This window comes from Paenibacillus sp. GCM10027626 (genome assembly GCF_042676285.1).
Classification (GTDB): Bacteria; Bacillota; Bacilli; order Paenibacillales; family Paenibacillaceae; genus Paenibacillus_Z.
The window spans coordinates 519,045-749,730 of the sequence record NZ_JBHTHC010000001.1 but is presented as its reverse complement, the minus strand read 5'-3'; the positions used below and the strand labels follow the sequence as shown (position 1 = coordinate 749,730).

The 230,686-nt window shown below is 47.9% G+C and carries 224 protein-coding genes, 3 pseudogenes, 1 riboswitch and 1 other annotated feature (2 of these 229 only partly in view); of the genes and pseudogenes, 56 read left to right on the top strand and 171 right to left on the bottom strand.

Annotated elements, in window-relative coordinates; genetic code table 11:
* The 3 genes from ACFQ0N_RS03590 to ACFQ0N_RS03580 all read left to right on the top strand — a co-directional run.
* On the top strand, nt 1–227 hold the final stretch of the coding sequence (locus ACFQ0N_RS03590; RefSeq protein WP_379322966.1) for a hypothetical protein. It extends 292 nt beyond the left edge of the window; only the last 227 of its 519 coding nucleotides appear in the window; its start codon lies off the left edge, out of view; it ends in the stop codon at nt 225–227.
* Between the two features lie 441 nt (nt 228–668).
* Nucleotides 669–1,013 carry a hypothetical protein gene (locus ACFQ0N_RS03585; RefSeq protein ID WP_379322965.1) on the top strand — a complete coding sequence of 115 codons (345 nt, stop codon included), beginning with the start codon at nt 669–671 and terminating at the stop codon, nt 1,011–1,013.
* 197 nt (nt 1,014–1,210) lie between these two features.
* Nucleotides 1,211–1,454, top strand: a binding site (T-box leader).
* Nucleotides 1,455–1,563: 109 nt separating this feature from the next.
* Nucleotides 1,564–3,435: an alanine--tRNA ligase gene (locus ACFQ0N_RS03580; RefSeq protein ID WP_379322964.1), complete on the top strand. Its 1,872-nt coding sequence runs from the start codon at nt 1,564–1,566 to the stop codon at nt 3,433–3,435.
* 395 nt (nt 3,436–3,830) lie between these two features.
* On the opposite strand, the gene ACFQ0N_RS03575 is transcribed toward ACFQ0N_RS03580, so the two are convergent.
* The 33 genes from ACFQ0N_RS03575 to ACFQ0N_RS03415 all read right to left on the bottom strand — a co-directional run bounded on the left by ACFQ0N_RS03575 (nt 3,831) and on the right by ACFQ0N_RS03415 (nt 41,703).
* A complete protein-coding gene (locus ACFQ0N_RS03575; protein WP_379322963.1) occupies nt 3,831–4,727 on the bottom strand; it encodes a hypothetical protein in 897 nt (298 codons plus the stop codon).
* Nucleotides 4,724–5,260: an RNA polymerase sigma factor gene (locus ACFQ0N_RS03570; RefSeq protein WP_379322962.1), complete on the bottom strand. Its 537-nt coding sequence runs from the start codon at nt 5,258–5,260 to the stop codon at nt 4,724–4,726. The genes ACFQ0N_RS03575 and ACFQ0N_RS03570 overlap by 4 nt, the downstream gene beginning before the upstream one ends.
* Nucleotides 5,261–5,793: 533 nt before the next feature.
* A complete protein-coding gene (locus ACFQ0N_RS03565; RefSeq protein WP_379322961.1) occupies nt 5,794–7,095 on the bottom strand; it encodes a pyrimidine-nucleoside phosphorylase in 1,302 nt (433 codons plus the stop codon).
* A gap of 75 nt (nt 7,096–7,170) precedes the next feature.
* Nucleotides 7,171–7,878: a purine-nucleoside phosphorylase gene (gene deoD / locus ACFQ0N_RS03560; RefSeq protein ID WP_379322960.1), complete on the bottom strand. Its 708-nt coding sequence runs from the start codon at nt 7,876–7,878 to the stop codon at nt 7,171–7,173.
* 23 nt (nt 7,879–7,901) lie between these two features.
* Nucleotides 7,902–9,080, bottom strand: coding sequence for a phosphopentomutase (deoB, locus tag ACFQ0N_RS03555; RefSeq protein WP_379322959.1), 1,179 nt, complete (start codon nt 9,078–9,080; stop codon nt 7,902–7,904).
* Between the two features lie 60 nt (nt 9,081–9,140).
* Entirely contained in the window at nt 9,141–10,319 is a 1,179-nt protein-coding gene (locus tag ACFQ0N_RS03550; RefSeq protein ID WP_379322958.1) for a NupC/NupG family nucleoside CNT transporter, read from the bottom strand.
* Between the two features lie 123 nt (nt 10,320–10,442).
* Nucleotides 10,443–10,838, bottom strand: a complete 396-nt coding sequence (locus ACFQ0N_RS03545; protein WP_379322957.1) for a cytidine deaminase — start codon at nt 10,836–10,838, stop codon at nt 10,443–10,445.
* Nucleotides 10,839–10,860: 22 nt separating this feature from the next.
* Entirely contained in the window at nt 10,861–11,526 is a 666-nt protein-coding gene (deoC, locus tag ACFQ0N_RS03540) for a deoxyribose-phosphate aldolase (RefSeq protein WP_379322956.1), read from the bottom strand.
* A gap of 239 nt (nt 11,527–11,765) precedes the next feature.
* On the bottom strand, nt 11,766–12,704 hold the full coding sequence (locus tag ACFQ0N_RS03535) for a DNA-binding transcriptional repressor DeoR (protein WP_379322955.1): 939 nt from the start codon (nt 12,702–12,704) through the stop codon (nt 11,766–11,768).
* 122 nt (nt 12,705–12,826) lie between these two features.
* Nucleotides 12,827–13,501: an SIMPL domain-containing protein gene (locus ACFQ0N_RS03530; RefSeq protein WP_379322954.1), complete on the bottom strand. Its 675-nt coding sequence runs from the start codon at nt 13,499–13,501 to the stop codon at nt 12,827–12,829.
* A gap of 66 nt (nt 13,502–13,567) precedes the next feature.
* Nucleotides 13,568–14,722 carry a dienelactone hydrolase family protein gene (locus tag ACFQ0N_RS03525; protein WP_379322953.1) on the bottom strand — a complete coding sequence of 385 codons (1,155 nt, stop codon included), beginning with the start codon at nt 14,720–14,722 and terminating at the stop codon, nt 13,568–13,570.
* 51 nt (nt 14,723–14,773) lie between these two features.
* Nucleotides 14,774–16,357 carry a helix-turn-helix domain-containing protein gene (locus ACFQ0N_RS03520; RefSeq protein ID WP_379322952.1) on the bottom strand — a complete coding sequence of 528 codons (1,584 nt, stop codon included), beginning with the start codon at nt 16,355–16,357 and terminating at the stop codon, nt 14,774–14,776.
* 15 nt (nt 16,358–16,372) lie between these two features.
* Nucleotides 16,373–18,124, bottom strand: coding sequence for a sensor histidine kinase (locus tag ACFQ0N_RS03515; protein WP_379322951.1), 1,752 nt, complete (start codon nt 18,122–18,124; stop codon nt 16,373–16,375).
* Between the two features lie 141 nt (nt 18,125–18,265).
* Nucleotides 18,266–19,864, bottom strand: a complete 1,599-nt coding sequence (locus ACFQ0N_RS03510; RefSeq protein ID WP_379322950.1) for an ABC transporter substrate-binding protein — start codon at nt 19,862–19,864, stop codon at nt 18,266–18,268.
* 63 nt (nt 19,865–19,927) lie between these two features.
* Nucleotides 19,928–20,845, bottom strand: a complete 918-nt coding sequence (locus tag ACFQ0N_RS03505; RefSeq protein WP_379322949.1) for a carbohydrate ABC transporter permease — start codon at nt 20,843–20,845, stop codon at nt 19,928–19,930.
* 10 nt (nt 20,846–20,855) lie between these two features.
* The gene (locus ACFQ0N_RS03500; RefSeq protein ID WP_379322948.1) at nt 20,856–21,839 is read right to left on the bottom strand and encodes an ABC transporter permease; all 984 of its coding nucleotides are present in this window, start codon (nt 21,837–21,839) and stop codon (nt 20,856–20,858) included.
* Between the two features lie 161 nt (nt 21,840–22,000).
* Complete coding sequence (locus tag ACFQ0N_RS03495) at nt 22,001–24,364, bottom strand: LamG-like jellyroll fold domain-containing protein (RefSeq protein ID WP_379322947.1); 2,364 nt, start codon at nt 24,362–24,364, stop codon at nt 22,001–22,003.
* A gap of 29 nt (nt 24,365–24,393) precedes the next feature.
* Entirely contained in the window at nt 24,394–25,614 is a 1,221-nt protein-coding gene (locus ACFQ0N_RS03490; protein ID WP_379322946.1) for a hypothetical protein, read from the bottom strand.
* A 10-nt stretch (nt 25,615–25,624) separates the two neighbouring features.
* On the bottom strand, nt 25,625–26,527 hold the full coding sequence (locus ACFQ0N_RS03485; protein ID WP_379322945.1) for a carbohydrate ABC transporter permease: 903 nt from the start codon (nt 26,525–26,527) through the stop codon (nt 25,625–25,627).
* A gap of 38 nt (nt 26,528–26,565) precedes the next feature.
* Nucleotides 26,566–27,519, bottom strand: a complete 954-nt coding sequence (locus ACFQ0N_RS03480; RefSeq protein ID WP_379322944.1) for an ABC transporter permease — start codon at nt 27,517–27,519, stop codon at nt 26,566–26,568.
* Entirely contained in the window at nt 27,516–29,168 is a 1,653-nt protein-coding gene (locus ACFQ0N_RS03475) for an extracellular solute-binding protein (RefSeq protein ID WP_379322943.1), read from the bottom strand. Before ACFQ0N_RS03475 ends, ACFQ0N_RS03480 begins: the two co-directional genes overlap by 4 nt.
* 13 nt (nt 29,169–29,181) lie before the next feature.
* On the bottom strand, nt 29,182–30,108 hold the full coding sequence (locus ACFQ0N_RS03470) for a dihydrodipicolinate synthase family protein (RefSeq protein WP_379322942.1): 927 nt from the start codon (nt 30,106–30,108) through the stop codon (nt 29,182–29,184).
* 18 nt (nt 30,109–30,126) lie between these two features.
* Nucleotides 30,127–31,698 carry an ABC transporter substrate-binding protein gene (locus ACFQ0N_RS03465; protein WP_379322941.1) on the bottom strand — a complete coding sequence of 524 codons (1,572 nt, stop codon included), beginning with the start codon at nt 31,696–31,698 and terminating at the stop codon, nt 30,127–30,129.
* 117 nt (nt 31,699–31,815) lie between these two features.
* The gene (locus ACFQ0N_RS03460) at nt 31,816–32,688 is read right to left on the bottom strand and encodes a carbohydrate ABC transporter permease (RefSeq protein WP_379323000.1); all 873 of its coding nucleotides are present in this window, start codon (nt 32,686–32,688) and stop codon (nt 31,816–31,818) included.
* 73 nt (nt 32,689–32,761) lie between these two features.
* Entirely contained in the window at nt 32,762–33,682 is a 921-nt protein-coding gene (locus tag ACFQ0N_RS03455) for an ABC transporter permease (RefSeq protein ID WP_379322940.1), read from the bottom strand.
* Between the two features lie 178 nt (nt 33,683–33,860).
* Nucleotides 33,861–35,435: a response regulator gene (locus ACFQ0N_RS03450; protein ID WP_379322939.1), complete on the bottom strand. Its 1,575-nt coding sequence runs from the start codon at nt 35,433–35,435 to the stop codon at nt 33,861–33,863.
* Nucleotides 35,432–37,159 (bottom strand): sensor histidine kinase, encoded by a 1,728-nt coding sequence (locus ACFQ0N_RS03445; RefSeq protein WP_379322938.1) that lies wholly within the window; start codon nt 37,157–37,159, stop codon nt 35,432–35,434. The genes ACFQ0N_RS03450 and ACFQ0N_RS03445 overlap by 4 nt, the downstream gene beginning before the upstream one ends.
* A gap of 77 nt (nt 37,160–37,236) precedes the next feature.
* On the bottom strand, nt 37,237–37,956 hold the full coding sequence (locus tag ACFQ0N_RS03440; protein ID WP_379322937.1) for a hypothetical protein: 720 nt from the start codon (nt 37,954–37,956) through the stop codon (nt 37,237–37,239).
* Nucleotides 37,953–38,936, bottom strand: coding sequence for an ATP-binding cassette domain-containing protein (locus tag ACFQ0N_RS03435; protein WP_379322936.1), 984 nt, complete (start codon nt 38,934–38,936; stop codon nt 37,953–37,955). The genes ACFQ0N_RS03440 and ACFQ0N_RS03435 overlap by 4 nt, the downstream gene beginning before the upstream one ends.
* A gap of 20 nt (nt 38,937–38,956) precedes the next feature.
* Complete coding sequence (spoVAE, locus tag ACFQ0N_RS03430; protein WP_379322935.1) at nt 38,957–39,307, bottom strand: stage V sporulation protein AE; 351 nt, start codon at nt 39,305–39,307, stop codon at nt 38,957–38,959.
* On the bottom strand, nt 39,304–40,323 hold the full coding sequence (gene spoVAD / locus ACFQ0N_RS03425) for a stage V sporulation protein AD (protein WP_379322934.1): 1,020 nt from the start codon (nt 40,321–40,323) through the stop codon (nt 39,304–39,306). Before spoVAD ends, spoVAE begins: the two co-directional genes overlap by 4 nt.
* 2 nt (nt 40,324–40,325) lie before the next feature.
* The gene (gene spoVAC / locus ACFQ0N_RS03420) at nt 40,326–40,811 is read right to left on the bottom strand and encodes a stage V sporulation protein AC (protein WP_379322933.1); all 486 of its coding nucleotides are present in this window, start codon (nt 40,809–40,811) and stop codon (nt 40,326–40,328) included.
* Between the two features lie 31 nt (nt 40,812–40,842).
* Nucleotides 40,843–41,703, bottom strand: coding sequence for a DUF421 domain-containing protein (locus tag ACFQ0N_RS03415; protein ID WP_379322932.1), 861 nt, complete (start codon nt 41,701–41,703; stop codon nt 40,843–40,845).
* A gap of 218 nt (nt 41,704–41,921) precedes the next feature.
* Here ACFQ0N_RS03415 and ACFQ0N_RS03410 point away from each other — a divergent pair, with 218 nt between their 5' ends.
* Nucleotides 41,922–42,128: a DUF1657 domain-containing protein gene (locus tag ACFQ0N_RS03410; RefSeq protein ID WP_379322931.1), complete on the top strand. Its 207-nt coding sequence runs from the start codon at nt 41,922–41,924 to the stop codon at nt 42,126–42,128.
* 96 nt (nt 42,129–42,224) lie between these two features.
* Here ACFQ0N_RS03410 and ACFQ0N_RS03405 read toward each other — a convergent pair whose 3' ends face one another.
* The 6 genes from ACFQ0N_RS03405 to ACFQ0N_RS03380 form a co-directional block, all read right to left on the bottom strand.
* A complete protein-coding gene (locus ACFQ0N_RS03405; RefSeq protein ID WP_379322930.1) occupies nt 42,225–43,643 on the bottom strand; it encodes a sensor histidine kinase in 1,419 nt (472 codons plus the stop codon).
* 3 nt (nt 43,644–43,646) lie between these two features.
* Nucleotides 43,647–44,354 carry a response regulator transcription factor gene (locus ACFQ0N_RS03400; protein ID WP_379322929.1) on the bottom strand — a complete coding sequence of 236 codons (708 nt, stop codon included), beginning with the start codon at nt 44,352–44,354 and terminating at the stop codon, nt 43,647–43,649.
* Nucleotides 44,355–44,466: 112 nt separating this feature from the next.
* Nucleotides 44,467–46,656: a M1 family metallopeptidase gene (locus ACFQ0N_RS03395; RefSeq protein ID WP_379322928.1), complete on the bottom strand. Its 2,190-nt coding sequence runs from the start codon at nt 46,654–46,656 to the stop codon at nt 44,467–44,469.
* A gap of 20 nt (nt 46,657–46,676) precedes the next feature.
* Nucleotides 46,677–47,042 (bottom strand): YxeA family protein, encoded by a 366-nt coding sequence (locus ACFQ0N_RS03390; RefSeq protein ID WP_379322927.1) that lies wholly within the window; start codon nt 47,040–47,042, stop codon nt 46,677–46,679.
* Between the two features lie 21 nt (nt 47,043–47,063).
* Entirely contained in the window at nt 47,064–48,980 is a 1,917-nt protein-coding gene (locus tag ACFQ0N_RS03385; protein WP_379322926.1) for an ABC transporter permease, read from the bottom strand.
* Nucleotides 48,967–49,734: an ABC transporter ATP-binding protein gene (locus tag ACFQ0N_RS03380; protein WP_379322925.1), complete on the bottom strand. Its 768-nt coding sequence runs from the start codon at nt 49,732–49,734 to the stop codon at nt 48,967–48,969. The genes ACFQ0N_RS03385 and ACFQ0N_RS03380 overlap by 14 nt, the downstream gene beginning before the upstream one ends.
* A 219-nt stretch (nt 49,735–49,953) precedes the next feature.
* Here ACFQ0N_RS03380 and ACFQ0N_RS03375 point away from each other — a divergent pair, with 219 nt between their 5' ends.
* Entirely contained in the window at nt 49,954–50,391 is a 438-nt protein-coding gene (locus ACFQ0N_RS03375; RefSeq protein ID WP_379322924.1) for a PaaI family thioesterase, read from the top strand.
* A gap of 59 nt (nt 50,392–50,450) precedes the next feature.
* On the opposite strand, the gene ACFQ0N_RS03370 is transcribed toward ACFQ0N_RS03375, so the two are convergent.
* From ACFQ0N_RS03370 to ACFQ0N_RS03355, 4 genes are read right to left on the bottom strand one after another with little or no spacing between them, the layout of a single operon-like run.
* Nucleotides 50,451–51,410, bottom strand: coding sequence for an oligopeptide/dipeptide ABC transporter ATP-binding protein (locus ACFQ0N_RS03370; protein ID WP_379322923.1), 960 nt, complete (start codon nt 51,408–51,410; stop codon nt 50,451–50,453).
* Nucleotides 51,407–53,191, bottom strand: coding sequence for a dipeptide/oligopeptide/nickel ABC transporter permease/ATP-binding protein (locus ACFQ0N_RS03365; protein ID WP_379322922.1), 1,785 nt, complete (start codon nt 53,189–53,191; stop codon nt 51,407–51,409). Before ACFQ0N_RS03365 ends, ACFQ0N_RS03370 begins: the two co-directional genes overlap by 4 nt.
* Nucleotides 53,188–54,129 (bottom strand): nickel ABC transporter permease, encoded by a 942-nt coding sequence (nikB, locus tag ACFQ0N_RS03360; RefSeq protein WP_379322921.1) that lies wholly within the window; start codon nt 54,127–54,129, stop codon nt 53,188–53,190. The genes ACFQ0N_RS03365 and nikB overlap by 4 nt, the downstream gene beginning before the upstream one ends.
* Before the next feature lie 7 nt (nt 54,130–54,136).
* A complete protein-coding gene (locus ACFQ0N_RS03355; RefSeq protein WP_379322920.1) occupies nt 54,137–55,753 on the bottom strand; it encodes a nickel ABC transporter substrate-binding protein in 1,617 nt (538 codons plus the stop codon).
* Nucleotides 55,754–55,903: 150 nt separating this feature from the next.
* Between ACFQ0N_RS03355 and ACFQ0N_RS03350 the strand changes: the two genes are divergently transcribed.
* A complete protein-coding gene (locus ACFQ0N_RS03350; RefSeq protein ID WP_379322919.1) occupies nt 55,904–56,653 on the top strand; it encodes a class I SAM-dependent methyltransferase in 750 nt (249 codons plus the stop codon).
* A gap of 23 nt (nt 56,654–56,676) precedes the next feature.
* On the opposite strand, the gene ACFQ0N_RS03345 is transcribed toward ACFQ0N_RS03350, so the two are convergent.
* A complete protein-coding gene (locus tag ACFQ0N_RS03345; RefSeq protein WP_379322918.1) occupies nt 56,677–56,976 on the bottom strand; it encodes a transposase in 300 nt (99 codons plus the stop codon).
* Between the two features lie 136 nt (nt 56,977–57,112).
* On the opposite strand from ACFQ0N_RS03345, the gene ACFQ0N_RS03340 reads away from it, so the two are divergent.
* Complete coding sequence (locus ACFQ0N_RS03340; protein ID WP_379322917.1) at nt 57,113–57,592, top strand: hypothetical protein; 480 nt, start codon at nt 57,113–57,115, stop codon at nt 57,590–57,592.
* A 20-nt stretch (nt 57,593–57,612) separates the two neighbouring features.
* Here ACFQ0N_RS03340 and ACFQ0N_RS03335 read toward each other — a convergent pair whose 3' ends face one another.
* Nucleotides 57,613–58,866, bottom strand: a complete 1,254-nt coding sequence (locus ACFQ0N_RS03335; RefSeq protein WP_379322916.1) for a serpin family protein — start codon at nt 58,864–58,866, stop codon at nt 57,613–57,615.
* A 314-nt stretch (nt 58,867–59,180) separates the two neighbouring features.
* On the opposite strand from ACFQ0N_RS03335, the gene ACFQ0N_RS03330 reads away from it, so the two are divergent.
* Nucleotides 59,181–60,209, top strand: coding sequence for a mannose-1-phosphate guanylyltransferase (locus ACFQ0N_RS03330; protein WP_379322915.1), 1,029 nt, complete (start codon nt 59,181–59,183; stop codon nt 60,207–60,209).
* 58 nt (nt 60,210–60,267) lie between these two features.
* Nucleotides 60,268–61,083, top strand: coding sequence for a DUF6492 family protein (locus ACFQ0N_RS03325; RefSeq protein ID WP_379322914.1), 816 nt, complete (start codon nt 60,268–60,270; stop codon nt 61,081–61,083).
* 301 nt (nt 61,084–61,384) lie between these two features.
* Here the strand turns inward: ACFQ0N_RS03325 and ACFQ0N_RS03320 are convergent, their stop codons facing one another.
* From ACFQ0N_RS03320 to ACFQ0N_RS03285, 8 genes are all read right to left on the bottom strand, one after another.
* A complete protein-coding gene (locus ACFQ0N_RS03320) occupies nt 61,385–62,476 on the bottom strand; it encodes a sialidase family protein (protein ID WP_379322913.1) in 1,092 nt (363 codons plus the stop codon).
* 20 nt (nt 62,477–62,496) lie between these two features.
* Nucleotides 62,497–63,378 (bottom strand): carbohydrate ABC transporter permease, encoded by an 882-nt coding sequence (locus ACFQ0N_RS03315; RefSeq protein ID WP_379322912.1) that lies wholly within the window; start codon nt 63,376–63,378, stop codon nt 62,497–62,499.
* A 10-nt stretch (nt 63,379–63,388) separates the two neighbouring features.
* Complete coding sequence (locus ACFQ0N_RS03310) at nt 63,389–64,306, bottom strand: ABC transporter permease (protein ID WP_379322911.1); 918 nt, start codon at nt 64,304–64,306, stop codon at nt 63,389–63,391.
* Between the two features lie 21 nt (nt 64,307–64,327).
* Nucleotides 64,328–65,923, bottom strand: coding sequence for an extracellular solute-binding protein (locus tag ACFQ0N_RS03305; protein WP_379322910.1), 1,596 nt, complete (start codon nt 65,921–65,923; stop codon nt 64,328–64,330).
* Nucleotides 65,924–66,044: 121 nt separating this feature from the next.
* Nucleotides 66,045–68,465, bottom strand: a complete 2,421-nt coding sequence (locus tag ACFQ0N_RS03300) for a helix-turn-helix domain-containing protein (protein WP_379322909.1) — start codon at nt 68,463–68,465, stop codon at nt 66,045–66,047.
* A 152-nt stretch (nt 68,466–68,617) separates the two neighbouring features.
* Nucleotides 68,618–70,204 carry a GMC family oxidoreductase gene (locus tag ACFQ0N_RS03295; protein ID WP_379322908.1) on the bottom strand — a complete coding sequence of 529 codons (1,587 nt, stop codon included), beginning with the start codon at nt 70,202–70,204 and terminating at the stop codon, nt 68,618–68,620.
* A complete protein-coding gene (locus ACFQ0N_RS03290; protein WP_379322907.1) occupies nt 70,204–70,797 on the bottom strand; it encodes a gluconate 2-dehydrogenase subunit 3 family protein in 594 nt (197 codons plus the stop codon). Before ACFQ0N_RS03290 ends, ACFQ0N_RS03295 begins: the two co-directional genes overlap by 1 nt.
* Before the next feature lie 4 nt (nt 70,798–70,801).
* The gene (locus tag ACFQ0N_RS03285) at nt 70,802–71,191 is read right to left on the bottom strand and encodes a hypothetical protein (RefSeq protein WP_379322906.1); all 390 of its coding nucleotides are present in this window, start codon (nt 71,189–71,191) and stop codon (nt 70,802–70,804) included.
* Between the two features lie 145 nt (nt 71,192–71,336).
* On the opposite strand from ACFQ0N_RS03285, the gene ACFQ0N_RS03280 reads away from it, so the two are divergent.
* Genes ACFQ0N_RS03280 through ACFQ0N_RS03265 form a run of 4 tightly spaced genes read left to right on the top strand, consistent with a single transcriptional unit; the run spans nt 71,337 to nt 75,346 of the window.
* On the top strand, nt 71,337–72,452 hold the full coding sequence (locus ACFQ0N_RS03280) for a mandelate racemase/muconate lactonizing enzyme family protein (protein ID WP_379322905.1): 1,116 nt from the start codon (nt 71,337–71,339) through the stop codon (nt 72,450–72,452).
* A 35-nt stretch (nt 72,453–72,487) separates the two neighbouring features.
* Nucleotides 72,488–74,143, top strand: a complete 1,656-nt coding sequence (locus ACFQ0N_RS03275; RefSeq protein WP_379322904.1) for a thiamine pyrophosphate-binding protein — start codon at nt 72,488–72,490, stop codon at nt 74,141–74,143.
* A gap of 20 nt (nt 74,144–74,163) precedes the next feature.
* Nucleotides 74,164–75,063, top strand: a complete 900-nt coding sequence (locus tag ACFQ0N_RS03270) for an SDR family oxidoreductase (RefSeq protein WP_379322903.1) — start codon at nt 74,164–74,166, stop codon at nt 75,061–75,063.
* Nucleotides 75,064–75,106: 43 nt separating this feature from the next.
* Nucleotides 75,107–75,346: a hypothetical protein gene (locus tag ACFQ0N_RS03265; protein ID WP_379322902.1), complete on the top strand. Its 240-nt coding sequence runs from the start codon at nt 75,107–75,109 to the stop codon at nt 75,344–75,346.
* A 57-nt stretch (nt 75,347–75,403) separates the two neighbouring features.
* On the opposite strand, the gene ACFQ0N_RS03260 is transcribed toward ACFQ0N_RS03265, so the two are convergent.
* On the bottom strand, nt 75,404–76,774 hold the full coding sequence (locus tag ACFQ0N_RS03260; protein WP_379322901.1) for an aminotransferase-like domain-containing protein: 1,371 nt from the start codon (nt 76,772–76,774) through the stop codon (nt 75,404–75,406).
* 146 nt (nt 76,775–76,920) lie between these two features.
* Between ACFQ0N_RS03260 and ACFQ0N_RS03255 the strand changes: the two genes are divergently transcribed.
* Complete coding sequence (locus ACFQ0N_RS03255; RefSeq protein WP_379322900.1) at nt 76,921–77,844, top strand: DMT family transporter; 924 nt, start codon at nt 76,921–76,923, stop codon at nt 77,842–77,844.
* A 186-nt stretch (nt 77,845–78,030) separates the two neighbouring features.
* On the opposite strand, the gene ACFQ0N_RS03250 is transcribed toward ACFQ0N_RS03255, so the two are convergent.
* On the bottom strand, nt 78,031–78,756 hold the full coding sequence (locus ACFQ0N_RS03250; RefSeq protein ID WP_379322899.1) for a class F sortase: 726 nt from the start codon (nt 78,754–78,756) through the stop codon (nt 78,031–78,033).
* A 54-nt stretch (nt 78,757–78,810) separates the two neighbouring features.
* Nucleotides 78,811–79,053: a hypothetical protein gene (locus ACFQ0N_RS03245; protein WP_379322898.1), complete on the bottom strand. Its 243-nt coding sequence runs from the start codon at nt 79,051–79,053 to the stop codon at nt 78,811–78,813.
* Nucleotides 79,054–79,457: 404 nt separating this feature from the next.
* Here ACFQ0N_RS03245 and ACFQ0N_RS03240 point away from each other — a divergent pair, with 404 nt between their 5' ends.
* A complete protein-coding gene (locus ACFQ0N_RS03240) occupies nt 79,458–80,249 on the top strand; it encodes a polysaccharide deacetylase family protein (protein WP_379322999.1) in 792 nt (263 codons plus the stop codon).
* Between the two features lie 12 nt (nt 80,250–80,261).
* Here the strand turns inward: ACFQ0N_RS03240 and ACFQ0N_RS03235 are convergent, their stop codons facing one another.
* The 3 genes from ACFQ0N_RS03235 to ACFQ0N_RS03225 all read right to left on the bottom strand — a co-directional run bounded on the left by ACFQ0N_RS03235 (nt 80,262) and on the right by ACFQ0N_RS03225 (nt 83,446).
* The gene (locus ACFQ0N_RS03235) at nt 80,262–81,332 is read right to left on the bottom strand and encodes a hypothetical protein (RefSeq protein ID WP_379322897.1); all 1,071 of its coding nucleotides are present in this window, start codon (nt 81,330–81,332) and stop codon (nt 80,262–80,264) included.
* Nucleotides 81,333–81,410: 78 nt separating this feature from the next.
* Complete coding sequence (locus tag ACFQ0N_RS03230) at nt 81,411–82,784, bottom strand: sensor histidine kinase (protein ID WP_379322896.1); 1,374 nt, start codon at nt 82,782–82,784, stop codon at nt 81,411–81,413.
* Complete coding sequence (locus ACFQ0N_RS03225; RefSeq protein ID WP_379322895.1) at nt 82,781–83,446, bottom strand: response regulator transcription factor; 666 nt, start codon at nt 83,444–83,446, stop codon at nt 82,781–82,783. Before ACFQ0N_RS03225 ends, ACFQ0N_RS03230 begins: the two co-directional genes overlap by 4 nt.
* 197 nt (nt 83,447–83,643) lie before the next feature.
* Between ACFQ0N_RS03225 and ACFQ0N_RS03220 the strand changes: the two genes are divergently transcribed.
* A complete protein-coding gene (locus tag ACFQ0N_RS03220) occupies nt 83,644–84,585 on the top strand; it encodes a phosphotransferase enzyme family protein (RefSeq protein ID WP_379322894.1) in 942 nt (313 codons plus the stop codon).
* A gap of 81 nt (nt 84,586–84,666) precedes the next feature.
* On the opposite strand, the gene ACFQ0N_RS03215 is transcribed toward ACFQ0N_RS03220, so the two are convergent.
* Nucleotides 84,667–85,506: an alpha/beta fold hydrolase gene (locus ACFQ0N_RS03215; protein WP_379322893.1), complete on the bottom strand. Its 840-nt coding sequence runs from the start codon at nt 85,504–85,506 to the stop codon at nt 84,667–84,669.
* A complete protein-coding gene (locus ACFQ0N_RS03210) occupies nt 85,490–86,092 on the bottom strand; it encodes a shikimate kinase (RefSeq protein WP_379322892.1) in 603 nt (200 codons plus the stop codon). Before ACFQ0N_RS03210 ends, ACFQ0N_RS03215 begins: the two co-directional genes overlap by 17 nt.
* Nucleotides 86,093–86,176: 84 nt before the next feature.
* Here ACFQ0N_RS03210 and ACFQ0N_RS03205 point away from each other — a divergent pair, with 84 nt between their 5' ends.
* The 4 genes from ACFQ0N_RS03205 to ACFQ0N_RS03190 all read left to right on the top strand — a co-directional run bounded on the left by ACFQ0N_RS03205 (nt 86,177) and on the right by ACFQ0N_RS03190 (nt 89,973).
* Nucleotides 86,177–86,518 carry a hypothetical protein gene (locus ACFQ0N_RS03205; RefSeq protein ID WP_379322891.1) on the top strand — a complete coding sequence of 114 codons (342 nt, stop codon included), beginning with the start codon at nt 86,177–86,179 and terminating at the stop codon, nt 86,516–86,518.
* Between the two features lie 124 nt (nt 86,519–86,642).
* Complete coding sequence (locus tag ACFQ0N_RS03200; RefSeq protein WP_379322890.1) at nt 86,643–87,491, top strand: AraC family transcriptional regulator; 849 nt, start codon at nt 86,643–86,645, stop codon at nt 87,489–87,491.
* 112 nt (nt 87,492–87,603) lie between these two features.
* On the top strand, nt 87,604–88,989 hold the full coding sequence (locus ACFQ0N_RS03195) for an ADP-ribosylglycohydrolase family protein (RefSeq protein WP_379322889.1): 1,386 nt from the start codon (nt 87,604–87,606) through the stop codon (nt 88,987–88,989).
* 75 nt (nt 88,990–89,064) lie between these two features.
* Nucleotides 89,065–89,973, top strand: coding sequence for a LysR family transcriptional regulator (locus ACFQ0N_RS03190; protein ID WP_379322888.1), 909 nt, complete (start codon nt 89,065–89,067; stop codon nt 89,971–89,973).
* 58 nt (nt 89,974–90,031) lie between these two features.
* Here ACFQ0N_RS03190 and ACFQ0N_RS03185 read toward each other — a convergent pair whose 3' ends face one another.
* From ACFQ0N_RS03185 to ACFQ0N_RS03175, 3 genes are all read right to left on the bottom strand, one after another.
* Nucleotides 90,032–90,919 (bottom strand): DUF4261 domain-containing protein, encoded by an 888-nt coding sequence (locus ACFQ0N_RS03185; RefSeq protein ID WP_379322887.1) that lies wholly within the window; start codon nt 90,917–90,919, stop codon nt 90,032–90,034.
* A gap of 169 nt (nt 90,920–91,088) precedes the next feature.
* Complete coding sequence (locus ACFQ0N_RS03180; protein WP_379322886.1) at nt 91,089–92,174, bottom strand: glycosyltransferase family protein; 1,086 nt, start codon at nt 92,172–92,174, stop codon at nt 91,089–91,091.
* Nucleotides 92,175–92,638: 464 nt separating this feature from the next.
* The gene (locus tag ACFQ0N_RS03175; RefSeq protein ID WP_379322885.1) at nt 92,639–93,718 is read right to left on the bottom strand and encodes an ArsR family transcriptional regulator; all 1,080 of its coding nucleotides are present in this window, start codon (nt 93,716–93,718) and stop codon (nt 92,639–92,641) included.
* Nucleotides 93,719–93,853: 135 nt separating this feature from the next.
* On the opposite strand from ACFQ0N_RS03175, the gene ACFQ0N_RS03170 reads away from it, so the two are divergent.
* A complete protein-coding gene (locus ACFQ0N_RS03170) occupies nt 93,854–94,246 on the top strand; it encodes a GNAT family N-acetyltransferase (RefSeq protein WP_379322884.1) in 393 nt (130 codons plus the stop codon).
* Nucleotides 94,247–94,343: 97 nt separating this feature from the next.
* Here the strand turns inward: ACFQ0N_RS03170 and ACFQ0N_RS03165 are convergent, their stop codons facing one another.
* Nucleotides 94,344–94,865 (bottom strand): ankyrin repeat domain-containing protein, encoded by a 522-nt coding sequence (locus ACFQ0N_RS03165; protein WP_379322883.1) that lies wholly within the window; start codon nt 94,863–94,865, stop codon nt 94,344–94,346.
* Between the two features lie 100 nt (nt 94,866–94,965).
* Nucleotides 94,966–95,928, bottom strand: a complete 963-nt coding sequence (locus ACFQ0N_RS03160; RefSeq protein ID WP_379322882.1) for a helix-turn-helix domain-containing protein — start codon at nt 95,926–95,928, stop codon at nt 94,966–94,968.
* A 300-nt stretch (nt 95,929–96,228) separates the two neighbouring features.
* Between ACFQ0N_RS03160 and ACFQ0N_RS03155 the strand changes: the two genes are divergently transcribed.
* Together ACFQ0N_RS03155 and ACFQ0N_RS03150 are read left to right on the top strand one after the other, a co-directional pair.
* Complete coding sequence (locus tag ACFQ0N_RS03155; protein ID WP_379322881.1) at nt 96,229–97,326, top strand: tyrosine-type recombinase/integrase; 1,098 nt, start codon at nt 96,229–96,231, stop codon at nt 97,324–97,326.
* Between the two features lie 186 nt (nt 97,327–97,512).
* Entirely contained in the window at nt 97,513–98,697 is a 1,185-nt protein-coding gene (locus ACFQ0N_RS03150; protein ID WP_379322880.1) for a multidrug effflux MFS transporter, read from the top strand.
* A 517-nt stretch (nt 98,698–99,214) separates the two neighbouring features.
* On the opposite strand, the gene ACFQ0N_RS03145 is transcribed toward ACFQ0N_RS03150, so the two are convergent.
* Together ACFQ0N_RS03145 and ACFQ0N_RS03140 are read right to left on the bottom strand one after the other, a co-directional pair.
* Nucleotides 99,215–99,913 carry a cupin domain-containing protein gene (locus ACFQ0N_RS03145; protein ID WP_379322879.1) on the bottom strand — a complete coding sequence of 233 codons (699 nt, stop codon included), beginning with the start codon at nt 99,911–99,913 and terminating at the stop codon, nt 99,215–99,217.
* Between the two features lie 105 nt (nt 99,914–100,018).
* Entirely contained in the window at nt 100,019–100,411 is a 393-nt protein-coding gene (locus tag ACFQ0N_RS03140) for a DUF6223 family protein (RefSeq protein WP_379322878.1), read from the bottom strand.
* Nucleotides 100,412–100,619: 208 nt separating this feature from the next.
* On the opposite strand from ACFQ0N_RS03140, the gene ACFQ0N_RS03135 reads away from it, so the two are divergent.
* The 3 genes and pseudogenes from ACFQ0N_RS03135 to ACFQ0N_RS03125 all read left to right on the top strand — a co-directional run.
* Nucleotides 100,620–100,841: a response regulator transcription factor gene (locus ACFQ0N_RS03135; protein WP_379322877.1), complete on the top strand. Its 222-nt coding sequence runs from the start codon at nt 100,620–100,622 to the stop codon at nt 100,839–100,841.
* Nucleotides 100,828–101,157, top strand: a pseudogene (locus ACFQ0N_RS03130) (sensor histidine kinase); the annotation flags it as partial. The gene ACFQ0N_RS03135 and the pseudogene ACFQ0N_RS03130, both read left to right, overlap by 14 nt.
* Nucleotides 101,150–101,466 (top strand): annotated as a pseudogene (locus ACFQ0N_RS03125) (Tn3 family transposase); the annotation flags it as partial. The pseudogenes ACFQ0N_RS03130 and ACFQ0N_RS03125, both read left to right, overlap by 8 nt.
* A 104-nt stretch (nt 101,467–101,570) precedes the next feature.
* Here ACFQ0N_RS03125 and ACFQ0N_RS03120 read toward each other — a convergent pair.
* From ACFQ0N_RS03120 to ACFQ0N_RS03105, 4 genes are read right to left on the bottom strand one after another with little or no spacing between them, the layout of a single operon-like run.
* Nucleotides 101,571–102,215, bottom strand: a complete 645-nt coding sequence (locus tag ACFQ0N_RS03120) for a DUF2306 domain-containing protein (protein WP_379322875.1) — start codon at nt 102,213–102,215, stop codon at nt 101,571–101,573.
* Between the two features lie 55 nt (nt 102,216–102,270).
* Nucleotides 102,271–103,110 (bottom strand): SGNH/GDSL hydrolase family protein, encoded by an 840-nt coding sequence (locus ACFQ0N_RS03115; RefSeq protein WP_379322874.1) that lies wholly within the window; start codon nt 103,108–103,110, stop codon nt 102,271–102,273.
* A gap of 22 nt (nt 103,111–103,132) precedes the next feature.
* Nucleotides 103,133–103,897, bottom strand: coding sequence for an SDR family NAD(P)-dependent oxidoreductase (locus ACFQ0N_RS03110; RefSeq protein ID WP_379322998.1), 765 nt, complete (start codon nt 103,895–103,897; stop codon nt 103,133–103,135).
* Nucleotides 103,897–104,250, bottom strand: a complete 354-nt coding sequence (locus ACFQ0N_RS03105) for a DUF6220 domain-containing protein (RefSeq protein WP_379322873.1) — start codon at nt 104,248–104,250, stop codon at nt 103,897–103,899. Before ACFQ0N_RS03105 ends, ACFQ0N_RS03110 begins: the two co-directional genes overlap by 1 nt.
* A 182-nt stretch (nt 104,251–104,432) precedes the next feature.
* Between ACFQ0N_RS03105 and ACFQ0N_RS03100 the strand changes: the two genes are divergently transcribed.
* Together ACFQ0N_RS03100 and ACFQ0N_RS03095 are read left to right on the top strand one after the other, a co-directional pair.
* The gene (locus ACFQ0N_RS03100; RefSeq protein WP_379322872.1) at nt 104,433–105,131 is read left to right on the top strand and encodes a response regulator transcription factor; all 699 of its coding nucleotides are present in this window, start codon (nt 104,433–104,435) and stop codon (nt 105,129–105,131) included.
* A complete protein-coding gene (locus tag ACFQ0N_RS03095; RefSeq protein ID WP_379322871.1) occupies nt 105,128–106,459 on the top strand; it encodes a sensor histidine kinase in 1,332 nt (443 codons plus the stop codon). The genes ACFQ0N_RS03100 and ACFQ0N_RS03095 overlap by 4 nt, the downstream gene beginning before the upstream one ends.
* Before the next feature lie 97 nt (nt 106,460–106,556).
* On the opposite strand, the gene ACFQ0N_RS03090 is transcribed toward ACFQ0N_RS03095, so the two are convergent.
* The 5 genes from ACFQ0N_RS03090 to ACFQ0N_RS03070 form a co-directional block, all read right to left on the bottom strand.
* Nucleotides 106,557–107,213, bottom strand: a complete 657-nt coding sequence (locus ACFQ0N_RS03090; protein WP_379322870.1) for a FusB/FusC family EF-G-binding protein — start codon at nt 107,211–107,213, stop codon at nt 106,557–106,559.
* Between the two features lie 270 nt (nt 107,214–107,483).
* Nucleotides 107,484–108,530 (bottom strand): tRNA 2-selenouridine(34) synthase MnmH, encoded by a 1,047-nt coding sequence (mnmH, locus tag ACFQ0N_RS03085; RefSeq protein WP_379322869.1) that lies wholly within the window; start codon nt 108,528–108,530, stop codon nt 107,484–107,486.
* A gap of 31 nt (nt 108,531–108,561) precedes the next feature.
* Nucleotides 108,562–109,626 carry a selenide, water dikinase SelD gene (gene selD / locus ACFQ0N_RS03080; protein ID WP_379322868.1) on the bottom strand — a complete coding sequence of 355 codons (1,065 nt, stop codon included), beginning with the start codon at nt 109,624–109,626 and terminating at the stop codon, nt 108,562–108,564.
* 208 nt (nt 109,627–109,834) lie between these two features.
* Nucleotides 109,835–110,743 (bottom strand): NAD(P)/FAD-dependent oxidoreductase, encoded by a 909-nt coding sequence (locus tag ACFQ0N_RS03075; RefSeq protein WP_379322867.1) that lies wholly within the window; start codon nt 110,741–110,743, stop codon nt 109,835–109,837.
* Nucleotides 110,744–110,910: 167 nt separating this feature from the next.
* Entirely contained in the window at nt 110,911–111,624 is a 714-nt protein-coding gene (locus tag ACFQ0N_RS03070) for a 2OG-Fe(II) oxygenase (RefSeq protein WP_379322997.1), read from the bottom strand.
* A 259-nt stretch (nt 111,625–111,883) separates the two neighbouring features.
* On the opposite strand from ACFQ0N_RS03070, the gene ACFQ0N_RS03065 reads away from it, so the two are divergent.
* A complete protein-coding gene (locus ACFQ0N_RS03065) occupies nt 111,884–113,047 on the top strand; it encodes a hypothetical protein (protein WP_379322866.1) in 1,164 nt (387 codons plus the stop codon).
* A gap of 72 nt (nt 113,048–113,119) precedes the next feature.
* Here ACFQ0N_RS03065 and ACFQ0N_RS03060 read toward each other — a convergent pair whose 3' ends face one another.
* The 6 genes from ACFQ0N_RS03060 to ACFQ0N_RS03035 form a co-directional block, all read right to left on the bottom strand.
* Nucleotides 113,120–113,710, bottom strand: coding sequence for a C40 family peptidase (locus tag ACFQ0N_RS03060; protein WP_379322865.1), 591 nt, complete (start codon nt 113,708–113,710; stop codon nt 113,120–113,122).
* Between the two features lie 208 nt (nt 113,711–113,918).
* Nucleotides 113,919–114,287: a hypothetical protein gene (locus ACFQ0N_RS03055; protein WP_379322864.1), complete on the bottom strand. Its 369-nt coding sequence runs from the start codon at nt 114,285–114,287 to the stop codon at nt 113,919–113,921.
* Nucleotides 114,288–114,318: 31 nt separating this feature from the next.
* Nucleotides 114,319–114,774: a hypothetical protein gene (locus tag ACFQ0N_RS03050; RefSeq protein WP_379322863.1), complete on the bottom strand. Its 456-nt coding sequence runs from the start codon at nt 114,772–114,774 to the stop codon at nt 114,319–114,321.
* Nucleotides 114,775–114,794: 20 nt separating this feature from the next.
* Nucleotides 114,795–115,664 (bottom strand): aminoglycoside 6-adenylyltransferase, encoded by an 870-nt coding sequence (locus ACFQ0N_RS03045; protein WP_379322996.1) that lies wholly within the window; start codon nt 115,662–115,664, stop codon nt 114,795–114,797.
* 632 nt (nt 115,665–116,296) lie between these two features.
* A complete protein-coding gene (locus tag ACFQ0N_RS03040; protein WP_379322995.1) occupies nt 116,297–116,617 on the bottom strand; it encodes an aldo/keto reductase in 321 nt (106 codons plus the stop codon).
* A 309-nt stretch (nt 116,618–116,926) separates the two neighbouring features.
* A complete protein-coding gene (locus tag ACFQ0N_RS03035; RefSeq protein ID WP_379322862.1) occupies nt 116,927–117,997 on the bottom strand; it encodes a stalk domain-containing protein in 1,071 nt (356 codons plus the stop codon).
* 346 nt (nt 117,998–118,343) lie between these two features.
* Between ACFQ0N_RS03035 and ACFQ0N_RS03030 the strand changes: the two genes are divergently transcribed.
* Complete coding sequence (locus ACFQ0N_RS03030) at nt 118,344–118,844, top strand: hypothetical protein (RefSeq protein WP_379322861.1); 501 nt, start codon at nt 118,344–118,346, stop codon at nt 118,842–118,844.
* Between the two features lie 203 nt (nt 118,845–119,047).
* On the opposite strand, the gene ACFQ0N_RS03025 is transcribed toward ACFQ0N_RS03030, so the two are convergent.
* The 20 genes from ACFQ0N_RS03025 to ACFQ0N_RS02930 form a co-directional block, all read right to left on the bottom strand.
* Nucleotides 119,048–119,770 carry an ABC transporter permease gene (locus tag ACFQ0N_RS03025; protein ID WP_379322860.1) on the bottom strand — a complete coding sequence of 241 codons (723 nt, stop codon included), beginning with the start codon at nt 119,768–119,770 and terminating at the stop codon, nt 119,048–119,050.
* Entirely contained in the window at nt 119,763–120,683 is a 921-nt protein-coding gene (locus ACFQ0N_RS03020; RefSeq protein WP_379322859.1) for an ABC transporter ATP-binding protein, read from the bottom strand. The genes ACFQ0N_RS03025 and ACFQ0N_RS03020 overlap by 8 nt, the downstream gene beginning before the upstream one ends.
* Before the next feature lie 80 nt (nt 120,684–120,763).
* Nucleotides 120,764–121,687 (bottom strand): sensor histidine kinase, encoded by a 924-nt coding sequence (locus ACFQ0N_RS03015; RefSeq protein WP_379322858.1) that lies wholly within the window; start codon nt 121,685–121,687, stop codon nt 120,764–120,766.
* The gene (locus tag ACFQ0N_RS03010; RefSeq protein WP_379322857.1) at nt 121,684–122,385 is read right to left on the bottom strand and encodes a response regulator transcription factor; all 702 of its coding nucleotides are present in this window, start codon (nt 122,383–122,385) and stop codon (nt 121,684–121,686) included. Before ACFQ0N_RS03010 ends, ACFQ0N_RS03015 begins: the two co-directional genes overlap by 4 nt.
* Before the next feature lie 335 nt (nt 122,386–122,720).
* Nucleotides 122,721–123,761 carry a glycoside hydrolase family protein gene (locus ACFQ0N_RS03005; RefSeq protein WP_379322856.1) on the bottom strand — a complete coding sequence of 347 codons (1,041 nt, stop codon included), beginning with the start codon at nt 123,759–123,761 and terminating at the stop codon, nt 122,721–122,723.
* A 5-nt stretch (nt 123,762–123,766) separates the two neighbouring features.
* Nucleotides 123,767–124,582 carry a carbohydrate ABC transporter permease gene (locus tag ACFQ0N_RS03000; RefSeq protein ID WP_379322855.1) on the bottom strand — a complete coding sequence of 272 codons (816 nt, stop codon included), beginning with the start codon at nt 124,580–124,582 and terminating at the stop codon, nt 123,767–123,769.
* The gene (locus tag ACFQ0N_RS02995) at nt 124,579–125,463 is read right to left on the bottom strand and encodes a carbohydrate ABC transporter permease (RefSeq protein WP_379322854.1); all 885 of its coding nucleotides are present in this window, start codon (nt 125,461–125,463) and stop codon (nt 124,579–124,581) included. Before ACFQ0N_RS02995 ends, ACFQ0N_RS03000 begins: the two co-directional genes overlap by 4 nt.
* A 100-nt stretch (nt 125,464–125,563) precedes the next feature.
* Entirely contained in the window at nt 125,564–126,880 is a 1,317-nt protein-coding gene (locus ACFQ0N_RS02990; protein ID WP_379322853.1) for an ABC transporter substrate-binding protein, read from the bottom strand.
* 91 nt (nt 126,881–126,971) lie between these two features.
* Nucleotides 126,972–128,579, bottom strand: a complete 1,608-nt coding sequence (locus tag ACFQ0N_RS02985) for a response regulator (RefSeq protein WP_379322852.1) — start codon at nt 128,577–128,579, stop codon at nt 126,972–126,974.
* Nucleotides 128,560–130,269, bottom strand: coding sequence for a cache domain-containing sensor histidine kinase (locus ACFQ0N_RS02980; protein ID WP_379322851.1), 1,710 nt, complete (start codon nt 130,267–130,269; stop codon nt 128,560–128,562). The genes ACFQ0N_RS02985 and ACFQ0N_RS02980 overlap by 20 nt, the downstream gene beginning before the upstream one ends.
* A 26-nt stretch (nt 130,270–130,295) precedes the next feature.
* Nucleotides 130,296–131,165, bottom strand: a complete 870-nt coding sequence (locus ACFQ0N_RS02975; protein ID WP_379322850.1) for a hypothetical protein — start codon at nt 131,163–131,165, stop codon at nt 130,296–130,298.
* 73 nt (nt 131,166–131,238) lie between these two features.
* Nucleotides 131,239–131,712: a GNAT family N-acetyltransferase gene (locus tag ACFQ0N_RS02970; RefSeq protein WP_379322849.1), complete on the bottom strand. Its 474-nt coding sequence runs from the start codon at nt 131,710–131,712 to the stop codon at nt 131,239–131,241.
* A 72-nt stretch (nt 131,713–131,784) separates the two neighbouring features.
* Nucleotides 131,785–132,135, bottom strand: a complete 351-nt coding sequence (locus tag ACFQ0N_RS02965) for a VOC family protein (protein ID WP_379322848.1) — start codon at nt 132,133–132,135, stop codon at nt 131,785–131,787.
* Between the two features lie 138 nt (nt 132,136–132,273).
* On the bottom strand, nt 132,274–133,209 hold the full coding sequence (gene cysK / locus ACFQ0N_RS02960; protein ID WP_379322847.1) for a cysteine synthase A: 936 nt from the start codon (nt 133,207–133,209) through the stop codon (nt 132,274–132,276).
* A gap of 216 nt (nt 133,210–133,425) precedes the next feature.
* Entirely contained in the window at nt 133,426–136,023 is a 2,598-nt protein-coding gene (locus ACFQ0N_RS02955; RefSeq protein WP_379322846.1) for an ABC transporter permease, read from the bottom strand.
* A complete protein-coding gene (locus ACFQ0N_RS02950) occupies nt 136,020–136,703 on the bottom strand; it encodes an ABC transporter ATP-binding protein (protein WP_379322845.1) in 684 nt (227 codons plus the stop codon). The genes ACFQ0N_RS02955 and ACFQ0N_RS02950 overlap by 4 nt, the downstream gene beginning before the upstream one ends.
* A 94-nt stretch (nt 136,704–136,797) precedes the next feature.
* Nucleotides 136,798–137,799, bottom strand: a complete 1,002-nt coding sequence (locus ACFQ0N_RS02945; RefSeq protein WP_379322844.1) for a sensor histidine kinase — start codon at nt 137,797–137,799, stop codon at nt 136,798–136,800.
* Nucleotides 137,800–138,483: a response regulator transcription factor gene (locus tag ACFQ0N_RS02940; protein WP_379322843.1), complete on the bottom strand. Its 684-nt coding sequence runs from the start codon at nt 138,481–138,483 to the stop codon at nt 137,800–137,802.
* Between the two features lie 97 nt (nt 138,484–138,580).
* Entirely contained in the window at nt 138,581–139,375 is a 795-nt protein-coding gene (locus ACFQ0N_RS02935; protein WP_379322842.1) for a permease prefix domain 1-containing protein, read from the bottom strand.
* Nucleotides 139,375–139,713 carry a PadR family transcriptional regulator gene (locus ACFQ0N_RS02930; RefSeq protein WP_379322841.1) on the bottom strand — a complete coding sequence of 113 codons (339 nt, stop codon included), beginning with the start codon at nt 139,711–139,713 and terminating at the stop codon, nt 139,375–139,377. The genes ACFQ0N_RS02935 and ACFQ0N_RS02930 overlap by 1 nt, the downstream gene beginning before the upstream one ends.
* A gap of 126 nt (nt 139,714–139,839) precedes the next feature.
* Between ACFQ0N_RS02930 and ACFQ0N_RS02925 the strand changes: the two genes are divergently transcribed.
* Both ACFQ0N_RS02925 and ACFQ0N_RS02920 read left to right on the top strand, forming a co-directional pair.
* Nucleotides 139,840–140,586 carry a GNAT family N-acetyltransferase gene (locus ACFQ0N_RS02925; protein ID WP_379322840.1) on the top strand — a complete coding sequence of 249 codons (747 nt, stop codon included), beginning with the start codon at nt 139,840–139,842 and terminating at the stop codon, nt 140,584–140,586.
* 56 nt (nt 140,587–140,642) lie between these two features.
* A complete protein-coding gene (locus tag ACFQ0N_RS02920) occupies nt 140,643–140,927 on the top strand; it encodes a ribosomal protein L7/L12 (RefSeq protein ID WP_379322839.1) in 285 nt (94 codons plus the stop codon).
* A gap of 43 nt (nt 140,928–140,970) precedes the next feature.
* On the opposite strand, the gene ACFQ0N_RS02915 is transcribed toward ACFQ0N_RS02920, so the two are convergent.
* Together ACFQ0N_RS02915 and ACFQ0N_RS02910 are read right to left on the bottom strand one after the other, a co-directional pair.
* Nucleotides 140,971–142,887, bottom strand: coding sequence for a hypothetical protein (locus tag ACFQ0N_RS02915; protein WP_379322838.1), 1,917 nt, complete (start codon nt 142,885–142,887; stop codon nt 140,971–140,973).
* 4 nt (nt 142,888–142,891) lie between these two features.
* Nucleotides 142,892–143,392 (bottom strand): RNA polymerase sigma factor, encoded by a 501-nt coding sequence (locus ACFQ0N_RS02910; RefSeq protein ID WP_379322837.1) that lies wholly within the window; start codon nt 143,390–143,392, stop codon nt 142,892–142,894.
* Nucleotides 143,393–143,574: 182 nt separating this feature from the next.
* Here ACFQ0N_RS02910 and ACFQ0N_RS02905 point away from each other — a divergent pair, with 182 nt between their 5' ends.
* Nucleotides 143,575–143,796, top strand: coding sequence for a hypothetical protein (locus ACFQ0N_RS02905; protein WP_379322836.1), 222 nt, complete (start codon nt 143,575–143,577; stop codon nt 143,794–143,796).
* A 17-nt stretch (nt 143,797–143,813) separates the two neighbouring features.
* Nucleotides 143,814–144,122: a hypothetical protein gene (locus ACFQ0N_RS02900; RefSeq protein WP_379322835.1), complete on the top strand. Its 309-nt coding sequence runs from the start codon at nt 143,814–143,816 to the stop codon at nt 144,120–144,122.
* A gap of 63 nt (nt 144,123–144,185) precedes the next feature.
* On the opposite strand, the gene ACFQ0N_RS02895 is transcribed toward ACFQ0N_RS02900, so the two are convergent.
* Nucleotides 144,186–145,058, bottom strand: a complete 873-nt coding sequence (locus tag ACFQ0N_RS02895; protein WP_379322834.1) for a helix-turn-helix domain-containing protein — start codon at nt 145,056–145,058, stop codon at nt 144,186–144,188.
* Nucleotides 145,059–145,245: 187 nt separating this feature from the next.
* On the opposite strand from ACFQ0N_RS02895, the gene ACFQ0N_RS02890 reads away from it, so the two are divergent.
* From ACFQ0N_RS02890 to ACFQ0N_RS02875, 4 genes are all read left to right on the top strand, one after another.
* Nucleotides 145,246–146,223: a Gfo/Idh/MocA family protein gene (locus ACFQ0N_RS02890; protein WP_379322833.1), complete on the top strand. Its 978-nt coding sequence runs from the start codon at nt 145,246–145,248 to the stop codon at nt 146,221–146,223.
* 32 nt (nt 146,224–146,255) lie between these two features.
* A complete protein-coding gene (locus ACFQ0N_RS02885; RefSeq protein ID WP_379322832.1) occupies nt 146,256–147,242 on the top strand; it encodes a Gfo/Idh/MocA family protein in 987 nt (328 codons plus the stop codon).
* A gap of 151 nt (nt 147,243–147,393) precedes the next feature.
* Entirely contained in the window at nt 147,394–147,696 is a 303-nt protein-coding gene (locus tag ACFQ0N_RS02880) for a ferritin-like domain-containing protein (protein ID WP_379322994.1), read from the top strand.
* Between the two features lie 20 nt (nt 147,697–147,716).
* The gene (locus ACFQ0N_RS02875; protein ID WP_379322831.1) at nt 147,717–148,046 is read left to right on the top strand and encodes a spore coat protein; all 330 of its coding nucleotides are present in this window, start codon (nt 147,717–147,719) and stop codon (nt 148,044–148,046) included.
* A 68-nt stretch (nt 148,047–148,114) separates the two neighbouring features.
* On the opposite strand, the gene ACFQ0N_RS02870 is transcribed toward ACFQ0N_RS02875, so the two are convergent.
* Both ACFQ0N_RS02870 and ACFQ0N_RS02865 read right to left on the bottom strand, forming a co-directional pair.
* Complete coding sequence (locus ACFQ0N_RS02870) at nt 148,115–149,062, bottom strand: DMT family transporter (RefSeq protein WP_379322830.1); 948 nt, start codon at nt 149,060–149,062, stop codon at nt 148,115–148,117.
* Nucleotides 149,063–149,285: 223 nt separating this feature from the next.
* A riboswitch (FMN riboswitch) is annotated at nt 149,286–149,436 on the bottom strand.
* 400 nt (nt 149,437–149,836) lie between these two features.
* Entirely contained in the window at nt 149,837–151,186 is a 1,350-nt protein-coding gene (locus ACFQ0N_RS02865; RefSeq protein ID WP_379322829.1) for a S16 family serine protease, read from the bottom strand.
* A 159-nt stretch (nt 151,187–151,345) separates the two neighbouring features.
* Between ACFQ0N_RS02865 and ACFQ0N_RS02860 the strand changes: the two genes are divergently transcribed.
* Nucleotides 151,346–151,642 carry a hypothetical protein gene (locus ACFQ0N_RS02860; protein ID WP_379322828.1) on the top strand — a complete coding sequence of 99 codons (297 nt, stop codon included), beginning with the start codon at nt 151,346–151,348 and terminating at the stop codon, nt 151,640–151,642.
* Nucleotides 151,643–151,712: 70 nt separating this feature from the next.
* Here ACFQ0N_RS02860 and ACFQ0N_RS02855 read toward each other — a convergent pair whose 3' ends face one another.
* The 5 genes from ACFQ0N_RS02855 to ACFQ0N_RS02835 form a co-directional block, all read right to left on the bottom strand.
* Complete coding sequence (locus ACFQ0N_RS02855) at nt 151,713–152,390, bottom strand: DUF4166 domain-containing protein (RefSeq protein ID WP_379322827.1); 678 nt, start codon at nt 152,388–152,390, stop codon at nt 151,713–151,715.
* On the bottom strand, nt 152,387–153,061 hold the full coding sequence (locus tag ACFQ0N_RS02850; RefSeq protein ID WP_379322826.1) for an SRPBCC family protein: 675 nt from the start codon (nt 153,059–153,061) through the stop codon (nt 152,387–152,389). Before ACFQ0N_RS02850 ends, ACFQ0N_RS02855 begins: the two co-directional genes overlap by 4 nt.
* Nucleotides 153,003–153,509, bottom strand: a complete 507-nt coding sequence (locus tag ACFQ0N_RS02845) for a thiol-disulfide oxidoreductase DCC family protein (protein ID WP_379322825.1) — start codon at nt 153,507–153,509, stop codon at nt 153,003–153,005. Before ACFQ0N_RS02845 ends, ACFQ0N_RS02850 begins: the two co-directional genes overlap by 59 nt.
* A 121-nt stretch (nt 153,510–153,630) precedes the next feature.
* Nucleotides 153,631–154,275, bottom strand: a complete 645-nt coding sequence (locus ACFQ0N_RS02840) for a response regulator transcription factor (RefSeq protein WP_379322824.1) — start codon at nt 154,273–154,275, stop codon at nt 153,631–153,633.
* The gene (locus tag ACFQ0N_RS02835; RefSeq protein ID WP_379322823.1) at nt 154,272–155,594 is read right to left on the bottom strand and encodes a sensor histidine kinase; all 1,323 of its coding nucleotides are present in this window, start codon (nt 155,592–155,594) and stop codon (nt 154,272–154,274) included. The genes ACFQ0N_RS02840 and ACFQ0N_RS02835 overlap by 4 nt, the downstream gene beginning before the upstream one ends.
* 206 nt (nt 155,595–155,800) lie before the next feature.
* Here ACFQ0N_RS02835 and ACFQ0N_RS02830 point away from each other — a divergent pair, with 206 nt between their 5' ends.
* Nucleotides 155,801–156,889: an AI-2E family transporter gene (locus ACFQ0N_RS02830; RefSeq protein ID WP_379322822.1), complete on the top strand. Its 1,089-nt coding sequence runs from the start codon at nt 155,801–155,803 to the stop codon at nt 156,887–156,889.
* 156 nt (nt 156,890–157,045) lie between these two features.
* Nucleotides 157,046–157,333, top strand: coding sequence for an alpha/beta-type small acid-soluble spore protein (locus ACFQ0N_RS02825; protein WP_379322821.1), 288 nt, complete (start codon nt 157,046–157,048; stop codon nt 157,331–157,333).
* A 190-nt stretch (nt 157,334–157,523) separates the two neighbouring features.
* Here the strand turns inward: ACFQ0N_RS02825 and ACFQ0N_RS02820 are convergent, their stop codons facing one another.
* From ACFQ0N_RS02820 to ACFQ0N_RS02800, 5 genes are all read right to left on the bottom strand, one after another.
* On the bottom strand, nt 157,524–159,584 hold the full coding sequence (locus ACFQ0N_RS02820; RefSeq protein WP_379322820.1) for an MMPL family transporter: 2,061 nt from the start codon (nt 159,582–159,584) through the stop codon (nt 157,524–157,526).
* Between the two features lie 22 nt (nt 159,585–159,606).
* Entirely contained in the window at nt 159,607–160,758 is a 1,152-nt protein-coding gene (locus tag ACFQ0N_RS02815; RefSeq protein WP_379322819.1) for an NAD(P)/FAD-dependent oxidoreductase, read from the bottom strand.
* Between the two features lie 21 nt (nt 160,759–160,779).
* Nucleotides 160,780–161,499 (bottom strand): methyltransferase domain-containing protein, encoded by a 720-nt coding sequence (locus tag ACFQ0N_RS02810; protein ID WP_379322993.1) that lies wholly within the window; start codon nt 161,497–161,499, stop codon nt 160,780–160,782.
* Complete coding sequence (locus ACFQ0N_RS02805) at nt 161,492–162,646, bottom strand: type III polyketide synthase (protein ID WP_379322818.1); 1,155 nt, start codon at nt 162,644–162,646, stop codon at nt 161,492–161,494. The genes ACFQ0N_RS02810 and ACFQ0N_RS02805 overlap by 8 nt, the downstream gene beginning before the upstream one ends.
* A 128-nt stretch (nt 162,647–162,774) precedes the next feature.
* A complete protein-coding gene (locus ACFQ0N_RS02800) occupies nt 162,775–163,332 on the bottom strand; it encodes a maltose acetyltransferase domain-containing protein (RefSeq protein ID WP_379322817.1) in 558 nt (185 codons plus the stop codon).
* A 193-nt stretch (nt 163,333–163,525) separates the two neighbouring features.
* On the opposite strand from ACFQ0N_RS02800, the gene ACFQ0N_RS02795 reads away from it, so the two are divergent.
* Both ACFQ0N_RS02795 and ACFQ0N_RS02790 read left to right on the top strand, forming a co-directional pair.
* A complete protein-coding gene (locus ACFQ0N_RS02795) occupies nt 163,526–165,127 on the top strand; it encodes a catalase (protein WP_379322816.1) in 1,602 nt (533 codons plus the stop codon).
* A gap of 37 nt (nt 165,128–165,164) precedes the next feature.
* Nucleotides 165,165–165,296 carry a hypothetical protein gene (locus tag ACFQ0N_RS02790; RefSeq protein ID WP_379322815.1) on the top strand — a complete coding sequence of 44 codons (132 nt, stop codon included), beginning with the start codon at nt 165,165–165,167 and terminating at the stop codon, nt 165,294–165,296.
* Between the two features lie 648 nt (nt 165,297–165,944).
* Here ACFQ0N_RS02790 and ACFQ0N_RS02785 read toward each other — a convergent pair.
* Nucleotides 165,945–166,715 carry a class I SAM-dependent methyltransferase gene (locus ACFQ0N_RS02785; protein WP_379322814.1) on the bottom strand — a complete coding sequence of 257 codons (771 nt, stop codon included), beginning with the start codon at nt 166,713–166,715 and terminating at the stop codon, nt 165,945–165,947.
* Between the two features lie 133 nt (nt 166,716–166,848).
* The gene (locus ACFQ0N_RS02780) at nt 166,849–167,139 is read right to left on the bottom strand and encodes an alpha/beta fold hydrolase (RefSeq protein ID WP_379322813.1); all 291 of its coding nucleotides are present in this window, start codon (nt 167,137–167,139) and stop codon (nt 166,849–166,851) included.
* Nucleotides 167,140–167,238: 99 nt separating this feature from the next.
* On the opposite strand from ACFQ0N_RS02780, the gene ACFQ0N_RS02775 reads away from it, so the two are divergent.
* The gene (locus ACFQ0N_RS02775; RefSeq protein ID WP_379322812.1) at nt 167,239–167,793 is read left to right on the top strand and encodes an AAA family ATPase; all 555 of its coding nucleotides are present in this window, start codon (nt 167,239–167,241) and stop codon (nt 167,791–167,793) included.
* On the opposite strand, the gene ACFQ0N_RS02770 is transcribed toward ACFQ0N_RS02775, so the two are convergent.
* Nucleotides 167,783–168,754 (bottom strand): proline dehydrogenase family protein, encoded by a 972-nt coding sequence (locus ACFQ0N_RS02770; protein ID WP_379322811.1) that lies wholly within the window; start codon nt 168,752–168,754, stop codon nt 167,783–167,785. The genes ACFQ0N_RS02775 and ACFQ0N_RS02770 overlap by 11 nt on opposite strands.
* Nucleotides 168,755–168,876: 122 nt before the next feature.
* Here ACFQ0N_RS02770 and pdxR point away from each other — a divergent pair, with 122 nt between their 5' ends.
* Nucleotides 168,877–170,277, top strand: a complete 1,401-nt coding sequence (pdxR, locus tag ACFQ0N_RS02765; RefSeq protein ID WP_379322810.1) for a MocR-like pyridoxine biosynthesis transcription factor PdxR — start codon at nt 168,877–168,879, stop codon at nt 170,275–170,277.
* A 72-nt stretch (nt 170,278–170,349) separates the two neighbouring features.
* On the opposite strand, the gene ACFQ0N_RS02760 is transcribed toward pdxR, so the two are convergent.
* The 6 genes from ACFQ0N_RS02760 to ACFQ0N_RS02735 form a co-directional block, all read right to left on the bottom strand.
* On the bottom strand, nt 170,350–171,093 hold the full coding sequence (locus ACFQ0N_RS02760; RefSeq protein ID WP_379322809.1) for an ABC transporter permease: 744 nt from the start codon (nt 171,091–171,093) through the stop codon (nt 170,350–170,352).
* Complete coding sequence (locus tag ACFQ0N_RS02755; RefSeq protein WP_379322808.1) at nt 171,080–171,814, bottom strand: ABC transporter ATP-binding protein; 735 nt, start codon at nt 171,812–171,814, stop codon at nt 171,080–171,082. Before ACFQ0N_RS02755 ends, ACFQ0N_RS02760 begins: the two co-directional genes overlap by 14 nt.
* A gap of 65 nt (nt 171,815–171,879) precedes the next feature.
* On the bottom strand, nt 171,880–172,641 hold the full coding sequence (locus ACFQ0N_RS02750) for a MerR family transcriptional regulator (protein ID WP_379322807.1): 762 nt from the start codon (nt 172,639–172,641) through the stop codon (nt 171,880–171,882).
* A 281-nt stretch (nt 172,642–172,922) separates the two neighbouring features.
* Nucleotides 172,923–173,369, bottom strand: a complete 447-nt coding sequence (locus ACFQ0N_RS02745) for a DUF5946 family protein (RefSeq protein ID WP_379322806.1) — start codon at nt 173,367–173,369, stop codon at nt 172,923–172,925.
* 119 nt (nt 173,370–173,488) lie between these two features.
* The gene (locus tag ACFQ0N_RS02740; RefSeq protein WP_379322805.1) at nt 173,489–174,028 is read right to left on the bottom strand and encodes a restriction endonuclease; all 540 of its coding nucleotides are present in this window, start codon (nt 174,026–174,028) and stop codon (nt 173,489–173,491) included.
* A gap of 13 nt (nt 174,029–174,041) precedes the next feature.
* On the bottom strand, nt 174,042–174,584 hold the full coding sequence (locus ACFQ0N_RS02735; protein ID WP_379322804.1) for an STM3941 family protein: 543 nt from the start codon (nt 174,582–174,584) through the stop codon (nt 174,042–174,044).
* An 863-nt stretch (nt 174,585–175,447) separates the two neighbouring features.
* On the opposite strand from ACFQ0N_RS02735, the gene ilvB reads away from it, so the two are divergent.
* Entirely contained in the window at nt 175,448–177,166 is a 1,719-nt protein-coding gene (ilvB, locus tag ACFQ0N_RS02730; protein WP_379322803.1) for a biosynthetic-type acetolactate synthase large subunit, read from the top strand.
* Between the two features lie 71 nt (nt 177,167–177,237).
* Here ilvB and ACFQ0N_RS02725 read toward each other — a convergent pair whose 3' ends face one another.
* The 19 genes from ACFQ0N_RS02725 to ACFQ0N_RS02635 form a co-directional block, all read right to left on the bottom strand.
* Nucleotides 177,238–177,723, bottom strand: a complete 486-nt coding sequence (locus ACFQ0N_RS02725; RefSeq protein ID WP_379322802.1) for a hypothetical protein — start codon at nt 177,721–177,723, stop codon at nt 177,238–177,240.
* 19 nt (nt 177,724–177,742) lie between these two features.
* Nucleotides 177,743–178,846 carry an efflux RND transporter periplasmic adaptor subunit gene (locus tag ACFQ0N_RS02720; RefSeq protein WP_379322801.1) on the bottom strand — a complete coding sequence of 368 codons (1,104 nt, stop codon included), beginning with the start codon at nt 178,844–178,846 and terminating at the stop codon, nt 177,743–177,745.
* An 11-nt stretch (nt 178,847–178,857) separates the two neighbouring features.
* Nucleotides 178,858–179,727, bottom strand: coding sequence for a carbohydrate ABC transporter permease (locus tag ACFQ0N_RS02715; RefSeq protein ID WP_379322800.1), 870 nt, complete (start codon nt 179,725–179,727; stop codon nt 178,858–178,860).
* Nucleotides 179,728–179,745: 18 nt separating this feature from the next.
* Nucleotides 179,746–180,612: a carbohydrate ABC transporter permease gene (locus tag ACFQ0N_RS02710; RefSeq protein ID WP_379322799.1), complete on the bottom strand. Its 867-nt coding sequence runs from the start codon at nt 180,610–180,612 to the stop codon at nt 179,746–179,748.
* Nucleotides 180,605–182,023 carry an ABC transporter substrate-binding protein gene (locus tag ACFQ0N_RS02705; RefSeq protein WP_379322798.1) on the bottom strand — a complete coding sequence of 473 codons (1,419 nt, stop codon included), beginning with the start codon at nt 182,021–182,023 and terminating at the stop codon, nt 180,605–180,607. Before ACFQ0N_RS02705 ends, ACFQ0N_RS02710 begins: the two co-directional genes overlap by 8 nt.
* Nucleotides 182,024–182,293: 270 nt before the next feature.
* The gene (locus ACFQ0N_RS02700) at nt 182,294–183,049 is read right to left on the bottom strand and encodes a hypothetical protein (RefSeq protein WP_379322797.1); all 756 of its coding nucleotides are present in this window, start codon (nt 183,047–183,049) and stop codon (nt 182,294–182,296) included.
* Nucleotides 183,046–184,497 (bottom strand): sensor histidine kinase, encoded by a 1,452-nt coding sequence (locus tag ACFQ0N_RS02695; protein ID WP_379322796.1) that lies wholly within the window; start codon nt 184,495–184,497, stop codon nt 183,046–183,048. The genes ACFQ0N_RS02700 and ACFQ0N_RS02695 overlap by 4 nt, the downstream gene beginning before the upstream one ends.
* Nucleotides 184,498–184,499: 2 nt before the next feature.
* A complete protein-coding gene (locus ACFQ0N_RS02690; RefSeq protein ID WP_379322795.1) occupies nt 184,500–185,156 on the bottom strand; it encodes a response regulator transcription factor in 657 nt (218 codons plus the stop codon).
* A gap of 65 nt (nt 185,157–185,221) precedes the next feature.
* Nucleotides 185,222–187,270, bottom strand: coding sequence for a TolB family protein (locus ACFQ0N_RS02685; RefSeq protein WP_379322794.1), 2,049 nt, complete (start codon nt 187,268–187,270; stop codon nt 185,222–185,224).
* Complete coding sequence (locus ACFQ0N_RS02680) at nt 187,251–188,489, bottom strand: ABC transporter permease (protein ID WP_379322793.1); 1,239 nt, start codon at nt 188,487–188,489, stop codon at nt 187,251–187,253. Before ACFQ0N_RS02680 ends, ACFQ0N_RS02685 begins: the two co-directional genes overlap by 20 nt.
* A complete protein-coding gene (locus ACFQ0N_RS02675) occupies nt 188,483–189,355 on the bottom strand; it encodes an ABC transporter ATP-binding protein (RefSeq protein WP_379322792.1) in 873 nt (290 codons plus the stop codon). The genes ACFQ0N_RS02680 and ACFQ0N_RS02675 overlap by 7 nt, the downstream gene beginning before the upstream one ends.
* Before the next feature lie 21 nt (nt 189,356–189,376).
* On the bottom strand, nt 189,377–190,582 hold the full coding sequence (locus tag ACFQ0N_RS02670) for a transcriptional regulator (RefSeq protein ID WP_379322791.1): 1,206 nt from the start codon (nt 190,580–190,582) through the stop codon (nt 189,377–189,379).
* Nucleotides 190,583–190,597: 15 nt separating this feature from the next.
* Entirely contained in the window at nt 190,598–191,653 is a 1,056-nt protein-coding gene (locus tag ACFQ0N_RS02665; protein ID WP_379322790.1) for a beta-glucanase/beta-glucan synthetase, read from the bottom strand.
* 188 nt (nt 191,654–191,841) lie between these two features.
* Complete coding sequence (locus tag ACFQ0N_RS02660) at nt 191,842–192,282, bottom strand: hypothetical protein (RefSeq protein WP_379322789.1); 441 nt, start codon at nt 192,280–192,282, stop codon at nt 191,842–191,844.
* A gap of 66 nt (nt 192,283–192,348) precedes the next feature.
* Nucleotides 192,349–193,293, bottom strand: coding sequence for a hypothetical protein (locus ACFQ0N_RS02655; protein WP_379322788.1), 945 nt, complete (start codon nt 193,291–193,293; stop codon nt 192,349–192,351).
* Entirely contained in the window at nt 193,290–194,249 is a 960-nt protein-coding gene (locus ACFQ0N_RS02650) for a cysteine peptidase family C39 domain-containing protein (RefSeq protein ID WP_379322787.1), read from the bottom strand. Before ACFQ0N_RS02650 ends, ACFQ0N_RS02655 begins: the two co-directional genes overlap by 4 nt.
* Nucleotides 194,249–195,142 carry a helix-turn-helix transcriptional regulator gene (locus tag ACFQ0N_RS02645; RefSeq protein ID WP_379322786.1) on the bottom strand — a complete coding sequence of 298 codons (894 nt, stop codon included), beginning with the start codon at nt 195,140–195,142 and terminating at the stop codon, nt 194,249–194,251. The genes ACFQ0N_RS02650 and ACFQ0N_RS02645 overlap by 1 nt, the downstream gene beginning before the upstream one ends.
* An 18-nt stretch (nt 195,143–195,160) precedes the next feature.
* Nucleotides 195,161–195,349: a hypothetical protein gene (locus ACFQ0N_RS02640; RefSeq protein WP_379322785.1), complete on the bottom strand. Its 189-nt coding sequence runs from the start codon at nt 195,347–195,349 to the stop codon at nt 195,161–195,163.
* Between the two features lie 96 nt (nt 195,350–195,445).
* Nucleotides 195,446–195,889: a GNAT family N-acetyltransferase gene (locus ACFQ0N_RS02635; RefSeq protein WP_379322784.1), complete on the bottom strand. Its 444-nt coding sequence runs from the start codon at nt 195,887–195,889 to the stop codon at nt 195,446–195,448.
* A gap of 84 nt (nt 195,890–195,973) precedes the next feature.
* Here ACFQ0N_RS02635 and ACFQ0N_RS02630 point away from each other — a divergent pair, with 84 nt between their 5' ends.
* Nucleotides 195,974–196,621 carry a pentapeptide repeat-containing protein gene (locus ACFQ0N_RS02630; protein ID WP_379322783.1) on the top strand — a complete coding sequence of 216 codons (648 nt, stop codon included), beginning with the start codon at nt 195,974–195,976 and terminating at the stop codon, nt 196,619–196,621.
* Between the two features lie 27 nt (nt 196,622–196,648).
* On the top strand, nt 196,649–196,975 hold the full coding sequence (locus ACFQ0N_RS02625; protein ID WP_379322782.1) for a YnfA family protein: 327 nt from the start codon (nt 196,649–196,651) through the stop codon (nt 196,973–196,975).
* 10 nt (nt 196,976–196,985) lie between these two features.
* Here ACFQ0N_RS02625 and ACFQ0N_RS38285 read toward each other — a convergent pair whose 3' ends face one another.
* Nucleotides 196,986–197,198, bottom strand: coding sequence for a hypothetical protein (locus ACFQ0N_RS38285; RefSeq protein WP_483874977.1), 213 nt, complete (start codon nt 197,196–197,198; stop codon nt 196,986–196,988).
* A 186-nt stretch (nt 197,199–197,384) separates the two neighbouring features.
* The gene (locus tag ACFQ0N_RS02615; RefSeq protein ID WP_379322781.1) at nt 197,385–197,864 is read right to left on the bottom strand and encodes a DUF6530 family protein; all 480 of its coding nucleotides are present in this window, start codon (nt 197,862–197,864) and stop codon (nt 197,385–197,387) included.
* A gap of 238 nt (nt 197,865–198,102) precedes the next feature.
* Here ACFQ0N_RS02615 and ACFQ0N_RS02610 point away from each other — a divergent pair, with 238 nt between their 5' ends.
* Nucleotides 198,103–198,264, top strand: a complete 162-nt coding sequence (locus ACFQ0N_RS02610; RefSeq protein ID WP_379322780.1) for a hypothetical protein — start codon at nt 198,103–198,105, stop codon at nt 198,262–198,264.
* 184 nt (nt 198,265–198,448) lie between these two features.
* On the opposite strand, the gene ACFQ0N_RS02605 is transcribed toward ACFQ0N_RS02610, so the two are convergent.
* Both ACFQ0N_RS02605 and ACFQ0N_RS38280 read right to left on the bottom strand, forming a co-directional pair.
* Complete coding sequence (locus tag ACFQ0N_RS02605) at nt 198,449–198,874, bottom strand: pentapeptide repeat-containing protein (RefSeq protein WP_483874979.1); 426 nt, start codon at nt 198,872–198,874, stop codon at nt 198,449–198,451.
* A gap of 6 nt (nt 198,875–198,880) precedes the next feature.
* A pseudogene (locus ACFQ0N_RS38280) lies at nt 198,881–198,994 on the bottom strand (pentapeptide repeat-containing protein); the annotation flags it as partial.
* 286 nt (nt 198,995–199,280) lie between these two features.
* On the opposite strand from ACFQ0N_RS38280, the gene ACFQ0N_RS02600 reads away from it, so the two are divergent.
* The 3 genes from ACFQ0N_RS02600 to ACFQ0N_RS02590 all read left to right on the top strand — a co-directional run bounded on the left by ACFQ0N_RS02600 (nt 199,281) and on the right by ACFQ0N_RS02590 (nt 201,521).
* Nucleotides 199,281–199,628, top strand: a complete 348-nt coding sequence (locus ACFQ0N_RS02600) for a hypothetical protein (RefSeq protein ID WP_379322779.1) — start codon at nt 199,281–199,283, stop codon at nt 199,626–199,628.
* 121 nt (nt 199,629–199,749) lie between these two features.
* Nucleotides 199,750–200,886: an alpha-hydroxy-acid oxidizing protein gene (locus ACFQ0N_RS02595; protein ID WP_379322778.1), complete on the top strand. Its 1,137-nt coding sequence runs from the start codon at nt 199,750–199,752 to the stop codon at nt 200,884–200,886.
* Between the two features lie 38 nt (nt 200,887–200,924).
* A complete protein-coding gene (locus ACFQ0N_RS02590; protein ID WP_379322777.1) occupies nt 200,925–201,521 on the top strand; it encodes a DUF421 domain-containing protein in 597 nt (198 codons plus the stop codon).
* A 224-nt stretch (nt 201,522–201,745) separates the two neighbouring features.
* Here the strand turns inward: ACFQ0N_RS02590 and ACFQ0N_RS02585 are convergent, their stop codons facing one another.
* The 9 genes from ACFQ0N_RS02585 to ACFQ0N_RS02545 all read right to left on the bottom strand — a co-directional run bounded on the left by ACFQ0N_RS02585 (nt 201,746) and on the right by ACFQ0N_RS02545 (nt 214,377).
* The gene (locus ACFQ0N_RS02585; RefSeq protein ID WP_379322776.1) at nt 201,746–203,401 is read right to left on the bottom strand and encodes a hypothetical protein; all 1,656 of its coding nucleotides are present in this window, start codon (nt 203,399–203,401) and stop codon (nt 201,746–201,748) included.
* An 88-nt stretch (nt 203,402–203,489) separates the two neighbouring features.
* The gene (locus ACFQ0N_RS02580; RefSeq protein ID WP_379322775.1) at nt 203,490–206,534 is read right to left on the bottom strand and encodes a glycosyl hydrolase; all 3,045 of its coding nucleotides are present in this window, start codon (nt 206,532–206,534) and stop codon (nt 203,490–203,492) included.
* Between the two features lie 27 nt (nt 206,535–206,561).
* Nucleotides 206,562–207,425 (bottom strand): carbohydrate ABC transporter permease, encoded by an 864-nt coding sequence (locus ACFQ0N_RS02575; RefSeq protein ID WP_379322774.1) that lies wholly within the window; start codon nt 207,423–207,425, stop codon nt 206,562–206,564.
* Entirely contained in the window at nt 207,425–208,321 is an 897-nt protein-coding gene (locus ACFQ0N_RS02570) for a carbohydrate ABC transporter permease (protein ID WP_379322773.1), read from the bottom strand. Before ACFQ0N_RS02570 ends, ACFQ0N_RS02575 begins: the two co-directional genes overlap by 1 nt.
* Nucleotides 208,322–208,358: 37 nt before the next feature.
* Nucleotides 208,359–209,678 (bottom strand): ABC transporter substrate-binding protein, encoded by a 1,320-nt coding sequence (locus ACFQ0N_RS02565; protein WP_379322772.1) that lies wholly within the window; start codon nt 209,676–209,678, stop codon nt 208,359–208,361.
* Between the two features lie 243 nt (nt 209,679–209,921).
* Nucleotides 209,922–210,926 carry a LacI family DNA-binding transcriptional regulator gene (locus ACFQ0N_RS02560; RefSeq protein WP_379322771.1) on the bottom strand — a complete coding sequence of 335 codons (1,005 nt, stop codon included), beginning with the start codon at nt 210,924–210,926 and terminating at the stop codon, nt 209,922–209,924.
* A 246-nt stretch (nt 210,927–211,172) separates the two neighbouring features.
* Nucleotides 211,173–211,571 (bottom strand): DNA glycosylase AlkZ-like family protein, encoded by a 399-nt coding sequence (locus ACFQ0N_RS02555; RefSeq protein ID WP_379322770.1) that lies wholly within the window; start codon nt 211,569–211,571, stop codon nt 211,173–211,175.
* A 6-nt stretch (nt 211,572–211,577) separates the two neighbouring features.
* On the bottom strand, nt 211,578–213,866 hold the full coding sequence (locus ACFQ0N_RS02550) for an ATP-binding cassette domain-containing protein (protein ID WP_379322769.1): 2,289 nt from the start codon (nt 213,864–213,866) through the stop codon (nt 211,578–211,580).
* A gap of 64 nt (nt 213,867–213,930) precedes the next feature.
* Entirely contained in the window at nt 213,931–214,377 is a 447-nt protein-coding gene (locus ACFQ0N_RS02545) for a MarR family winged helix-turn-helix transcriptional regulator (RefSeq protein WP_379322768.1), read from the bottom strand.
* 239 nt (nt 214,378–214,616) lie between these two features.
* Here ACFQ0N_RS02545 and ACFQ0N_RS02540 point away from each other — a divergent pair, with 239 nt between their 5' ends.
* Nucleotides 214,617–215,390: a class I SAM-dependent methyltransferase gene (locus ACFQ0N_RS02540; RefSeq protein WP_379322767.1), complete on the top strand. Its 774-nt coding sequence runs from the start codon at nt 214,617–214,619 to the stop codon at nt 215,388–215,390.
* Nucleotides 215,391–215,567: 177 nt separating this feature from the next.
* Complete coding sequence (locus ACFQ0N_RS02535; protein ID WP_379322766.1) at nt 215,568–216,599, top strand: FUSC family protein; 1,032 nt, start codon at nt 215,568–215,570, stop codon at nt 216,597–216,599.
* On the opposite strand, the gene ACFQ0N_RS02530 is transcribed toward ACFQ0N_RS02535, so the two are convergent.
* The 11 genes from ACFQ0N_RS02530 to ACFQ0N_RS02480 form a co-directional block, all read right to left on the bottom strand.
* Nucleotides 216,557–217,195: a nucleotidyltransferase family protein gene (locus ACFQ0N_RS02530; RefSeq protein WP_379322765.1), complete on the bottom strand. Its 639-nt coding sequence runs from the start codon at nt 217,193–217,195 to the stop codon at nt 216,557–216,559. The genes ACFQ0N_RS02535 and ACFQ0N_RS02530 overlap by 43 nt on opposite strands.
* A complete protein-coding gene (locus ACFQ0N_RS02525) occupies nt 217,182–218,228 on the bottom strand; it encodes an XdhC family protein (RefSeq protein ID WP_379322991.1) in 1,047 nt (348 codons plus the stop codon). The genes ACFQ0N_RS02530 and ACFQ0N_RS02525 overlap by 14 nt, the downstream gene beginning before the upstream one ends.
* Before the next feature lie 21 nt (nt 218,229–218,249).
* Nucleotides 218,250–218,750: a (2Fe-2S)-binding protein gene (locus ACFQ0N_RS02520; protein ID WP_379322764.1), complete on the bottom strand. Its 501-nt coding sequence runs from the start codon at nt 218,748–218,750 to the stop codon at nt 218,250–218,252.
* A 6-nt stretch (nt 218,751–218,756) separates the two neighbouring features.
* Complete coding sequence (locus ACFQ0N_RS02515) at nt 218,757–219,590, bottom strand: FAD binding domain-containing protein (protein ID WP_379322763.1); 834 nt, start codon at nt 219,588–219,590, stop codon at nt 218,757–218,759.
* Nucleotides 219,577–221,901 (bottom strand): xanthine dehydrogenase family protein molybdopterin-binding subunit, encoded by a 2,325-nt coding sequence (locus ACFQ0N_RS02510; RefSeq protein ID WP_379322990.1) that lies wholly within the window; start codon nt 221,899–221,901, stop codon nt 219,577–219,579. Before ACFQ0N_RS02510 ends, ACFQ0N_RS02515 begins: the two co-directional genes overlap by 14 nt.
* Before the next feature lie 436 nt (nt 221,902–222,337).
* Complete coding sequence (locus tag ACFQ0N_RS02505) at nt 222,338–222,901, bottom strand: nucleotidyltransferase family protein (RefSeq protein ID WP_379322762.1); 564 nt, start codon at nt 222,899–222,901, stop codon at nt 222,338–222,340.
* A gap of 139 nt (nt 222,902–223,040) precedes the next feature.
* Nucleotides 223,041–223,589: a GNAT family N-acetyltransferase gene (locus ACFQ0N_RS02500; RefSeq protein ID WP_379322761.1), complete on the bottom strand. Its 549-nt coding sequence runs from the start codon at nt 223,587–223,589 to the stop codon at nt 223,041–223,043.
* A 513-nt stretch (nt 223,590–224,102) separates the two neighbouring features.
* Nucleotides 224,103–225,083 carry a D-alanyl-D-alanine carboxypeptidase family protein gene (locus tag ACFQ0N_RS02495; protein ID WP_379322760.1) on the bottom strand — a complete coding sequence of 327 codons (981 nt, stop codon included), beginning with the start codon at nt 225,081–225,083 and terminating at the stop codon, nt 224,103–224,105.
* A gap of 136 nt (nt 225,084–225,219) precedes the next feature.
* Nucleotides 225,220–226,323: a sensor histidine kinase gene (locus tag ACFQ0N_RS02490; RefSeq protein WP_379322759.1), complete on the bottom strand. Its 1,104-nt coding sequence runs from the start codon at nt 226,321–226,323 to the stop codon at nt 225,220–225,222.
* Nucleotides 226,313–227,005 (bottom strand): response regulator transcription factor, encoded by a 693-nt coding sequence (locus tag ACFQ0N_RS02485; RefSeq protein WP_379322758.1) that lies wholly within the window; start codon nt 227,003–227,005, stop codon nt 226,313–226,315. Before ACFQ0N_RS02485 ends, ACFQ0N_RS02490 begins: the two co-directional genes overlap by 11 nt.
* Nucleotides 227,006–227,132: 127 nt before the next feature.
* Nucleotides 227,133–228,887: an ABC transporter ATP-binding protein gene (locus ACFQ0N_RS02480; RefSeq protein WP_379322757.1), complete on the bottom strand. Its 1,755-nt coding sequence runs from the start codon at nt 228,885–228,887 to the stop codon at nt 227,133–227,135.
* A gap of 179 nt (nt 228,888–229,066) precedes the next feature.
* On the opposite strand from ACFQ0N_RS02480, the gene ACFQ0N_RS02475 reads away from it, so the two are divergent.
* On the top strand, nt 229,067–229,444 hold the full coding sequence (locus tag ACFQ0N_RS02475; protein WP_379322989.1) for a glyoxalase superfamily protein: 378 nt from the start codon (nt 229,067–229,069) through the stop codon (nt 229,442–229,444).
* Here ACFQ0N_RS02475 and ACFQ0N_RS02470 read toward each other — a convergent pair.
* Entirely contained in the window at nt 229,392–230,351 is a 960-nt protein-coding gene (locus tag ACFQ0N_RS02470; RefSeq protein WP_379322756.1) for a serine hydrolase domain-containing protein, read from the bottom strand. The two genes, ACFQ0N_RS02475 and ACFQ0N_RS02470, sit on opposite strands and share 53 nt — an antisense overlap.
* Before the next feature lie 118 nt (nt 230,352–230,469).
* Here ACFQ0N_RS02470 and ACFQ0N_RS02465 point away from each other — a divergent pair, with 118 nt between their 5' ends.
* Nucleotides 230,470–230,686: the beginning of an alpha/beta hydrolase gene (locus ACFQ0N_RS02465; protein WP_379322755.1), read on the top strand. 557 nt of this gene lie beyond the right edge of the window; the window shows 217 of its 774 coding nt (coding positions 1–217); the start codon lies at nt 230,470–230,472; its stop codon lies beyond the right edge, outside the window.

Below are 230,686 nucleotides of genomic sequence, written 5' to 3'. Positions count from 1 at the left end.
TGGCCATGCATGTGCCGCTGTTCCGGAAGCAAGCGGGCGAGCCTTTGTCCCCACTGTTCCAGGCGCTGTTGGATAAGGACTGCTACGGCGATCTTGCGGTGTGGGGGCCGGTATCCGCCCGCCGATGGGTCGCAGTCTCCGTCGGCCACAGCGACGGAGACGCCCCGATGATCATGGTGGCCGCCGTCTGCGACCGGCCGATTACCGAACTGGAGCAGCAGCCATAAGCGTGAGCAGAATTATTATAGCCTCACGCCGTCACACGAGAGAAAGGCTGGCATAAAGGTTTACACGCGTATAGAATTTGTAATTGACATGACGTACTTCTGATTGTAAGCCGCGACCTAACCTAGCCTTCAGTTTGTTTCAAACTGAGGGCTATTTGACGCTTACACTACTGTATAAGGCTGCTAACCATCCTCAGTAGACCGCCAAGACGATCCAGCTTGAAGTATACCAGCACTTTTCGACCTCCGAATTTGACACGTCTATAGTTGAGTTGGATTCGGTCCCCTCAAACTCTATCGTTGTGCGGAAATGAAGTGGTACTGGTCGCTTGATATATTCTTGTCTGATATGACTGCTGTGTGATAAAAGTGTTAGTCCGCCAATAAAAAATTACATTTTCAGGTTTCCCTAAGGGCAGGGAAGAGCCAGAGAACTATTATTTGCCGGAAGAAGTCTTTAAATTTATGTCAGAAATTCTAAAAATGCTAAAGGAATCCTATAAGTCTGATTCCATTCCAGAGGTCGAGTATGATGTTGAAAGCAGAAAACATCTAATGCCGCCGAAAAGATATATTTTTCAGTACCAATCGAGACACATTAACGTTATATCTCTTAATGCAATCATTCGTTTTCTTTTGCATGGTATTATAATTCAATCTGCCGAAGGCAATCAAGTTGTTTTGAAAGCTCATCTGTTGAGACATGCATTTGCGACCCATGCGGTTCAAACGGAAAAAAATACCGGTCGACATTGTGAAAACGCTGCTCCACCAATAGGGCATTGAGGTGACTTCATACTATTCTGCACCCACAGCTCAACAGGTTTGTTGGGGAGAATTATAATTTGGCTAAAGTCAGAGGATGCGAAGCAACCGAATTGCCAAAGCTGATGGTAGAATCGACAGACTTATACCTTATAAAAAATAGTGGAATTAAATTGACGGAGCAAGTTGAGTGTGATAGCATTGGTTTAACTTAAAACGAAAAGGCTATGATGAGAAATAGTAGCTATTAGGGATCTCACAGAGAGAAGATGGTTGGTGCGAATCTTCATTGATCTAATAGTGAAGCAGTCTCGGAGCTGTGAACCGAACAGAGGAATCTTAGTAGGCTTCAACGGAGTTCCACCGTTATTCAGGAAACAATATCGGAGATATCCCGTATTGATAGAGTGCAGAGAAATCTGAAATTAGGTGGTAACACGGACATAATAGTTCGCCCTAAGTTGACAAGAAATATGTCAGCTCAGGGCTTTTTTGTTTTATTTCTTCTCGTTTGAATATTTGCAAAATAATTTTCCGAGAATAAATAATAATTGAAATGGAGGTATTGAGCATGGTGAAAATGACACCAGATGAGTTAAGAAAATCATATATTGATTTTATGAAAGGAATAGGGGCTAGCCAAGTGCCCTCTTCTAGCTTGTTACCAGAAAATGATCCCTCAACGTTGTTTACAGGAAGTGGAATGCAACCTATGGTTCCATATTTATTGGGGGAAAAGCATCCGATAGGTAATGAGATTGCTAATATTCAGAAGTGTTTAAGGACAGTGGATATTGATGAAGTAGGAGATACGTCGCATCTGACATTTTTTGAAATGATAGGTCGATGGGAGTTTAAAGCAAATGAAAATAACTATAAGAAAAAGCAAATCGATGCCATTTGGAATTGGCATATTATCGAATTAGGAATTGATCCTGGCAGGCTGTATATCAGTGCTTTTATAGGAAGTGATGATTTGAATATACAGAAAGATACGGAAGCCATTCAAATCTGGTCAGAAAAATTTAAATCAGTTGGTATAGAACCTATCATTGAAGATGATCCCTATCAATATGGGGCATCTAGAGGTGGAAAAATATTCTTATACGATGAAAAAGAAAATTGGTGGAGTCGAGCCGGAAGTCCATTGGATATGCCTGTTGGTGAACCGGGTGGGCCTGATAGTGAAATGTTCTATGATCTTGAACCAGGCGGTGATTCACTGGATCATCCTGCTTCTGTAAGCGAGAGGTTTTTAGAAATTGGGAACAACGTATTTATGTGTTACAAAAAAGAAGACACAGGATTTGTAAAAATGCAAAATCCCAATATTGATTATGGAGGCGGATTAGAAAGGGTTGCAACAGCCCTTAATGGTGACAAGGATATTTATAATACGGCTTTCTTCCTTAATCCCAAGAAAAAATTGATGGAGTTAAGTGGTAAACAATATAATGACGATTTAAAGTCGTTTAGAATCATACTTGATCATGTGAGAGCGGCTACTTTTCTAATTAATGATGGTGCGGAGCCAGCTAATAGTGATGCAGGGTATATAACAAGAAGGTTATTAAGAAGGGCGATTCGTGCAGGTAAAAAAATAGGTATACAAGGAAGTTTTGTGGGTGAGTTGTCTGAAGTTTATATAGATGAAGCAACAGCTTATGAAGATTTGATCGGTAATAAAAAGAAAGTTATCGAAATAGTAAATAAGGAAGAAAATCTTTTCTATAGAACTTTACAGCAAGGAGAATTTGAAATACAAAAACATCTTAAGAATAAGGGTAAAGTTACAGGTGCAGATGCCTTTTATTTTTACGAAACATATGGGTTTCCCTTGGAGTTGACGGAAGAGTTTCTAACTGAAAGTGGATATAGCATGGAGGACAAGGCGTCTTATATAGAGGCGGCAAAGAAACATGCTGAAAAGAGCAGAACTGCTTCTGCGGGTAAATTTAAAGGTGGATTAGCTGAACATTCAACAGAAACAACAGCGCTGCACACGGTATCTCATTTATTACTTGCTGGTTTAAGGGAAGTTTTAGGTGATCATGTTCATCAACAAGGAAGTAATATTACTTCAGAACGATTACGGTTTGACTTCAACCATGATGAAAAACTTACGCCAGAGCAAATAGCTGAGGTGGAAAAGTATGTGAATGATGCGATTTCATCAAAAGCAGTTACCTATATTTCAGAGATGCCTAAAATTGAAGCGAAAGAAAGTAATGTTGAAGGGAATTTTTGGGATAAATATCCGGATATCGTTAAGGTGTATACAATCAAAGATAACGAAGGGAAAGTTTGGAGTCGAGAAGTATGTGGAGGACCTCATGTAGAAGATACAACAAACTTAGGAAAGTTCAGTATTAAAAAAGAACAATCTTCTGCTGCTGGAGTTAGAAGGATTAAAGGAGTAATTAATAAAAACGCGGAACAATAGCTGATGTTTTAGGATTGCCATTTGTAACAACGTTATGAGTTGCTGGGAATCCAGGATGAATGATAAATCCGAGGGTTTGACATCGCTTGGCCTTTCCGTTGGCGGTACCGGAGCACAGTATTCAAAGAAAAAGCAATTCGGATTAAATCCGAATTGCTTTTTTACTGCAAGAAAGGGGAACTTATAAAAAAACAGAACGAAAAATCGAGCTATATGGTGTATGACACTAAATGAAAATTCAGTAGTTACTAGGCATTAAATCGATTTATATACATATGTACAAAATACGGGTTTTGTGAAAAAGTATAACTGAACACAAAGGTTAATTAATGATTGTACTTCAAGACTCGCAATTAAAGTTTTTCTCGCTCATCCCAAGATTCGCAGTTAATTAATTATCTCAATATTCCCTCTGCTGATGGCTGTTTATCAATTACAAAAGAATCGATAATTTTTTTCATCTCTGAGGATGGAATGTTTCCGGAAATTGTGTAGAACAAATTGTCATGTACAAAAACAGTAATCTTATCTGTGGTATTGTTTGCTGCATATATCAATAGCCTTTCCTCACCCGATTCGACTTGGAACGTGTTTGTTAAAAGGTATGCTGTAATACCATTCACTGGGCTTATATATTTTTCTTCATAATCATAGATATCCCAGTTGTCAGTTCCATAATTTATGCTTCCTCCAGTGAAAAATAAAACTCTCATCGATACGGGAGACTTGTAGATACTGTCATGATCTGTACTGTAAGAGAGTTGTCTATCACCGTTATCCAGAATGGTTTCACTGAAGTTTTTCAAATCCCCAATGAACAAATCACCTAATAAAAGCTGTGCGATATTTCGTTCTTCGAAGTATAAGAAAGGAACCTGTCTCTGAATAGCAGATTCATAACTCATTGTGTTTTGTAATAGCTTTATCCTTAGTTCGTCTTCTGCGGCATTGATATCGGTATAATGCTTCGATCCAACTCTGTTCGGCTGACTGCCGATCCATGTGAGACCTTTCACCTCAACCGGTACCATTTCCAGATTGTCATCGATAACCAAGATTTCGTTATTTAGTGATATTTGAATGTTCCTGTATACATTTTCAGCCATAGCTGCAATCTCATGAAATTGTACAGTACCAATGATTACAACTAGTAAAGCGACTACCGCCGAGATCTTCATGTGCCGTTTACGATTTTGCCTGCGAGTTCGAATCTGATGTAATACATTTTGCCTAATATTTATTTCTGGGGGGTTAATTTCTTCCAATTGTTTTCGGATGATTTCCATATTCATTGCACACACTCCTCTGTCGTATAACATATCCTATGTTCTACCTTCTTTGCGAGGTTGCTTCTCAGCCGTTCGAATCGTTTCCTAAGTGTTGATTCGGATACGTTTAATATCTGTGACAGTTCTTTGTATGATCTTGCATCCAAAACCCTGCCGTAAAGCAATGCTCTGTCTGCCACTGATAAAGACAATAATATACTGTAGAGAGGCTCAGAAATGTAACTTTCTTGAGTAGCGCTTATCTTTGCACTCGCTTTCAAGAGTTTAAATCTGCGTCTCCGTCTTCTCATCGCATCAAGGGCCGTTGTATATGCAATGCGATACAACCAAGAATTCATCGATGTTCCTAACTGAAAATGTCTTCTTTTTTCGTATGCTTTGATAAAGGTATCTTGTACAATATCCTTTGCCTCTTCTGCATCACACAAAATGGAAACGCAATATCGGAGAAGCGGTTTGCTATAAGTATCGATTACTTCTTCAAGTGCCTCTTCATCTCCGCTAATAAAAGCATGAATTGTTTCCTGTTCCAGCAATTTTGACCCTCCAAACTTGTATTTACTATGTATAACGTTTCATCTGCGACATTTGTGACATCAATCTTTTTTATTTTCCATATGGGCATTTGAGTTCTGGCAGTTCACTTGAATGATCCGTACGGAAAGCTCACTACAATCGAATTTAGCTACAACAGCAAAATGTGGAATTGTCGGCCAAACTCAAATGGTATGAGGAACAATTCCGGCTGGCACAGAAGAGGCGCTTTGTTCGGAACTTTGGAGGGATTGAGCTAACGAACCTGATAATCCTTATTCGGCTCAGAATGGGGCTTTTTGGGCTGTAACGAATCTTCCGATCGTTATTCACCGAAAATCGATCACTTTCCCCCCTTTTTTCCATCAATAGCGTGTCTCAGGTTCGTTACACGCAGAGCAAGCCGATTTTTCGGCAAATAGCGTGTCTCAGGTTCGTTAGCGCTATCGATGTACGAAAGTTGAGTTATAAACTTATGTAGTCAAAAAAACCGTCCCCATTACTGGGGAACGGCTTTTGGTATTTGCATCTAAGTTTATTCCGTTACAATATCGTGCACAAGGACAGGCGCTTCGGCATGATCTGAAATGCGGATGCTCGCATAAAGCTTCTCCTTGACGTCATCCACATTTTCGCGATTGGCGTGGATTGTTACAAGGGAATCGCCCTTTTTGACGGAGTCGCCGATCTTCTTGTTCAGCATCAGGCCTACAGCGAGATCAATCTCGGATTCCTTCGTTGCGCGTCCTGCGCCCAGCAGCATCGCTGCCAGGCCGATTTCATCGGCCACCAGCTCTGCAACCACGCCGTCATCCAGTGCGGGAAGCTCAATCTTGAACTGGGCTTGAGGAAGCTTCTCGGGATGTTCCACAACGGATGGATCGCCGCCTTGATTCGCGATGAATGCTTTAAACTTCTCGAGTGCCTTGCCGTTACGAATCACTTCTCTCAGCTTCTCCTCGGCATCCTCGAGCGAATCCGCCTTGTTCGCAAGAAACACCATTTGCCTACCGAGAGCAAGGCAAAGCTCTTCCAGGTCCTTCGGTCCTTCGCCGCGAAGCGTATCGATCGCTTCCTGAACCTCGAGCGAGTTACCGATCGCCACACCGAGCGGCTGGCTCATATCGGAAATTACAGCCATCGTTTTGCGCCCGACGTTATTGCCGATGCTTACCATGGCATGGGCAAGTTCCTTCGCATCTTCGACGGTCTTCATGAACGCTCCGGCGCCGGTTTTCACATCCAGTACGATGGCGTCGGATCCAGCCGCAATCTTCTTGCTCATGATGGAGCTTGCCATCAGCGGGATCGAACCTACGGTTGCGGTTACGTCGCGTAAAGCGTACAGCTGCTTGTCAGCAGGGGTAATATTTCCGGTCGCGCCGATGACGGCGATTTTATGCTTGTTTACGAGATTCACGAATTCGTCCTTGCTGATTTCCACATGGAAGCCTGCGATAGACTCCAATTTATCGATGGTGCCGCCAGTGTGGCCAAGACCTCGTCCGGACATTTTCGCCACCGGAATATCGAGCGCGGCTACAAGCGGAGCCAGAACAAGCGTCGTCGTATCTCCCACACCGCCAGTGGAGTGCTTATCGACCTTAACGCCCTCAATTCCGGACAGATCGATCGTCTCGCCCGAATTCACCATAGCCATAGTCAAATCGGCCTGTTCGCGGTCGGTCATGTCATTTAAGTAGATGGCCATGACAATCGCGCTGACCTGATAATCCGGAATCTCGCCTTTAGTATAACCGCTGATCATAAAGTTGATTTCTTCCGTTGTCAGTTCCTTGCCGTCGCGCTTTTTCGCAATCAAGTCAACCATTCTCATCGTACATTCTCCTCTCTGTTCATGCTTTATTACGCCGCTTCATCGGATCCCGCGCTTTATCAACATGTTAATCACTTACAGGAAGGTCGCCGTATCCAAAGCCACTTCCATCATCTCGTTAAACGTCGTTTGACGCTCTTCCGCAGTCGTTTCCTCGCCTGTCAGCAAATGATCGCTTACCGTTAATATCGTCAGGGCGTTCACCGATTTTCTAGCAGCGATCGTATACAGAGCCGTCGTCTCCATTTCTACACCAAGCACGCCGTGATCCATCAGCTTTTGCACAGCGCTTTTTTCTTCCCGATAGAACACATCGGATGTGAAAATATTGCCCACATGCAGGTTCAAGCCCTTCTCTACGCCGCGTTCGTAAGCCGCCTTCAAGAGCGGGAAGCTGGCTATCGGTGAGAAGTCATAGCCTTGGAAATGGTGCCGGTTCATCCCGGAATCCGTGCAGGCCGCTTGCGCCAAAATCACGTCGCGCACATTCACATGTTTCTGCATGGCACCGCATGTACCGACGCGGAACAAATTCTTCACGCCGTATTCGGAAATCAATTCATTGACGTAAATGCCGATGGACGGCACGCCCATGCCCGTTCCCTGCACGGAAACGCGTTTCCCTTTATACGTCCCGGTAAATCCGAGCATGCCGCGTACCTCGTTGTAGCAGATTACATTCTCCAAGTACGTTTCGGCAATATACTTCGCGCGTAACGGATCACCAGGCAGCAGGATCGATTCTGCAATATCTCCCGGTTTAGCCCCAATGTGTGTACTCATGTTCCATTCCTCCGTATACCGACTTATTTTAATTCTTTTAAAAAGCTGGCGCCGTGCTCGGGCATCGTTACCCCAAAGTTCTCGGCGACCGTTGCCCCAATATCCGCAAAGGTTTTGCGGACCGGCAACTCTTTGCCTTCCTTGAAGCGCGGGGAATAGGCAAGCAGCGGCACAAATTCACGTGTATGGTCGGTCCCTTTGTACGTGGGGTCGTTGCCATGGTCGGCTGTGATAATCAACAGGTCGTCTTCCGCCATCATGCCTAATACCTTCGGCAATCGCGCATCAAATTCCTCCAGCGCCTGGCCGTAACCCTTCGGATCGCGGCGGTGTCCGTAAACGGCATCAAAGTCCACAAGGTTAATAAAGCTAAGGCCTTTAAAATCCTTGTCCATCATGGCAGCAAACTTATCCATGCCATCCATATTGGAAACGGTTCTGACCGCTTCGGTAATTCCTTCCCCATCGTAGATATCTGAGATTTTGCCAAGCGCGATCACGTCAAACCCGGCATCTTTCAGTTCATTCATCGTTGTTCGGCCAAACGGCTTGAGCGCGTAATCGTGACGGTTCGCAGTCCGTTTGAATTCACCCGGCGTTCCAACAAAAGGACGGGCAATGATACGGCCGAGCATGTAAGGATCCTCCAGGGTAATTTCGCGGCAAAACTCGCAAATTTCATATAGCTCTTTTAGCGGAATGATCTCTTCGTGCGCCGCAATCTGCAGGACCGAATCGGCTGAGGTGTACACGATAAGGGCCCCAGTCTCCATATGCTCTTCACCAAGCTCGGCAATGATTTCCGTGCCGCTGGCCGGCTTGTTGCCAATCACCTTGCGGCCCGTTTTTTCTTCGATGCGGGCAATAAGCTCATCCGGGAAGCCTTCCGGAAACACGCGGAACGGAGTTTCGATGTACAGGCCCATGATCTCCCAATGACCGGTCATCGTATCCTTGCCGTTCGACGCCTCTTGCATTTTCGTGAAATATGCACGGGGCTTCTCAGCCTTCGGGATACCCTGGATTTCGCGGATGTTCGACAAGCCCAGCGCGGCCATATTCGGCATATTCAAGCCGCCGCACTCGCGGGCGATATGTCCAAGCGTATCGGAGCCGATGTCATCAAAGGCTGCCGCATCGGGCGCCTCTCCAATGCCGACCGAGTCAAGTACAATGAGGTGAATACGTTTAAATGGTTCCATGTCATTTTTCCCCCGATTCTGAATTAAATTTCGCCAAAAGCCCGCTAATTCCTTTCGGCCTTACAGGAATACGCCTGCGATCGTTGCCGAAAGAACGCTGACCAGCGTAGCGCCGTACAGCAGCTTCAGGCCAAAACGCGCCACCACATTCCCCTGCTTCTCGTTCAAGCCCTTAACGGCGCCAGAAATAATGCCGATTGAGGAAAAGTTCGCAAAGGACACAAGGAATACGGAAACAATGCCAGTCGTACGGGCCGAGAGGTCCGTGAATTTACCAAGGTCAAGCATGGCCACGAATTCGTTCGATACCACCTTCGTCGCCATGATGCTGCCAGCGTCGACTGCTTCTTTCCAAGGCACGCCCATCACAAAAGCAAACGGAGCAAAAATATAACCGAGGAGCTCCTGGAACGAAATGCCGAAAATGCCGTCGAAAATACCGTTGATCAAAGCAATCAATGCGACGAAGCCAAGCAGCATAGCCGCTACCGTAATGGCCACCTTAAAGCCGTCCATAATGTATTCACCGAGCATCTCGAAGAAAGATTGCTTCTCTTCTTCCTGAACTTCAAGCATATCTTCTGCTTTCGGGACTTGGTAAGGGTTGATAATGGAAGCGATGATAAAGCCGCCAAACAGGTTTAGCACCAGCGCTGTTACGACATATCTGGGCTCAATCATCGTCATATATGCACCTACGATGGACATCGACACTGTCGACATCGCGGATGCACAAAGCGTGTACATCCGGTGTTTCGGAAGCAGCGCAATCTGTTTTTTCACCGAGATAAATACCTCGGATTGCCCCAGGATTGCCGAAGCCACCGCATTATAGGATTCCAGCTTGCCCATGCCGTTGATTCTGCTCAAGACGATACCGATATATTTTACAAGGACCGGCAGCACCTTGATGTATTGCAAGATACCAATCAGCGCGGATATGAACACGATCGGGAGCAGCACGTTAAGGAAGAAAGGGGTCGCTCCTTCGTTAACGATTCCGCCGAATACGAAATTAATTCCGGCGCCGGCATACTCCAGCAGGGATTCAAACATTTTCGCTATTCCCTTGACCAGATATTCGCCGATGTTTGTGTTCAGAAGGAAGAAGCCCAGAATGAGCTGCAGTATAATCATCACGGCCAAAGGACGGTAACGGATATTCTTTTTATCGTTGCTAACCAAAAAAGCCATTCCAAAAACGACAAGGACACCCAAGATAGCAATTAAATATTTCATTCGTGTCGGTCCTCCCCATTGTTGAGCAGTGTGTATTTCATTAAGCTGCCTGACAATCTCAGTATTATTCATTAAGCGCTTTCATAGTCGCTAAAAAGAGCAAGGTGCTTGTCCGTCCACTTTTTAATTTTTTTCCATATCCTTCGCTTTAAAGGCTCCCGGCAGCAGCTCCGCCATCGTCCATTCCTCGGTATCCCCGCGAAGGTTGCTCAAGTAAATTTTGGTGTCGCCGTCGCAAAACTCGGCTAAGACCTGACGGCAAGCTCCGCAAGGGGAAATCGGTCCTTCCGTATCCCCGACAACGGCAATTTCCTCGATTTTGCGGTGCCCGTCCGATACCGCTTTGAAGACGGCTGTCCGCTCCGCGCAGTTGCTAAGGCCAAAGGATGCATTCTCCACATTGCATCCCCGGTATACCTTGCCGCCGGCACGGATGGCAGCCCCAACCTGAAACTTGGAATATGGAGCATAAGCCTGCTTTCGGGCTTCCAATGCTTCTTGAACCAGTTCTTCTTTCATAAGTGACGCCTCCTTAACCGGCTTAATAAGATGATTCGGACTGGCCGCCTTCCATAATTTTCACACCAGAGCTTGCGCCGATGCGGTTCGCTCCCGCTTGAATCATGGCATTCATATCTTCCAGGCTGCGTACGCCCCCAGAGGCTTTTACGCCGGCTTTATCTCCTACCGTTTTACGCATCAGCTCGACATCCTTGGGCGTTGCTCCGCCAGTAGAAAAACCGGTTGAGGTTTTAACGAAATCCGCTCCCGCTTGAACAGCCAGTTCGCAAGCACGAACCTTTTCCTCATCCGTCAACAGGCAAGTCTCAATGATGACCTTGACCAGCGCTTTGCCCGCGGCAGCATCGACAACCGCTTTCATATCGTTTAATACTTGCTCATCACGCTTGTCCTTCAGCGCGCCGATGTTAATGACCATATCTACTTCGGTTGCCCCGCCCGCAATCGCATCCTTCGTTTCGAAAGCCTTTACCGCGGATGTGGAAGCCCCCAAAGGGAACCCGATCACGGTACAAACCTTGACGTTGGTACCCGCAAGCTGCTCCGCAGCGTATTTTACCCAAGCCGGGTTCACGCAGACGGAAGCAAACTCGTATTTTTTTGCTTCCTCCGTCAGCTTCGTGATTTCTTCTTCCGTAGCGTTTGCTTTCAGAAGCGTATGATCGATCATTCCGGCTATATTCATATTTATAACAACTCCTTGGCTTCTAGTGTTTTGAAACGCTTTCACCTAATACTTGCCTTGACGAGACCATCATATCACAGACGTGAACAAATGTAAAATGTAATATGAAATTATGTTCAATTCTATGCTAGTCATCTCATGTCCAAAGCGCAAAAAAGACATCGCCGAAAGGAGAAGGCCAAAAATCCTCATCCCCATCATACGATGCCTAAATAAAACAAAAGTATGCAAATATTCGATTATTCATGAAGCAAAGCTTGAGCGGTAAACTGATCGGTGACCAGAACATTGGCATATCTGCCGATTAGAGCCGCCCTGATCGCGTCCGTCTTCCGCTGGCCGCCCGCAACCAGAATTGATTTGTCCTTCCGCCGGAAATCCTCCAGTTCAGCCCCGATGGTCCGGTTGTTGATTTCTGTACTGCAAATATTCCCTTGCGAGTCAAAAAAACGGGAGCATATATCGCCCGCCCCGGTGCTTTGCAGCAGCTTCTGCTCGCTTTCGCTCAGATAGCCCAGTCTAAACAGCAGCGCATCCTCCTTAACCGTCCCAACCGTAAACACCGCGATATTCGCCTGCTTTCCAAGCTGGATAATCCGCTGGATGTGCCGGTCCTCTTCGACCATTTTTTTCAGCTCGATACTGTCGAAAATAACCGGCAGGGGCAGGTATCTCGCAATCGTATTGTAAGCGTCCGCGAATAAATTGACGGTTTCTGCCGCATATGTATTGACATGCGAATGGCTCACCCCGCCTTTCAACTGAACGACCTCCACCCCTCTTACCGGCTTCTGCTGCAGCTGGAGCGCAACGGCATGCATCGTCGTCCCCCAAGTAACGCCGATGATGTCTGCATCCTGCACGATCTGGTGCAAATATTCCGCAGCCGCCTTGCTGATATGTTTTTGGATTTCTCTATATTCATTTAATGGACTGTAAGATATCAATACTTGATCAAGCTTATAGCGCTGCTTGACCCTTTCGCCTAGCGCACCCAGGTCCTCCTGAGGATCGACGATCGTGATTCGGACGTATCCCTGCTCCTTGGCATGCTGCAGGAGACGGGATACGGTCGGACGGGAAACGCCGAGCCTTACGGCGATGTCCTGCTGGCTGAAATCAGACAAATAATAAAGCCGTGCCGCCTCTATGCTTAAACGCTGTTTTTCGAGATCCACGTCAAACCCTACTTTTCTATATGATGAATTGGGTCCATTATACAAGGTTTCGGATTAAATAGCGAGAGAGCAAATCACGGTCTATCCACATATGATGTCGTTCTTCTTTACGACTTTTGCATTTAAATATATGTAAAATTAGCCTTTATCAAGGCGGTAATTTTTAACTCACCCGGCTGAATTGGCGTTGCTGCACTCATCGCATACGATGTAGCAGGGTATGGAATCGGTTCTTGTGTACGGGATATTTCTTGTACAAGGAATGGAGCCGGATGAAGCGTCACGCCTAATGTATTGGCTATAGTTGTTGCCTTGAACAGGCTATTTTTTATAGCTAATGATAATGCATTGCTATAGGCAATTTCCGGATGCGCCAGTGTAAATTGAATGTTCGAAACAGTGTTGGCGCCGTTCTGGACGGCCGTATCCACAATAAGTCCAGTCAGATCGATTTTATCAATTGTTAGTTGTAGCAAATGGGTTACTTTATATCCCCGAAAAATTTGCTTGCCATCTTCATAGTTATATTCGATGTCGATGCTGTAATGCGTCGTTTGAATATTCTCCTTCGGAATCGATAGTTTTAACAATGCCTCGATGATATTGGTAACAGCACTTGCATTTTCTTTCTGAGCCGCTGTCAGGCTAACATTCTCAGTAATCGCGCCAAGAACAATAATAGCTATAGTGGGAGCTGCCGAGACAGTCCCCTCCCCCGTGACTTCAATCGTATTACTACCTCTGGAAAATAAGGGTGAAGTGATTGGACGATTTGGAGACCATGGTTGATCGTACATTTGCCATCCCCCATTCATGCGTACTAGAACTAATGTATTTATCAACCTCGTCCATGATTCCTCTCGTTACTTCATCCACTGATCAAACCAAGAAAATGCGTCTTCTTGCATCTGAAGATTAAACTCATGCGGATTGTTGTAAAATTGACTTTTAAATTTTTCTGAATGTCCTAACCGTTGATAAATTTTTTCGATCTGGGAGTTGGCCTCATACATTCCATCCAGATGAAATAAGTGATCTTTGGAGCACTGTTGAATAAATAAAGGATTTGGCGCGGCAAGGCTTACTACGTCCGGCAAATCTAAGGAAGCGGTTAAATTTGGAATATAGATCATATAAGTATGGTCCCGTAAGCGATTCCATTGCAACGAATGATAGGAGGTCATCCAGCCGGCAACCACCGTACAGCTTATTCTTGAATCAAGTGCGGCCAGGTGAGCCGCCCTGAAACCTCCGATGGAAAGACCGCAGCAGCCGATTCTTTTGATGTCCACTTCTTTTCTAGTATATAAGTAATCGACACATGCTCTGTCATCATGAAATAAAATTCCAGGCCATGTTGTTCCGGAAATAAAGATATGTTTTACGAGCAATGCTTCGAAGTAACCGCACATTTTATTGTACGTATGTATATATTCTTCTGTGCCTGGCGCCAAACCGTTCAACTTGTACGGGCAACTTTCCAGCGTTTCATCCGTTAAATGATTTATGTCAAGTTTTCTCGATCCAAAATAGAACCCATCGATACTTAGTACAATATATCCTTTTCTGACCATTTCATTAGCCCAAGAACGACCGCCGTAATATGTTTTTTTGAAGTTCTTTAATATGTCTGACTCTTCTTCCTGGGCGATTATTTTTTCTCTTCCCAGGTAATAAAATCCCCCATGATCGTGAATTCCGATAATCGCCGGAAACGTCTCTCCGTTCCCTTTAGGAATTAGCAAAGTTCCTTTCACTCTTACGTTTTTTGCCGTATTGAATTCAATCTCTTCCTGGATGAATTCATTTTTTTCAATTACATTCAATACTTTGGCATCTAGCGGCGCCGGCTCGGGAAAATAATTCAGAAGCTCAAATATATGTGCTTTGGCCATCGTTCTCCATTGTTCGAAGTCAGCCCATGAATCTGATAACAAAGAAAGCTGCTTTTTTTGCTTTCCGCTGTATGTTGTCAGAAAGGTATAAAAATTGCTTATATCATTTTTCAATTCATCCATTTTGTGAATTAGCTCCTTTTTCACGGACTCTCACTTTCATGGGGACCTTTCTCAGCCTTGGAAATTTTTGCGATACTCCTGCGGCACCATGCCAACGACCTTCTTGAACGACTGTGTAAAATAAGAGAAATTCGCAAAACCGACCGCTTCTGAAATATTTACGATCTTCAGCTGCGTCTCCGCCAGAAGCTTCTTAGCCTTGCTCATGCGCTCCGCTGCAATGTAATCCGACAGCGTCGAGCCCGTCTCCTTCTTGAAGAGGCGAGACAGGTAGGCTGGGTTGAGATACACAGACGCGGCGATGTCCTCTCGCGTACAGGGGCCGTCCAGATGCTCCCGGATATAGGTTTTGATCTTTCGGATCAAGGCGGAGGAAGAGGCGTCGTGGCGCTCCAGATAATCGATGCCTTCACCCGCCAAGCGCAGCGCCCAGCCCTTCCATTGCTGCCTCCCTACCGGAGGCTGCATGCCGGATTCGTACACATCGGACAGGGTCAGACCTTTGCGATGAAAGAGGGAATGGAGCATATATAGAAAGCCGTAGTGGAACTCTTCATACAGCTCATGGTGGGAAAGTTCCTTCTCTACTTCGGCAAAATAGCTCTCGATGCGCCGCAGCAGTTCCTCCCGCTTGCAGGATTCCAGCAGGACGCCCCAATCCTGGAAGGAGGCGGCGGCGAAATGCGGCGAACGTTCATCCCCCGCTTTGGAGAGAAACTGGACGCTGTGCGGAGTTCCGACGTTTCGCCGCTCGAGGCCCTTCAATGCCTTGACCTGGGAAGCCACATCCGCAATAGTTACTGCCGCCCCGATATAACAGGACAGCTGGCACCCAAAATAGGTGCGGCAGACCTCCAGATAAGCGTCGCAAGCTTGCTGAAGCTCCGCCTCAAACAGGGCCGACGCGCCGCCGTACAGGATGGCGATATTGATTCCGTTCCGGTCCTGGACGACGGCTCCGCCGCTGTGCAGCAGGATGTCCTTGGCCGCATTGCGCAGCGCGTATTCCATAATTTCTTCGTCCCGCGCGGACAGCTCTCCCTTCCACTCCTCCACACTGATTAGGACGGGGATAACGCGGCCGACCGCCTCCTCCGGAATCCGGTACAGCTCCAGCATCCGTCCCAGCGTTTCAGGGGTCAACAGCAGGCGCTGATTGACGACGTCCTGCCAGAACCGCTCCACAAGAAGCGGGAGCTGGGCTTCCCACTTGACCACCTGCTCGTTGTACCGGTCACGAAAACGCTCGCTCTCCTGCTCCTTCGAAACTTCGCCGAGCGCCATCGCAACCGTCCGGTACAGCTCGTCGTAATCCACAGGCTTCAGCAGATACTCGAAGCTTCCCAAGCGAATCGCTCTTTTGGCGTACTCGAATTCGGCGTGTCCGGTCAGCAGGATCGCAACCGTACGTGGAGAATGCTCGACCACCCACTCCAGCAGGTCGAAGCCGTTCTTCTCCGGCATTTCGATATCGCAGATCAGGACATCAATAGGCCGACTCTCCATGATCTTCACGGCAGTCGGCACATCATACGCCTCCAGCGTCTCATCGATGCCGAGCGTCGTCCAGTCGTGGCTTCCGACAACACCCTCTACGGCATACAGGATATCGTCAACAACCAGCATTTTATACATGACTACGACTCCTCCCTACATGACGGATACTTTGGGTAATTCGGATCCTTCAGATGCTGCAGTCAAAGGTATGCTCAGCAGCACTCTGGCCCCGCCTCCCTCCCGCCGTTCCAACCGGATAGAAGCGCCGCCCTGGTAGAACATGCGCAGCCGGTCTCTCACATTGCCGATTCCTACATGCTCCCCGTCCCCGGGTCCGTTCCAGGCGCCGCCAGACTGCAGGGCTTCCTCCGGAAAACCCGGCCCATTATCCTCCACGGCTATCGTATAATGACTGCCGGGGCGCTCGGGATCCCTTGACACGCATACGCTGACCGCTAGCGGATCATTCCGCTTCATCAGCACGTGAACGATCGTATTTTCCACAAAAGGCTGAACGGTTAAGGGCGGTATCAGCTGTCCGGACAGCTCGCCCTCGCATTCGATGGCATATTCCAGCCGCGTTGGGTACATCAGCTTCTGAATGGACAGATAATCGTTAATATGGTCAAGCTCGCTTCGGATTGGTATGGGCGCCGACCCCGTCTTCGTGATGAAGCGGAAGTAGCTCGCCAGATGCCGGACCATTTTCTCGGCCAAATCATCCTTCTTCACCCGGATCAGATTGTTGATGATGTGCAGAGAATTGAAGAAGAAATGGGGATTGATCTGCACTTGAAGATGCCGAAGCTCGGCGCGCTGAACCCTCAGCTGCTCCTCGTAAATATCGATCTTCAACTCCTTGATCTGCGTCACCATGCCGTTGAATGAATCGACCAGATAGGAGAATTCGTGCGAGCCGCTGTTCGCGAGCCGGACGTCGAGCAATCCCTGGCCGACCCTGCGCATCCCGGACATCAGACGCTTCATGGGGATGAAGAGTACGCGCTCGATGAAGAACAGATAGATCACGAACAAGGCAAGGCCCACGAACGGGATGGCATAGATAATGCGCTCGAAGTAGGGCAGATTCTCAAGCAGGATTCCCTGCGGGATAACGGTAATGAAGGTCATGCCGGCGATGGAGGAGGAATGTCCGACCACCAGATCGTTCGAGCCCCGGAAGCCGGACTGCACATAGTGCTTGCCGGAGGTCTCCAGCTTTTCTGCGAGAGCCGGTGCAGCTTTACGCATCTCCGGCGTTCCGCCAACCGCCCCCTCCCCCTCCAGATAGACCATCGTCTGCGCCTTATCGGAAACGGCGCCTGTGTTCAGCGGAGCCAGAATCCTGTTGACGGAAACGAGCGCGCCCATATAAATACCGGCTTCACTGCGGATTACTTTCAGCAGATAAGGTGTGCCGTCAAGACGCATCAGCGACCACTTCGTGTTGTGACTGGTCGCTGACACGATCTCTCGCTTGTGCGCGGCCAGCATGTCGCTGCGGTTCTGGAAATTTTGGAGCGTTGCAACGATGAACTCGTCCCTGCTCTCGTAATACAGGAACAGAGTGTCCAGCTTGCTGTAGTAGTTGAGGTCACTATACAGCTTCCGAATGGTCTGGTGGAGCGCCAAGTGGTAGTCAAGGGAAGACGAGGGGCGAACGGCCATCATCGTGATCTGGCTGTCGTCGCTGGCATTGCGCCCCATATACACCCTCGTAACATCGAGGAACTGGTCCATCTCGCGTACATGGCTCGACAATACGAAGCTGTAGTTATCCGCAGCCTGGCTTTGGATGACATTCATCGCATAACGGTTATTGTAGAACAAGAATGAAACCAGACAGCCGAAGATCAGCAGAATGGCAAGCACCAGCTTCAATCGGAGCGATCGGTACGGTCGCATGGCAGCCCTCCGTAGGACTGTTTTTTTTCATTACATTATACCACACGGGTTATATGAAAAGCAGTCAGCAAATCGCCGCCGCCCTAAACAAAAACCTGAATCTGGATGAAGCTCTGGATTCCTGCCTCATAGCTCCCTCCCTTACTTTTTGGCGCTCAGCCACGCATTGTACTGCTTGTCGATTTCATCCATCACTTTCTGCAGTCCGTTGGCTTCCATACGTTGGGTCAGCTTGGCTATGGATTCATCGACCGGTATAACCCCTTTTTTGAGACCGTCCACGATTTCCTTCTCCACACTCGTAATGGCGGCAACCTCCGCTTTAACCAGTTCCGGGTCGAAGACAAACCCGAGCAGCGGCGAGACTTCCACTGTTTCGTTGAGCTTCTTCAGCTGATCAAACTGGTCCGCCAGATTGTAGTCTTTCAACTTGTTCAGGAACATATCGCCGAACTCCCACTGTATATCGAGGCTGTACGGGCTCTCTTCCCACGTCTTCGCGCCGTCCGGCGGCCCGAGCCTGCCGTCCTCCAACGTCTTGTAGTGCTTGCCTTCAAAACCGAAATTAATGAGATTCACAAGAACGGGATCGCTGTACATCATGTTGATGGCCATAACAGCTCTTTCCGGATTCTCGGTATTGGCATTGACGGCAATCATGGAACCGGTCACGGAATTCGTATCGGCGACCACTACATTGTCCTGCACCTGTACGACGGGCCCAAGCACAGACGTCCAATATTCCAACTGCCCCGGCTGTCCGGTACTGCCGTGAATCCAGGCCTTTCCGGCCTTAATGACTTGATCGAGGGGCGTTTTATTCGTCGCGACGTCTTTATTGATGTATCCGTCCTCGTACCACTTGTGCATCGTTTTGTAATGATCGATTCTCGATTTCCGTGTGTAGTAGTTAACCGCCTTGCCCGCCTTAAGATCGATCGCCGCGAAACCGATGCCCGGGATATCGGCATACTGCGAGCGCTCTTCGTCCCATGCCGGATTGACCCTCTTGAACCAGCTCACATCCGCGCCAAAGAGCGGCGTGACGCCCTTCTCATTGTCCTTGATCGTCTTCAGGAAAGGTTCAAGATCTGTCAGGTATTTGATGGTGCTGACATCCATCTTGTATTTGTCAACGAGATCCTTCCTGAAATACAGCGCGCCCGGCTGCGTAATTTCCTTGTTGGTCGGCAAACCGTATATTTTGCCTTTGACCCGAGCGCCCTGCAGGAAAATCGGGTTCATATGCGTAGGGTCCTTCAGTACAGGAGCGTATTCATCGATATAGTCGTCCAGTGCAAGAAAAGCTCCTCTTGCAACGTTGGAATAGTAATTGTTCCAGTTGGCCGTCCAGATAATGTCGGCCTGCTCGCCGGATTGCAGAATCAGGGTACTTTTATCTCCCCAAACCGCCCAATCCAATGGTACAAGCTCCAGGCTGGCATTGATTTTCTCTTTCATATACTTGTTGATTTCGTCTTGTACGACCTTCAAGTCTTTGGGATCGCCCCCACCATGAGGGAAGTAGAACTTGAGCGATACAAATTTCTCCAGTTTCTTGTCCTTCGCATTGTCCTTGACCGTTTCGCCATTATTGTCCGTCTTGGCGGCGCTTCCGGTATTGCCGCTATTAGCGGATTTCTCCCCATTATTGCCGTTGCCGCCTGAGCAGCCCGCAAGCATTGCGGCCGCCAGCATCACCGCAAGAATGATGGCAAATGCTTTCCGACTTTTTCTCACTGCGCATGAACCTCCTCTTTATTGTCAAAACATTTATTTAAACCATTTCGGTTTAAACCGGCGTTATCCTTTTACAGCCCCGACCGTCAGGCCCTTCACAAAGTATTTCTGGAAGAACGGGTAGGTCAGGACGATTGGGCCCATACCCACAACCGCCATGGCCATCCGGATCGTCTCGGAAGGAATATCGGCGAATGAGCTCTTGCCGCTCTGGGCCTCTAGATGCTGGAAGTTGGTCTGCAGGAACTGCAGGTTGATCAGCGCCTTCTGCATCAGGAACTGCAGGTTGTACAGCTTCTCGTTGTTAATAAACAGCAGGCAGTTGAAGAAGTCGTTCCAATAGCCGATGACCGAGAACAGCAACATCGTTGCTAGCACCGGCAGTGAAAGCGGGAGCACGATGCGCAGGAAGATCCGGAATTCCTTGGCCCCGTCCATCTTTGCGGACTCGATAACCTCGAACGGAATCGTCTGCCGGAAGAACGTGCGGATCATAAAGATCGCGAAGCCCCCGGTCAGCCCCGGCATGATTAGCGCCCACAGCGTGTCCTGGAAGTGCAGGACCTTCACGTAGATATAGTAGAAAGGGGCCAGACCTCCTGAGAACAGCATGGTGATCAGGATAATGATTGAGAAAACGGCCTTAAACGGAAAATCCCTCCGCGACAGCGGATAAGCGTAGAGCGCCTGGGTCAGTACGGCCAGCACCGAACCGGCAACAGCCGCGAAAATCGTTACGCCGTATGCACGAAGCACGACATGGAAATCGGCGAATAAATACCGGTACGCATCCAGGCTCCAAAACTTTGGAATGAATCGATAGCCGTCGTTATACAGCGATTGTTCGCTTGTGAACGAGACCGCCAGCACAAGCAAGACCGGCAGTACGCACACCAGTGCTAGAATCAGAAAGTACACGTTAAGCAGCAGATCGACGGGAGCCGATACCGCAAAAAAGTTTTTGGATCGTTGCTTTCTCATAAATGCCTCCCTAGAACAGCGATTGGTCTTTATCGATCCGGCGGACGATGGCGTTCGACAGGATCACCAGCACGGCGCCCACCACGGACTGATACAGGCCGGCTGCACTGGACATTCCGATGTCGCCCAGAGAAATCATCGCTCTGTATACATAGGTATCGATGGTGTCTGTGGCCGGATACAGGGCAGCTGCGTTAAGCGGAACCTGATAGAACAAGCCGAAGTTTGAGCGAAAGATGTTTCCTATAGAAAGGATCAAGAGGATGATCATGATCGGCTTCAAGCTCGGCAGCGTAATCTTCCGGATTTGCTGCCATTTTGTCGCGCCGTCGACGATCGCCGCTTCGTACATTTCCTGGTCGATGCCCGATATTGCAGCCAGGTAGATGACGCAGCTCATCCCAGTACTCATCCAGAAATGGACGCTGGTCAGAATATAGGGCCAGTAAGTGGATTCGTTGTACCAATTGACGGGAGTCAGTCCGAGCGGCTCCAAGATGCTCTTGTTGATAAAGCCGTAATCCGGATTGAGCAAGGCGTACACGATGTAGCTCACGACTACAATAGACAGGAAGTTGGGCAGGAGCATCGCGGTTTGATATACCTTGGAGACCCGTTTGTTCCGCACCTCGCTGAGTGCAATCGATGTCGACACGACGATGAACAGGCCCAGAATAATGAAAAGGAGGCTGTAGGAAACGGTATTGATCGTAATCCTCCAGGCCGTATCCGTTGTGAACAGGAATCGGAAATTCTCAAATCCCACCCACTTGCTGCCGAATATGCCCTTGGCATAATTGACATTCTTGAAGGCGATCAGAACGCCGATCATCGGCATATAACAATTGATGACGACAACAACCAGGGCGGGGATCATCATGACGAGCAGCGCCTTGTATTTGATCACATTTCTTATAAGTTTCCCAAACCGGGACATGCGGGTCGTATTCCATCCCTCCCCCGGCCTTGCTGCGACTCTGCCTTCAATCTGCATGCGCTACTTCCTCTCCGCTTGTGATTTACCTTTATTGTACCAGTGGAAATGAAAGCGCTCTATGCAGAGAAGAGACCATATTGTTGAAATGGTGACCTGTTCCGTCATCACACAAATGAAAAAAGACCAACCACAAATTCTGGTTGATCTCCAAATGATGTTCACCGGCTAGATGTTACATGCACAATCATCGTATCGCTGGATATTGTTCCCGCATAATTGATCAGTTCACAGCGATATTCATAGGTACCGTTCTGCCTTCCCTCGATCGCTGTAACGGCCGATTGCGCTTTCGGCGTTTGATCGGTCAGCTCCTTCGTATCGATCAGTACGCCGTTCTCATATAGACGATAGATTGTCCCGTTGGTCCCCCACCACAGGTTCATGTTGATGCTGAAATTCCCGTCTCCATCCCAGTTGTCATTTGCGAGCACCGGTTTGGCCGGCGCTGCTTGGGTGACCGTTACGGTTAGAACGTCGCTTCTCGTCGTGCCGAATGCGTTGGTGAGCTCGGCATAATAACGATAAGTACCGTTCTTCTTGTTGGTAACGGATGTAACCGTCGATTGGGCATTTGGCGAATGATCCGTTAGCGTTTGGGTGTCGATCAAGACGTCATTCTCATACAATTTATAGATTGTACCGTTATTTCCCCACCATAGATTCATATGGATGTTGTAATTTCCGCCCAAAATCCCCGTGCTATGCCCATTGTCATCGGACAACACCGGTTTGGCCGGCGCTGCTTTGCTTTCCGCGTTCACACTATCATACAAGCTGTCGATTTCCGCTTGCGTCAACGCTTTGCGGTAGATCTTCAATTCGTCCAGCTTGCCTATGAAGTTGCTGCCGCCGTCAGGGTTCCCCCCGATACGGTCCTCCTGGGACGGGGAATAACGCCGGTAATAGTTTTGGTTAAAAGCGAATGTTCCCCCAGAAGACTGCTCCACTTTATCCAGATACAGCTTGATTGATTTATTCTTATAATCTACGATCCCAACGATATGATGCCATGAGTTCGGATTGTTAAAGCTGATGCTCTTGCTCTGGTAAGCATCCGTCTTATCGCTGCGAGCTCCCATCCGAACCGCATTGGAGTCAATGGTAAGCTCAAGACCTTCCTGAGCGCCATCAATACGTGTGCCGAGAATATCGTAGCGGTTCCCTGCTGCCGGCATCTGGCTCGGATTGATCCAGACGCTTACCGATACTGCATCGGCATTGGCAATTTCATTGCCAATCATGTAATGCATGTCGAGGTAATCCGTCCCATTCATATTTATCGCCTGCCCGGACTTGCCAGCCGCATATCCGCTAGTTCCTACGCGAATCGGATGATTCCCCTGGGCCGAATCGTCATCCGAGTGGCCGTTAAAGGAATAGTCGCCGATTAAAGCGGCTGGCTGCAGAAAGTTGCGGAAATCTTCCAGACGATGGAATGTGATGCGATTGGCGTTATGCTTGGAGTCCGCGCCGTTGTACGAGGTGCGGGAAACATAGATCAAATCGTCGCCGTCGAATTGCCAATCGACGTATTGGAAGCCGACTTTCGCGACAGAATTTGCCCAGCTCAAGTTTTCGTCTTCTTGAATAAGCAGCTTGCCCCGCGTCCAATTCACAAGATCCGTCGAATAAAAGAGCGACAGCACGTTGCGCTGATTATTCTGGGTTATATTGTAATCGGTATGCTCATTAACAAGCGCGATATACTTGCCAGATACGGAATCGTAACGGATGGTGAATTTCACGTCTCCCCCGGGCATATCGAACTCCCCGTATTTAGTAAACGTCTTGTTGTCCGCCCCGAGCTTGTATATGCCTGCACGATTGATGACCGAGCGGCGGAGCACGTCCCACACTTGTCCGTCCGGTCCGACTACGGCATTGCCTTCAATGTACAGATTTACGTCGGATTGGTTGGATTTGGTCCAATTGGCGGGGTCCATCAGATCCGCCGTCTCCGGCACGGAAACGACAAAGGCCCACATTCCCCACTGATTCAGTTGTTCAAATCCTTTATATAGGCGTCCGTTCACATTCAGTACCGGCGTAGGCGCACAGTGATACTGATTGCTGACACTCTCTTCGTATAGAACAGATGCAGCGCTCCACGTCAGACCGCCATCGGTGCTTTTGCGGATGACGATGGAACCGAGACCTTTGTCGGTTCCAAGCAAATAGACGGCCCCGTTATGTTCGAACAGCGTACTCCAATATTGTCCTTCGATCGATGCTGTTTGCGACCAGGTTGCCCCCTGATCTGTTGAACGAAACACCCGCGTCGTTCCGATCACCGGATGCAGCGTACCATAATCATCGCTCGCAAGCAGTGTTCCGTCGGAGAGCTTCACAAGGCTGGGACTCGCCACGTAATTGCCTGTGCTGGGATCGGAATAATCAATCTGCGACTGGAGTACATCCTTATAATTGTTGGCGGATGCGACAGGGATGCCGGCAAACATAACGAGAAGTGCTGTGAATAAGACCGCTAAAGTGCTGTGTTTACTTCGTGCACGTTGTTTCATAATTAAAATTCCTCCTTTGTTTAGGTTATTTAATACACAAGTTCACGAAAATTGGCGACGGTATGAAAGGAGATGAAGTTGCCGTTATGGGCGCTGTACGCCTGCTCATCGCCCGACCGGCTGAGGATCTGCAGATCCTCGCCGTCAATGGTCATCGAGGCGTAATGGCGGGAATGCCTAGCCGACGGTCCTGCCGCAACAAGGCCGGCAAAGCACCAATCGATGCAATTGCTGGAATAATGAAGCTGCAGCCGCGACCGCTCGTTGTTCGGAAGATTGTAACGGTCACCAGGCAGCTGTTCCGCTCTGGTCATGCTGTCCGTAGCTTGCGTGCTGAGAAGCCAGTACAGCCGGGTCACTTCGTCATAGATGATGTGGAATTTCATTTGTCCGCCCGGGCAAGGAACGAACACCACCTGTTTACCGGATGGGACATTCTCCAGCATCGTTATCATGGAACCGTCATCCTGCTCGACAACCTTGGCGATTGCGGCATAGCCGGTTCCGCCCGTATGGGCCCGCATCCACAAATGGAACGTCCGTCCGCTCGGATCATGCCAATAATGATCGGGATCGGTGAATTGAACCACATTGGTCTCAAGCCATCCTGCCGGGGCGCAGCCTCTGCCCGGCGCAATGTCGATATACCGTTTCGGATCGGCATGAAAGAACGGAACGCCAAAGTAATTTAATGTCTCTGCAGGAACGGCATCGCAGAAGGCAAGCTCCGAAGCGAATGTCCAGTTCTCGGCCCTAGTCAAATCCGCGTCCGTTTTGCCACGCATCAGAACCGGCGCCAATTCGCCTACTCCCCACACTTCGATCTTGTAATGAAGACGTTTCTCCATGACCAAATATACCGAACCGTTCGCATAATGAACGTTGCATGGCGCTTGATGCCACTGTTCGCCGCCGCTCGTAAGCGCTGCCAGTTCCGTCCAGCTTTCTCCGCCGTTATCGGAGCGGATGACCATCAGATCGCCATTGTGGCCTAATACATACAAGGAGCTGCCAGCAACGAAAGGCCGTGCATGGACGAACGGAAAGTCTGCCCGGTGCGTCCATGATTTCCCCCGGTCATCGGACGTGAATACTTTCCCGCATGGCGCTTGCACGCCGGGGCCGCCGAGGTCCATAGTAGCCACGAGCCGGCCCGATGGAAGCCGGGCAATGCCTGGGCTATAACAGAAGATGGATGCCGGATCGCTGGATTCATAAATTTTGACAAATTCATTCGCGAGCGCTTTCATTACCTTCCTCCTAACCTTTAAGTGAACCAATCATGACGCCTTTGACAAAATACTTCTGGGCAAACGGATAAATACAAAGAACAGGAAGACTGGAAACGATAATAATGCCGTATTTGACGGATTCGGCCAAAAACGTTTGCTGAGCCATATCCTGATCCCCGATACCGAGTTCGAGCTGCTGCATCATCTGCGTTTGACTGGTCAGAATTTCTCTGAGCACCAATTGCAGCGGTATTAAATTTCTGTCGTTCAAGTAAATCAGAGCATTGAAGAACGAGTTCCATTGCCCCACTGCCGAGAACACGACGAGTACGGCTATGATCGCCTTGGAGAGCGGCAGCACCACTTTGGTAAAATAACCGATGTTCCCGCACCCGTCTATCTTGGCAGCTTCGAACAGCTCTTGCGGAATTGTCGATTGGAAGAAAGTCCGGGTGATAATTATATTCCACATACTGACGCATCCAAGGATAATAACGATCAGCGGATTATCAATCATATTCAAATTCCGTACAAGCAGGTATGTTGGGATAAGACCTCCGTGAATGAACATCGGAATAATAAACAGCATAACGATAAACCCGCGGCCTGCCATATCCTTTCGCGAGAACGCGTAAGCGGTCATCAGGGTAAGGGAGACGCTGAGCGCCGTCCCTCCAATCGTATACAGAACCGTGTTCCGGTAACCAATCCATAATTGATTGTATTTAAAAATCAAGTCATACCCGTTTAAATTAAACCCCTTGGGAAATAAAAACACCTTTCCCGTTCCGACAGCTGAAGGGTCGCTGAAGGATGCGATCACAACAAAATATAACGGGTATAGCACGATAATCAATATCAGGGTCAGAAAAGCAACGTTTACAGTATCGTAAACGACATCCGCCCTGCTTCTGCGCACATTGTTGTTCACCCTTTCCCCTCCTAATAATTTTGCGGAGCAAAGCTTGCTTAGAAAATTCCGTTTTGGCCTAATTTCTTGGCCAATTTGTTGACGGTCAGCAGCACGATCAAATTAATAACCGAATTAAACAGCCCAACCGCCGCAGAAAAACTGAATTGGGATTGAAGCAATCCGCTCTTGTACACGTAAGTCGAGATCACTTCAGAGGCGCTTAGATTCAGGGAGTTCTGCATCAGAAAAGCTTTCTCGAACCCGATGCCCAATATGCCTCCGCAGCTGAGAATCAATAAAGTTACAATCGTGGGCATGATAGAAGGCAAATCTATATGCCATGCCTGTTGAAATTTGGTGGCTCCATCGACCTTCGCCGCCTCGTGCAGGGAAGGATCGACCCCCGATAGCGCCGCCAGGTAAATAATGCTTCCCCATCCCATTCCCTGCCAAATGCCTGACCAGACGTACAGATGGCTAAAGGCATCCGGGTTCGTCAATGTCATCAAGGGCCCATTAATAAAGCCGGCGGAAGTGAGCAGCTGGCTGACAACACCCAATCTGGGGGAAAGAAAGACATTCAGCATCCCTACCAGAATAACCGTTGAAATGAAATGGGGAGCATATGTAACGGTCTGCACGACTTTCTTGAATTTCTTGCTCGGAACACTGTTAAGCGCCAAAGCAAGGATGATTGGAATCGGAAAGCCCGCAATGAGCGAGTAAAGACTTAAAGACAATGTATTTTTAATCAGCGACCAAAATAGATCCAAATGAACAAACCGCTCAAAATGATACAAGCCTACCCAGTCGCTTCCCCATATTCCCTTGATCGGCTTGAAGTTCTCAAATGCAATCAATACGCCGTATAAGGGCACATAATCGAACAGGATGACATAGAGCAATGCGGGAAGCACCAGGAAATACAGGCCGATATTTTCTTTTACTCGATTGATGGTTTTCTCCCTCCTCTCCTCAGTATCGGACAATAGGACGGCTTGCCGATTCAATCTCCCAGCTTGCTTGCCGCATCCAGTTGTTTCTGATTCAATTCCATATATTCATCCAATCCCAAATCCTGCAGTTTCTTCGTATACACATCCCATTCGGCATCGATATCGCCTTTGCCGGAAATCCAGTTGGCAATCGTCGTCTTGATGTAGTCATTGAGTGATTGGCTTAAATCGGTCATTCTCTGCTTATCCTCGTCGCTTAACAAGCCGCTGGGCACTGGAGGATAGTTCAGGTCTTTGGCCGGCAAATATTTCTTGTAAATATTGACATACGCCCATTCACGCGTTCCTTCTTTGGCGAAATTCTCGTTGACGATCTTGTTGTTGAACATATCTTCATCAAGAAGCGCTATGGCATAATTGTTCAGCCCTTTATCGGCATCTGCCACTTCGGCGGTCGGATTCAGCAATTCGAATTTGCCGTCGCCGCCTTTCTTCCACATCACGCCTTCACTGCCGTAGTTCTCCGTTAAAGACCACTCCGGATCCGCCATCAGCTCCGCCAATCTTGCCGATGCCGCAGGATACTTGTTGTTTTTGAAGATGACAAAGTTTCTCGGCCAGATGCTTTTCGTCTGACGGCGGATATACGGGTCTTTGCCGTTGGGCGACTTAAGCGGCGCCATTGGAGTCCACCATTTGCCGTCATTGACATTTTGGCCTTGATCGACAAAAGATGTCATCGAACCGACCAAAGGAGGGGTGGATGAAATGGCAGCCGAGTATCTTCCCCAGTCATCTGTAAACGCTTCCGGAACGATCAAGCCGTTCTTGTACAAATCGGCCATATATTTGATCGGCTCTTTAAGATCGGGATTCGTGGCCTGCGACTTGTATTTGCCGTCTTCTACAATAAAATAGCTGCCTGGTGTATACACGCCGAACGTCCCGTACATATCGAATTGGCCGCCAATATTGTTGCCGTATAATATGTAGTAAGGGATGACGTTTTGAGGAATCGAGCCCTTTCCTGCATTATTTTTGAAAGCCATCAGCACGTTTTTGAATTCATCCGTAGTCGTAGGTATTTGGAGTCCTAATTCATCCAGCCATTGTTTGTTAATAAACCATTGATCCCGCAGATTATAGGAGGTTTCGTTCAATACCGCGTAAGGAAAGCCGTACAATTTGCCATCCGGCATCAGCGCTTGCTTCTTTAGCTCCGGATTCGTCTCGAAAAACTTTTTCCAGGTGGGCGCGTATTGCAGAAGCTCGTCGATACTGACGATATCTCCCGCATCAATCGCATCCGCCATCGCCTGACCGGAAGCATCCATTCTGAACCCGATATCCGGGTAATCCCGGCTGCTGAACATCAGGTTCGCTTTTTCTGCATCGCTGTACACTTTGAGGTTGATTTTTATGTTTGTTTTCTCCTCTATTTTCTTCCATATGTCATATTTGGTGATATCGCCCATATGGGCTCCGTAAGCAATTCCTACCGTTAAAGTGATCGGTTCTTTAGTAATCGGGAAGCCTGTAGCGTTCGTTATTCCGCCGTCAAGCAGATTGCTATCTGTTATTGGCGTTGTTGGGGTGTTTGGCTTATTTCCCTCGTCCCTCTTGGTATCGGCGCAACCGATTAATGTGCCTCCGATGAGTGCGGCACTTGTGATGCAGGCGACAAATCCGGATACTCTCCTCATTCGATACTCCCCCTTAGATATAATTAATGGGATTAAACATCATGCGGACCTGCTGCTCCATCCCTCTGAGCTGCTCAATCTCCAGCTTCATCGATGCACTCAGACTGCCGTTGCCGCCGGAACGTCCTTGCAGACCAATCGGTAGCCCTTCCAAACTTAAATAATACTTGGCATTCAGCGGATAAGGCTGACGTTCAAGCGCGGATGCCAGACCGAGGAATTGCTGCAACCGGGCCGCATTTTCCGGATGGCTCCGCTGCAATTGGAGCAGTCGGACGTACAAATCGGGATGGAAGTTGGCCATAACGCCGCTGTATCCGGACGCCCCCATATCCAGCGATTTCAGCAGCGTGGCCGCGTTGGCGTTGAACAGCTTTAAGCGGGTACCCTGCACCGCATTCAGCTTGGCTTCGAGCTGCTCCGGATCACAGCAGGTATCCTTCAGGAAGAGAAACCGCCCCGTCTCCGCGCACCACTTCAATAGTTCAGGAGAAAGCAGACGTTTATATGGGTAGGGACACTCGTAAATGCCAAAAGCGACATCAGGCACTGCCGATAAGATCATCTCCGCATTTCGTTTCCACACCTCCTCCGACTCGTCGGCGGCAGCCAGACGGTTGCTTACTAACACGAAAGCATCGATGCCGGTGGAAGAGATCCGTCGGATCTCCTCCACCTGGTCCGCATTTGCATCCGATATGTGACCCGAAGCGATCACCTGGACGCGTCCTGCGGCCTTCTCCGCTACAAATCTCGCCAACTGCACGCGTTCCTCCAAGGACAAAGCGAACATTTCACTGGACTGGCATACTGCGAATAGCCCTTGCACGCCATGTCCAATAAGCCATTCCACAAATTGCTCTAATGCTGTATAATCAATCTCTTTGTTTTCCTTAAAAGGGGTAATCATCGTCGGAAAAACCCCGTTTTCAATATTCATATATTTCTCAACTCCCTCTTATCGTTTTGCCAAAAAGGCATCGATTTGCGATTGCATTTCCTGCTGAATTTTGTCGATCCCGGCGGCTTTCATCTGTTTGTTAAGATCAGCTAAACCTTTGTCGATATCTTGGATGACTCCGTATTCGAGCGGGATTGCATAGCGAAGCATCACATTGCTCACATTAGCCACTTCGGTTTTGACATTGGCATTGTTGAATACAAACGTTTCAAGCGGATAGTGGAACACTTTCCCCTCCCACACTTTCGCCAAATCAGCAGCTTCTTGCGGGAATGACACATTAACCCGGTTTAACGGAGAATCAAAGCTCCATTTGGAATACCCCGCATAGTTCGCATTTTTACTTGTCGATTCAAACCTATCATCGCCTACAGGCTCATAATGTGTACCTGCAATACCGTGCATGATCAGGTCGTGAATTTCTTTATCGTTCTGCATAAGGTCGATAAACATCAAGGCACGTTCCGGATTTTTGGAGGTTGCATGGACCGACGTCCCGTTTTGCGTAGAAACCGCTACTGATTTCTTGCTGTTCGGAGTGAGATCCGCTAATGCCACCTCATATTCCGGTTTGTCCCGGCGAATCTCAGCCATTTTTGCTCCAAGCGTATCCAAATTTTGTGTCACCGCTGCCGTTTTTCCATCTTTAAAGTCCTGCATATGATCATTTTTACTGTTTAACACATTTTTCGACCATGCATTGTTGTCCGCAAGGTCTTTGTAATAAGCTAATAACTCCTTGAACTCCGGCGTTTCGTAAACGTTAAATAGTTGTCCTTTGTCATCCGTCAATTTGAAACCCAGTGGAAGATCGAAATCCAGCATACTCCAGTCATTCTTTTGCTTAAGCAATATGCGATCCAGATTGTGCAGTTTCCAATCCCCTGTTTCCGGAGTGAACGGCATAATGCCTGGTTCATTCTTGGCTATCCCCTTGATATACTCGGCAAACGTTTCAGGGCTGCTGATTTCGGGCAAGTTATATTTCTTGCGCAAATCTTCGCGATACAGAATAAGCTTCTCAACGAATCCCCCTTTGTTGGAAGGAATCATATAAAGCTTGCCGTTCACTTTTGCTTGCTCCCAGCTCACCTTCGGCATCGCTTTCCAAGTCATAGGCATATAAGTCGCAAGCAAGTCATCGGTCAATTCCAGGAATCCCCCCTTCAATGCCTGATCGCTATAGCCGGCCCAGTTGGAAGAATAGATTAAGTCAAAATCTTCATTGGCCGCCAGCTTGAGCGGATATTTCTGCGCCCAATCGGACCAATCCAGAAACTCGGCTTCAATCGTCGCATTTATTTTTTGTTTGAGCTTGCCGTTGATTGCCGTAAACACCTGGTCGTAATCGACCGGTTTAGGGCCAAGGAAAACCATCTTCAGTTTAACTTCTTTGGAGGTATCCGACTTCCCGTCTTGCTCCGCGTCCTGCGGACTATTTGCCGGTTTTGCGCTTTCGGCCGGTTTCGGGAGTTCCTCAGCTCCTTTGTTGCCGCCTCCGCAAGCGCTTAGAATCATAACCAATGTGACAACAAATGCCAGTATAACCCGCTTACTCTTCTTATGCATTCCCGAATTCCCCTTTTTGGTATATTGATAAACCGGATAAAGCCGGCAATGACTGGTTGAGCAAGCGAAATCCGTTTCCGCATGCGCACAGCCAAGCTTGTGCACTGGCCCCCGGTATCATCCTTTTACAGCGCCAATCGTCAGGCCTTGAACAAAATATTTCTGAATGAACGGATAGGCAATCAGAATGGGACCGCTTGCAACGATCGTCATCGCCATCTTCAAGCTTTCCGTCGGAATACTCGTTGTCATAACGGCTCCCGACTCCATCATCGCCTTTCGCATCCCATCCATGTTGCCAAGCATTTTATACAAATAATATTGCAGCGGCATCAATTTTTCATCGGATACGAAAAGCAAGGCATGGTACCAATCATTCCAATAACCAAGCGCAAGAAATAGTCCAATGGTGGCGAGCGCCGGCTTGGAGAGCGGAATGATCAGACGAATGAAAATAAGAAAGTCGCCTGCCCCGTCTATTTTCGCCGATTCGATAATCGCTTCGGGTACATTGCTCATAAAGGATTTCATCACAATAATATAGAAGACGTTGAACAGCATAGGAATGATTAAAGCAAGTATCGTATCTTTCAAATGGAGATAATTCACCATTAGCAAATACCAGGGGACAAGCCCCCCGTTAAACAATGTCGTAAAGAAAAAGTAAAAGGAAAATGGATTCCGCCATTTGAAATCTTTTCTGGAAAGACAATAGGCAGTCATCGCTGTCAGAAACAAACCTGAAAGTGTGCCGACCATCGTAACCGTTATCGTTACCCCATAAGCCCGTATCATCTGTTCGGGATACTTGAACAGAATGCTGTAAGCATCCGTAGAGAACGCTGTCGGCAGCAGCTTAAATCCCTCGATCGCGATTACGCTCTCCTCCGTCAAAGAAGAGGAGACGATCAGCAGAAAAGGAAATATGCACAGGACCGCAAGGATGGCAAGCACAGCATAACCGATGGCAGCGAATAGTTGGCGGTCCAATTGTTGCCCAGCAGCTTTCGTTTTATTTTTATTGAAGCTAATCTCAGTTGAGCTCACTTCATGACCTCCATGTTCAGAATAGAGCGCGGTCTTTGTCATGTTTGCGAACCGCATAATTAACCAGCAGAATGGTTACAAAACCGAGTACGGACTGATAAACACCTGCAGCAGCTGACATTCCGATCTCATTCGTCGTAATAAGAGACCTGAAGACAAAAGTGTCGATCACATCCGTTGCGGAGAATAACACGCCGTTGTTGCCGACCATATTATAGAACATTCCGAAGTCGCCGCGGAAAATATTGCCTACGGCCAGCAGTACAAGAATGATGATCGTCGGATAGAGGTTGGGAATGGTCACCTTCATCACACGCTGGAAAATGTTCGCTCCATCGATCTCGGCCGCTTCATACATTTCGGTATCGATGCTCGTTATAGCCGCCAGATACATCACCGTTCCATACCCTAGCGCTTTCCATGCGGCGACAATAACAAGAATGAAGGGCCAATAAGAAGGCGTGTTATAGATGTCGATCGGTTCAGCACCGATTCCTTTCAGGAAGACATTGACGGTGCCAATGTTATAATTCAACAAATTATACGCAATCGAGCCCACCACAACCCAAGAGATGAAATAAGGTAGAAACAATACGGATTGCGTGATTTTGCGGAACCACTTGCCCCCGACCTCAAACAGCAGGATGGCTGCCATTATTTGCAGGCCATTATTCACCACAATAAACGCGGCATTATATAATACCGTATTCCTGGTAACCCTCCACGCATCCCCGGATTCAAAGAAGAACCGAATGTTATCGAGCCCATTCCAGGCACTCCCGAAGACGCCGCCCGCATAATCAAAATGTTTGAAAGCGAGGATAATCCCAGCCATCGGCACATAAGCAAAAAGCAGATAAAACAGTACAGCCGGCGCCAGCATCAGCAGTAGGATTCTATACCGGACAACATCGTCCCAGAATCTGTGTCGGTTCATCTTTGCTCTCCTCTCTTTTCTCTCTATGGCTATTATAAAGAGGAATCGTCCGCGATATCATTAAGGGGAGCAACTAAAACCAATACTAATTCAACGATCCGGTTGCAGAGGTATATAAATATAGCTCGAATCCCCATGTGATCCGAGCCATTCATTCTTTCATCCGCCATCCAAGCGACTAAACCTTCTGTTTTTTTCGATATTCTCCCGGCGACATTCCCATCGACTGCTTGAACTGTCTATTGAAATAAATCATATTCTTATAGCCGACGCGGTCTGCAATCTCATAAATTTTCATAGTAGGGTCAAGCAGCAGCTCACAGACACGTTTCATTCGCAGTTCATTCACAAAATCACTGAACAGAATATTGGTTTCGGCTTTGAACAACTGGCCAAGATAATTCGGTGTAAACCCAAAATGAGCGGCAACTTCGTTTAACGTTATCTTCTGCTCCAGCTTGCCCGCTACGTATTGCGTAATCTCATCGATCAGCTTTCGTGTCTGTCTTTGTTTTTTTACGTACAATAGCTCGGATAATTCAAAAAACCTTCTCCTTAACCAGGAAAGAATATCGTGCACCGTTTCGAATTGGAATAGAATATGAGGCTGATGAGAATCCCACTTCACAATCTCATATAAATTTTCGTTCATTTGCTGTAAATCCGCATGCAGCTTCGACGTTATACGGATAATGAGATCATAGACGTCATTTTTTTGGGATAACGGCTTATCCCCTTGAAATAGTTCAAGCAGACAATCATCAATCGTCATCAAATCATATTCCAGCATCGCCTGCAGCATCCGCTCCACGATTTCTTCAAGCTTCGAGGCTATCTTTTGTTTGGGCGACCACTCGGAAGCATCACGGATCAAGCGGTTTTTGCCGAGTATCCATTTGATGCTTAAAGCCGCCTGTGCCTGACGGTAGGAATCATGCACCTTATCCATCTCCGTTGTGTACATCCCCATTCCAATCGTTAAAGTAAACGGAAAAGCACGGCTGAATGCTTGAATCAGCTCATCGAGGAATACAGTGAGGTCCTCTTCCTGTACAGTAGAGATCAGAACATAATGATAATCATAGCTCGTCATCACGGTTCCTAAATTTTTCTCATCAGCGAAATGACGGATAAAATTCGTAATATTAACCGTAAGCAAACGCCTGTCATCTTCCGCCATTGTTTTGATTCTCCACGCCAAATCATCGATCTCAATAATGGATACCACAGAGCCGCTGTGCAGTAACGGGGCAAGAAAGCCGCTTATATGCGCTTCGGCCGAACCTGGCGTCATTTCATTGAACCAGCGGAGCAGCAGCTCCTGATTCACTAGCGAGAGCGTTTCCGTCAGGGAAAGATCCTGCTTCCGCTCTTTCTCGATTTTGGAGCAGAGGCCAGTCAGCATTTCATGCAGCTCATTGTCATCCACAGGCTTCAGCAGATAGCCGGAGGCACTTAACTGTATCGCCTCTTTCGCATAGCTGAAATCTTGATGCCCGCTAATAAAGATAATATGGACAAGCGGATTGATCGCCTTCGCTTTCCTGGCAAATTCCATTCCCGACATAATCGGCATGCGAATATCCGAGAGAATAATATCAATTCTTTCCTGCTTCATCATCTCCAATGCAGTGAACCCATTCTTGGCAGTCCCGGCCACATTCAAGGATGGAAGCTGGCTGCCCGCCACCCTGCGCCTAAGCCATTCCAAATCGATATCTTCATCATCCACCAGCATAATGTTAATCTTCATCTCTCATTCACCTCTGCATTATCGATAGGAAGAATAATTTGTACCGTTGTACCCGCCCCATATATGCTGGCAATACGGATACCGAAATCACTCCCATATCTTAGCTTGATTCGCTCCTCGACATTTTTCAGACCATACCCCCCGGAATGAAGGCTGGCAGATCGCATTTTTTTCAATGTTTCGGGTTTCATTCCGATCCCGTTATCGATGATTTTGAGCTCAACGCTGTTTTTTAATCGTTGACCTGTTATACGGATGGCTATCGTTTCCCCAAACCAAGCATGCTTAAAAATATTTTCCACAAACGGCTGCAAAATTAATTTAATCACCCGGATATCTTTGATCTCCGGATCAATATCCATATAAACCGTAAAGTTATTCGCATATTTAACCCGCTGAATGTCCAGATAAGCTTCCACCTGCTCCAGTTCCTGTTCAAGCGAAACATAAACATGGCCTTGATTGAGCGTCAGCCTGTAAAACTTGGCAAGACCTTTGACCATTACCGTGACCTTCCGGGTTTCACCCATGTTCGCCAGACTACCGATCGTTGATAACGTATTGTAGAGAAAATGCGGATTGATTTGGGCTTGGAGCGCATCAAGCTCAGCCTGCTTTTTCTGAATGCCCTGCTCGTATACGTTCTTGATCAGATCTTGAATGCTCCTTGCCATCACGTTGAACGAGTCGGCGATATGGACAAATTCATCGTTTCCGGAAAATTCAATACGCTTATAGAAATTGCCTTCCTGAAACGATCTGACCAAGGTCACAATTCGCTTCATTTTCTTGCCGGAAATCCGGGCGACAACAAAGCCGATACAAGCCATGACCAGAAAGCTTATCGTACAAACGGTGGCGATTGTTTGCTGCATCCTGCCGGCATCCTTGTTCAAGTAATCTTGAGGGACCAGTGTTTCTATGACAAAGCTTGTTTCGGGAATCTCTTCCCGGATCGTTAAGAAGGATCCTTCGATGATTCGTTCGTCCGCATTCCCTCGTTTATACATCGTCACCCCAGAAGCTACATCAATAAGACGCAGGCTAATCCCTTCTTCAATCGGGAATGTATCAAAGCTGCTGCCCAAAAGATCATCAAACCGGGCTGTCGCGCGTACGTAGCCAATGTCGGATGAATAACCGCTCGATGAAATCAATTTGCGGAAATGAGAAATATTGTCCAATTCCCGATCCGAATCAATCTGAAGCCATAAATTATCTTTCTTCGATGATTGTAATGATTTGAACCATTCGGTGTTTTCTATGCTGCTGGCAGAAAGAACGTAATAATCCCGCCTGTTGATCGGAGTCGACATATCATCGCCGGAAACCTCAAACATCTCATCGTTTACCGTATAGAGGGCCAGCCGGATATTGTTCCCGAACAGTAGAAGCGGCGCTTTCATCTGGGGGACAATTTCATCCCTCATTTTAAGCATAATGTCCAAAGGTTCTCCCTCGATCTGAAGGGCATCCTGGAATGAAATGCTGGTGAACAACGTGTTGGACATCCGCTGTATTTCATCCATTTGGTATTTCATGTTGTTCTTTGTTTGCTCCAGCGCAGTGCGAATATTGGTTTCCGCCATTTCCGTTCTCGATTCAATGAGCATGGTGTAGGAAATGTAGCCGATCACCACATCAGTCAGCAAGACGAGAATCAAATAAGGAATCATCGTCTTATATGTGTAAGGGATATACGGTTTGACCAATACTTTATTCATCTCTCCCACCTTTTCTTTGTCGTTAGCAACATCGCTTTGTTAAGTTCTTTTCGACAATTGAAAACCTTCAATAACGATTACGATTGTGGCGAATCCAGTTTACGTTTATAGATGAAGTACAAGAATAACGCACCTAAAATGATTCCGTAGAGCAGTGAGGCTCCAATAGCCAACAGTTTGATAAAAAGTGTTGCACCTTCATAGTCAGACAATACCTTCATTGTTCTGTCCAGAGGCGGCAATAATAAGATTGCCTTTTCCAATCCCTCAGGTAATAGATTTTCGATCCCCCGTACACTCAAGGTGATGACGATCAGAATGCTTAGCAAGAGGAAAGACATGACACGGGAACGAATGAATTTTGAACTAAACCAGCAAGCTAACGAGACTGCCAGCCAGGACAAAGAAGAATGATACATGAAAGACATGAATATTTCCTCAACGCTAGGGTTCCTATCAAATTTATGAAAGATGGCCGGAAACAGTACTGCATATACTGCCAGAGGGATCGTGAATATCCAGCTGTATAGCAATTTGGCTATATAAAGTTTAACTAAACTGCCGGAATGCAGCACTGTCACTGATTCTTGATTTGGCGTTTCGATATCAATGATCGTATAGCTTAGTACGGCTGAAACAATAAACAGGAATGAGGCGGAAAATGCATAGCTCTCCATAACCGGATTAGGGACCACACTATAAACAAAAATAAGACCGAGAATAAAAATAAAGGTAGGCGGCCCATAACGATAAGAGCGCATAAAACAAGTATGCAAAAATGAAAACAAGGAGATCATCGAATCATCTCCTTTCGTTGTAAGTGGATAATCTCAATTCCTCTATTTACTAATTGAAGTAAAAAATCACGATAATCCTTTTGCGTAATTGTAAACCTGATTAAGCCGCTATCATCTTCCCTCCAGACGACTTCCGGAAAAAGACCCGTGAGATGCTGCAATGCTTCCTGGGATAAGAAGCATTCGAGTTCAAAAAATATAACCGCTGGACTTTGGGAAACTGCCGCTCTTTCCTCTCTTAGTTTTCCTTGGCGGATCCAATATGTACGACTCTCCAATTGACCGACAAGCAATGGGTCATGCACAGCGGCTAAAATGGATGTTCCCCCCGCTTTAATTTTTTTCAGGGAGGCAAGTAAGTGCTCTATCGATTCTTTGTCCAGCCCGGAGAAGGGTTCATCCAAAACGAGCAGGTCGGGTATTTTAATAGTAGCCTGCATTAAGTTGACTTTTTGCAGCATCCCTTTCGAGAAATGCGTCATCTTTAAACTTTTGCTTTGCTCCAGATTAAAAAAAGTGTGAAGCTCTTCTATACGTGCTTGGAGCGCTTTTCGGGGTACACTCGCTATTTTGCCCATATGAGTCAGGTATTCTGTTGATGTCAACCTTAACTTAGATAACCGATCTGGCGTAAATCCAATTGCTAATTTAGAATGCTTAACCATCCTTTGTCCCGAAGTTACCGGAATTAATCCAGTAACGATTCGCAGCAAAGTGCTTTTTCCCGATCCATTACTGCCACGCAAAACAATACTTTCTCCTTGACTTATACGCAGCGAAATATCAGATAAAACCACTCGCTCCCCGTATTTCTTCGTAACTTCCTTTAAAGTCACAAGAGCATCATGTTCCATTTTTTCACCATCTTTAACAATGCTTTTACTCATCATGCTAACACAATTATTCAAATTAAGGAATAATTTTTCTGCACAGTGTCCTCCCTCTTCCCAAACCCTACAAATGGTTATAGGGCCGCCCATTCTGGACAGCCCCTCCATTTTTATCCTTTAGGCTTAACGAATAAAGCAGCAAGGAAGGAGAAAATGATGGCGGAGGAAATCCCCGCACTTGTAACTTCGAATATGCCGGTAACTATACCGATCGGACCGTCTTTTTTCAATTCCTGCAAGGCTCCATGGACAAGTGAATTTCCAAAGCTTGTAATCGGAACTGAAGCGCCGGCGCCGGCAAATTTAATAAACGGTTCGTAAAGCCCCAATCCGTCTCCAATCGCCCCCAGAACGACAAGCAATGTCATCGTATGGGCAGGAGTCAGCTTGAATACATCGAAGCATATTTGCCCAAGTACGCAAATCGCTCCGCCAATTAAGAAGGCCCACAGAAATATCATTTTTTCAACTCCTCACTTTCGATCGAAACCGCGTGCGCAATGCATGGAATACTTTCTCCCTGCTGGTACGAAATCGGCGAAAGGAGCGCTCCGGTCGCGACAACCAAAATTCGTTGCAATTCCTTCTTTCTTAATTTTTTCAGCAGATGACCATAAGTAACGACCGCTGAGCAAGCGCAACCGCTCGCTCCAGCTTGAACCAACTGTTTATCGTAATCGTAAATCATCATTCCGCAGTCTTTAAATTCGGTCTGCTGCATCGGCACTTTATGTTTGCGAAATAAATCGCGGGCAATTTCATGCCCGATCTTGGACAAGTCGCCTGTCACAATCAGATCGTAATAACCTGGTTCAATGTGAAAATCGCGAAAATGAGCCTGAATTGTGTCTACAGCAGCCGGAGCCATTGCGGCTCCCATATTGAGCGGATCCGTTATTCCCATGTCGATGATGCGGCCAATTGTCGCGGAAGTAATGTATGGACCATCCCCTTTATGGGCAACGACGCTCGCTCCCGCTCCGGTAACGGTATACTGGGCAGTTGGCGGCTTTTGCGAACCATACTCGGTCGGGTAACGGAATTGTTTTTCCGCGGTGGCGTTATGGCTGCATGCACTTGATAACGCATATTTGGCCGAGCGCGAATTGACGAGGTTGGCAGCCAGTGCCAAACTCTCCATAGATGTAGAGCAAGCTCCGAAAACACCGATATAAGGAACGGTCAATGTACGCGCTGCAAAGCTGGTACTCGTAATTTGGTTCATCAAATCGCCGCCGATAAAGAAATTGATCTGTTCTTGCGTGAGTTCCGCATTTTCGATCGCAAGCTTGCCTGCTTCTTCCAACAGGGTACGTTCCGCCTTTTCCCAGCTATCTTGTCCCAAATAGATGTCCCCATGAATGATATCGAAATCCTCAGCCAAAGGCCCTTGACCTTCAAATGGACCGACGACAGTTGCCGCACCGATAATGGAGGGGCGGTTCTCAAAAATCCAACTCTGATGGCCTTTCAGCATAATTAAGCCCCTCCCTTTACGGCCCCGGGATTAAAAATCCAATGAAGAATGGCGATTATAAATGCCGCAACGACGCCGAACACAATGACCGGACCGGAAATTTTAAACATTTTTCCTCCGACGCCCAAAACCATTCCTTCACTTCGATGCTCCAGCGCCGCAGAAGCCATCGTATTGGCAAATCCCGTAACCGGAACCGCAGTACCAGCTCCTGCCCACTGTGCCATCTTATCGTAAACCCCTGTACAGGTAAGAATGACGGAAATTAAAATTAAGACGGCAACGGTCGGATTGCTCGCTTCTTTTTCATTAAATCCCGCCCAATGAACAAACATTTCCTGTATCCCTTGCCCGATCAGACAAATCGTACCGCCAACTAAAAAGGCCTTTAAACAGTTTTTAAAAACCGGCCTGGCGGGTTCTCTTTTTTTCGCAAGTTTTTGGTATTCCTGCTGAACCGGAGTCATTTTTTTCTTGTTATTGGCCATAGAACTTCAGCTCCCTCCTTCATAAAAGGTCTTAATGATGCAACAGAGGTTTTACATCCGCAAGGATACTCTGTAATTCCTTTACGCACTGCTCATACATTTTTTTTGCCTCTTCGTCCTGGGTTGCCAAGCCAAACAGCTCCAGATCGGCTTCACATTTTTTCAAGGAGGCATACAGCGTTGCTTTGACTTTTGGTGCAGGCACTTTAATTTGATCGTCATACAAATCGACATAAAGCTGTTGATACGAATCGACTTGACCAAGAAATACATTTTCGACGGTTACGCCGATTTTATCAAGCTCACAATTTAACCAATTTCGATTTAAACCGATTGTTGCCAGCGGCTCATCCATAATCTTTCCATCCATAATAACCGTTTGCGGTTCTTGTTCGGGTCCGACTTTAATTCCCAGATGTTTTGGCGTTAATGGCAGGTTTTCCCTAGTAAGCAGCACATTAACATCTCCACTTGGTTCCATGACGGCAAATTCGACATCCGCTACTTTAAAAGCATTTTTTCCGCGAATCTTCTCCAACAATTCGTCAGTTGAGATTCGTTCTTTTTTCAAATTATCCTCTAAAACTTTACCTTCCTTAATCAGCACTGTTCCTCGGCTATCGATGAAATTTCTGGCTTTTTTACTTTTGATTTGCAAAAATTCGATGCCGAAAGATACAGCACCCCAAACACCTAAGGCAACCAAACCCAAATACCATTTATCTTCCATATCTAATGAAGTATAAGCGGCCAGGCTGCCAATCGTAATCCCAGTAATGTACTCAAAGAACGAAAGCTGAGAAATTTGTCTTTTGCCCAGCAATTTCGTTATTAAAAAAAGCGCAACGACTGACAATAATGTTCGCAGTGTAATTTCTAACCAATCCGGCACAACTTGATCCTCCTCCAATCAGCAGATTTTCATTAACACTCAAATTATTTGTCCAAATGGCCAATAACAAACTAATAAGACTTTTCCACTTAAGGAAGTTCGACCAGACATTTTTTCCCTTGTATGTTCTACGGGCAACTGTTAAACAATATTTTAAGTCAACTGCGCAAGTGATAGCCGGTAATACTTCCATTTCACTTGGAAAGGAGGTGATAAAGGTGACAGTAGCATCCCAAGTTAAAACTTGCCTTGCTTCTTTGAAAAGCGCGCAAGCCAGCCTTGAACAATTTGCATTGAATACCCAAAATCAAGAGGCCAAAACAATGTTTACGAGTGCGGCTCAACAGACAGATCAGATCGTACAACAAGTGGAAGGCCGAGTTCAACAATTGGAAAATGAAGAGCCTCAATATAAAGGTTTTTAATTGAAGGATAGCAAGTAACCGTCACTGGTATTTAGGATATTTCTTTGTCCTGGCATTCGATGAGAAAAAAAGCTGCCGCGCAATAGCGCGACAGCTTTAATTTATTTTCATTCTAATCTCAATACATGTCCCTGCATTTAACTTACTATCCACATCAATCTCCCCGCCATGGGCGTGAATAATATCACGCGTAATGGCCATGCCGAGTCCCGAGCCTTTGTGCAGCTCCCCGGTATTGGTGCCGCGGTAATAACGGTCAAATAGGCGATCGAGCTCGTCTGGATGAATGCCTTTGCCATTATCGAGAATCCGGATCGTGATCAGCTTATCATTCAGTTCTATACTGACTTGTATTGCTACAGCTTCATCATTGTGTACGATCGCATTGTAGATCAAATTACTGATCGCTCTGCGAAAAAGTATTTCATCTACGTTAAGTTTAATGACTTCACTACTGCACTGAAAATCAATGGTGCGATTGGCGTAGCGGGAATCATTAAGAGTGTCGATAACCGTATTCCGAATGAGTTTTACAAGATTAACATTTTTTGTGTTGAGCGTCAGCTCTTTATTTTTGAGGCGTGTAGATAAATTCAAGTCTTCAATGACATCCTTCAAGTACAGCGCTTTCCGTTCAATGATTTCGGCATAATCTCTCATTTCTTCGACGGTAAATTGGTAATCCTTATCCTTCATCATTTCTGCGTAGCCTTGGATCGACGCTAGCGGCGTTTTAATATCATGAGAAATGTTGCCGATCCACTCTTCTTTCATTTGATCCAGTTTTTTTCGTTCCAGCTCGCTTGCTTGCAGCTCTGTAGACAATAAATTGACATTATGAAAGACGTCTTTATAGACCCCTTTCGGCTTATAGTGAAAATTGTAATTTTTATTAGCCAACCGCCTAATCCCATCAATTAGTATGTGGAGTGGCTGAGTCAGTCTTTTGCTGAACAGATAACCGATGCATAGTGCAATCAATCCGTCAATAATAATCAAGATAAGGCTTCCGGTTTTGAACGCTTGACTGAGTGTCCGGTAATCAAGTGTAACAACATACCGCCGTAAGTTAGGATCTTTAAAGCCAATCAGATAGCTGTAGCGGTGATTTTGGAGCTCCTTTTCGCCAACAAACACGGTTGAGGTATCAATTTCTAAATATTTGTAGATGTGAATAATATCCAGGGGGGTATATTTGGCTTTTGCCTCTTCTGGAGCTTGGTAGCTATATAACTGGTTTCCACTTTCATCTAAAATTTGGATCCATGCCTGATTGTGCTGCAGCACCTCCTTACCTTGTTCGGTAATTGCGATACCGGAAGCTGCAGGGACAATATACTGTGTAAAGGAGCGGGTGATTGCTTCAGATGAGGCACCCTCCCGGTCGAAAAGGGGGTTTTTGTCAAGCGCTTGCAGGATTAGCAAGCCTGCTGCCACCGTCATATTCATCACTACGACGATGATCACGATCAGCACTACAGATAGCAGGTATCTTCCGGTCAGCCTCCACTTCATCGGCTATTCATCCTTTATAACGAGCTTATAGCCTAAGCCCTTCACTGTGACCAAATACTGCGGCGCGGAAGGATCGGCTTCGATCTTTTCTCTAAGCCGGCGAATGTGAACCATTACCGTATTATCATAGCCAAAAACCTCTTCGCCCCAAACGCGGTCATATAAGCTTTCCTTGCTAATAATCTGATTGGGATGCTTCAGCAAATGGATGAAGAGACCAAGCTCCTTCGGCTTTAGTTCAATAATTTCACCGAGCTTCTTCAGTTCAATCTTTTGTTCGTCATATTCAAAGGGACCGGCTTTAATAACCGGCTTTACCTGTCCGGCTTCCTGGGCAAAATCATCTCTTCTAAAACGCGCTTTTATCCGGTAAGCGACTTCTTTCGGACTAAACGGTTTTGTAATATAATCGTCGCCGCCAATCGCGAAGCCCAATATTTTATCGATTTCGTCGGCTTTGGCGGATAAAAAGAAAATCGGTACGTTGGAAACGCTGCGTATTCTTTTACATACGTCATATCCTTCTCCATCGGGGAGCATAATATCGAGGATGACGATGTCGGGCTTCCTCTTTTGAAATTCAAGCCAGCCCTCCTCTGCCGTGGCAGCCGCATACACATGTTCAAAACCTTCCTTGAGCAGCACGGTCTGCAGCAGCTTCACAATATCGGCTTCATCTTCTACGATCAGGATGGAATGATTAAAGGTCACAGATTTTTGCCTCCTTTGCAGCGAATGGAGAAGCCGCAAGACGCTGTAAGTCCCTTAGCTTCCCCATCCTATACGTTACTATACATGCTGTTCGTTGAAAAGCTGCTCTTTCCTATTCTCCGAAGAGCTCTGCCAGCGGATTGGCCGTTTTCTTCTCTGCGATAACATTGCCTTTCTTGTTTATTTCATAATAGTGATAGAAGTCGGCGCCAAACATCAGCACTTTTTGCATTTGAACCGCTATGAGCTTGGCAGTTCCCTGATCGAGTGCCTTGTCGTTCCAGTAGTAATGCAGCAGCAGCCGCTTCTGATTATATGGATGCTTAATTACATAAGCGCCAAAGGTTGACGGCTTGTTCATTTTTTGTTTCCAGTCGAAGCCGATTAGCTTGGAACGCTGGATGATGCCTGGCTTTAGGGCTTGAATGAGCGCATTTGACTTTGCATTGCCAAGGACAATCAGATTGCTGCCGGCCAGTTCTTTGGTAAGCTGTTTTTTGATCGCTTGCCGTTCAGAAATCACTTTTGGCTGAAGCCCCAAAAATAGCAAGGAATCTTGCAATTGCTGCAGCAGTTGCTTCTGCTGATGCTTTTCTGCGGAGCTTGCCGGCTCGCTGGTCACGATTGTCAGCGGCTCCCCTTGAAGTGCTTTATCGATCACCCGGCTCATCGTCTCTTGCAGCAGGTCAGCAATTTGGGCAAAGGAAGTATGATAGATCGTCTTTAGCTGCTCGCGGAAATAGGCGATTCTCTCCTCGGCCGTCATCTGATATTCAGGTTCCAGCGCAAAATTAGGCTCATATAAGGCAGTTTGCATCTCATTGCGCACTTGCTTGCCCAGCACATCCTCAATGGTTTGCAGCAGTCCTTCAATCGAGGCATTTTGGTGCACATACCGCTTAAAGTAAGCTTGCATAAACGCATCGAACTTCTTCTCCCCTACCATACGGTAAAGCTGATAAATCGCCTGACGCCCTTTGTCATAAAAGACCGGATTGGCCATGTCCCCGACCTCCGTATTGGAGGAAGCGATTGGAATATCAATTGGCGTATCGTCAAATTGTATCATTTTGAAGCCGTTTAGCGGATCGCCTTGTTTTTCGGCAAAATAGCTTGTGGCAAAGTCGGCAAAGCCTTCATCCAGAAATGATTCCAGCTCCGAATTGTTGCCAATTAAGGCGTGGAACCATTGGTGGGCAATTTCATGGATAAATACAGTATTTTGTACCGGATTGGCATCAGGTGAAAGCTTGCCCATTTGAATGACCCGGGAAAATTCCACCGCGATGCCTTCCGCATAGGATTCCGCAATCCGGAATTCAGGATAAGGGTATGGGCCAAATTTTTCATTGAAAAATGTAATGGAGCGGAAGGCTTGATCGATGTATTGCTCAGCAGCTTTTTCCTTCCCTGGCTCATTATCGAAATAATAATATTCTATCGTAAGGCCATCACGCGTTGCCCTGCTCACCTTATAATTCGGGCTGGCAAAAAAGACGAATTCCCGCGTATTGCCGGCAATGGCGGAAATCATTTTGCGTCCCTTCTCCGCAGTTTCCTCCACAGTTACCGTCCCCGGCATTAAAACCTGATAGGAATCCGGCACATTGAATTGCACCTCAAAATCGGAGATCGTATAATAATCGCTTTCGAAGCTCGTACTATAAGGCGTTTTGTCCCATTGATGGGTTTTATCATCATAGACAGACATGACCGGGAACCAATGGGCGCCGTTAATGATATCCTTCATATGCGACAAGCGGCCAGAACCGTAAGGGATTTGCACTTCAAATTCAATTTGCACAGTTACAGCTTCTCCGGGCGTAAGCTCCTGCAGCAGCTGAACAGTCAGCGCTTGGTTTGTGTTGCTGAATGCCAAGGCTGTCTCGCTCGTTTTCACAGTGTGAATGTCAATCCCGCCCAGGAAATCAGCCGGCTTCAATGCCGGATTCTCTTTCATAAGCTGCTCATTCGTCCGCTTGAAGAAGCCGGACTTCGTTGATTGCGAACGGTTGGCATCGGCAAAGGTATGAAAGACCAGCTCTTTCAACGTATCGTTGGAAGTGTTGCGGTAAGTCACGGTCTGGCTGCCTTCAATCTTCATCTTCTTCTCATCCAGCTTGGCTGAAATGAAATATTGGATTGAGGAATGCTGCTCTTGTGCCTTGACTTGATCAACGGACTTATCGGTCTGCTGGTCGACAGCTGCTGCATATGCGGATGAACTGCCTGTATACATGATAGGACCAGCTGCGAGTGTGAAGGCAAGTGAAAGGGAAATTGCTTTTTTGGAAATATGCATTGATTAATCTCCTTATCCTGTTATTGTTGTAAAGCCGCCAGCTTCTGCTTTGCCTGTGCTGGCAGTTCCTGCTTGGTTACTTCTTTGTAAGAGCGTACAATATCATCCCTGACATAGACAGCTAAATAAGCATTTTGGCGCAGCTCTTTTGCAGCTGTAAACTTCACGTTTTTTTCATTGCCATCTTTATTAAAACCTGGCAGCGTATATTCGTAAGAAATATATTTCTTTCCATTATCGGTTTTTTCCTCCTTTCGCTCCCCCTCCTGCAGCTGCACATAATATTGCTCAGCGCCCAAGCGATTGAGATTGACATTTTGCATAAAGATGACTAGACCGGCGATAATAGCTGCAAGGATCACACCAAATATAAAAACCTTTTTCATTGTTATCCTCCTATGATTAACCTATTTAGTATTCGTGACAATCTTGTAATAAGCGCTAACGGTCAATACGTAATAGACCAGATAAATGCAGGTATAAGCGCCCATACAAATGAAAACGGGAACGACCAGATTCGTCTGGATCAGCCTGGACAAAGCGATTAACGCTACCGTACAGTGAGCCAGCCCCGCTAATAGCGGAAGTGCAAAGATAAACAGCACTTGCTTTGCAACGGTTGCCCGGATTTCCCGGCGATTAACGCCAATTTTATATAAGATGTGATAACGGGCTTTGTCCGCATTTGCTTCGGTTAATTGTTTAAAATAGATGATGCTGCCTGTTGCTGCAAGGAATACGAGGCCCAGAAACCCTCCCATAAAAATCATCAATCCAGACGCTTCCATCCCCTGGGCGTAATCGTCATAAAAGCTGGTAAATCCGGCTTCTTCCGGCAATAGCTTTTTTATCTCCTCAGTGAGTTGCTTGGCTTTCGTCTGCCGGGTAATCGCATATGCCTGGGCAATTTTCGTGTGAGCATGCGGCTTCAGCTTGGCGAACATGTCATCGCTAACGACAATCGTAGTGAATACGGATCGCTGATTCAGGACGTTGTATTGTTTTAGGGCTGAGAATTTGAGCTTGCCGAGCGCTTCATTTCCGGCAATTGATATTTCAGTGCCAACATACTCCGGCGAAAGCCCTTTGACATACATCGGCTCAAGTGCGGCAGCCTCGCCTGCTTGCAAACTTAATCGATCGTTGTGCCCTTGAAGCTCTGCCATCCGGTTGAAGTCTTGATTGGAGAGAATGGTATAGGTTTGTTCCTCCGAGCCCGCAGTAATGGTATCCACCTCAAGCAGCGTCAGCGCTTCACCATATTCGAGTTTATGTTCCGGCGATTGCTGGATCATGCTATGAATCTGATCGGCTGTCTTATTGTCCGGACTAATGAACATCATACTATTCGGATTGAGCTGCGAAACCGAACTGTAGTTATTATAGTAGAAGCTATACGCAGTACCGACTGCCGTAAGTGTAGTGGCACTAAGAACGGCGATAATCGTCAATGTCCGGGCATTGCCTTTCATCCGGTATAGCAGCTGGGAAGTTCCGATGATGTTCATACCCCTCCAGTAGCTTCTTTTATTTCTTCTCGATAGTTTTAACAGCGTCACGGTGAGGGTGTTGAACAGCAAATAGGTGCCCAAAATAACTGCAGCCAGAATAACGAGCGGTGTCGTCATGAATCCTAGTGCCGCCCATACTTGCGAATGCAGCAGATTTTGCAGGGCAAGCCAGTAACCAAAGCCGATCAAAATGAGGGATAGCAAGGCGATAGACAAGGAAGACCTCGGTTCCTTCTCGTGCTGCTGATCAGCATGAAACAGCTCGATTAGTTTAAAACGGTAGATCAGCCGGTAGCCTTGAATGGACGTAATGAGCGTAATGATGATAAAAACAATAAAGGTATTGACGATAGCGGCCGTCGAAGCGGTAAAGCTGACGATAGCCTCCTCATAGCCCATCACCCGCATCAAAATCATCACAAAGAAGCGGCTTAACAGCGAACCAAGTAAGATCCCCACAATTAAGGCGAGTGTGCCCATCAAAAAATTTTCATAAAATAGCATGCGGCCGATCTGCTTTTTGCGCACACCGAGCAGCGAATATAACGCTACTTCCTTTTTGCGTTTGCGGATAAAGAAGGCATTTGAATACCAGATGAAAATCGCTGCAAAAATAATGAGGACGACAGCCGCGGCACTGAACACGGAATTAATTTTAGCGGAACCTTCTCCTGCTGCTTGGATCGTTTGATCGTATTTCAAGGACACAAATGTGAAATAGATGACGATACTAAAAATCATCGATATAAAGTATAAAAAATATTGGGTAAAGTTTTTTCTGATGTTTTTCCCGGCGATGCTAAACAACGTCATGATGCCCACCTCCGAAGAGCGACAGAACCTCCAAGATTTGTTGAAAAAATTGTTTGCGGGTGCTGTACCGCTGATGCAGCTCCTTGAACAGCCGGCCGTCGTTAATAAAGATGACCCGCTTGCAGTAGCTGGCAGCATAGGCATCATGAGTCACCATCAAAATAGTGGATGCCTGGGAAACATTCAGTTTACTTAGACTTTCCAGCAGGCTTGCGGCCGATTTGGAGTCAAGCGCGCCGGTCGGTTCGTCAGCGAGTATAAGACTGGGACTGGCGATCATCGCTCTCGAAGCTGCGGCACGCTGCTTCTGTCCGCCGGAAATCTGGTACGGATATTTATCGACAATTTGCGCGATGCCGAACAATTCGGCTATTTGATTGACCCGTTCTTCTATTTCAGCCGGCGCTGTTTTGGACAAGGCAAGCGGCAGCAATATATTTTCCTTGACCGTTAAAGTATCGAGCAAATTATAGTCCTGAAAAATAAAGCCCAGCTTTTTGCGGCGAAAGTCGGACAACGTCTCTTCATTCATCGTTACAATATTTTGCCCGTCAATCGTAATATCGCCGGAGGTGGGTGTATCGATTGTCGAAAAAATGTTCAGCAGCGTAGATTTTCCTGCTCCGGAAGGCCCCATAATGCCAACGAACTCTCCTTCCTTAATTTCCAGGCTGATTTCCTGTAAAGCGGTATATACATTTCCTTTTGTTCCAAATGTTTTGGTCACGTTCTTGGCTTCCAGAATCGTTTTCATGGAGAAACTCCTTCTTTTGATAGGGATAATGATTGCATATTTAATCATAAAGGCCGCACCTTAAAGCAATGTAATCCGAACCTTACATAAACCTTAAACGTCCTAGGTGAATTCATGACAGTTGTCATTAGCGGAGAGAATCCGGCAAATGATATACTGACAGTGATGGGTTTACGGTGACATTTGATCATTAGTTTTCATTTGGGAGGCTTATTTGGAATGAGTGAGTTTTACGAGCGTTATTGCGAGGCAGTCAAAAATCGGACGCAATTATCGCCTGCCGAGCGGTTTCTCGGGTTTTTCCCGGTCGCTGTAGAGCCGGGTTTTATTGCGTTTGAGCTCAATGTGACGGAGCAGCATGCGAATCCGCAAGGCACGTTGATGGGAGGCATTACTAGCGCCCTTGCGGATATGGCTACTGGGGTTGCTTTCTCAACGACGCTTGAGGCGGATGAGACCTTTACAACGATTGAGCTCAAAATAAACTACTTAAAACCGGTCTGGTCAGGCGTAATTCGCGCGGAAGGCCGTGTCATCAAGCGCGGGCGCACAATTGGCCTGGTGGAATGCAGCATATATGATGAGAGCCGTTCGCTGGTGGCTCATGCGACAAGCACATGTATGGCTTTGCGCGGGGATAAAGCGGAGGGTAGATAGAAATGAGACAGCGGCAGCCTGCGGGCGGGAAATAAAGCCGCAGACTGCCGCTATTTAAATCAAATCATCTTGTCAGTGTAGTGACATGCCACAAGCTGGCCTTCGCCCATGGCCAGAAGCGGAGGTTTCTCGATTCGGCAAATCGGCTCCGCTAGCGGACAGCGGTGATAAAATTTGCAGCCCCGGGACAAGCCGCCCTCTTCCTTCGGCGTATACTGAGACAGCCCATTCCACGACTGGCGCCGGCGAGGATCCGGGACAGGCATTGAAGCGAGCAATAACTGGGTGTATGGATGATTGGGGCGGCGCCCGAGCGTATGAACCGGGAATATTTCCATCATTTGCCCCAAATACATGACCGCCACACGGTCGCATAATGCCGCTACTGCAGCCAGATTATGCGAAATAAACAAGTAAGACAGCCCGAATATCTCTTTCAGTCTTTTCATCAATGCTATAATTTCCGCTTGCAAGGATGCATCCAGACTGGAAACCGGCTCATCGCACAGCACCAGCTCAGGCCGGCAAATTAGCGCCCGCGCTACACATATCCGCTGGCATTGGCCGCCGCTTAGCTCGTGTGGATAGCGCGAAAGGTAATGCGGAGCTAATTTCACGGTCTCCAGCATCTCCGCGATGCGGGCGAGCCTCGCTTCCCGGCCAAACGATTCGAAATTGCGCAAAGGCTCTTCGAGTATTTCCCTGACGGTCTTGCGGGGATTTAAAGCCGCTGCCGGATCTTGAAAAATGATCTGGATGTTGCGGCGGACGCTTTTCTCCATATCGCGAGTCAAGGAGGAAATATCTTTTCCTTTATAATAAATGCTGCCGGCATCCGCTGTTTCCAGCCTGGCGATAATTTTGGCCAGCGTACTTTTTCCACTGCCGCTTTCGCCGATGACGGCGAGCGACTCGCCTTTCGCCATTATGAGTGATATGCCGTCAAGTGCGGCGACTGGCTCTGTTTGCGGGCGGCGGGCAAACGTCTTGCTCAAGCCGTTCAAGGTCAGAAAGCTCATAGCTTTTTTCCTCCATTGATTGCTGAAATCCGCAGCGCAGTTTGCAGCAAAGCTTGCGTGTAGGGATGAGCAGGCTGCTCGAAAATGCGCTGCACATCGCCATATTCGACTATGACGCCATCCTTCATGACAGCGACCTCATCCGCCATTTGCGCCACAACGCCAATATCATGCGTGATGAGTAAAATTCCGGTATTTTGTTCGTCCCTTAATCGTCTTAGCTCCGTTAATATTTGCGCCTGGACCGTTACGTCCAGAGCCGTCGTCGGCTCGTCTGCGATCAGCACTTTAGGCTGCAGACAGATGGCCATGGCAATCATCACGCGCTGTTTCATGCCCCCGCTCAGCTCGAACGGGTGACGGTCCATGATTTTGTCCGGCGCTTGTAGTCCCGCTTGGCGTAGGCTGGCGCTTGCCCGCTTTTTTGCTTCGGCTTCAGTCATGCTGCTATGGCTTAAAATGGCTTCTACGAGTTGAACGCCTATTTTGAGCAGCGGATTTAGTGCCGCTCCAGGATTTTGAAAGATCATGGCAATATCGCTGCCGCGGATGGTGCGGAGCTGCTTTTCGCTCCATGTACGCAAATTGGCATTTTCCAGCCACACCTCCCCTGCCACAACGTACCCGGGAGATTCAAGCAGGCCAAGCACAGATAACGCTGTGATGCTTTTGCCGGATCCGCTCTCGCCGATCAAGCACAAAATTTTGCCGGCATGCACCTGAAAGCTGATCCCCTTAACAATTGGGGTGATTTGGCTGTCTCGCTGAAATACGGCCGTCAGCTTCTCCACACGAAGCAGCGCAGGCTCTGGCGTCAAGCTTGAATTCGGATCATGATGGCCTGATTGCCCTCCCCCACCGGTTAGATCGCCGCTGGTTTGTAAGAGGCTGCTCCCCTTCTGCTGCTGCCTCTTCTTTAATTCTGAATCCTGCGAATCCAGCGCATCGCGCAATCCTTCGCCAAGCAAATTAAATGCGAGTGTCACCAGCATGATGGCCAGGCCGGGGTACAGCAGCAGTCCCGGGGCGATCTGCATGTAATTTCGGCCGTCCACAAGCATGGCGCCCCACTCCGGTTCGGGCGGCTGTACACCCAAGCCGAGAAAGGACAGTCCCGACATGGCCAGAACGATTCTGCCCATATCCAGTGTTCCCATGACAAATATGGTCGAATATAGATTAGGAAAAATATGACGGACTACGATCCCGATAGACCGTGTGCCGGCTGACCGGCTTGCGGCGATAAATTCTTTTTCCTTAAGTGAAAGGACAATCCCGCGGATAACCTTCACATACCTGGTCCACCAGACGAGCGACAGTGCGACCATCGTGTTGACAAGGCCCGGGCCGAGCAAGCCTGCAATCACCATCGCGAAAAGCATGCTCGGGAACGACAAGAACACCTCAGTCACACCCATGATGGCCACGTCAGTTCTGCCCCCGGCATAGCCCGCTGCAGCTCCGGCAATGACTCCGACAACGACAACGATAAGTAGCGTTATAAAAGGGATGTACAGCGAAGTCAAAATACCGTGCAGCATTCTCGTGAAAATGTCCCGGCCCAAGTGATCGGTACCGAGCGGATAAGCATAGCTGGGAGGCTGCAATTTGTCCGCCAAATTGATTGCCGCCGCATCATACGGAGCGAGGACGGGTGCCAGCGCGCCCGCTGCCGAGATCAGGACAATTATAAGCAAACCGCTCATCGCCAGCCGGTTTCGGCGCAATTTCGCGAGGGCGAGCCTTAAGTGACTTTGCTGTGGAACGGGAACTGTTCTCAAGATTTATCCGCTCCTTTAAACCGAATCCTTGGATCAATAAGCGCGTACACCGCGTCTGTAAGTATGTTGACGAGCAGCATCAGGAGCGAAAGCAGAAAGATGTAGGACTGGATAACAGGATAATCCCTTGCCGATATCGAGTCCATCATATATTTGCCCAGCCCAGGCCATGAAAAAATGACCTCTACAGTGACCGAGCCTCCCCAAAACTGGCCGAAGCTCGTCCCGGCGATCGCTACAAGCGGGATCAAGGAGGAGCGAAAGGCGTGCCTGCCGTACAGCCACTTGCGCTTGATCCCTTTTGCCCGCGCCGCTTTCATAAAAGGCTGTTCGAGCACCTCCAGCACATTCGAGCGGAACAACCTGGCATATTGGGCCATGATGCCCAGGCTTAACGTGAACGACGGCAAAATGAGATGGGCAATGCCACCCCGCCCCATGAGCGGAAACCATTGCAGCCGCACGGATAAAAAATAAAGCAGAATAAGCCCCAGCCAGAAAGAAGGCAGCGATAAACCGGCAATCGACACCATTCGGACAAGCTGATCGAACAAAGTCTGTTTGTAAAGGGCAGACAAAAAGCCGGCCAAGATCACAACAGCCATCGTCAGCGCAAATGAAAATCCGAGCAGCTCCAGCGTGGCCGGCAGCCGCGAGAGAAGTTCGCCGGTTACGGGCAGCCCGCTTCTGAAGGAGGTGCCAAAATCAAGCTGCAGCGCATGGAGCAGCCATGTCAAGTATTGCATGACCAAGGGGCGATCGAGACCGAGCCGGCTGCGGTAATCGGCGATTTGCTCTGCCGTCGGTTCGATGCCGCGCCCGCGCAGCAGCAGCTCTGCAGGCTCGCCGGGAACGAGCTGCAGCAGGAGAAAGCAGATAAGCGATATGCCAAGCAGCGTCGGAAACGCCCATAAAATCCTTTTTATAAAATGGTTCATTTTCGGCTCACAGATTGATGTCCAGCTTTTCCCATACGACCGGACGGCTTTGCGTTGTTCCGAGTTCAAACGGCTTTATCTTCTTGCTGCTGAGCAAAATTTCATAGGGAGCAAATACCGGGAGTACCAACGCTTGATCGTGAATGAGACCGAAAATCTCAGTATAAAGCTGCTGACGCTCCTCTTCGCTCGTTGACGATTGCACCTTGTCAAGCAATTCGTTGAAATACCCGTCTCCGTAGCCCAGCACCGGCTTTTTGTCCGCTGCATAGAACAGCGACGTTAAAAAGCCGTACGGGTTGTACGCATCCTCATAGGTGCGGTAGACGATAAGATCGTAGTTCTTGTTTTTCCACAGGGCATCGTAATAGGCGCCTTTCTCCAGCACTTTCAGCTCCAGTTGGACGCCGGCTTTAGCGAGGTCGCTTTGCGCCGCTTCGCCGATCGCTTTCCATTCCGGATATTCCTCAGTTTGCAGGACGAGTGAGAGTGTTAGTGGCTTGCCCGCTTTGTCGGCAATCCCATCACCGTTAGTATCCTTCCAGCCGGCGGCGCCGAGCAGCTCTTTCGCCTGATCGAGATCGTAGCCGTAACCCTTTTCGTTATCTTTCGTTACATAAGGAACCGTGCTTTGAAACAGGCCTTTAGCTGGCTGGCCGATCCCGTTCAGGAGCTTCTCTGCGATATCCTGTTTGTTAATGGCGTAATTTAACGCTTTACGGACATTTACGTCCTGCAATATATTGTTGTCGTTATTAAAACCGAAAAAGTAAGTGATCGTGCCGTCAATTTGCTTCATCGCGACATCTTTACTGCTGTTAAAGAGGCTTAAGCTTTCGACAGGTATTTTGCCAAAGGAGCCACCGGCCAGCTGGATGTCGTTTTTTTGCAGCGCAAGCACGCGCGTCTGTGGGTCGGGAATCACTTTGAACACCAGCCTGCCCAGCTTGGGCTTGCTTCCCCAGTAATTCGGATTTGGCGTAAAAACGGCTTGCTCGTCCTGCTTATAATCCGATACTACCCACGCTCCGGTACCGATCGCTTTGACAAACTTCCCGTCTGGATCGCCTGCCGGCTCCACTGCGGTCGGGCTCATGATACGGAACGGTCTGGCATAAGTTAGCTCCGTCAAGGTCAAATAATAGGCTTCGCTGAACGTCAGCTTCACAGTATACTCATCGCTCACTTCGATATTTTGGATGTTTTTGGACGTACGGAAAGATTCATGGTCCTTTTTATTTGCCCAGCGCATGATTGAGAACTTTACCGCATCTGCATTGAACGGCGTTCCATCGGAAAATTGGACATTTTTGCGTAAATGGAATGTGTATGTTTTGCCATCCTCCGATATGTCCCATTTTTCGGCCAGCCCCGACAAGTTTTCTCCTTTAGCCCCATATTCAACAAGCGCGTCATAAACGAGCGGATAAGCTTGCATAAGTCCGTTGTAGCTTGCCGCATCGAGCTTCCCGGCTTCGATATCTTGGGCAACCGCAACTGTAATTTGTTTCGCAACGGGACCTTCCGGCTCCGCCTGGTTATTCCCTGCCGGCGCTTGGCCGCATCCCCATAACATTAGAGCAGCAAGTAATAGACTTGTGCCCGCTTTCCAACATTTCTTCATAATGGCCTCCACTAAAAAAATAGTTGATTACGAATCTCTTTGTTGATAAAATAGCTTTCGGGAATTAAATCGTAATATTTACTAATATATACGTTGACGATGGAAAGCGCAATTTATTTTTCGAGCCTGTCATTTAACGGAGGGAACCATATGAATTTAAAGACACGCCAACAAAAATATTGGGACAACGGCGCGGAGCTGTATGACGAAGTGATCGCCAAGGAAATGAACGGTTTCAAGAAGCAAGCCTGGATGAAGCTCATAGAGCGGCAGATCGGACCAACGCCGAATCAGGCAGTACTGGATGTCGGTACGGGTCCGGGGTTCTTCGCTATTTTGCTAGCCGGGATGGGCCACACGGTAACGGCGGTCGACTCTTCGCCGGAAATGCTCAAGAATGCCCATAAAAACGCTCAGGCAGCACAAGCGAGCATTAAATTTATAAACAGCGATTTGCATGATCTTCCGTTCGCGGAGGGAAGCTTCGATGTGATTATTAGCCGCAATGTAACGTGGACGCTGCGCGATCCGGAAAGCGTGTACCGCCTTTGGGCGAAGCTGTTGAAAACGGGCGGCAGATCCGTCATTTTCGATGCCAATTGGAATGCGCATTTAACAAATCCGGAAGCTGCAGCAAAAGTGGAGGAAGGTATGGAGCAGGCAAGAGCGATGGGATTCAATGTTAAGGAAAGCGCGGAGTTAGAAAAAGAAGGGAACGATATATCGCGCCAGCTTCCGCTCACCTTCAAGCAGCGCCCGCAATGGGACGAGCAGGCGCTTTACGGCGCCGGATTCAAATTAGTCGAGCTGGGCGGCGGTTTTGATGCCGACATTTATACAGAAGATGAGCAAATAGCCTATGGCAGGACGCCGATGTTTTCGATTTGCGCGATAAAGTAGTCTATGCCATTGAAGGAGTATCTTCAGCGGTCTTCCTTATAAGCCTTCATCGTGAACATCAGCAAGCGGTAGAGAATGTAGACCCCGAGGTAAGCGCCTGCTGCAAGAAAGAACGGGTTAATGAAGATGCCATGGATTTTCGTCATAAAAACAGTTTGGTCTCTAATTATGCGATACACTGATATAGCTGCGATATTTCCGAAAACAAGCCCCATAATAAGCGAGGCGACATTAAATGCATGTCGGATCGGACTCCATCTTTTATGCCAATAGGCCATGAGTAACGGAACTAATATGCTGCCTAAAATGATTAGAACAGACATGGGCTTCACCTCATCCTTAGTCTTGACTTCTATTTTGTGAAAAATACTTCAATTATTCGGATTCAGGTGAAATGCAGATTTTAACATTGTATAAGAAGCGGTCCCTAGTGTATGGTGAAACAAAGGAGGAGTTGCGATGCTCCGTAAATTGTTACTCACCTATAATTGGAGAAAACTTCGTATTCGTGTTTGGGAGAAAAGGCTCCTTTATCAATTAGTGCTTATTTCAAACCGTTTTCCGACTGCTTTAAAAGTCTCGCTTCATCTTTCCTGGGGCCCTTTTTACGGCGGCTCGGTTATTTTAGACCGGAAAGGCAAAAAAGCAAAAATATTTATTCAAATTCCCTATGACCGTTATATCACTGCAGACGAAAAATTCGTAATGTCTCATTATCAAATTAGTAGAAATGCACTTCCGTATTTTATTTTCTTTCATGAATGCTTTCATCTCATTGATGTCCTCTCCCAGTTGCCGCAAAAAGACCTTGATACGTACCAGGCCGCTTTGAAGAAAGAGGCCCAAGCATCAACACATTACCGATTCCTGCATGTCGAGCAATGTGCGGACGATTTTGCTTATCAGCAATATATGGATTTATGCGAAAAGGCCGGCTAAACCGGCCTTTTCAATTCCAACTATGGCTCCGTCACGGCCCCTAAAAACAGCCATGCGCCGGTCTGGCAGTCTTCAATGGCGAAGAAGAACGGCCGGTTGACCGTCATCTGGAATGGCGGATCGACCGGAGCGGAAGCCCCAGCCATTTGAACCGAAGTGACTGCCGCTGCCTCTGTTCCTTTTTCATTGACTTCGACGAACGATTTATGTGTTACTCCACTAATGAACAGGTTGGGTGGAACCGGTGCCATGCCGGAAAAGTCAGCCTTCGCTTCGTCAAATGGCAATGTCATCCCCATAGCCTGGAGAGGCTCTTTCAACGGTACGTCGTATTCGATCTTGAAACGCGGAAGCTTGATCTCTCCCTTGCTCATCCCAAACGGCTGATGCCAGCGGCTGTAATCCGCCTCGAGCAATTCATAAAGGGCATCCAATGAGGAAGATTCGTCCGGAAGTATGATCAGCATATCCATCTGCCCTTCCCCGTATGGCAAGCGGATAGCTTGAAATCCCTCCTCCTGAAAATACTCATAAGTGCCTGTCTGCGCCATCATCTGCACTTGCTTGGCAGAACCGTCCTGCAGCCTGAAGCGTTCCTCTTTCGTAGCGGAAGGCTGAAACTCCTCTTTCCATCCGCCATTGAAGTAAACCGCATTCATCAGAATCAGAACTTCCATGGGATCGATGGATTCGATCATATTCGGAATTTTCCCATTAGTATTGTTGTTTACCCAGTCATTGATTGTGTCAACGGCTTTGGGACTGCTGAAATCGAGCTCGGTTACTTGGGCATCATAAAACGCCTGGTTGGTTTTCATAAAATCATTGTGAAATGCTATCCCTTTACGCGACCAAAGTGAATTGGCAATGCTTACTTGCACGCCGTTGCCAGACTGCTGCAAAAGCGAAATAAGCGCCTTGTTGCCCTGATTGATTTCATCTAAGGACATGTTCTGCCAGCCCATTGTTTTGGCCATCGCGGTTTGTGTTTCCCCGTTGCTGCCATTGTAAGTCATGGCAAGCGCCAAAGAAATGCTGGTCGGAGAAATGAATATGTTTTTCTTCTTGTTCTGCTCCGTCTGAACCAATTGCCGATAGAGATGCATGCCAAACTCGTTGCTTGCTTTAACAATACGCGTATCAATCTTCTTCGCCTCAGCGCGGCGTTGTTCTAAGGAAATCGATTCAGTAGAAGAAGAATGTCCACACGCAGGCACAATCAGCAGCAGAAGAATGCCTGCCGCAAAAAATTTACTTTTTCTAAAATACGACATACCTTTTTTAGTCCCCCCCCCTCAATCTCATCCTTTATAGACGAGAAAATTTTGCATAATGTTCCATTAATTTCGCTTGCGCATAAAAATGATTGGATTGCCACTCACAGCTGATCACTGAATCCTTTATTGCGTTTCCCCCGTATGACCAGAATATAGGTGAGTGGTCGATTTTTGGGAATACATTACTTTAGCAAATTCGGCACCCTTACCTTCGACTTGCCGCCCATTGTACGTCTGCCGTCTCCAGAGGATTGAAACATGCATACAATGATAAAACACGGTCCGTCTTTTGTCATTAGGAGGTGCATTACTTGAAAATCGTCATTATGGCGGGGGGAAAAGGAACCCGTTTTTGGCCACGAAGCAACGACGATTTGCCCAAGCAGTTCCTGCCGTTCCTGTCCGAGCAAACTTTGATTCAAGAGACGGCGAACCGCTTTCGCGATTTCGTGCCCGCTTCTCGCCTCTTTATCGCGCTGCCCCGGCACTACTTGCCTCTGTTGAAAGAACAGTTGCCCGATTTTTCGCCGAATCAGCTGATCGTCGAGCCCCAGCAGAAGGATACCGCCGCATGCATCGCATTGACCGTCTTTCGCTTCCTTCAAACCGGAGACGACGAACCGGTGGCGTTCGTGCCTTCCGATCAATATATAGCGGACAAGGAGGCCTTCCTTGCAGCCGTCTCCGCAGCAGCGGATGTAGCTTTATTGCCTGATGCGATCGTAACGCTCGGCGTCCGGCCCAACCGAGCCGAGACCGGCTTCGGATATTTGTTCACCGCGCCCGACCCGAATGCCGGCCAGGAAAGCTCCGTAAGCGGAATACTCCGGGTCGCCCGGTTTTTGGAGAAACCGGACGATAAACGGGCCCCACAGCTCATAAACGAACCCGGCATCTACTGGAACAGCGGCATCCTTGTCTGCCGCCCGGAGGCCATGGCCCACTGCATCCAATCCTGCGAGCCGGCGCTTTTCAACCCCCTACTTCAAAACCCGACAGACCCGGATGCCGCATACGCCGACATGCCTCGGCTTTCCATCGATTATGCCGTTCTGGAGAAAGCAAGGACGATCTATTGCTTGCCGGTAAATTGTGGATGGGACGATATCGGTTCCTGGGGCTCTCTGCTGCGATACCTGCCACAGGATCCGAGCGGGAATGTCATCCAGGGCGAGGTCGATCTGATGGATGCAGCCCGAAATCTCGTATTTGTGGATGACCGGAAGGCGGTCATTATCGGGGTTAGCGACCTTATCGTCGCCCTGACTTCCAATGGATTGCTCATCTGCCCTAAATCCGAGGAGCCATTGTTGAAAAAATGGTTGTCGACGGGAAAGTAAGGGGTCGACAGTCCCAACCCAAAACGATCGGCGCAGCATATTCTGATGATAACCGACTATGAAAAGGAGCGGATTCTCATTGGCCTCGAACTCTGATATCAAAATCGACGTCGTCATTCCGGCCATCGACAAAGATTTGGGCACGCTTCCCTATGTGATCGACGGTGTAAGAAAATACGTGCGGCATCCCATCGGCCGGATTTTCGTCGTGGCGCCGGACAGCCCCAAAATCAAAGCCGTCTGCCATCTCAAAGGCTGTGCCTTCATTCATGAAAGTACGGTTCTCCCCCTGCGAAAAAAACAGATCACGTACCGTTCCAAAAGATGGGAGAGATCCGGCTGGTTATACCAGCAGCTGTTGAAGCTCGGCAGCAGTTCCGTTGCGAGCCAGCGGCATTTCTTGGTTATCGACGCCGATACCGTATTGATCCGGCCGCACCGGTTCTACGCCGACGGCAAGCAACTGTTCTATTGCCGAAACTGGAGCCAGCCTGAATATTTCGTCACCTATCGCAAGCTACTCGGAACAAAAGCCCCACGTCCCCGTTCTTTCGTGACGCACTACATGTTGTTCGACAAAACGAAGCTGCAGTCGCTCAAGAATAAAATCGAAGCGAGGCACGGAACGAAGTGGTTTAAAGCCATTCTGAAAAGCGTCAACCGAAAAAAGCAGTTCGGATTTTCTGAATTTGAGACGTACGGAAATTACGTTTATTCCGTTCACCCCGGGAAAGCTCGACTCAAAAGCGCGCTTAACAAAAGTCTGTCGACCAGCCCATCCGCTCTGTCGAGGTCTGCCGTCGGCAAGCTGGCCCAGCGCTACCGATCGCTGTCTTTTCACAAAAGAAAGAGTTATACCCGAAGCGCAAAGTAACCGGATAAGCCATACGCGAATTAAGCTGGCTTCAATCTCGCAGATGAAGCCAGCTTTGTCGTACTTGTGGGGATACACGATCTTCTCAGCCGCTCGCCAGATCTGTGCGAATTCCTGCTTTACCTCCGCTTGAGCGCTGTTGATGCTAGCCGTCTCCCAGTACACCATCGACTCGTACATTCGACGCCCGTAGAGGTAGGTGCCAATCGACCACTTGAATATTCATTTCCGTCCACTTGTAAAATAGTTAATGTCATTAATAATCAAAGTGCCAGTGGTATATGGTGAAATTGACTCTTTTTCACATGATATCGGCCAGCTTGATTTTGGTCATCTTCAGGCGCGACAGGCAAATCCCGTCCTCCGGTTCGCCCGCGCAATACGCCAGCAGCACAGCATCGGGCGTGAAATGGATGGCCGTATAGCAGTAACCTCCGTTATCCTCCTCGGTTTCTACCGCAAAATAATTTGACCATGTCTTCCCCTCATCCCGGCTAATTGCGCCGACAAGCGGCGTTCTGCCCCAGGAATGCTTACCGATATCACGCAGCTGGTAATTCGGAATCGGATTCCATACGGCCAGCAAATCTCCTGTCGCGGGCCTCCGCTTCATCGACAAGGGAGAAACGGACGATGTAAATTGCGACGGTCTTGCTTCGGACCATGTTTCCCCGCCGTCATGGGAGAAAGCCTCATACTGCCGCCCCAGATCTGTTCGAATATACATCCAGAGCGCGCCGTTAGCCAGTTCGATGATGCCCGGCTCCTGCAAACCGCTGGCTGACGAAGGGACAGATAAGGAGATGCTGTTGGCCGCTTCCCGCCATGTGCAGCCGTCATCGTCCGATATCATCACATAGACAGTGCCGCGTGAATCGAACGATTTCCATTCGACCGTATCACTTGTTCTCATTTTGTGCAGTGCGGACGGGACAAGAAGCCGTCCGGTCGATAATCGGATGACACGGTCGTTATTGACCACGTAATATCCTAATCCCGGCACACAGCAGACCGGTTCGCTCCATGTGTTCCCTTCATCGCTGGACCGGAACAGGCGCAGCCTCGTATCATGCCAGCCGTAACGAAGGGAATAGAATAATCCGATATCCCCATTTCCCAGTCTTAGCAAGGAGACGCTCATAATATTTAGCGCCTGCCAGCGGTCAGGTTCGTCTATAATCGTATCTCCGCTCCATGTCTCCCCGCCGTCTGCCGAATATCTTAAGGCAATACAAGCTTTGGCGTCATCGCTGTAGGAGTCGCCGGTAAACCGGCTGTAGACGAACATGATGCGGCCGTCCTTCAGATCGAGGAATGCCCCTTCGCTATTGCGCGGATTATTGGCTCCCGGTCTTAAATCCAAAACAGGGTAGCCCTTTTTTTCAATCTTCATCTTGTATTCTCTCCTTTTCATTATCCTTTGACCGATCCGACCAGCACGCCTTTAATAAAATGCTTTTGCAGAAACGGATACACGCACATAATCGGAATCGTTGTGATCATAATCATCGCTCCTCTTAGCGCTTGCGGCGTCGCTTGTTCCTTCATATTCAGCAGAATGGAACTGTCGAGATCCTGATTGGTCATCGTTAGGACGATACGCCGTAAAAACACCTGCAATGGCATAAGATCCGAGCTTGTAATATAGATCGTAGCGTCAAACCAGGCATTCCAATGCGTTACCCCGTAAAACAAACCGATCGTGGCAAGCATCGGCATACTGACAGGGATAATGATGCTGACCAGCACCCTGAGCGGCGATGCGCCATCCAGTGTTGCCGATTCCTCAAGGCTTTCCGGTATTTGCGAAAAGAAACTTCGCATGATGAGCAAATACCAGGCGCTAATGAGCGAAGGGAAAATCATCACCCAGAATGTATTCGTCAGATGGAGAAATTTCATTAATAAATACGTCGGCACCAGGCCGCCGCCGAACAGCATGGAGATGAACACAAGGGTGACGATGATTTTCCGTCCGGGTAGCGTTTTGCGGGACAGCCCGTAAGCCATCATCGCGGTAAAAATAAGATTGAGCGCCGTTCCTGCCGTTGTCCGCATAATCGTGATGCCATAGCTTTGGTACAACGCCGATCCTTGGCTAAGCAAGGTGGCATAGGAGGTGAAATCAAGCTTTTCGGGGACTAGAATGAAGCTTCCCCGTCTGATCAGCTCTTGTTCACTGACTAGCGAAGTCGAGAGCAGGATTAGAAATGGAACGATAAATGTCAATGTCAACACAGTTAATAAAGAATAGTTCACGACATTAAATATTTTGCCGCCAGTGGAATCTTTCATTCTGTATCACCTACCATATTCCTTCATGTCCCAGCTTTTTCGCGACATAGTTTGCGCCCGCGACCAATATAAGCGCGATCACCGCTTTAAACAGCCCGACCGCTGCTGCGAAAGAATATTGCAGATCCAGCAAGCCTTTGCGGTAAACATAAGTGTCAATAATATCCGCTACCTCGTATACGGGCGGAGAATAAAGCAGGAAGATTTGTTCAAAGCCGGCATCCAAAATATGCCCGATATTCAAAATAAAAAGAATGACGACAATAAAGCTGATGCTCGGAAGCGTAATGCTCCACATTTGTCTGAACCGGCCCGCTCCGTCTACCTTTGCCGCTTCATAAAGCTGCGGATCTACCCCTGCAATGGCTGCGATATAAATGATGCTGCTCCAGCCGACTTCCTTCCAGATGCTGGATATGACCAGCACCGATCTGAAGAAGCGGTTATCTCCCAGAAACATGATCGGTTCAAACCCGAGACGCTGCAGCAAGCCGTTTACAAATCCGCCGTCGGTCGTCAGCATCACCGACACTAAGCCGGCCAGCACGACCATCGAGATAAAATGGGGCATATATGAAATCGTCTGCACCGTTTTTTTGAAAAACTTCAGCCTGACTTCATTCAATAAGAGCGCCAAAATAATTGGTGCAGGAAATCCGAACAGCAGCTTGTAGACGCTAATAATGAGTGTATTGCCGATAATGTTCCAGAAGTAATACGAGTTGATAAAATTGTTAAAATGTTTGAGTCCCACCCAGTCTGCCGACATCATGCCTTCCAGCCCCTGAAAGGGAGAAATGTCTTTGAACGCAATGAGAATGCCGTACATGGGGCCATATTGGAAAACTAGAAAATAAAGGAGCCCGGGCAGCACAAGCAGCAGGTACAGCTTTTCCCGTCTGATCCGGCGCCAAATCGAAGTATTCAACAATGAATCACCCTGCTTTCCTTAGCCGTTCTTGACCCGCTCATATTCTTTGGTGTAAGCTTCAATCCACTTATTGATGCCCGCATCCTCAAGCTCTTTCAAAAATTGCTGGTACTCCGCCAACGGACGGGCGCCCATAATAAACTTCGTAATTTCCTGCTCGATCATTCTTTCGATATCGCCGGACGTTGGAACCTCTTCCGCGATTTTGGCCGTATCAAGCAGATAGCTCACCTTTGATGTTCCGGTATATTTCACCTTTTCTTTTTCTACCAGGTACGACTCGAAAAACGGTCTGACCCACAGGTCATTGCTTTCCGGATCATCTTCCCGGAATTGAACGGTCATGGCAAAGGAGAAGCCCGTCATAAATTCGCCGGCATAATCCGTATTCAGACGGTGCATCAGTCCTTTCTCTTTGTCGACCCATTCCCAATGCTTGCCTGGTATGCCGTAAAATGCGGTTAAGTAATTCTCGATGTCGGAATGCAGCCAGTTCAGATAACGTATCGCTCCTTCAGGGTTTTTGGCGTTTTTATTGATCATCGTTCCGCCCTTGCCGACACCGCCGACCATTCGGCCATAGCCCTTCGGTCCTTGCAGATCGGCTACCACAAACTCGGCATCCTTATCCAGCGTCTTGCGAATCGCCATCGTCTGCAGCATCGTATGCGAATGCCAGGTAGCGGCGCTTGCTACACGGTTCGACCGGACGAGCTCAATCCTGCGCGCAGAATCGGTTGAGAAGGACTCGCGGTAGATGTACCCTTTTTTGTACCAGTCCGCCATTAGCTTTACGAACTCTTCATAGCCCGGATCTTGTACGGTCGGCCTCACTTTGCCTTCGGCATCGATCCAGTCGCCATAGCCGTAATCCATGAACAGGCCTGCCAGCGTCCGGTTCATTTCGCCGAATGATGTAATAAGCGGGATGGTCTCGCCATTGCCGGCCGGATCTTTCTCTTTAAACGCTTTCAAAACGGCTTCAAATTGTTCCAGGTTTTCCGGCACCGGGAGCCCGACTTCATCCAGCCAATCCTTGCGGATCGTCAGAGCCTCTCCTGCCATAGGCGGCGAAATGGGCAGCGCCCATAATTCACCGTCTGAAGTCTGAACGGCTTCCCAGGATGCCATCGACCAGTCATCCGGCCATAAGGAGCGAATGCTTGGCCCGTACTCATCCAGCAGCTTGTTCAGCGGCATCGCCCCACCATTGGCCTGATGCAAATCCATCGACCCGTTATAGATATCCAACGGCTCATTGCCGGCCAGCAGCAAATTCAAGCGGTCGCTTTCGGACCCTTTTGGCGGTACAATCTCAATCACTTCAACGCCGCTCTGCTCTTTAATATATTGGCGAACTTCAGCCAAAGTTTCTTTGGAGCTCAAATTCACCGCATTGCCCAGGTGCCCGTAGTTGGGATAAAGATATACTTTGCCGTAATCCTTTGCTTTTGTTTCCTCTTCCTTGCCTTCCCCTGCACGATTGCTGCTGCTGTTGTCCGCTCCCGGTGCGGAAGCCGGTTTGGGCTCATCAGGCGTCTGGGATGAACAAGCCGCTAATAAGGAAAGAACTAACGAGCCGCTGAGCAACGATTTCATAACATGGTTACGCATAAGAAACCTCCCTGTTTTGATTGATGATCGTATGACATAACCAAATTATAGTGACGGAATCGCCTATTTTGAAATGCTTCATCCTTTACATTCATGCTTTAATCATGACATTCCCTTGCGTTTACAAGGTTTCCGCCAGTTTCTCCGCCTTTTGCAGGTTTGCCGGCTCAGCTGAATCCGCCGAGTTTGCAAGCTGCTTGCGGTATTCTCCCGGCGTGATGCCTGTAAACTCCTTGAACAGCTTGATATAGTAATTGGTCTTGAGATAGCCGACTTGTTCGCTAATCTCTTTAATCTTCAGATTGGTTGTCTCCAGCAGCTCCTTGCTGCGCCTAATACGAACGGAGGTTAAATATTCGAGGAAGGTGACGCCCTGTTCATCTTTAAAAATTCGGCTCAGGTAGGAAGGGTTAAGCCCAAGCTGCTCTGCCACATAAGCCAGGGTGATCGCCTCGCCGCAATCCTGATGAAGCATATGAATGGCCTGCTCGATATGGCGATTTTTTTTGTCCCGCACCGCATTGCCCAAAGAATCTGTAAGCTTGCCTGTTAAGTCCTCAAACCAGTGCACAATATCATGCCAATTATTTTTTTGCTGCAGCAAATAGAACAGATTGTTGTTTTCCTTCAGCAGCACATTCAAGTCGACGCGGATTTCATTGGCCATAATCGTAATTCTGCTCAATAGCTGAATAAGCCCGTGCTTGATCTGATGGTAATGAACTTTGCCTTCCTGCTCCTGAAAGTCCCGCATGATATGCGCAAGTATGCTTTTGGCTTTCAGATATTCCCCATTAATAAGCGCATAGATGAACGCTTCCTCTTTTTCCTTCGGATACATAAACAGCGGCGTGCCGCTCATCCGCACATCATCAGTGTAGACAACCTCGCAGGACCCGGCCATTATGCGGTAGCGAAGCGCCTCCCTCGCCTGGCTGAAGCTGGCCGGCAAGTCAGAGAGATGCCGGCAAAACTCGCCGATGCCGATGGAACAGTGCAGCCCGAGCCGTTCCTCCGCCTGCCGGATGACGCGTTCCGCCAATTGATAATTGTCTTGCAGCTCGTCGTGTCGGCCGTTCATCAAGACAACAATTTGGCCTTCCAGGATCTCAAGCACGATACTGTCCCGCTCGCCAGGCAAGCATAAATGGATCTCATCAATTAACCGCAATTTGTCCAGCCGCTCATTCTCGATATCGGAATTTGAGGCGTTCTCGATCAACACAAGCCATACGTAGACCCCTTCCAAATTCAAACGGAGCTCCAAATATTCCATTCGTTTTTGGATTTCATCGCTATGTAGTGCGTGGGGGTGCAGCAAAGTGTAGATAAATTTCTCCTGATTGGCGGGCAGGCTTTCCAGCAATCTGAGCTGCAGGCTATTCCGATCCTCCATCACTACTTTGAAGCTGTCCTGGATCACGCGAACCTCGCTGCGCTGCGGGTCGATATGACTTTGATCAGGTTCAAAGCTTTTATGGATAAAATCAAGCAAGCGCCGCACCGGAATGTAGATTTGCCATGTAGCGGCATAAATAAGCAAGCCGATCGCTGCAACGAGGATGGCGCAGCTGACGGTTATCATCATTCTGATTTTGGATATTCCGGCATATAGATCTTCCAGCGATGAAACGGTGATAAAGCGCCAGCCAAGATGCTCGGATGTGTAGGCTGTCAGCAGACTTGCCCTGCCATCAATGTCCAGCTGCTTGGAGTAAGCGTTATCCATCTGCTCCAGTTCCATCTGCGTTAGCAGCTTCAGAGCGGCGGAATTGGCCGGATCCGTCTGCGAATCCCCGTCATGCAGCAATAATTGGCCATTGGGCGACAGGACGAACAGTGTACTATCCGTGCTGCCATCCAGCTTGCTGACAAAAGCTTTCGCCAATGCCTCGGCATTCAAATTAACTGCGATATAATTGCCCCAGGTCGGAGAAGCATAAATCATCGGAATCACTCTTCTCGGCGCGAGATCGCGTCCGGTAGCCATGCGCGAATCCATAATGATCGGATAGTACCGCTGATTTTCTATATTTTCATCCCAGCCTGTATCATAGAACCGGTCCGGACGAAACTGCAGGCTGTCGGAAGTGAAAATTTGATTCTTCGTACGGTCAAACAAGTAGACCGAATCGATAAATTCGTTGGAATCCTTTAACTTTTTTATGGCCATGATCGTCTGCTCTTTACTCTGCAAATAACTGTACATCCCCGGCAAATCTTCCTCCCGGTACTCTCCTGTCAACGATTCATAGTAGCTGCCGCGGGGAAAACGCTCAAACTCATGCAGCACTTTATCGAGCAGCAGCTGATGAAAAGAATTGCTGATCTGCATTGTCACATTTTCCATCGCATTGATCGTCTGCTGCACATACTTGGTATTCGCGGCCAGCAGCTCCTGCTGCATCGTCGACCGCAATTGCTGGTCAAAGATCGAGCTGATTGTAAACAGCGGCAGCAGGGATACAACCAGAAAGAAGGCAATTAACCGGATCAGCATCACACGCTGTCTCGCCTTGGAAAGAAAGCGTTTTCTAAACATGGTATGTCTCTCCTTGCGATTTAATTATATTATGGTATTACCAAAAGAATATAGCATTCTGCAGTTAAAGCTGTCAATGAGCGACAAATGCAGCTCTCATGAGTGCGCCCTTCATTTGCGATTCTCTGAGCTGAAAAAATCGAAAAGGCCGGTTAGACCGACCTTGTCAATTCCAGCTTATTCGCTTTTTCCTTTATATAGTCGGCTGTTCTCAGCGCTAACGACATCACCGTATTCGTGGGGTTTCCCGCACCGGAAGTGACAAAAATGCTCGCGTCGCAAATGAACAGGTTAGGAATGTCGTGGCATTGTCCGTATGAATTGACGACCGAGGCTTGCGGGTCGTTTCCCATGCGGCAGCCCCCCATCATATGGGCAGTATCCGGAATGACGAATTCGACTTTTCCGCCTGCTGCATCAAGGATGGCGCTCATTTTTCCTACCGCGTGGTCGATGAGCTTCAGATCGTTGCTGCCGTAGCTGAACGTGACTTTGGCACGCGGGAGGCCATACTCGTCTTTCTCGTCTGTCAATGTAACCCGATTCGCCTCATTAGGCAAAACTTCGCCGACCAAAGTGACTCTTCCATAATAGTTATAGTCAAGCAAAGCAGCTCTGAGCTGTTCTCCCCATACTGGCCCTCCCGCCGCTTTGGAAACTCCGCTGGCAAATTCCACCGGCCTGGCGCCGTGCGAATGAAGGGTGTATCCGCGGACAAAGCCGTTCTTCGGATCGGTTCTGTAAAAATCCTGAGTTGTGGCCAGTACGGGAGTTCCTTTATACAGCCTGATTTCTTCATCGAACTTCGCATAGACGTCCTGGCTGCTGTGAACCATAATCGATTTCCCTACCATGCCGCTGCTGTTGGCCAGACCGTCCGGAAAAAGGGAATTTGCTGAATTGAGCAGGAGCCGCGGCGTCTCCACCACGAAGGCGGACAAGATTACAAGCTTGGCTTTTTGCTCATACGTCTTGCCTTCGTGAACAAAAGTAACCCCTTTCACCTTTCCATCCTTGCCCATTAATACTTGAGTGACCATGCAATCAGCCAAAACTTCTGCTCCTGCTTTAATCGCTTTAGGAATATGCACGATGAGGGTGCTGAATTTGGCGTCCGGCATGCAGCCTTGATTGCAGAACCCTCTATTGATGCAGGGAGGACGGCCTTCAAACGGCGCGGACAGGATGGCAAGCGGAGCGACAGAGGAGCGGATCCCCAGCTTTTCACAACCGTTCATAAACATATAGGCGTTCGGGCTCAGCGGCTCTCTTTCCGGATAAGGGTATGGGCCATGATAATTGCCCCACGGAAAATGTTTGGGCCCGGATACAGCAATTTCCTTCTCATTTCTGGCATAATAAGGTTCCAAATCTTCGTAGCTGATCGGCCAATCGTCCGCGACGCCATCCAGCGTCTTTGCTTTGAAATCCGCTTCGTGGAATCGTAAATAGACAGCTGTAAAGTGGACCGTGCCGCCACCGATCCCCCGGCCGGAATTGTTATGTCCCATCGTCAACGGGTTGCTGCCATCGACAATCCGGGTATCCTGCCAGCCCAAATTTTTCATCGAAAGCTCATCGCTCGCAAAATCTTTTTGCGCATCGCGAAATGGCCCTGCATCCAAAATGACTACGCTCATGCCCGCTTCGCTTAATTCTTTGGCCAGAACGCCGCCTGCCGCCCCTGCGCCAACGATGACAACATCTACTTCTTCGTTCGCATATTTTCGTTTTAACATTATTCAGGCTGCGCCTCCCATGGATCCAATTGTCCCAACTGCGTGCGTACATATCCTCGGGGATAGGCTGGCCCGGCATATCCGATTTCGGACCACACCTTTGGATGAGAACAGTAAGACTCGACCGTCAAGCTTAAAAGCTTCTTAAACAGCTCTTTCTGCGGGATTCCGCCCCATATCTTCTGCGGTTCGGCAGTCGAATTGCTGATCTGCTGCAGATACTGCTCTTGTTCAGCGATATCCAGCGATAAAAAAGAAGAAGCATATTGTGCCTCCGCCCCTTCCTCAATTGCCTGAAGACCTGATCGGATCAGCTCCGCGGCCGCAGGAACGCCCGCTTTTCTTTGGCTTTCCCCGGGGGACTGATACAGCGTTTTGTCGATATGGGCGAGTACGAAATCGAGCACTTCCGGCGTTTGATCGTTTACGAAGAGCGAACTGATTCTTTTTATCATTGCAGCCTCGTCCCCGGTTAGAAATTGCAAGTTCTTTTTCGGCTTTAACCGGGAAGTCACGATGGTTTGGGTATGGTCATCCCATTCATCCTGCTCGTCCATAACAGAAAAAGACGGGTAGTGACTTTGCTTTTCCATCGACTCATCGCACCCCCCAGTAAATGGCGATCAAGCCGAGTACGCTTAATGCGGAGAACATTAACGGAAGTGTTATTGGCGGTCCGATAAGAAAATTTCGCAACGCCCAGCCTCCGACCCGCACGCCTACGCCCCGGAAGTGGAAGTAAAATCCAACCAACCCTTCCACAACACCGACAAACATTAAAATCAAAAACACATTGCGCAGCCAGGTAACATTGTACCAAGTCAAAATTATGCCTGTAATAAAGATTACAGGTGCTGAAATGACAGGGCCCCACATCGATTTATGATGGAAGTTTTGCCGGTAATGGAACATCGTCACCTGCAAACCAATAACTAAAAATGCCAGACTGACGAACAATATAAGAACCCGATCAATGGACCAACTCATTTCCGCCGCCTCATTTCCAAAGTATTATAGTCGGTGTAATTGTTGCCAACATCATGCAAGATTATTCCTAATTGGAGTAAGTCATACTATCTGGAAAGGAACGAGAATAAATTTCACATTTTGGAGGATTTGGAGGTACCGCTGCTTGTATATAAAAAAAATTGACACTTTCCCGCTTCTTTACCGTCTGCCCAGGCGATATGGAGATGCTAATGGCATGAAATCATACCGCACCTGCTTTTTGATCCGGATAACCACCGATTCGGGCATTGAAGGCTGGGGCGAATGCGTTGACTGGCTGCCGACCTTGCAAAAAGGCTTCCATGAGCGAATCATTCCTTTTTTGCTTGGCAAGCCGATAGCGGACAGAGCCAAAATACTCCAAACGATCATACAATGGAACGCTCGCTCCGCTGCAGCACTCAGCATGGCTTTAACCGAAATCATGGCCAAAAAATCGGGTATTTCTGTGTGTGACATGTGGGGGGGAAGATTTAGGGACAAAGTGCCTGTTTATGCTTCTTTTCAATCCTATTCAGAGGATCTAAACTGGCAAAAGAACTCTCTCGCCCTTATTGGCCAAGCGATTCATGCCGGATTTGACAAGATCAAGATAAAAATAGGCGGAAAAACGATTGCCGAGGATCAACAGCACATCAACTCTGTTCAGGCCTTGTTGGAATCAAAAATTGATTTAGCTTTGGATGCCAATCAAAGCTATGATCTGGCTGCAGCTTTACGCTGGAAATCATTGCTTGAGGCTTGGCCCAATTTGCTGTGGCTGGAAGAGCCGCTGAAAGTCGATTACATTGGCGAATATGCGCGCTTAAGAAGCCGGCTCAACATCCCGCTGGCAGGCGGCGAGAACATCGAAAAGGCGGCAAAGTTTATTCCTTTTCTTACCGGGCATGCTCTTGACTTTATCACCCCTGATCCTATGCATGCAGCCGGGCTAGACGGTTTCAGGGAAGCGGGCAGATTGGCAAGATGCTTTGGCATTCGCATAACGCCGCATACATACGACGGCGCGTTAGCGCGTCTTTATGCCCTTTTTGCACAAGCGTGTTTGGAACCTTGGAGCAAGATGGAAGCGGACGGAATCGAGCCTGTCGAATGGGACGTGATGGATAATCCTTTTACTAAATTGCTCCCGCTCTCCCCTGCTGCCGGGACCATTTACCTGCCTAGCGGCAATGGGATTGGAGTTGAGCCCGATGCTGATATGCTTGCTTATTATCAATGGGATGGAAGCAGTTATTAATCAGTTTGAAGTTACATTACGAGGAGCGCTGTTTCATGCCAAACCTAGTAACGGAGTTAAACAAGCATGCCCCGCCTTCTCCCCTCCCCCCTTCCCTGACAGCAGCCGAAATGATACTGGAGCAGCTTCGTCTTTGGGGAGTTAAACGGATATACGGTGTTGTTGGGGACGCTATTTTTGGGCTGCTTGACGCGATTGCGAAACAAGAGGCGCTTTCATTTATCGCTGTCAAGCATGAGTCCGCCGCTGCCATGATGGCTTCGGCAGAGGCGAAATTAACCGGCCGGATTGGCGTTTGCATCGCGCAAATGGGACCAGGGCTCGCCAATCTGATCAATGGGCTCGGAGATGCTTTTATGGACAAAGCCCCTGTACTTGCGATAACCGGCGACGCACCGCTTGATAAAATCGGCACTAGCTACAAGCAGGCTGTTAACCAGCAGCAATTGATGCAAGCCGTTTCCTCCTATAGTCAATTGGTTGTTCATCCGAAAGCCGTATTTGCATCACTTGCAAGGGCTATACAAATGTCTGTTCAACATCAAACTGTTTCACATTTGTCCATTCCGGCTGATGTTTTTGAACAGGCTGCAACCATTCAGCCCTACGAGCAGCCTTATATGCCCGCGCTGTATGCCGATCCGGCAGCAATTCAACAAGCGCTGCAATTCATGCGGAACTCCAAGCGGCCTGTCATGCTGGTCGGCAGCAAAGCAGAAGCAGAATCGGAAGCCATTCACAGGCTGGCTGAAAAATGGGGATGCGCCATCGCTATGAGCTATGGCGCGATTGGAAAAGTCCCGGCTTCTCTGCCCTTTATGCTAAACGGGCTTGGAGAAGGGGGCAATCCGTTTCTCCCCCCTCTATTCAAACAGGCCGACGTTGTACTCGCTTTAGATACATCTTGGTGGCCGGAAGGATTGGTTCCGGACACTGCACGGGTAATTCATCTCGTCAATCATCCGATAAAACTCGGGACTTCCATCCCCGTGAATGTCGGACTGGTTGGAGATATGCCCAACATCATCGCAAAATTGCTGGCAGGATTAGAACAATTTAAACCCGATCCGGATTGGATTGAGCAGATCAGGCAATGCCGTCAAGCATGGTTCACGCAAAATGAAAAGGAGAGAAATCAGGCTGCCTCGCCCCTTCACCCCGCCAATATCGTTAAAATTGTGGAGCAAAATATCGCGGAGGATGGTGTCATTGCCTTAGATGAAGGCGACTCGACGCTATGGTTTCTAAGAAATTTTCGGGCCAAAGACCACCGTTTCCTTCTTTCAGAACGTTGGCGGACGATGGGATTCGGTTTGCCTGCCGCAATCGCAGCAAAGCTAATCTTGCCGGAAAAACAAATCGTTTGTATTACGGGGGACGGCGGCTTGGAAATGGTCATGGCCGAACTGCTTACAGCGGTAAAATATGGCTTGCCGATCACCGTTATTGTTTTCAACAACGGCACCTTGCAAATGGAACAGGACAAAATGGATATGAAGGGACTGCAGCCTGAAGGTACAAACCTTGCCAATCCGGATTTCGCCAAAGTAGCGGAAGCCTGCGGATGGAGCTCCCAGCGGATTGAAACAGCCGAACAGCTGGAAGCAGCATTAAAAAGATCGTTGTCCGGGAACAAACCGGCATTACTGGACGTGTTTACTACGCAAATTCCACACCCCGATTTTAAATAAATAAAAAGGAGAGCAAATCGATGGCAACGACAACACAAGCTCCAAATCAATCACAGCCCCAGCTGCAGCCTCTCCCCCCTTATCCGTCCCAGCATCAAAACCAGCAGCCGGGTATTGAGGCTCTTATGAACCCAAGGCCAATATTTGATAATCCGGATTACAAGGGCAGCGGAAAGTTAAAGGATACAGTGGCGATCATTACTGGCGGCGACAGCGGCCAAGGACGGGCTATAGCCGTCGCTTTCGCCAAAGAAGGCGCGGATGTCGCCATCGTTTATTTGAATGAGCATAACGACGCCGCAGAGACCAAACAGCTTGTAGAACAAAAAGGCCGGCGTTGCTTGACCATTGCCGGCGATATCGGCAGTGAACCATTCTGCAAACAGGTGGCGGCGCAAACGGTCGAGCATTTTGGGAAGCTGGATATTTTAGTTAACAACGCGGCGGAACAGTATGTTCAGAACAGCATTGAGGATATCACTTCCGAACAAATGGAGAAGACATTCCGGACGAACTTCTTCTCAATTTTTTATTTAACTAAGGCGGCTCTGCCTCATTTGAAACAAGGGGCCTCCATTGTTAACGCAGCATCGCTGACTGCCTATGAAGGCAATGAGCAGCTGATGGATTACTCGGCAACCAAAGGGGCGATCGTGGCCTTTACCCGTTCTTTGTCAAAATCGCTGCAAGAGAGAGGCATCCGGGTCAACGGCGTTGTCCCCGGAACGATCTGGACTCCGCTCATTCCTGCTTCCTTCCCGGCCGAACAAGTGGCGAATTGGGGTGCAAAGACGCCGATGAAACGGGCGGGACAGCCTTATGAAATTGCTCCTGCTTATGTGTATCTCGCTTCGGAGGATTCTTCTTACGTTTCCGGGCAGTTTATTCATGTGACCGGCGGCGTCGTTATGAATGGATAACGCTACTTACCATAGGACAGGTTAATGAAAAGGAGGCTGAAAAATGGATAAAAAAGATGATAAGGTATACTCGGAGCTGGCCACTGTGGAGTCTCAGCGCAACGAGTTGACTGCAGAGGAATTTCCGGATGGCGCGTACGGAGCCGATATTCAGCCGGCGGCGAACGGCAAAAGCACACCGTGGCGGAAGGATCAGCATGTCATTAATCCTTTCGGATTTGAAAATAAAGAACTGCATGAAGATTTGCCACGTGACTATCCGCCGGATTATGATCCTGAATAATTGATTTTGGCCCAGCATACAGAGCAGAGTAGTTCCGGAAAGCGGAGCTGCTCTTTTTCATTTTCGCATCGTTTGATGTTTGGACATTTCCTTAGACAGTATGGAAGCGAGCCGCATGATACCTGCTTCGATATTCGCTTCCTGCACATGGCTGGCATTCAATTTTAACAAATGATTTTGCAAATATCCGGGCAAGTAGTGTTTATCCAGCGGCTCCAGCAGCACATTGTGATTTTTCAACTGTTTGATGATTCCGGGAACGGATAGACGCTTATCCAATACAAGATGTGTATGGATGCTTGGATATTTTAAAGCCGGAAACGTAAATGCGTCTTCGCAAGTTAGTGCTTCCCGCCTCAGCGACTCATCCAATTTTCTCGCCCTGCTAATGTAAGCCTCCCGTATCTTTTCTCTATGTCGGGCAAACATCCCGCTTTTGATGTAAATCTCAAGCGCTCCCTGTGAGAGCATTGAACTGTCGATATCGATCGAACGTTTGTAGCGGGTAAAAATCTCGACTAACGCCTCCGGCAAAACCGCTACCCCGATACGCAGCCCGGGAAAAATAATTTTGGAATAGCTTTTCAAATAAATAACACGAGCATCCTGATCATACGAAAACAACGGATCGGCCTTGCTATTTTGCTCCAAATCGGCCAAATGATCGTCCTCTACCAAATAGACATCGTATTTTTGAGCTAGTGTTACAATCTCTTTTTTCTGCCGCTCTGCATAGGAAGTGCCCAGAGGAGTGTGAAATCGGGGAATCGTATAAAAAAACTTGATGTCCCTTGTCCGAAACAGCTGCTCCAATTGATCCAGATCGATCCCCTTTGCTGTTCTATAAATACCTTCTACCGGGACTTGATGAGTCAGCAAATGATCGATAAATAAATGATAGCCTGGCTGCTCGATTAAGATGTTTTTTTTGCCATTGGGAAAAGGGATCGCTGCAAGCAGTGCCAATGCCATTTGCACGCCTGACGTAATGATAATGTTTCGTTCCTCTGTAAATACTTGCGAATCTGCCAGCTGATGGCGCATAACGGTTAGCAGAGAAGGCAGCCCTCTTGGCGTGCCGTAAATGAACAGGTCATTTTTATACATATCGATCGCTTTATTAATACAATGCTGGAAATCGAGATAAGGAAATAGATCCGGATCAGGGGCAGAGGCCGCAAAATCGATCGGATTATTCCCGCTTTTCTCTCCTCGGCCGCTCGTCTGAACGACATAATAGCCGCTCTTGGGCACGGAATAAATCATATGCCGGCGTTCGAGCTCTTCAAGCGCCGCAAGTACGGTGCTCTTACTGCAGCTGTACTGTTCGGACAAAGCGCGAATCGAAGGAAGCTTTCCCCCTTGCTTGAACGTGCTGTTTTTAATATTGGCCTCCAGTTCATGAAATAGCTGCATATATTTAAGCACAAAACCACTCCTTTTATCCATCTGTACCGGTATAGATCGCTTTTTTCGTTATTGTATCACAGAAAATTGACCCTTACTATTAAAGAGAATCATCGATGATTTCATTAACTTGCAAGCTGTAAAGAGAAAGTAAGGAGTGGATTTTCATGAATAAATCACATACTGGGCGCGCTTATGCAGCCGCTTTGTTATATGCTTTCATTATCGGATTTTCTTTTATGTTTGTGAAACTGGCTCTCTCAGCTTCGCATCCATTGGACACGCTGGCGCACCGGTTTACTATTTCGTTATTGGCGGCTGCAGCGGCCTTATTCATAACTGGCAGGCGCATCCGTTTTGATCTTAAGGGATTGCTGGCGATTATTCCGGCAGCTTTATTTTACCCGTTTCTATTTTTCGCTTTTCAAACCTTTGGTCTTGTGTACACCACTTCAGCTGAAGCAGGAATTATTCATGCGCTTGTTCCCATTTTTACGATGGTCTTGGCAACCATTTTTCTGAAAGAGCGTTCGACATGGATACAGAAACTGTTCACGTTATTAACGGTAGCGGGCGTCGTGTTTATTTTCGTTATGAAAGGCGTGCAATTGAATGCTTCGAGTTTGCTCGGCGTTGCACTTGTACTGCTATCGGCTATTTCTTCGGCCGCTTATAGCGTACTGGCCCGCAAACTGACACAGCAATATCATCTGCTTGATATCACTTTTATCATGTCGTTAATCGGATTTATATCTTTCAATTTGATATCGGTGGCGCGTCATACGGTTGAAGGGACGTTAACTCACTATTTCGATCCTTTCACATCCCCTTCATTTATATGGGCGATGGTGTATCTTGGCCTTTTTTCCTCATTAGGAAGTTCATTGCTTTCTAATTATGCCTTGTCAAAAATAGAAGCTTCCAAAATGAGCTTGTTCAACAATGTCGGGACAATTATCACGATGTTTGGCGGTGCCGTCTTCCTGAATGAGGAGCTGGCGTACTATCATCTCGTCGGTGCTGTCATGGTTATTGGCGGCATCATTGGTGCAGCATTTTCTAAACAAGTGAAAGGCTTCTTCAAAATATAAGAAAGAAGTATAAGTTTTACCTTATACCTAGCTTATATTTCTAAGGGAAGAAACTTGCTGCGCCTCAAGGACGGCGTCAGCCGTTTCTTCTTGACACAAAGAAAGCCAAGCGCATGCCGGAAATTGCGAGCAAAGGCTAAGCTTAAAAAGCAGATTAGATCGCGGCGGGAGACAGCCTGCCTGCTTCTAACCTGCTTTTTCTTGTTTGCATCCTTCGGTTGGCGCGACCCGCTTCGTAAAGACGACCAATCTGGCCTGATGTTCCTTTTTCTTGCGGCTATATTTGCCGGCACAAGTAATAAGATTCAAGCGCGACTCTTTGGCCGGTCCGAAAATTCTTTGCAAAGGCGCATCAGCGGTTTTGAATATTTCTACTGATTCGACGGAAAATCTGATTTTACAGCCGCTTTTGCTTTTGACGTAGACATCATCCCCTGCTTTAAGCCTGTTGAGGCGAAAAAAGACAGCAGGTCCGGTGTATGAATCGACATGACCATCCATAGCGGCATTTCCCGGCTCTCCAGGCAATATGCCGTCAGCAAGATATCCGATTTCATCCGTGCTGCTGGGTACTCCCATTTGGCCGTTACCCAGCACCGGCACAGGCTGGACGCGGGCATGGAGCTTAATGGCCGGAATATATAAGATGTCTGGTACAATCCCGTCATCAAGTTTAAGAGGAAGCTTGATTTCGTCATTTTTTGCGGCTGGCTTTGGCTTCATCTCCACTTTTGGAGACGGTTTTGGCTCGGCTTGCGGTGCTGGTTTTGGCTCGGCTTTTGGAGCTGGTTCTGGCTCTGTCAAGGGAGGGACATTGCCGCTCTGTTGTTCACGTTCATTAGCCTTTGAGCAAGCAGTACAGGCCACCATTAATATCATCCATGCTACAATAAGAAATATCCATTTTTTCATAATGATAAAGAAAGAGGGGCATGATAGCAAGCATCTCCCCTCTTTTTTGCTCTCCTATTCGGTTTGCTCGCTCGCTCCGCCGAAACCGGTTTTTGGCATTTTTACTGCTTTTGCTTTCATGCTTTTTGCATGCAGTTTTTTGCCGTGAGCTTTGGCTTTAGCATGCATTTTATGCGTTTTTTTAGTAACATGCTTCGCATGGTGCTTTGTGTCCACAGGAGCAGCAGATGCAAAAGCTGCAGAGCTTGCTGTTAAAAGCACACATGCAGATACGATACTGATAGCTAGTTTCTTCATTTTTTGTTGCCTCCTTTTTGTTATGAGGGATGAACCCTTCTACATATTGCCCTTCATCTTTTTTCAATATCAGTGTTAGTTATTACCATGGCCGCCTTTGGCTGAAGCGAGAAGGTCCCTGCATATAATTGAGGGGGATTTGGGAAACTGTATCAGAAGCAGTTCAAAAACGTTTAAATCGGTGAAAACAATTGATGAAAAGAATAAATATTTTATTCCTTATAATAGCAGCTGTGGCTACTGGGATAGGAATGCGACCTGTTCAAGCTGAAGCTTTAAAAAGGTTTCAGCGCGCTCATCATTTGCCGTCAAATGGGGTCGTTTCGTTGAAAGTTTATGAGGAATTGGGGCTGTTCGAATAGCCGAATTATGGGGGGATAACGCCAGTGTCAAATTTACGCGTCATGGCTGTATTTTGTTGTATTTGTTTGATCGCAACGACCGGATTTTCTTCAATCCCGGCCAAACATGGGCGAGCTTATTATGAATCGCGCGGAGAAGTCATATGGGATGTTCCGACTGATGAAAAAGTAATCGCTTTGACCTTCGATGATGGGCCTAATCCAAAAACTACACCGAAAATTTTGGATCTTCTAAAGAAATATGATGCAAAAGCTACCTTCTTCGTTATTGGCTTTCGTATGGACAGATTCCCCGACATTGTAAAAAGAGAAGTGGCAGAAGGCCATGAAATAGCTAATCATACGAATGACCACGTTTATTTCAAGCGCAGTGTCGGTCAGGATACGATCGATGAGCAGCTTCGCATAGCCAACCGCAAAATTAAAGAACTGGCCGGTCAGACTTCGCCATGGTTTCGGCCGCCAGGCGGGTTTTATAACGATAAGGTCATCAGTGCGGCGAAGCGGCATGGGCAAACGGTAGTCCTTTGGTCGTGGAATCAGGATACGAGAGATTGGAGTTCTCCGGGTGTGAGGAAGATTGTAGATAAAGTGCTGCGCAATGCCCAAAATGGAAATATCGTCCTGCTTCACGATCACGTCAGCGGATCAAGAACACAGACCGTTAAAGCGCTGGAGATTATTTTGCCGGAGCTGAAGAAGAGAGGCTACCGCATGGTGACAGTGTCGGAATTGATGAAGTACAGACGACCCGCCAAGGCAAACGGCCATCAAGACACTGCTGCAGCGCAGCCCCCTTCCCTTCCTGATTATGCTTTTCCGTCTTTCAAATAAAATGCAGTCGGATTATGTACTGCTTTTGGCCGGCTCGTAAACCAGACAGCGCAAGCTCTGGTCAGGATAGCGAAGCTCTGCTGTATAGGAGCTTCCGTCCTTTAAAGCAACCTTGATCGCAACAACCCCGAGTTTATCATATATTGCCTTCTGCAAATAAGTGATTTTTTCGATTTCGCGCTTCTCTCCCGCTTTATCAGTCACAATGGATTGCGCGATTTCAACCCAACTGCTGTCCCGCTTGATTGACCGGTAAAGCTCGGGCGTGATCGGCGTTCTTTTGTAAGCTGAATTGAAAATAGTCGTATCGATAACGGCCCCGCTCAACGAGTCAATAAAGACATCATACATCATGTAGTCTTTGCCGTTTGCCCGCAGCGCCTCAACTTTGTAAGGCTGGAAGTGGACGAGCCACATTCCTTTTTGCCCGGGTCCAAATTTGTTGTAGGCAGCCGATACCTCAAGTTTCGAGGCATCGAAGTCAAACAGACTCGCGATGCTTTTCAGCGCTTTGTCGATTGCTTCTTGTTTACTAATATCCTTCTGGTCAGGCTGCGGCCGCTCTATGCGCTGAGCCAAAGCAAAGTTGACACGTGCGGTCCAATCGATATACTGAAGCAGCTCCTCATTGGACAGCGATTGTTTCGGAAACACTAGGATATCTTTATTCAGATCCAGGTAGAAGCGGGCCTCGCCAGCTTTAAGCGGCAGCTTATTTTCCGGACGGAGACCATCGTAAATATACTGCTGCTTCAGCTCCTTCAGCCGTTTTTCCTCCTGTACGCTCATTTTACGTGTACCTTCCGCGCTTTCCCGTTTGCTGCTGTCCATATACTTGTAAATCTGCTCCATTTCTTCAGCAGTCATGGCCTGCTTTAAATACTCCTCGACTGTAGATACAGGCGCTTTATCCTTCACGTACAAGATCGGAACAATATCGCTAGCCGAATTGCTGGGCGGCAGCTTTTGCTGCATTTTTTGCGTGGAAGCTGAAATATGCGGCACTGCAAAGGCACTCGCTCCAAGCATCCCGCCGGAAATGGCGAATACGGCAAGCAATGCCGGCAAACTTTTTCTTTTCATGATTTACATCCTCCTAAACGTAATGGGCTGCTTCAGCCTAAGTCATACTTTAAACAAGCTATGTTATGAAATGGACTGCTACTTGTTAGGAAGTTGTAAAAGAATGCGGATTGCTGATCCTTCGTTCTCCATTGACTCAAGCTCTAGCCTGGCATCATGCGCATCGGCGATTTGCCGACAGATCGACAGCCCGAGGCCGGCGCCTCCATGCTTGCGGGAGCGGGCATGGTCCACACGATAGAAAGGCTCAAATACATGTTTCAAATGTTCGGCGCTCATCCCTTTCCCGAAATCGCGAACCTCCAGCACAGTCGATGAACGCTGCTCCTGTTCTTGCCAATGCTCAAAGGCTTTCAAGCTGATCTCGGAGCCGGCAGAGGAAGCATGGATTGCATTTTCAATGCAATTGACCAAAAACGATTTCAATAAATCGGCATCCCCCCACACGCTGGCGATTGTGCGTTCCACAACAAGCTTGAGTCCGGCATGCTCCAGGTTTTGCCCTTCCATCTGCTGGACCGCGGCGAATAATTCCTCCACGTTCACTTCAGTCCGTTCTATCGGCTGCCCCCGCAGCGTCGACAGCTCGAGCAGTTTAAAGACTAAATTTTTGAGACGCAAAGTTTCATTCCAGATATGGCCGCTTGCCGTCACCCGCTCTTCCTCGCCTATGTTAGCGGAATTCAAATATTGTGCAAAGCCTTGCATGCTTGTTAATGGCGTGCGCAGCTCATGAGCCAGGTTATCGACAATTCTTTGCTTCTCCTCGGCCATATCGGACAATTCCGTTACATGCCGTTCTACAGCCTCCGCCATTTGATTGAAATTTTGCGCCAGTTCGCCGAACTCATCGTTATTGCGCAGCGCAATCCGCTCTGAGTAATTTCCTGCGGCGATTGTTTCTGTTGAGCTGGAAAGCTGCCGCAACGGCTTGGTTAAGCGCCGGATCAGCACATATAACGCTAAAGCGAGCAGCGGCCCGGCGGTGCAATTAATATAAACAAAGTAACGATTCAATTCTGCCTGGCTCGCATACAACTCCTCAATATTGCGCTTATAGACGAGCTCAATGTGACCATACGGAGCCGGCAGCTCGCTTGCCGCCGCGATTTCATTGCTTGCTGCTATTGATTCACGATCGTCTGCATAAATAAGCTGGTCCTGTTTGTGGTCCCAGAGCTGCAAAGAAATTTTTTGCTTATGGTAGTAATCGATGTAGGAACGCGCTACCTCCGCCAATACAGCTTCATTGATCAGCATGCCGCGTGACGCAATCGAGTTCAAATTCTCATAAATATTGTTGGCAATGAGCGCCTGCTCGCGGTCAGCCCTCTGCTGCTCCCGAGCTATATTAAGCGCCCAGCTTTTGTTCATAATCATCAACACGCTGATATCGAGCGCGATAATGAACAGCGCGAGCACTAGCAGCAGCGATTTCTGCCAAAATTTCACGCACCCCCCTCCACTTCCAGACGGTAGCCAAGTTTATAGACCGTTTTAATACGTTCCTCCCAGCCGAGCTTCTTGCGCAATTGTCGGATATGGACATCGACGGTGCGGGTCTCGCCGGCGAAATCATAACCCCAGGCTAGTTCCAGCAGCCGCTCTCTCGAGAGTGCAATATTTTTATTCTGAATTAACACCTCCAGCAGCTCGAATTCTCTCGCCGTCAGTTCGATAACGCTGCCGTTTTGATAAACCTGCCTTTCCTCCAGGCGAATCTCGATGCCGTCGATCACGATGCTTTGCTCTGCCGTTGGGCTGCGGCGCAGCACGACATTAATGCGGGCAAGCATTTCCAAAATTTCGAACGGCTTAATAATATAATCTTCAGCCCCCAGCTCGAAGCCGGTTATACGGTCCGTCAGGGAATCCTTGGCAGTAATCATAATGACTGGCAACTGTCGGCTGCGCAGCCGCTGCATCAATTCAAAGCCGTCCAATTCCGGCAGCATGACATCCAGCAATATGAGATCAAGCGGTTCCCGTTCAATGATTGACAGCGCTTCTGCACCGGTAAATGCCTTTATGTACTGATGGCCGACAAGCTTCAAATTCATTGTAATTAAATCGCTGATCGGCTGTTCGTCTTCTACAACTAAAATTTTTGCCACTTTCGCTCACCTTTCTAAATACAATTCAGCAATAGCCGTTGTTATTCGACAACGATGCTGAATTTCCTCTTAGCGTTCAAGAAAGCGATGGGAATTTCGCCAAACGAGTATCGATTTCGCACGAAATAAAAGGTATTTGCAGCTGCTGGCTGGAATTAATAACGATTACGTGCGACTGTTAAAAGGAGAATGGTTTGATGAATGAACAATGGGTACGTCCTCTATTGCGTGAGCGATTAGGCTGTCAGCCATCCAGTCTGAACTTGATTGGCGGTTACCATAACAATGTGTACGAGCTCTCCGCCGACGAGGCGATTATTATCAAGGTTTATAACAGAATGGACACGGCTGCCGCACTTGTTTTGGCCGAACTGGAATGGACGGCATATTTGCATGCGCATGGCGTAAATACCGCCGAACCTCTCATGCTGAATCATGAAGCTTATATCCATCCATTGGATGATCAACTTTATTTTACAGCCTACAAGAAAATACATGGAACGCCCGTTGATTCCCAGGATCAGACGATCTGGAACAGCCGGTTGTTTGTGAAATGGGGAGAAGGGTTGGGCAAAATGCATGCGCTTGCCAGTGCCTATCAAGGTAAAGTACCGCGAATGGCCTGGTCTGACCATCCTCTCTATCAATTCCGTCATTCGCATCTGGATGAGCTAATTCAAGAGAAGTGGGTTAAATATTGCCGTGAATTAGAAAGGATGGACAAAACAAAAGAAACATATGGCTTAATCCACGGCGATCTTCATCATCATAATTTTATAGTCGGCAGTGGAGGCGAACTCATCTTTATCGATTTTGGCGATTGTGAGTATCATTGGTTTGCCTATGATATTGCGATCGCAGTCTATCATGCAGCCTTAACTGTGAAAGATTCTAACAACCGAACAGCTTTTGCGAGAAGCTTCTTTAGCGCCTTTATGGAGGGTTATGCAAAGCATCGTGCTGTGGAGTCATGTATGAGTCAAATTGATTTCTTTATCAATTTCAGGCAGCTTTATTCCTACGTGTACCATATGCATTATCTCGATCAACGAACGCGCACGGAGCAGCAATCACGCGCTTTAGAAGAGCTGAGACATGCTCTGTTGAAGGAAGATTCCTTTCTTGGCTCGTTGCAATGAACAAAGGATCCAAAGGCTTCATCGTTTTAGCAACGGAGGCTGTCTTTGGGTCCTAAAAGAAGCTTGCCGCGGCGGTCAACATTACAGGCCAGTAGTGAAAGATCGAAGCGTTTGGGCAAATTTTTCCGGTTCCTCCAGCATCGGATTGTGCCCGCTTTTTTCGAAAACGACCTTTTTGATCGACGGTACTTTTTCAAGATAGGCATCCCAGAGCGAAATTGGAGAAACTAAATAATCATACTCGCTTAACATGAGCAGACAAGGGGCTTTAAGATGCTGCAGGGCGGATAGAGTGTCGAATGCAGCAAATTCTACTCCCCACAGATAATCCAGAGCCGGCATATTGTTTACCACATCGTCCCACAAATACGCGCCATTGAAGTCGTACTGATAAAAGCTGTGCGCCTGCATGCGAATATTCATATGGCTGAACCGGTGCTCCGGATCTTGTTTAATGTCATTTTCCAGCTTGGCGATTTCCGTGTAGAAATACTGCTTTCTCGCCTCATCCGCTGTTTGTTCAAAATAGGCAATACTCCCCTCCTGCCGCTCCTTCGCATTCGTTGGCGCAAGATTAGCCAGTATCATTGCTGATACCCGCTCGGGATATTTATTGGCGTAAGCCATCGCCATAAATCCGTGTCCAGAATGTCCGAACAGGATGACTTTTGGATCGTTCAATTTCACACGCACCGCTTCAATATCTTCTACAATATCATCAAGCGAGTACGGTGCATTGTCGTTCGCGGACTTTGCAAATCCTCGATGATCAATAAAAACGAGATGCAAATCGGCAAAAACGTCATGCGCGAACAATCTTGGATAATAAATTGCACTGCCGATTACAAAAATAGGTGTGTTTTCTTTCGGTCCTTGCTCTAAAATTGCTAATTTGTAGCCGTCTCTAATGATGTGTTCCATGTTGCTCTCCTTCTTCTTGTTGTGCGCGGCCCAGTTTGAAGGTATCGATTATAATCGCTGCAGTTTCTTCCGGGCTCAAATGGGTATTGTTTATTCGCACATAGTTTTTCTTCTTTAACTCACCTTCAATGGAATTAAGTCTATAATTTTTCATTGAATTTTTCAAATCCTGCTCGGAAAGCTCAACATTTCGTTTCGTCGGTTTATGCGCAAGCCGATGGGGTGTTTTGTTGCGCAGAAGGCGCTTTTCCATATCTGCTTCCAGCTCGACAAAGTATACCTCGCCCCCTTTGGACTCGAAAATATGACAAATTTTATTTACAAAATCCCAGTCGGATTGCTGATCGAAAGCCCATACATATGTGAAAATTAAGCCGTACAGATCACTCCGCGATACAGCCTCCATGATTTCTACCCGGAATAAATCAGTCAAGCGCCATGTTTCCGCACTGAAACCGAAATAAGGATGTAGCAATTCGATGGTCATATGATTGTGGAACAGCTTTAATCCGGTTCTTTTTTCTAGTTCATGCCCTATGGTCATTTTACCGACAGCCTGTGGCCCAAACAGCAACACCAGTTTCATGAGCTTCTCACCTTCCAACACTTTTGTATGATTATACTCTGTTTGCACATAATAACCAAAAAACAAAGGTATAGGTGATGGAAAATGATACAGCATCATGGGGATATTCAAGATTTGCTTGAGGCTTCGGCACAAATTATCGATCATATGCATGAAAGCGGCGTTGAGAAGGAGCAGGCCGAACGGCTTCAGCAACTGCTCCATGCTCAGATGAATTTGCTTTCGAGCGGCGCGACAAAAGAAGAATTCGCCCATCAACTCTCGGAATTAATCGATGCGGCTGATCACAGCAAAGTATTATTTCGAGCTGATGAGCGCTTGCCTGAGCCTTCGTCCATAGAAGCAAAGTCGCATGATGAAATTGACCAACTGAGTATTGCTAAAGTTAACAGCAATCTCGAGAAAATCCGCTCCATGCTCATGTAGTTCATCGGGTTTCACAATACTAACCTCCATTTGCGGAGGTTTTTTTGCATATTATAGGTCTGAAGGCGGCTCTTATTGTATACTTGCCTTATACCATGATTAATGTCGGGGGGCTATGGATGCGATGAAACTGCATATTACATACGATCATCCGATTCCGATCAACGCTTTCGAATGGACGCCTGCCACTAATCGACAGTCGCCTCACATGCATTCAAGTCTGGAAGTCGGTCTCTGCTTGTCAGGCAAAGGCTGTTTCTTCTTCGGCAGTAAACGCTATGCGGCTTGTCCTGGCGATTTATTTATCGTCAATAACGAGGAACGCCATATCGCTCAATCTGACCCGGATGATCCAAGCCGCTACCTCTTTATTAACTTTGATCCGGCGCTGCTGCTCGCGGAGGAGCCCGGCCTTTTGCTGCCCTTCTCCTACCGTTCTACTCATTTTCGCAATCATATTACGAGCGGCTCGCCGCTTGCGAGTGAGCTTACGCCTTGGATACTAGCAATCGCGCAGGAGCTGCGGGAAAAATCCCCCGGCTATTTGGCGATGGCCAAAAGCGCACTGATCCAGTTATGCGGCCGCCTGCTCCGCCATTACAGCGAGCTGCTTAGCGATGACGAGCGGCAGACGATAGTGCAGACGGTGCGTCAAGCACAATCGCTGGCCGCTTTGGTGGAGCGGCGCTTTCGTGAGCCGCTGAGCTTGGTGGGGCTGGCGGACGAGCTGGGTGTAAGTGCATCGCGCGTCAGCCGCGCATTTCTGGAAACGACGGGATACCGCTTCTCTGATTATGTATCCCTCCTGCGTGTCCAGGCCGCCAAGCGGGAGTTGACGGGGACAGACAAAGCGGTTGCCGATATTGCGTTTGAATGCGGCTTTCAAAGCTTGCCGACCTTTTATCGGGTTTTCAAAGACATTGTTGGCGTATCCCCCATTATTTATCGTCAATCTATGGGACTTGTGCAATGAGCAAATAATGAGAAGATTGCCGTTATAATTTAAGAAGTTTTTGCCGCCGCGGGCAGTTATAATGAGTGCATCTGTACGAGATCAATTATTGAACTCAGAAGGGAGCCTTATTATGACAAAATGGATTGGCCTAAGAGAAATCGTCAGTAAGGAGATTATTCAGCGTCGTGAAGAAGGATGTGATGTAAGCGGTTTTGAGGAGCGTCTGGAAGCTGCTGACACGAATGAAGCGAAGCTGATGGAAGTATACCATGCCTTAATGGCGTTAGAGCCCGACGCAGCGTTTAAATATATTGAGCCGTCGGGGCTTGAAGAGATTCGCGCTGAACGTCCTGAAGGGCCGCGCAGCTTGACAAGCAATTGGAATGATGACGAATGGCAAAATAAATTTTACGGCGCCTGGCTTGGCCGCGCGGCCGGTTGTGCCCTTGGCAAACCGTTGGAAGCCCACGCTTTCATGTATGGTTCCGGCGGCCGGCCGGGCTGGCTTAATATAAAGCATTGGTTTGAGGGAGCAGGACAATGGCCAATTCGGCATTATACGCCTAGCAAATCGACTGCTGAAGCGGAGTACAACATTGAAATTGCCCATTGGAGCAGTCTGGAGAGCTGCCGCGATCAGATTCGCTTTATGCAGACAGATGACGATATTCGTTATACCGTTCTCGGCCTGCTTATGCTCGAAGAACGCGGCTTGAACTTTAATCAATGGGATGTTGGCAAGCAGTGGCATCGCCATTTGTCATTTGGCCAGGTATTTACTGCCGAGGCGCAGTCTTATTTGAATTTTGCCCGCGTTACCTCCCATATAAGCGGCAATCAGCCGGATGATTGGGAGAAGCATATTCATTGGGGGCGCTCCTATTTGAACCCATTCCGCGAATGGATTGGCGCGCAGATTCGTGTTGACGGCTATGCTTATGGCGCTGCCGGTCAGCCTCAGCTTGCAGCTGAACTGGCTTGGAAGGACGCCTCCTTCTCTCATGTGAAAAATGGCATTTATGGCGCCATGTTTTGCTCGGCGATGATCGCCGCTGCTTTTGTGGAGACTGATGTAAAACGGATTGTAGAGATCGGACTAAGCGAGATTCCGAAAAACAGCAGGTTGGCCGAAGATATTGCGCTCGCGGTGCGAATTGCCGAGGAGACGGACGACCAAGTCGAGCTGGTAAGTAAAATATGGGAGTCGTTCAAACACTACCATCCTGTTCATACCAATAATAATGCGGCATTATGCGCAGCTGCGCTTATTCATTCCGGCGGCGATTTCGAAAAAGGCATTACGACAGCCGTACTCGGCGGCTGGGACACGGATTGCAACGGTGCAACAGTCGGTTCCGTACTTGGTGCCTCACTTGGAGCCGCGGCGCTGCCCGGGTCGTGGATTGACCCGCTAAACGATACGCTTTATGCAGAAGTGAGCGGCTTCCATCCAATTGCCATCTCGGAATGCGCCCGCAGAAGCTATAACGTCTTCCGCAAATTGCAGCAATCGTAACGGAAAACAGCTGCTGCAGCTGCTGACAGATATGGTACAATAGCCGTATTAACAGATATAGGCTGGTGATGGTTGGTGACGCTGCAGCAACTCAAATACGTCATCGAAATTGCAACAAGAGGGTCGATGAATGAAGCGGCCAAACGGCTATTTATTTCGCAGCCGAGCTTATCAAATGCGATCAAGGAGTTGGAGAAAGAACTTCAACTTACGATTTTTGAAAGGACGAATAAAGGGATCGCACTGACCAACGAAGGCGCAGAGTTTCTTGGTTATGCGAGACAGGTCGTTGAGCAGGCAGAGCTGCTGGAAGGACGGTATTTGAATGCCACCCCCTCTCCCCAGCATTTCTCGGTTTCGACCCAGCATTACGCATTTGCGGTCAACGCCTTTGTTCAGCTGGTCAAGCAATATGGTCAGGAGCAATATGAGCTTGCGCTCCGGGAAACCAAAACGTATGAAATTATTGAAGATGTACGCACGATGCGCAGCGAGATCGGCATTTTGTATGTAAACGAATTTAATGAGAAGGTTATTATGAAGCTGCTGAAAGAAGCGAACTTGCTTTTTAATCTTTTATTTACAGCCAATCCGCATGTATTCGTCAGCATCTATCATCCGCTGGCTAAGGAAAAGCTGGTGACGATCGAGCAATTGAATGATTATCCCTACCTGTCATTTGAGCAGGGAGAATTTAATTCTTTTCATTTTGCTGAGGAAATATTGAGTACGTTGACACGGCCGAAAAGTATCCGTGTGACGGATCGCGCGACATTATTCAATCTGCTGATCGGTTTGAACGGCTATACGATCTCTACCGGGGTGTTAAGTGCAGATTTGAATGGAAATGAGATTATTCCTGTGCCGCTCGATTGCAAGGAAGCGATGAATGTAGGATGGATTTGCCATAAGCATGTGAGCCTGTCCGCTCTCGCAGAGGCTTATGTCTCGGCACTGCAGGTGGCGGTCAAGCAGGAAGTGTAGCCCTAAACGCAAGTTCGGCCAGCTGCCTGGATGCAGCTGGCCTGAATGCGCCGTCCGGTTATGAATGCTCCTCTTCCAGCTCGCGATTGCCGGCCGCAAATTCATTGGGGCAAATATCGATCACTTCACGTGCCGGCTGGACGAGGGCATGCTCATAATGGCATTTCCAGAATATATCAGGCACCATCTCGCCATCGCGCATACCGGCCATCGTATCGCCATCCTTCAGCTCTGCTTCTGATTCGAATAAATAGGCCGCAACATTAAACGCGTGGCGCGATACATCGTTAGGGTCCAATGTGTGGAAATGGTATTGGATGTCTGTCAAGCCGATCGCATACAACCCGAGCGAGTCCATCAAGCTGTCTTCGGTCCCATGTACATTGAAGTAACGAATGTTGATGCCGAATTGCAGGAAGCGGCTCGGCCCTTCATACGGATTTTCTTTAATCTCCTCAGGCAGCAGCAGCTTCCCGCTTGCAGGAATCCATACAGCTGCACAGGTTGGAAACAGCTTAACCGCTACCTCGATCCAATCTGCAAGCAAAGAGCAGCGGTCTTTAATCGGCAGACCGGCCGACATAAAATCGCTCATCAAAATTTTGTAACGGCACTGCTCCAAAAGTGCCGCACCGTCAGGCAAATTCCAGAATTGGGAACGCTCCATCTCGCTAATCGTCTGCTGTTCGAAAGGTGTCACGTCCGCGATCATCGTTTGTGCCGGCATTGTGCCATTGGAATATTCTACATTGTAGGCTTCAATCGCGAATGAAGACAGCATTTCATCTGCGGATACGATATCCACCTTGCCGCATTTTTGCATTAATGCCTCATGAATGGCGGCAATGGCCGGTCGCTCAGGTTCTTCCTTGAATAATAAATACATTTGAAAAATTCGCTGAAAATCACTTTGTTCATCCAGGTTTTGCTGAAATGGCACAGTCATGGATAGTCCTCCTCAAGAAACGATCACTACTACTATATCGATTTCGCAGTGCTGTTCGCAATCCGCATTCATAAATCAGGTCAAAAGTACCATTTGAGGAGCGCTGGCCTAAATCTATTTCAAGAAAAAAAGATAGGCTCACGTTACCGTAAGCCCGAATAACTTTAAGTTATCCTCTTTTTCTAGTGACCCTCGATTGTTTATGCATTTTTTTGATAGATTGCGTTTTTTCGCGATAAGCTGCACGTTTTGCTGATTGCCGAAAGCGACGTTTTGATTTTTTTTCAGGAGCTTTTACCGTTAATGACGTTGGAGTCAGCGAGTTTGAGGAAGCTACTGCGGCAACGCCTTCCTCACTGTCAATCCGCCTTTTCAGCAAAGGCCTTAAACCGGGATTATCACCAGGACACGGGTTAGCATTCTCCGACATGTTCTCACTATAAACAGTGCCTGTAAAACAATCAAATATAACAGCTTTATTAGACTCCGCTTCTTGATCATCTTCATCCCAATTTTCCATTTCCTTGCTGTAGATCCACATCAGCTTATTGCCCGCTGCATCGCTATGATGCTGTTCGTTATAGAAGCATTGTCCCCGATTCCCTAATTTCGCGCGCAGCCCGGCATCTTCAAGCAATGCCTTTAAATTACGATATATATTAGCCGGATTGGTCGTCACTACCGGAAGCTCAGGAGCGAATTTTGGCAGTAAGTCGGCGCGTAAATGGGACAGTACCGGCTTCCCAAGTGACATGGCCATAATAGAGACCTCTCCGTATGAGCCGTGCAAGAGCTGATCAATAACGATATCAGCCTGTTTTATTTTGGCAACAAGCTTATCCTTCTCTTGGCTCTCCACCCGCTCGTAATGAACTTTATGGCCATTGCTTTGCAACAGCGAGATTGCTCTTTCGATATCATCTGTCCCCATTGCTTCATGCGTTTTCAAGTGAACAATAACAGGCGCGTCATTAGCCGGCCGTTCAATAAAGCCGGGGCCTACCCTATAATTGCTCAAATCAACGGGCTGAGGCAAAATATAGACTCTCCTATGATACTTGGCGGCATATTCGGCGGCTTCAACATTATTGACGATACAGGCCGGGAAGAGCTCGGAAATTTGCTTGAGTGCAGCCGTTACCTTCTCGTCGTCATAACGGTCAAAATGAGCGTATCGATTAGCACGAACAGCTTCTTTTCTCGTTCTTAACTCTTCAGTCTTATATTGAATGAGGCGGGGAACCTGCTGCTTCAAAACAAGCGCCGCGATCTCCGGCCATCTGGAGATGATCGCTGAAGTATTGGAAATGTGCAGTATATCGGCTGGCGGGCATCGCGAAAGTGCCTGTTGGTCCCAGCAGAAGCTTGTTATTTGCGCCGCCTGAACTGTATTCATTAACAAAGCGGCTTGTGAATCTCCGCTTGTATGGATGCTTAAAATATTCAAAATTATCCCTCCTCAAAAATAGTCAGTACACTATATCATATGACATTCACACAGTAATGAAATTCAGCTGTTGCCTATTTATTGCTAAACCGCTGACCGTGAGAAGAAACGGCTGACGCCGTCCTTGGCGCGAGGCAAGTTTCTTCCCCTGAAATTTTATAGAATTTATCGAGTGAAACTTATAAATTCTATAAAATCAACAAAAAACTCTCTTTCATCTGGCGGCAACGCCATTGTGAAAGAGAGTATCGCGAGCCTGCGGGGCTCAAAGTTTAATGCAAATAAACAGACATGCCCGGATACGCCTGCCTTAAACTTTCCAACTGTTGTTGCAGGGTGTTTCTGTCAAATCCGCTGTGGAAAAGCTCGGGATCAGGCTTGAAAGTAATACCTGTACCGCTCGCTTGGGATACACCGACGGTCATCAGCCCGGTTTGCGGGATGCCATGTTTATAATCCTGGCGGTATATAAATCCGTCCCGCTGTACTTCTACTGTCAGGCTGCATGCAAGCGCGTTGACGACGGCGATGCTGATGCCCTTCTCAGCGCCAGGCGCCTGATAGGGAGCATCATGACTGAATCGTTCAATTCCTGTTAGAACAGTTTGCACATTGGACTGCCCATTGTCGCTGTTCGGAAATACTTGAACAGGAATTCCCCTCCCGTTGTCATTCACAGTAGCGGCACCATCCGGGTGAAGGAAAATATGCACTTCCGTAGCATTGCCTGCTGCATGCTCAAGAATGCAATTTTCCAGGACTGCCCAGAGCAGCAAATTGGCATCATAGCCATTTTTGCTTGCTTCACCTAAATAAGCGCCTGCTCCATTACGCACATCTACCATATCCAGGTAGTCGCTCGTATCGAGCAAGTCGGCAGTTGCAGCAAGCAGCAGCAGCAGCGGCAGCTTGCGATGATCCGACAACGTGTAGCGGCCGTTTTTGTTTTGCGTGATTAAATCGGCGCCTTGCAAAGCTTTCATATGATGGTACAACTGCCCGGTTGTTCCCATCTGGAGTTTTTCTACAAGTTCAGCGCCGGTTAGTGATTCTGTCATGATTGCGGTAATGATGTCGAGACGCGGCTTGCTCCCTAATGCAGCTAATATTTTGGAAATCTTTTCATTGCTCATGTTCAGCAACGACTCGATCTGCCGCTCCTTTGGCTCCCAGTGCAGCAGCTGGCCTCCAGCTTTATATTGTCCGGCATAATAAATATGACCTAAAGCAACTGACTCTGTTACTGGAATAAAAGTATGCCCTCCAGCCCCTGTCCTAGCCAGCACAAGCTGCTGCAACTCTGACATTTGAAGCTTAAGCGCTTCAATCTCGCTCCGCAAATCCGCACTCATAGCGTCAACTCCTCCAATTATTTTATTACGTATTTACGTAATAACGTATTTTTATAATAACAAATTCCCTTTATTTTGTAAAGCAGTTGGTTCTATAATGGATGGGTAACCTGATTTTAGCGGGAGTTGATAGGGATGGGATTGCGTTACGAGTGGCAATTGCCGGGCGCGAGCGATATTTACGCATTATACGATCATCTGGACTGGAACGCTTATTTGCAGTTAAGCGAGGAGCAGCTGTTTGCTGCCATGCGCAATAGCTTGTACAGCATTTATGTTTACGATGGCGAGCTTTTAGTTGGCACAGGACGGATTGTATCTGACGGCGTGATTAGCGCATATCTATGCGGCGTGGGTGTTCATGAGGGCTACCGTAACCGGGGAATCGGTGCTGAAGTAGTTCGCCTCCTGGCCGACCGATGTCAAAGAAATCATTTGCATTTGCAGCTATTTTGCCAAGAAACGCTAGTGCCGTACTATGAAAAATTGAATTACCGCGTATTCGGAGTAGGCATGAGGCCGGAGTAACAAAACAACGTCGCTGACCGGTGCAAAAATTTACACGCGGCTAGCGACGTTGTTATACTCGCAATCAATAAGTTTACATAATTATTTTTATGTAACCTTACTGCTTGCTTCCAAGCTGGTGAAGCAGCTCTACGATGCATTCATTGCCTTGCTCGAGGGCGACGGCGAGCGCAGTCTCTCCCCCGCCGCTCCGGCCATTCAATTCAGCCCCATGCTCAAGCAGCAGACGAATAATGGCTTCATTACTATTATGGTATGCTGCCGTATGCAGACAAGTATGACCATTGCTGTCATATAGATTGGTGTTTGCCCCGCGTTCTAAGAGCAGGCGGATCACTTCAATATCCCGTTTTCCGGCAATCGCTGCATGCAAAGCGGTATTGGATGGAATATAGGATACTTTCGATTGCGAAAGCTCATTCACGTCCGCATCGTGATCAAGCAGCAGCTTCACCGCCTCAATTTGGCCAAAATGCGCTGCATACCCCAGCAAATGAAGGCCGTCATTGTTAAGCGTATGAACGAGCTCAGGATGCTCCGAAATTTTTCCCTTCATTAATATAGTGTCTCCGTTTTGCGCCGCGCGAAACAAATCTTCAATTATAACTGCTGATTCCATGTCTGCCAGCTCCTCTTCATCGCTTGTTAGCATTAGTATAGTGTGTTCGAATCCAATATACTTAGCGAAAATCACCTTTTATTGCGGAATTGCCGCGGATTCATGCAAACTGCGCTTCCAGCCACTGCTGCAAAGTAAGTCCCTTCTGGTCGGCAAGTTCGATGAGCGCAGCTTTTTTATTTTCCGGCAAATAAAAGGTGATGGGCGACAGCCCTGTATCAATTAAGGTGCCGTCGAATTTCGGGATAATAGACCCGCTTGTGATAAATAGCTTGAGCTTGTCGAGCAGATCAGGGTGAGTGGCCGGCAGGATGTCTGTCAGTACCGACTTTTTCACTTCTACGATCAGCTTGTCCTCCATCATAATGCGCATATTGGAAGGGCCGATCTGCTCGAAAAATAGTTCAATGATGGAATAGATCATCGAATCGAGCATGGTGGGGGCCGGGAATTCAAAACGGGCATAGCCGTAAGCGCTATTCACCTTGGCAGGTTTGATTTTGAGTGCCGGCATCCACCCTTCGCCTAGAGCCTGCTCAAGAGTAAGGCGAGCTCCCCCCTCTACTTGCAAAATGACTTCAATTTTTTGCCGGCTAGCTCTTTTCATCTCGATTACTCGCGCCAAGCGTTGTTCTTTTCGGTAGGGCTGAAATAAAAAGGCGCCGGATTTTTTGTCATAGATCGTATCCGACTTGCCGTGATCAGGATTGCTTGCCATATAATCGAGCAAATGCTCCTCACGAATGAAAAAGGTTTTCTGTCCGCGCAGCTCTCCCTCATAGTAAGGCAACAGTCCCTCTTTAAGCAGCTTTTGAATAAAGCTTTTTGATCTTCCCAGCCGCTCAGCCGCTTGCGCCGAGGTTAAGTCTTCCTTTATATAAGCCGGTTTTAACCGTTCTACATCCTCTCTTCGGAAACGGTATCCGCCATCTCCTTTATACGTTGTGCGATTGACCGGCTCCAGTCTTTTATTCTCATCCTCATGGTTGACAATCTTGTAAATCGATGTGGCAGTTATATTCAATTCCGCTGCTGCCTCGCTCACACTCAAATAAGCGTTCATGTCTAATGTTACCGACCTTTCATACCATATGATTAAGTTAACGATTCTATTGTAGCATAAATGAATAAAACTCGGCCTTATATTTATGAAAATATATGATTTAAATAATAATCGTTTTATTAGAAAGAAATGATTTTTTAATTATATATTAAATGAAATTCAGTAAATCAGTTAAAACAAAAAGAATAGAGTATTATTTTATGTTATACTATAAAAATAAGTTTTCAGTTGTTTTATATCATTTGAATGTTAGTTTGGCATAACTATAAATCACATTTTTATTTAGGAGAAATAAGAAAAATGAATTTACAACCAAAGCAATTTTATTTAGTGGATGTATCGTCGCTAAGTAATGAAACAATCAACTATATGTCACAATCTATTATGGTTAATGATTCCTATTATAAAGAGATTATGCTGTATGTATCTGCTGAAGAGGATGAACGCGGCAGCTATAATTTTTCCGCCGTATCGAATATCGGCATGATTTATCTTTATTTGCACCGCAGAGGGACAAAGCGCTCCCAATCGACGAAGAAGGACTATGTGCGCGAACTGCTCGTTTTTTTGCAATTTGCTGCGGCCATCGGCAAAGCAGACATTCGCGAGCTGACGCGTGCAGATATGGAGCGTTACCAGCTGCAAATGGAGCAAAAATACCCCAAGGCGACGACGAGATCGAAAAAGATCAGCATCGTCCAAAGCTTTTTGAAGTGGTGCTATGAGGAGGATTATTTAGCGAAAAACATTACGCGTGGCTTGATTCCCGTTCGCATCGATAAGGAGGAAATACCGGAGCGTGAATTCGATGAGCAAGTGCTGCAGCAAGCGATCTTGTATTATGACGGTCATCCCAAAATAAAATCGCTGCTCCTCCTCCTCGGCACGACCGGACTGCGTTTGAATGAGGTCATTACTCCGATTTGGGGAGATTTGGCGTATGATGCCAAGCGCGACCGTTATTATTTGCGGACGATTACGAAGCGCGGCAAAGTGCGCCATGCGAATATAAAAGACTATGTATTAGAGGAGCTGTGCGAGTATAGGCGCCGTCTTGGCTTGAAGACAGAGCTAAGCGCCGCGGATACGACGCCCTTTTATCCGAATCGCAGCGGCGGCCGTTACTCGTTAAGCAGCCTCTCCTCCTCCCTGTCGAAGCATATGGAGCAGGCGGGATTAGTAACCACCCGCAATGCGCGCGTTACGCCTCACTATATGCGCCATTATTTTGCCCAGGCCGCTTTTTCCGCCGGTGCGCCGATCGGCTTTATCGCGGAAACATTAGGTCATACATCCGAAAAGACGACAAGGGAAAATTATTTGCGCACCGCGCTCAAAAAAGAGCATGATGTGAGCGAATTTGTCGATATTCATTTGCCGGGCATAGGAGAGCGTTAAATTTTGGTTGTAGTTGTATCATAAAATTGCTATACTGCTAAATTATATAGTCCCCCCTATAAAATAAAAGCCAAGGTGAACGAATATGTTATCCTTTTCCAGATTATGCAAGTGCAAGCCCCCGATCCCGTAATTCCGCCAATTTCTCTTTAGGTAGAGATTTTGGAATTATAGGGGGCGAACAATATGGCACAAAAAATCTCAACACCATCATTACTATTATTTATTGTTCTTGTAGGATTTCCGCAAATTAGTGAAACAATCTATACGCCGTCATTGCCGGATATTGCAGCCCAGTTGCAGGCAAGCGGCAATAGCATACAGCTTACGCTAAGCATTTATTTTCTTGGATTTGCAGCAGGAGTGTTTTGCTGGGGAAGGCTTTCGGATGTGATCGGCCGCAGACCTTCACTGCTATGGGGCATTGCCGTCTATGGCATCGGGAGTATCGGCTGTTACTTCTCCCCTTCTGTTGAATGGCTGCTCATTAGCCGGTTCATTCAAGCTTTTGGTGCAAGCACCGGTTCCGTCGTCACGCAGACGATCCTGCGCGAGAGCATTGCGGGCGACAAACGCCACGGCGTATTTGCCCAAATCTCTGCGGCGCTGGCATTCACGCCGGCCATCGGGCCGCTAATTGGCGGCTGGATCGATCAATGGCTCGGTTTCCGCGCCGTATTTATGACATTGGTCGTGATGAGCTTGGCAATCTTCGCCTATACATGGCGCTCGCTGCCTGAGACTAGAGCAGCTTCTGCAACTGCCAAGATCAGCACACTGGCAGTAGTGAAACGGCTGCTGACAGACGGCCGCATATGGGCGTTCGGCATCCTGATCGGAGCGACGAACGGCATACTGTTCAGCTATTATGCGGAGGCGCCGTTTATTTTTATTGAGTTTTTTCAGATGAGCCCTGGCTGGTTCGGCTTTTTCGGCATTTTTGTGGCGCTATCCTCGATTATTGGCGCGTTTGCCTCGAAGCGAATGCTTGCGAGCTTCGCCGCGGAAAGGATCATTATGATCGGCTGTCTGACATCGGCTGTCGGCGCGCTATTTTTGGTTGGTCTGGCGCTTGGTGGCTTGCAGCCGACGTTGGTCCATATGGCTCTTATGGTCATTGGCATATTCGTTTTATTGCTGGGTATCGGCATGGCCATTCCGAATTGCCTCAGTCTGGCACTTGTCAAATATGGCGATGTGCTCGGGACTGCCGGAGCAGTATTCGGATTGGGCTACTACTTGCTTGTTAGTTTAATAACGAGCGGCATGAGCTATCTGCATAACGGATCATTGCTGACAATGCCTGCCTATTTTCTGGCGCTGACCTTGATGATGGCTATCGTAAGCAAAAGTCTTCATGTAGGGCGATAATTGAGCGAGAGCTGACCCATGCGGGTCAGCTCTTTTCGTAGTGTCTTGATGTCTGCTGTGGCACCTTTGGTAATTGCGGGCGAAGCGGAGCGAGCGGACCGTCGATCCGTTATCTGTGAACAAACGATCCAAAACGGCAGGGCGGCGGACCGTGGTTCCGTTATTGGTCGCTCACACCCTCATCATGAACACGTTTTGGGCGATTCTGCAGCCAAAGTCCGCATGATCATAATGGGGTCCACCAGCAAAACGCGGATTTACAATGATCGTCGGTGGATAAGGCCAAGAAATCATCGAGCGGCAATTTGGGCTGTGCCATTTATAAATCCTCCTATCAATTTTCTGTGCGGCCAATATAGTTGGGGTACCGACAACAAAACGCGAAAAACGTACGCTAAGCAAAAAATAAGAAATTTGCATACGCTAAGATATCTTAGAAATAAATCAACATAACGGCTATAAGGCCCAATATCAGCATGAAAAAAGCGCGTTGGATTTCTCCGGTACACTTGACTGTTCAAATCCGATACCCTAACCATTTCGCTAGTTTTGCCAATCCCCCTAAAAATACCTTTTGTATAAATTTTGGAGGCCCCACTATGTATCCGTCAATACATTCCCAAGCAACACCTAGCCACAACAAATTTCGTGGAACTCCCTTTGCCGACATCTTCCCCTCACATTCCAGTTTATGAACGAGAGCAAACATTTTCCAATGCCGCCCAGGTGGACGAATCTCATGGGTCACCACCGTATGCTGTTCGCTGATACTCCAAAATTGATGCACCTGGTTCGGGTAGACAGTGATCTCTTCACCCGGCTCAAGAATGATTTCCTTTTTGTCCACAAGGAAGCGCATCCGTCCTTCTTTCACTAAAAAGGATTCCGTCAGTTCCGGATGCCAGTGCGGACCATTAAGGGCCCCCCGCTGCGTCATGCGATGCTCGACGATCAAAAAACCCCCTTTTTCGTCCGTTTCGCATTTCATAATGGTGACGGTTCGGCCATCAGGATGAACGAGTTTTTCTCCAATCTTGATTTCATTTTCGTTTCTTTGAGGTTTAGTGACCTCCAATACATTCACCTCATTACGATTCTTTGTTCGTTCGACCGGGACGTAGCTCTCCCTATGAAGAACATCCCGTAAGACAGCCGCCCATTCCTGCGGCATATCAAAAAAAGAAAGGTGATGACCCGGATTACCGCCTGAAATCATTAAAAGCGGTTCTCCTTCTCCCCATCGCCTTCAGTCTTCACTCGCCCCGATCTTACCATGCAGTCTCCCTCCTGTTTCAGATCAAGATATTCAAACCCATTTAGGTCAGCCAGCACGGCGGGAGCGGATCAGAGTGATACCGGCAAGAACTATGCTAATGATCCCCATCACGATGGCGATGACAGCCGCAGCTCTTCCGTCGCCAGTGCCGAAATCACCAGGGAACATGGTCATATGAATTAAAGCATAAACAATGACGACCAGCGCCACCACTACTGATATAATGGCCCCGTTTCGCCCACCATTGCCAATACGACGGATGGAGCGGGATAGAGACAGCCCAGCAAAGATTGCGTTCATCAGCCCCACAAACGCGTCTACCGTGGACCAGATTCGCCCGGTCGTGATTACATATCCGACTTTATTTTCAGCAAAGGCAATCGTTGGTACAAGTAGAAGCGCACAGAGTATTCCGAATGAAACTAGTTTCATTTTCATATGCTCATTCCTCCTCCTCATTATTGTTGTTTTTACAAACTGAATTCTATATCAGCTTTCACTTTACACAACAAATGTCGAGAACTTATGCAGATCTTCCTCTCTTTGCGTGGATTTCTTAAAGGACCTACCAAATCACGGTATAATTTCGGTAAGCGATATAACTCTCGTCAATGGAAGCATACTAAAACGGAAAGATGTGATGAGCATGAAACCGAAATTATTGCTTGTAGAGGACGAACCGGGCATGCTGGAGGAGATGCAGACCTATTTGCAACGTGAAGGGTTCAGGGTATTGACCGCCTGCACCGGCAAGGAAGCACTCGTGAAATACGAAGCGGAAGAAAACGGATTGGAAATTCGCCTCTATACGATTTCAAGGCCGGTTACTGTGATGGCCGAAGCGAGACGGCACGCAGGTTTTCATTAATTTGCTGATCAATGCGATTCGTTACACGCCTTGTGGAGGGAAGATTACGGTTGAAATCGAAGACCGGGTCGCTGATCGGAATGCGTTGTTTGCACGTGTCTCGGTGATTGATACCGGCATCGGAATACCGGCGGAAAGGTTGCCCCACCTATTCGATCGATTTTACCGCTTAGACGAAGCGCGCTCGCGGCATACAGGCGGTACTGGGCTCGGATTATCCATCGTCCATCATTTTGTAAGAGCCCATGGCGGTTTCATCCGCGTTGCGAGTCAGCCTGATGAAGGTACTATATTTACCGAATATCTACCTAAATAAAGGAGAAGCAATGAACGCCCTGGCTCGAGCCATTTTCTTCGGGAAACATGGGGAGTTGAGAGAACGTGCTTTTTCAGGATCAATCGGGCAAGTGCTTTAAACATCCTGATTAATGCAATTAGCGTAAGGAATACAGTATATCTAGGCAAAGCTACGGATCTACTTCGGGGTAAAGGAGTGTTACGAGAGGATTTATTAAAGCACATATCTCCATTGGGATGGGAGCACATCAACTTCCTTGGCGAGTATCGTTTCGATCCGAAAGGAGTTACTTCATTAGAATCCCTTCGGCCATTGAACCAAGGATAGCAATAAAGCCGGTTACCCTTAGCGTGGTGAGAACCGGCTATTTTTGTATCCATAACTCCTTAATGTTGTAAATCCGCGTTTTGCTGGCGGTACCCCATAATAAGTCATCTCTTCAATCGGCTCAAAATAATCCACTCCCCAACGACAAGATTCACAACCAGACCGATCCAGATATTGATCTCCAGCACCGGCTTCACTACCGCCGCAACGCCCCCTGGCTGAACTCCGTGACCCGCCAAATAGATCAGGATGCAAAATGGAGTAAGGAGGCGCGCACTGGCTGCGACGAGCGTCAATAAGTAGTTTCGGACCATCCACACCCTATGCTCGCCGAATCGTCCAAGCCTCGCTTTTCGGTAACCTTTCCAGCCTGTAAACAGCCACAAAAGACCCAAAGTCAGAAAAGCCATTTGTCTCACATAGCTCGTTGCAAACATCCCGACCGTAAGTCCGGTCACACCGCCGACTGCAACGAGGCCCAAATAAATTCGTCCGACCAATCGGTGTATATCCGCTCGCCGCTTTCTCAGTCCGGGCAGAAATTGCAGCCAGCCAATGACAAGAGCAAGGAAGGAGCACCAAATATGCACGAGCAGCAGCGAATAGTGCGGTGGAAACGAAGGATTCAGCTCTACCCGGCTAAGGCTCGAATCAAGATCAAGATAAGGAGCGACGGCAAAACCGGCAGCTCCTAAAGAAAGCACCACCACTACGCCCCAAAAGATGCGAACTTTGCGCGTCTCCGTCATCTGCCATGTTCCTCCTCCCAGCCTTTGCGGCCCATGCCGCCGAACATGAGAAGCTTCATTCCGCACTCCCTCCGGTTAGTTCTTCAACAAGCTGTGTCACGATCGCTTTTTGCCCTTCAAATGTAGGATGAACGCCATCCGGACCGAGCAGCAGCTGCGCGTCATGCATCGCGAATCCCGCCTGCGTATCCACAACTTTATCCGGAAAGCTGCGAATGATATCGCCGACGCGCGTAATATCCTCATTGCGCCAAGTAAGCTGGCCGAACTGAAAGTACGGATATGCCGCTGCGCCTTCTTCATTGAAATACGGCGGAGTCAGCCACACCCAGCCTGCTTTCGTCCGGGAAGCGGCGATATGCCGGATCGCCGTCAGGTTTTTGGCCGTTTCTGCTGCGCTGACCTGCGTTTTGGCTGGCTCCGGGCCAATTCTCACCGCGTCGTTGCTGCCGATCATACACAAGATCCAGTCCGGCTCCCCGGCGGCAATGCCGCTCACCCTTCTCAATAGTTGTGCAGTCGTATTACCTGATATCCCTTCGTTCATAAACTGGATTCCAGCCTTCGGCCTTCTTAGCCCGACAAGCTGACGGAGCAATTCAAACCAGGACAGCAGGTCGTCCGTCGTGCTTTCGCCGATCGCGACCACCGTCTGCCCAGCTTGGAACGGCAGGCGATCCACCTTACCGGCAAACGCCGGATCTTCCAGCATCCCCAATGCCGCATCCTGCGCCTGTTGTGTCAGCTGGCGTTTAATCGACCTGTATGTGTCCGCATCCATGCCGTAGATCGCAGCAAGAGTCTGTTCTTCCATATTGCGTGCGAAGGGCAGCAGCTTCTCCGGATGCTGAGATTGCACCAGCTTCACCCATTGCGGATTTATATTCGTTTCCATTTATAATTTCATCTCCTTATCATCATCTCATAAACATGCCGCCATTGACCTCGAGCGTTTCGCCGGTTATGAACGCGGAAAGCTCTGAGATCAGGAACAGCACTGCATTTGCCACATCTTCCGGTAGACCTTCGCGTCCGAGCGGAATACCGGCAATGATCGATCTGCGGATCTCTTCGGTTTTGAACCGGTCGTTCGGCGTATTGGCAATGACCCCAGGGGTAACGGCGTTGACACGTATTCCTTTGCCTGCGAACTCCTTCGCCGCATTTTTTGTAAAGGTCAGCATCGCTCCTTTGGCTGCCGCATACATCGCTACACCCGCCCCGCCGCCGTTATGCGCCGCCAGCGAAGCGATGTTTACGATGCTGCCCCTCTCTTTCTCCAGCATATAAGGCAGCACTGCTTTGCTTAGAAACACGCAGGATTTGAAATTGACATCCATCATCTGCGAGTAATAATCTTCCGTGATTTCCGTAATGGAAGCCCTGCGGCTCATTTGCCCCGCATTATTGATCAAAAGATCAACCGATACGCCGAATGTAGCGTAAACTTCCTTCACAAGCGAATCAATTTGACGTACATCGGAAAGGTCCGCATGGAAAGCTGCCGCCTGCCCTCCTGCCTCCTGAATGCGGTGCACTGTTTCTTCAGCCTGCTCTCTATTGCGCAGATAATGGACGGCAACCATTGCCCCGCCGGATGCCAGCTTTTCCGCAACCGCTCCGCCGATGCCGCCGCTTCCTCCCGTTACTAACGCCAATTGTCCGGTTAACAGTTGATTCATCATGTTTTCCTCCTTGCAGCTGTAATCGCCCCCCAAAACAATAGGGCAGCTATAAGCGGATGAAGGGCTGCTATAACGAGTGCGGATGAAAAAATTTGAATTGTAAGAAACTGCATGACCACGAGCAGAAATAGCCCAAGGCTGAGCAACCGGTCGCGCCCCTTTATTCCTCCGATGAAGGCGAGAAGGAACATGACTAGTGGTGTCAAAGCGAAAATCTTCACAAACAAAGCGTGTGCCTGCCATTTCGAAGGGTCCCCGAAAGTCGCCATTCCCGCCAGAAAAATTTGAATGACAATACAGCCGAAGAACACCCAGGCCAAAATTTTGTACGCCATGCGACCTATGTTCATACTGACGCTCTCCTTTCCAGCAATGGTTTGCCATCGATATGACTTATCGTAACTGGTAAATCTCACGAAATCGGATGGAAATAGTCACAAAACGATCACTGTTTCGTTACAACCCATTCTTAATTGATTGGATGTGCTACAATATTTTCAAATAACATTTATTAGCAGCAGAGGTGAGCGCCTTGAGCTTAAATAGAAAAAGAACAGTTCTTATCGTCGATGACGATAAAGAGATCGTGGAGTTAATGCGGGATTACCTGGAGGACGAACAATTCGGTACCGCCTCTGCGTTCAGCGCCGCCGAGGCGCTCGAAGCGCTAAGCCGCCAGCCGATCGACTGTATATTGCTGGACGTAATGATGCCTGGCCAGAGCGGGCTGGAGCTTTGCCGGCACATCCGCAAAACGCACGACCTTCCCGTCCTGTTTCTCAGTGCGCGCGGAGAAGATATGGACAAAATTCGCGGGTTAAGCTTGGGCGGGGACGATTACATTGTCAAGTCTGCCACACCCGAAGAGGTCGTAGCGCGCATAAAAGCCGTACTTAGGCGCTATGAAAAAAGTGAAAAAGGGACGAAATCGGAATGGAGGTTCGGCAGACTCGTGCTGGACGCAAAAGCGCATGAAGCCGTGCTGGATGGTCGGCCGCTGCCGCTAACGCCGAAGGAATTCCACATTCTGTGCCTGTTCGCGGAGCACCCGCGCCAAGTATTCACATACGATCAGCTGCTGCAGCGATTTTGGGACGGAATTGGCGACAAGCATACGGTCACCGTGCACATTGGGAGAATTCGCGAAAAAATCGAAGAGGATCCGCGTAAGCCAAAAATCATTACGAACGTATGGGGTGTCGGCTACCGGTTCGAAGGGGTGCGGGGATGAGGCGGCCGCGACTGCGCATTCGCCAGTGGATGATGATCGGTATGCTCATCGTCCTCCTTCTGCCGCGCCTATTATTTGAACTATCGGATCTGCTCGATCGTTACGTATTCGAAAGTTCTGTCTATGAACGGCAGCAAGCCGGCTTGACTGAGGCCATCCGCATCGTGAGCGAAACGAACACGGCTCTTTGGGAGAAACCGGACTGGCAGGCTTCACTGCAAAACATTGTCACGCGGGCAGGCCTCGGAATCATTTTGCGGGATGGCGCTGGACGCGAAATGCTACATTCTGTACCGGCCGGCACAGAAGGAGCCGCGGCGCGCCAGATCAATGTGGTCGAACAAGGCGAACTGCGAGGTGAAGCGTTCTTTTTCGTCCCAAAACGGGGAAGCGAGATAGCTACGCTGTGCGCCATCGTTACAGCGATAGGCGCGATTTTGTTTATCGGCTGGAAGATGGGACGTGTTGTCGTCAAGCCGCTTGAAGCTATGAGTGCGGCAGCGAGACGGATTGCCGACGGCGATCTTGATTTTCGTTTGCCTGAATCCACCGTATTCGAAGTAGCGACCGTGCGATCGGCTCTTCACGCCTTGGGCGGCAGCCTCCGCGAATCTTTAACCCGCCAGTCCGAGCTGGAGGAAGAACGCCGTTTCTTTATCAGTGCGATCGCGCATGACTTAAGGTCGCCGTTATTTACGCTGCGCGGTTTTTTAACAAGACTGGAAAAGGGAATGATCGGCAATCAGGAGAAATCCGCACGTTATCTCTCAATCTGCAGCAAGAAGGCCGAGCAGCTTGAGCGGCTCATATCCGATCTGTTTTCTTACACCAAGCTCGAATCGATAGAGCAGACGCTGCGGCCAGAACCGGTGGAACCAGATCGTCTCTTCGCAGAGCTCGCAGAAGAATTCCGTCCTTTCGCCAGGGAAAAAAGCATTGAGCTTATCTATAAAGGCGGCGAGTATAAGGAAGACGTTACTTTTATCGGAGATTCGCATTTGTTGCGGCGAGCGGTAGGCAATCTATTGGACAATGCCGTCAGGCATACTCCGACTGGCGGAAAGATTGCGCTCAGTTGGCGAAAGGAAAAAGATCGCCTTGTCTTCACGATTGCAGATTCTGGAACCGGAATTGTTGAACAAGATTTGACGCATATATTTGAGCCGTTCTATCGAGGGGATAAGTCCAGAAATCCGGCGAACGGAGGTGTCGGTCTCGGACTTACGATTGCGCGTCGCATTGTCCGGGCGCATAAGGGAGAATTGACCGTTCAGAACCGAAGCGAGTCCGGCGGTGCTATTTTTACGGGGTGGGTGCCTTTATGTTAACAAAAAAAAGCGGACACAGGCTTTATCCATACATTTGCCTATGTCCGTCATTGTACGATTTGAAACTGCCAGATTAGCCGGCCGGTTTAACCGCGCATTAAAGTCCTGTTACCTCGCGGATAAAGCCTTCCAGCGTCTCCGGATTTGTAATATTGCTATTGCAAGCAGCGCTTTTAACGCACATGTAATTGCCGATTGATTTATAGTAATCAGGTGAAGCGCCCTTTGGCTTCGTTTTGGTAATTGCTGAAAACAAGGCGACCTCTTCATGACGATTGCAGAGAAAACAAGTGTTTTTCTTATTCAGCGGCGTATACCGCCCTTCGATCCCGACCAGCTGCCCATCGAGCCGATAAGCCAGAAACATCTTGTTCGAAGCAATGTCCATCCAGCCAAGATACGTTAGATAGCGGTAATCGAGCGTATCCAACTGCGGCAGCTTCAGCTTCTTAACCTTGGGAAACAGCTTCTTCAGCTGGTTTTCTGTTACAGGTTCAAATGCCAGCAAATAAGGCTCCAGCGATTGCAAATAATGCTGGAATTGCTCATTCGTCCGCAGCAGCTCCAACTGATTGACAATTTGCAGCTGTTCATCTGCAGCCTCCGGCAAGGCATCTGCAATTTTTTGCAGCGCGTTGTATCGTACTGCCTCGATCACCTTAGGATCAGCAACTGTATTGCAAGCATTTTGCAGCAGCTGCACCTGTCTTTTAATCACATTATAATGGTGGTTTCTAATAAATGGTGTTGTCATCGCTTTAAGCTCCTTATTCTTGTAATGTAAAGCAATAAGGTGCAAAGCCCATTATTAGAAACGATAAATTTGGGCGACAATTCAAAAAGAAACGTCTCCCCATGCAAAGTATCGCCCCTAAATCAGGCTTTGCATGAGCCGCGACTTATACTGGCAAACTGTTTTGCCATCATGATCTACCTCCTTCTTTAACGATTATTATAAAATATTTGGGCGCTTGGCAGCAACCCTTGAGCAGTAAAAAACCGCGATAGGCGCGGCTTTTTCTCTTCAATTCGGCCTCTTTGACCGCTCCTGCAGCAATATCTCCTCTACTTGGCGATAAGCCTCATCGACATTGTCAGCTTTAACATGGTATGCCTGCTGCTCATGCTGGCTGATCGAATAGGAGTAGCGGGGATCGTAGTAGTAATGAAGCAGCAGCTCGACGGCAGCTTCATAGTTTTCGGCATTCAGGCAGGCCTGAATTTCATGAGCGACCGGCGTATGAATCCGCGATTTTATCCGCTGAAAGGCATCGCTGCAAGCAGCAGGATGCTCCCATGGCTTATAATCTTGCAGTATCTGCTGTACCCTTTCGCCAAGCGGCAGTTCAATGATAATCGGCATGCCGCTTTCCTTCTTTCGCATAATAATGTCGGGAAGAACGATTTTGCCGATGCGCCTGCTCTCCGCTTCCATCGTTATAACGAGTTGCTGCTTTGTGGCAAGCAGCTGTTCGAGGAGCAAGCCATCGAACATTTTCTGATTATGCGCCTCCATCCCGATTTCACCAAAAATCGAACCGCGGTGGCCGGCCATTTCTTCAAGATCAAGTACGGCATGACCGGCTTGTCCGAGCCGGCGCAAGATCACGGTTTTACCGCTTCCAGTATGGCCCTGCAGCAACAACGCGCGAGGCGTATAAGACATTGCAGCAAGCTGTTCGACGACATGCTGGCGATATGCACGGTATCCGCCGCTCAGTTGATTGACTTGAATGCTCATCAGCGACAGCAAGGTTGCCGTCGTCTTGCTGCGCATGCCGCCGCGCCAGCAAAAAACCGTTTTTTTGCCGGGGAGCTGTGTGAAGGTTTTGATGAACGCCGGGAGCTTGGCAGATACAATTTCCAGCCCACGTTCTTTGGCAGCCGCAATGCTGACCTGCTTATAAATCGTTCCAACTTCCGCCCGCTCCGCATCATCAAACAGCGGGATGTTGATACTCCCGGGAATGGTGGCTAACTTGAATTCAGACGGCGACCGGACATCGACGGTAGTCAGGCGGCCGCTCTCCTGAAATGTGCGCCACTGCTCTATAGAAATCGCTTGAAACATTCATACTGCCCCCTTGCCTGCTCTTCTGCTGTCAGCCTTGCACCTGGATATGACCTTGTCCGGTGCCGGCACTCGTACCGGTAACCGCTCCGATAATAGCCGCTTCCACGCCCGCTTCCTGCAGATCACGCAGCAGCGCTTCTGCCTGACTGTCAGCAATGGCAATGAGCAAACCGCCGGATGTCACGGCGTCGCACAAAATCCACTGATCGATCTGATCGAGCGACGGGTCAAATGTAACGTTTGGCGTTACATGCGCGAAATTGTTTTTCGTTCCGCCAGGGACGAAGCCTTGCTCGGCCAATTCCCGAGTTCGCGGCAAGATTGGAACAGCTTGCCGGTCAATCGTAATCGTTGCCTGGCTGCCTTTAGCCATCTCAAGCGCATGCCCGAGCAAGCCGAAGCCGGTTACGTCTGTACAGGCGTGAACCTCATAACGGCTCATTGTCTCCGCGGCTGTTTTGTTTAGTGCTGCCATTACCTTCGTTACGCGGGCAATTTCCTCTGCCGTCAGCTGCTCTTTCTTGATTGCGGTAGTCATAATGCCGACCCCGATCGGTTTTGTCAGTATGAGGCGATCCCCCGCTTGGGCGCCGGCATTGGTTCTGACGCGATCCGGATGAACGAGCCCGGTCACCGCCATGCCGAACTTCGGTTCTTTGTCGTCAATCGAGTGGCCGCCGACGATCGTTACCCCTGCTTCCTTGGCTTTATCTGCAGCTCCGCGCATAATATCGGCCAAAATTTGCTTGTCCAATGTTGTAATTGGAAAGGCCACAATGTTCAGTGCAGTCAGCGGCTTGCCTCCCATCGCATAGATGTCGCTAATCGCGTTGGCTGCGGCAATTTGCCCGAAAGAATAAGGATCATCGACAATCGGCGTGAAAAAATCAACGGTTTGCACGATAGCCATATCCGCGCTAAGTCGGTACACCCCGGCATCATCACTTGTATCCAAGCCTACCAGAAGATCAGGATTCGGTTCGGGCTGCGGCAGACTGCGAACGACCTGACTTAAGTCGGCAGGCCCGATTTTACAGCCGCATCCGCCTTTGCTGGATAGAGAAGTTAATTTTATTGGCGATTCTGTACTCACCTGTATTACACGCTCCTTCAGATAGTTGGCATGACGATAAAAAAATGCTAATGCTCGTTGCAGTTGCTCCCTTTCATCGTACAGGAAACAATAGCGCGAATCAAACTTCTTTTAGGCGCTCTAGCGGGTTTAATGAATTGAAGGCTAAAAAAGCCAACTAACGCACTAACTCGTAGTTGGCTTTTATTGCATTTTCACTTATATGCGATTAAAACGACTGCCAATCCTCTTCAGTCAGGTCCGCAACAACGGCCATCGCCGCTTTGCTGCCGGAGGCGGCGGCATAAATCAATTGGGAAGGCATCACATAGGCCGAATCCCCGGCCGCGTATACTCCGGCGACAGTACTTCTGCCCATCGCATCGGTAACAATTCCCCCGTTTTTTGCCGTTTGATAGCCCAACGCTTCATTGAACCTGGCATTGGGAAGCATAGTGGGACCGATAAATCCTCCCCTTCGCTCAATATGCGTGCCATCTGTAAAATGTACCCGTTCCAGTAAGCCGTTCCTTCCGGTAAATGCTGCGACAGGAGTATCCACGATCCTTATGCCTCTGAAGGCAAGCTGCTGCCGCTGCTCGGCAGTCAGAATATCTCGGCCGTTGGTGCACATGACCACATCCCGACTCCAGTTGAGCAGCAGCTTGACGGCATGGAACGCGCCCGGATTGTCCGAAACGACCACAAGCGGACGATCCCGCAGTTCCCAGCCGTCGCAAAAAGGGCAGTTGAAGAGGCTCTTTCCATAAAAGTCGCGAAGCCCATCGATCTGGGGAAACACCTCCTTCAGCCCGGCAGCCAAAATCAGCTTGCGGGCCTGCATATACTCTCCCGACGAGGTACGAAGAACAAAGCCATGCTCCGTTCTCTGAATATCGATCACCTCGGCCTGCCAATGACGGACCGACGGGTAACTTAGCACCTCCTTGTAGGCAATGCGCCGAAACTCGGCCGGCTGAATTCCATCGCGCGTAAGGAAACCGTGAGAGGCGTGCGTCACGCCGTTCCTCGGGCGGCTGTTGTCAAGCAGTGCAACTCTCCTTCTCGCTCTGCCAAGCACCAGCGCTGCATTCAATCCCGCCGGCCCGCCGCCAACAATGGCACAATCGTAAGTCATAAGCTCCATCCCTCCGATTGATATAATCGCCAAGGACGGCATTAGCCGTTGCCTTCTTGTTTTATAAATATGTTCTTGCCGAAAGTCAATGACAAGAATATGACGGCAACAGGAAAACCTTCCCCCATCCCGAAAGTGCCAGCGGAATAGAAGGAAGGGCTCTCCTGTTATTTAGCGTCATGAAAAATAATGCCAAGACCGTACCGTTCACCGGAAGTAACCGTACTTACTCCATGTCGAACCGCATTTTTATAATAGCCTTTTTTGCCGGGTACAGGTCTATGGTTAGTAGGGAAGATAAGGGCACTGCCTTGCTCTAAAGTGATTACATGCCCCCTGCTTTGAGCACGCGGGATTTGTTCCACCAGTAAAAACTCGCCGCCCGTATAATGCTCATTCCGCTGATTTAATAGAAATACGACTTGCAATGGGAAAAATACATCCCCATATAAATCCTGGTGCAAGCAATTAAACCCGCCATTTTCATATTTTAAAATTAATGGTGTCGGTCTCGTTTGCTCGTGTTCTTCACATATTTCCAAAAAATCAGGAAGATCAAGCGGAAATTGTTCAGGCTTGTGCAAATAACCCAGCCATCTGTTTGCTGTTTTGGCCAGCTCTGGATAAAAAGACGCTCTTAAATTTTGGATTAAATCTGGAAGCGGATAAGAAAAGTACTTATACTCTCCATTTCCAAAACGATATCTCGTCATATTGATTGTCGTCCGGTACGCCTCTTCCTCGCTGTAAAGCCCCATAAAAAATTCGCATTCCTCTTTTGTTAGAACAACCGGCAGCTTTGCAAACCCTTGCTCGTCTAATTCGTTTTGTATGGACTCCCAATTCAGCCGCTTTACACGCGTTTGTATGTCATGCACCACTCTATCTCCTCCTAATTCACATGGCTCATCATTCACACTATACCCCGTCCGGACAGAAAAAATAAGAATTTGAGCATGTGATAGCAAGAAAGCGTGCAAACAGCTTGATTACGAGTGATCTTGATTGATCCCGATCACAATATCCTTTATACTAAATTTTAACTAGTCAACGAAGATTTTGCTAGTGCCGAGTGGTGGTTGGAGATACTGGGCAGACAGCAGAAACGGGAGAAAAAAACGTGGGAAAAGAGGTTCTGACATGGGAAACCGGACGTTTCTGAGCGTGACCAACGCTAATGCGAAATCGATCGAGTATGAGCATATAGCTTTCGAGACGAACAACTTTCTTGCTCCGATATGGTTTTGTCTGGTCGGCCGGGAGCAGTTCCAGCGTTACGGCGAGCGGCTTATGGAGGCATGGAGCAAAATTCAGCCTCATATGGACGAACCGGATGTTGAAACTTTCCCGGAATGGGAAAGTTTTTCTGATGCCTTCGAGTGGCAGATTCCATGGTTGGAAGCGGTCGAACAGATGCGCTTAAGTCTGCCCCGCACACTTGCCCGATACCCTATGCTTGCAGCTCCTGTGCAAGAGTGGCTGAATACATTGTCAACCCATGTGCGGCTGTATCCTGAGCCCGTTATTCATCTGGAACTTTCTCAATATTTCTCATTCACCGGCGATCCTGCGCTCTATCTGAAAGATATTGAAGAATACGTCTCGCTCTGCCAATCGCCGCATCCCTCGCAGGCAAAAGTCTGGCAAGGGGCAGCCGAAAGCGGTTACAAACTCGGCGGAGAGCATTTGCCTTGGAGAGAGCATAAGGCCGTCCAGGCGGAGCAAGTACTGGAGACGAAAGCGGCACAGTCAGATCCTCCAACATCCGTGAAGCGCCCGTCCAAGCTGTTGCAGGAGTTCTACATATGGTTGCTTGCGATTCTGTTGGCAGCCCTTTTTCTTATCGTCTACTTCAAAACGTCCAGCTTCTGGCTAGCGGCGCTCGCATTCCTCGTGCCCCTTTCGGTTCCCGTTCTGTGGCACATCCTATTCGAACGTCCCGGCAAAACCTCCAGTCATCGCCCGAAATCGGACGCGTTGTTGGAGAGAAATAATTCCCTATCCATTAATGTATTCGGAATGGAGCATTTCGACGGAAATTCACTCATTGGAGCCGATGGCTTGCAGACCGGCTCCGCGGAGGATCCTTCTATACCGGCTCTTATCCCTTGGCCGCAAATCACGCAAGCGCAAGGCATTTCATCCCATGAAATCGTGCTCACGATTTCCGCGGATCATCCTCCCATCCCTGTGGCACCTATTCACTTAAGACTGAACGGACAACTGTCAGCCAAGGATGCCGCGTCCGCCATTAACGCGATCGCACTGGCATATAAAATGGCGGCTTCAGCCCACGATCAGTGAAGCAGATCGAAACAGTGGCGGAGCAATAGGCTGTTTCACAGCAGTTTTTTAACTGACATGAAACAGCCTCGCTTAATCCGGGATGACCCTTCTAGCGAAAAGATAATTCTGGTACCAGTATTCTCCTTCTTTCTCATCTTTATGGATATTGCTGATCACTACCCCGATTCCGGGTTCGTACGTATGGAGAATCTTGCCGTCCCCCATGTAGATTCCAACGTGCCGAACTTTGTTCAAACCCGTCTCGTCCGGGAAATCCTCATCGGAAAAAAACATAAGATCCCCTTTGCGCAAATTGATGAACGGAACCTCGATACCTTGCAATGCCTGCTCCCTCGAGTTGTATCCCAATGAGATGCCATGATTCGCATAGAGGTACTGTACGTAAGAGGAGCAGTCAAATGTCTTGTCGTTAAAGCGCTCCGCCCCGTATACATATGGTGTTCCCCAATACTTCATCCCTTCTGCGATGATTGCATCGGCGACAGTTCTCCACTGCTGGCTGCCTTTGTCCTGCTGCATGCTCAATCTTTTCTCTTCCTGAATCTCATGCGGATCCGCCTCTCCCTTTCTTTGGGCTATAGGCTCCTTATTAAGGCAAGCGCTTAATCCTCCAGCGATAAGTGCTGCGAAAACGAACGTCAAGAATACTTTTTTGCCCATGTTCTTCCCTCCTGTGGGATAGTATTCATAAAGAAGGGAATCTTTATTCGGACATCTTTGGGTACCCCCAGCCTCCGTTTTCTTTGGCCCATGATGATTTTACCGAGATTTAGCGGAGATTGAAGCAAATAACGGCTCTGTGGAGGCAGACTCATCCTGGGCGAACCAAAAAAGTTTACATAATAATAATTATGTTAACTAATGAACATCATATAAAGTGAAAGAAGTGCCAGTTGGCCATAATGCCCATCCAGGTGAGCCAAATCAAGCCTGCCGATACTCGGTATATGAGCTGTGACCGAGTAACCGTCTGCTTTTTGCCCGTCCAAATCGAGGCAGCGCCTAACAGAAAAGTCGCAATAACGAGAATATAGTTTAGTGCTATACCAGCATTAAACGAAGCCACCGTTGCGTACGGATTCGTCAGCATCGTAACCAATTGCAGCAGCACGCCGCCCACTGTTGCCGTTCCGCAGCTGATCGCCGCTGCAGTGAGCAGACTGGATGCGGTCGATCGCTGCCACCTCTTAATGAAGGTGGTAATAAATGTATAGTAACAGGTTATTACGCAAAACACGCTTATTATAGCATACCAAAAACCACCAGTCTCAAATATATCTTTCAACTGGTGGTATTGGTTCGGTGAATGAGTTATCCAAAAACCTATGAATTAAATTTTTCACACCTTCAATGTCTTTCTTGGCAAATTCATAGTATGTATCATTAACTTCAAACATGTTAGAACTATTATTGATCCAAATGGAAATGGGGATTTCGTTTGATTCACTGTCTATTGCTATGATCATATAGTGCGGCATCGTAGCTTTGGGCTGCCCTTTTAGCATTGTTCCTCTGTTTATTGTACCGACAAAGTCTTGAATGACCGATTTCTCTTTTATTTCCTTGCCGATGAAAGACCAGGTTTCTTGATTTAAAGTCTGTAGTTTGAGGGCTGCAATATCCGCATCTAAAACTTTTTTATTGTCAATAAAATGATAAAAAGCGGCAACGCATAAAGAAGTCAATAAAAGTACAAAGATTACAAGTATATATTTTGTTCTCATTGTATAAATGCCCCTGCTCCTCAAATACTTGCCGCATCACCCGGCAAAGCCTGCACTTTGCGCAAATAGGCAGTGACCTTCTGATCCTCATCTAGTGGATAACTGTAATCTAATTGCTCCCCGACCTCAAGTGCCGTCTCGCGAAAGAGGTCGCCCATTGTGAATAGCGCTTCCCATACGCTGTCATAGCTGCCTTGCGGGAAGGTGGCCATCAGCTTCTCCCAGCGCTCCGCGGCCATGTGACGCCTTAAATATTTTCCGTTTTTCCCGATACTGAGCAAGAAATCCGTTTGAATGCCGACGTGCCACTCGATCATTTTCATCAGCATCGGCCGCATATAGTTCTGCAAATGGTCGATGGCAAACAATATTTCCTCCCGCCACAACCCTTTCGCCACATATGTCGATACCCACCAAAATTCATTGCAGCAATCGTCAAAAAACTCGGCTGACGGCCGTTTGACCCAATAGTCGATATCGGTAGATGGCGGAACGTTGGGAAAGAGATTGTCTTTGTCGAGCAGCACTTGCATCAGCTTGTCTTCTTGCCGGTATTCGGCTGCTTCTTTTTGCGGGATCAGCGTCAAATCGATCCTGTTGCCATCCTCGTAGAGCATTAAATACGAAAAGCGATTGCCAAGATCAGGGGGAAACATCGCCATTGCCTCAGGCTTCTGCATAATGATCCGCTTACCGAAGCGATCAATCCAGTACAAATCATCGATAAAAGATTTCATTTCCGTCACATGAAAGCTAATATCATAATCCTGGAAGTGATCTCGCGGCACATTCGGATTCGTTCGCGAGCCTTCCAATGTTACAGCACGGATACGCGGATCCTGTCGCGCAAAGTCAAGCACCATTGCCATCATTTCTTCCTCTGTTCGCATCATTTCTGGCATTTCCTCCATTTCATTCTCTAGATAGCTTGATCAGCCATGCAACGAACATACCGGTTGGGACATAAGCCTAGAACTTGTCCAACTCATCCGGAAAGTCGCCCTCATAATGCCACTTGGCTTTATCGACTCACTCCATTTCTACAGACTTTTCACTTAAAATTATACCATGCTAGGTAAACCCGAGAACCAGTTTTGGAATTGCTACTTATTAATCTTGTGATTTTTTGCCTGTTTGCTTGCCAGTTTTGATTTGAAGCGCCGCTAACGAGCCTGACAACCCTTATTCGCCCTTGCTGGCTGTAACGAATCTACCGATCGATATTCGCCGAAAATCGGCCCCTTCCCCGCCTTTTTATCTGCAATAGCGTGCCTCAGGTTCGTTACATGCAGAATAAGCCGATTTTTCGGCCAATAGCGTGTCTCAGGTTCGTTAGCCCTAATCATCAGTATAGGAAGGATGAAATGGAAGGCATCCAGATACGATCCCGCCTCCTGATGACGCCGCGCAGTAGCATGGGGTAGCAACTAACTGTATAGCATACCAAAAACCACCTGTCTCAATTATAATTTGAACTAGTGGTAATTCCGGCATCTTCAAACTTTCCTGATTATTAGATGTATTAACTCTTTTTCACTGGAAAGCTATTTTCGATTAGTTTAACTTCTTCTTGCTTTAATTCCCAGTTCAAAGCTTGCAGATTGTGAGCAATATGCACATGGTTTAGAGCTTTAGGTATAGCGACTAAATCCTCCTGACGTAACAACCAGTTTAATGCTACTTGATATGCAGTTTTGCCATATTTAGCTCCTATACGATCAAGTACGTTGCGTCCGGTCGTCCCGATCGCAGGGAAACCTTTCATTCTGAAGAGTTGCGGAGCATAACCAAATAGAGAATAGCCCATCAGTGTAATTCCGCTATCTTTGCAACGATCATTAATGTCATTAATTACTTAGCAATCTTCTAAAGCTTCATGCTTGGATGGGTATGGTTCGTACATCGGGTTTTCTGTCTTTCGAGCGGCATACAGGTGATTTTTAACGACATTAACTATAAAGACATTGGTCCCTTCAGTCAGCATCAAATGACAGTAAAATGCGAAAAGAATTTTCGTGTTTTCATATACACCTGTTCCAAAAGGCTCACGTCATTTCTACAGATCGTTCACGTAAAATTATACCATGCTCTCAGGCCACATGGCACAAAAATGGTAAAATCCCCCTTGGCAAGCAAGGAGGATTTCGCACGGCTAGTTTTGAATCGACGTCAGAACACCGTCATTAAAATATAAATAATTATAGTTCCCGTAAACCCATTGTTCAAAAGTTCCGTAGGATGTCGTTGTCTTGTTGATATATTCTGGCTCTCCCCAACCCCAGATGGCTTGCTCACGAGTCATTCCTATATGCACCCTATAGTCGGCAATTGCATCCCATACCCGTTTGGACCAGTTAAAATGCTTCTTCGGGTCGGCATTTAACAGATTGCTGATGAAGCTGTTGTTGATTCTGTACAGCTTATTGTTATAGCCAATAATACTTTCTTCATACGAATATTCGTCTACGATCTGTATTTTTGCAAAGCGCGGCAAGGTCACGCCTTGATTTGACCAAGCGACAGCTACATTAAAGCGATCATAGAGCCAATAGGTTTGGCCGATTAGCGGCAGCAGATCATCGCGGTTAAATTCTCTAAAATCTATGTTGATATATTCATTATATTGCGTGCGCAAAAATGACGCGAAGGTTGAGTCGTATTCAGACAAGACGTCTTGTTTTATAAGAGCCTGATAAACCGTTTTTATATGATCTGTAGAATACGGCTTTATAGAACCGGTGACATGGACTATACCTGATTGCGATGAAAGTGTCAGACCGTATTGATTGGCCAGCCATTTCAAGGAAATATAGTATATCCCGCCCTGATTCGATAAAGGAGCCGGCATTCTCTCCATTTTATACAAAAAATAACCTTTATCATATCCCGTACGATTAAAATTGCTTGAATTAATCGCAAATACTTTTGTCAGCTTGCTGCCCGGCTTCAGCAATATAACCTTATGAAAGCCGTTTATGCGGTAACCGCCGCCCTTGCTATTCCATGTGAGCTCCATGCCCAACTGTTTGACAATCGATTTCAACGGCACCATTAAATTGCCGTCGATTGTTTTGATCGGAGCTCCAGGTACGAAGTCATTGCCATTCAACTTAATCGCGGTTTGCACATTTTTGATCACTGCTGCGGAAGCCGCCGATACCTGAAACGAAGCGATCAAGGAAATTACAAGTGTTACAATGAGTAGTCGTGTTAATTTCTTCATATTCACCGTCATCTTTCTAATTTTCATCTCGTTTGCTTGGCCGAATGCACCCTATTAATCAGGAGGGCCATCATTCTGATTTCTGTTTCTTCATGCGGTAGTATTGATTTTTCTCAAATTATTTGGCCACCATTAATGGTGATAACCCCTTTCTACCTCTCTCTTGCCTGTCGACCTTTCCTCCCCCTCAATAATATGGAGCACCAAGTTAAATATACTATAATATAAGGACGACAGGAAGTTATTACCACCCTAATTACGCATTTTGTCAAATAAAAGCATATTGGCTGTAGTGGAACATTTTGGGGAAATCATACGTTTATAAAACACAAGGAGGGGATGACCAATGAGGTGGAATAGAGACTATCTCTTGCGAGGAATGCTCCGTCTGACCGCTGCAGTGCTCATTATAGTCAGCGCAAGCGCTTGCGGTATCGTAAAGGATAAGAATGGTTTCGGCAGCAAGCCGCCAAGGCCGACCATTGTAGTGAAGGAGCTCAAGAATAAGAAAGTGAACGTTTATCAAAGCTCCTATTGCTGGACCAAAGAATGCGCTGATTACCCGCGGCCAGATATGCATTTGAAAGACCGCAAGAAGTTAGCCGTACCGCCTAAAGCAACGCTTAGTTTCCAATTTCCCGATATTGCACCGGCTGAAGTGTCGATATCGCTATTTTTGGAAGATGATGAAATACAAGAGGTACAACTGACAGACGGTTCGTTTCAAACACCGGAAAAACCGGGTGTTTACTACTTTGGATTAAATGCCCACTGGCCGATCCAATCAGAAATCCCGAACAGCGGCTATAGTTCATCCTACGCTTTTGCAGTTGAAGTGCAAGAATAGAGTGTAAGTGGTATTTTGAGGGAAAATTGTTAAGCACAAGACTGTGCCATTGAATAAACAGAAGTGGGTTGGCAGCCGACATCCCCGTCGAGCTAACGAATCTTCAACACGCTAATGCCCTGTAATGGTGATAAGATATAACAAAGCGCCATTAAATCTTACTTTTGATTTCAAGTAAGTCGGCGCTTTTCTTAAGTTAAGTTTTAAGATCCGCTGTGTACGTCGGCCTTGTTATAGTAATGGAGCGACAGTGTCAGGAAGACTACGAAGCAAGCAAACAGAAATCCTGAGACAACGGCAAGCTCATTCTGAGCCCCTTCTCCTGTTACCATCCGCCTGATCAGCCCGATGGTATCGCGATATGCCGCACTTCCCCCCACTGGTCCCGGAATCATGATTATGATGATTCCGATCACAATCGCAGGTATGATAGATCGGCTAATCATACTTACATACATCCAAAGCGGAATAAGTGCTACAAATAGGATGCCGACCGCTGTATATATTTTTAAGTAAACAAGCCACTCGGAAATCGAAAGCGCGCTCTCCATCAAAAACAGTCCGAGCCCTCCGTTGATCGCATAGGTAAGTAAAAGCATTCCGATGATCGTCGCGGCGACAATGAGCATTTTACCAAGATAAAAGCTTGTTCGGGCGTAGGGGTAAGAAAATAAGGTGTTGATCGTTTTGTCCTGATACTCCCTTGCTACGAGGTATCCTGTAAAAATGGAGAACAAAGGAGGAGCCATCAACATCACTTGAAATTGCAGATTCGTGTGGTACCATGCTTGCCAAGAGTATGGATCTTTGGAGGCCAAGACCATTATAGTCGAGACGAGGGATGGGAGCATGATACCCAAAATCGTTAACCAAAGAAGCTTGGAGTGCCGCAACTTGGCTGCTTCCACCAGCAGTATTCTACCCATCGGTTGTCCCCCCTGTTATGTTCAAAAAGTAATCTTCCAGCGAATCCTTTCGAAGGGATATCTCGCTAACCTCAACACCATCTTGAACAAGCATTCTGTTAAGCAGAGCGGACTCTTCCAATTGTTCGTATATTCTGATAACACCCTGATCAACCATTCGATAACGTTTGATATTGCATTTCTGTTCGAGCACATATACGGCCTTACGATCATTCTTCACTTTCAGCTCCAGGTAATGCTGATTGAATTTATCAATATCTTCTATGTCAACTTCTTTAACCAAACGGCCTTGATGAATAATGCCGATCCGCTTAGCAAGGAGCTGCACTTCGCTCAAAATGTGACTGGACACCATGATCGTATTGTGCCGCGTTTCAGCCAAATCGAGAATTAAGCGTCGAATCTCTTTGATCCCTGCAGGATCCAGACCATTCGTCGGTTCGTCCAAAATAAGCAGTTCGGGCTTATGCAATAATGCACGGGCAATACCTAAGCGTTGCTTCATACCAAGTGAAAGCTTACTGAATTTTCTTGTTTTCACATTCTGCAAGCCAACGAGCTCCAGCGATTCGTCAACAACTTTTCGATCGGGCATCCCCATCAAATAACGATGAATCTCCAAATTTTCTCCTACCGATAAATTAGGGTAAAAACCGGGAAATTCGATAATAGTCCCGATTCGTTCCAAATGATCCGTATCCTTTGCTGTAACTTTTTTACCGAATAGCTCCACTTCTCCGGCCGTTGGCTTTATCAACCCCATAATCATCCTGATGGTAGTTGTTTTTCCGGCCCCATTCTGACCTAGAAAACCGTAAATATCTCCTTTGCGAACAGTCAAATTGACACTGTCGACCGCTTTATGAGTTTTGTAAGCTTTGGTTAACTCGAAAGTTTGAAGAACTGTTTCCACTTTTTTCTCTCCTCTCTTCCAACTGAAATCAGTGTACTCGAAAATTCTGACACCACATGGTCAAATTTCTTAACTGTTTCTTAACTCTGGAGAGGGAGGCAGAACGTAAAAGCGGTTTTGCGGTTGGGCTCGCTGTTCACCGTTATGTTGCCTCGATGCTGTTCGATCAACATTTTGGTTATGGTCAATCCGAGGCCGGTTCCTTGCAATGATGTGTTTCTGGAATCAACCCCTGTATAGAGCCGCTCAAAAACAAAGGGCAGATCTTCTGGTTTAATACCGCGGCCGCGATCCCAGATTTCCACCCATGCCTTATTGTCTGTTTTCCATAGTCGAATCCCGATTTCTCGACCGTCATTTCCATATCGAAGCGCGTTTGTAAGCAAATTGGAGAGCGCTCTGCGGAGGCTGACAGCATCACCAACGACATAAATCGGCTCCTCAGGAATGATCAAATTCGGTTGAATTCCTTCTTCGGTGAAAGCATGATACAACTGCAACACTTCTTCTTTTACTAGTTCGTTCAATGGTATGCGATCCTCACGACTGGGCCCTTTCGTCTCCTCCAGCTTGACCAATTCGAACAAATCATTGATCAGGCGGGTCAAAAATTCGCCTTTGTTGGACAGAATGTTTAAATAAGCTTGCCTGTCTTCTTCCGTCAAGCCGGACTCATGTTGAAGAGCATCGATGTATCCAAGCATGGCTGTTAACGGAGTACGGAGATCGTGGGAAATGTTCAAGATCATCTGATTGCGAACCTGCTCCAAATATTGGGCGCGGTTTATTGATTCTTTAAAATCCTGGATCAAGCCATTCAGGTTTTCGGCAAGTACAGAAAAAGTTCGGTTTGAGAAGTTCAGCCTAATATGTCGGTTGTACTGACCGTTGCGGATATCAAGCAGCACTTCATTCATTTTTCGTATCTGTTTATTGCGGGAATGCAGAACGGAAGAGAGTAGCACAATCAACGAAATCATCAGAATGAATAAAAAAATGTTCATGGTTGCTCCCCCAAGCGGTATCCGATTCCCCATGCAGTTTGAATGATGACAGGATTGGAGGGATCCTTTTCGATTTTTTTCCTTAACCGACGAATATGCACCATGACTGTATTTTCGTCTGTCATGTAATTTCCCCCCCATACTTGCTCAAACAACTGGGCTTTCGTAAACACTTTTTTCGGATAGGTCATCAGCAATTTGAGAATCTCGAACTCTTTAGCAGTTAGATCAACACGGACACCATTTAACAGACATTCAAAGGAATCAGGGTTCAATTCTAAATGGCCGTGAGATAGTGTTCGACCGCCGCTTGTGCGAACATCTTGGAAATATAAGTATCTTCTTAATTGTGCTTGCACACGTGCTTTAAGTTCTGTCATTCTGAAAGGTTTGGTCATATAATCGTCCGCCCCAAGACCAAGACCGAGTACGATGTCGGAGTCCTCCACTTTGGCAGAAATAATAATGACAGGAATCCTGCCTTGAAGACGAATTCTTCGGAGCAGTTCTAATCCATTAATAGAAGGAATCATGAGATCGAGAATGGTCAAATCGATTTTTGAGTTATTGATGTATGTTTCAGCCGATAATCCATCATAAGCTTGAATGACCTTGTATCCTTCCTTGAGAAGAGACCTGGCAATCAAATCATTAAGTTCCTTGTCATCTTCTACGATTAAAACAACCCCATAAGACATTTAATAAAAACCCCCGATAAAAGTTTTCATTAACAATATCAAAAACCTAAAGGAACCATCACGTCGTTCGTTTTTAAAAATATCAACTTGAATTCAAATGACCGCTAATAAAGATTAGCGGTCATACACTGTTTTCTGAACGCATACTTGATGTCCACTAATGTTTCGGATAAGGCAAAAATACCATGTCCGCTAATGTATGTCAAGATTTGGAGGATTTGCTGATGAGAGAGACGACCGGGATTTTCGAGCTCCACATTGCAGCATGTTTTGAACGCAACACGCGCTTGGTCTTCCTCCTGTCGCCATGCCAAGGACGGCATCAGCCGCCCTTCTCAGTCGATCAGCTTATTCGTAGCTACCGCAATACATCTGAACTCATCTTGCCCTTCAAACACGGTCACCCTGGTAGGATCGTCTTCGCGATAAGGACGGCACGCGCAATAAAAATGGTAGAGCGTGCCATTCCACAGGATTACCGAGGATTTATGGGCATGGATTTCATCAAGTGCCCCACTCTCTCCATGCGGCAGCAACGGCTTTGCAGCGGTCTCCCAATGCAGTAAATCGTCAGACTTCGCCAGCAGTCCTTGCGCATGCTTGCCGTCAAATCCGAATCCAAAATTCAGCCAATGCTGATGCTCGCTATCGTAGCGGATGCAGGGATCACTATAGAACTGGCTGTAAAAAGTGCCCTCTTCGCATGGAAGCAGGGGATTGCCCACAACACGCTCCCAATGAAGCAGATCCGCCGAGGTCGCGGCGCCAGTCTCTTCCTTCCAAGGCCAGACGCTCTCCCCTTTTGCGTTATAGAACATCCAGAACTTGCCTTCTCGCTCCAGCAGGCAGCATTTGTACAAGCCTTCCTTCTCCCAATCTCCGCCATGTTCATAAGTAAAGATTGGTTCATCCAGCCGGTTCCATGTCCGCAGCGTCTCGTCTGTCGTCCAGGCAAGCCCCATCAAAGCGCCGCCCTCTTCGTAGCCTTCGCCAGGATAGGCATGATAGATCAGCCAGTAACGGCCATCAAGCTTGCGCAGTGTCGGCACTTCCGCAATATCATTGGAAGCTAGCAGCATCCAAGAGCCGGCAGCACCTACCTTGTCCCAGCGGTCGGATTGCGCGAGGCGCGGCAAGATCACAGCCTCATGCTCCCAATGGAGCAAATCATCGCTAACGGCCAGCGCCGTCTGATAGCCGGTTCCATCAAACCCGACATGCATCATATAGAAACGGTCGAGATGCCGGAAGACGAACGGGCAATCGACGCCGTGCGAATCATAACGGCCGGCTATGCCGGAACCGGACAATGCCGGCGTCTGTCTGCGCAGCGGGGTTTGCCACCGCGCCAGCCATTCTGAATTTGTTGTTGTCATGCTGCTCATCCTTTCACGGCACCGGCGGCCACACCTTTAATAATATATTTTTGTAATAATAAATAGAGAATCAATACCGGAATAGCGGCCAATATAAGGGACACCAGCGCCAAATTCCACTGCTGGCTATAAGTGCCAAAGTAACGGTACACTGTCAGCTGCAAGGTCATGACCTCTTCCCGCTGCAGCATCAGGAACGACAATATAAAATCATTCCATACCCACAAAATATTCAGTACGGCTGCCGTTGCAGTAACTGGCATCAACAGCGGCACAATGACCCGGAAGAACGTTTGATAAATATTGGCGCCATCGATGCGTGCAGCCTCTTCCAGCTCTAGCGGGAGCTGGGTCATAAAGCCGCGGTATAAAAAGATCGTAAACGGCGAGAACAAGGCAATGATAATAATGATCAGGCCGACGCGCGAGTTCATCATATGCAGCTCGGAAGCAAGCTTGACGAGCGGGATCATGATTGTCTGGAACGGCACCATCATCGATAACGTGAAAAACATCAGCACCCAGAAACCGCGGGCCTCCTTCATGCGGGAGATCCGGTAAGCGGCCATTGCGCTGAGCAGCAGCGTAAAGCCGACGCCAAATAACGTGACCATTACAGTATTGAGCAGCGCACGCGGATACTGCATGTCATGCCATACTTTTGCGTAATTGCCAAACGACCATGTTTCTGGCAAGGAGATGAAGGAACGAAGCATCTCGCCATTCGTTTTGAATGAATTGAGGACAGCGAATACGATCGGAACGAGAAACAATAAAGCGAGTATGATCGCAGCGATTTCTGCAGCCCATTTGCGGATCATCCCTTCACCTCCTTATTCCGCATGACGCGGAATTGAATGAGCATCACAATAACGATAAACAGACAAAATACGATCGAACGTGCCGTACCGGAGCCGTAGGAGTTGGCCGTAAACGCCTCCCGGTAAATATTAATCGCCATGCTTTGGCTGGAATTGGCCGGCCCGCCGCCTGTCAATGCTAAAATAAGATCAAACACTTTGAACGAGTTTGTCGTTATCAAAAATACATTCGAGACAATGGCCGGCATAAGCAGCGGCAGTGTCATTTTCCAAAAGCGGGTCCAGCTGCCTGCGCCATCTACCTGCATCGCTTCCTTCAGCTCGCCGGGAATGCCCTGCAAGCCCGCCAAATAAATGACCATCGCCAGACCGACGCTTGACCAAAGGGAGACACCTGCGATCGGGTACAGGATATGATCCGGGTCGCCAAGAAAGCTGTACGTCAGAAAACTCCACCCTAATTTCTCGCCGATTTCATACAGCACGGAAGAAAAAACGAATTTCCACAAAAAACCTACGACAATCAGGGAAATGACATTCGGTGAAAAAAATACGGTTCGCAGCGCATATTTCGACTTCAGCTTGGAATCTACAAGCAAAGCGAGCAATATGCCAAATGCATTGACAAGCACGATATTAAGCAGTGAAAATTTCAATGTGAACAAAAAGGAATCGCGAAAATCGTCGCTGTGCCAAAACATGTCTATATAATTTTGCAGCCCGACCCAGTCAAAGGCGGATTGCAGTCCGTCCCAATTTGTAAAGGAGTATAACAGCGAGCCTCCTAATGGAACTATGAAAAAACAAACATACAAAATAAAAATCGGCCCAATGAAGGATACGGTGATCGCCCATTGCTTGCGCCTGCTTCCTGTTGACATAAGTTCAATCACCTCCAAAAAAAGAAAGGGACTGACTGGCAGCCCCTCATTATCGCCCGGTATGCGTTTAACCGGAGCTGCGATGCTGTACATGATTTTTCTATTTTTTAGCCCAAGAAGCAGCAATCTCGCTTATGACCTCGTCCGCCGACTTTTTCTTGAAGAAATAGGATTGCATAATCGACTCGGCCTCGACTCGCGTAGAACCGTTCATCAACACCTGCGACCAAGGCACAACCTTTTGCGCATTTACATAAGACAAAATGTCATCCGCAATCGGATTGCTGGTTACTTCCGCGCCTTCAATTACAGGAATTTGCTTCATATTGTTGTTGGCGATCGCGTTACCCTCTTTGGTCGTTAGCCAGTCAAAAAGCTTTTTCGCTGCTTCCTGATGCGCCGATTTTGCTGCAATTGCATAGGAAACGTTGATATTCACGCCAAGCCTCGTCTCGTCGGCATTGTCGCTGTAAGGAATGGCGCCAAAGCCAAGATTGACGTCCGGGTTAATGTCCATAATGCTGGAGTAAGCCCAGTAGCCCTGCTGCAGCATGGCCACCTTGCCTTGCGCGAGCAGCGACAAGCTCGCATTGTAGTTGTTGGACGCAGCTTGCGGGTCGGCATTGCCATACATCATGTCAAGCGTTTTGAAGCCTGCCGTCAGCCGGTCTGAAGCAATCGGTTTTCCGGTTTTTGCCTCTTCGGCAAGTGATTTTACGTCATCCGAAGTGCCGGCAATTGTGGTAAAGAGCGAATGCGCCAGTGTCCAGCCGTCAGCTACGGCAAGTCCGAATGGCGTAATATTGTTCGCTTTCAGCTTGTCGATCGCAGCGAGCATTTCGGACTGCGTTTTCGGAAAAGAATCAATGCCCGCTTGCTTAAACAAATCCTTGTTGTAGTAAATGCCCATACCGGAAATATCGAGCGGAATTCCGTATACATTGCCGTCAGGCGTCGTCATTTGCGAGCGGATTTGCTCTGAAAAGTTATTGATGTAGGTGTCGCCAGCCAAATCGAGAATATGGCCGGCTTGGCCTAATTCCAGAAGATCACCGTATTCCCCCATCACAATATCCGGCATATCGTTCGAAGCGATTTTCGTTTTTAATACGGTATAGTAATCTTGGTCATTAACGAGCAGATCAACCGTAATGTTTGGATTTTCCTCCGTAAATTTTTTGAACGTCTCCTCTAGTGCTTGACGCTTATCCATATTGAACAGAAAGGCTGTCAATGTGACTGGCTTATCGCTTTCTTCGCTGGCATTCTTGTTCTGCTCATTGTTTTTTGGTGTATCCGTGCTTGTATCAGGCGCCGTCCCTGCCCCATTGCCCCCGCTGTTGCCGCAGCCGCCAAGTACAAGGGCCAGACTGACGAGTAAGGTAGAGGTATAGGCGATCATCTTCTTTGTCTGCAAATTAAAAACCCCTCTCGGATGAATTATCCTCATTATAAGGATTTCCGAGGGGGTGTCCTATCATAATTTTAATGAACCGATTAGCACAATATTAATTATTAGCGGCTGCAAGTCGATATTGGGATGGTGTCATGCCATAAGTGCGTTTGAACAGCTTGTCAAAATAGCTGAAATGATCATAGCCTACTGCGGCGGCAATCGCCGAAACGGATAATGCAAGCGACTTGTCTTCCAGCATGCTGCGCGCCTTTGCCAGTCTTGTGCTTTGAATGTATTGCAGGACGGTCATGCCGAATTGCCGTTTGAACTGGGTAGCCAAATATTCTTTGCTGATAAAAAAACGATCAGCCAAATCTGCAAGCGACATGTCCTCCGCATAGCAAAGCTCGATATAGTCCTTCACAGCGAGCGCTCGATTGCCAGACACTGCCACGGCTCCGGCCGCTTCTTCAGCGATCAGCTGCTGCAGAGTTTCACATAAGAGCATCCTCCCCTTCGATTCATCAAAAGCAATCCGGACAGCAAACGCTTCTATTGTCCTAATGGCGCTTGCTTGATGCGCAAGCAGCCGTGCTTGGAGCACAGACCACGCCTGATACAATAAGGTGACAGACAAGTGATGTGATTTTGCCGCAGCCAAGCACAATTCCTCTACCTCATGCTCAATACGGAAGCTAAGCCTGTGCTTAACGAGGTGTTCTGCCTTGATGCCAAAAGCCGATATTAGCTCCTGCAGCTCTGCTGCTGCCGGTGGGTGCTGCTCTTGCTGCAGTTGCAACCGCAATTCCGTATTGGCAAATCCTGCCGACAAGTCGAGCTTGAAGATGGCATCTTCAAGCGTTGCGATCGAGTTGGCAAAACCAGCGGCAAGATGATCTTCGGCAGCAGTGGACAAGATGAAGCATTCCAGTTTCAACACCTGCCGCAGCGTGTCGATCAAGCGCTGCAGCCCGCTATGGCTCCCGGATGCTGGTTGTGCCGGCGTGAGCAGCCAATAACACCATTCATAGCGGCTGGAAGAGCCGCTGAGCAGCTTCATGCTGTGCTCGGATAATTCTGCCTGCTCGGCAATCGTTTTATGAATCGCATAGGCAAGCAGAGCTTGATCATTGTGAAAACGGTTTGTAAGCACATGCTCGTAGTTTCTAATAACCAATACATGCACCGTACAAGGCCTGTTCTGCACAAAGGCAGGAAGCAGCGCGGCCTCCTCTATTGTAAGCTTGCGTCCGGCATACAGCTGACTGATTGCAGCGCTTCGTTGCTGCTGTGACTTTTCTCTCGTCATCTCCTGCCACAATTGCTCGGTCTGTTGCTGCATTTGCGCTTTATCCAGTCGTTCCATCGCCTTATTCCAAGCAGCTTGGACATCATCCCGGTCAAATGGCTTGAGGATATAATCCACCGCTTCGCTTGCTAATGCTTGTTTGACAAAGGCGAAATCATGATGACCACTAACGACAATGACAGGGATCTCGATTTTACGCTTTCGCAGGAGCTGTAGCAGCTCATCGCCGTTCATCTCCGGCATGATCATATCCAGCAAAAGGACATCCGGCCGTTCTTTTTCAATCAACTCCAGCCCTTCCAGTCCTGTCTCTGCTTCCTGAAAGGAAGCAATGCCCGGCTCGATTTCGAGCAGCAGCCGCTTCAATGCCCTCCTTACCTTTGGCTCATCTTCAATCATTAGCACTTTCATGCTGCATCCCTGCCTTCCAGCTAATCGTTACCGTCGTATTGCCCTGCTCGATATGAATGTTAATCCCGTCGGAGCCGGGAAACAAATATTGCACCCGTCGGTGGACATTGGCCAGTCCGACACTAGTGCCCAGTGAGCCGCGCTCTCTGATCCGGCAATTCAATTTAGCGGCTGCTTCATTGTCCAGCATTCCGGTCGTGTCCGTGACATCAATATAGCAAACGCCGTATTCCTCCCGGGCTGTTACAAGCACTGCTCCCTGCCCTTTGCGGGAAACGCCGTGAATAATCGCATTTTCCACTACTGGCTGCAAACAGAGCTTCAAGATGGGCATGTCCAGCAAATGCTGCGGAATATTCAGTTGAAACTCAAGCCGGTGTTCAAACCGGTATTTCTGAATCGCCAAATAGTTGCGAATATGCTCGATCTCTGCTGATAGCGGAACAATATCCGCGGAGTGATCGGTCGTATAGCGAAACATCGCAGACAGCGATTTCACCATTTTACACACGTTGTCAGCCCCTGTCTCGAGCGCCTCCGAATAGATGGAAGTAAGCGTATTATACAAAAAATGCGGATTCACCTGCGATTGCAAAGCGCGCATCTGCGCCACTGATTCACTCATCTTCAGCTCATACTCCCGCTTGATCAGCGCCTCGATCCGCTCCACCATTGAGCGGAACTGCTCCTCCATAAAGCCGATTTCATCCTTGCGTTCTGCAGCCTGATCCCAATGAGCGGTGCTGAAGTCGCCTTGCCCGACCTTGCGCATCCGCTTGACAAGTCTATAGATTGGCAGTGTAATTTGCCGCGACAGCATCGACCAAAGCATAATCCCGGCGAGCAAAAATACAGCACCCCACAGTACAGTTGGCTTCACGGCATCCCAGGCAATTTGCTGCAGCGTCTCCTTGGAGAGATAGGTTGCTACCATCCAGCCATAATCATTAATGCCGCTAATTATTTCTATCTGCTCGGACTGTTGGTGCTGCTTGTTGAGCGTCGAGAAGATGACCGTGCCATCTGAATCGCGGATTTCGGTATTTTCGATAATAAAATCATTGCCGAGCATATTTTGAAAATAGCTTTTGCCCAGATCGATCCCAATCACGCCCGCTTGCCGCTTGGCAATAACATCGGGAATAGACCTGCCAACAAACAATAACGGCTGTTCTGGCGCCGCTCCCTCAGAACGCCCGGCCTCGACATGATTGCGAACGACGGCTAGATTGCCATTGTGCAGCATAGCTTCTTTCAGCCATCCCGGATTTTCGCTGGCAGGCAGCTTTTGCTGACGAACATCCAAATATTTGGCATTCACCTTGAACATTTGCCGGCTATCGTCCAAATATAAGTAGACATTGCTGAAATCATTAAGCGAATGCGTTAAAATTTTAAGTAAATTTTCGACCCGCCGCTGCTGCGCAATCGATTCTTCTCCCGCGTTTTGCTCCTGCGTGACAAAATTGTACATCTCCGCTGTCTGATAGATGCTCAAAATATTGTTGTCCATGCTGTGTAAAGACAGCTCAAACGACTGATTAAGCCGCTCCGCCTGCGCTTTATACTGGGCAATTAGCTCGCTGCGCAGACGATTATTGATGGAATCATAGGAGATAAATACACTAATCGCCAGTGGTAATATAGTACAGCATAAAAGTAGAAGCAGCATTTTATGTTTAATTTTCAATTGCAATCACCGCCGGCTGCTTTAATTTATGAATACGCGATCCGGTCCGCCTCATCGTTCAATCCAAGTGCTTGGAGCTGATTAATCACGATAGCCTGCAGCTCCCCCGATCTGCTCAAAATATGATGAATCTGAATATCGCGAAACAAGGCCAATTGCGCCGCGCGCGGAGCTAAAGCCAAATAGGCTTGTAATTGCTCCAAGTTGAGATCAACATCCTTATGGATATGCATCAGGCTTACTTGTTGTTTTTCATGCTCCAGCAGCGGTTCAAGTACGCCAATCCCATCCTGAGAGTGAACGGTGATCTGCTGTTCTCTTGATCGATTCACCTTTTGTATATATTGATAAGGATGCGCAATAGGCGGAAGTGCGATTTGCTCTGCGATCTGCCGCCGTATTGCCTCTGTCTGCCGCTGCTCGGCTTCTGTCGGCTGGTATGGCGAACGGCTTTGCTCCTCCTCCCATTCGCGTTTTGCCGTCAAATAATGCTCCTCATTCTGAAAAACATTAATAGTCAAGCCGCCATCTTCCGGCTGCATCGCCAGAAACGCGCGAATATTGTCGGCAACTAGCCGCACTGGCCGGTCAAAATCCATCGGAGACACACAAACGATCGGCGCCTCTTCCAGATCAAATACCCGACCGTAGTCTGTGAGAAACCCGAAATGAATACCATCCACGCCATTAGTGCCAAAAACGACCACATCACATGGCGTATTAAAATATCGAAAATCATTTAGTGAGACGTACATATTGAACGCACTGTAGAATGCTTCAGAGTCAGCGACTTCCTGTGCGACCTTTAGCAAGCTTTGCAATGTTGGCGGTACACTGTATTTCCCGTAATTGATTCTAGCAGATTCACTTAGCATTTCATCCTGTACGTTGCCCATCGTTATCATTCCTTTTCGCTTTATTGTGAGAGAAAAAACCGCCTCATAATAAGGCGGTTAAGAATGAAGGCATTTATAGGTGGCTGTTACCATTCGTCTTATACAAATAAACCAAGCTCAAGTTGTCATCGATAACAGTCGTCTTGAATGGTGTATACCCCTGCTTCATATACAGCTGCAGGTTTTTCTCACTTCTGTGCCCTGTAAATAAATCATACCGCCTAGCAGCATTAAAATACGACTCCAGCTCACGCATCAATTGTTTGCCGATTCCTCTATTCTGATAATCAGGATGAACAATCAGCTTGCCAATGTGGCAGATCCCTTCAACTAGCTTTCCCCTTACAGATCCGATGATGATCCCGTCCTCCAACGCTTTTAAAAAAACATGATCCCCGAACTGCTGCCGAATCCCCTCTAAGGACTGCACAAGCGGCTCGATCTCGAAATCATTATAAAGCTCGGCTTCACTCCGATAAGCCAATTTCTGCAGGGCAAGAATGCTCTCTGCATCCTCAATGCTTGCCATTTCGATTATTAAACTCATCTCGACTCATCTCACCTTTCTCAGCTCAAAATCATATCTATCATAGCATGTTTATGCTAAATTGGAAAAGTGCTACCTATGTGCAACAATATTGATCAGCTTGCCAAACGGATCTCGGACATAAAAGCGTCGTACGCCCCAAGGCTCGTCAGCAGGACCGTACTCGATCGGGAAACCGGCTTTTTGCATGCGTTCCAGTGCCTCTTCAACGTCATCTACCTCAATCGACAGATCAGGGACGGCTGTCTGTGATCCTCCTTCGGAAGCAAAGCTGATTTGGACGTTCATCATTTCTTGCGCCCCGTAAGTAGCGATCCATCCATGGTCCATTACGACCTCAAGTCCGAGCACATCGCAATAAAAGCGCTTGGCAGCGGCAATATCAGCTGTCGCAATATTGGTTACAATTCGTTTGACTCGCATTAATCGTTCGCTCTCCTGTCATAAAGGTTGTCATTTATTGTAACTGTATTGTGAGTGAGAAGGCAACAAAAGATACACAAAAATTCTAGCTGCAAATAAGAATAGACCTCTATGCAAGCGCACAGGGTCTAGTCGATTCTATCCTTCCGGGAATAGCACGGTCGAGATATAACGTTCACCGGTATCCGGTAATAAGACGACAATGTTCTTTCCTCTATTTTCAAGCCGTTTGGCGACTTCATAAGCTGCGAAGGCTGCAGCACCTGATGAAATCCCCACAAGTAATCCTTCCGATTTTGCCAGTTTCCGCGCCGTCTCTATAGCATCTTCGTTCTTCACTGTTATGATTTCATCAACAACATCTCGCTTAAAATTATCCGGTACAAAGCCAGCGCCGATCCCTTGAATAACATGTGCCCCTTTTTGTCCTCCTGAGAGTACTGGCGAATTAGAAGGCTCCACAGCAACGATTTTCACGTGCGGCTTTCTGCTTTTTAACACTTCGCCGACTCCAGAAATAGTTCCTCCCGTTCCGACGCCACCAATGAAAATATCAACCTCTCCATCGGTATCTTTCCAAATTTCTTCTGCAGTAGTTTTCTTATGGATTTCCGGATTAGCAGGATTTTCAAATTGCTGTGGAATAAAGGAGTTTGGAATCTGACTCGCAAGTTCTTCCGCTTGTCTTATCGCGCCAGACATACCATCCTGGGTGGGGGTAAGAACTAGTTGTGCTCCTAACGCCTTTAGAATTTTCCTGCGTTCCACACTAAATGATTCAGGCATCGTAATGATCAATTTATATCCAAGGGCCGCTGCTGCAAAAGCTAGACCAACTCCGGTATTCCCGCTTGTAGGTTCGATAATTACCGAATCCTTGTTGATTAAGCCACGATCCTCAGCATCTCTGATCATAGCATAGCCTATCCTGTCTTTTACACTTCCTGCAGGATTGAAGTATTCCAACTTGGCAATAATTCGTCCAACTACTTCTTCTTCCTTGTTAAAACTTGATAACTCTAGAAGTGGAGTGTTGCCAATGAGCTCTGTTAAGTTTTTTGCAATTTTCCCCACACTAATCCTCCTCCGTTACATATTCCCACTAATGTACTAGGTTATTAAGATATTAGCACGCCCTTATGTACTTGTAAATAAAAGAAATTGACCAATCGGAAAGCAACGATCTTGCAAACTTCACGTTTAAGGATCCGGACGGAAATATACTTATGATCTGTACTTGTTTCAGTTAACGAAAACGGCAGTTCCTCGGTGAAGGAACTGCCGCTTAATTTAAATACTCTCCTGCTTTAACGCATCAATAATGTTTTCCTTTTTAACTTTCGCGCTGGAATATAACATGGCAGAACCGACGATGACAAATACGGCGGCAATGACCGAAAGAATACTCATCCATGGAAGGGTGAACCCGTAGCTGAATTTGTTCGAAAATGCCCTATAGATCAGATACATCACGACGAAGCTGACGGGAAGCCCGAACAACAGCGACTTGACCCCATAAAAAATGCTTTCATAGTTCATCATTTTCGCAAAGCCTTTTGGCGTCATGCCGACGGATTTCAGCATCGCAAATTCTCGTTTTCGAAGGGACACGCCTGTCGAGATCGTATTAAAAATGTTCGCAATGGAAATCGCAGAGATTAATACGATAAAACCATAAGAAAAGACGGACATCAATAGAATCTGTTGTTCTTCGCTTTTTCTGGATTGATATAAATTGTAGGCTTGCAGATTGGTCTCTTGCATCTCTTCGATTTCCTGCTGCGTTTTCATCGGTTCCGTGCTTTTCAAATGGAGGTACGTCTGAACGTTAACTAAATCCTCGTCGTCTGCCAGTCGATTCATGACGCGTTCCGAAACGATGATATTTAGCCCGCCTACTCCTGCCGGGTTCATCCCCATAGGAGCTTGATCCGTCAGCGCGGCAGCGGTCACTTTGTTTACCTTCGTTTCTTCCCCGGTCTCTTTATAGATATTCGTTAGCTCGAAACTTTGACCGACATTCGTATAAATGGCCTTCGTTTGGACATATTTCCCCGTACCCATATCTTTGTAATGGATCGTATCCATCACGATCGCGGCGGGATGATCCGGATCCGCAAGCTGTTCATAGTCTGCGCCGACCGCTCTGGCATAGGCTTGCAAACTCGAATCGTTTAATGCATGAATCTTAATATCGTACGGATATTTTCCGTCTTGCAGTAAACTCATATCCTTCTTAGCCTTCTCTTGCAATTCATCGGCGATGATCGCTGCATCAACCCAAGCGCTCTTATATAACTCGTGAATCACATTGTATTCCGTGACACCATCCAGGGATACAATCGATCGCATCAACCCTTCATCTATTCCTTTTCCATCGCTGTACGACACTTCAATATCGTAATTGACGCCTTCCCGCGACAGCTCCAGGGATTGTGTCATGCCAGCCGTAAAAAACGATACCGTCAAAAACAAAACGATGCTGATGACAAGCGAAAATACGATGGCATGATATCTCCGTTTGTTCCTTTTTAAGTTTTTCAGCCCGATTTCCGCTTCGATCCCGAAGAGCTTGCGAATGAACTTTGACGTTTTCACGGCTTTGGCCGTAAGCTTTACGTCGGTAGTTTGGCGAATCGCGTCCATAGCAGATACCTTGGATGCCTTGATCGCCGGGAGATACGTCGAAACGAAAATCGTCAGCATCGACACAACACAGGCGATCAAGAGCGATAACGGCGTGACGACGAGCGTCAGCTTTTCACTGGTCCATAATGCCCCTTCAATCATCGCGTTCATGAACCAAAAGGTGATCCCAATCCCGGCAAGACCGCATAGGATTCCAACGGGAATGCTGATCAAGCCAATGACGCCTCCTTCAAAAAGCACTGAATTTCTCTTCTGCCTTTTCGTAGCCCCCACGCTCGCAAGCATCCCTAAATGGCGGGAACGTTCCGAGACGGATATCGCAAAAGCATTATAGATGAGTGAAACCGAGCCGATCATAATGACTGCCATAAGGATCGCCGATAATGAATACATCATGCTGTACGAGGTATCGCTTTTGGATACGCCGTAATAACGAAGCAAACCGTGATTATATTGAACCGTTTCGATATTGATATTATTGTTCTTTGCCAGCTTTTCCGCATGAGCGAACAAGGAACGATTGACTTTTTGCAGGACAACCGCCGCATCGACGCGATCGTTTGCCCCGATGATGTTTTCATCGACATAGCCAATGACCGTATACCCCGGGGCCCAAGCCGGTTCCCATACGGGACGCTTGATGAAGCCTACCACCGTATAATCCTTTGTCTTTATATGCCGCAACGTTTCGGTCAATTTGCCGTCTTCCCTACGCAGCGGTTCGGTTTGACCCAGCGGATGATTGCCCCCGTCCTCGAATCGTTCGCCGACGCTTAGGGTTAGACGGTCGCCGATTTCGTATTTCACTTTGGCGTTCGTTGCCACGGCTTCAGAAATAACGACCTCCTTGTCTGTTTGCGGAAGACGCCCCTTGCTCAATTCAACCGGAAATTGCGCGAAACCTTGTGCATCAAACTCCTTGATGAACAAATATGGCTTGTTTGTATTTTGTCCCCCTTGTAATGGGGCAAAGCCAAAATCTCTTGTAATCGTAACGGTTTTGGTTGCGTCATCGTCATGTATCGCCGCAAGCTGTTCTTTGTTTACGTCTTGATATTGGACATGCCACTCCCCTGTATCCGCGATGGATTGTCTGATCATTAGATCCGAAAAGGAAAAAACAAGCGTAGCAACAGCGGTCACCATGGCAACCGAAATGATGACGCCTATAATCGTGACAAGCGTTCGCTTCTTATTTTGCCGCAAATGTCTGATGGTCAGCTTGTTGACAATATTCATGGACGAGTCACCTCGTCTTTGGATATCCTGCCGTCTTCAATCGCAATGACCCTGTCAGCCTGCAGCGCGATTCGCTCGTCATGTGTGATGACGATCAGTGTCTGATGATAGGTTTTATTCAGCATTTTCAATAACTCGATAATTTCACTGCTATTATTGCTGTCCAGATTTCCGGTCGGTTCGTCCGCCAATATAATCGCAGGATTGCTTATGATCGCTCTTCCGATCGAAACCCGCTGCTGCTGCCCGCCTGACAGTTGGTTCGGCAGATGGTTCAGCCGCTGCTGCAAATTCAAAGTCTTCACAAGACCATCTAACTGCTTCTTATCTACCTTTTGTTTATCCAGCAAGAGCGGCAGCGTAATATTCTCTTCTACCGTCAGGACAGGAATCAGATTGAAAAACTGGTATATCAGTCCGATTTGCCTGCGACGAAATATCGCCAGCTGTGTTTCTTTAAGCTCATACATGTCCGTGCCCTCAATGAAAACTTTACCGGCAGTAGGACGATCAACGCCGCCCAGCATATGCAGAAGCGTTGATTTACCTGACCCGGACGGGCCAATGATTGCGATGAATTCCCCTTTTCGAACCGAAAAAGAAACATTATCCAGCGCTCTTACTGCCGATTCGCCTTTCCCATATATTTTAGACAGACGTTCTATTTTTAAAATTTCCATTGTAAAACCTCCATAGCTTTGCTGATGGATATTATTTTATCTGTCTAAAATGACTTTCTGGTGACGTTGAAGGTGACAATTTAGTCACTTATGGTTAAATCACTTGTTTGTAGAACTTAATCCGAAACTGTGTACCCTGCTCTCTATCGCTCGACACATCGATCACTCCGTTTTGGCTGGCAACAATGCTGTAAGCCATCGCAAGACCAATGCCGATACTCCCTTCGCTGGCATTCTTTCCTTTATAAAACCGTTTAAAAATATAAGGCAAATCTTCTTTTGGAATGCCTTTTCCGTTGTCGGCAATGACAATTTCCGTAAATAGTGCGTTTTCTGAAAAAGAAATAGCGATTGCTCCGCCTTCATGCGTGTGCTCTACACCGTTTTTCAAAATATTGATGACCGCTTCCGTAGTCCAATTGAAATCGCCGACAAAAGAGATGTTGTCATCGCCCTCGATGGAAACCGTTTGCTCCTTAATATCCATCGGGATCAACACCGGCTCTAATGCCTTTTTTACAAGCTTTTTCACAGATATTCGATCTTTTTTGAATTGGATTGTCTTTGCGTCGATTTTTGATAGCTTCAATAATGACGAAACAAGCCAATCGATTCGTTCAAGCTGGATACGAATGTTGCGAGTGAACTCCGTTCTTTTGGCTGAAGGCAGGTCAGGATTGCTTAACAAATCCGCCATCACCGTCATGGAGGTAAGCGGCGTTTTGAGCTGATGAGAGATATCGGAAATGGCATCCGTCAGTTTAGTTTTGTCTTGCTGCAGAAGCGATCGCTGCTCTGACAGCATGAGGGTCACTTTATAAATATCATTTTTTAAAATGCTAAGCTCGCCTTCTTGATTATCGCGTACGTCAAGGGAATAATTGCCGCTGCTAATTTCGCGCAAATAGACGGACAGCTTTTCGAGTTCGCGGTATCTCCATCTCGTGAACAACAAACTACTTCCAATGAGTAAAATAGACATGATGAAAACGAGCGTCGCAGCAACAGACGAAATAAAAGCAGCGGCAACGGTCACAGTCAAGCTGATCGAACCCATGATTAACAATAAAATTTGAATCTCTCGATTGCGCAGCATCTAATCACCGACCTTATATCCTAAACCGCGTACCGTTTTGATCATTGTCGGATGTTGCGGGTCATCCTCCAGCTTTTCCCTTAGCCTCTTGATATAAACCGTTAACGTATTATCGTTCACGAAGTCGCCAGCCACATCCCAAATCTGCTCTAAAAGCTGATTTCTTGTGAGAACCTGTCCAATATGATTGCCGAAGATCAGCAATAAGCGATACTCTAAAGCAGTCAATAGAATTTCAGCGTCGTTTTTATACACTTTTCCTTCCAGCGTATTAATGCGGACACTGTCAATGTCAATGATCGCTTTGGCCTGAGTCGGCTTATGGTATCTTCGCAGGACGGACTTAATCCGCGAGAGAAGCTCGCGTATACGAAAAGGCTTTGTAATATAATCATCGGCTCCCATGTCAAGCCCCATCACGACATTGACCTCATCGTCAATCACCGTTAAAAAGATGACCGGAATATCTTTGCGCTCTTTCGCCATTTTGCACAATTCATAACCGTTTCCATCCGGAAGCGATAAATCAAACAAGCATAAAGCAAATTGATCTATGTCTTCAGCGAGCACCTTTTTTGCAGATGCGACATCATGGCAAAGAACGGTAGAAAAGTGATCTTGCTGCAGCGAATATTCCAGACCGGATGCGATCGTTTTATCATCTTCCACTAACAAAATTTTCATCAGCAGATCATCCTAACTTTTTTATAAAATTCATTCCTCCATTTTATTATCGACATTATAGCAAATCAAGATTAAGGGGGAAATCCCCCCTTTTTCTCTATGCCGCCGCTTCAGGTGAGAGCCACCTTAATGAGGTTCGGTATACGAGATATGCAGGTGCGTTGAATAGCCCGAAGGCAACGACCCAGCCAGCATTTAATCTGCGCTGCCGGTAGGCTTGAATAATCCCCCAGACAGCAAATAGCACCCAATAGATGACTAGAGAAGCCAGCAATAAATTTACCCAAGCAGTTTGATTACTTTCATAGCTAACATCCACTCTCCAAGTTCCATTTTCAGCACTTATACCCTCTGTTGCGTTCATATACAATATCTTTTTGAATGGTTTGGGATGATTGTAGGTAAACCCTTCACTCCCAGCTTCATTGGCCGAAATGGGGGAAATATGCAGTCTTTTTATACGAGGGAACGATTGCGCGATTTTCGCAATATCCTCTTTGCTCGCTTCGCTTATTTCCTGACCTCCTGTTAGTATAGCTAGTACCTCTTGCCCAACCCTTTCCCGCTCGTAATGAACTCGATTTTCATCATAAGTAATATAACCAAAAATAAGCAGCGCCGCTACCCCAAACACAATGGCAACACGCAATAAATTGACTGCAAAAATGCTGGATGCTTGAAAATGCTCTACGACCTTTTTTCTCAACATATGCTCATTGCCAAAACGTTCTATAGCTAACGATACCGCTTCCCGCTCCGATAAGCCTTTGCCCTTCAGCTCCTGCACTGATTCCAGCAAATGCGAACGCATCTCCGCCTTCAAATCATTCGCTTCATCGCGATCCTGTACATTAACATAGACCGAATTGATAAAATCATCGATTCGTTTCATTATTCTTCTCCTCCATCTAAAAAGGAATCTATTATCTTTTTTACAAAATGCCATTCTGAGCGTTTGACCTTAAATTCAACTTCTCCTGTTGAAGTAAGCTTGTAATATTTTCTTCTTCCCCCTGCCCCCTGCTCATCTCCCCAATAGGATTCAATCCATTGATTTTGTTCGAGCCTTTTTAATGATAAATAGAGTGTGCCTTCTTTCAATTCAAACTGATTCTCACTTTTTTCGCGCACATATTTGGCGATCTCGTAGCCGTACATATCTTTGTTTTGCAGTAATGAAAGAATAAGCGTATCAATATGGCCCTTCAGCACTTCTTTGTTGATTTCCAAAACGTCCCACCTCCATACAATACTTATAAACGATAATACCTTATAATGCAAGGTATTTTTTCAATTGCATTTTTATACACTTTATCGTATAATGATGCAAAATTATCGTTCAAGGAGCTGTTCTGGATGCACAAATATATAGAAGAGCTTTCATTAAATCACTGGCCTGCACTATCGACATTAGTATATGATGGCTGGCTACTGCGCTTTGCGAACGGCTACACGAAAAGAGCGAACTCGGTCAGTGCGCTTTATGCAGGAAGCTTTAATGTTGAGGATAAAATCGTGGCTTGCGAGCGCCTCTATTCTGAGCAGCAGTTGCCGGCGACCTTCAAAATCACACCTTATATTCAGCCGAATGAGCTGGATGAGCTTCTGGCAGCTAAAGGCTACGCAAAGATTGATCCAACTAGCGTTCGCACAGTCAGTCTGGAGCGAATTGCAAGCCCGCGCGGGGCAAATGCGACCATCGTGGAAACGGTACAGCCGGAATGGGTTGAGCGTTTTTGCCGTCTCAATCGGATTGCTCCGCAATATAGACAGACAATGACGCAAATGCTCAGCAATTATCGCACTAAGACGGGATTCATCACCTTGTTTGATCAAGAGCGTCTCATCGCTGTCGGTCTTGGTGTCATTGAACGCGGCTATATTGGTATATATGACATCGTAACGGATGAGGCAATGCGCAATCGAGGCTTCGGCGAGCAGCTGCTGCTCCATTTATTGCACTGGGGAAAAGAAAACGGGGCGTCGTACAGCTACTTGGCCGTTCTACAAAACAATCCTGCCGCTCAGCGGCTTTATGACAAGCTTGGGTTTAAGGAATGCTACACGTATTGGTATAGAACGCAACTTTCGAAGCATTTTTAAGGGCATGCATAATTTGTTATACTTGAATTTCATATTACCAAAGGAGTGTTACAGCGATGGAAACGGCCTATTTGCTCATCATTGCCTTACTGCTCATCATCATTCTGCTGCTGCTCCGCTCCAAAAGCCGTGAGAACGGCGCTGACCCATATCGTCGTCGTCAGGATCTGCCCACGAACAGCGCACCGCTCGAGCTGGATTCGGAGCTGCAAGCAAGATTGCTGCAATTAATTGCCGAAGAAAAAAAGATTAAGGCCATTAAAGAGTTGCGTGAAGCAACTCATTTGAACTTAAAGGATGCAAAAGATTTTATCGACAATCTGGAGAAGCAGCACAAATGAAAAATAGAGCAAAGGCGCAGTCACGCACCTTGCTCTATTTTTTCTATTGATGATATTCCATAAATACATCCCGGTCTTCCCACTCGACAAAGAAGCTTAACGAATCCTCTTTCCATAGCCGGGTATTCAAATCTGCATAAGGCGCAGTCTGCAGGAGCTCAGAGAGATATACGACGGAGCTGGTTGGATTTTTCCCCGCTCCCTTCTCCTGCCAGGAGACGATGGCAATTTCTGAAGCTTTGCCCTCCTGTTCGATAGTAATGGCTGCTTTATTGCCCGCCGCATTAACGATCATCATAACTGACACGCCATCTCGCGCGAACTCTGCCAGCGGCTGGAACGTTTTTTCGTCCCAATTGTAGCGCAGCAGACGATGCCGTTTACTATTCTCGTTGCCTTCCTCATGCTGCTGAACGAGAAACCATATTTGCCGCTGTTTGTCGACTTCCCGATATACCATATGCTCGAATTTGTCGTTGACCCATCCTTTGTCTTGCGGTACATCGGCAAACTTAAAGATCGGCTCAGCAAGCTGATCATTCTCTGTTCGTACAATCTCGTCATCGCCCCAGGTCGTAATGGTAGTGCTATCAATCCCTTGCATATCATCGATCAAATAGCGCTCCTGCTGCATTCCTTTCTCGCCCTGCAAGTGCTTGGTCACTACAAAACGCATCGTACTCACGGAATAGAAAGGGAACTGATACGCATAGTCCACATTAGCTGTTATGATCCAGCGTCCTTGTTCGTCCTGCGATTGATCGACAATCGAATAACCGACCTGCCGCGGCGACGTTCCTTTCAAATATCCGGGGTCATAGCTGAAAAAGCTATGGGCATACCGCTCATCACGATAAATAAGCGCTTCAATCGACTTGCCTACCACATCTGCCGGCTCCAACGCTTCTGTCGACAGCGTATAGCGGACGAATTGACTGGAAACTGCATTCGTCTCTATAATTTGATAAATGCCGATTTGCTGCCCGTCCCTGCTCCATGTCATATTGCCGACATGAAAGTATGGCTGCTGCTTGCCTTCCTTCAACTCTCCATTTTCCCAGGCATCGATCGCTTCGTTATGAGTGACTTGCTGCTCGGACTGCCGGTCCAGATCGGCAATCCATACATCTTCCATTGCCATGTCGCCGTTCGTACGCACATACAATACATACTGCCCATCGGGCGATACGCGCGGCGCACGGCCCTCAGCCCAATTGGTTGTCTCCTTCGTCTCCAGATCGAGCTTAACGATTGTCCCATATTTCTCATACAACAACTGCTTGCCGTCTGATATATAGCTAGGCTCAATTCCTTTAGCCAAAAAGCGCTGCTCGCCCGTCCGCAAGTCGGCCTCCATCACCATGTTCGTTGCTGCATCATATTTTGTATAGGCGATTTTGCTTTCATCGGACGCCCACGACAACGAGCTGAGCGGAGTCCCTTTTGGCGCCGCGGCGACAAGGCGCGATTCGGAAGAAGCCACATCAAGCACAAAAATTTCATTTTCTATTATATAGGCCAATTGCTTGCCGCTTGGCGCCAGCGCCAGTTCGGTCGTATTGCCGTTTACCAGTCTGGTATAGGACAGCTCCTGCTGCCGGTAGATCCCTTGCTCCGGAATGGCATAATAGCTGACGCTGCCGTCGATTGCCGCCGATGCGCTTGGATCGTGGCCCAGCATTTTGCTGGTGTTGAATTGCAGCTGCAGCTGCAGCGCCGCTGCATTCACATGCGTCACGGTCGGGCCGGCGACAAAATTGACGAGCAGAATGATCGCTGCTGTGGCTGCGACAGCCGTTATGCTTCCCCATAGACGAAGTCTGTTCTTCTTCGTTTTTCTTGGCGGCTGTATTTCAGCGAGCAGCTGCCCTCTCAGCTTTTCCTTCAATGCCTGGTCAACTGGCAGTTCATTGTGTACCCGCTGCAAATCCTCCACCCACTTTAGATTGTTGTCTTCCATACCGTTACACGCCTTTCTCCATACAAGCTTCAATTTCGCCGGCCAGCTTTTTGCGAATGCGATGCACGCGAATGCGCAGCCAGTCCTCGGTTTTGTGCAAAATCTGGCTCATTTCCTGATAGGCAAAGCCCAGCATATACTTCAGCTGCACCATTTGCCGTTCCTCATGTTTCAGTTTGAGCAGCGCATCCTCCAAACAGTCGTTTCGTACCGATGCTGCTTCGAACATCTGGGGGATTTGTTCGAAACCTGCCTGCTCGGGATCGGTGCCATATGCCTGCTCCGGTCTTCGCCGGTAATGGTCGATAATCCGGTTGTTGGCTATCGCAAACAGCCATGCGCGCTCATGCTCCGGTATGGCCCCGTGCTTATGCGCATATTCCATCACCTTGCGAAAAATATCGCTTACCAAATCCTCTGCGTCCCAACGGTTACCGACCCGAAATAATACAAAGCGGTAAACGTCGTCAAAATAACGATCGTACAATTGTAGACATGCTTCCATTTTCCTTCCGCTTCCCTTCTCTCCTCTTTGCCTGTTCATTGTGTAAAACGGTTAATAACCTGTATTTGTATCACTGAGAAAAAAATTTTTTACCGAGCGCCATAAAACAGGAGGGTGTATAAATTGCCGCAGCAAGTTGAACACTATTTTAAACAAATATCCGAGTAAAGGAGACTTTCTCCATGAATGCTGTATGGATTGTAGTCCTAGCAATTGCAGCCATTGCTGTTATTATTGGTGTGTCTGTGCGCATAGGAAGCAGGCAAAATCGCGAAATGGATGACGACCCGTCTGCAACAGCAGTGAAACATCCGATTTTGGCTAATCGCGTATTCCTTGTGTACATTGTCGGCATTGTCCTTGTTTTCGCCGGTGCGATGATTTGGGGACTATTTCGCGTATAAGGGGGCTCTACTTATAAATGGATCGTCAAAAATATTATGTATCCGTGCAAGCTAAAACGATTATGGCCCAGCAAGGCGATGCTGCTTACGAATTCGAGATTATGGCGAATCAAGAAGAACTCAACCGGCTGAATGCATTATTCAGACGGATGATGGATTTTGATGGCGATGCTTACATTCTAACCCATCTTCCCGGCATCCCGTATCATAATGACGAACCCAACGACGGATTTGATTATTATCTTAGAGAGATCTACAACACTTTGTATGAGCTGGGCACAGAAGAAACCAAAGACCATATCGCCGAGATGAACATGCTTCATTAGGATGCGGAAAACCTCCATGCGGTTCCAAGGACATTCGGAACGATGGAGGTTTGTTTGCGTTTTTTAGTGTGCCGAGAGCTTCCTGGCATATTCTTTTGGAGTACATGAATTAAATCGCTTGAACAGCTCATAAAAATGCGCCATATTTTCGATCCCTACAGCAGCGGCTATATCTGCAATACTCTCTGAATTCGTCATTAGCAGCCGTTCGGCTTTGCGGATACGCTGACGATTGACGTACTCGGTGAAGGAAATTCCGATGCATTTTTTGAAAAACTTTGAAAAGTAAGCATAACTCATGCCTGCTATTTTGCTGGCAATTTCCATCTCGACCTTTTCAGCTAAATGATGGTCCACATATTCTAAAATCGGGCGCATGACTGCTGCATCTACATATTCAAAGGGCTGCAGCAATTCGCGGCTATCGTAACGCAGCAGCGTAAGCAGCAAATGTTTAATATGCATGCTGGCGGCGATTTCATAACCCTTCTTCTTCCGGATGACCTCTGTATGAATATGATCAATGATGCGGAACACTTCTGTTTTGGCCTCAGCATGCTCATTAAAGATATAATTCATATCCTCCAGCGGTCTGACCGCCTCCGAGAAATGGCGATAATACATCATCATGGCCGGATCAAAGTAAGGCTGCAAATCGACATGCAGCACGATATAGGAGAGATACTCATCGATAGCCTTATGGCTAAAATGAAGCTGCGATGAGCCGATCATCACAACATCGCCCTCATTCAATGTATAAATATTGTCCGGGGTATGCATGGTGAGTTGGCCTGTCTGGATGGCAATCAGCTCAACTTCTTTATGATAATGCCAAAGATAATGGGGCGAATTTTTCAGTTCTTTGTTCTCAAATTGCCAGACCTTCATACATAAATGCTCATTTTGGTAATGGATCGGTTCCTGATAGGATTTCAATTGGAATCACCTTTGTTCATTCAGCTTAAATTTGGATAATAAATAGACAAATCGCGTTATTACTATCTAAATACTAACACGCTATTATGACAGGGAGAGCTTTTATTTACTCTAGCTGCACTATTAGCGGTTGCTTTAGTTTTTTCCGCTATAAGCAGTATACCTTAAAACGAGGAGCGAATCACTGATGAAAGTAGCAGTTATCGGCTGTGGCGGAATGGGTCATGCCCATGCGCTCAGCTACGCGGAGATGCCGGGAGTTGAATTGGTCGGTGTATGCGATATGGTTCCGGAAATGGCGCAAGCATTGGCAGAGAGAGCCGGCACTCGGGCATTTACTTCCTTGGAAGAAATGAACGCTCAAGTTAATCCTGATTTGGTCAGTGTAACTGTGCCAAGTTTTTTGCATAAGGGTGTAGTAAAGCAGTTGGCAGAGGCCGGCAAGCATATCGTATGCGAAAAGCCGATCGCCCTGACAGTAGCCGACGCGGAAGAAATGCAGCAAATTTGTGAAGCCAACAACGTCCGTCTTTTTGTAGGCCATGTAGTGCGCTTCTTCCCGGAGTATGCGCAGGCTAAACAGCAAGTCAGCGAAGGATTGATCGGAAACGTTGGCGTTATTCATGCGAAACGTGCCGGCAGCCATCCTGGCGATACAAAAGCATGGTTTAAAGATATGGATAAAAGCGGCGGCGTTATCGTTGACCTGATGATCCACGATATCGATTATGCACGCTGGATTGCCGGTGAAGTCAAATCGGTATATGCCCTCGGCAAATGCGATGACAATATGGACTACGCCCTGGTGACATTGATTTTTGAAAATGGCGCCGTTGCCAATCTGGAGTCATACTGGGGATATCCGGGCTCCTTCCATAGCAAAGCTGAAATTGCCGGCTCGAAAGGCATTATTTCTCTGGATAGTCTGAAATCAAGCTCACTACAAATCCGCAAACAGCAAACTGAAGCAGAAGCGCGTCAATTCGTCGAAATTCCGCAAAGCCCGACACACTTGAGTCCTACTTACCGTGAGCTGGAGCATTTTGTTTCTTGTGTCCGCAACAACAGCGAACCGCTTATAACTGTTCAAGATGCATGCAAAGCGCTGGAAATTGCCAATGCGGCGGTTGAATCGATTCGTACAGGCAAAGCCGTAATGCTCTAACATATTAAATCATTGGCAGGAGGATCCTTTCCATGCAAACATTAAAAGTAGGCATGATCAGCTTCGCGCATGGCCATGCGTTTGGCTATCTGAATGGCCTAAATCAGATTTCTGAAGTTAAAGTTGTCGGCATTGCTGATGAAAATGCTGACCGCGTCAAAGAAGTTTGTGAGAAACAGCAAATTCCTTATTATGCGGATTATAATGACCTGCTGAAGCAGGATATCGATGCAGTTGTCATCTGCTCAGAAAATGCGAAGCATGCCGAGCTGACAATTGCAGCGGCAAAAGCGAAGAAACATGTTTTATGCGAAAAGCCGCTTGGCATCTCAGTAGAAGAAATGAAGGAAATGATTGCAGCCTGCGAGCAAAACGGCGTGCAATTGATGACTGCCTTCCCATGCCGCTACTTGCCTGCGGTAACCCAGGCCAAAGCTGCGATCGAAAACGGAGAAATTGGCGAAATTGTCGCTGTAAAAGGAACAAATCACGGTGGCAACCCTGGCGGTTGGTTTGTTGATCCAGCGCTTTCCGGCGGAGGAGCGATGCTTGACCATACCGTTCACGTGATGGATTTGCTCAACTGGATTCTGAAATCGGACGTCAAAGAAGTTTACGGCTATGCCGCTACACTGTTCAGCGAGCAATTGCCTGTTGACGATGCGGGTATGGTTCATGTCAAATTCGCAAACGGCGCCTTTGCTGTTATTGATACAAGCTGGTCGCGCAACAAAGCATTCCCGACTTGGGGCGACGTAACAATGGAAATTATCGGCACAAAAGGTACCATTTCCGTTGACGCTTTGGGACAAATAAATGAGCTGTACAGCGAGGAGAACGGGAAAGCGATATGGTCATACTGGGGCGATGATATGGATGCCTACATGATTCGCGACTTTGTTCATGCGCTTCTGAATGACAAACAAGTGCCGGTCACAGGCGAGGATGGTTTAAAATCGGCTCAAGTAGCGATTGCCGCTTACGCATCGCTTAAAACCGGTCAGCCAGTAGCGCTGTAGAATAATAATGATAAAAGGTCATCTTTCAGTTTAAATTTGCTGAAAGATGACCTTTTTGCTTGATGATAATGGCAAGCATATTCATTACTCTTTGGTTCATGATACTACAGAGGACAGTACGAACAAAAAGGAGTGTGTCTGCATGAACAATATGAGTACAACAATGACGAATCAGACTGTAGCAACTGCCCCAATCCCAATGCCCCCGCGCGCCATTTCGACCAAAGATTTTGAATATTTAAAGGACGCCCTTTCTTGGGAGCTGCTTGCCTTCAAAAAGTTTGCCTTTTATGCGCAGCAGGCAACTGATGCGAATATTAAAGCTGCTTTGAACAAAGCAGGTCAGATGCATCAGCGCCACTTTCAGAAGCTGCTGACCCATCTCCAGGTCAATAACAATGCGGCGATGGCAAGCTTGCCGAAAATGCCGCAAAATCAACCGGCTGTACATTAATCCAAAGGAGGAAAAGCAGAATGCAAAACAATCAAATTGCGAACCCGCAAAGTGGACAGTTGCCTAAAGTGAAGGGTCCGGAAATGAACGATCGCGACTTTGTCAACGATGGCCTGGCTACATGCAAATATATTACCGACGGTCTTAATATGGCCGTAAAGGAAGCAAGTCATGAGCAGCTTCATAACGATATGATGCAAATTTTAACCGAAACCCATCAATGCGCACGCGACCTGTACAATCTGATGTTTCAAAATGGCTGGTATAAGCTCGAGGCCGAAGAGCAGCAGAAACTGGATCAAACTTACCAGCAATTTAATGGCTATTCCTCTCAATTCCCTTATTCCTAGGCAAAATAAAAAGATGGGGCAGAAGTGAATCTGCTCCATCTTTTTTATTGTCCACGTTCTCTCCGTAATTATGCAGTAGACGGCAATTGCTGCCGGGATATGATAAACAAGGTCGACCAAATCATAATAAAGCCAATTAATTGTGCAGATGTAATAACTTCCTGAAACACAACCCAGTTGATCAAAACTCCGACCATTGGGAAGCTCAGCTCGGCAAGCGTAGCATAGGAGGCTTTGACGGCGCTCAAGCCTTTATAATACAGCAATAAGCTCAGCAAGCCTGGCAGCAGCGCCTGCAGAAGAAGATTTATAATGACCAGCGCCTGATCCTGCATGACGGCGGGAAAGGACCAGCCCTCCCCTTCCGATATCGTAACGATGAAAAGCAGCGGCAGTGCCAGAATAAACCGCAAAGAAGTAACCGTTTCATAAGACAGCTTGCCAAGCATAAAGCGTCCCATTACAGTCGAGCCGCCCCAAAGCAAGGCAGCGCCAATCGACAATAGACTGCCAATTTGGACAAAGTCGCCGACACCGGAGAATGGAATGGTCCAGCCGAAGGTCAGCAAATATGTGCCGCCGATTGCAATGACGAGCAGCAGCCCAAACATGCGCGGCAACTGCTCCTTCAACAAATAGCGGGCTAGAATAATGGCGATTAGCGGCTGTAGCTTTTGCAGCAATAAGACAGCATTCAAGTCACCGTTCGCTAAGCCTTGTGTAAAAAGTATTGTCGCAATGGCCGAGCCGCCCCACGACAGAAAGAGCAAGGCCCCGATATGAACGAGGCGAATCCCCTTCAGCTCCGCTCGTCTCCGCCATAATACAGGTGCGGCAATGAAAAACAAGATGACATGCTCCAGCATTACAATTTGTGTTGAAGTGAGTGACTTCAGCAGCAAAATGCGGAACAATGGATCGACACCCCATAGTGCCGCTCCGATTACTACGAGCCAAAAAGCCGGAATGAGACGCTTGCGCGCCGAAAATGCGGGTAATGCGTTTGTGTTATGCATGATGATTCTCCCCTCGCAGAACCATTGGGGGCACGAAGAAATAAAGCCCCGTCTCGCAAAATTTTTGCGAAACAGGGGCTCAGCACAAAGAAACGATCCATAGTATGAAAACAAACAGGATGTCTCTCATCGTGGCACTTAAAATGAGCCGATCAAACGGCTGCAAAGATGCACCACTCAAATAAACCTATCGAACGCTCCAAAAAGCGCCAATATGCTTATTGCTGATCTTCTACCATCCGGACTTTACCGTCGGCTTTGGATTTGCACCAAATCAGTCCCCTGTCAAATAACGGCAAGGGAGTCGCGGGCTTACTTTTCAACTTGAAAAGGTCACCGCCGGTTGGGATTTGCACCCTACCCCGAAGATCCTTATATAATTGTTTTTTGAAAATACGTAAAATACAACTGATTTTCTTGCTTTATTTAAGTTAGCATCATACCAGCAAAAAAGTCAAGGATTTTCATCCTTGTTAAGATCATCGCCAACAATCTACTAAGGTTACTGACACAGATTAAAGATCTCTGCAACAAACACACAATCACACATCAACAGTAGCGAATAACTTATCTTGTACCAAAACAAAGGAGGTGCATACAAAAATGTCTGAAGTCCGCGAAGAGTTTCGTCCCCGCCGCAACATGGCTCAAGTCCTTGTGCTTTTTATTTTGTTGGTAATTATCCTTTGTACCTGCTTCGGCGGTTTCCTCTAAATCACTGTACCTCCCGTAAAGGCCCGCTTAACCAGCGGGTCTTTGCTTATCTTCCAGCCTTTATTTCGGATGCTGCTTCAGCCAATCCAGCATGTCCTGCAAATGCTGAACAGGGACAATGTTTAATTTCTTTGCCCACTTCCGCGCTTCCTCTTCTTGACCGGACGGAACAAAAAATACATCCGCGCCGGAACGCTCAACCGCGTAGGCCTTCTGCGCAATTCCGCCTATCGGCCCCACGTCGCCCGCTGCATTAAGTGTCCCGGTCCCCGCAACCTCATTGCCATAAGTGACGCCCTCTGGCAGCAGCTGGTCAAGCAGCGTTAACGCTAAAATAGCGCCGTGCGAAGGTCCCCCTTGATAGACCAGATAGGGGCGGTACTGCACGAGTCTGGGCAAATCCGCCTGAACGCTGTTTTCAACCTCAATGCCAAAAGCGGAACGATTGGCATCGTCTGCCGCAGCTTGCGTTTCAATCTCCACCTCGATCTCATCCTTATTCCGGACCAGCGTCACTATTGTGTTGGAGCCAGGCTCTATGCCGCCCATCACATCATATAATTGTTCAACCGAAGCGGTCGTCTGACCGTTAACAGCTATTATCCGGTCTCCCGCCTGCAATTTGCCTTCAGCGTGACTACCGGAAACGATGCGCAGCACGTGAATGCCAGTAGGCATAACGCCGCGGCCGATACCGGCCTGCTGCAAAGCGATCGCGCTGCTGATTTGGTTCGCGTCTGCCCGCTGAATATGAGCGATCTGCTGGATTTGGCCAAGCGATACGGACGTGTCCCGCTTGTAGATTTCGAGCTGCGGCCAAAGGGCCGCATAAAGCCAATCGATCGGGAAGGCCGGCCGGTCAATGATAAGCACGCCTTCTATTGAGCCTTTAGCTTGCCCGCCTTCTACCTGAGCATAGCGGTTCATATTTAAAGTAAAGCCTGGTGAAGTGACGGCATATGGCGTAGGCCAAAATAACAGCGCTGATACTAGGACAAGCGCAGTGAAAAGTATGATACTTCTTCTGCCGGTACGGTGCATTCGCCGCTCAATGATGAACAGCGCTGCTATTGTCAGCGCCAAAGAAGAGAGCGCCCAGCCTGCAACCTGTTCCACCTGCTCCATATTGCGCAGCAGCGACGCTATTGTACCTGCGCTGCCGATGACAATAAGCAGCCGCAGCAATTTATGCAGTCTGCTTGCCTTCCGGTCCAGAAAATAGCCGCAGACAGCTGCTGCAGCCCATATAAGCGGTACGAGCGCAAGCAGCTTTGACAGCCATTCCAGCTGGTCAATCCAATAATAATGTCCCCAGCGCAGCGGATCGCCCAGCCACATTACCTCCGCAAACACAGCGAGAATCAATGCCAGGCCGTAACTTGCCATGTATAACCTTTTTTCGCTTTTCACCCCATACCTCCCTCTGATCGTTACTATTTTACCAAATTGTGACGATTCAGCAAACGACTATGTGCAGCCGCAAAACAACAAGAAATTGTGATTTTTTTCACAGCATTAATAGGTATATTCGACTATTATAAAAGTAACAAAAGAAAGGAATGAACAATCATGAAAGAGTGCTTATTTTACTTCAAGGCCAAAGGCCAGGACGTTCATGCATTAAGAGCGGTCATTATGCTGGAGGAGAACAAAGAGCCTACTGTTGTAGACTTCATCCATTGCTTTGACCAGCTCGGCTACAATACAGTGCCGGAGAACAAACAGCGGCTTACCTTCCGCCGCGTCGATACACCGACCCCTTACACACTCGAAGTGACAAAAATCAAAATTAAAGGCGAAACCGAGGATACGATGCACTTTGATGGCGAACTGCGAGAGCTGCTTAAGGAGCTGATCCAGGTTTGAGACCTTCAAATAACAGCAAATAGCCCGCAATTTTCTCCCATAAACATGAGGAAATTGCGGGCTTATTTTTTCATTCGCGCCATTCCTCGCGCAGCGGCCTCATCCGCAGCGGAATGCGATTTTCCCGGAGACAGACGAATTCTGCCTGAAAGCTGCCCTCGTAGCGAAAAACAGTGCCAATGACAGCATTGTCTACCTTGACAGATATGCGATACTGCTTCTCTTCTTCATCATACCATTCACATACATTAGCAACGCCTGTCAACAGCTTGGGAAAACGAAAATGCAGAAATCCTTCATAAAAGCGTTGTTCGCCTGAACGGATTTGTATGCCGCCATTACTGTGTGCCGAAATGTCCAAATCTACTGCTAAATGCTGTTTATTGCCCAAGTAGTCAACGATCCGCTTTCTTTGCTCGCTGAAGATCATGGTTGCATCGAAATGCCGAAGCTTCCGCGGAAATTTGAAGGTGCGGTTCCACGTTACAGTTTCGCGTCCATACTGGTCGCGATATGCAAAATTGTCGATCGAAAACGGAATATGCTTGCCCCCGTTCGGAAACATAATATGTCGCTTCGTCCCCAGCATCAGCGGCAAAGCGGCCAGCTTGGAAAACCAGATTAGCCGCATCTCCCCGTAACCGATGGATGCAACACGGTCTTCGCTGCTGAATCCGAAGCGCTCCTGTATCCGAGGATGCAGCTTATGAAAATCATTTCCGAGCGCTTGTTTGTAGATGGATGTCATGCCGCTTCGCTCCTTTGGCCCGGTTGTCGTTTGCAGCGGCTGGCTTGCGGCAGATTTTTAGAAGTGACAGCTGCCAAGAAACAAAATGCGATTATAGAGAGCGATGCTCCTTCAAACAGCCACAGTACACAAAGCAGCGCGACACTTGTATAGTGAATGATCGCCTGCCGAATCGAGCAAGCCGGAGGTATTTGCTTTTCCAGCCACAGCCTAAGCACATCAAAGCTCCATGCCGTAGCGTAGCCAAACATCGGCCGAAACAGAAAGGCATCAAACCATCTTCCTAGCCGGCCAAAGCGCGTTTGGTACTGATAGCGGGTCAAAAAGGTGATGCCTGCTTCATGCGGGATATATTTCCAGTAGCCATGCCCTGAGTTTATGAGCGATAGCCGCTGCTGCGAACCAAAGGCCAGTGTGGACACCTTTGCACCGGATTGCTCATTATAGCTGGCCCGGGTGACGCCTGTCCCGGCAATTTGCAGCCCAAAGCCGATACGAGTCCGATAGGTGAATCTTTGCAAACCATCTTCCTCTTGGGGCAAATAACGAATTTCTGAAAACCGCATATCCCATTGCTCGTGAAGCTCGGGCTGCTGAGTATGCTGCCACAATTTATCCATCGGCGCCTGAATTTCGATTTCCACGTAGATCGGCCTCTGTCTGATCCTCATTATCGTGCACCTCCGCCCAATCAATAAAGCGCTGGCGGATTTCAACCGAGGGAAGCAAGCATTGCGTGCTATAGCCGAACCAGCGATATCGCCGTTTGGCGATAAAGCTGTATACCGCGTTTCTAATAAACGCCGGAATCCACCTAAGGCCATATATTAACGGCCAAAAACCGTCCAAATCTCGCATGACGCGCAGAGCGGCGCTCGATTTCGTATAATAATTCCCGTCCTCAACCATTACGAAGGTATCGAGATCGTGCGCGTTCAATCCCCCCTGGCGCAATAAGTGCTGGCCGGTAGCAGACTGTAAGGAAGCAAACTGAAATCGCTGCCTCTTGTCATGCGCAATGACAAACTTGGTAATTCCGTGACATAGATAGCAGCGCCCGTCAATGAGTAAAATGATTGGCTCCGCTTGCCCGGCTGCTCGCCGCTTCTGCCTGCCCACGATTAAATATCCTCCTTGCTTGGTTTCATTGTAGCGCGGCGGGGACGAACGGATCAGACCCCAATTTTATAGACGAATCCGAAAAAAGGGCCTACAAATCGTAGGTCCCCTAAAGCGCAATTCATTCATTTCGCTGCTCGGGAAGGCCATTGCGTCTCACTTTTTCGAGCGCTTCCTTGCTGCTGCGCACACCCAGCTTCTTTAGCAGCTTGTTCACTTGGTTTTTGATCGTGCTTTCCGCCTTGAACAGCTTCTTTTCAATCTGGCTCTGCGTGTGGCCGGTCTCGATGAGCTCGAACACTTCCCGTTCTGCCCCCGTCAGCGATGCCAGCTGCTCCTCGCGCTTCAAGCGCTGTAATTCTTTGAGCAGCGCCTGCATCGCTTCCGGATGGTAGTGCGCGCTGCGGATCGCTTGCGGCAGCTCGCGGAAACGCGCCTTCTCCAAATAGTTTAATGCGCCCGCACTGAAGGCTTGTGTCATAACTGCCTCGTCGGTAAGCGAGGTCAGCATAATAATTTTGGCTGCCTGAATGCGATGCAGCTCCAGCGCCGTATAAATTCCTTCCAGCCCATGTTCCGCCAGTTGAATATCCATCAGCACAATATCATAATTTATGGTTTGCGCCAATTGCAGCGCTTCGTCCTGCGTCATGGCGGCGCCGACGACAATTAAATCCTGCTCCTTATTAAGAAAAGCAGTCATAGCCTTGATCCAGTCCGGATCGTCCTCGACTATAAGCACGCGTATTCGTTCCTGACCGCTCACAAGCGCTTTCCCCCTTTCCCCTCCGGGAATACGAGGGCTACCCTCGTCCCTTCGTTGATTTTACTGGACAGTTCAATTTCACCCTGACACTTTTGCATGACATTATAAACATAGGATAAACCAAGGCCGAAATTGAGGCTGCGCTTTTTGGTACTGAAAAAGGGTTCAAACACACGCCCCGCCTGCTCCGTAGTCATGCCTGAGCCTGTATCCTCCACAATTAGCATGATCCTCCCTTTGGCGCTGCATGTCGAGACCGTCAGAAAACCGCCGCCTGGCATGGCTTCGATAGCATTGGTAAGCAAGTTGCTGATTGCTTCCTGCATATGAACCGGATCAAGCAGCACAGGAGATGAGTAATTATACTCCTCTCTTACCATTATACCTGGCGCTTGCAGCGGCTGCATATGCATTCGCACACAGCTCGCCGCCAGTTGATCAAGCCGGCACGGCTCGGCTTGCCATACGATATCCTTCAATTGGCTATGAATGCGGTTCACCATTGCCATCATATGATCGGATGCCCGGTCAATAATGCGCAGTTGGTCACGGGCCTCTGCGCGCAGCCCGTCCTCGGCCTGTAAATTTTCAGTACAAATGGCTATTTTGCCGATTTCATTTTTCAATGTGTGATTAAGCAGCGATGCACCGGAACTGACAGCTTGCATGGTACTTTCCAGCGGCTCCCGCTCGAAGCGGAGTCTGACCCCCAGTACGCCGTAGATAAAGGTACTAAGGAGCGCGATGGTAAAAGAATAAATGATAAATACAGAGATGTAACGAAAAAAATCAAAATCCGGATTAACAGCCTTGGCAACATTTATTAACAACAGCACGGCCAATACAGTCGGAACGATGATGATGGTCGTAATCAACCGGTTTCGCTTCATGCGCAAATTTTTCTCCTGCAGAACCGATCGGATTAGCAAAAAACAAGCGGCTGCATAATACGGGGCCGTCCATAGCAGCAGCCATGGAAAGGACAACTCCAGCCGCGGATTCAGCAAGGCAGCAATGAATGTAATTGCGGCGGGTACGAACAAGAGACCGGAGAGCCGGCCGCGCAATCCTGCTGAGGCAGCGGGCTGATCGGTATAGACGATACAGAACATTAACAAGCCGTATGGCGTCCATGTATGATTGATTAGCTGTGCAATTCGCGCACTGCTTGTCCAATCAGCTTGCAGCAGCAATTCAGCCAACCCGCCGACAGAAGCGCTTGCCAGAAAAAAAGCGGCCCATCGGTTAGTCTGGCTGTGAAAGTTATTGAACAGCAAGACGATCGCGGCAGCTAACAGTGTTATAAAATAATAGAGCATTTACATCATTCCTGCCTCAGTGCGATGAATAGTTATGGCGTTTCAGCTTTCATTCTATCACAGAACAAGCATCTATTGCGGACAAGCTGCAACATAAGCCGCGGATTATTTTTTAGGAAAGCTAGCCATTCTAGAAGGGAAAAGCGGCTTGCTGCACGAATTTATCTACGATCTCTCTCTACTATGAAAAAGAAGAAGGTGAATGCGTGCCCCAAGGGAAGTATTTTCGTATCGGCTATGGAATTGCCCTATTCCTGCTCATTGTCCTGCTGGCCAGTAAGGTCGACTTTCTGTTCCAGCCAGTTAGTATCATTTTCCGCACACTATTTTTGCCCATCTTTGTGTCCGGGATTTTGTATTACTTGCTTCGCCCGGTCGTGAGCGGACTGGAAAAGCTGAAGCTGGCACGCTGGCTTGCAATTTTGATCGTCTATCTGGCAGGCTTCGGCATTATTACTGCAGCCTCGATCGGGATTGGGCCATACATCGCCAGTCAGTTCAACTCCTTGATCGAAAGCATGCCGCAGCTCGTAAAAGCGGTGCAAAAACAACTGGCAGCGCTTCAGGAGCAAGCCTGGTTCGGCAAATATTTGCAGGAGAACAACGTCGACTGGTCAAAAAAAGCGGGCGAATATTTAAATCAAGTTACTTCAGTAACTTTAAATTCCGTTCAGAGCATCATCGGCTTTTTGACCAAGTTTCTTGTCGTACTGACGACCGTGCCTTTTATTCTCTACTACATGCTCAGCCAGGGGGAGAAAGTGCCGCGTTTTATTATGCGTCTCATACCTGAAGAGCAGGAAGAAGATGGCATGCATATTTTGCGGGAAATGGACACTGCCCTCAGCTCTTACTTGCAAGGGAAGGTGCTGCTCAGCATCTGTCTCGGGCTGTTGGTCTTTATCGGCTATGCGGCAGTCGGACTGGAATACCCGCTCATTTTGGCGATTTGTATGATGTTTTTCAATTTGATCCCTTACGTCGGCGGCTTTATCGGCGCTGTACCTGCTGTCATTATGGCGTTTATCGATTCGCCTTCCATGGTCGTAAAGGTTGTTATTATCGTATTAATTGCGCAGCAGATCGAATCTAACGTTCTTTCTCCGCAAATTATGGGACGGAAGCTGAACATTCACCCATTGACCATTATTTTAATCCTGCTCGTTGCCGGCAGCTTCGGCGGCCTGCTCGGTATGTTTCTGGCCGTTCCCGTCTACGCGGTTGCGAGGGAAATTATTACTTATTTCTACAAGCTTCACCAGTTGCGAAACCGTAATAAAGATATTAAGGCTTGACTAAAAGGGCGTCCCTAGATCAATGGATCAGGATGCCCTTTTGACTGCTTGCTCTCAAGGAACGAATTGCCGCCTTTTGCCAAGCGGATATTTACCGGTTGCCAAGGGTACCTTATGAACAAGGATTCATGTTGTTGAAGGAGGCTTGAAGCGGCAATGGCGAGAAGAGGCAGAAGAAGATTGGCCGTGCCGGGCGCAGAGGCCGGCGTGCAGGCATTCAAGGCGGAAGTAATGCAGCGGGCCGGCTATAAGGTCGATCCGAAACGCCCGGACGATGTGAAATATGAAGTGGCCCGGGCGCTTGACATTCCGTTGCAGCAAGGCGATAATGGCCATCTGACGACCGAATCGGCCGGTCATATCGGCGGCCAGATTGGCGGAACAATGGTGCGCGAGATGATCCGCCTGGCACAAGAGCAATTGGCGAAGCAACCCCGTCCGTAGTCCGTGCCCGTACGTCCCCATGCCCCGCTTTCTAGTGAAAGCGGGGCATTCATCGTTGAACCGAGACTTAATCAAAATAACAAACTCTTCACAGCAGCTATCATCCTACTTTACTCTCAATGTTATTGGTTATTATAATCCGCGCATTTAGTTCCAAAAAGAGAAATGTTCATTCATTTATTTCCTGTTTTCACCTTCCAGGCGCCCACCAGTTCCATTTGCCGAGCAGCACCATTAATGCCGGTACGAGCAGCATTCGGACGATCGTGGCATCGATGAAAATCGCCGCTGCAATACCAATCCCCAACTGCTTGACACCGACAACTTCACCTAAAGCAAACGGAAGGGTTACCGTAATGATAATGGCTGCCGCGGAGCCGATAACTCTGCTAACGGAAGCCAATCCGGTCTGCACCGCACGCCTGTTATCCCCTGTCTCTTGATATACCTCAAAAATGCGCGACAAAAGAAACACCCCGTAATCCATGCTGATGCCAAAAACTAGGCCGAAAATAAAGACAGGAATCATGATCGCGATTCTGACCGGCTCCATGCCGAACAGCCCATTCTGAAAAATCGAGACCAAAATACCGAAGGCCGCTCCTAGACTGAGCAGATTCATCAAAATCGTTTTGAGCGGAATAAGGATAGAGCGAAAAGCGAGAAACAGTACAATATAGTTGGAAATTAGAATAAAAAGAAGTGTACGATTGATGTTCTGGAAGATTGCATCATAAACCTCCTGCTCATATTTCGCCTCGCCGCCTAATAGAAACGGCAGTCTGGCAGCGGTGTCCGCTCCTTTCTGCTCCCACAATCTAAGCCAGCTTCTTATACTGCTGGATGATGCTTCTTCTTTTAGCGCAATCTGTATGAGTATTTTGTCTGTGGATTGGCCTGATAGTAACGGCTGCAACGGCTGCACGCGTAACGCCATTGGATCCGCCTTTAATTCACGGATAAGGGCTGCCGCTGCCAACCGCTTTCCCTTGTTTTGGAATGGGCCATAAGCCACCAAATAAACTTCCGACTTGGTGTGAAGCCCCAATCTCTCATAGTGTTCAAAGGCCATGCGGGAAGCATAGGTTTGCGGCAATGAGCTGGCATCTGGAATAGCCAATTTCAATTGCTGCAGCGGGATGACACAAAACAGAAGCAGCAGCGAAGCTGCCAGACTCGTACGAATAGGCTTTGCCATGGCAAAGTGTAAAATCTGGAACCGCCACTTGCTGCTGCTGAAGTAAAGACGGGGCTGCTTTTCTGTTTTAATGACCGGCCATATGAGCGATAGAATAGCGGGCACGAGCGTAAGTGTCAGCAGCACGGAAATGATTAGCACGACCATCGCTCCGAGAGCAATCGAGGTAAACATCGGCAGCGGAATAAATAAAATCCCAAACAGGCCGAAAAAGATCGTAGCGGCTGAACATACAACCGCCCGGCCTGCTGTTGCCATTGTCCGCGTTAATGCTTGCTCCGCATTCGCCCGGCGAAGCTCTTCCCGAAACCGGCTGACCATTAGAAGTGCAAAATCAATGCTTAGAGCGAGGCCTACCATCGGAATAACATTCAGCATAAAGCTGGACAGCTCCAGCCTCGTACCAAGCCAATACATGATTCCCATTGTGCCGGCCACCCCGATCATGCCCGTCACAATAGGAATAATGGCTGACAGAATGCCGCCAAATGCCGTCAACAGGATGATAAAGGCAAGCGGAATGCCGATTCGTTCTGCTCTGGACAAGTCGCTGAAGCTAGCTTTGTTTACATCCGCCTGCACGACAGGCTTGCCTGTCATTTTTACCGATACCTGTTCACTTGCCGGCAGCCGGCGGTTTATCTCGTCCAGCAGTGACTTGACACCGTGAATATCAACTGTGGTGTCAAGCAGTGCATAAGCATAGTTATGGCTGATCATTTGTTCGCTGGCAAATGGAGGAATGATCATGTTTATACCTTTAATGGCTTGTAACGATTGCAGCGCTTGCCGGATATATGTTCGGAATTGGTCAGGAGATAAGGCATCCCGCTTTTCAAACAGCATGATGACCGGATCATGAGGGAGCTGGTACTCTTCTGATAATAGGCGTTCTACCTTCGCATAAGCGCCATCTGACACTAACCCGTGATCGCCAAGTACATCCCCCAGCTTAGGAGCGAAATAGCCAAAGAAGAGCAAAAACAGTAGCCATAGCAAGCAGATTGCTTTTGGATGACGAAAGGAGATGCTCGCAAGCTGGCGCAGATGCATGGCTCCTCCTCCCTTCTATGCGCTAGCTGTTCTGTACGGGCAATCGAGTTGCTTGAACCAGCCGGTAAGCGATCCCGGGCATTAGCCCGGCTGCTCGCAGCAGCAAGCGCGGCAGGAACGGCCGGTCAACTAAGGTTTGCAGCACTCGCCCCCATTGCATCGGCCCTTTGAACTCCTGCAGAACAGATTGACTGTAAGCATGCTGCCAGTCGGAAAGTGATAGTTCTCCTTTTAAATAACGATCTGCGAGCGGAGCGCATAATTGGGCTGAACGAAGCGCCATGGACATGCCGTCGCCGCACAATGGCGGTATCATAAGGGCAGCATCGCCAAGCTGCGGAATTTCATCCCATGCCTGCGGCTTGTAAGACAGATTTACCGGAGCCACTGCCGCTTGGGTGCCCAGTACAGGTACAGCATTAGCCAGTTTCTGATCAAGCTTCGGATTTCGGCTGCGGGCGGTATCGATCCATTCCAGGATCGTTTTCGGCGAGGTGGGGAACGCGGATCGCTTGAATAATGCAGCCGCATTGATTGTCCCGTCTTCGACAGGAGCCAGGCCTAAATAGCCGCCATCAAAAAAGTAAAGCTCCACGACCGCATCCATTTCAATCCCTTTGAAATGGGATTTTATCCCGACATAATGATTTTGCGCTGTCCGATTCAGCCGTTTTTCGGCAACCGGTATACGGCCATTTGCTCCCCATGCCGTAATAACAGCACGCGTTTCGTATGCTTGTCTAATTGCCCCCTGCTTTGTTTCGATTATGTACCCGCGCTCTTTACGCTTGGGATTTACGCAAATAACCGTTGTTCCCGTCCGTACCGTTGCCCCCGAGTATTGAGCGGCGCTATGAAGCGTGGAATCCAGCGCATAACGGCTTATTCCGAGCGCGACGCCGGGCAGCGGGATCTCGATGCCGTTTCCATGCGGGGCCATGAGCCGCGTGCGGCTGATTCTGCTTGGCGCAAGCTGCTCGACTGCACTGCGGACGCCAAGCGCATCTAACATGCTGACCGCCTCTGGCGATAAAAACTCGCCGCATACTTTATGCCGGGGAAAGCGTTTGCGGTCTAACAGTATGACATTCCAGCCGAGATCGGCTAATAGCTTGGCCAGCGCACTGCCGGCAATCCCTGCACCAAGAATGGCTACATCATAAATGGTGTTCATTCCTTTTCACTCCGATGCTTGCTAATTGGCCTGGCTGTTTCTGATGACAACTACATACCGGAACAACGGCCGCCAGGCATAATCCATCTTGTATGATAAACCCAATGCGGTCCGGAGCTGCTGCCAATCCTCGCCGCGAAAGCCTTTTGCCACCGAGAGTGGACCGTCATGCAAAATATAGCGGTTGCGGGAGATCATTCTTGTCGTCAGCCATACCGCCGCCCAAGGAATCCAGTGCCGGTGAATATCGTTAATGACAACCCCTAGCCGGGCAGTCTTCAGCATACTTTGCACAACACGCGGGACTTCATGAGCAGAAAAATGATGAACAAATTGCGTGGCGGTAACGATATCCGCACTATGCGCCGGGAGAGCAAATAAATCGCTCCTGATAATTTGAATGCCCGGTTCGCCGCGGAACAAATGCCGCGCCTCCTCGCACGCCTCCTCAGTAATATCGGCCAAAGTTATTGTCAGGGCAACCCGGTTATCCTCCGCCCAACGCAGCAGCTGACGATTGACATCTCCTGACCCCGAGCCAATATCCAGAATAGAAAGGCTTTTCGGCTTGCCCGCCTCTCTCCATAACTGCGCTACACCATGGCAGGTTGGCGCGGCTGCGCCAAAAATAAAATTCAACCTGCGAAGATGCCGCAGCGCTTCCCGCAGCTCCCCTCCGCCCAGTGAGAAATCGTCCATTATCTCCTGTTCAGCGGCCCGTTTTCGTAATTGATTAAACATAGCTTTCATCCCTAAGCTGCTCCTGCTGCTGGGCAGCTGCTAGCGGAACGTAGCTGATCCGAAGCAGCTCGCATGTCAGTCCTGGACCAAAGGCCACCGCAATTCCGTCTGTACGGCCGGCTTTTCGCTCCAATAGCTCCTGCCTCATCGCATGAAGTACGAATAAAATCGTAGCCGAGGACATATTTCCAAAATGGCGGAGCACGCTGCGGCTGGGCATCGTTTGCTCATCAGTGAGCTCATACAGCTGCTGCAGTGTATCGATAATCCCTTTGCCTCCAGGATGAATCGCCCATAATTCAGGCTTCTCGCCAGCCATGAGCTGATCGATCTGCTCCGGTACAAACTTTCCGATCAGCTTTGGAATATTCGTGGACAGATAAAGATCGAAGCCGTAATCACCCAGTTCCCATACCATTTCTTCTGCACCGTCCGGCAAAAGAACAGAGCGTTCTTGTCCCAAGTGAAAGCAGCTCCGATGAATGGATTGGGGCCGGCCAACAATGCACGCTGAGGCGCCATCTCCAAAAAATGAAGCGCCAAACAGCGCTTCGCGCGTACTTGAAGGCTGGATGTGCAGTGTGCACAGTTCAACACATACAATGAGCACCTTGGCATCAGGCTGACCGGCAACCAGCTCGCGTGCAAGGGATACCGCCTTTAAGCCCGCCGCACAGCCCAAAAAGTTAAGCGGAATCCGGTTAACGGCAGCTGCTAAATCAAGCTGCCTGGCCAATATGCTATCGATGCCCGGGAGAAATTGTCCGGTACAGCTTACCGTGATTAAATGGGTAATTTCAGCAGCGGCAACTTGTCCATCCAATAAAGCGCGCTTCGCCGCTTCCATCGCTAATGGGACTGCTTCCTGCTTGTAGATCGCCATTCGCTGAGCAGTAGAAGGAGCTGAATCATTCGAGCCGACAGAAAAATAACGGCAATTTTCAGCGGTCTCAAGCAGGTTGGCTTCGCATGTGTAGCGGGTTTCCACACCGCACTGCTTAAACAATCTTTTCGCCCAGCGCGCGGAGTCCGGATAATTCTCCAAGGCTTGCGCCAATCTTTGCGCGGTATCGGCTTGATCGAGACGATATTCGGGTACAGCTGTGCCTATCCCCAGCATCGCTGCAGTTCGATCTGTTTGTTCCATTAGTCTATCATCCCCTCTCGCCAATTATGAAACTGGCCTACTACTAGGTTTATTCGCGCTTTAATTGCTATATGATGGAAAATGCTAAAAAAAGCAGCTCCACTTAAAGTTGGGCTGCCGCTGACTGACTATATTAACTGTTTAATAATTCTCGCCGGACTCCCCGCTACCACAACACGGTCAGGCACATCTTTGGTCACTACCGCGCCGGAGGCGACTACGACGCCGCTGCCTATCGTAACCCCCGGATTAATGACAGCACGGCCGCCTATCCACACATTATCCCCTATTGAGACGGGAACGCCAAATTCTGCACCTGAGTTCCTTGTTTCCGCATCTAATGGATGTGCGGCCGTATAAATATGGACGCCCGGCGCAATGAAGCAATTTTCGCCAATTCTAATTTCGCATACATCCAGAAAGACGCAATCAAAGTTGGCAAAGAAGTTTTCGCCTACATGGATGTTATAACCGTAATCGCAGCGAAAGCTCGGCTCCATATAAAGTTTTTTGCCTGTTGAGCCGAATAGCTTTTTTAAAAGGTCGTCCCGCCGCAGCTCTTCCGTCTCGCTTGTCTGATTAAACAAGCGGGTCAGCCTCCGTGCATTCAACCTCTCCTCTACAAGCTCCTTGTCGCTGGCAAAATAAAGCTCTCCACTCAGCATTTTTTCTTTTTCCGTTTTCAAGTCTGACAACTCCTAATAAGTGTGATTTCCTGTGTTCTCTATGTTTTCCAATTTTATTTGTTAGCATGCTGGCTTCTATCACATCGAAACAGTACTGCGCTCAGACAATACGAATATACAAACTAATAATTGGCATTATAAAAGAGGGTATCCCGGAACAGTGGAACAACAAGAAACTGGAGGTCCAAAGAGGATGAAAGAGCGAACATATGATGAAAACGCCCAGCCGGACAATGCAGGCAGCAATATGTTGACAAATCGGCAAGGGCATCCCGTTACCAATAATCAGAACATAAGGACAGTGGGAAACCGCGGTCCTGCCACACTTGAAAACTATGATTTTATTGAAAAAATAAGCCATTTCGACCGCGAGCGAATTCCGGAGCGCGTCGTTCATGCCCGCGGCGCCGGCGCTCATGGTTATTTTGAAGCCTATGGCACTGTCGGAAACGATCCGGTATCCAAGTATACGCGGGCAAAGCTGTTTCAGGAAAAAGGCAAGCGGACACCTGTGTTTGTCCGTTTCTCTTCCGTTATACATGGCGGCCACTCGCCGGAGACGCTGCGTGATCCGCGCGGATTCGCCGTAAAGTTTTATACCGAGGACGGCAACTGGGACTTGGTAGGCAACAATTTGAAGATTTTCTTTATTCGCGATGCGATGAAATTTCCCGATATGATTCACGCCTTCAAGCCGGACCCGATCACCAATATTCAGGATGGAGAGCGTTTCTTCGATTTTTGCGCCAGCTCGCCGGAAACCTTTCATATGGTGACATTCGTCTATTCGCCTTGGGGCATTCCCGCCAACTATCGCATGATGCAAGGATCGGGAGTAAATACATACAAATGGGTTAACGCTGCTGGTGAAGCTGTACTTGTCAAGTATCATTGGGAGCCGAAGCAAGGCATTAAAAATTTGACGCAAAAAGAAGCAAGTGAGATTCAGGCGACTAATTTTAATCATGCGACCCAGGATTTATACGATGCCATTGAGCGCGGAGATTATCCGGAGTGGGAGCTGCTTGTCCAAATGATGAGCGATGACGACCATCCTGAACTGGATTTTGACCCGCTGGACGATACGAAGCTGTGGCCGAATGACCAATTTCCTTGGCTGCCGGTCGGCAGAATGGTGCTGAACCACAATCCGGAGGATTATTTTACCGAGGTTGAACAGGCTGCCTTTGGCACAGGCGTACTCGTGGACGGCCTGGATTTCTCAGACGATAAAATGCTGCAGGGCCGCACATTTTCCTATTCGGATACACAGCGGCACCGGGTGGGCGCAAACTACCTGCAATTGCCGATCAATGCACCGAAGAAACAAGTGGCGACGAATCAAGGCGGCGGACAGATGCAATATAAAGTAGACCGTTACCCGGCTAAAAATCCGCATATTAACTATGAGCCATCGATTCTAGGCGGCCTGCAGGAAGCAAAGCAGCCCGGCACGGAGTATACACCATTTATTGCTGGCGACTTGGTACGCGAATCTATCGACCGGCAGAACAATACGCAGCAGGCTGGAGAAACCTATCGCAACTTTGAGGAATGGGAAAAAGATGAGCTGATCGCCAATCTGGTAGCTGACCTGTCGCGGTGCGATCAGCGCATTCAGGCAAAAATGATTGCCCTCGCCGAGGAAGCCGATCAAGAATACGGCCGCCGTTTGCGGGAAGGCTTGGCAGGTGCCCCGCATGGCGGATCAAGTCAAAAGCCGCTCGGCAATCGGAATGGCGCTAGCGCACCCAGTGAGGCCGTCAACAAAGGGCACGAAGCGGAGCCGTATTGAGGAAAGGCAGTACCCGGGTGCGGCCGGATGGTACCGCATGCCGTATTTGCTTGACGCTGCTTATACGGATAAAGGACTGTCCCAGGCAGATCTGCGAGGCGCATCCGCACTGTTCGGCATTCAAGGGCTCAAACTGACAGTCGAGGACAAAACGGCAGCGGCTACTTGATTATTGACAATTTCCGCTATGGCCTGCTGCCAGCCGAAATCGCCTATCCAGACCCGTCTCCGGCCCCGGCTGAACTATAAGTTTCAAAAGATTAAAACAAACTTGTAGAATAGCCCCTTTTGGCTGGGGATTTATTCATATTGGCCGACTAAATGGATTTTCTACAGTTCGTTTTTTGTTTTGTTCGCTAGATAATTGGACTAGATGGAAAACCTACAGTTAGAATGGGAGATAGAGAAGGATAGACTCGATTTGGCCCGAACTAGTTGGATGATTTCCAGTTAGACCGCAAAAATCGTCTGTTCTGGGTATTCTACCTACATAAAATCCAGTTAGTTGTGGGGAAAAGGAAGTCAAGCACAGATCCTAAGGTTGAGCCGTATATATTACTTTTTCTGGATAATCAACAGAGGAGTATTTTCTGCGACAATCTGCAGCCTGATGGCGGGTCGCGGGGCATTCGCTTATCAAACATTTGCAAACGCATCAAGTTTATGTACGGTAAGCATTATGGACTCGAAATTACAAGCATACCGCAGGTTGGAACGACCGTCTTTGTTCGTCTTCCGATTCGAGAGTCCTGCGCAATAAGCCGGGTTGGGGCAGACCGTTTGGTCTGCTCCATCCTTTTTGATCGGTACTAGCCTGCTATTCTTTCAGTGCAACGAATCTTAAGCGCCTATAATCTACATACCACGATCCATCAGCGTACAGCTCATCCTTTAGCCGTGCAGAAATTTTTTCAAAAACCTGCTCTTTGTCAGCCTGGCTGAAGTCGCTGAAAAAATCGTCCCCGGCAAAGCCGTGAAGCCAATGGGAAAGCCCGGCCTCGCCATCAGCCTGCTTCGTCGGACGGTCAAAATGGACCGCATAGATGACCCGAAATCCTGCCTGCTCCAGCAAGCTGCTATACTCGCCAAGACTCGGGAAATACCACGGATTGCGCTGGTCCGCGTCGATTCCGTAATCTTGGGTAAGCACATCGGTTATTGTCGACACGACTGACTCAACATTGCCTTTTCCGCCTAATTCAGCAACAAAACGGCCGCCCGGCTTCAAAGCGCGATGAACAGCTTGGATGACTGGGGCTGAATTTTTCATCCAGTGCAGGGCAGCATTGGAGAATACCGCATCGTAGGTGATTTCATGTACAAAGCTTTCTGCATTGCCTACAATAAATTCCACGCCGTCGTATTTCTCTCTCGCCTGCTCAATCATCTCTTTTGACAAATCCATACCGACTACCTTCGCACCGCTTTTGGCAATTTCCACACTTAAATCCCCAGTGCCGCAGCCCAAGTCAAGTATCGTTTCCCCGGCTTTAGGCTGCAGCAGCTCAACAACGCCTTTTCCATATTGAGCGACAAAGCCCAGCTTATTATCGTATAATTCCGGGTTCCACGTATGTTCTGAACTCATTTGCACCCTCTCCTTTTCCACATAACATTATCCCAACTGACTCTCAATTTATCATAAGAGACGACTTTCAGGAAATATAAAGAAACCATATCTTTATAGTTTTCACCTATAGTAAACACCGATAAAAGGCCGCTCAACACAAAACGGCCCCAATTTTCTGTGTACGATTGACCCAGGCAACCATATCTTTAATGACATTAATAACCGCATCAGGCTGATCAACATGGATTGCATGCCCGGCATCTTCAACGATAATATGTTTGCTTTTCGAAGAGAGCTTAGCCATTCCCTGTTGGAACTTCATCCAATAGCTCCATGATTCCGGTGTATGATGAGGTTGTGTCCCCCCTGTTACTACAATAAGCGGCATGTCCCCAAGTGATTGGGCAGCCTTGACTTGTTTAGCCGCCGCGCAATATCTCACTTGCTATTCTTCACCTCGTACCTTTAAAATGATAGAACCCCCTTCTCCTTTGCGTTGCTTCTCAACCAAAAATAATTCGTACAGGAGGCATAACGATACATGAACGATCACCAGATGATCAATGAACAATTTATTATCATTACTGGCGGGCCAGGTGCTGGCAAAACCACATTATTACACGAAATGAAACGTAGAGGACAAAGGTACGTACCAGAAGTGGCAAGAGAAATTATCCAATCGGAAATTTCCTTGAATGGCGATGCGCTGCCTTGGAAGAATACAACCAAATATCGCGATCGCATGCTGGATCATTCCATTGAAAGCTACCTCGAGGCAATGGCACAGCCTAAAGATCATCGCTTATTTTTTGATCGCGGCATTCCTGATACGCTTGCATACTCCAAACTCATCAGCATCCCTATTTCAAACAAACTGGCGGCAGCCGTTCAGAACTATCGGTATTGTAAGCAAGTGTTTATCCTGCCCCCGTGGGAAGAAATTTACCATACTGATCATGAAAGGCTGCAAGGTTTTGACGAAGCGGTCGCCACATATCGAATTATGGTTGAGACTTATACAGAGCTTGGCTACGAGCTGATTGAAGTCCCGAAGCTGGATGTCGGGCAACGGGCTGACTTTGTGATCAACAGTTGAAGTATAAAGACTTCTTGAAAGTATCCGGCGTCGTCATATCGGCAATAGCCCGATAAATATTCGGCGGATATTCGGCAAGCCGATGAAAAAAGTACAAATGCCACTCTTGACCGTAGGGAACATAAACCTTTGTTCGATACCCTTCATCTTTCAGTTTTTTTAACCGGTCGGGTCGAATGCCGTACAGCATTTCCAGCTCTACATTGGGCTGCGCTAAATAGCCGCGCTGGCAAACTTCCTCGATGATCTTTTCGTCATGGGTGGCAATCGAGACAGGACGCCCCGATGATACTAGCATTTCCGCCAAATGAAGGTATCTGTCGTTCAGTTCCTGTGACCGGGGAAGTGCAATCTCCTTCGGCTCCTGAAAGGCTCCTTTAACAAGCCGGATACGACCATGATAAGGCAAAATGTCTAATAGATCACGCTCTGTACGGTGCAAATGAGCTTGAAGTGTAATGCCGACATTGGGACATACCTTGCTTGTCTTTTTATACAATCCGAGAATTTGATCTGTTTTATGCGATTCCTCTGCGCTAATCATAACAGTGCTTCCATAATCGGCTGCTGTCAGCGCCAGCTCTGCCAGATGCCTATACGCAAGCTCCGCGTCAATAATCATACCGATATGTGATAGATCAAGACAAATTGCAGTTTGCAGCCTTGCCTTGCCAGCGGCATGCGCCAGCTGCAAAAACTCATTTTTTGCCGCAATACATTCTTGCTCGGTTGAAGTATTTTCTCCTATATATTCCAAGGACACGCGATAACCCTTCGAAATCAGATTCAGTGCCTCCACAAGCGCGCTCTCCCTCGTCGAACCGGCAATAAACCGCTGTGCGGCACGAAAAAGCAGCGGGTATAATTCCTCCGATGCTTGAATATACGATTTGATTTGCTCATTGCGGGCAATCGTTTTAAGCGCATTCGCTGCCAAAAGCTGCAGTTCGTTGTCGTTCATTCATTATCATCTCCAATATCATTGATTCGCCCTTCCCAATGTTCACCTTACCGTGTTAAAGTGGATTATTAAAGAACCACTCTTGGCCATATTGCATAGTACCACTTTAAAGGACTGATCAAATGACATGGATTGATATTGATCGTACATCCGGCATTCCGTTATATAGGCAGATTTATGAGCAGTTTCGCAAAAAAATACTGCAGGGTGAAATGCAATGCGGGGAACAGCTCCCCAGTACGAGGGAACTTGCTTCTTATCTTCAGGTGTCGCGAAATATTATTGTCGAAGCATATGAACAACTGCTTGCAGAGGGATTTATTGAAGGCCGTCACGGCTCGGGAACCTATGTTGCAGAAGGGATATATCTTGAACGTCTCGATCATGAATGGGTTATACCTTGCAATCCAGCAGCGGACTCGGAGAAAGAACACGGGGATATCATCAATTTTCGTCATGGTATTCCTGCGTTGGATCTTTTCCCGCGAAGATTATGGGGACAGCTTGCCAAGCAGATCTATAATGATGCAGCCGACGCGACTTTCGGATACGGGCAACCAGAAGGCTGCCATGAACTAAGAGTCGTTTTAGCGCGTTATTTGCTTAAAACAAGAGGGGTTATTTGCGATCCCGAACAACTGATCATTACTACAGGGGCTACTCAGGCACTTTCACTGATTGCGAAGCTGTTGCATACCCCTGGTTCAGAAGTTATTGTTGAAGATCCCATCACACATGAGATTCATACGATTTTCTCATTGCCGGGTACGACTTTGCAGCCTGTTCCGGTAGACCAGTACGGACTCCGAACCGATCTGCTACCTATTAATAAAAAAGCAGGCTTCGTATATGTCACCCCATCACATCAGTTTCCACTTGGTGGCGTGCTGCCTATACAGCGCCGCGTCCAGTTAATTCAATATGCACGAAGCGCCGGCAGTTATATTGTCGAGGATGACTATGACAGTGAATTCCGCTATGAAAGCCCTCCGATAAGCTCTTTGCAGGGATTGGATCCTGATCGCGTTATCTATATTGGCACTTTCAGTAAAAATTTGTTACCCGCGCTCAGGATGGGCTATATCATTCTTCCCCATTCCCTTATAGAACGCGGCCGCAGCCTGAAGTGGCTGACCGATTTGCATACGCCATCACTGGAACAGCTGATTCTCGCCCGCTTTATTGATGAAGGACACCTGGATCGTCACATTGCCAAAATGAAAAAAGTATATCGGCGGCGCAGGGATTGTTTGATCCGCTCCCTGACACAGTATTTTGCCGATCAAGTAACGATCCATGGGCATTCTACCGGTTTGCATCTGGTTGCTGAATTTTCGGGGCTCGTGTTTACATCGGCAATGTTACAAAGAATAGAACAGGCAGGGGTCAAAGTTTATCCTGTAGAAATCCACGCCATTCAAAAGGATAAGCAGCAAAATCGCATCATTATGGGGTATGGGAATGTAACGGAAGAGGAAATTGCTGAGGGAGTGAGGCGTTTGCGGCTGGTTATTACCAGATGAACTGCAAGTAGGGTCAGGGAGCCGCTTCCCGGGCCCTACTTGTACATACCAATACCCCTTGGGATTGGCGAATTATTCCCATTTGAAAAAGCGAAGAGATATACACATACATATTACTGTAAGTACAATCATCACAACCACGGGAATGATAACACTATCCATTGGAATGCCAAGTGAAGCGGCTTTCAACATCTTAATGCCCTGTGTCAGCGGCAATAGATCGGCCACTTTTTGAAGCGCCGCAGGCATGACTTCATAAGGTAAGGTAGCACCAGAAAAAATGAGCATTGGAAAATATAGCAAGCTGGCTAAAGCACTTGCTGTTTTCATGTTTGGTGCCATTCCACCCACCAATAGTCCTATGCTGAACATAGACAGCATGACCAGTAAGTATGCGCCTAAAAATTGTAGCCATGAGCCATGAAATTGATAACCAAAGAAAATGGTTGCAGTCATATAAACAAGGATAAGTGAAACGATGGAATAAAGCGCATAGATGACAACTTGTACTGCTAAGATAAGGGCGGGACTGGTCGGCGTTACCTTAAAGCGTTTTAGTATCCTCCTGCTTCGGTAATCGGATATCACTAAAGGAAGTCCCATAACTCCTCCAGCGCAAATAGCAATCGTCGCCACCGCTCCAAAGGATTGTTCCAGGAAGGTATAAGCAGTGCCATCGAAAGCTGGCTTATTTCCGAAAACCGCACCTAAAATGATCACTACGACGACAGGCATGCAAATCGCAAAGATGAACATGTCCATCCCGCGCAGCGATAGTTTGCACTCTGTTTTGAGCAGGGCTTTAAATGCACTCATTTTCTTCTTCCTCCTCGTCTGTATACCAAAGATATGCATCTTCAAATTTTTCATGAGGACTGGCCGCAACCGCTTCCTGTACTGTCCCGTAAAAAATGCTTTTCCCGTTTTTCAGAATCATGATTTTGTCACAGAGAGCTTCCACTTCGTCCATGAAGTGAGAGGTCAACAGAATGGTTAGCCCTTTTGCTTTTAAGTCGGAAAGGCTTTTCCACACATCCCGTCTGGCTCTCGCATCAAGTCCGGTGGTCAACTCGTCTAAAAATACAACTTCGGGATTTGGAATTAACGCAAGAATGATGAATAGTCGTTGCTTCTGTCCTCCCGATAGCTCGCTTACATGGCTTTTCAGCATGTCTGAAAGCCCAAATTGTTTTAACAAGCTCTTGTAATCCAGTGCGTTTTTGTAAAGGGACGCAGTGACCTCACAAAGTTCCACCACCCTTATTTTTTCTTGGTAATTGGCTTCTTGAAATTGAACACCGACCCTTTCAAACAGTTTTTTTCGTTCTTTTTGCGGATTCATTCCCAAAATGGATACGGTTCCGCTGTCCTGTTTTTTCGTGCCTAATATACACTCAATGGTGGTGCTTTTGCCTGCACCGTTTGCGCCCAGCAAGCCGAACACTTCACCGCGACAAATCGATAGATTTAGATGATCAACTGCTTTGACATTGGCGTATGACTTGCTCAAGTTTTCTACCTTGATAGTTGTTTCCACGTTATCAAATCCCTCCTGAATTCTCTCTTTGCATAAATAAAATAACACCAGAGTAAAGTCTGGTGTTAAAGTGTAGGGTTTGTTGTAAATTGCTTTTTCATTTCCTCAAGGTGAACGAGCATCACTCGAGCGTTTTTCTCGGCGTATTGTAAGGATGTAAGCAGTTTATCACATACGGAGATAATGTCTTCATTTTCTTCGGGTGTATCAATTACCTCTCGTATGTCTGCTTTGGGATCACTGGATAAAGCATTCAGCATCCGTAAAATTGCTGCAAGGGAGTAATTTGCACAGCGCAAAGAGCGTATTATTTTCAGACGCCTAATATCCTCATCGGTATAAACGCGATAACCATTTTGCTTTCGTTTCACAGTCAGTAAACCATTCATTTCCCAATTTCTTAAAGCGTCCATTGAGATTTGCAGAAGATCAGCCGTTTCTTTTCTGGTCAAAATAGCGTTGCTCGGTTCTTGATTTTCACCTGACAACAGCTTTTCTGTAATCGCTATCGCTTCTTGGGCGTTTCTTTGTTCTCTTTTTATTTGTTGTAAATAACGCTCCGTCAGAATATTAGCTCTGTCAAAATTTCTGGCAGACGAGGTCTTAATAATATCAATTGCTTGTTTTCGCAGACCGTTTTGCAAAACCTCGACTTTTAGAGCCGTTCTCACGAATTTAAGCTGCTCCACATGGAAATCTGTAAAAACACGATAACCATTCGCTTTCCGTTTCGGTTTAGGAATAAGTCCAAGTTCCTCATAAAGCCGCACAGTGTTGGGATGAATTCCAATGCTGTGCGCTATTTCTGCTGTTTTATAGGTATTCATGCAATCCTGCCACCTCCATCTCCCTGCACTATATCATCACTCAAAAGTCTGGTGTTATAGTAGAGGGTTTTTATTATAACCAATGTAAAGCTCGGTTTGTTCCAAACTATCTGGATGATTTCCATTAAGAACTGTCAAAATCGTCTTTTCTGGCTCATTTCCCTGCATCAAATACCCCTGCCGCTACGCAGCACCGACAAAAAGATAAAAATACACGTCTTTTTGAACGGCTTTATGGTGCTAACCCTCTCCGAACTTTTTACCGAAAACCGGGAAAAGCCTCACTTCAATTCAGATCGCATCTGCTCTCTCCATTTCATTAAATTTGTGATTGCCTTCTCCTCACCGCCAAGGTAGATGTCTTCAATAGTCATTGACCAGAATTTATACATGCGCCGTCTTTCTTTGTTTGGGAGCGGATTGGCTATTTTCTCTACATTGATTACTGACTCTCGATTTTTCTTTTGAATATATGAAGTTTCCCAACCATGATCATAAGCTTCTATAAATAAACGAACCAACTGTGCGTAAGCTTCCTCCGTGAAGTTGGATGGATGCTGAATCATATAACATGATACAAGCCAAAAATGCAGAGCATACAATTCTGGATCATTATGCTCCCAAACAAGGGGAAAACCAAACAATTCGTAACAAGAAAAACCGTCAGTCTCCTTCGCTCCACACTCCGTACATCTTCCAGACTCCATCACCGTACGATTATCTACCATGTTGAAACTACCCTCCTAAATGCACCATTTTACCGGATCCCCTTAAAGGACATTATAGAACTTAACGTAACGTCAATGTCAATATAAAAGAGAGGGAGATCTTGATGCAGCCTCGGAGGTCATTCATCATGGATCATATACGGCTCTTCCTCTATAATATCCTTGGCCTGCTCGTTTTTGCGCGCTTTAAATAGCCGGATAATTTCGTCAAGATCGTCGCGGTCCAACAACTTCACGCCATTATAAGCAGCCAAAGTTTCGCATGCTTCGGTAAAATAACCAGACGTAATTACTAACGATTTCTCGGCACCGTAATATCTAATCGAAGCATACACTTCTTGCACTGCACCGAGGCCGACTGGATTGGAGACCGCATACCGCTTAGCTTGCACGACATAGCGGCAGCCATCGCGATCCGAGAAGACAACATCTGCGCCAAAATCCCGACTACTCACGGTCTTGTATGTATCCGCGTATCCCAAAGCTTTAAATAGACGAAATAAATATTCTTCAAATTCCTTGCCGTCATCCATCTTGTCAATGTGCTTCATCGTCACCTTGTAAGGGTCCAGCGTCTTTATTTTGCCCGTTCGAAAGGTCAATCGGACGATGATAACTACAGCAATAATCAAGGCAACGGTAATCAATATTTCTTGCATGCCTCTACCTCATTTATTCCGTTTGGTGCTGAACGGCTTTTTCCCACATACTGACCATGTAGCTGCAAAGCTGATCAAGCGGAATCGCAAACGAATTTTGCGCGATATTGACTGGAGCTTTAACCATGCTTCGATTAAGACCCATCAGCATTTTTTTCAAGCCGCTCTGCCGGTCAAGATAGCTTTGATTGTCATTCAGTTCGATGCCGATAAACTGCTGCCCCATAAACATATACAGCTTGATCTCTTTGATGTCTGTCCACAGCAGTCTCCCGCCGCCAATATAGGAGGAATTGTCAGTTAGCCCTTCCTCATCGATAACAAGAGACGGCTTTTTGTTGATCAACCGATACATAAAATAGAGCAGACAAGCGCCGAAAAAGAGGATCGAAATGATGCCAATTGCCATTAACGCACCCGCAGATTCCTGCTCCGTTAACGCCACTGCAACAAAAATGATGCCTAAAACAACGAATATAAGCGCCGCTATGGTCAAGCCGACCATTTTTTTCACATTTGGATAGATGATTAATGGTTGAGAATCAACAGCTCGCACGCCGGAAACCGCTCCTTTCGCTATTCGACTATTAGTTTATTTTCAATTGTTCGGCAAAGGCAGCCTAGTTGGCGCTTATGCGGATTCCTTATCCTCTCTATCTTACACGAAAGAGCTACACGATCGAATAGAAAATTTTTTCTGAATATTTGAAAAAAGATGCTCATTATGTTAATATGGATTCCATCATAATTGGCGATGAAGAGAAACATTACGAAGGCGTTTATGTCCAGAGAGCAGAGGATTTGCTGGAACCTTTGTCTTAAGCCCTTGGTAAGCGGTCGTCTCGGAGCTTTTGACCGAACGTCGGTTTGCAGCTGCCCGATCAGTAGGCTCAAACGGAATGGCACTCGTTATCGTGCTGCAGGTAAGGACTTCTTACCTCATAAGGCCGGCAGCCGCAAGGTTTCCGGTGAACCTGGGTGGTACCGCGAAATTTCCCCCTTTCGTCCCTTTGGCGCATAGCATTGCTTGCTTGTGTCTGAAGGAACGGAAGGGGTTATTTATGTTTATATACCAAAAAGCAATGAAGAGAATAAATGATGAGGCCGTTTATGTCCAGAGAGCAGAGGGATTGCTGAAACCTTTGCCATAATTCCTTATCAGATGTCGTCTCGGAGCTTTTGACCGAACATCGGATTGGATTGCAGCTGCCCGATCAGTAGGCTCAAACGGATGGGCACTCGTTATCGTGCTGCAGGTAAGAACTTTCTTACCTCATAAGACCGGCTTCCGCAAGGTTACCGGTGAACCTGGGTGGTACCGCGAAATTTCCCCTTTCGTCCCTTCTGGCACAACGGCAATTGCCTGCTTGTGTCTGGAGGAACGGGAGGGGTTTTATTTTATTTAAGGAGGATGCGAAGATGACTTTTACATCTGCTTACACGAATGACCCTCAACATTTCATAAATGGATCGGAGATGCTGCTGCGAGGCTTGCTGCTGGAAGGTGTAGAATGTGTATTTGGATACCCGGGAGGAAATGTCCTTTATATCTATGACGCAATGGCGGACAACCCGGACTTTAAACATATTTTGACCAGACATGAACAAGGAGCGATTCATGCAGCGGACGGCTATGCGCGTTCAACAGGAAAAGTAGGCGTATGCCTCGCGACTTCCGGACCTGGCGCCACCAATCTGGTAACAGGAATTGCCACCGCTTATGCCGATTCGGTGCCGCTTGTCATTATTACTGGCAACGTTCCGACGACCGTTATGGGTACGGATGCCTTTCAGGAAGCTGATATAATCAGCATCACGATGCCGATCACAAAGCACAGCTATTCTGTGCGCGACGTACACGACCTTCCCCGCATTATTCATGAAGCCTTCCATATTGCAAGCACTGGAAGAACGGGGCCGGTATTGATCGATATTCCGAAAGATATATCCAATCATAAAATGCTGTTTCAGCCGTGCGACCGGCTTGAATTAAGGGGCTACAATGCCGATCCTGCCCCGGATTCCGCCGAAATTGATAAATTGCTTCAGGCAATTGCACAAGCCGAAAGACCAGTCATTATCTCCGGAGGCGGAGTCGTAAATTCCAATGCTTCGCAGGAACTGCTTGAGTTCGTAAACCAAACGCAAATTCCGGTGGCAACCACCTTGCTCGGTTTGGGCGGCTTTCCGAGCGCCCATCCCCTTTGGCTGGGCATGCCGGGCCATCATGGTACTTATGCGGCGAATATGGCGATCCAGCATGCTGATTTGATTATTTCAATCGGTTCACGATTTGACGACCGGGTCACCATGAGAACGGACGGCTTTGCGCCGCATGCCAGGCTCATTGCCCATATCGATATCGATCCGGCCGAAATCGGAAAAAACATTAGAACGGACATTGCCTGTATCGGAGATATAAAGACAGTGCTGCAAGCTGCTAATACGAGAGCGGTCCCTGCTCAATCTCGCAGCTGGATTAATCATGTTCAAGATAACAAGCTGCGGTACCCGATGCGATACAAAGATTCCGATTCAGAGCTTAAACCGCAATTTGTGCTAGAGATGATCAATGAAACGACCCGGGGAGAGGCGATTATTACCACAGATGTAGGCCAGCATCAGATGTGGGTGGCCCAATTTTATAAATTCAACCATCCCCGCTCACTAATTACTTCAGGAGGCCTCGGAACGATGGGATTCGGCTTTCCCTCCGCGATCGGTGTCCAAATCGGCAATCCCGACCGCCTTGTCATCTCTATAAACGGAGATGGAGGAATGCAGATGTGTGCACAAGAGATGGCGATCTGTGCGATTCTTAATATTCCAGTCAAAATCGTCGTCATTAACAATCAAGTACTGGGGATGGTTAAGCAGCAGCAAGAGCTTATCCATGGGCGCCGATACAGCCACATAGACTTGGCGGGAAGCCCCGATTTCGTGAAATTGGCAGAAGCTTATGGTATTAAGGGCTTAAGAGCAAGCACGAAACGCGAAGCAGCCGAGATTTGGCAGGAGGCTATGGAGACACGAGGGCCTGTACTGACAGAGTTTGTCGTACCGATGGAAGAGAATGTATATCCTATGGTGCTTGCCGGAACAACATTGGATCAAATGATACTCGGCGATCTTGAGTAATTCAAAGGCTGCGGCCCTGGGCGAAAAAAAAGCGCTGAGCCGCAGCAATATGTATTGGTTTCTAACAAGATTCACTTAAGCTTATCCATTGAGTCCATAACTAATTTTTCAATTCTAAGAATAAAATTGGTAAAATCATGAGGTTCGTTTGTTACTTTTTCTATAATTGATAATCTAAAGTTATTATTTGCATACTCAAAAATATACCCGCTCTCTCCAGCGGTTTCCTTCATTAATGCAACGAACGTAGACTCGCCGTTTGAACCTGTCTTGAACTCATTCATTTCTTGTATACTGCCATAAGCACTAAATACGATATTGCTGCCCAGTATAGTTAATTCTATTTTTTGATACAGGCCCCATGTATCCACTTTTGACATGATGAATAAATGAACATTTTGAATATCAGCGATTGTGACGTATTTCAAATCTTCGATTTCACATTGAATCGCCAACAATATGCCGTCATTAAAAAAGGCTCTTCTCGCTTGTTGATTAATTTCAACTGTATTACTGCCAGCGTTAATATTATGGATAGCTATTGTTTCCCCCTCCATATCAACTCCTCCTTCGCAATTAAGGCATCCGAATCCGCTCTCCCTCAAGCAACGGTTCGCTGCTTTCCAGAATAACCTGCTCCTGTGCGAACAGCCCTTCACTGATCGCCGACTCCGTATCCGAAGCATCGAGAACAGTAACAGCGGTCTTGCGCACATAAAAGGCATTCCCCAGCGGGCCGTCTCTCGTTTCAATTGTCCACACGTAGCGGTCTTCACCCTCCGAATGGATCGCATTGTTCGGCAGCAGCAGAACGTCCGCTGTCTTCCTTTCAAGCCTAACCTCTACTCGCTCACCCGCGTGCAGCCGCTCATCCTGCAGCGTAACCTTCACCCGCTTGTTCTGAGAGCTGGCAGTCGTCTCATCGCCATGGTCTGCGGCCTCGATTGCTTCAATTTTTCCTTCAAACTGCTGAGCCCCCTCTCTTTTGGCCCACACCTCAATCACTTCACCGATTGCAAGCAGATCCGCCTGCTCCGGGGGTGCGGCAAACTCAAATTGCACGCCTAATTCCCGCCTGGCTAAACGCACCTCGTAACCGGCGCCTGTCGATGCCATCCCCTCCTGCAAATTCACTTGTACAACGATCCCATCGAATGGAGCGGTGAGCATACGGTTAGCGGACAGCTGCTGCTGTAATTGGCCGATTTTGCGCTGCTGCTGCTTGAGATCAATCTCACTTAGCTTTAGCAGCCGCTTTGCTTCGGCGATGAGCTTCTCATCTCCGCTCTGTGCCGCCTCATAAAAGCCTGCTTTCTCCCCTTCCCGAGCCAATTGCAGCTTTTGCAGTGCGGCCTGCTCTTCCAAAATCCGCTCCTTCGCCTCGTTCGTATCATAAGTCAGCAACAGCTGCCCCTTGCGCACCGCCTCCCCTTTCTTCACATGTACTTGGGCTACCTTCCTGCCTGCATCGCCGGCTAAATCTGCTTCCACAGCCCAGTGCAGCACAGCGCTTGCTTGAAAGGAATGGGTAAGCTCCCCTTCCCGAGCCGTCGTCACGACAACCTTGGGCAGCGTCAGCGCCATAATTGTATTGCCCAGCATCGTGCAGATGATAAGCAAGGCGGCGAACCCTATCGATAACAGACGAATTTTCCGCTTGCGGCTGTCTATGATGGCCACTTTTTCACCCCCTAACCTTTAATTCCAGTCAGCTGAATCCCTTCGACAAAGTAAGACTCCGCATATAAGAACAGCAGCACCATCGGGGCCATGTAAAGGACAGCGGCAGCAAAAGCGACCCCTCGTGCGCCTTCATTAATTTGAGCCAAATATAGGGATAACGGCTGCTTAAAGGATTCCTCCAAAAAAATGAGCGGCTGTTCTACCATATTCCAATTGTCTGCAAACAGCAAAACGACCAATGCGGCCATTCCCGGCTTAATAAGCGGTACGATCAGTTGGGCAAAAATACGTGCTTGACTCGCCCCGTCGATTTTGGCCGCTTCGATATAGGCTGTAGGGATTTGAAGCATAAACTGCCGCAGCATAAAGACGCCAAATGCGCTAAATATTCCAGGTAAAATGACTGCGGCTGGCGTATTCATCAGTCCGAGCCGCTCCACAATCATATAATTGGGGACGAGCGTCACTTGAAAAGGCATCAGCATCGTCAGCAGATAGAGGAAAAATAACGGTTCCCTCCCTCGGAAGCGCAGCTTGGCAAAGGCATAGGCAGCAAGAGAGGCAACGAGCACTTGGCCGGCGATAATCGGCAGCACGAAAAATACACTGTTCCAGAACATCTGCAGAAATATGGGCTGATCAATAAGCACCTCCGCATACTGGCGCAATGTGAACCAATCCGGCAGCAGCTTTAAATTGATAAATGTCTCTGCTGCAGCTGGCATTGTACCGCCCATTTGACCGAGCAAGTGATAGTTATGGCCGATTTCCGCTTCTGTCATAAATGAGTTTGTGACTGTAAGCATAACCGGGAACAGCATCCCGATTGCCAATACGGTCATCAGCAGTGTCAGTATTAATTGACGAGCAGCAGCCATCGTTCATTCCTCCCGCTTTTAATCCATGAAGCTCCGAAATTTACGTTCCAACGCGAGCATTCCGGTCACGACAATCAGAATACAGCCGACCATTAAAGCGGCAGCAGCTGTTAGCTTTTGCACATCCAGCGACTGAAACATGTTGTTCATATAATGCTGCAGCATATAGATCCGGTCATGAGGATAATCGCCAGCGATCAAATACGTTTCGCGAAATATTTTGAACGAATTGATGATCGACATGAGCGTGACGAAAAAGATCGTCGGCGTCAAATAGACCAGCGTAATATGCCGCCATTTATGCAGCTTCCCCGCTCCTTCAATATCGGCTGTCTCGTAATAGGTTTGCGGAACGCTTTGCAAGCCGGCCAAAAACAAGATGATGTTATAGCCGATATTTTTCCATACATAGACGATAGCAAGCACGACAATCGACCAATCGGATTTCATCCAATCGACCCGTTCCAGACCAAAGCTGTGGAGCCACATATTTAATGTGCCGTTCCAATCAAAAAGCAACTGCCACAGCATAACGGTCGAGGCGACCGGGACAACAAGCGGCAGGACGAAAGCTGTCTGCAGTTCATGGCGAAGCCATCTCGCCCGCTTAAGCCAGTGGGCAAGTAATAGGGACAGTACAATGAGCAGCGGCACACTAACCGCCGTAAATAATAAGGTATTGCCAGCCGCCTTGCGAAACGAGCTGCTGCGCAGCAAAGCAGCATAATTGTCCAGGCCGACGAACTGGCCGTCAAGCGGACGATCCTGCACAGAGTATACAATGCCAATCACGAACGGGATTACATAAAAGACAGCAAATCCGATCAGGCTCGGTGCAAGAAAGCATGCAGCCGCTACCCAGTCCTTGCGCAGCAAGCTACTCATTCAGCACCGTATTCACGCGATTTTGGATGAGCTTGGCGACTGCGTCAGCCGATTTTTGTCCGCTAAAAAAGGCAGTCGCTTCCTCCAAAATAATTTCTTCGATTTTTGAAGGCTTGAACTCGACAGGATAGATTGCCCCTGTAACAAACTTGTCCAAAGCAGCGATGTCGTTTGCTGTAATCGGAAATTGCTGATCCTTCATCGGACCGACCGGCTGATCGGACTTTACCTTCCCTTCCTTCAGCAGCTGCTCCGTCTTTTTTTGGTATACCGCTTTGTTCAATGGAAATCCCGCACTGTCAGCCTTCCCGTCCGCCATTTCCTCCGACAGCATAAATTTAATAAAATCCCATGCTTCCGCCTTCACCTTCGACCTCTCATTAATGCCCAGCGTCGTATAGGTGCGGAAATAGCTGCCGCCATGCTTCCCGTTTGCATTTGGTTTAAAGTACAGTTTGGATTGATAGGCATTGCCTTTCGTCAAAAACTCGCTCATTTTCATTTCGCGGATATAGTCGGCAGGCGAGACGATCGAGACGCGTCTAAACAATGCCAGCTCCGGTTTTTCTGTAATGATATTTTCAGCGAACAGCGTCTTTACTTGCTCCATCAAAGCTGTAAATGCCGGGGAATCAAACGTTGCCATTCCATTCTGCAAATCGACAAAGGCTGCATACTGGTCATTGACCATCTCATTCAATACATATTCCGCCGTGCCGTTCAAAGCAAACTGATGCTTATCGTCCGTATGCTTTACAAGCTCTTTCGCTGTCGCGGCGAATTGCTGCCAATCCCACTTACGGTCATCGAAGTCAACGCCGCTTTGCGTGATCGCCGTTTCGTTGCCGATCAGCGCTTGCACAAAAAAGCGAAGCGGCATCCCGTAAAGCCCGCCATTTTGCTGCAGGCCGTCCAATACATTGCTGAAGTAAGCTTCCTTTTTAAAGTCAGGGTCGGTTGCGATCAACTCGTCCAGATTGGTCAGCAGTTTTTTGCTTATATATTGTCCTGTCGGCAATTGATCCATCTCCAGCACATCCGGTCCGTTGCCGGACAGCATCGCTGTATTGGTCGTTTTCACAAACTTCTCCAGATTTTCTTCCAGCTCAGCCTCGTCAGGCGATGCTGATTTTAGCTCAATCGTAATGTTCGGATGCAGCGCTTCATATTTTTGCTTGGCTTCCTTGAAAAAGTCATCCGGGAAAAAAGTAGAGAAGACGATCGTTTTCGGCTCGTTGTCTTGGTCTTTGTTGTTGTCTTTGTCCGAGACAGAATTATTGGCCTTCTCCTTGTTCGGCTTTTCTACATCCGGAACCGCCAACTGATCGCTTGAACTGCCTGGAGCATTCGGCGAGCTGCAAGCCGCACAGAAAATAATTAACATCATTAAACATATAGTCAGCCTCTTCATTAGGTTTCTCCCTTTCCTCTATCTCATTTTCCTTCACCCGCATCCGCAGCTAATACTCTCTTAGTATAAATAGACGATATATAATAACTTTGATGAACTTGTATTGAAGTTGTAAAATTTTTTGAACCAAGAAGAAACGGCTGACGCCGTCCTTTGCGCGAGGCAAGTTTCTTCCCTCAGAAATATAAGCTGTGTATAAGGTGAAACTTATACTTTCTTATATTTGAAAAAAAAAAACGCCTAACGGCGTTTTAATGTAAAGCATACAGACTATTCCATCGCATAGTAACTCAATATCGTCATCACGTCCTTGTTGAAGCCGATCACTTTTTTCGTCTCGTAATCGACGAGCACACTGTACTTCAAACTTTTCCTGTCCTGTTTCGTATAATAAACCTCTACAATGCTGTCCCAGCGCACCATCTTTTCATCCCTTACAAGCTCGTCCAGCGGATAGTCGTCCATCTCCTGCACGAATTGATTGGCCACCTCCAGCACCTTCATATCCCGCGGCTGCGTGCGGGCGTATTTTTTGCGCCCGGCTTGCACCAGCTTGAGAATATCGCCGTCCTTGGCATTCAGTACAAGGTCGTATACTTCCTCCGTCTCTTCTCCTTCATGCTTAAGTGTCATGTAGTAGAGGCCGTCCTTGATTTGCTCCAGCAGCTTGTCCGGGTCCTCCAGTACCATCGGCGGCGCCGCTTCCGGCAGCGGATGCAGAACGACACCCGAAGTCCGTAGAAAAAACTGCTTCAATTTCAGTTCATCGACCGCCAGCAATTCAAATTGGATATCCTCTTTCGCAAATGTTTGATGAAAATAGCGATTCACGGCGTTCAAGCTGATCGTTTTCGCCGCCTCCTGCGACAGCACACCTTCGTAATCGATCGTATCGCCCGGCTGCTCCTGCGGCATTTTTTTGATCATGACCGTATCTTTCGGAATGGCGTCGAAAAGCGGCGTGCAGCCGGCTATGAGTAGCATCAGGCCAGCAGTACACATTGTAATTACAGCAAGCCTTCTCATGCCGCATCATCCCCTTCCAGCTTTGTCCCATGAAAGTTTACCGTCACCATCGTTCCGGCCTGCTCCTCGCTCTCAATCGCGATGTCCGCCTTATGCAGGCTGGCTACGCTCTGGCAGATCGCCAGCCCCAGCCCGGCTCCATTGCTGCTGCGCGTGCGCGACTTATCCGCCATATAAAACGGCTCAAACACTTTGTCCCGATGCTCGCCGGCGATGCCGATGCCCCGATCGATAATTTGCAGCCTGTATTCTCCGTTCCTGTCAGGTACGCGCTGCAAGCGCAAGTTGACCGTATCATACTCGCTTGAAGCCTTGACCGCATTATCGACCAGATTGAAGATCATCATTTTGATCAGATCCGGCTCCAGTGGCATGAGACAGCCTGCTTCCAGATCAAAAGTGATCCTGACCTGCTTGCGGCCTGCCATCATCTCCAGTGCGGGCTTTATTTCCGCAATGAGCTCAGCGAGGTCGCGCACCTCCATTTCAAAATGCTCCTTCCGCAGCATAACCAAATCCATTAATTTGACGGATAATGCCTCCAGCCGCTTCGCTTCGGAATAAATGACCTGCAGTCCGTCCAGAAACAGCTCCTCGTTATATTTGGTCGTCCGCATAAAATTGGCATAGCCGATAATGGAAGTGAGCGGCGTTTTTAATTCATGCGTAATGTTATTAATGAAGCGCTGCTTCTCCTCGTTATGGCGCTCCAGATCGGTAATTTTATCCTCGACTACGGCCGCCATTTCATTGAAATTGTTTGCTAATATCCCAATCTCATCACGGGATTTTAACTGCACGCGCTCCGAAAACCGGCCTTGAGCGATCACCTGGGCCGTCCGGCTCAAATGATCAAGCGGCTTCGTCAGGCGGCGGCTGATAATGTACATAATAAGCATGAACAAGATACAGGCTCCCAGATCGACCTGGATAAAAAAACGGTATTGCTCCATGCGATCCTCATAGACGGAGGTAATATCCTTCATATAAGTGAACCAGTAGTCCTTGTGACCAACCTCTGTAATGTTCGCCGTAAACAAAATGGTGCGGGAACCGATATCCCGCAATATATAGGTAATCTCCCCGGCCTGCAGCTTTTTCAGCTCTTCGCGCTCTGCCGGCAGCTGAAAATCAGCATTGCTGAACACGATACGTCCTGTATCGTCACTTATTTCCAAATACATGGCCGCTTCTGCATTCCGGTCAACAAATTCATGGGCGATATTGGTCAGCACCGTCTTCTCATAATCGATCGAGTCATAAATCCGCAAAATCGGCACGATCGCATTAACGCTGGCACGTATGCTCATGGTCTGGCTTAGCGCGCTGTTCATCTCCTGACGGAGCATTTTATTGTGGCTTTGTTCGATCACCATTACAGAAGCCGCATTGAAGATGACGATGAAAACGAGCACAGCGAACAAATAGATTTTCTGCCAAAATTTCACCGTCAATCCTCCAAGCGGTAGCCGACCTTGAAGATCGTCTTGATCTGCTCGTGCAGGGCCAGCTTTTTGCGTAATGACTTAATATGCATATCGACCGTGCGCGTCTCTCCGTAATAGTCGGCTCCCCATACCTTTTCAATAAATTGTTCCCTGGTCAGCGCTATATTTTTGTTTTTGAGCAGGACGACCAGCAAATCGTATTCCTTCGGAGTCAGCTCTACAGCCTGTCCCTCCATCATCACGACCCGTTTATCCAGATCGACCTGCAGATGCTGAAAGGCGATGACCTGCTCCTCCTTGCCGTAGCGGCGCAAGACCGTCTCAATTCTGGCCAGCAGTTCAATCGCTTCGAACGGTTTGACCATATAATCGTCTGCACCTAGCTTGAGGCCGTTTACTTTGTCGAATACCGAATTTTTGGCGGTAAGAAAAATAACGGGCGTGCTGTACGATCGGATTTTTTCCATTAAAGCGAAGCCGTCAATTTGCGGAATCATCACATCCAGCAAGATCAAGTCATATCTGTCGCGCCGTATCTCTTCCAGCGCCGCCGCCCCGTCATAAACCTGTGTAGTCGCGTAATTGACGAGTTTGAGATTCATACTAATAATATTGGAAATATGCACATCGTCCTCGACGATCAAAATTCTTTTTTGCATCCACGATCTACTCCCTGCCTGCGTGCTGAAGTCCATTGTAACATGGGCTAAAGCCCTGGTCTATGCTACGGCGCTTCCTCCACGGTTTCGTGCCGGCCGTCCAGATCAATACGATAATGCTTACGCTCCTGCTTGCTTTCATAGCGGATCGTTTGCCCGTCATAGGAGAAAGTTTGCGCCCCTCTTTCCGTTATCCGGCGGCTGCTGCCGCTGTGCAGATCGAGCGCATAAATTTTGTACTGGTCCTGGCGGTTCAAATACAGCAGCTCTGTCTCGGCAAGCAGGAAAAAAGGCGTAATGACATCGGATACGATCGACTCCCGGTCGAGCCCTGTATCGTAGGCCACCACCTCGGACCGGTCATTCAAATAATAAATCGTGCGGCCGTCATAGCCGATATTGCCCAGCAAGGAAGCAGTAATGATCGTCTTCGACTTGCCAGTACGGAGTTCGATTTTTCTAATTTCATGTTCGCCGACAAAATAAATTTCACGCTCGCCAACGAAAAAAGAACGCAGTGTAACGAAAAAACTTGACTCCGCCGCTCCAGAACCTCCGTATATACCGAGAAATTCTCCTCTGTCCCCGCTTACGTTCCGTTCAAAGATGATCCGCTCATCAAAGGTTCGCGTATCCACCTCAACGACCGAAAAGCGGTCCGTCATTTCCCGAAAGCCGGACTTTTCATTATCGTATTTCAAATAGTACACAAATGGCCCGCGCCCGGCAATGAGCGGCTGCACTTGCATTAAAGCGCGCAGCGGCTGGCGGATGAGCTGTTCCTGCTCCCCTGTCGCTTTATTTTCATACACAATCTGTACGCGATCCGGGTCCGCTGTGTCGACGCGAAAGCGATACTGATCATTATCATACGTAAACCGGGCAGCCTCATTATAGATCAGCTTGCTCTCCGCAGGAGCGGAAGACGTGCAGCCGGACAGAACAGCTGTGGTCATGACAGTAAGCAGCATCCCGGCAGCAGCAGCTTTCCCGCGCCGGCGGTGCAAGCTCCACATATTCATCTGCCGCCTCATCACCCCGATATAGAGCGCGATTCCGAGCAATAAAGTGACAGTAAGCAGCAGCAGTACGGCACCTCCGGTTACCTCCTTGTACACAGCATCCATTTGATCGGTGAACAGGTTGTACTCGAATTCATTGCCGCGTAAAAATCCGGAAGCCAGCATAAATCCGAGCGGGCCCGGCAGCCAATATTTGGTTGACTCCAGGGCAAAGCTGTAATGGGGCAGCAAAATAACAGCCGTACATATAAACAGCGTCAGCGCATATCTTTTGACATAGACCGCTGTCGCGATAATCATCATGGCGAAGACGAGACAGCCAAATATCCGGCCAGCCGTCATCCAGAAAAAGGCTTGCTGCAGCGTAAGCGTCTTGGTCGAAAGGCCGAAATACGACAGACTCTGCAAAGGGTAACTGCCATCCTCCAGCCCGTACTTCAAGGAAAAGAAGCTGAGCTGAACAATGGCCGACAGCAGGCAGAGAACGACGACCGTAATGAGCGCTAGCAATATTTTGCAGCGGGCATGTGTCCGAATCCCCTTTTTGACCGTTAGCAGGAGGGTATCCATTCTGCTCTCATACTCGAAGCAAAACACAGGGGCGATAAGCACAAGCAGCAGCAGGACAAACAGCACATCCAGCTTATCGCCCGCAAGCAAGCCGGCCCAGCCGTTCGTAGCAAGAAAATAACGATTTTCCGGATTTTCCCGGACATAGGTGTACTGATCATAAATCGTCTGAAAGCCGTACTGATGCTCCAGCAGCGCCTCTAGCGGCTCAGCCTTGGCCGTCAGCTCCGCTTCCGTTATTTCCCGATCATAATAATCGTCATAAAGCTTGCGCAGCTCCACCTTAGCCTGGGAAATGCGGCTGGCCTCCGCTTTAAAAAATTCATCCGTCTCTGCGGTAAAACGCCCCTTAACTTGCTGCAAATAATATTGGTAATGAGCGCCGTTCGTCACGGCATCCGGATTTGCAGGCTGGTCCCCGATCATGAGGGAGGCCAGACTGCAGACAAAATACAGGACAATAAATAATAGTCCTTTCTGTTTCAACAGCATCTTCTTCAGCTCATAGCGGAAGGCCGGCATGCTTGCTCCCTCCTCTGCTGCGCAATCTGTTTTTGCGGGCTGCTAGGAACATCAGCGCAATACAGCCCGCCGCATAAGCAGCTGCCAGCAAAAATGCCGGTATATAGCTGATAAGCGGCTGATCGAACCAATTGACATACTCCGTCTTGCGGAACAACTCCCGATTGACCAGAAGGATAAAAGGATTCATTACTTTGAGTCCGACATATCCCGAGCCAAGCATCGCTTCCTGGGCATAGATTAGCCCGAATGCCGAAGTCAGGCTGATGATGAAGGGCAGCAAAGCATTTTTGCAGCGGCTGGAAATGACTAAAAACAACAGCCCCGCCACAATCATCCCCATAGTCTTGACCGCTGCCGATAACAAGGCATATTGGCCAAGGCTGCTGCCGATGGAAGCATTCACAAAATTTTCGAGTGCATACACCGGCGTCGTGAAAGCTTCCCATGAACCAAAAAAGAATGAAAAGGCGATGAAATCTACAATCCAGAACCAGCCGCTGAGCGCAATGATAAAAAGAATGGCAGCGAGCAGCTTGGCCAACGTTGATTTCACACCGCCAGCCTTTGTCGTCATTAACAGCGCGTCCATTTCGGTTTCCTTCTCAGAGACAAACACATGCATCAGGCTGTACATACATAGCAGCAGCAGGAGAAAAACAGAAAAATCATAATGGACGTAATATTGGAACATCTCCGTATACGAAAACGAAGGGATTTCCCGTCCGGCAAACCGGCTCGCCAGGTCCGCATTCATTTCGTATGCATACGGATTGCCGACGCGTTGATAGAACGTCATATTATTTTTCGCTGCCTTCACAATGTCGTCAGCCATCTGCTTGTACATGTAGGCATACTTCATCGGGTTCACATAGCACCAAGCGAAAAAATGATAGTCCTCGTACACATTTCCTGTGTAGGTGTCCGGATTATCGCTGCGCGTGCTTGCCGTCAAATCGGCCGTCGCCAGCTCCAGCGGCTCGTAAATCTTCATAAGCGCTTTGATTTTCTCTGCGGTAATTTCGCCGCCGAATGTTTCGTACATCTGCCAATACAGCCCTTTCCACGCAGAGCTGGTCTGGCTTTCCGACAACAGCGACTTACTGCTGTATACGCTGTAGATTTTGGCGACGTTGAACAGTGTAAACAGCACGAGTCCGATGACGATTGATTTTTTCCAAAAATGTTTGCGGAATTCAAAATGCACTAACCTTACCATTGTTCTCCCTCGCCAAAGTAATACAAGAAGACATCCTCCAGGTCCGCTTTTGCCTGCACGGCGGTTATATCCGGCACATCGTCATGAATCACCCGCAGATGGATCGTCTCCTGCTCGCGCATCATATTGCTGATTTTTAGCCGCTTCAGCTTCTCATCAATCGTTTTATCGGTTGCCGCCACATGCCATACTTTGCCTTCAATTCCGCTGACGAGCGCCTGCGGCGTATCCTGTTTTAACAATTGGCCGTCCTTGAGCAGTATGACTTGATTGGCAATATGCTCGATATCGGATACAATATGCGTCGCCAGCAGCACGATCCGATTCTCGGAAAACTTCGTAATCAGGTTGCGAAAACGGATCCGCTCCTGCGGATCCAGCCCGGCCGTCGGTTCATCCAATATTAAAATGTCTGGATTGTTCAGCATCGCTTGTACGATGCCAACCCTTTGGCGCATCCCGCCGGACAGCGCTCCAATCTTTTTACCTGCTGCATGGCTTAAATTAACGATTTCCAGCAGCTCTTTTGCCCTTTTTTCCCCTTCTCTCCGCGGTATCTCCTTCAAAACGCACATATACTTCAAAAAGTCCATCACTTCAAAGTTTTTATAAAACTGCGGATACTGCGGCAAATAGCCGATATGGGACAAGAAGTCCGTCCCCAGCTTGCTTACATCTACATCATTAATCAGCACCTGGCCCGTATCGTTTTTCAGTATGCCGACGAATATATTGATCAGGGTCGTTTTTCCGGCGCCGTTTGTCCCCAGCAAGCCATAAATGCCATTTTCCAGCTGCGAGCTAAAGTTTTTCAACGCATATTTGCCTTTATATTGCTTGGACACATTTTTGAACGTAACGTTCATAAGGCTTCTCCCTTCTCTTGACTAAAATTGGCTGACAATCAGCTTGGGAGCAATCTCATTCTGCTTTGCGCCTAAGACGATTACACAGGTGCGCGTTTCGTCGGCGACTTGCACAAGCGGATTGTTCGCCATATATAGCTCTTCTCCTCCGCTGTCAACGAACTGCTCCGCAACTAGCTCTCCAGTAGCGGTGCTATAGATCCGGATAGTCCAGCCTTTCTCTTCGCCAAGTGAAGTGGCAAAGTATTCTCCTTTGTCGGAGCCTGTCACCACTCCGCTTTCTTTAGCAGTTGTGAGCTGGTGGAACGTTGTTTGCCCGCTGGGGACATCCATCACCATGACCGTGCCTTTAGCAGTGACGATATCCTCTGCAAAAAGCAGCTTGTTATTGAAGGCTGTCATTTCCTTGCAGCTAAATTCATCGAACGTCTTATTCGAGAGCGGCTTGCCGTCGGCCCCCAGCATTCCGCATGTGTCAACTGCATTCGGGTTGTCCTTGTCATCCAAATCGAAGCTGAGCGCCTTAAAAGCAATGGCTTGATCGTCGTTCGTGAAGGCCAGCTGATCAAACGAGGAAAGTCCGGCATGCGGGCTCCGATCTTCAGCGGTAAGGTCGATCAGCCGCACTTTTTCCTTTGTATCGAACTGATAGCGGTAGAGCCCGCTTTGCGTGGCAAAGATCATGGTTCGGCCATCCTTTGTGAAGGAGACGAGCGATGATGAGATGATCTCCTCGTCTTCGCCCAGCAGCGAGCCGAAATCGAATGTTTTGAGCGGCTGCAGGCTGCGATCATAGAAAATGATGTCATACTTCATCTTTTCATCGATCATCATCATGCTCTCACCTTTTGTATCATTACTTTCGCTATTGAGCGCCCTCCTGCCAAAAGCAATATATCCGTCTGAAGTAGACCAATAACGCTCCATATGAAATGGTTGCCGCTCGGTGTCTGCTACCATCTCCCGGCTTTTCGTATCGAATAAATAAAGCCGGTCCGCTCCAATAATGAGGCGGCTGTCATCTACAGGATGGAGCTGATTAATATGTCCTTGAATCGTATCTATGGCCGCTTTCACGACTTTGGGAGATGCTGAAGGCGGTGCAGGCTGTTTGACCTGTGCCTGCGTACGGTCCGGCTTATTCGGCTGGTGCTCGGCAGTCTGCGAACACCCGGCGATCACACAGGCTGACAAAGCAAGGATAGCGATTAGTCGGGTTTTGTTCATCATTCGTCCTCCGGATTATTTATAAAGTAATAGGGATGCTGTTTTCACAGCGACGACGACGTCGTCCGGGAAATCGGCCGCATTCATCGGGATCGAGATGGTATAAAAGGTATTGAGGTCATCCAGCTTTTTCGTATCCAGCACCGCATCGATGACCGCGACTTCCCCTTTATTGAGTTCCGTCTCAATGATCTGACCATTCTCGTCTGTCAAAGGCTTGTGATTGAGGTAAAAGATATGCTTGAAGCGCACGCCAGGATGGCCGAACATTTTCAAGGTAAGCTGAAGCTTGCCGTCTTTGAGGCGATAATTGTCTTGCTTGGCCTCGCCGTCGATCAAAACCTCACTGTAAACGCTCGTATCGAGCTTATCCAGGTCCACCGTTTCCAAGCCGCTGTGGCGCTCCATAAGCTCCTTCGTGACCGGCTCCGATGACAGCCTGACATCGCTTAGCTGCTTAAATTGCGGAATTGTCGAGACATCCAGGCCGCTCGTATCCTGATCAAAAGCGAGTGAGCCGGTCGCTTCGAGCGTGTCATGGTAGAAGCCGTAGGAGCTTGTCTCCTTCATATCAGGCATAAACGCCGGGTTATACATCGCAATAATGTTGATATTGGCCGTCTCTCCCTTCTTCCCGGTTACTGGTGTAAACAAGAAGCTGAAGGGGGTATCTTTGTCATCCTCAGCAAGCTCCACGATATGCATATACTCATAAGGAGCATCCGTTTCATTAAACTTGTACGGCTGGGCCACTCCATCTACATATAGAAGAAAGCCGATATTTTTGCCCTTGCCCGATGCATGCGCAGCATAGTCAATTTTCATTTCTTGGCCCTCGTAGCGGAAGGGCAGCATCTTCCCGTTTGCATCTACTTGCGGATTGGCGAATCCATGGCCCATCGAGCCCAGATTGGCTGCAGCTTGTCCAGATTCAAACGGATTGGTCTGCTCCGTGTTATTCGAATCCGTTATACTGCCGGCAGGCTCAGTCTCAGGTGTAGATTTGCTGCATGCGCCCAGCATTGCGGCAGAAATCATCAATGTAGACAAAATAAGTATCGTTTTTTTCATTCTTTGTTTCATTCCTTTCATTTGCTCATGTGTTCCGGCAATCGAGCGGACCTACGTTTGCCTTATTCAGTATAGGATAGCGATATATGTGAAATAAGATGAAGTTGTATTGGAGTTGTAAAAAATGAAAAAGACTGCGCAAATATGCGCAGCCTTAACCTTTTTTAACAATTCGGCAGATTCTCTGTCTACTGCCGACTTCCTTTTCGGATGTAAAATAATAACAGGAGCAGCAATGCGGCTGCGATCACAATCGCATAGGGCACATAATCTTCCCAGCTTGTTTTATTCCCGCCGTATTCGTGCTCGTAGATCGCCTTCACATAGCTCGAATCGCTTTCTTTCACAGCAATCGCCTCTTTGCGATTAATCCCTTTGATTTCGTAATAGGGCGTTCCTTTAGCATAACGGTTAGAAAAATTGCCCGAATATGTGCCCTCTACATCGGAATATTTCGTAACCTTGCCGATCCTTGAGCCGATTTGCCCGGGATCGACGTGTTCCTGCGTAATACTGTAGACATTCCCGTCGTACACGACAAATAAATAAACCCAGCTCGCGCTTGCAGCGCTCATAACAAGATTCATTCCGATGATCGACACTGCGAGCAGCTTGAGTAATTTGCGCAACTTCCAATCACCCCCATTACAGGAGTAAACGAAGCCCTGCTGGAAAATGTTGCAACGGCGAGACCGCTACCGCAGTCCGATATCATGAAAACGGTTATCCGCCGCTTCGCGCACCAGCTGTCTGAGTTCCTCGATCGCGCATTCTTCACTATTCCTAGCTTCTTTAAAGAGCGCAAGGCGCACTACGTCATTTTCTTCAGCGGCAGCAATTTCTTCGAACAGCTGCGCCAGTTTGCTGTAGTTAGCCGCTGCCGCCCCCGCATGCGGCCATGACTTTTGCACGGTATCGGTATACGCGGCAAGGTGTCGCTTGGCCTCGGCGTAGTACAAAAATGTCGCTTGCGCGCCCTCTCTATCATAATTGCCGCTGACAAGTGCTTCAATAATCGCATCATAAGCGGCTTGGCCGCAGGCATACGAATGCTCAGGAAGAACTAAATCATGCGTCTCCCATTTATAGATCGCCTGCAGGAACGATTCTTTATAGATAGCCGTTAAATCTAGTGGGATACAGGCTTCCAGCAACTGATAATACCAATAGGGCGTACTATTGCAGCCGAAATGTTCATAAGGCAATGTCTTAGCCGGCGAACCGGCGCCATCGCAGTAATACAACTGCCCTTGCCGGTCGTCGTATCCGGTAACAACTGCAAAACCGTCATGCCAGAAGATCGCGCCTGCACCTCGATCGACCGCAGTTTTAATATCTATAATCGCTCGCTGCTGATAAAGCGGAAAGGTCGGCTGGAACGAAAAGCCTGCTTTCTGCGACGCCGTAACACCGATAAAATCGCCCGCAAGAAAATTTTCAGCCATCCAATTGTAAGCAGATGTAGATTCTGCAGCCAGTTTCCGGTTGACATTAAACCGAAACCCAGAGACAGTCATGCCTGCCAGCAACGACTTATCGAGCCTGAACCATCCCATATGGGTTAAAATGGCATGCATCGCATCGACATAGGAGCCGTACTTGGATTCCATCTGCAAATTGCCGATAATATTCTTCGTCATCTCGCTGTACTCCTCCCCCACCTGCGAACAGTTTCCCTCGATGGGTCCGGAAAAAGCGCCGACAATAAACGGAATTGCGTCATCGCGCTCTCCTCCAGCTCCGCCGCACGCTCCAGCTTGGCGATCAACTCCGGCTGATTGTGCATGTCCCAGCCGGCCATCCCGGTAACAAGTTGATCATATGCCGCATAGGCAGCTTCCAGTTGCGGCCATAAGTAACGAACATCGTGCAAATATTGTTTGATTTCTTGACGGGAGTAAAGATAGGAGGACATAATATAGCGCGCTCCCTGCTCATCGAAGCTGCCGCTCCGCAACGCTTGTATGAGGAAGGTATAGGCGAGCCGGCCGGAAGCGATATCTTTATTCGGCAAGGTTTTGTGGGGAGTATTCCAATCCTCCAGCGCAAGACGAACCGATTCCAGAACCATTTTCTCGAGGGAAACCTCAATCCTCGCATCGATAACGCCCACATACCAAAACTCTGTCATATTGAGCCCCAAATTGTCGTACAACACAATGTGATCCTCAAGTGACAAACCATCCTGCACATAAAAAACTTCATCCTGATCGTCATAACCGCGAATAACTCCAAACTCGGGGATCCAATAAATGACCCCTATGCCCTGATTCAATGTTTGCTTGATCCACTCTATCGCCTGCTGCTGATAGTATTGAAAAGTCGGATGACGTGTCCGGCCGGCATCCTGTTCGGCATGCAAACCGATATTGTCGAGGGCCGGAGCATGCTCATCGACCCAATTGCCGTATGCCGACACAGATAAAGGAAGCAATCGTTCGTGAACGGTGAACTTAAAGGCCATTCCAGTCAGACCGGAAAGCATATATTTAGTGCCATTAAATAAATCGGCTGCAGTAAGTATGGCGTAGAGACTGTCCACGAAAGACTTCGATTCCCGTTTCAAATGAACATGATCTAAATATACGGCTGACACTATTCCCGCTCCTCCTCCCCGATCCGTTTCAGTATGTCGCTGCATCTGTTTATCAACTTTGCCTTCAGCCATTTCGGAGCGAGTATCTCCGCCCAACTGGAAGTCACTAAATGTTGCATAAATGCATCTGTGTCAAAAAACTCAATCTCATAGATGTTGTCCCCATCTACTCTTCTAGCCGGATAACCGTTCCAGGATGCGTTATGCAAGTTGATCCCTAGATGTATGGTCGCGACAAACGGCTTGCGGGCAAGTTTTATCGCTTGCGCCTCGCTCGTCTCTGCCGGGTCGAAGCTGTTTTCGGTTACCGCAACTTCATATAAATCTTCCAAACGGAACATGCGCTGTTTGCCTGTTGATTCGCAGTATGCAGCAACGTAATCCGTATTGTAATAAGATTGCAGCCGCAGCGGCCGGATATTCGCTCTTTTCCCGCCATATGTCACTTGCACAATGCGGGATTCACGAATTGCGTTAGAAAGCAGCAGTACGGTTTGCAGCAATTGGGGCTGGGCTTCGAATAATGGCAGCCTCATGTAGATGTCCGTCTCTTCTTCTCCGATAAACCGTTCCAGGAGATGAGCTACACGCTGCACAGCCTCTGCATTATCATAGTTGTACTGCCGATAGCGATGAACGAGAAAACGAAGGATATTCTTCTCCTCATCGGTCATATAAAGACTTGGCAGCATATAAGTTTGATCTTCATAGACATACCCGCGATGCTTGGCAACATAAACAATCGGAGCCAGCAGTGTATTTTCCATATATTCAATGTCGCGCTGGGCTTGGCGCTTCGATATTTCAAACCGTTCGGCCAGGTCATTGCTATTCGGATAAGCATTTTCCCTGATCTGCTGATCGAACCATTGAATCCGGTGGATATTGCTCACCTGCGGCTCCCTCCTTAGTTACTCTGCCAGCGCATCAATCTTTAATTGCTCGGCATGCTGACATCTTTTGCATACTTTTACCGCCGTGCCACTGGACTTTGTGCGGGTGTACAGCAGTTTAATGCGGGTTGCCTTGCATAATGGGCATGTGCCCCGTCCGCGTGAAGGCAGGCTCCATAATGCGCGTCCGCGTTTTGTTTTTGCCATTGCTGATACTCCTTGTAGTTATAATGATGATACGTAATCATTATAGAACAACTGGAACGACATATAGTGTCGTTCCAGTTCTCTGTTTCAGATGGACTACAAATTTTTCTTCATGCGCACATGCCAGATTCCCGCATCCAAAAAAGGCTCTTCTGAAATCGTCAAATAACCGAGCTTGCGATAAAACGCTTCTGCCTGGATCTGAGCATCCAAAATGATCGCATCGATTTGCTGCTGCCGGATATCCTTTTCCATCTGTTCAATAATTTGCTTGCCTAGACCTTTGCCGCGATATGGCGCGAGCACGGCAATCCGCTGCAGCTTTGCGATCCTCTCATCATACATCCGATAACGCGCCGCGGCGATGGGTTTGCCGCTGTCCAGCAGCAGAAAATGTCTGCATGCATCCCAGGAGGCATCAAACTCATCTAATTCAAGCTCGACTGGCACTTGCTGCTCCTTGACGAACACTTCCTTCCTTACATTCAGACACAGCTGAAGCTGCTCGTCTGATCGAGCGATAATCGGTTCAATAAACATTGTATCACTTTCCCGTCTAATGCTTTTTTGGTAAGATGCAAGAGATATGACTAGTCCCTCTATTATAATAGTAAAGGTGATTTGATGACAAAAAACTTTAAAATTGACATGCCAAAAATACCATTGGATTTACAGCGTGCAAATTTCCAAGATATTTATGCCGAAGAGGAGCCTTGGCTGTCAAACTGTGCAATTGTGAACGAAAGCCTGGATCATGCAGAGATTGAGAAAGCGGTGCTGTCCAAGGTTGTTTTTAAAAATACAACACTTGGAAGCGCTCAATTTGAAGCCATTGATATGACAGATGTGCTTTTCGAAAACTGCGATCTTTCCAACGTTAGCTTTAGCAAAGGAATCATACACCGCGTTACCTTTAAAGGCTGCAAGCTAGTAGGCGTGAATTTCTCTGAGGCTAATCTAGGTCATGTCACGTTTGAGCATTGTATGGCCAAATTGAGCAGCTTCGCATCCGCCCGGTTAAAACAAGTGATGTTCAATGATTCGTCTCTGGAGAGTGCCAGCTATTACGATTGCAAGCTAAATAAGGTGAAGTTTGATCAATGCGACATTACCGAAGCCGAATTTTTTCAAACTTCCCTTAAAGGTATCGATATTAGTACTTGTACATATGAGCGGCTTAATGTCGCCCTGGAAAGCTTGGACGGTTGCCAGGTTTCCGCTGAACAAGCCATTGGTTTTGCAAAGTTATTAGGCTTGCAGGTTAAACAATAAACCACATTCTCAAAAGGAGCAACCTCCGTGCAGTTTGCAATCTTTATTTTTATTTTAGCTGGACTTGCCGAAATTGGCGGCGGTTATTTAGTTTGGCTGTGGCTGCGTGAATCGAAGCCTTATTGGTACGGGGTTATTGGCAGTCTCATTCTGGTCGCTTATGGCGTCATCCCGACACTGCAAAAATTCCCCGCCTTCGGCCGCGTATATGCAGCGTATGGCGGAGTCTTTATCATATTAGCTGTCTTTTGGGGCTGGCTCGTCGATCGCAAAACACCCGATCTCTATGATTGGATCGGAGCGGCGATTTGCCTCATCGGCGTCTCGATCATGCTCTGGGCGCCGCGCGGCTAGCAGGTTTGCATCAGCCGATATACCGGGCGATAATCCGTACTAGTCTGGCAGGGAATGTCTTCAGCTCTGTAATGTCCAAGAAACGTTCTCTGCCATAGATCTCACTGATGATCTCTTTATCCTGCCCGATTGCAGCGGCCAAAAAGCTAATTCCTTTACGCTCATACTCGGCAATCGTCTGCTGCATATCATTTATCGCGTAGCTGCCGGTATAATCATCCATTGCTTTGGGCTGTCCGTCGCTAATGCTGATCAACAGCTTCGTTTATTGCGGCGCCGCGGTTAAGCGGTCGGCCAATATTCGGAGCGCCATGCCGTCGCGGTTGTTGCTTCTGCCGCGTAGCGATGGCTCATCATTTTGGAGGACGTTCTGTGGCATCCACGGTGGCACTTCCTTTCCCGCTGCTTCTTAATATCCCATTTCCTTCAATAGTTGGGATAAAACACGAAGCCGTTCTCCAATCATTTCTCCATCATCATTAAGCGCTTGTGAAAATAACTTGATGTCTTCGTCCAGCATCGGATTGTCTTCACATACAGACACGCTCATGGCGTCTCCTTGCAGGCCCATCCGGTCGATCAGCGGATTTTCCGTATCATAAAGCTTCGGATAGCGATAGGCATCCTGAAAATGCAGGCTGCCTCGGCAAATCAATATCGCCAAATCCAGGACGCGATGCATTGGCAATTCTTCCGACTGACGAGACCATTTCTCGCCAGTATGGCGCCATACCTTGGCGGAAATATCGACTTTGCCGCGATCATTCCACTGTGCAAGACCTAACGACAGGCCTTTTGCGTCTGTATTGTTGGCAGTGCGCCCATCTACTTTTTCATAATTTTCCACCACAATAACTGGTTTATGTTTTAATGAGGTAGGTATCTTCATTTGTGCTCCTTCTTTCTATTAGAATTACTCGTTTACTGATTTACTAAATCAGTAAATAAAGACCATTCTACTCGAGACCGTCTACAATGTCAATGAAATGGGGTGCAGCCTTCGGTGATCCGCCGTCCTCCCAGTTTCTAAATATTCAAGCTTTGTTCAACCTGCCATCACCTTCCGAATCTATGAATAAATCTACAACTTAAAGGAATTCTAAGTTATGTGGAAGGAGTGATGATTTTTGAAAAAAGTGAACCGTAACCATGACGAACACGATCCAACTATTGCCCCCGGAATGAACACCAGTGATCAGTTAGAAGAGAAAGCTACCGACGAAGAAATTGAGCGTGGCCAATATACAGAAGTCACTCGCTTGTTTTTAGATCGCACTCCGAAAGACTAACCATGCTCCAAGCAGGTGATCTGCTCAAGCCCCCATACTGGGGGCTTCGGCGTTTATTCCCACACTCCCTATTTGAAAAAGTCTGCGTCCTGCGTACTGTGCAAGTCCCTTTACCTTATCGCTGATAATCCAGCCGCGGGATAACGTTTGAAGTTATACAAGAGAGATTAGGGTATTTACGCCACTACTCCTCTACAATCTCAATATCCATCGCGTACAACAAGGATATAGCAGCAGGCATAGTAAACTTGGCTTTATTAATTTTATTGTACGCAGGGTCAATCGCATAATTGGCCGCATTGCTGAAATCGGCTGCCATCAAGTTAGTGTCGCTAAAGAGACTTTCAGCAAAATCCGTTAATCGCAGCTCACTCTCGCTAAGGTCTGCCTCGCGGAAATCCACATTTTTGGCAAGGCAATCTACCATTACGATTTTTGGAAGCGACAATCCGATAAAAGTAGAATGATTAAGCACGCAGCGCTCAAACCGCAATTGCCGCTCTCTTCTTATTTTCGGCCAGACGGCCTCCGTCCAGTTCACACTCAGCAGCTTGCAATCTGTAAAGCTGGCATCGGAAAACTCACAGTCCAACACTTCAATCATATTCATGTTGCAGCTTTCAAACGTACAACTGGAAAATTTGCAATCGACGAATCGTGTCTCACTAAAATTGCAATTCACAAAAGTGCAGTCATAAAATCTTACTGAACGCAGTTGTCCTTGTTGCATATCAAACTCAGCGAATCGTTCATCATAATATTCATTTTCATTAAACAAGATATAGCAGCTCCTTTGTTTCGGTTAAAGTCGCCTCAATATATTAGCACTTTTATGCTAATATGGTAACGCTAAAAGGAAATAACTGCAATCAGACATTTTTTCACTCAGGAAAACTTTTTGCGTATTTGCATGGAATGTTGTCTTTAGGAAACATTAATCCATAACTACTTTTCGGGCAAAAGCTGCAGTGTGCTGATGATATTCGTACGCGAGCCGATAAATACTGGAGGTTCTAATGATCTACATATACAGTGTGGCGCTGCTGATCGGCGGCTTGATAATTATCAATCTTATTTTTGGCTATCAGAGCAAACATATCGATCCGCAATTTTGGAGCACCATGAAATTTCAACTGATGCTGCTGCCCCTCTTTTTCATCGCTAATCTATGTATTGGCTATGGTGTGAAATTCGGCGTAAAAGCTTTTCACAGTCTGGCTTTTATTCTGATTACGGCAAAATGTATGGAGGTACTGATCTCTGTTTGGACAGGCTACTTGTTTATGAAGGAAGTACCGTCATGGAAGACATGGGCCGGTCTAGTTGTGATTGGTGCCGGTCTTGTTCTTGTTAAGCAAAAATAAAGCCTCCTAGCTGAGAGGAAATGTAAAATCCCGTTTAAAAGCCTGCCAGTTAGGGCACCAATAATAGAAATTGCCGATTTGGAGGTATACGATTTTGGCTTTTCGGAGTGAAGAACTTCAAATGGAAAGGTATCAGTCCGGGGATGAAGCGGCCAAACAGCTACCCGTTTCCTATGACGAGTGGAGGGCGCGGGCAAAAGAGGTTTTGGCTGCAGCTCCCTTCGGCTATGTTCATGGTGCCGCAGGTGCTGGAGACACCAAACGCGACAATGTGGACGCTTTTCAAAAATATCGGATTCGCCCCAGAATATGCTGCGACATTTCGAAACGCGATCTTGGCATAACTTTATTTAACGCTAAGCTTCCGGCCCCCATATTGCTGGCTCCTATTGGAGTAAATACGATTCTTCATCCGCAAGGTGAGCTGGGTCCGGCAAAAGCAGCTGCAAAGTTGGGCGTTCCTTATGTCCTTAGTAATGTATCCAGTATACCGCTTGAGCAAATAGCAGAAGCAATGGGCAACAGCACCCGCTGGTTTCAGCTTTATCCGCCAAAATATCGCGAGCTGACCAAAAGTTTTCTGCAGCGAGCAGAGAAGGCGGGCTTCAGCGCGATTGTCGTCACAGTCGACTCTACCCTGCTCGGCTGGCGGGAAACGGATTTGCGCAATGCCTACCTGCCTTTTCTTATAGGCCATGGGATGGGAAATTACTTTACAGACCCGGTTTTTTGCTCCCAGCTCAAGCAGCCTCCCCATGAAAACCTGGAGGAAGCTGTCAAACTTGCACTGGAGGAAGGCAATAATACATGCTTTACTTGGCAAGAAGTTGATTTTATCCGCCAACAAACCAAGCTTCCGCTGCTTATTAAGGGCATCACCCATCCGGATGATGCGATTATGGCTTTGGAGCATGGGATCGACGGCCTGATCGTTTCCAACCACGGCGGACGTCAGCTTGACGGCGCTGTGGCGACACTGGATGTCTTGCCTTCTATTTGCGAGGCGGTAAATGGAAAAGTCCCCGTTTTAATGGACAGCGGCATCCGCAGAGGCGCTGATATTCTCAAGGCGATTGCGCTCGGTGCTTCCGCTGTATTGGTTGGCCGCCCCTATGCTTATGCCCTGGCCGTTGCGGGAGAAAGCGGCGTCGAGGAAGTCATTCGGCAGCTCGTTGCGGAAACGGAATTTCAGCTGGCGATTTCCGGGCGGCATTCTATTCAGGATTTAGATGCATCACTTCTCGTAAAAGTAAAATGAGCCTGTAAGAGACAAATTTATCGGGAGGTTTCAAAATAATGGATCTGCGCTTCATTTGGGAAGCTTTATTGGTATTGGCCGCCGGATTTTTCCTGCTGCGGATTGCAGGCAAGAAGACCGCGGGAGAGAGAACGGGGCTGGAAATTATCACGATGCTGGCCATGGCATCCATGATCGGACATGCTGTTGCAGGTGACGGACTTTTGAAGACCATCATTACCCTATGTCTATTTGTTGCCCTCTTGCTCACCGTCCAGTTTCTGGCAATCAAATTCGACTGGATGGAGCGCGTGATGATTGGGAAAGCCACACTTGTCATTCAAGATGGAAAGATCATACCGGCCAATCTAAAAAAACTGCGGATGTCGGTTGACCAGCTGGAGGCAAGAATAAGGGAGAAAGGCATTTCTTCCTTCGCCGATATTAAAACCGCTACAATTGAAAGCAGCGGGCGATTTGGTTATGAACTGGTGCGGAAGGCAAAACCGGTTACGATCGCAGAATTGGAAGCCATGCTTGCCCCATTACTGCCTGGAAAACCAAAACTGCCTCCTCAGCCCAAAGAAAATCTCTTTACTGAAGTCATCCATGAGGGACATGACGGCAATCCAGCCGTATCCCAGCAGTTGGACTAAGCGTCCGAGTCCAGCCGTTATTTCGAGGCTCCCTGATCTGGGGAGCCTTTTGTTGCAGCTTGGAAAAAGTTTAAAACAGTCCCCGGGACGCCTCCTTTTGCACAAAGATTGGCTACTGAACGCCCCGTGTGACATATTTGTACATGCTCTCCCAGTACTCGCCTGTACGAAAAGAGCCGTCTCTGAAGCAGGTAACAACTGCTTCGGAGACGGCCCCGTTTCATTTAATAGATGCGCAGTGACGAATAGCCTAACTGCCGGGTTTGATACTCATACGGAACAGCATTCAGAGGCAGCTGATTTATGCCGTAGGTCACATACAGCTCCTGGTTTGCATGTCCGGTCGGTGTACCGATAAAGCCCGGATTATGATTAATAACGGCACTGTCATCCTGGGCCAGCTTGAAGCTGTTATCGTGATTATAAGTAAAATTGATGCCGTCGCTGGAAACTGCATAGCGAATCCCGGCCTCTTCGCCCTGAAAGTCCTGATTCTTGTCCCGGTAGTCGATCAGAATCCATTTCCCCAATGAATCGGCATACTTCACATCGGCTCCGCCGAAATCGGCATTTAATGCCGTCCACGATGAGAAATGGATGCCGTCTGTCGAGGTCCGCAAATAAGTGCCGCCCCGGTCCGGCTGCTCAAACTGACTGTAATAATACATATAATAAGTACCGTCCTTATAGATGACGCTCGGCGAACCCGAACCGTAGCCTGCTGCGCCGCCGGTCGCTGCGTCGACAACCGGCGTCTTCGGACTAAGCGTCCAATTCACGCCGTCGTCAGATACCGCCCGGTAAATCCGATTCCAGTACGGATCCTCATTTTTGATGCCAGAGAAATACATCACATATTGACTGCCTATTTTCAGGACGGACGGATCGCCTCCCCATCCCGGAGCCTGGTTATACGGTTTGAGAATACCAAAATGCTCCAATGTTGTTCGAACCGGATTGCTCCAGTCGCCTTGCATCGTATCATTTTCGGCATAGTAAACATTGTCGGAACCGTTTGCTTCCGGAATCCCTGATCCGAACCATAACCGGTACTTTCCGATCTCCGGATCATAGAAGCCAGTAGCCGAGTATGTTCCGTAACTTCGATGCAGTAGGGTACCCAGAAACTTCGAATCCCATGTATACCCGCCCAGCGTCGCAGACTTCGCCGGAGGAGAAGCCGTTACAGCTTTGATGCTGAATAAATGTGTTCGCTGAAAGTGATTGTAATCGTTGCCTGCCGGAATCCATGTATTGAATGTCCGGAACAGCAAATGGCTGACTTTTTGCTTCTCGGCTGCGGTCATCGTGTTCAAGCTCAGGTCAGTCGTATAAACCGTGTCGCGCGTTCCCGTCCGATAGCCAAGATCAACCCAGCGCCCCGTTGCCTGCGTATAAGCAAAGACCTGCATATTAACCCGCGTATCGTCCGGATTGCCGGCAAACCATTTGATGCGCAACTGTTCGTAGATGGACCAGTTTTCATAGTTTGTCTGTCCCGGGATATGCAGCTGGTAGATTACATCGGAGTAACCGTTGTTACCGCCGTTCTTATCCCCCAACGTATTCCACCAGTTCACATTATCCGTTTGCGGCGGATCCCAGGCACTGTTGATTTTTCCCCACCAGGCAATGCCTGAAGGGACATCGGCATGCGCATACGTATACGTCGGCGCAGCTGTAGTCCAGAAATGCGGAGCCCAGCGGCCCGCACCGTTGTCATAAGTCTGGTCGACGCCCTCTTCAAAACTGGCGATGACTTTAACGGAATGGGAGTCCACAATCGCAGGTTCGGCAAATGCAGGATCAGCAGTGTTCAGACAGGGAAGAAGCCACGCGAAGCAAAGAATACCGGTTATCGCCATTTTTGTCCATTTCACGATAAACACTCATCCTCTCACGCAATTGATGTACCTCTTTACTTTTAACAACCTCTCTTAGTCCTTTCATCTTACCATGAGCTGCCGTTTAATCACCCCCTTTATCTGTATCCCGGATATAGGCAACGAGCTGCGCTTCCCCCAAACGAAAAGGCTCCAGTACGTACTGATCCGTCTCCTCTTTGGAGAAATGCTCGGGACCCAGAAAAACAATGCGATCATCATCCGGTACATAGTGAGGGCCAAGTAAATTGCGCAGCGTATTGGTTACTTCCCACTCCAGCTGCATCGGATCTTTGCCTGACGGAGCGGGAATTTCCCACTCCCAAGGCCCCCATAGCCGCGGAACAAGAGGTTTTCCGTCCCAAATCGGACGGGCAGCCGACAATGCCGGGTTGACCAGCCGCAGCTTCCACCGCACAACTTCGCCTTCCATTTCCGGAAGATCAACTGAACAGGAAAGCTTCAATTTGCCGGCGAAGAAAGGAAATCCGCTCTCGATAAAGTCCGCAGCATTAAGCAATCTTGCGTCCCGGTTCCGAATCGCCGGAGTCGTGCCGATGCTGACCAGAAAATGGCCCACCAGTATGGCATTTTCCAATGAAGAGAGTTGTTCGCCGGCCGCGAGCTCCAACTCCACCTGATGGATCCCTGTTGCCAGCAATTCCACAGGGACTTGATAAAAGAGCCATTCGGAATGGAGCCACTCCGTTTCGGAGACAGCTAAACGAATGCCGTCCCAATAGACGGCCATCCTCGGTGAACGTTCCGTCGCAACATATATAGGCTCATGTATGCTTTCCACGTCTATTGCGATGGCAGTGCTTAAACGAACCGGGCCTGTCCAAGGCACTGTGGATGTGCGGAGACGGCTGACCGTCAGCGTCTCCCCCCAACCGTTTCCACCCGGTTCCTGCAAGCGGAAACGATCCAATACAACGGCATTGTACTCCGCTTCCGTCAGCTTCATTTCCGCTGCGATGCTACAGATTACTTTCCGGTCGTATCTAACATTCGTGTGCGAAGCATGCAAAAGGCTGTCACTGCCTGTGCTGTTATCCTGCTGAAGATACGCGCGCAGAAGCAATGATTCTCCGGGTGAAAAGGACCAGTCAACAACGGTCCGTTCCCCGACGTACACAGCCGGAAGGGACATTATATTTCCCGTCTCTCCATCCCAAATTTCCATATTACAGCGCCCATGGAAGGAAAATGTACATTCGACTTCTTCTGTCAAGGACAGATTCGCCAAAAAACAAATGAGGCTGTCATGATCCCGTCTGCGATGCATCCAGACGCATTCCGTGCCGCCCCCCGCCGCCATGGCGATTTCATCATCGCTAAGACCAGCAAGCCCGCTTAATCCCGCCGCGATACCGCCGGTGTCTGCGCATCGGCTATGATTGACATCAGCAAGACGAATGTTCATCGACCGCAGCACCGGATAACGCTGTGCAAGTTTATGATAGGACTCGGCGTTCCAAGCGATAATCCGGCCGCCCTGATCATGGAGCTGCTGCAGCAAAGCCAGCGTAGAGGACCGCAAACGGCTGCAGCAGGGAATAATGGCGGTACGATAAGAACCGTTACCCATTCGTATCCGCCCCTTCTCCACAAAACCGTACTTCTCCAGCAGATGCTCATTGCCAAAATCAAACTCCGCGTGATCGTCAAGCAGTTGCAAGCAAAGCTGCTCCAACTGGTCGTTGATCCTGTCAACCTCCACAGTTTGCAATGGCGCATAACACTCCCAGGCCGATTCGACGGGATGGATAAGCAGCGTATCTGTCAGCCGCTCCCCTCTTGTTAGCGCATAGCTGATTCTTGCCTGATAGTCTGTCAAGCCTGCGGTATATTCCCACCATGGCTGTTGAGGCCCTATCGTCGGCGGATAATCGCGCTTCCCGTTGCCTTCCAGCGTATAAGGTAACAGATGCGGGGTGAAGAAATTGATGCCATGAATCAAATGCCAGTCTGTCATTTGTTTCTGCAATTCGGGATCGAAGCCTTGGCCGGCACAGGCAAACAATTCGGATAGCGCCCTTGTTTTGCCCATTTGATGCGCGGCACTGGTCACTTGTTTGGCTGCCATCACAGTCGTAAACGGCCGACTTTCAGGCGACGAATTATCGCAATGACGGTGCAGTTCCCGTCCGAGATGATCCATGCCGGGAATATGCATATACTCATAATGCGGCATCAGGTCGCCTATCCAGTCCATCGTGTGGGACAGCCGGTCCTCCGCCATATAATGCCCGGTAAACTTGAGCCCCCTCTGCTCGCACCAGTCATAAATGGGCTTGCTGAAACGAACCGCCAGCAGTTCGACAACCAGCTTCCAAAAGTCGTAACGTACTTGCCGGCTATCTTCCGTATCAACAAACAAGGCAGGCAAGCGGTCCATTAGCGAATAGCCGTATCGCTCCAGGAAATGCGATGGCAGGCTGTCTGTCCAAGGGAGTGCCGGCTCCTCACGATTGAGCCACAGTAGCGCACAAGGCTCGTCGCTGAAAATCCCGGGGATCGCAGCGCCGAAATCGCCGCCCGCTTCCCTTTCGTACCGATTATGCGTACTGTCCAGAAAGGCTTTCGTTGTACCAGGATGCAGCAAGTCGACATAAGACGCACCCTCAAAGCGGGGGTGACCAAGCGGCTGCACCCATTCGTATATGCCGCTATGGCCCCCGGCATGCTCCACTTCCGTCAGCAGCCGATACTCGCCATCGTCAAGACCGTCTATGCCGTTTCCATCATCTAAACCGCCTATACAATCTCCGCCGCCTCTCGACAATATCGGCTTCATAACCAGCGCCTTGGCTCTGAAGCTCTGGGATTGCTTGGGCACTTCACCCCCGGCAAAGCCGCTTGGCCAGCCGTTTTCATCGTAAATCCATGCTTCCATGCCATAGCGCTTCGCTTCCGTTACACACAGCTTTATCCGTTCGAACCATGCTTCCTTCATATACGGCACTTTCAGACCATCCCGGGCATGCATGAAAAAACCGCCCAGCCCTGCAGCGTGCATCTCCCTGATTTGCCGCTTCATCCGCTTCGGATCAAGCTCCCCATTCCATGACCAGAAGATGATCGGACGGTATTCAGCCGGCGGTTTCATAAACAGATCTCTATCCACAGTGGCTCCCCCTTACCGGACAATGAACTATCCTTTTAATCCCGATGAAATGACTGTGCCGGAAATCAGTTTCCGCTGGGCAAGCAGGAATACGAGGATAACCGGGATAACAGCGATCGTACAAGCGGCCATTAACTGTGCCGTGTTGACAATATTGGCTACGCCAACCCCGCCCGGCGACAAACCATACAGTCCCAAAGCAAGTGTAAACGACTCCTGTTTGCTCAAATAAATCATCGGCCCCATAAAGTCATTCCATGCCCCCATAAAGGAGTAAACCGCGACCACAGTCAAAGCAGGATAGCAAAGCGGAAGCGCCAGCCGCCAAAAAATTGACCACGATCCGGCGCCGTCAATGCGTGCCGCCTCGTCGAAATCTTTCGGAATTGTGGCAAAAAATTGCCGGAGTAAAAAAATATTGAATGCCCCTCCGCCAAAAAATAACGGAATAACGAGCGGGAAGATCGTATTGACCCAGCCTAATTTACTGAATAACACATAAAGTGGAATCATCGTAACGGCACCAGGAAGCATAATGGTGGACAGAACAACGCCAAAAATTGTATTTTTGAACGGAAAACGCAGTCTGGCGAAACCAAATGCACAAAATGCTGAAGAAAATGTCGCCCCCACAACAGAAAGCACAACGACCAGCAATGTATTTTTCAAATATAAATGGAACGGGCGAATGCTCCATATTTGCCAATAGGCTTCAAAGTGAAGCTGACCGGGGAATAGTTTAGGCGGGATACTATACAAATCGTTCAGTCCCATCAGACTTTTTCCGGCCATCCACACCAGCGGAAACAAAAACACAACCGCCAGACAGCTCATCATCGCATATTGTCCGACAGTAGATAACCATCGGCTCGCTCGAATCGATCCCATCATTATCTGTCTCCTTCGTAATAAACCCAGGACTTGCTTGTTTTGAAGACCAGTACCGTCAATACCAGAATGATGGCAAACAAAATCCATGCCAGTGCCGACGCATACCCCATTTGCAAGGAGGCAAACGCCTTGTTATAGATCAGCAGCATGAAGAAATTGCTGGCGTTTAACGGCCCACCGGCCGTCGTGACCATCACTTGACCGAAGACTTGCAGTGCCCCGATCAGACCCATGACGAGGTTGAAGAAGATGACGGGCGTTACCATCGGGATCGTTATTTGCCAAAAACGCCGAAACGGCGAGGCTCCATCGACAATAGCCGCTTCATACAAATGCGCGGGCACGCCGTTGAAGCCGGCCAGCCAAATAATCATGGCACCGCCGCATTGCCACAGCCCCATAATGATTAGAGAGGGCATGACCGACTCCGGACGCGAAAACCAGCTATACGGCTCCAGTCCGATCCATTGGAGCAGCTCATTGGCAAATCCGAAGGTCGGACTAAACAGCTGCTTCCACAAAATACCGGCTGCCACAACTGGAACGACGACCGGCAAATAAAATACCGTGCGAAACAGGCCTACACCCTTGACTTCTCTTTTCAGCAGCAAGGCCAGCAAAAAACCGCCAATCAGCCCAAGCGGTACCGAAAACACGGTATAGATCGCCGTGATCGACAATGAATGCCAGAAATCCTCGTCCCCTAACATGTCCCGATAATTGTCCAATCCCACCCAGACGGCAGGTGACAGTACATTGAATTTCGTAAAACTGTTATAGAAGGATTGCAGAACCGGCCATGCAGTAAACAGCAAAATGCCCAGCACAACCGGAGATATGAATAAAAATCCGTCCAGCGCCTCACGGCGGTCCCTGGTCAAAAATTTCCTTTTCATCGCACCCTCACCACTTTTCAAAGGGAGCAGCTACATGCTACTTCCATTTCGAATTGATTTTTTCGTCCAGACTTTGCATCGCATCTTCAAGCGAGGCCTTGCCGAGCAAATATTTATTCATCGCATCGACAACACCGTTGTTCGTATCTTGAATCAACTCAATCGGAAGCTGGGTATCAATAATCGAGAGTACATCCGCCTCCGGATACAAAATAAACGCGTCCATGTTTTTGCCCTCAACCGGATTGTTCCGCCATGTCGTGTCGTCCGCAAGCGATTTCAGCACCGGAACCGAGTTGCCCGTTGTACCGAATGCTTTCTGGCCTTCTGGCGTTACAAACATCGAGACGAATGCCCCCGCCTCTTCCAGATGCTTCGATTTTGCAAATACACCATAGCCGCTTGTGCCTCCGCCTACGACATGTGCGCTAGGCAGCTTAGGAAAAGTAACGACTTCCCAATCAAAGCCTTTCGCTTTGGCAGCTTCATTGATTTCTGCCGTAGTTGGCTTCACGCCAAACCGGAAGGCTGCTTTCCCCGCATTGAACATATTTTCCGGGTACTGGCCGTTCGGATCCGTAATATATCCGCTTTTAATGCCATCGTACAGATCCTTCAAACCAGCCGTTACCTTCTCATCGGAAAATGTAAGCTTTTTGTTGCTGATATTCGCATATTCCCCGCCATGTCCCAGCGCAAATGCCGACCAGATCGGCGGCCAGATCGACAGAGCATCCAAGGCAAACTGTGTCGTCTTGCCCGCCCCGTCTTTCTTCGTCAGCTTCTCTGCATAATTTTTCATAAAATCATCCCATGACCAGCCGTTCTCGGGAACGCTTAAACCCTCTTGCTCCAGCATCGTTTTATTGACAAAAGTGACCATGTGATTGTAGTCACGCGGCAGCATATACTGCTTATCATCCACTTTGCCAAGGCCGAGCATGGCCTGATTGATATCGTTACGATCAACACCCGACTCGTCCATATAGCCATCAAGAGAAGCAAGCACTCCGGCATTGGCAAATTCTCTGACCCAGGCGTCTGCCAGCCATACGACATCAGGCAAATCGCCAGAAGCGGCTTGAGCCAATATTTTTGCTCGGAAATCGCCGATAATCGGTTCAACCTTTACCGTTACATTTTTGTTTTTTTCCATGAATACTTTCGCAACCGCTTCCACATTTTCCGACTCGCCCGGGCTGTCCATTACGCCAACCCGCAGTTCAACCTTCTCTCCTTGTCCTGCCTCTCCCTTGCCGTTGTCTGATTGCTTGTTCTCTCCTCCACATGCCGCCAAACCTGTTACCAACATGGCAGCGGTAAGAAGCGATAACGATTTCCTGAGCCAGTCTGTCATCTTTGTTTCCTCCCTTTTTAAGTAAGCCTTGAAATAAACGTTTAAATAAAACGTTTAAGTTAAAATGATTATAGTTGAATGCCCTTTCTTATGTCAAGACAAGAAATTGTCTGATGACGTTCCCTTCTTCCCTCAGAAAAAAACACACGGCGGAGTAAGCTTCTTTTGTAAATGATTAAAAAGCCTGTTTTTATTGAATGCAGCTCCCGCATTCAATAAAAACAGGCTTCGATTCAAACATGCTCAGACGCGATCAGCTGGCTGAAACGTTTGACGGTAGACAATTTCCGAAGGGATCACAACGGAGTCCGGTTCCGTACGGGTCGTTTGCGCGATTTTCCGTAATAAAACATTTGTCGCTTCACGTGCAATAATTCCGCGCGGTATATCAATCGCTGAGATGTTATAGCTTTTGGCAAGCTCTGAATTATCGAACGTAATGAGCGCGATATTCTGGATGCCGGCGTCTCCGGCTGCTTCAAGAATACCCAAAGCGAGCATATTGGCACCGGCCAAAACAGCCGTCGGAGGGTCATCCAGCTTCATAAACTGTTCAAAAGCATCTTTTCCCTGCTCCATATTGCCGTTTGACTCATATACACAGGAAGGATCATAAGCCAAACCATGATTCGTCAGAGCAAGACGATAGCCGGCAAGGCGATCCTTGCTGACCAGATATTCAACCGGACCTGGGGAAACAAATGCAATCCGTTTATGGCCTGCCCTGATAAAGGCAAGCGTAGCCTGATAGGCAGCATCCATATTGTCGACATCAACCCAGTTGCAATTGATACCTTCCGGGGGCCTGCTCATCAGCACAAAAGGAAAATTCATGTCATTCAGCTTGCGATAAGTAGCCAGATCGTTCGAAGGCAGCAGGAAGGTTAGTCCTCTTACGAGTCCTTCATGAATCAAATCCCATATACCGGACTTCCCCTGATCCTTCTCCCAGGAAAGCAGGACGTTGAACCCCATCGTACTGGCCGTAATTCCGATCCCCTCCAAAATTTCCGAATCTGCGAATGCGAAAAAATCAGTGCCCGGTTGAGGCATAATTAGACCGATCGTTTTCACTTTGCCGGATACCAGCCCTTTTGCAGCCGCATTCGGACGGTAGTTGAGCTTCTCCACAACATCCAATATTTTTTTTCTTGTTTCATCCGAGATCGATCCCGTGCCATTGATCGCAAAAGATACAGAAGCAATCGACACCCCGGCTTCTTTAGCAACATCGCGAATCGTCGTCAACTTAACAACTCCTAAACCGTTTAAGTGATTTCCCATCAAAATACCACGTCCTCACATTAAGTGCAAGCATTTCTTGACTTGCAGTCACGAGAAGACGGAAAAAACGCCCCGGGACGAAGCGCCGTCGAAATGCCGGAAATGCTCATCCCTGTGAAAAAAGCCGAGTCAGGGCTCAAATATTGCTCCCTGCTCGGCTTTTTTGAAGTGCCAGCGTTACTTGTCTGTAAATCGGGCAGATGCTTCTACTCAACACATCAGCGGATTAATAATAATGTCATGGGAATGAGCTTCGGATGCTGCGAAATGAAGCAGACGTGCCCCCTCAATGGCTAAAGCGTCGCTCTCTTGGTTGGAGAATCTAATAAACGGGTCAATGCTCAAAACAGCTTTCCCCCGTTCATGCATTATTTTCCAAGTTCCAGCGACAAAACCGTCGATGAGTATCGTCGATCGGATGATCCCATTCACTGTGAATACCCGTTTGCGATACACCTCATTGATGATTCTGCTACGGTCCGCATAGGACAAAAGAATATTGTCAAATTCGCCGAGAAATTGGGGGGCAGTTGGCGTATCGCCATCTGGCCGCGGAGCATCGGGCAGATCAAATAATTCATCCCCCCGTACATTCCGAAATGTGACCAACTCCCCTCAATTTAGCTGTACATATTTTTTAACATAACGCGCTGTTACCGAATCCTGGCTTTTAATCAGCTCTTCCGGAATTCCCTCAAAGACGACTCTACCTCCGGCGTGTCCCGCTCCTGGCCCCATATCGATGATCCAATCGGCTTGACTGATCACATCAAGATTATGTTCGATAACGATGACTGTGCTGCCATTGTCAACAAGCCGGTTTATCAGGGCAATCAGGCCATCGACATCGGACATGTGCAGCCCGGTGGTCGGTTCATCGAATACGTAGATTTGGCCGCTGTTTTCCAGCTCAGCGGCGAGTTTGAGGCGCTGTCTTTCGCCGCCTGAGAGTGTGTTAAGCGGCTGCCCAAGCGTAATATAATCAAGACCGACATCTTTTAGCCGTCTCAGAATGGACTGAATTGCCTCATCTCGAAAGAAAGCTCCCGCATCCGCAACACTTAGATTTAAAACTTCACTTATCGTTTTGCCATCCAGAGTAAATCCAAGAACTTCGTCGGTAAATCTCTGACCTCCACATGCTTCACAAATGCTGACGATCGGGTCCATGAAAGCCAGGTCGGTATACGTAATGCCAAGGCCTTTGCATTCCGGGCACGCACCATTTGAATTGAAACTGAAAAGAGAGGCGCTGACCCGGTTCTCTTGAGCGAACAGCTCACGAATCCGATCAAACATACCAGTGTAGGTAGCGGGGTTGGAACGTTTTGATCCTTGGATGGCTCCCTGATCGATAAAGACAGCTTCCGGGTAGTGCAGGGGCAGCATTTTGTTAATTAGTGTGCTTTTCCCTGAACCGGCAACACCGGTGACAACGGTCATCACTCCGCGCGGGATGCGCACGCTAACATTTTTAAGGTTATGCAGCGTTGCGTGCTCAATGGCAAGCGAACCAATCGCTTGTCTCGGTACCGTTTTGAGCCTAGGCCGGCGGTTAAGATATTTTCCCGTCAGTGTACCGGATGCCGCCAAACCTGCCAGGTCTCCTTCGTAAACGATCTCACCGCCCTGAGAGCCAGCTTTCGGACCCAGATCAATGATATGGTCGGCAATTGCAATCACATCCGGATCATGCTCGACAACAAGCACGGTATTTCCTTTGTCGCAAAGACGCTTGATTAGCGTGTTGAGCCGATGCACATCGTGAGGGTGGAGTCCGATGCTCGGTTCATCAAAAATGTAAGTGATACCGGTTAAGCTGCTGCCGAGATGGCGCACCTTTTTAACCCGCTGGGATTCACCCCCGGAAAGTGTAGAGGTTTCTCTGTTAAGACTGAGGTAACCCAACCCGATAGAAACGAGGTGCTCCAGCCGTTCGCTGACGGCTGCAACTACTGTAGCAGCAGCAGGAGCTTCAATCTCACGAATGACATCGATAAGATCACTTACTTGCATCGTTGTGCAATCTGCTATGTTGTAGCCATTGATCTTGCAGCTCAATACTTCCTGATTAAGTCTGGCACCTTTGCATAACGGACAGACACCTCTTGCCGCCACGCGATCGATCTCCGTTTTATAGAGCGCTGTATCCCGCGATTCTTTGCTGAGAAACGAACGTTCTATTCTGGGGATTACACCCTCATATTTTGAAGTCTGCGGCCATCCGTCGGTAGGATTGGGAGGCTTAAAACCTGTTTTGTACAAGAGCGTATCCCACTCATCATCCGTATAATCCTTCAGCTTTTTGTCATTGTCGAACAGTCCTGTGCAGACGTAACGTTTCCAGCGAAATTCTCCAGGCCGGAAAGTAGGAAACTGGATCGCTCCTTCATTCAGCGACTTCTCCCGATCAAATAACTGATCCAACTGAACGGTTATTGTCGTCCCCAACCCTTCACACTTTGGGCACATCCCTTGAAGATTGTTAAAGGAAAAAACATCAGAATATCCGACAAAAGGCTTGCCAATCCGAGAGTACAGCAGTCGAAGCAAGGAATAAATGTCGGTAACGGTTCCCACTGTAGACCTGGCATTTCCGCCAATCCGCTTTTGATCAACGACGATCGCTACAGACAGGTTCTCCAGCGAATCTACATCAGGCTGTCCATAATGAGGAAGGCGATGGCGGACAAAACTGGTGAACGTTTCGTTTAGCTGCCGTTGCGACTCTGCCCCGATTGTATCGAAGACCAGCGATGATTTGCCAGAGCCTGATACACCTGTAAAAACCGTGATCTGTTCCTTTGGAATACTCACTGAAACGTTCTTCAGGTTATTTTCCCTTGCGCCAGCGACATGGATCATATCGCGCCGACTGTCAGGTGCATACCTGCTACGCGTCATTGTTGTGCCTCTCCCCTTTTCTGGATGGTATTTAAATAAAATTAATTCCCTTTAGGAAACTATATTACACTTCTGCTTTAGTCTGAGTACTACTAAGAGCTGTCGCTACCTTCAGGCACAATTCGGCAAAAATGCTCTGCTCGCCGGGAGTAAGAACCGAGGCTGCCAATGCCGCAGCTTCGTGACGGCTTTTTGCCGTGTAGATCAGAAACTCTCTTCCTTTTTCCGCTAATGAAGTCATCTGTTCCCGCCGGTCCTCCCCATGTGCTTTTTGTTCGATAAACTGCTTGTCCTTTAACGCCCGGAGAATTTTAGATGCAGTGGGACGCGAGATCCCCAGCGTCTCGCTTATGACCGAAGGCAGCATCGGACCGCGGAGGCGCAAAATCTCCAGCACATCGTATTGGGCCCAAGTAATCTGTTCCGGGTTGATTCGCGTTCGTCTGGCGACCAGCGCGCATTGCAAATGTGACAATGCGTTCTCCAGTTCGCTTGGTTGAGAGGTCTGCATGTATCATCCTCCCCTTTCATCAAATAATGCTGTATGTGTAAGCATAGCAATTTAGTTTCCGAATTACAACTATTATAACCGAAAGTCGAAGGTCCTCCAAGCAGAATACAAAAGAAACCTTAATTAAGACACGAATTGCTTTACAATAAATCCCTCTTATTTTATGATTTGAGCAATGAAGTGCCTGGATACGACGCAGAAATGTCAACGGATCACTTAAAAGGATTGGAGTGAAAAAGATGAACGAATCGACAATGGCTTTTTATGATGAGCTTGCAGAGAACTATCACCTCATATTTGCAGACTGGCATCAGGTGATATCTAGGCAGGGAGAGACTCTTGACACAGTCATCCAATCCAAGTTTCCAGCTTCCGCCGCTGATCGCCTTTCCCTTTTGGACTGCTCGTGCGGCATCGGCACACAAGCTATCGGACTGGCCCAGCGGGGGTATAACGTTAGCGCAACTGACATCAGTGCTGAGTCTGTACAACGAGCCGAAAAAGAGGCGCATGCTTACGGCTTAAATATAAAATTTGGAGTAGCTGATTTTCGTTCATTGGATCAAGATGTAGCGGGTTTGTTTGATGTCGTCTTATCCGCAGATAACGCCATCCCTCATCTTCTCACTGACTCAGAACTTTATCTCGCCTGTCAAAATTTCCATGCCAAACTCAACCAGAATGGTTTGCTGTTAGTGACAATAAGAGATTACGATGCGCTGGCAAAAGAACACCCGTCAGTCACACAGCCTCGGCTTTTCGATGAGGGAAAGCGAGTGGTGTTTCAATTTTGGGATTGGGCAGCAGACGGGAAATCCTATTCAGTAAACCAATTTATTGTACAGGAAATGAACGGGGAGTGGACAACGAAACATTATAAAACCGAGTATAGAGCCTTACTGCGCGAAGAGCTGAATATCGCATTAAGCGCAGCTGGACTCACAGAAATTGAGTGGCATTTCCCCGCGGCTACAGGCTATTACCAGCCTATTCTGACCGCTCGAAAATATTAGAACTTCAATCTGGACTAATTCATCAACGTTTATTACGCTTCGGCGAAGTTATAATTGAAATTCATGTGAGGCATACTACCTGGAAAAGGAAGTTCATGAGCGAGAGCGAATCATTTCCTTTTTAATTGGCAAGCTGGTTGTTGACGGAACCCAAACGGTAGAATGGAGCCTAACAAAATGCTTAATAAAATAATGGATTTTATCAAATACAAAGGGGTTATATGGAAAACCCCATTAGCGGCAGCACTGTCATGGGAACTTGCGGAGTGGGCTGGATCCAAACATCCTTACTTGGCTCCCTTGACGGTTATTTTATCGATCCAATTAACAGTTGACAAGTCCCTGAAATTTGCCTGGCAGCGCATCCTAGGGACAGTTGCCGGCGTCCTGTTCACTGCATCAATAGCACCTTATATTGGTTTAAATGGCTGGAGCATAGGACTCCTCCTTCTTGTCGGAGCTCTAATCGTAATGTGGCTGAAATTGGAACATGCTATCATGATCCAGATTGCGCTCAGCATTTTAATGGTGATGTACTTTCAAAGCAAGATGCCGAGCTATCCCCTTGATCGGATACGCGATACCGTTATCGGCGCTATCGTTGCCATACTGATCCATATCTTGATCTTCCCTCCTGATTCGGTCAACAAAGCCAAAAAAAAGATGGTCCATTTTGCGGACCATCTTTCCGCTCATTTTACAAAAACGGCGATTTGGGTACAAGAAGGCTGCTCCCCAAGCGGCGCTCCAACATTGCAAACCGGATTGCAAACCTTGTTCCAGGAGATTCATCAAGCGACTACCGAGCTGAACAAAGCGGAGCAAAGTTTGCGCTACAATCCGCTAGGTCAAAAAAAACGCAGCACCTTGAACGAATACACCCAGCAAATGCACAAACTTCGATCCGGCTATGCCAATCTTGCCGATATCATACGCGTTCTTACGAAATGGTCCGAAAGCGGCAATTTTGTGAAAGAAGATCAAACCGTTTGGGCCGGTCATTTGAATACGTTGGCGAAGCTTGTAAAGGAATGGAAAAGTGTGTTGGATGATCCGGGGACATTCAGTTCGGTTGCCAATGGACCGGCCCCGCAAATAAAAGCGCCTGCCAATATAAAGAACTATCAGTACCCGCTTGCGTTATTTATGAATGCCGAACAAGTCGTTCAAGATTTCCAAAATGCGGCTTTGTCCAATAAAGTCCAGTAGTCTTCAGCAGTATCCACATCCATGAACAGGTCAGCAATCGGGAAATCGATGCAAATTCCCAAGCTTTCCTTTCGAATAAGTTGTCTGGCTCCCTGATCGTTTTGCAATTGCAGGAGATCAGGAAACATTCGGCGATCAAAAATAACTGGCGGTCTTGCCAGACCCTCATAACGCGAGGCTGCGAAACCAATGCCGCTCTTCACCCGATGCGTTTGAAAACATAGAAGCAGTTCATTGATCATCTCCTTTGTAATTAATGGCTGATCCGCCAGTAAAATCATCACGGCTGTCGCTTCTGCCACAAGTGCAGCCTCTACGCCGCATCGCAGGGAGTGCGCTTGCCCCAAATGCGATTCAGGGCAGGAGATAGCGGACCATTTCCGTTTGAGCGGGTCCTGGTACAATGCTTTATCTATCCAATCTGCCGCAGCGTCGTTTACGATTACCCAAACATAATCCAGTTTGGAGCTCAAAGCCGCGGCCAGCGCATAATTCCCCAAGTTCATAGGACCTAAGGGCAGCCGAAGTTTATCCGAACCCATTCGGGTACTTTGGCCTGCCGCTAGATAGATGCCCACAATATTATTCCGTTTCATAGGTAACGACTTCTTGCCTACCGGTTCTGTTTTTTCTGTACGTATATATTATTTCCGCGAGAATGCTCACCGCGATTTCCTCCGGCCCCTCTGCACCAATCGCAAGTCCCACGGGAGAATGAATTTTCATCGAAACCGGCTGCTCTTGTAGTAAACGTTCCGTTCTTTTTTTCGATCCCAAAATGCCAAGGTAACAAAGCTGCCGCTCAGAAAGAAGCCGAACCAGTTGCTGATCCCTCCTAAAATTGTGAGTCATGATAACCGCATAATCGTAAGGTGAATAATGAATCATCTTTGTTGTTTCCTCCGGGAACCCGAGCAAAATAGAGTCCGCATCCGGAAAATAACTCCGATCGCAATATGCGGGCCTCCAATCGGCGACGATGACGGAAAAACCGGTGGTTGCCGCGAGTCCGGCCAGCGGTCTGGCGTCCGGTCCCGCACCGAATATCATCAGACGCGGTTTGGGGCGATAGGTATGAATGAAAACTTCCGATTGCATGGATGAGAGAAACTTCATGCCGCTCCTCCGTAACGGCCCGGATGATACCGAATCAAATACAGCTTGCGGTAATTCTCCCCTCCACTCCCCGAATAGGTGCCGGTCTCCAGTCAAGAAACCATAATCGATAACAGACCGATCCGGGCCGAATCTCTTAATGAGCATGACCTCGGTTTGTTGATCCAAGTAGTGCTTCAATGTACATAAATGATCTGCAAGATCAGCATTTACCGGCTCCATCGTGACATGAATAACACCGCCACAACCCGATTCTTCCCCCCAGGATAGCGGATCCGATGATTGCAGATCGAATATAAAGCTGCGGGCGACGCCGGTTTCCAAAATATCCGGCACGCAGGCCGAAAGATCAGCTTCCAGACAGCCAGCGCTTAATATCCCTATTTGTGAGCCATCTTCAAGAAACAGCATGGATGTTCCTTCTTTACGGTAAGCGCTCCCTTCCACATGAATAATTGTCGCAAGCACGCTTCTTAAGCCGGTAAGTTGAACGGTTTCCAAAATACGATGCATGTCTTCCAAACTAGCCCCTCCTCAACTCCCAGAGGATAGTGGTTTCCCATCATTTTTCGGCGCAAAGAGGTCCTTCACTGCATTGTGAATCTCTTCATAAGACGTACAACGGCAAATGTTGGATTCCAGCCATACTCGAATTGTTTCTTCATCCGCTTGCGGATGAACATTCAGCAATCCCTGACAGTTCACAATAAAACCGGGCGTACAGTAGCCGCATTGTAGTGACTGATACTGAACAAAGGCATCCTGTACCCGCGAGTTCATCAAGCCTTCGATCGTTACGATTTGCTTTCCAACGGCTTCCACGGTAAGCATAAGACATGATTTGATTGGAAGGCCGTTCACCAATATCGTACAGGTGCCGCAGTCTCCGTTATCGCAACCGGACTTGCTTCCCGTTAGTCCAAGTTTGTCCCGAAGTGTATATAACAATATATCAGCAGCCCTTACCCGAACTGATCGTGTCTCGCCATTAACTTGGAATTCAACCGGATAATTAGCGGTATCGAAGGAGGACACGCTTCTTCACCTGCTTTCCAACAGCTGTACCGCGTCAGCCATCGTATGTTTGAGCACAAATTTCCGGAAAGAGGCGGATCCTTCCGCATTATCCAGGATTGGAGCAGGAAGTTTGCTGATCGCCTGATCAATTCTTGCCGTGAGCGGCAGCGAGGAGTCGTTCAGCGCCTGATCGATTTCAATCGATCGAAAAGGGAATGAGCAAACGCCGCTGTATGCGGTGTGAATCCGATTCTCTTTTTTAAGCGCGGCTAATGTTACAAGAGGGTAACCGATATAGCCAATCTGCCGTTTTTTGTAATGAACGAACGGCAACGATATATAACTCCGGTCTGTCACGATTTGTATAAGAAATTCTCCATTCTCCAATCGCAATTGTTGCGAGAAGACATTATGAATGGACGTCTCTCTTATCCCATGTATTCCTGCTATGACCATACGACTGTCTGCCAGCAGAAGCGGGAGCACGGCTTCTCTGTAAATAATTTTGCCGCAAATGTTTCCTCCGAGCGTAATTTTATTCCGGGTTGTTTGGTCTGCGGCTCCCTGTGCCGTTTCACTGAGCAGCGGGAACGGGTTCGCCGCCGCTAAAACCGATAACGTGACACAAGCTCCGATAATCAGCTTATCCTCCTGCATCTCCATTACGTTGCACTCCGGTATGGACTTCAAGTCGATAACAGCTCCAGGTTGAATAGCGTTAGTTCGAGCCCATGTGATGATTTCCGTCCCTCCGGAGTAATAAATCGGCTTCTTCCCGTTTTTTTGCAGAAACTGAAATAATTCAACAGCCGTCTGAACTGAAGAAGGTTTGTAATATTCAAAGTCAAACGGAATCATGGATCGTCCTCCAGATCATCTCGGGTGTCAGAGGCAAATGATTAAGCTCTACTCCGGCAGCGATGGTCAGGCTATTCGCCAATGCCGCGGGCATGCCGATCAAGCCATGCTCACCGATTCCGCGCAATCCGTAAGGCGCTTCCAAATGAGGCGTCTCGACGAAATCAACGAAGTACTCGGGCTGTTCTCCATAACGAATTAATTTATAGGTTCGAAATTGCGTATTTATGATGACCCCTTTCTCATTGAATAAAAATGCCTCACGGCTAGCCAGACTTAGGCCTATACTCATACCGCCTGTGATTTGGCCGCGGGCGAATTCCGGATTGATCACCTTGCCGGCATCGATGACCGTCGCCGCTTTAACGATTTTGTACGTGTATTCTTTAGTATTCAATTCCACTTCTACCGCCTGTGCGCCGACCGTCCACTCCGGTCCGGGATTTCCTTTACCGGTTTCAGGATCGAGTGGTGTTAAATTACGCATCGAATAGTTCCCGCGTCCGATAATTTGGCCGCCGATCGTATTCCCATTCGGAAATTTGTATCCGTTGGCGATTTTTTCGATCTCTATCCCGCGTTCGGGGCGATCTTTACAGAAAACCTTCCCTCCTCCGACATCCAGATCAGCCGGCAAACATTGCAGCACAATTGAAGCGATATCTTTTAACTGTTCGATGGCATCGTCAGCCGCATTCAGAATCGCATTGCCGACCAGAAAAGTGCTGCGGCTCGCCACCGTTTTCCAATGCTGGGGATCGGTTTCTGTATTGACTTCCATGGAAATATGTATCAACCGATCATCCATTCGCAACCGCTCGGCCAATAGTTGAGTAAGCGCCGTCCTCGTGCCTTGACCGATTTCAACTGCACCGCAAAGCAGATTAATGCTTCCGTCGGGATTAAATAGAATAACAGCTCCCGCCCCGGCATCTGTCGGGGTATTTGAAGTTTTCCAGAAACAGCACACTCCCTTAGCCCTGACGAGATGGCCGTCGATTTCAGGTTGGGGCTGCTCATCCCAATCGATTAATGTTTTCAATTTTGCAATGCACATAGGCAAATCGCCGAGATTGCTCCTATTTAATAAGGTTTGTGTCGGGGACGTATCCCCCGGTCCTATCGCGTTATAAAAACGAAACTCCAAAGGATCCATGCCCACCCGTTTCGCCAATAGATCCATCGCCCTTTCTATAGCGAATGTCAATTCCGGATGGCCGAACCCGCGAAAAGAAGTGGAATAGGGATGATTGGTGTACATGCATAAAGAATCACAATGAACGTTATCAATGCGATACGGGCCGGTGCAATCGACAGCTCCCGCCCGGCTCATGACCGGACCCCGGTCCGAATACGCTCCGCCGTCAAACAGATGGAGAATTTCGGCAGCCATCAGTTTCCCTTCATACGTACAGCCAAGTTTGATTCTGGCATCCAATCCAATATGGACAGGGGATGAGATCATGTCCACCTCCCTGGAGTTAGCTAATTTTACAGCTTTTCCACCAACGGCACTTGAAGCCAAAAAAGCAAGAATTTCTATCTGAATCGCAGCCTTCCCGCCAAAACTCCCTCCGACCAGCGGCGTATGGACGATGACTTTGTGCAGCGGAATTTGAAATGATTGGCTAATGACCCTGCGGATAATATAGGGTGATTGTGAAGCGGAATGGATGATCGCTTTTCCGTCGGGTAAAATCTGTGCCGTACTGCATCGCATTTCCATCGCCGCATGATCTGATTGCGGTAAAGTGACCTGGACTTCAATGGTATGATCGCTATTCTTCCATCCTTCTTCCATATTCCCTTTACGTATTTTTGTCCGGTTTGCAATATTCGTTCCCGGCTCCGGGTAAACGTCTTCATGCCGTTTATATTCGCCTAGATGCTCATGAATGAGCGGAGCATCTTTTTGCAATGCTTCACTTGGAGAGTGAACGACGGGTAAAGGTTCGTAATCTGCTTTGATTTGGAGAACGGCCATCTCGGCAATATATTCTTGTTCCGCGACAACAAGGGCGATCGGCTCGCCATAATATCTTACTTTGTCAATTGCGATCGGCGGCCGGTCTGCTAGTGGAGACCCGCCCAAAACCGGGAAGTATTCTCCTGTTATGACCGCCCTTACACCCGGTATTTTCATGGCTTCCGAAGTGTCAATTGATTTTATGTTTGCGTGAGCGTGGGGGCTGATCGCTATTTTGGCATGTAAAAGATCCGGTTGTGAGGTATCATTTATATATTTGGTTATCCCTGTGACTTTCTCCCATATTTCCTTTCTGGGAACGTTTTTTCCAACCCCATATTCAATCTTTGCCCCCTCCTTTTTTGGATTGCCTATTTACTCGACTTCTCCATAGCCTATATATATACAGGACTATTTGTCCGTATTATTTTTAATTATTCGTCAACCCCCATTGAATCGACCTCCCCCTGCAGTTATTAGCCGTATTGAGAAATCATCAGCATGTTTCCTTCTCAATCTTTAAATTGAAAACTTCTGTGATCTCCAAAATGTGTATGAATTTTCATATACATTTTGCGTAAAGAAGGGGAAATCGATAAATCTGTATGAAAAATCGAATACATACTTGTAAATTATGTAATAAATGTAAAAGGAGCTGCCCTCGGGGGCAACTCCTTCGATTCAAAGTTCTCTTTTCCTTTACAGCCGCAACCATGCTGTCCTTACGCCCTCGATCCCTTTTGAGCTATCGCGATTTGCGTGCCCCTTCCAAGCAGTACCACTATGATTGGACAGCCGCCGCGCTATCGATTAAGCGCACCTGAGGCCACAACTTGAGCCATCCTTTGCGTTGGATTCGTGCACAAAAATAGTCGCGATCGGCAAAAAACGGACTTCTGCGAATAATCATGGCGAACAAGTCATCCAAACCAAACGGAGCAATAACTTTAAGCTGCTGCTTCTCATCTAGTGTAATCCCGACTGCTGTCGCCGTCTCCGGCCAATGCTTCATAGCATCTTCTACTGATTCATATGGAGGCTCATCATTTCGCAAATGCATCCGAGCCTGATTCTTGACCGACCAGTCGTACTCCGGCCATAAGCGGATTAGTCTGGCTTCATATTCCTTCTCCCTTGTCTCGTCAAGATCATTGCTGTCATAATACAAAACATCTACATCATTCATTGGGGAGCGCTGCGGATTTCCAGCCAAATAATCCCACACGAAATTCCGCACATACCCGGCGGCGATACACCAGTTCGGCAGCCCCAATTGTTGAACGAGCTGCAGATCGCGCTCCAAAAACATATTTTCCTTCATTATCGCAATCAGCTTTTCTTCCAAAATGGACGCGCCCTCTCATTTGTTTATGTAGGCAATGATCTCTTGTGCATCATTAGAGCTTACAAGCACTTTCCTGGATTTCATCTTCATCAAAATATAGCGGTCCGTTGTCTTATAGTCGTTTTTTTGTTCTGCTTCTCTATGTTTCTTTCCTCTCATATTCAATCAGCCAGCAATCACGATACGCGCCCTCATGCCATTCATGCTTCGCTAGCAGTTTTTTCTTAACAAAGCCAACTTTCTCATATGCCTTTAGCGCCCTCGTGTTCCATGCCTGGGGATCCATCACAATTTTATCGACGCCTTTGGTGGCCGTCAAATAATTTACAGTCTCTTTCAACAGATTAGTACCGATCCCGCGATTCCAATAGACGGTTTCTCCAATGAATTGATCCATCCCATATACCTTACCTTCAAACTGCTCATAACCGTAATTCTCCAGCACCTCGTCCTCTACAGGATAAAACTGCAAATAGCCGATATCCTGCTGTTTATATTGGATAATACAACGGGTCTCTCCGTCCGGTTCTCCAAAAAAGCTGTCCAGCACCATTTCTAAATTATGCACCCGGTCGCGGCCCTCGTAATACTCCAGCACAGCAGGATCGGATAACCATTTGGCAAGCAAGTGTGCATCTTCAGCCTCGAGTGTGCGAAGGCCGATTTCTTGGTGCCGAAATAAGAGCATCCGTCTCCCTCCCATCAATTAAATGTGTTGTCAGGCGTTGCTATGCAGCCAATAATGTTCGTCTTTACCCTTAAGTATACCATCATCTTCCAACTTGTGCATCGCGGGCAGAGAAGGTCAGGGGGACTTAGTCCCAAAGGGGGCAAGCAGCAAATCGGTTTCATCTTACGGAAGCGACAGACGTTATTTCATCAATAATTCCCCTTTTTGAAATCTAACGGATGTGCGCGACCTTAACTGGCCGTTTTCTTGCGAAATCGTGCTAATTACCATCAAATAGCGGCGCTCAGTTCCGTTACAGTTTCAGAGCGGTCAAATTTTCGAAAATAGCGGCCGTGACTTCCGTTAGCGGTCGTTTATGCGCCAGATGGGTGTCACAACCCTCGGGACAGCCACAAATTCCGCCCTTGCACTTCGGATTCCGGACTTTTTCTCCTTTCGGTCGTCTGCATGTACGCAAAAAGGCCATGGCCGAGATCCCAAGCGGCAGCTTGAGTTACTGGCCAAGGCCTTTTATAGATAGCCGTCATTTTGCTGATTGTCGAAACCGTACTGCAGCAGCTTGGTCGCATCCAGCCAAACATCCGCAGAGGACGATTTCAAAATTACTGCAATATAGCCGCGGTCTCCCCGTTTGGCCGAGGCGACCAGACAATAGCCGGCTGCACTTGTGTAGCCTGTCTTCATCCCGTTGGCACCGCTAAAATAGTAGCCGCTGGAGGGCTGCAGCAGTTTATTCCGGTTCACGTAGATTTGCTCGTCCGCGTTGGCCGCAACGGCTTGATCGGATACGTCCTGGATATGGTGCTCACTCTCATTCACAATTTCACGTAAAACGCTGTTTTTTCTCGCTTTGCGCGCAATGAGCGCCAAATCGGCCGCCGTTGTATAATGATCGGGATCATGCAGTCCGTGCGAGTTGACAAAATGCGATTCAGTAGCCCCAAGCTCCTTTGCCCGTTCATTCATCATTCCGGCAAAAATCTTCATGCTTTCGTCAGGAGTTAGCAGCTGCCCCGTCTCCTTTTCTGCGATAAAGCGGGCAACGGTACGCGCGGCGTCATTGCCGGACGGCAGCATCATAGCTGCGATCAGATCGTACAAGGATAGCTGCTGTCCCGGAACGAGTCCAGCCGAGCTTTCATCGGATTGCTGCTGCATAACCTCGTCGCCGACAGTCACGATTTCATTAGTGTCCGCTTTTTCTAAAGCAATTAATGCCGTTAACATTTTCGTCGTGCTCGCAGGATACAGCCGTTTGCGTTCATTTTTCACAAACAAAGGCTTCCCTGTACGTTCATCGATAAGAATGGCAGCCTCGCCATGAAGAGAGCCTACATCCGGATAATTATTTGTACGTACTGCATCTGATATTTTAGCGATTACACGCGGCGCTTTTGCTTGCAGTGTACTCCATTCGGAGACGACTGTTGCCGCCACTACCGTTACGGCGGCCGTTATTAACGTTTTCTTCACGATAGCTGATTTCATCATTTGAAACAGCTCCTTTCTTAACCGAACCGTAAATTGCTGATAATCCCATTATGGACAACAGCTTTTACTGATCCGATAAGAAAAGATTACGAAAAGTTAACGATTTTCAAAACATTCCTTAAGATGACAAATTTCGTTACTGCTTGCCCGCTTCCATTTCCCGAATCCGCACAGAAAAAACAGTGCGTTCCGGATCGCTCGTTGCTCCGATGGCGCCGCCATGCACCTCAACGATTTGCTTGGCTATGGCAAGCCCGAGTCCGGAGCCGCCGCGATCGGTGGCGCGCGATTTTTCTACACGGTAAAATCTTTCGAAAATATGCGGCAGCGCTGACTGCGGAATCGGCTCGCCATAATTGATGATATCGATTGCCACCACGCCGCTGGCCTTATGCCCGACAATGTCGATATATTTTCCGTCATGCCCGTATTTGATCGCATTAGTGACAAGGTTTTCAAATACGCGGCGCAATTTATTGCCGTCGCCCATAATATTGAGCTGAGGTTCTGCAAAGGACATGCGCAGCTCGATATCGGCCTGCTCCAGCAGCAAGCGAAACTGCTCGGACATTTGATTCAGCATTTCCACAAGATTGATTTTTGACAGCTCGATCTTCATTTCATTGTTGCGCAGCCGCGTATATTCAAATAAATCCTGGATCAGCTGTTTCATCCGTTCGGACTCCTCATACGCAAGCGTTACATAATATCGCAGCTCAACCTCATCGCGATAGAGATCCTGTTCAATCAGCCCGAGATAGCCGGTAATCGATGTGAGCGGTGTACGCAAATCATGAGAAACGTTGGTGATCAACTCATTTTTCGTTTGCTCTGCTTTTCGCTCCTCCGCCATCGCCGTGTTAAGCTGATCGACAAAACGATTAATGTTGGATGCAATCTCGCCCAGCTCGCCGACCGGTTCAACCGGAACCTTATGGTTAAAATCGCCAGAGGCTATTAAGCGGACATTCTCGGCAACACGCTGCGTGTAATTTTCCATCAGCAGCCGCTTGTCCCTTTTGAGAAAATAAAGCAAGGAAGCGATAAATACCGGGATCGCAGCAACGATATACATCGTTGGATAGCCGATCGTCCGGTTAATAAACACAAACAAATCGCTGGGACTTACCTCAATCAAATTGGTGAAATACAAGAAGCGCCCCAAAATAATAAAGACAAAAATCATCGAGATCGTAAAAACGATACTCCAAAAAAGCGGTATCACCCATCTAAGATTCAATTTTGTAGCCGACCCCCCACACAGTATGAATCAGCTTTTCACCATCCATTTCCTTCACCAGCTTTTCCCGCAGACGGCTCATATGCACCATTACAGAATTGTTGGAGTCATAATATTTTTCTTTCCAGATCATTTCAAAAATTTCTTCGGAGCTGAACACACGCCCGGGATGGCTGGCCAGCAAATGTAAAATACCGAACTCGATTGGCGTCAGCTTGATCGCCCTGCCGTCGAATGTTACCGAGTGAGTCTGTTTATTAATTTCCAGCTCTTGAATCCGGATAATGTTATCCTGGGGCTGCTGCGGCTGTGTGCTCAAATAGGCGCGCCGAATAAGCGATTTCACTCTGGCTACCAGCTCCAGCGGATTAAAGGGCTTAACCATATAATCGTCGGCTCCGGTCATCAGACCTGTAATTTTGTCCATATCTCCATCCTTGGCGCTGATCATCAGGATCGGGGTCGTTTTTGTTTCGCGAATTTTCATACAGACGCTTAAACCGTCCATTCTCGGCATCATTATATCCAAAATGACCAAATCGATCGGCTGTTCGCCTATAATCTCCAAAGCTTCCAGACCGTCGTTAGCCTTTGTAACCGTATAGCCTTCATTTGTTAAATAAATTTCAATCAATTGTGCAATTTTCGGGTCGTCATCGACGATCAATATATGGCGGTTCATTAGTCTCATCCTTTTCATTTATATGATTAAATATTCTCTGGACCATCCACTTAGACGAGTCTGTCTATGAGAAAGTTTATCAAAAATAACGCTCCCTGAGAATTATTTTCTCTAGGAGCGCTATGATCTACTCTTCATTCAGTCTTAATTGTTGATTGGCGAACTCACGGTAAAGCTCGTGACTGGCGAGCAATTCTTCATGAGTGCCGCTGCCCGTAACTGTCCCTTTCTCAATAAAGATGATCTGATCGGCATCGACGACGGTCGACAGCCGGTGGGCGATAACGAGCGTAGTTCGTCCTTTCATCAGGTTTTGCAGCGCCTCTTGGACGACTACCTCGGATTTGCTGTCCAGACTTGAGGTTGCTTCATCCAGCATTAATATTTTCGGATCGCGCAGCAGCGCTCTGGCAATGGCAATACGCTGCCGCTGGCCACCGGACAGCTTGATCCCGCGCTCACCGACCTCTGTCTCATAACCGGCCGGCAACTCACGGATAAATTTATCGGCATACGCCATCTCGGCTGCCCGCACCAGCTCCTGCTCGGTTACTTCCCGCTCGACACCGTAGCTTATATTTTCCCTGATCGTACCGGCAACCAGCGGACTCTCTTGAGAGACATAGCCGAACTGGCTTCTCCAAGAATGCAAGGAATAGTTATCAATCTGCGTTTCCCCTAGCCTAATGCAACCTGATGACGGCGTGTAATAGCGTTCCAGCAAGGAAAAAAGTGTTGTTTTACCGCCGCCGCTCGGCCCGACAATGGCTGTAACCGTACCAGGCTCAACTTGAAAGATGACATCGCGCAGGATCGGCTCCCCCTGCTTGTAGGCAAAGCTGACACGGTCGACGACAATCGGCAGATCCGCCCGCTTAACAGGCTCGCCGGAAGCATGATCCTCCTCCTCGGAATCCAGCATTTCGATAATGCGGTCCGTTGCGCCGATCGCTTTTTGAAATTGTGTAAAAAAAGTCGTAATTTGTCCCATCGGCATTACGATCTGAATCAAATACAAAATAAAAGCGACTAATTCCCCTGCGGACAATGCCCCCGATGAAACGCGCATCCCGCCATATCCGACGATGACCACGAGCAGCAGCATCATCACGAGAAACATGAGCGGCGCAATCATCGCCTGCACTTTTGCTTCTTTTAAACCAAACCGGAACAGATTGGTAATCCCTTGCTTGCCGCTCGCATATTCCCGGCTTTCCGCATTCGATGATTTCACGAGACGAATTTCCGACAACACTTGCGAAAGCAAGGTTGTGAAGGAAGCAGTCTCATCCTGCAGCCCTTTGGAGATTTTAAACATTTGCCGCCCCAGCGGCACAAGGAATAGCGCGGCAAGCGGAATGACGCCAAGCATGACTGCTGTCATTTGCCAATCCAGGTAAAGCAAAACCGCAATCGAGCCCACAACGGATATAATTCCTGTAAAAAAACTCGTCATATGCTCCGCAATTAACGATTTTACCACAGAGGTATCATTGGTCATACGGCTAATCGTCTCGCCTGTCCGATTGTTATCGTAGTAGGAGACGGGAAGCACAAGCAGCTTGCGCCACAGCCGGTCGCGCAGCGAGGCAACGATTTGCTGTCCAATGCGATTAAGCATATAGATCGACAAGCCGCTTGCTATGGTCTGAACGATGAAGATAAGCGCAATCATCGCAATTTGACTGAAGCTCAGACTGCTCAGACTGAACCCGTCTACCAGATTTTTTGTAAATAACGGAATGACAAGTCCGACCATTGTTGACGCTATACTCATGATAACGGCAATAATTAAAATCGGTATAGACGGTTTCGTTTGGCGAATGAGCTTGACGAATTGCCGCCAGTCGCCTTTTCCTTTTTGCATTGTACTGTTATCCATAAGCGGTATCCCTTTCTATAAATGAAGAGTAACTTTTGCGTTACATAAAGCATACCGCTCGAATTTGAACACAATATGAACAACATCTTAACAGCAGATGAACACGCGGCTGACTTGACAGCCACGGCCCGGCAATGCCATGATGGGTTCATCTGCATATAAGGAGATGAATCGTGCATATGTCAACGATTACGATGAGTTCGCCTACACCAATACTGCGAATTTTCGATGAGCACAAGGCAAAGCAGTTTTATTTGGACTTTTTATCGTTCAAGCTGGATTGGGAACACCGCTTCGAGCCGGCGCTGCCGCTCTATATGCAGATTTCCAGCGGCTCCTGCACCATCCACTTAACCGAGCATTACGGGGACTGCTGTCCCGGCGCCGCCGTACGGATTGAAACTGGCAATATACGCGAATTGCATGCAACGCTCGCGGCGAAGCAGTATAAATTTGCCCGGCCTGGACTTGAAGAAACGCCGTGGAATACATTGGAGATTTCCATTACCGATCCTTTTGGCAATCGCCTGCATTTTTATGAGAACTTGCCGGAATAAGATAGTCCAGGAGCACCCTTTTGGAATAGATGGCGTCCGCCTTGCCTGTAGCCTCCTTGCGGATTGCGGCCGCAAGCCGCAGGGCCGGCACGACAAAAATATACTGGCCGCCGTAGCCTTTGGCAAAATAGTATTCGGCCTTGCTCCCTTGTCCGGACATCCACCAATGGTAGCCGTATGCGCCAAATATCGGCGGCTCATAATGCATTAAACCTTTATGCCGCTCCCGTGTGCTGTCCTCTACCCATGAAGACGGGACAAGCTGCTTGCCCTGCCACCTTCCTCCCTGCAAATAAAGCTGCCCAAACTTTGCCATATCCTTGCTTGCCAAATGCAGCCCCGCTCCGCCTTCATAAATGCCATGCAATCGATTCCAGCGCGGCTTGCGGAAGGAGAGCTTGCTGAACAAGTGCTGCTCGGCATAATCGTAGACCGACAGCCCTGTCGCTTGCGTCAAAATCGCAGATAACAAGTATGACGCTCCTGAATTATATGTAAAGACCTCACCCGGCTCGTGTGCCATTGCACGCCCCAAAATAAACTTAACCGCGTCGTCCGTACGCTTCATTGCCCAATATGGCTTATCAAAATCCGGCCAGTCGAAGCCTGGCGTCATCGTTAACAGGTGCTTGAGGCGAATCTTCAGTTTACGCCGGTCCTGATCCTTTTCAAGCTGCGGAAAAAACTCCGCCAGCGGCTGCTGCACGTCAGCGAGCTCACCGCGTGAAATCGCTATCCCGACCAGAGATGAAATAATGCTTTTAGTGCAGGAATATATGGCGCTGACCCGGTCCCCATCCCCTTCGTGCCACTCCCACTTTGTCTCTCCGTCCTGAATCGCGACGATATCTTTAATCTGCCATTGCTTGAACTCTGAAGCGGCTCGCTCCAGCCATTCAATATCCATTGCTCAACCTCCCTTGTAAGGGTAATACGTTTATTTGCCTGGCGAAGTGACAGGATTTTTAAAACGGACCGCGAACTGTTTATTATGCAAATTCATTATTTAACGGAGGTAATATTTGATGGCATTAATTAATTGTGATTTCTACTCAGACACACTCGGAATGTCCACTTCCATGACCGTCATTCTCCCGCAGCAGGCGCGCTCACAAATCGGCATGGAATCACGGGCAGATCAGCATGAGCACCCGGTACTCTATTTGCTGCATGGCCTTTCCGATGATCATACGATCTGGCTTCGCCGCACTTCAATTGAACGCTATGTATCTGCATTGGGAC

Coding starts and splice junctions, on each gene's coding strand:
- ACFQ0N_RS03580 (WP_379322964.1), top strand. CDS start 1,564: ATGGTGAAAATGACACCAGATGAGTTAAGAAAATCATATATTGATTTT.
- ACFQ0N_RS03575 (WP_379322963.1), bottom strand. CDS start 4,727: ATGAATATGGAAATCATCCGAAAACAATTGGAAGAAATTAACCCCCCA.
- ACFQ0N_RS03565 (WP_379322961.1), bottom strand. CDS start 7,095: ATGAGAATGGTTGACTTGATTGCGAAAAAGCGCGACGGCAAGGAACTG.
- deoD (WP_379322960.1), bottom strand. CDS start 7,878: ATGAGTACACACATTGGGGCTAAACCGGGAGATATTGCAGAATCGATC.
- deoB (WP_379322959.1), bottom strand. CDS start 9,080: ATGGAACCATTTAAACGTATTCACCTCATTGTACTTGACTCGGTCGGC.
- ACFQ0N_RS03550 (WP_379322958.1), bottom strand. CDS start 10,319: ATGAAATATTTAATTGCTATCTTGGGTGTCCTTGTCGTTTTTGGAATG.
- ACFQ0N_RS03545 (WP_379322957.1), bottom strand. CDS start 10,838: ATGAAAGAAGAACTGGTTCAAGAAGCATTGGAAGCCCGAAAGCAGGCT.
- deoC (WP_379322956.1), bottom strand. CDS start 11,526: ATGAATATAGCCGGAATGATCGATCATACGCTTCTGAAAGCAAACGCT.
- ACFQ0N_RS03530 (WP_379322954.1), bottom strand. CDS start 13,501: ATGTACGATCAACCATGGTCTCCAAATCGTCCAATCACTTCACCCTTA.
- ACFQ0N_RS03525 (WP_379322953.1), bottom strand. CDS start 14,722: ATGGATGAATTGAAAAATGATATAAGCAATTTTTATACCTTTCTGACA.
- ACFQ0N_RS03520 (WP_379322952.1), bottom strand. CDS start 16,357: ATGTATAAAATGCTGGTTGTTGACGATATCCTGTATGCCGTAGAGGGT.
- ACFQ0N_RS03515 (WP_379322951.1), bottom strand. CDS start 18,124: ATGCGACCGTACCGATCGCTCCGATTGAAGCTGGTGCTTGCCATTCTG.
- ACFQ0N_RS03505 (WP_379322949.1), bottom strand. CDS start 20,845: ATGAGAAAGCAACGATCCAAAAACTTTTTTGCGGTATCGGCTCCCGTC.
- ACFQ0N_RS03500 (WP_379322948.1), bottom strand. CDS start 21,839: ATGCAGATTGAAGGCAGAGTCGCAGCAAGGCCGGGGGAGGGATGGAAT.
- ACFQ0N_RS03495 (WP_379322947.1), bottom strand. CDS start 24,364: ATGAAACAACGTGCACGAAGTAAACACAGCACTTTAGCGGTCTTATTC.
- ACFQ0N_RS03490 (WP_379322946.1), bottom strand. CDS start 25,614: ATGAAAGCGCTCGCGAATGAATTTGTCAAAATTTATGAATCCAGCGAT.
- ACFQ0N_RS03475 (WP_379322943.1), bottom strand. CDS start 29,168: ATGAGGAGAGTATCCGGATTTGTCGCCTGCATCACAAGTGCCGCACTC.
- ACFQ0N_RS03470 (WP_379322942.1), bottom strand. CDS start 30,108: ATGAATATTGAAAACGGGGTTTTTCCGACGATGATTACCCCTTTTAAG.
- ACFQ0N_RS03465 (WP_379322941.1), bottom strand. CDS start 31,698: ATGCATAAGAAGAGTAAGCGGGTTATACTGGCATTTGTTGTCACATTG.
- ACFQ0N_RS03455 (WP_379322940.1), bottom strand. CDS start 33,682: ATGAACCGACACAGATTCTGGGACGATGTTGTCCGGTATAGAATCCTA.
- ACFQ0N_RS03450 (WP_379322939.1), bottom strand. CDS start 35,435: ATGAAGATTAACATTATGCTGGTGGATGATGAAGATATCGATTTGGAA.
- ACFQ0N_RS03445 (WP_379322938.1), bottom strand. CDS start 37,159: ATGAATAAAGTATTGGTCAAACCGTATATCCCTTACACATATAAGACG.
- ACFQ0N_RS03440 (WP_379322937.1), bottom strand. CDS start 37,956: ATGATCTCCTTGTTTTCATTTTTGCATACTTGTTTTATGCGCTCTTAT.
- ACFQ0N_RS03435 (WP_379322936.1), bottom strand. CDS start 38,936: ATGGGCGGCCCTATAACCATTTGTAGGGTTTGGGAAGAGGGAGGACAC.
- spoVAE (WP_379322935.1), bottom strand. CDS start 39,307: ATGATATTTCTGTGGGCCTTCTTAATTGGCGGAGCGATTTGCGTACTT.
- spoVAD (WP_379322934.1), bottom strand. CDS start 40,323: ATGCTGAAAGGCCATCAGAGTTGGATTTTTGAGAACCGCCCCTCCATT.
- spoVAC (WP_379322933.1), bottom strand. CDS start 40,811: ATGGCCAATAACAAGAAAAAAATGACTCCGGTTCAGCAGGAATACCAA.
- ACFQ0N_RS03405 (WP_379322930.1), bottom strand. CDS start 43,643: ATGAAGTGGAGGCTGACCGGAAGATACCTGCTATCTGTAGTGCTGATC.
- ACFQ0N_RS03395 (WP_379322928.1), bottom strand. CDS start 46,656: ATGCATATTTCCAAAAAAGCAATTTCCCTTTCACTTGCCTTCACACTC.
- ACFQ0N_RS03390 (WP_379322927.1), bottom strand. CDS start 47,042: ATGAAAAAGGTTTTTATATTTGGTGTGATCCTTGCAGCTATTATCGCC.
- ACFQ0N_RS03385 (WP_379322926.1), bottom strand. CDS start 48,980: ATGACGTTGTTTAGCATCGCCGGGAAAAACATCAGAAAAAACTTTACC.
- ACFQ0N_RS03380 (WP_379322925.1), bottom strand. CDS start 49,734: ATGAAAACGATTCTGGAAGCCAAGAACGTGACCAAAACATTTGGAACA.
- ACFQ0N_RS03375 (WP_379322924.1), top strand. CDS start 49,954: ATGAGTGAGTTTTACGAGCGTTATTGCGAGGCAGTCAAAAATCGGACG.
- ACFQ0N_RS03370 (WP_379322923.1), bottom strand. CDS start 51,410: ATGAGCTTTCTGACCTTGAACGGCTTGAGCAAGACGTTTGCCCGCCGC.
- nikB (WP_379322921.1), bottom strand. CDS start 54,129: ATGAACCATTTTATAAAAAGGATTTTATGGGCGTTTCCGACGCTGCTT.
- ACFQ0N_RS03355 (WP_379322920.1), bottom strand. CDS start 55,753: ATGAAGAAATGTTGGAAAGCGGGCACAAGTCTATTACTTGCTGCTCTA.
- ACFQ0N_RS03350 (WP_379322919.1), top strand. CDS start 55,904: ATGAATTTAAAGACACGCCAACAAAAATATTGGGACAACGGCGCGGAG.
- ACFQ0N_RS03345 (WP_379322918.1), bottom strand. CDS start 56,976: ATGTCTGTTCTAATCATTTTAGGCAGCATATTAGTTCCGTTACTCATG.
- ACFQ0N_RS03340 (WP_379322917.1), top strand. CDS start 57,113: ATGCTCCGTAAATTGTTACTCACCTATAATTGGAGAAAACTTCGTATT.
- ACFQ0N_RS03335 (WP_379322916.1), bottom strand. CDS start 58,866: ATGTCGTATTTTAGAAAAAGTAAATTTTTTGCGGCAGGCATTCTTCTG.
- ACFQ0N_RS03325 (WP_379322914.1), top strand. CDS start 60,268: ATGAAAAGGAGCGGATTCTCATTGGCCTCGAACTCTGATATCAAAATC.
- ACFQ0N_RS03320 (WP_379322913.1), bottom strand. CDS start 62,476: ATGAAGATTGAAAAAAAGGGCTACCCTGTTTTGGATTTAAGACCGGGA.
- ACFQ0N_RS03315 (WP_379322912.1), bottom strand. CDS start 63,378: ATGAAAGATTCCACTGGCGGCAAAATATTTAATGTCGTGAACTATTCT.
- ACFQ0N_RS03305 (WP_379322910.1), bottom strand. CDS start 65,923: ATGCGTAACCATGTTATGAAATCGTTGCTCAGCGGCTCGTTAGTTCTT.
- ACFQ0N_RS03300 (WP_379322909.1), bottom strand. CDS start 68,465: ATGTTTAGAAAACGCTTTCTTTCCAAGGCGAGACAGCGTGTGATGCTG.
- ACFQ0N_RS03295 (WP_379322908.1), bottom strand. CDS start 70,204: ATGTTAAAACGAAAATATGCGAACGAAGAAGTAGATGTTGTCATCGTT.
- ACFQ0N_RS03290 (WP_379322907.1), bottom strand. CDS start 70,797: ATGGAAAAGCAAAGTCACTACCCGTCTTTTTCTGTTATGGACGAGCAG.
- ACFQ0N_RS03285 (WP_379322906.1), bottom strand. CDS start 71,191: ATGAGTTGGTCCATTGATCGGGTTCTTATATTGTTCGTCAGTCTGGCA.
- ACFQ0N_RS03275 (WP_379322904.1), top strand. CDS start 72,488: ATGCCAAACCTAGTAACGGAGTTAAACAAGCATGCCCCGCCTTCTCCC.
- ACFQ0N_RS03270 (WP_379322903.1), top strand. CDS start 74,164: ATGGCAACGACAACACAAGCTCCAAATCAATCACAGCCCCAGCTGCAG.
- ACFQ0N_RS03265 (WP_379322902.1), top strand. CDS start 75,107: ATGGATAAAAAAGATGATAAGGTATACTCGGAGCTGGCCACTGTGGAG.
- ACFQ0N_RS03255 (WP_379322900.1), top strand. CDS start 76,921: ATGAATAAATCACATACTGGGCGCGCTTATGCAGCCGCTTTGTTATAT.
- ACFQ0N_RS03250 (WP_379322899.1), bottom strand. CDS start 78,756: ATGAAAAAATGGATATTTCTTATTGTAGCATGGATGATATTAATGGTG.
- ACFQ0N_RS03245 (WP_379322898.1), bottom strand. CDS start 79,053: ATGAAGAAACTAGCTATCAGTATCGTATCTGCATGTGTGCTTTTAACA.
- ACFQ0N_RS03240 (WP_379322999.1), top strand. CDS start 79,458: ATGGCTGTATTTTGTTGTATTTGTTTGATCGCAACGACCGGATTTTCT.
- ACFQ0N_RS03235 (WP_379322897.1), bottom strand. CDS start 81,332: ATGAAAAGAAAAAGTTTGCCGGCATTGCTTGCCGTATTCGCCATTTCC.
- ACFQ0N_RS03220 (WP_379322894.1), top strand. CDS start 83,644: ATGAATGAACAATGGGTACGTCCTCTATTGCGTGAGCGATTAGGCTGT.
- ACFQ0N_RS03215 (WP_379322893.1), bottom strand. CDS start 85,506: ATGGAACACATCATTAGAGACGGCTACAAATTAGCAATTTTAGAGCAA.
- ACFQ0N_RS03210 (WP_379322892.1), bottom strand. CDS start 86,092: ATGAAACTGGTGTTGCTGTTTGGGCCACAGGCTGTCGGTAAAATGACC.
- ACFQ0N_RS03205 (WP_379322891.1), top strand. CDS start 86,177: ATGATACAGCATCATGGGGATATTCAAGATTTGCTTGAGGCTTCGGCA.
- ACFQ0N_RS03200 (WP_379322890.1), top strand. CDS start 86,643: ATGAAACTGCATATTACATACGATCATCCGATTCCGATCAACGCTTTC.
- ACFQ0N_RS03195 (WP_379322889.1), top strand. CDS start 87,604: ATGACAAAATGGATTGGCCTAAGAGAAATCGTCAGTAAGGAGATTATT.
- ACFQ0N_RS03185 (WP_379322887.1), bottom strand. CDS start 90,919: ATGACTGTGCCATTTCAGCAAAACCTGGATGAACAAAGTGATTTTCAG.
- ACFQ0N_RS03175 (WP_379322885.1), bottom strand. CDS start 93,718: ATGAGTGCGGATTTGCGGAGCGAGATTGAAGCGCTTAAGCTTCAAATG.
- ACFQ0N_RS03170 (WP_379322884.1), top strand. CDS start 93,854: ATGGGATTGCGTTACGAGTGGCAATTGCCGGGCGCGAGCGATATTTAC.
- ACFQ0N_RS03165 (WP_379322883.1), bottom strand. CDS start 94,865: ATGGAATCAGCAGTTATAATTGAAGATTTGTTTCGCGCGGCGCAAAAC.
- ACFQ0N_RS03160 (WP_379322882.1), bottom strand. CDS start 95,928: ATGAACGCTTATTTGAGTGTGAGCGAGGCAGCAGCGGAATTGAATATA.
- ACFQ0N_RS03155 (WP_379322881.1), top strand. CDS start 96,229: ATGAATTTACAACCAAAGCAATTTTATTTAGTGGATGTATCGTCGCTA.
- ACFQ0N_RS03150 (WP_379322880.1), top strand. CDS start 97,513: ATGGCACAAAAAATCTCAACACCATCATTACTATTATTTATTGTTCTT.
- ACFQ0N_RS03145 (WP_379322879.1), bottom strand. CDS start 99,913: ATGATTTCAGGCGGTAATCCGGGTCATCACCTTTCTTTTTTTGATATG.
- ACFQ0N_RS03140 (WP_379322878.1), bottom strand. CDS start 100,411: ATGAAAATGAAACTAGTTTCATTCGGAATACTCTGTGCGCTTCTACTT.
- ACFQ0N_RS03135 (WP_379322877.1), top strand. CDS start 100,620: ATGAAACCGAAATTATTGCTTGTAGAGGACGAACCGGGCATGCTGGAG.
- ACFQ0N_RS03120 (WP_379322875.1), bottom strand. CDS start 102,215: ATGACGGAGACGCGCAAAGTTCGCATCTTTTGGGGCGTAGTGGTGGTG.
- ACFQ0N_RS03115 (WP_379322874.1), bottom strand. CDS start 103,110: ATGGAAACGAATATAAATCCGCAATGGGTGAAGCTGGTGCAATCTCAG.
- ACFQ0N_RS03110 (WP_379322998.1), bottom strand. CDS start 103,897: ATGAATCAACTGTTAACCGGACAATTGGCGTTAGTAACGGGAGGAAGC.
- ACFQ0N_RS03105 (WP_379322873.1), bottom strand. CDS start 104,250: ATGAACATAGGTCGCATGGCGTACAAAATTTTGGCCTGGGTGTTCTTC.
- ACFQ0N_RS03095 (WP_379322871.1), top strand. CDS start 105,128: ATGAGGCGGCCGCGACTGCGCATTCGCCAGTGGATGATGATCGGTATG.
- ACFQ0N_RS03090 (WP_379322870.1), bottom strand. CDS start 107,213: ATGACAACACCATTTATTAGAAACCACCATTATAATGTGATTAAAAGA.
- mnmH (WP_379322869.1), bottom strand. CDS start 108,530: ATGTTTCAAGCGATTTCTATAGAGCAGTGGCGCACATTTCAGGAGAGC.
- ACFQ0N_RS03075 (WP_379322867.1), bottom strand. CDS start 110,743: ATGACTTACGATTGTGCCATTGTTGGCGGCGGGCCGGCGGGATTGAAT.
- ACFQ0N_RS03065 (WP_379322866.1), top strand. CDS start 111,884: ATGGGAAACCGGACGTTTCTGAGCGTGACCAACGCTAATGCGAAATCG.
- ACFQ0N_RS03060 (WP_379322865.1), bottom strand. CDS start 113,710: ATGGGCAAAAAAGTATTCTTGACGTTCGTTTTCGCAGCACTTATCGCT.
- ACFQ0N_RS03050 (WP_379322863.1), bottom strand. CDS start 114,774: ATGAGAACAAAATATATACTTGTAATCTTTGTACTTTTATTGACTTCT.
- ACFQ0N_RS03045 (WP_379322996.1), bottom strand. CDS start 115,664: ATGCGAACAGAGGAAGAAATGATGGCAATGGTGCTTGACTTTGCGCGA.
- ACFQ0N_RS03035 (WP_379322862.1), bottom strand. CDS start 117,997: ATGAAGAAATTAACACGACTACTCATTGTAACACTTGTAATTTCCTTG.
- ACFQ0N_RS03030 (WP_379322861.1), top strand. CDS start 118,344: ATGAGGTGGAATAGAGACTATCTCTTGCGAGGAATGCTCCGTCTGACC.
- ACFQ0N_RS03025 (WP_379322860.1), bottom strand. CDS start 119,770: ATGGGTAGAATACTGCTGGTGGAAGCAGCCAAGTTGCGGCACTCCAAG.
- ACFQ0N_RS03015 (WP_379322858.1), bottom strand. CDS start 121,687: ATGAACATTTTTTTATTCATTCTGATGATTTCGTTGATTGTGCTACTC.
- ACFQ0N_RS03010 (WP_379322857.1), bottom strand. CDS start 122,385: ATGTCTTATGGGGTTGTTTTAATCGTAGAAGATGACAAGGAACTTAAT.
- ACFQ0N_RS03005 (WP_379322856.1), bottom strand. CDS start 123,761: ATGACAACAACAAATTCAGAATGGCTGGCGCGGTGGCAAACCCCGCTG.
- ACFQ0N_RS03000 (WP_379322855.1), bottom strand. CDS start 124,582: ATGATCCGCAAATGGGCTGCAGAAATCGCTGCGATCATACTCGCTTTA.
- ACFQ0N_RS02995 (WP_379322854.1), bottom strand. CDS start 125,463: ATGTCAACAGGAAGCAGGCGCAAGCAATGGGCGATCACCGTATCCTTC.
- ACFQ0N_RS02985 (WP_379322852.1), bottom strand. CDS start 128,579: ATGAAAGTGCTAATGATTGAAGATGAGCCAAAGGTAAGGAGGGCATTG.
- ACFQ0N_RS02975 (WP_379322850.1), bottom strand. CDS start 131,165: ATGGGCAACGTACAGGATGAAATGCTAAGTGAATCTGCTAGAATCAAT.
- ACFQ0N_RS02970 (WP_379322849.1), bottom strand. CDS start 131,712: ATGAGTTTAATAATCGAAATGGCAAGCATTGAGGATGCAGAGAGCATT.
- ACFQ0N_RS02965 (WP_379322848.1), bottom strand. CDS start 132,135: ATGCGAGTCAAACGAATTGTAACCAATATTGCGACAGCTGATATTGCC.
- ACFQ0N_RS02955 (WP_379322846.1), bottom strand. CDS start 136,023: ATGAATATTGTCAACAAGCTGACCATCAGACATTTGCGGCAAAATAAG.
- ACFQ0N_RS02950 (WP_379322845.1), bottom strand. CDS start 136,703: ATGGAAATTTTAAAAATAGAACGTCTGTCTAAAATATATGGGAAAGGC.
- ACFQ0N_RS02945 (WP_379322844.1), bottom strand. CDS start 137,799: ATGCTGCGCAATCGAGAGATTCAAATTTTATTGTTAATCATGGGTTCG.
- ACFQ0N_RS02940 (WP_379322843.1), bottom strand. CDS start 138,483: ATGAAAATTTTGTTAGTGGAAGATGATAAAACGATCGCATCCGGTCTG.
- ACFQ0N_RS02935 (WP_379322842.1), bottom strand. CDS start 139,375: ATGAAACGAATCGATGATTTTATCAATTCGGTCTATGTTAATGTACAG.
- ACFQ0N_RS02925 (WP_379322840.1), top strand. CDS start 139,840: ATGCACAAATATATAGAAGAGCTTTCATTAAATCACTGGCCTGCACTA.
- ACFQ0N_RS02920 (WP_379322839.1), top strand. CDS start 140,643: ATGGAAACGGCCTATTTGCTCATCATTGCCTTACTGCTCATCATCATT.
- ACFQ0N_RS02915 (WP_379322838.1), bottom strand. CDS start 142,887: ATGGAAGACAACAATCTAAAGTGGGTGGAGGATTTGCAGCGGGTACAC.
- ACFQ0N_RS02910 (WP_379322837.1), bottom strand. CDS start 143,392: ATGGAAGCATGTCTACAATTGTACGATCGTTATTTTGACGACGTTTAC.
- ACFQ0N_RS02905 (WP_379322836.1), top strand. CDS start 143,575: ATGAATGCTGTATGGATTGTAGTCCTAGCAATTGCAGCCATTGCTGTT.
- ACFQ0N_RS02900 (WP_379322835.1), top strand. CDS start 143,814: ATGGATCGTCAAAAATATTATGTATCCGTGCAAGCTAAAACGATTATG.
- ACFQ0N_RS02890 (WP_379322833.1), top strand. CDS start 145,246: ATGAAAGTAGCAGTTATCGGCTGTGGCGGAATGGGTCATGCCCATGCG.
- ACFQ0N_RS02885 (WP_379322832.1), top strand. CDS start 146,256: ATGCAAACATTAAAAGTAGGCATGATCAGCTTCGCGCATGGCCATGCG.
- ACFQ0N_RS02880 (WP_379322994.1), top strand. CDS start 147,394: ATGAGTACAACAATGACGAATCAGACTGTAGCAACTGCCCCAATCCCA.
- ACFQ0N_RS02875 (WP_379322831.1), top strand. CDS start 147,717: ATGCAAAACAATCAAATTGCGAACCCGCAAAGTGGACAGTTGCCTAAA.
- ACFQ0N_RS02870 (WP_379322830.1), bottom strand. CDS start 149,062: ATGCATAACACAAACGCATTACCCGCATTTTCGGCGCGCAAGCGTCTC.
- ACFQ0N_RS02860 (WP_379322828.1), top strand. CDS start 151,346: ATGAAAGAGTGCTTATTTTACTTCAAGGCCAAAGGCCAGGACGTTCAT.
- ACFQ0N_RS02855 (WP_379322827.1), bottom strand. CDS start 152,390: ATGACATCCATCTACAAACAAGCGCTCGGAAATGATTTTCATAAGCTG.
- ACFQ0N_RS02850 (WP_379322826.1), bottom strand. CDS start 153,061: ATGAGGATCAGACAGAGGCCGATCTACGTGGAAATCGAAATTCAGGCG.
- ACFQ0N_RS02835 (WP_379322823.1), bottom strand. CDS start 155,594: ATGCTCTATTATTTTATAACACTGTTAGCTGCCGCGATCGTCTTGCTG.
- ACFQ0N_RS02825 (WP_379322821.1), top strand. CDS start 157,046: ATGGCGAGAAGAGGCAGAAGAAGATTGGCCGTGCCGGGCGCAGAGGCC.
- ACFQ0N_RS02820 (WP_379322820.1), bottom strand. CDS start 159,584: ATGCATCTGCGCCAGCTTGCGAGCATCTCCTTTCGTCATCCAAAAGCA.
- ACFQ0N_RS02815 (WP_379322819.1), bottom strand. CDS start 160,758: ATGAACACCATTTATGATGTAGCCATTCTTGGTGCAGGGATTGCCGGC.
- ACFQ0N_RS02810 (WP_379322993.1), bottom strand. CDS start 161,499: ATGTTTAATCAATTACGAAAACGGGCCGCTGAACAGGAGATAATGGAC.
- ACFQ0N_RS02805 (WP_379322818.1), bottom strand. CDS start 162,646: ATGGAACAAACAGATCGAACTGCAGCGATGCTGGGGATAGGCACAGCT.
- ACFQ0N_RS02795 (WP_379322816.1), top strand. CDS start 163,526: ATGAAAGAGCGAACATATGATGAAAACGCCCAGCCGGACAATGCAGGC.
- ACFQ0N_RS02790 (WP_379322815.1), top strand. CDS start 165,165: ATGCCGTATTTGCTTGACGCTGCTTATACGGATAAAGGACTGTCCCAG.
- ACFQ0N_RS02785 (WP_379322814.1), bottom strand. CDS start 166,715: ATGAGTTCAGAACATACGTGGAACCCGGAATTATACGATAATAAGCTG.
- ACFQ0N_RS02775 (WP_379322812.1), top strand. CDS start 167,239: ATGAACGATCACCAGATGATCAATGAACAATTTATTATCATTACTGGC.
- ACFQ0N_RS02770 (WP_379322811.1), bottom strand. CDS start 168,754: ATGAACGACAACGAACTGCAGCTTTTGGCAGCGAATGCGCTTAAAACG.
- pdxR (WP_379322810.1), top strand. CDS start 168,877: ATGACATGGATTGATATTGATCGTACATCCGGCATTCCGTTATATAGG.
- ACFQ0N_RS02760 (WP_379322809.1), bottom strand. CDS start 171,093: ATGAGTGCATTTAAAGCCCTGCTCAAAACAGAGTGCAAACTATCGCTG.
- ACFQ0N_RS02750 (WP_379322807.1), bottom strand. CDS start 172,641: ATGAATACCTATAAAACAGCAGAAATAGCGCACAGCATTGGAATTCAT.
- ACFQ0N_RS02745 (WP_379322806.1), bottom strand. CDS start 173,369: ATGGTAGATAATCGTACGGTGATGGAGTCTGGAAGATGTACGGAGTGT.
- ACFQ0N_RS02740 (WP_379322805.1), bottom strand. CDS start 174,028: ATGCAAGAAATATTGATTACCGTTGCCTTGATTATTGCTGTAGTTATC.
- ilvB (WP_379322803.1), top strand. CDS start 175,448: ATGACTTTTACATCTGCTTACACGAATGACCCTCAACATTTCATAAAT.
- ACFQ0N_RS02725 (WP_379322802.1), bottom strand. CDS start 177,723: ATGGAGGGGGAAACAATAGCTATCCATAATATTAACGCTGGCAGTAAT.
- ACFQ0N_RS02715 (WP_379322800.1), bottom strand. CDS start 179,727: ATGGCTGCTGCTCGTCAATTAATACTGACACTGCTGATGACCGTATTG.
- ACFQ0N_RS02710 (WP_379322799.1), bottom strand. CDS start 180,612: ATGAGTAGCTTGCTGCGCAAGGACTGGGTAGCGGCTGCATGCTTTCTT.
- ACFQ0N_RS02705 (WP_379322798.1), bottom strand. CDS start 182,023: ATGAAGAGGCTGACTATATGTTTAATGATGTTAATTATTTTCTGTGCG.
- ACFQ0N_RS02700 (WP_379322797.1), bottom strand. CDS start 183,049: ATGAGAAGGCTTGCTGTAATTACAATGTGTACTGCTGGCCTGATGCTA.
- ACFQ0N_RS02690 (WP_379322795.1), bottom strand. CDS start 185,156: ATGCAAAAAAGAATTTTGATCGTCGAGGACGATGTGCATATTTCCAAT.
- ACFQ0N_RS02685 (WP_379322794.1), bottom strand. CDS start 187,270: ATGCCGGCCTTCCGCTATGAGCTGAAGAAGATGCTGTTGAAACAGAAA.
- ACFQ0N_RS02680 (WP_379322793.1), bottom strand. CDS start 188,489: ATGGTAAGGTTAGTGCATTTTGAATTCCGCAAACATTTTTGGAAAAAA.
- ACFQ0N_RS02675 (WP_379322792.1), bottom strand. CDS start 189,355: ATGAACGTTACGTTCAAAAATGTGTCCAAGCAATATAAAGGCAAATAT.
- ACFQ0N_RS02670 (WP_379322791.1), bottom strand. CDS start 190,582: ATGAACAAAACCCGACTAATCGCTATCCTTGCTTTGTCAGCCTGTGTG.
- ACFQ0N_RS02665 (WP_379322790.1), bottom strand. CDS start 191,653: ATGAAAAAAACGATACTTATTTTGTCTACATTGATGATTTCTGCCGCA.
- ACFQ0N_RS02655 (WP_379322788.1), bottom strand. CDS start 193,293: ATGACGAAGAATATTATCGGCAATTTGCAGATGGAATCCAAGTACGGC.
- ACFQ0N_RS02640 (WP_379322785.1), bottom strand. CDS start 195,349: ATGGCAAAAACAAAACGCGGACGCGCATTATGGAGCCTGCCTTCACGC.
- ACFQ0N_RS02635 (WP_379322784.1), bottom strand. CDS start 195,889: ATGTTTATTGAACCGATTATCGCTCGATCAGACGAGCAGCTTCAGCTG.
- ACFQ0N_RS02630 (WP_379322783.1), top strand. CDS start 195,974: ATGACAAAAAACTTTAAAATTGACATGCCAAAAATACCATTGGATTTA.
- ACFQ0N_RS38285 (WP_483874977.1), bottom strand. CDS start 197,198: ATGGATGATTATACCGGCAGCTACGCGATAAATGATATGCAGCAGACG.
- ACFQ0N_RS02615 (WP_379322781.1), bottom strand. CDS start 197,864: ATGAAGATACCTACCTCATTAAAACATAAACCAGTTATTGTGGTGGAA.
- ACFQ0N_RS02605 (WP_483874979.1), bottom strand. CDS start 198,874: ATGAATATGATTGAAGTGTTGGACTGTGAGTTTTCCGATGCCAGCTTT.
- ACFQ0N_RS02600 (WP_379322779.1), top strand. CDS start 199,281: ATGATCTACATATACAGTGTGGCGCTGCTGATCGGCGGCTTGATAATT.
- ACFQ0N_RS02595 (WP_379322778.1), top strand. CDS start 199,750: ATGGAAAGGTATCAGTCCGGGGATGAAGCGGCCAAACAGCTACCCGTT.
- ACFQ0N_RS02590 (WP_379322777.1), top strand. CDS start 200,925: ATGGATCTGCGCTTCATTTGGGAAGCTTTATTGGTATTGGCCGCCGGA.
- ACFQ0N_RS02575 (WP_379322774.1), bottom strand. CDS start 207,425: ATGATGGGATCGATTCGAGCGAGCCGATGGTTATCTACTGTCGGACAA.
- ACFQ0N_RS02570 (WP_379322773.1), bottom strand. CDS start 208,321: ATGAAAAGGAAATTTTTGACCAGGGACCGCCGTGAGGCGCTGGACGGA.
- ACFQ0N_RS02565 (WP_379322772.1), bottom strand. CDS start 209,678: ATGACAGACTGGCTCAGGAAATCGTTATCGCTTCTTACCGCTGCCATG.
- ACFQ0N_RS02550 (WP_379322769.1), bottom strand. CDS start 213,866: ATGACGCGTAGCAGGTATGCACCTGACAGTCGGCGCGATATGATCCAT.
- ACFQ0N_RS02545 (WP_379322768.1), bottom strand. CDS start 214,377: ATGCAGACCTCTCAACCAAGCGAACTGGAGAACGCATTGTCACATTTG.
- ACFQ0N_RS02540 (WP_379322767.1), top strand. CDS start 214,617: ATGAACGAATCGACAATGGCTTTTTATGATGAGCTTGCAGAGAACTAT.
- ACFQ0N_RS02535 (WP_379322766.1), top strand. CDS start 215,568: ATGCTTAATAAAATAATGGATTTTATCAAATACAAAGGGGTTATATGG.
- ACFQ0N_RS02530 (WP_379322765.1), bottom strand. CDS start 217,195: ATGAAACGGAATAATATTGTGGGCATCTATCTAGCGGCAGGCCAAAGT.
- ACFQ0N_RS02525 (WP_379322991.1), bottom strand. CDS start 218,228: ATGCATCGTATTTTGGAAACCGTTCAACTTACCGGCTTAAGAAGCGTG.
- ACFQ0N_RS02515 (WP_379322763.1), bottom strand. CDS start 219,590: ATGATTCCGTTTGACTTTGAATATTACAAACCTTCTTCAGTTCAGACG.
- ACFQ0N_RS02500 (WP_379322761.1), bottom strand. CDS start 223,589: ATGCTCTTATTTCGGCACCAAGAAATCGGCCTTCGCACACTCGAGGCT.
- ACFQ0N_RS02495 (WP_379322760.1), bottom strand. CDS start 225,083: ATGATGAAATCAGCTATCGTGAAGAAAACGTTAATAACGGCCGCCGTA.
- ACFQ0N_RS02485 (WP_379322758.1), bottom strand. CDS start 227,005: ATGAACCGCCATATATTGATCGTCGATGACGACCCGAAAATTGCACAA.
- ACFQ0N_RS02480 (WP_379322757.1), bottom strand. CDS start 228,887: ATGGATAACAGTACAATGCAAAAAGGAAAAGGCGACTGGCGGCAATTC.
- ACFQ0N_RS02475 (WP_379322989.1), top strand. CDS start 229,067: ATGTCAACGATTACGATGAGTTCGCCTACACCAATACTGCGAATTTTC.
- ACFQ0N_RS02470 (WP_379322756.1), bottom strand. CDS start 230,351: ATGGATATTGAATGGCTGGAGCGAGCCGCTTCAGAGTTCAAGCAATGG.